We start from the raw sequence: 230,686 nt of genomic DNA, 5'->3' as shown, positions 1-230,686 counted from the left end.
GCTGTCCATTGTGGGCATATCAGGCGTTCTCTGCGGGATAGCGGAAGTCTGAACAGGTGCGCTGTCATAATGCAGCTCGGGGACTTCGATAGAATCCATTGTCGGGTTGCGATCTTCCTCCACCTTCTCTTCCGGCTGCTCGTCCTGTGGAACAGGAGTTCCGCAGACGTTGCAGAACTTTGCGTGAGCGTTCAGCGTATTTCCGCACACGCTGCAAGTCAATTTGTTTATAAGCTGCGTCTGCATTCTTGTTCCGCAGTTGGCGCAGAACTTTGCGCCGTCCTCAACAGGCAGTCCGCAATTTGGACAATTTTCCATATTAATACCCTCTTTTCGTGTTTTTGTTTCTGTTTATTTCTGTGAATATAAAACGTTATTACATCCTATTGAATTACCTACTAATTACGAGCGAACGCAAATTGTTATGAGCTAGTCGAATTACAATTTTCCGCCCCTACATATTTCATTTTTTATTTCAACAAGCAGCAACCTTATCGACAACGCCATTATTTAAAGTCAAACTTTTCGATAACGCCGCCGAAAATATACCAATTGGTGTCTATCTTCACAACGGTCATTTCGATACTGTCGGAAAGGCTTTTTTCCTCAAGCTTTTCTGTGAATGTGGCTTGGAACTTGAAAGCCTTTTTGATGGTCACGTTCTTGTGATAGTCCTTTTTATAAGTCCCCTCAAGGGCTGTCATTTCTGCGCTGTCAAGCTCAGTCTTGTCCGAAAGCTTATAGCTCAGCTCTGCGCCATTGTCGCCCCTTGTAAGCAGCGTCTCGGCAAGATTTGAGTTATAGTCCTCGCCGGCAAGATATTCCGCCTTTGCTTCGGGAGTGAAGCAGGAGATATATGACTGAGTGTCACCATACTGCGCCGCCGTTGTGAGCGTTGCAACGGGCTGCTCATAACTTAGCACCGCACGCTCTTCCTTTCCGCAGGCGCAAAATATCATCACCGCCAGCAGGCTGACCGCCACAAAAAGGCTTTTCAATATTTTGCTTATGATATTTTTCATTTCACAAACACCGTATTTTTTCAAAAACGGGCGGAAAATTCTCCGCCCGTTGATAGAACATATTAAACTTTTAGTTTTTTGATCTATTTGCGATAATTAACGATCGTCAGTATTACATATCCATAATGCCGTCGAAATCGCCGGCATCGAGAAGTACCCACTCGCCGTCCATCTTGCCGACAATGATCGTTGTTTCGGCAGATGTCTCATCGCCGTCAGCCTTGAGCGTGAACTCAACTGTCAGCTCATAACCGGCTGTAAGCTTATACTTTTTAGCCTTGCTCTTGCTGAGGACAGATGTAAGATATGAAACATTGTCATAATCCTTGAGTTCGTCCTTGTCGAGCTTTGTCTTGTCAGTTATCTTGTAAGACATCTTAGCGTCGTCGCCGTATGTATCCTGGAAATTCTCTCTAACGCTCTGAGCCTCTTCCTTGAAATCAACATCATCGCCTGTGATACTGCTCATAGCCTTCTTAACGTCCTTATAATAAGGTGGCATAAGATCTTCCAGAGCACTAGCGCTGCCCTTGTTTATGACCTTCATCATATTGTCAAGAGGCGTCTTATAGCTTCCGCCGCCGAATATCGCACAAAGAATGATGATAAGCACGATAATGAGAGCAAGCAGAACGCCGAGAACAGCGATCGTGAGCTTGTTTGGCTTGCTCTTGAGGTTTTTGATATTCTCAACAGAAACAGCGTCCTTGATAGCGTTCATATCAATGTTTTTTGCTGCCTGCTGAAGGTTTGCGATAGGTGAAGCAGTCTGCTGAGCGGCAGGCTGTGCAGGCGCTATGCTTGCGCCGCAATTGGTGCAGAATGTGGCGTTGTCATTGAGCTGAGCGCCGCATTGTCCACAAAATTTTGCCATAATATTATCTCTCCATATCCTTAATATATTTCTGAAGACGAAATTACTTCATATTAATATATTAAACTATATAAAATGATTTGTCAAGAGCATTTCACAAAATTTATAAAAAAAGTACATATAGCCTGCAATATTTTGTCACAAGACAAGCTTTCTCACCATTATCAAAAATTCAAATCTAGTCCAGTTTGCCCATTCTGATAATGCTTTCGGTAATAAGCTTTTTGAAAAGCGGCGCTGCCTTGTCGGCGCACTCCTGCACTTCTGCGTGGGTGAGAGGATTATTGGTCATACCTGCGGCGAGGTTTGAAACGCAGGAAATTCCGCATACCTTCATACCGGCATGGTTTGCAGCGATAGCTTCGCAGGCTGTGGACATTCCGACAGCGTCCGCACCGAGGGTTCTTGCCATTCTTATTTCAGCAGGGGACTCAAAAGAAGGCCCTGTGAGCTGGAGATAAACGCCGTGGCGGAGGTTAATATCGAGGTCGTCAGCGGTCTGCGTGATGATATCTCTGAGCTGTTTATTATAGATCTCGCTCATATCGGGGAATCTCGTACCCAGCTGGTCGATATTCTGACCGATGAGAGGGTTCGGCACAAAGCTTGAGATATGGTCTGTGATGAGCATAAAGTCGCCAGCCTTGAATCCGGCATTCACGCCGCCCGAAGCATTTGTGAGGAAAAGAATTTCCGCACCCATCATACGCATAAGTCTGGCAGGGAGGACAACGTCCTGCATTGAATAGCCCTCATAATAGTGCACTCTGCCCTGCATAATGACAACAGGCACGTTTCCGACATATCCGAAAACGAACTGCCCCTTATGCCCCTCGACGGTAGAAGTCGGGAAGCCCTCGATATCCTTATAGCTAAGTGTAGCCTTGACGTCGATCGAATTAGCGTAATCGCCCAGTCCCGAGCCGAGGACAAGTGCGACCTTTGGTTTAAAATCTATTTTGCTTTTAACGCACTCGAAGCATTTTTGCAGCTTTGAATATGCTGGGGTTATTTTTGTATCTGACATAGTTATTCTCCTTTCAATTTTCGGTATTAAATATATAACGCTGACATGATTATAACATATCAGCGTTAAAATTACAAGGCTGTTTGGTTGTATGTTGTTGAGTGTGTGGGGGATTTAATCCTCACCAAGCTTCAACGCCTGACTGATCTTTATCTTCTTGATAAGTCTGCCCAGCACAATGAACGCTGTCAAAAGCATTGCTCCTATCACAATGTAAAGCTTGATATAGTCGCTCCGCTCAGGTATCACCGCAAACGGCGGCACCGACTGCGTTGCGTCAAATATGCTCTGGAACAGCGGCACAAACAAGTCGCTCGTCGCTCCGCCTATGAATATCGCCGCAAATATCGCAACACCCGATACAAGCACTTGCTCGTACACGATCATAGATATGATCTCTCTGAACTTCATTCCCATCGCCCTCAAAATGCCAAATTGCAGCGTCCTGCTCTTGATGGAAAGTATCCAGTATATGAGAAATCCTATTATGCACATTATCATTATGATGATGAATCCAAGCGTCAATGCGCCGTTCATTCCTTGCAGCATTGGATCGTTCTTCTTCTCGATAAGCTGCTGGCTCGCCGATTCAAGGCTCGTGGGCGTTATGCCTGCTTCGTCAATGGAATTGTAAAACTCTTCCGTTGTTGTGCCGTCTTTCAGCTTGAACCATACTTGATACGGCTCGATAGAAGTCTGTACGTTGACGTAATCGTAATTCATCACCGCAAAGTCCATATATCCGCCGTTTTTCGCTTCCTTGTATGGACTGAGCCCCGGCCAGTAATCAACAAACGCAAGCACAGTTACCTCAAAAGCCTCGTTTGAGCCCCACTCGCATTGGATAGTGTCACCAAGCTCAAGTCCATAGCTCTTGAAGCTTGATGAAAGTATCACACCCGGAGTGTATTCCGCCAGCGCATTGAGATAATTGTTTATATGCACGGGCAAAAGCCTGTCCTCAAAGTTTATCACCTTTGAAAATTCGCTTGGAACAACTGTCATAAGCTGTACATTGCTGGTAGAATTTTTCGTCGATGAGGTCTCAATGCTCTGATCGAGGTAATCGTCACGGCTCTTCTCCTCGTCAGTCTTTTTCTGATTTCTCGGAACGTTCATCTTGCCCGAAGATATTGTCACGCCGTCACGGCGGAACACCTTTGTAACATTTTCAATGCCCGTGAGCTTTTCAAAGCGCTCAAATACAGGCTCAACATACTGTATAGTCGTCTTTGTGTCGCTGTCATCATCGTCGGAACTGTCCGAAACGCTTGCCGTATTCTGCGAAGCCGCCTGCGCAGCGCCTTGTGAAGCTCCTTGTGTGGAAGCTCCTTGGGAGCTGGATGACTTCTGCGCCTCTTCTATCTTGCTGCTGTACCATTGCTCAGTAAGCACAGCGTCGCAGCCAAGGGCGTAAGTCACGCTCTCCTCAGCATTTCGGTTCAAAGCTCTTGCGGTGTTGGCAAAGAACACGCCCAGCGATACCGTCAGCACAAGGAACAGCATAAGAAAGCGCTCTCTTCCTGTTGACGAGCGACCGATATTGGTCAGCGAAACGTATTGCGCAGGCGACCAAACACGCTTGCCTATCCTTGCGATAATTCTTATGATATACGGATAAATTCGTATCAAAAACAGTCCCAAACCCAGTATAAACGCCGTTGAAGCCACGAACATAAGAGGATTTACAGTAGCCGTTGTGTCGGTCAGACCCTCTGCAACGAGCTTTTCCTGCGTTTTGTTGTAATAATACAGCCAGCCCACAGAGCCGCCCACGAGGATAAAATCAAGACAGGTCTTTTCCCAAAGTGCGTGCTTTTTCTTTTTCGCCTTTGACTGCTTATGCTCAACGATCGTTGTCTTTGTGGCAGGGATTATCGGTATCATCGTTGTGACAAAGAACACCGCCACAGCTATTGCGGCATATAAAAACGCCTGATAGGTCAAATGAACAGGCAGAGATTTTCTGTTTACAAATTCAAGGAAGCCGTTTGAAGCACCAAGAATCTTGCAAAGCCCAAGTCCTGCAAATGGGCCTATTATGGCCGTCAGCACGCCAAGAACAAGAGATTCCAGCGCATATATCGCCATGATCTGCGCCCTGCTTGCGCCACGGCTCTTGAATACGGCGATCTCGTTTTTCTCCTGCTCAACATTAAGCTGGGATACCATAAACAGGTAGAATATTATCATCAGGATACAAGGTATCTGGAGCAGCCACAGCACGAGCTGGAGCTGTGAAGAGCGCCCTGCATAGTCCTCCAATATCTCCTGCGCAGGCATTGAGAAGCCGATAGAATTCTCGTTGTAATAATTTTTCTGCTTGTTGATAGCCTCTGTGGTGCTGTCAAGGTTTGTCATATTCATCGAGGCGTAATCAACAGCGTAATTGTGCGCCGCCTTTGTGATCTTCAGCACGCCTGTGTCAATGCCTGTATCAAAAAACGTGTCATAATCTGTGAAAATGGTGGCAGTATACTGGGAATCAAGCCCCTCAGCCCAATAGCTTGTCGAGCCGTCCTTAACATCAAAAGTTCCCACTATCTCGATCTTGATAGAGCCGCCGTCGTCAAAAACGTCAGCGATCTCATAGACCTTTCCCACAGCAAGCTGAGTAGTTTTTAAGGTCTTTTCCGTTGCAACGCATTCGTAAACGCCATCGTCACGAACGCCAGCCTTGAACATTCTGCCCTGCTTTATCGTGATATTGTCAGCGATATCTGTCATACCGCCAAGAGTGAATCTCGCCTGATCGCCGCCGTTGTCTGACTTCATCGAGCGAACGTACAAATACTCATCCGCAATGAACTTCTTGTCAAGCTCTTTCGGCAGCCCAAGTTCGTCAAACTTCTTTTCCACCTTGTCGTTATAAGCGTTGACAGCCTCTTTCTGCGCCTGGGCGGTGATATCCATTTTCGGGCTGTAACTTGTATTATAAGCCCCCGGGTAAATTTCATATTCCTTCTGGAACGCTTCCATGTCCTTCACGAGCATTCGCTGGAGGGAAGCGTTCATATATATCGGTATCGTACTCATCATAGCGGAAGCCATAATAAATCCGATAAGCAGGCAGAACACCATCCATTTGGTGTTGCGCATTTTGCGGATCAATAAAGTAAACATTTATTACTTGTCCTTTCAGAATTTGCTAATATTTTTGACTTCAACTATTATCTTATGATTATCTCGTCGCCCTCTGAAATGCCCGAGGTTATCTCCGTCTGCGAACCTGTCGAAAGGCCTGTCTCAACAGTCACGGCAGTCTTTTCGCCGTTTTTGAGCACATAGACCACCTTTTCGCCGTCAACTTTCTTTATAAGGTTGTTTGAGATAACGATAGCGTCCTTTACGCTGTCAAGCACAAGTATCGTGTCCGCAAGCTGACCAACGGCCTCCGCAGGGGGCGTGTCCTTGAACTGAACATAAATGGTGTCGGTCTCGTAATCTATTCCCGTGTCGTCAACATTGTTGTGATCCTCTTTCTGCTCCTGCTGATAATCCGCAAGCTTTTTCGGGGTCATAAACACAACGCCGTCATAGTAATCCTCGTTTATCCTGATCTGCACCTCTGTGCCGATATCATACTGCGTAAGATCGTCGGGCTTGATAGCTATATAAAGCGCCGAGGTATCTATAACAGTAGCGATAGTCTGACCCGGGTTGACGCTGTCGCCTGTGCGCACGTCCGAAAGTGACGACACAATGCCGTCGATAGGGGATTTAAGGCTTGCGTCCTCTTTCTGCTCTTTGAGCTTTTCAAGCTCTCTTTCCAACAGCTGCACGTCAACATAGGCCGAATCTATCTGCGCCTGCGTTCCGCCGCCCTCGTAGATGATATCAACATTGAGTCTTGCCTTTTCAAGGTAAAGCTCTTTCTCCTCGATCTGATAATCAAGATCGTATGTATCGAGGTCACAAATAACGTCGCCTGCCTTCACAGCGTCGCCTGCCTTAACGTAAAACTTTGAAACTGTACCGCTCTGCTTTTCATAAGAAAGCGTGTACTGATTTTCCGCAGTGACCGTGCCTGTGGCAACGATCTTCTTTTCAAGATCTTTCTTCTTTGCCGTAACTGTGGAATAGCTCACGTCGCTTGCCTTGACTGTGGGTGCGTCAAGCACTTCCTCCTCGTCGGGCAAAAGATAGCAGCCCCCAGCGGAAAGGCACATTGCCGCCGCCAATACAGCCGCCCCGAACTTTTTTCCTAACCTTGATCTTCTGTTTGTGTTTGTTTGCTTTGTATGGTTTATGCTGTTATCTCTGTTTATGCTCATAATCTGACTCCTAACAGAATAGATTTTCGTGGATATTGTGGTTTTGATCAGTTTCGTTAATTTCGATACTATATCAAATTAATTATACCAAAAAATCGCCGCTTTTTCTATATACGATTGTACTAAATTAACCTGCGATTTCGTGACAATATGCACAATACGCCGCTTATAAATGTGTACAAATTTCATAAGTCTTAAAAGCTTGAACATAAAGCCTCATCAATTCATCAAATTACGTATTTAAGCGCAAAAAAAGTCCTGCACCAAAGTACAGGACTTTTGATAACACTTTTTAGTTTGCAAAACCGAAATTAGTTTGCAAGACCCGATCTTTCAACACCCTCGATGAAGTATCTCTGAAGGAAGATGTACATAACAAGGATAGGTGTGATAGACAACAGACAACCTGCTTCAAGCCAAACAATGATCTGTCTTACAGATACTGCCTGTCCGTCGAAGAGCTGCTGAGTAAGGTTTGTGTTCAGGTTCTTCAGCATAAGAGCGACTGTGTCGTTCTGTGTGAAGAATGAAGATGATACATAGTAGTCGTTCCAATACCAAACGATGGAGAACAGGAATACTGTCAGGAACGAAGACTTTGCGTTAGGACACATAATAACAAGGAATGTCTTCAATGGGCTGCAGCCGTCGAGGTAAGCAGCGTCCTCAAGTTCCTTAGGCAGTCCTCTGAAGAACTGACGGAAGATGAAGATGAAGAGACCTGCACGGAGTCCGTTTGCGAACAATGCAGGAAGATACATTGTCCAACCGCTGTTGATAAGCGATGTTGACTTGCCGAGTGTGAATACTCTAGCGAGCCACTCAGGCTTAAAGTAAGCGTACTGCAAGTAAAGTGGGATAGATGTGATCTGTGGTGGTACGATGATCATAAGGATAACGATACCGAACAGAATACTCTTGCCCTTGAACTTAAATCTTGCGAAACCGTAGCCTGTAACTGCGCAGGTGATAACCTGGAGCACAGAAGCCACGAGGTTGAGGATAACTGTATTTACAACAGTCGTGTCGAACTTCATAACGCCCCAAACGTCCTTGATGTTGTCCATCGTGAAGCTCTTAGGGATCCATACAACTGATGGGTCGTTCATCTGATCGTTAGGTCTGAATGCTGTTGAAAGCATAAATATCAAAGGATAAAGAACGACAAAGCACAGACCGAAGAGAATGAGAAATCTAAAGAATGGCCAAACCATTCCGATCGCTCTTCTTCTTCTGTTATAGCTGATCTGCTCAGGGGTGAGATAATTCTCAAGACCCTCTTCCTTCATCTTCTTATAACGGGCTTTAATAGCAGCCTTTCGTTCTTTTTCGAACTCTTTTTCTTCTTTTTTAGTTGCCACTTAGATCCCCCCTTATTCTACTTCATAGTAAACGAACTTATTAACAAGCGCTACAACTATCGCAAGGAATACCGCTACGATAAGGAAGTATGCCCAAGCCATTGCCGCTGAGTAGCCGTGCTCCCAGTTGCTTGCCTTATTAAGTACGATCGTCATTACTTCGTTCTGTGGATCAACGAATGAGTCAACGATAGTATAAACTACGCTGGAAAGGATCATAGGGCTGATGTAAGGGATCGTAACTTTCCAGAAGAACTCCCAAGCTGTTGCACCCTCGATCTGAGCTGCTTCCTTTGCAGAAAGCGGAATGCCCTGAAGTGCTGAAAGTATCAGCAAGATCTGGATACCTGAGTTCCAAACAAGGTTCAGGATATCTGTCGTCAGCGAGCTTATGATCACTGTCAGCTTATCGCTGATGTTGTAGATACCAAGGAAGTTGAGGAGCTGGTCAACAAGGTCAGCCTCGAACATTGAGCTGAACTGCTCAGAACCGCCTGCATAACCACCCGTGCTCATATTACCGTTGATGATGTCGATAACAGGACCTGTTGCGATGATAACAGGAAGGAAGAATACGGCTCTTGCGAAAGTTCTTCCTCTGAACTTCTGGTTAAGGATAACCGCAATGAAGATAGAGAATATAAGGATCAGAGGCGTTCTCAGAACTGTGTTCTCGATCATTGACACAAGTGCCTTTGAGTAATCCTGATCTTTTCTGAAGGCGTTGATGTAGTTCTGCCAGCCGATGAACTTCATCTTCATTCCGCCCTGGGTTACCTCAGTATTGTTGAATGAATAGATAAGCGACTCGATAAGCGGTATGATGAAGAAGTAAATTGAACCCAGCGCCCAAATAGCGATAAATCCGTAGCCGTAAAGGCCTTTTCTTCTCTCATAAGAAAGTCTGTGCTTCTTTTCCTTTATCGCAGGAGCTGCCGCAGCAGCCTCTGCAACGGCGTCCTCGACAGTAGTCTCTTCAACGGAAGTCTCTTCTGTCATAGCCTCTGTGATAACAGCCTCGGTCTCTTCTTCCTTTTCGACTGTATTTTCAAGATCTTCCGCCTTAACAGCTTCGATCTCTTCAGGAGTGTTTTTCATTTCTTCGCTCATTATTCTGCCAAACCTCCTTCTATGCAATCTGCAAGGTCATAGACCTCTGTGCCGACGGTAGCTGTACCCTTTGCCTTATCAACGCTGATAACGACATCGGAAGCGCCGTCCTTTGAATAAGTTGTTGTAAGAACGTTCTTGTCGTCGCTGAGCTCATACTTTGTGATAGTATAATCAGAAACTGCTGAAAGAATGTTCTGTGCTGCCTTGTACTGATTAGCTGCAAGACCTGTCCAGCCTGCGTAGTTGGAGTAGTACAGATCGTCATAATCTGTATCCTGAAGCGTATCAGAATCAGCATAAGTCAGATCGTAATGGATCTGTGAACCCGAAGCCAGCGAAAGCAGGAATGTTTCATCTGAATTTGAGTTCTTATTGATAGGTGTTGAAGAATAATTGATATATCCGTGAATTACCATCTGATAGAACGGGATATCATAATCTGTTACGTTGAATCCGCTTGATGAAACAGGAACGTTTGAAACGTTCGTTACATAAGGCAGAACGTAGGAGTTAGCGCCGTCAGCCAAAACTGTGCCGATCTTTTCGCTTGCTTCCTTATATCCGTCAACGATGGTGTTCATCGTCTTGCTTCTGCTTGAAGGATCCTTCTTTGAATAGTCGGAAACAAGTCTTGTTGAATAATCGCCAAAGCCGATAGCCGACACATTCTCAGATGTGTAGCTCTCAAGCATTTCGGAGAATACGTTTGAATACTTGTTCGGAGTGAGAAGAGCAGGTGAAACGCCCTTTTCAGCAACACCGAACGCAGGGCTGTAAGATGACTGTCTTGAGTAAGCGTTTGAAACTCTGATCGCTGTACTTGTGAGAGTCATGTAACCCCAAGAACCGCTGTCCATCTGGAAGTTGTTCATCGAAGGAACTACCTTGATGTTCTCGTCCTTAGAAAGGAGAGCGTCAAAATCCTTTGATCCGCCGAGCGTTCCCGAAGGAGAGACCTCTGTGGAGATCTTGTTCTTGATAGAATCGTTTGTCCAGTCGTTGTAGTTTACTGTAACTGTGTCAACGCCGTTTTCCTTGAGTGTGTCAAGGATCTCGGAAGCCTGGTCAAATCCTGTGATCTCAGTCTTGAGGTTGAATGGGATACCAAGGATAGAAGTGTCCTTCATAACGCCGCCGAAGAGGTCAACGTAAAGGTCATTCTTGTTTGCCTCAGCCTTAGCTGTGAGACCCTTCTGATTGATAAGGTAATCTCTGTAAACCGCTGCGCAGTCAGCGTAATTAAGATCCTCGCCGTTGTCGCCGCTTACTGGGTAGTAACGAACGCCAAATCTCTCGGTCTTGATACCGTTCTTCTCGAATACTGTGATCTTGTTCGAGTTATCACCGTTCATAAAGAATGAGTCGGAGCTTCTTGTTTCAAACTCGAAGTAGCAGCTGTTATAAGCCTGTTTTTCCTGTCCGCTGACCTGTGCGTGAGCGTAAACATTTGACTCGCCGTCAGAAGCCACGCAAACCAGTCCCTCTGAACCGCTTACTGTTGCCAGTACAGGCATATAAGCCTGCTGAGTCGTTCTCGGAGCTGTGATAGGAACAGCCGTATAATCTCTGCCGAATACCTGCTGAGCATAGTCAGCATAATCTGTCTTGCCGTTGTTGTAGTTGATAACAGCGCCGCTTCCGTCCGGAACGATCATATAACCTTCCGCCTCGGAATCAGCCGCACCGAAGTTCGGTGTGAGCTCAAGCTTTGTGAGCACCTTGCCGTCTACCTGAGAAGTGTTCTTCTCTTCGATCTCGTCGCTGTCGCAGTAGATGTAGAGGTTGTCTTCTTCAAGAACATAATGTACCTTGAGCGTAACGCCCTCTGTGCTATAAGCGTATGTAGCAACAACGCCGTCTGTTTCTGTCTGCCACTTTACTCTTGCCTTGTTTGAGTAAACAGGAGCAGGAGACTCAGTTCTCTTCTCCTGTCTAAGGTCGCCGACTCTGATAGCAACGCTGGAAGCGATCTGCTTTCTCTGAGCGTTCTTCATTGACGAACCCTTTGTTGAGTCGATAATAGTCTGATCTGCCTCAACGTTTATAGGTGAGCTCCACCAATACTTGCCTGTGGACTTAACGTAAAGACAAAGTCTCTCGTTCTCTTCATCCAGATAAAGCTGGAGGTCGCCCTTTTCAGCGATCTTCTCGCACATTGCCAACGCTTCTTCATCTGTGATAGGCTGAACCTCATCGTCCTTCTTAGAAGCCGTGTCCTTTTTATCCTCTGAATCTGCATCCGCATCTTCTGCGTCAGCGTCTGAAGAATCATCCACAGCCTTATCGCCGCTCTCGTCAGCGGTTGTAACAGCCTCGTTCGTGTCAGCAGCGCTTGAACTTTCGTCCGTTGAAGAAACCACCATAGAACCCAGAGGCATCAGCATTGTAAGGCAAAGCGCAAAGACAATTGCTTTCTTATAACTTTTGTTATGCATTTATTATTTACACCACCGTTTCTGTTTTAGCCTCTGATCCTGTACATTATCTCAGTATAAACTGAGTAACCGAATACGTATACCTGCTGGAACAATGAAAGGAGCAGGATCGCAAGGAACAGTATAAGGAGCATTGCGATCAGCGTGCCGATAATTGAAGCAAGTGTTTTGCCGAATGAATACTGGTGAGCGGCTCTCATAGCCTGTATCATAAGGATAACAGACCAGCCGATACCAAGATACTGGATAGCTGTGATCCAGATCGACTCGTCCTGAACGAGGACGTTCGAGAAGATAACAGCGATAAATGTGCAAACGATGTAAGGGACAAGAGCATATGCCGAATAAATGCATATCTTCTTGAGAGTACCTTCACCATCGAGGAGCGTACAGATCGCCCAGTTGCCGATTACCCAAGTGAAGAAGTAAACGACTGACTGCACGATAAGCGGTACAACGTTGAATACCTTTACGTAGCTGTCGTTGAACTGGAAGCCTGTGAGCTGTCTGTCAACGACCATTGCGATAAAGAGGAAGAGAACGATCAGCATTGAGATCTTTATTGAGCCTTGCTTTTTCCATCTCAAGTCCTCAAAGCCTTCGACTGGGTGGAAGATACAATGCTTCAGCCAGCCTACCGGAGTAAACTCATACATATTATTCTCCCTCCTTCTTCTTGCGCTTGATCAGCTTTATGCCCTTTTTCTTGAGAACAGCCTTCACGATGAGGAGAACGATGAGCACAATAATAACTATCATAATAGCTGTGAAGTTATCTCTGAGCCATTCTTCTCTTGCGTACTTGAACGCCTTGTCGTAATCGTCCTGATCGTAAGCGGTCTTGAAGTAATCAAGAGCCTTTGTGTACTCGCCGTCGTTAAGGGCAGCCTTGCCGAGACCAACGTATGCCATTGCATAGCCGCCGTCTCTCTTTACAACTTCTTCCCAAGTGCTTCTAGCCTCGGAATAACGACCCTCGTCATAGAGAAGAACTGCGTCGTGAACTATGCTTCCGAAAGTTGTCTCGGTGTAGATCGTGATGTCGTTCTTTGTTCCGTCGAGGATATATACCTCTGTGCCTCTTGCCTCGATAGCGTTAGGGCCAAGGAAGCTTCCGGCCTGGTCGGAAGTGGAGTTCTTTGTACCGAAGATACAAAGAAGATTACAAAGCTTGTCATACTGGAACACTCTGCCGTTCTCATAGTCAAGAACGTTGATCATTCCGTTGTCAGAGATACAAATATCCGTAAGTCTGCACTTGTAAGTCTTGTTTGTTGTTGAGTCGTATTCGGAAGAAACATCACCGAATGAATACTTGTCACCTACGGCATTATCCCAGATGTTGTAACCCGCAGGGTTCAACTTTTTAACAGCGTCCGTTGTAGTATTAGCAGCCTCAGTAACGGTGTAGATGAATCCATCGTTATCAATATCGAAGTTTGCATACTCAACAGGAACGTTTCTTGTCATAGCTGAGATCTGCTCGTTAGAAGCGATCTTTCTCCAAAGCTTCTGAGCGATTACCGCAGCTGTAACTTCAACTCGGTTCGCACCGTAGAATCCCTGGAACTCTCCGTCCTTGTTGAACTGAACTGAACCTGTGTTGACTGATTTACAAACAACGTAGATGTTCTCAGCCTTATCTGCAAGGATCTTTGAAGGGTTGAATGTTTCGGAATCATAAAGCTCTGTATCAGGCTTTGTGTATTCCTGCACAAGCTTCATCTCTGTTGGCGACTCAACTGTACACTTAACAGCTCTTGAATTGTCTGTATCAGCGATATAAACATAGAGCTGGTCGTCAAAAATGCTCTTTTTAACGTAGATACCATTAGGATTGAGGAAAGTTGACTTTCCGTCCTCGCCGACTGATATCTCTGTCTGACCCTCAAAACCTGTGAAGCAACCTATTACTTTGAGGTCTGAGTCAAGTCTTAAAATTCTGTTGTTGCCGGAATCGCAAACCCAGAAGGATTCGCTGTCTTCATCATAATAAAGGTCTTTTGCGTCTGAAAGCTTTGCAGGAGCGTCATCGCTCACATAAAGAGCGTCGTCCTTATCGGAAAGCCTGTCAAGACCCATATCAGCACCCGTTACAGTCTTGCCGACTCTGTAAGCACTCTGCGAAGGGATCGCATCGTCCCAGTAATCGTAGTTGTAGGCTGTATAAGGCTCATCTGCGAAAGCAGCCGTTGTCATAGTCAGCGCTATGCCTGCCGCAAGTGCCGCAGAGAGTATTCTTTTTATAGAGAGTTTATTTCTCGACACTACTTATCACCTTTTTCCTTTTCTATTATTAATGTACCTATTAATCCTTCATACCTGAGTTAGCCATAGTTTCCATAACGTTACCCTGGGCAATAAGGAATACGACCAGCGGTGGTATCAGAAGTACAACTGCTGCTGCAAATGTAACGCCCTGACGAGCGAGACCTGCTGCTGTGATCTGCTGTACAACTGTCGGTAGTGTTTTGAGCTGCTCGGAGTAGATCAGAGCACCGCCCTGAATGTTCCAAGCGCCTTGGAATGCGAAGATGATAAGTGTCATCAATGCAGGCTTTGAGTTTGGAACAACGATCTGCCAGCAAATTCTGAACAAGCCGGCGCCGTCTACCTTTGCCGCCTCGACCATAGAATCGTGGATAGATGTCATACTCTGACGCATAAGATAAAGTCCCATAGCAGTTGAAATGCTTGGGAGGATAAGTGCCCAGTATGTATCGATCATATGGAGCTTAGCCATTACCAAGAACTGCATGATCCAAGTTGCGTTGGACGAGAACAGGAGGGCAATAACGATGATCTGGTTGATGACCTTGTTGCCTGGGAACTTACATTTTGCAAGAACGAATGCCGCACAGCAGCAAACAAAAAGGTTGCAAATACAAATAACGATCGTGATAAAGAAGCTGTTGAAGATGTATCTTGACAGAGGGACCTGCCAGGAGCTTGCAGCTACCTTGAACATATCAGAGAAGTTATTTGATGTTGGATTAAGAACGTAAAGCTTAGGTGGGAACACGAAGAGCTCTTCAACCGGCTTCAGCGACTGGATCACAGAGTAATACAGAGGGAATACCATAAATGCACCGAGGAGACAGAGGAATACGAAAATAACTATATCTCCGCCAAGAGAACCGTTGACTCTCGCCTTTTTCTCCTTGACCTTCAGCTTTTCAATTGACTGCTGCTTTTTTCTTTTTCTAGCCATTTTATATACTCCCCTCCTTTAGTCAAGATACTTGCCTAAGAGCCAGTTGATACCCTTATTGGCAAGGAGCATAGCGGCGAACAGCACGAAGCATATTGCCGAAGCGTAACCCATCTCGTAACGAATGTTACCATAGTCGGTAGCGTGGTTCATAATAGTATGAGCCGCATAGTCTGTTGAAGGAAGACCTACAAGGTTCTGACCAACAACGCCGACTGTGAATGAAGAGGAGATCTGGATAACAGCAGCGAAGAGGAGCTGTGGACCCATTGAAGGGATCGTGATGTAGAAAAGCTCCTGCCATCTGTTCTTGATACCCTCGATAGCGCCGGCTTCGTACATTGACTTATCAATGTTCTGGAAGCCTGCACGGATAGCAAGGAATCCTGCACCCATTGACATCCACAACTGTACGATGATTACAACTGTGAGGATGTAGCTTGTATCTGTCAGCCATTGCGCTGGTTCGTTGAGGATACCAAGGTCAATGAGGACAGCGTTCAGATAACCGTAGGAGTCACCTGACAGGATGAGCTGCCAAGTAACGTATACGGAAGTCGTCATAGAAGGTGCATAGAAAACAAACGTAAAGAATGTTTTAAGGAATGCGTTCATCTCGTTGATCAGCCAAGCGATAACGAAGCTGAGGATATAAGAGAACGGACCTGTGAAGATCGCAAAGATAAGAGTGTTTCTTACTGCGATGAGGAATACGTCGTCGTTAAGGAACAGCGTATAGAAGTTTGAAAGTCCTACAAATTTAGGAGTTTCGATCATATTAAAGTTTGTGAAACCTATTGGAAGCGACATTACGACTGGCGCAACCGTAAAGATAAGGAACAGAGACATAAAAGGTAGGAGCATTGCATAGCAAGCCTTGTTGGTCTTCATCATATGCCAAGTGTATTTCCACTTGCCCTGTTTTATCATAGGCGTTTCAGAATTGGTTTTGGCCATTAGTTACTCCCCTTTCATTAGTTTTCGTCGTAAAGACCAAGGTCTTCAAGCTTACGAGTGATCTCGTCGTTGATATCCTTGTTGTACCAGAACAATGTGTCACGAGCGTTTTCATAGTCGTTTACAACGGATCTGAATGCGTTCATAACGTTTCTTGTAACACCGTAAGAAGCAGGAATGATCGGGATCTCTACCTGTGCGTCGAGCTGATCGAGGAGCAGGTTAGTCTCGGAAGTTGTCCAAGAGAGCTGCTGGAGAGCTTCTTCGTTAGCTGTTGCATATCTACCCATTGTACCGAGGATAGACTCGATGTTGTTACCATACTTGACCTGAGCGTCTGTTGATGTGAACCACTTGATGAAGTCCCAAGCGCCTTCCTGATCCGCAGCCTTTGTGAAGATGATAGCGCCAGAACCGTTGGAGTTTGCTGCGTGGTTGATAGTTCCGTCTGCCTGAACAGTACCGGGAACTGGCTGGAAGCCCCAGCAGCCCTTGATCTCAGGAGCGGCAACAGAAAGCTGGTTGAAGAATGTGTAGTTCTGGATAACTACCGGCATATCACCTGTTCTGAAACGTGTGAATGCGTCGTATGTCTGCTGGAAGCTGTAAGTTGTGTAGAACTTAGTCCAGGTGTCGAAGGCATTGACTGCTTCCTGTGTATCGAAAGTTGTCTTTGTCTGCTCTTCATTATAATAGTTAAGGCCCTGCTGGAGAAGGAGCATAGCAAATGTGTTACCAGGCTCTGTGATAGCGGATACCTGAGTTGTACCGCCTGTGCTTGTCATTACAGGGAGGATAAGACCAACTTCGAGGTAGTTTCTCTGAAGTGTTGGGAGACAATTGAGAAGTCCGTCCCAAGTGTTAAGGTCTGTTGCAGGATCAATATCGTACTCGCTGAGAATATCTGAACGATAGAACAGCATTGGGAACGTCTGATCGCAAGGAAGTCCGTATGTACCGCCGTTGTACTGATAAAGAACAGTAGCGTCGTCAGCAAAACGTGTCTTAACCTCGTCGAAATCGCTGAATGTGGTCAAATCGGTAAGAACGCCACGGGCTGCAAGCTGGATAGGGAAGTCGCCGCCCATAAAGAGTGCGAGGTCAGGACCCTTGCCTGCGAATGTAGCCTCAACGATACCGCCCTGAACGAGCTTGAGGTTGATCTTAGTGTTAGCTGTTGGGTTATATTCACTTGAAATGAGCTGCTGAAGAGCCTCAGCGTTATCACGGCCGAGCATTACCCAGCACTCCATAGCGCTTGCGTCATCATCAGAAAGCGAGTTATAATCCTCAAAGAATGAACCGATGAAGCCCTTGAAACCGAAGCTCAGAGAGCCAAAGAAGGACTTATCGCAGGAAGTGAATTCCTCATCGGAAGTTACCAGCTCGATAACGTCAACTTCAAGAGGCTGCTCACGATACTGGTTAACGAATGAAGAAACCGATGTGATGTTATCCTTGATCTGTGACATCATCTCAGGGATAAGGTCAGGCTTCTTTATACACTTGTCAAGAACGATAGCCATCTTTTCAAGGGTCTCGGCCTCAGTACCGCCGGAGTTTGAAAGCTTTTCGATCTTTGCCTTCTGATCTCTCAGCTGCTGAGCGTAATCCTTGAAGTCAGGAACGATCGAAGGGATAGCTGTATCGATCATATAGTTGTTGTATTCATCCGGATCAGGACCTGTGATCTGTCTGATCTGTCTGTAATAGCTGTTGATGCTGTAAACAAGCTCGTCGAGCTCGCCCATTATCTCGCCTATCTCACCAGGAACGGCTTCAAGAGCAACTGTGTGTGTACCTGCGTCGAGGAAGAAGTACAGATCGTCGCCGTTTTCAGCCTTAGGAGTTGTGATGCTCCAGTCTGTATCATAGTAGAACTTGATCTGATTAGCTTCGAGGCAAGGAACAACGCCGTCAACATAAAGACGTCTGTTGGAATACATACCTCTCATCTGATCCTGTCTTGCTCTGATACCAAGCTTGTAATAGCCTGCCTGTTCAACATTGAATTCCCAAGTAACGGTCTGAGTTGACTGTGTCCAGCTTCCAGAACCGATGGTGTTGTATCTTGTCTTTGTAGGGCTTGAACCATTTACGCTCGATGTAAGATAAGAGCTCTTGTCTGATGTAGGATAAAGAGTTCTTGATGACTTGTAAGAAGCAGTCTCACCCTCGAGAGTGATCTTCTGACCCTGAGCCTGTGTAAGGTCGCTGTCAGAAGGAGCTGTGTAAGCAGCAGGTGCTTCATACTGATAGAACTCAAACTTTTCGATAGCTACCTCAGCCTTTTCAGACTCGAATGTGATAGTGTGCTCGCCAGCCTCGATGTAGAACTCGAGAGGCTCATTGAAAAGTCCGTCGATATCTTCCAGCGGAGTCTCCTGCCAGCAAGGGGTAGAGATCTGTCCCGGACGGATATCGTTCTGTCTTGAATCCTGTTTGATCTCGGATTCGTTTATCCATCTTTTGTTGAGTGTGATTCTTGAAGCAGTCGCATAAGGGCTCTCACCGTCGATGAGCAATGAGAATTCAACATCGTTGGTGTTGCTCTCAAGAGCTTCATAGACCATTCTGATGTTATAAACGCCTGTCTCAGGGATGTTCACCTTCCAAGAAACTGAACCCTCCTGATTAGCCCATTGCATAACATCGTTTTTTCCGTCAACACTTGTAACGGAGACCTGAGCGCCGTCCACCAGAGCAGGATCGTAATCCTTGCCCAGAACCTCGACAGTCTGGGCCGGTCTTGCGGCGTCAGCATACTTCTTAACGTAGTTGCTGTAAGAAGTCTGACGTACCGAATCGGTACCCGTTGTAGTGGCGTCAGAGCCGCCTGTTGCAGAATCATCAGCAGTTGCCTGCGTGCCTAGAGCGCTATCGTCCGCCGCTTCGCTGTCTGCGAACGCAGGAACAGCAGCGCTTGCGCACAAAGCAAGTGCCAATGCGGAAGAAATAACACGCCTAAACATTGTGTCTTTCACTATGAATCCACCTTTCTAAATAATTTGCTTTTGGTTTTGCGAGAATCAAGCCTACATAAATTCATTGCTTTAATTGCTTAAATTATAATAGTATAGAACCTCTGAATATTGAACCCACACGGGGAAAAATAAAGAAATGCAAGGCGATGCTGCGCAAAGATTGTGCGTAAGATGCGCCGTCTGATTTTTCGTCAGATAGTGCAGAAATTCCGAAGGCATACTGTCGTATGTCAAGGGATCTATGTGCTATATGGCGGAAAATCTGCAAGCAGATTGCGTGCAAAGCCGCTAGGCGGTCTTTGTGCAGTATCGCCTTCTGGTTTAACTTGACTTAAACAGCTTCAATTTGTTACTGTCATCATCAAGCTCGACCTTGACCTTATCTCCGCCCTTGAGTTCAAGTGCGTCCATAAAATCTTTCGGGAGCTGGAGCCGTCCTGAGCGATCCAGCACGATGAGTTCTTCGTGAGAAGCCTCCTCGGCGTTTTCCACCAAAACGATATCTCCCATTTCGTTGAGCTCTTCAACATAAGACCGCTTCCTCACGATCTCCGAGCTCGTTCTTCCGTCTCTGATAGCCACCACTCTGTCGATGTGGTCGGCAAGCTTTAGATCGTGAGTAACGATCACAACAGTGATTCTTTTATCTCTGTTTAGCTCCTTGAAAATATCAAGTATCATATTGGAAGTTTTTGTGTCCACCGAACCGGTAGGTTCGTCAGCCAGCAGCAGTCTCGGGTCGTTCGCCAACGCTATCGCTATCGCTACCCTTTGCTGTTCACCGCCCGACATCTGATCAAGCCTGCTGTTCTTTCGTTTCAGCAGCCCCACTCTGTCAAGCAGCTCCAAGGCTTTCTGCCGCCTTTTATGCGCCCCGTTAAGCAACATAGGCAGCTCAACGTTCTGCACCGCCGTCAGATAAGGCACAAGATTTCGTGCATTATTCTGCCAGACAAATCCAACGGTGTTCCTTTTATACTCCATATAATCCTTGTCCGTGAACTTAAGAAGATTTTTCCCGTCCACATAAAGGCTTCCTGCCGAGGGCTTATCAAGTCCTCCCAGCATATTGAGCAGCGTAGATTTACCGCTTCCCGAGTTTCCGACGATGGCCATAAGCTCGCCCCTCTCAACATCGAGGTCAAGCCCTTGAAGCGCCACTACTTCAACTTCAGAAGTTTTGTAAATCTTCACCAGGTTTTCACACCGTATCATATATTTATCATTGTCAGCGGTTACAATAGATTCAAGTTCTTCACTCAACTATCTCACCATCCTCCAATGTATAAACCTTATCGGCTATATCTATCATACTGGGGTCGTGGGTGGTCATTATAATAGTCATCTGATCCCTCGCCACCAGCTCTTTGAAAAGCTTTACAATGTGAAGCGCAGTCGCCGTATCAAGTTCGGCAGTAGGCTCGTCCGCAAAAATGATATCAGGCTTGTGTGCGATCGCCCTTGCAATAGCCACACGCTGCTGCTCACCGCCCGACATCTCGCCCGGCCTATGGAACATTCGCTTTTCAAGCCCCACATTTTTAAGACATTCCCTTGTGCGCTTATCTCTCTCCTCATAAGGATATTTCGCAAGCCGCAGCCCGAAATCCACGTTCTCATAAGCGGTCATTCCCGACATCAGCGCCACCGACTGAAAAACGAATGCCATTTGATAGCGCCTTATATCATCTCTCACCCGTTCCGACAGCTTTGTGATATCACGTCCGCCAAACTCTACCGAACCTTTCGTCGGCTTATCCAGCGCCCCGAGAATGTTTATAAGCGTAGTCTTGCCGCTTCCGGAACGTCCCCTTAGAATAGTAAGCTTTCCCTTTTCGATCTCGATGTTTATATCTCTAAGGGCGTGAACAATGCTTCCGTCGCCGATCTTGAAATCACGGCACAGACCATTTGTTGAAAGAATTGTTTCCATACCGCCTCAACTCCTAACATAAACATACGACCTTACGATTTTATCCTCTCCGATCTTTTTGGCTGGTCCAATTTTACCTCACCATTGGTGAATTTGACGTATGAATTATACTCAAACTTTAGTAAAATATTTTGTGCATTATTCACATATCGTGTCTTGAGCACGCAAGAACCACAACATCTTGTATTTATTGTACAAAATGTTCAAAATCGGGGTAATAAATTATGCAAAACAGCCCACAAATTTATGAAAAATGCTGAAAAGGGCTTATTTAGCTAATCTTAATTATAACAATTTATGTGTGCTTTGTCAAGGCAGATTAAACGTTTAAGTAACCCGAAAATCGGGCTCTGAAAATGATTTAGTCACCTTAAACAAAGCCTTTTCTTGTTTTTTGTGCATTTCGCAATAAAACTTGTCAAAAAAAGTTGAAAACCACGTGACTTTAAGGATTTGCGTTTGTAATTCATAAAAATTTTTCATTTCGTTTTAAATTTGCGACCCTATTTCTATTGAAATACAACAAAAACAATTTGTTTTATTTATTAAAAATATGCAAAACTGAACCGCAGAAGTATAGAATATCCGAAAATATCGAAAAGCGGAAAACGTTAACTTCCAAACATTCACAAACGGTCACGAAAAACTCATTTGTGCACTTTTACCCGATAATTTTAATGCAAGATTCGCTCATTTTCAGTCAGCTCCGCCAACCCCATTGAAACATCACCGACGCATAAAATCAAGCCCTCACACCATAAAAATCGTCCCTCAGCTGCCAAAAATCACCCTCTGACACCTAAAAAACACACATAGAAACGCCATTATCAGCGAAAATACATTAAAACTTGTCCGAACTATCATATAGTTATCACATAGGCAGGTATAATATAATTATAGCAAAACGAAAGAGCCTTCTGATAAAAAACAGTCGGAAGCGCCTAATAAGATCAACAGCGGCACGTTATAAAATATAATACTTATTACATTATATAATATATTGCCGCTTACTATACAGGAGGTTTTCATTATGAATGAATTCAACAACAATAACAACGGCTTCAACTCCAACAATTTCGACGGGAACTTCTCCCAGAACGGAATGAACAACAATAACGGATTTAACACATATAATCAGGGTGACAAAAACGAATTCACCTACACCCCTAACAAAAAGAGATCAAAGGGCAAGAAAATTCTCACAGGCGTGATCGCAGTTCTTTGCGTGGGTGCTATCGGCACAACATCTATCGTCGGCTACAATCTTGTAACAGGCAAAAGCGTTGGCACAACATCTTCAAGCACAGTAACTTCAAAGGATTCTTCCGATACAAAAACAAAGAGCACAGTAGACCGCACAAATCTGCCGACTATCGAACAGCTCTCAACGCCTTCCGACGCAATGTCAATTCCTGATATCGTTAAGAAAGTATCGCCTTCCGTTGTCGGGATCTCCTGCATACTTTCAAACGGTACAGCCACAGGTTCAGGCATTATAATGAGCGAGGACGGCTACATCGTAACGAATGCACACGTTGTTGACGGCGCAAAATCTATCTCAGTCGTTTTGCCAGACAGCTATAACGGCACAGATACAAGCGACAGCTCAGATTCAAAGAAATCTGACGACAGCACAGACAGCTCCGACAGCGAGGACAACCTTACTTATACAGCAACACTTGTCGGCAAGGACACACAGAGCGATATCGCAGTTCTTAAAATAGACGCCACAGGTCTTACCGCCGCAGAGTTCGGCACATCGGCCGATCTTCAAGTCGGCGAAGCTTCTATCGTGATCGGTAATCCGCTCGGCTTCTCCCTTGCGAACTCCGTAACAGCAGGAATAATCTCCGCAACAGACAGAACTTTGACAGTCGAGGACAGAACGATGAACCTCATTCAGACTGACGCTTCTATCAACAGCGGTAACTCAGGCGGTCCGCTCATCAACGCATACGGTCAGGTAATAGGCATTACTTCCGCAAAGGTATCATCATCAGTTGGCGAAGGTCTCGGCTTTGCTATCCCGATCGACGAAGCTCTTCCTATCATTGAAGACCTTATGAAGAACGGATATGTAACAGGCAGACCAAGCCTCGGACTTTCCGGCACAGATATCACAAGCGCATATTCATCATATTATGGCGTACCACAGGGCTTCCTTGTAAAGAGCGTAACTGAGGGCAGCGGCTCTGAAAAGGCAGGCATACAGGAAAATGATATCATCATCGGTATCAACGGAACTGTTATCTCCTCTATCAGCGAGCTCAACGAGATCAAAAACAAGTGCCAAGTAGGTGACACAGTACAGCTCACTGTATATCGTAACAAGAAGATGATAAATGTAGACGTAGTCCTCGGCGAATCCACAGCAGAGTCCTCAGAAACAAATGACGACACTCAGAATGACCAGCAGAATGATTACAATAACTACAATGATTATTACAACAACTATGGCAACGGCAACGGTTTAGGCGGCTACAATTACAATTATGGTTTCTAAACCTATCAATTAAGCTTTCTTCATATTTTTTCATATTCTTTTACTTCAGGGAAAAGCTGTCCCAGACTTATCTGGGGCAGCTTTTCTTGTGGTGAAAAAAATAAAAGAAAAAATGCGGTGTGTGGCTATTGCCCAATCTTGACAAAAATATAGGAATAGTATTATAATAGAGATTGAATAAAAAGCCTGAAACAAATGGAACTTCAAGGACGAAAATGTACTGTTTTTGTATGTAGTTAATTTCCCACTTTTGTTGCAGACTAAGTGTTATAATAGGTATAATAACAAAAAACAGACGATCACGAGGTATAATATATGTCAAAATTATGTAAGTCTTGCGGTAATTATTACGACGGCGATTATTGCGATAAATGCGGATACGGCGACCCAAACGTCAAGACCCACGCCGCCGATAAATACAAAAAGCCCACAAAGCCGGAACGCTTCCAGACCGAAGAGGACAAAGCCCTCTATGCGGAGTGGAAAAAGGAAAAAGCCGAGACGGAAATAAAGCGCCATTATGACCCCAACGCAGGCAAAAAGACCCTTGCCATCGTGGCAGTTGTAGTCATCGGCGTGATCGTTGCGGTGCTTTACAAAAGCGGCGTAATATTCAGCTCCACCGAGACGGACGTCATCGAAAAATACTTCAAGTCCATCGAGACCAGCGACTTTGACAGCTTTATCGAGTGCTTCCCGAAAGAGATGAAAAACGAATACGAGCAGCAGCGCACCGAAGGCGGCTATGGCAAAGAGCAGGTAATGAAAGAAGTCCTTTACGGCGACTTTATCGACAGCTACGGCGCAGATTACACCATCGACGTAAGCTTCGGCCGTGAGACAAAGCTTGACAAATCGGAGTATGGTCTAAGCGAATACAAGAGCTTTTACGGCTCCGCCCCCAGCATATCAGAAGCATACGAAGTCGTTACCAACGTGACCTTCAAAGGCTCAAAGGGCTCAGAGGACGCAAAGCTTTACATCTATGTAGGCAAATGCAGCGGAAAATGGTGTATTTTCAACCTAACCCAAGACAATGGAATCGTAGACGAGGACACCGGCCTCGTTTCTTAGTCCAGATCTAAGCGAATAAAAAAGACAGACCCATCGTAAAAACGATGGGTCTGTCTTTTTTTATCTACAAAATGCTTTTAATGGTTCCTGTACCAGTCACGGACAAATTTGCCGCTCTGTGTGAGCTTTGACGTGCCGCTTGGTATCTTCTTGAGGTTCGTGCCGCTGACAAATGCGGAAGCCGTCTCGCTCTTTGCGCAGGCTGACCAGTTTATGTAACCAACATTCAGCGAGTCAAGAAGCTGCAGCCAAAGTTTCGACTGATATGCATTGTATCCGCCGTTGCCGCTTGCGTCACAAGTGCCGAACTCTGATACAAGTACAGGCAAGCCCTTGTTATAACAGGTCTTGAGCCTGTTTCTCAGCCAGTCTGTATGGGTGTTTGCATAGAAATGCAGCGCATATACGCAGTTTTTGTCAGAAAGTTTGTTGCCGAGAACTTGATCGATGTCTTGGCTCCAATTGCCTGTGCCGCAGATTATGATAGCGTCCTTGTCATACTTTCTGATAGCGTTCACAACGCTCTGACAATAACTCTTTATTCCGCCTGTCCAAGTTATTCCGCCATTTGGCTCGTTGCAGATCTCGTACATTACGTTGTCGTAATCTTTGTATGTCTTTGCCATTTCAGTAAAGAACTTGACAGCCTCAGTCTTGTATGTGTTCGGGTCTTTGTCATTAAGAACGTGCCAGTCGATGATAGCGTACATTCCAAGGCTCTTTGCGTTCTCAACACCAGTCTTGACCTTCTGCTTTGCCTGAGATTGATACTTGCCGTTCTCTGTGCAGTAACCGCCCCATTCATATGTGTACATCGCAATTCTGATAGTGTTGCACTTCCAGTCGTCTCTCAGCACCTTCAAAGAATCCTTTGTGAGGATATCTGAAAAATCTTCCCACATAATGCCGTGAGTTGACATTCCCTTGATCTTGAACTTGTTGCCGTCCTTGTCAACAATGTTCGCACCCTTGACGGAAAGCTGTCCGTGCTTCTGAACAGGGGTCAGATTTGCAGGGGCTTTCGTGGTCTTTGCCGATACCTCAGAAGAGTATTTGCCGTAATGATTAGCGCCCTTGTCATCAGCCTTGCAGGCTCTTATCTTGAATTTGTAAGTCGTCTTCTGGCTAAGGTTCTTGACCGTGTAACTTGTGGAGGTCGTCTTGCCGACTTCCTTCCATTCACCGCTCTTGAGCTGGAATACTCTGTAATTTGTGCAGCCGATCTTTGTCCAGCTGAGAGTAACGCTATTGTAAGATGTTGACTTTACCTTGAGCCCTTTTGCAGCCTGTGGGTTGGTCGCCGTGTTCCAGTTGCCGGAGTAAGCGCCATAAACCTTTTTGCCGTTAACAGTCTTGTAAGCACGCACCTTGAAATTCTCACGGGTGGCGTTTGGCAGACCGCTAACTGTGTAAGTAAGGGCCGAACCGCCCTTGACATCAGCGATCTGAGGGTATTGACCATTTTTGCGCATACAAACTGAGTAACCCGAAGCACCGCTGACCTTCTTCCAGCTGAGCTTGATCTGACTGTTGCTGAGGGTCTTAGAGGTGAGCCCCGAAACCTTTCCAACGCTGGCAGCCTCGACTGTTATGGCAGTAGAGGAGAGAAGCGTGTCATTACCGCTGATAGGCAAAGCAGCCGCAGCGGATAAAAGGGTGACTGAAGTAAGAAGAACAGCAGCCGCCTTTTTAAAAGACTTTCCTAATTCCATAATTTTTCTCCTTTTATAATACTATTTATAAAACACATAAACCCACAAATAATAGTTTATCACATTTAACCTATTTTGTAAACATTAAAGAACCATATTATGTAATAAATTATTCACAAACTTTCAACCGCCCAATTGGTGAAAAAGCCAAAAAGCAAAAATATAATCGTACCATTTACCCCAAAGCAACCAAATAAGTCTCAAAAATGAATAAATTACAAATGATTAAAAATCGGTAACAAGAACATTTTTGGACAGTTGAAAACTATGGTTGATAACTTTTAAAAGTGTTGAAAACTCTGTTGAAAATGTTAAAAACTCGCCCCAAATCATAACTTAGAAGTTGAAAATCGAAAAGTTTTCAACAATCGTCCGTTTTTTTACCCAGCTTTGTAACCGAAATGTAATCATATTATTACAGCCCATTATCCAAAAAAATGTACTCCAAAACCGCACCCGTGTACGAATTGTGACTTGATTTGTAATCATAATGTAATGTTGATCGTTCAAAAAAACAATGTAAACGATTTTTACGCAGAGAAAACGTAAATATAAGAAAAACAGCGTATCTATTCTGAAAAAAGTCTGCAAAAACAGTTGACAAAAGAACTCCGCCGTGCTATACTCTTAGTAAGCTACATTTACCTTGCGAATATTTGAAAGTCATAAAAACGCTGACGAATGTCATATGACAATTGTCAATTGACACCATTGGAGCATTGTGATATACTTAAAATATTCATAAATGTGTAATAAGAAACAAAGAATGGGGGATAAATCAGTAATGGAAACTGTTTTACAAGTAAAAGGGCTTTCCAAACAGTATAAAAAAGGCGTCTATGCCTCCCATAACGTCACTTTTGACGTGGGAAAAGGCGAGATATTCGCCCTTATCGGCCCAAACGGCGCCGGAAAGACCACAACTATCCGTATGATATCAACACTTTTGCAGGCCACCGAGGGCGACGCTATCGTCGCAGGCCATAGTATCCTCACAGAGCCCGACCTCGTCAGAAAAAATATCACCTACCTGCCCGACGAAGCAGGCGCTTATAAAAATATGACGGGCAGAGCATACCTCGAGTTTATGGCGACTATATACGCAGATAACGGTCAGCAGGCTTATGAGTTCGTAAAGCGTGGCAGCGAGATCTGCGAGCTTGGCGACAGACTTAACGATAAGATCGCAAACTATTCAAGAGGTATGACCCGTAAGCTCCTTTTGGCAAGAGCAATTATGCCAAAGCCTGCTCTTGCTATCCTCGATGAGCCTACCTCAGGACTTGATATCATAAACGCCCTCGAAATAAGACGTATGATAAAAAAACTCGCCGCCGAGGGTATGAGCTTCCTGCTCTCTTCCCACAATATGCTGGAGATCGAGTACGTCTCCGACCGTGTGGGCATTATCGCAAAGGGCAATCTCCTAGAGATAGGCAAGCCGTCAGAGCTCGTCCAAAAGTACGGCGCAGCAAACCTTGAAGAAGTTTTTGAAAGGGTGGTGATTGACCGTGAAATTCTATAACCTTTTCAGAAAAGAACTTAAAGAAATGCTCAGCCTACAAACCATTATGACTATGGTCATCTCCGTTATCGTCCTTGTGGCAGCAGGCCAAGCAATGTCCGGCGCAATGAGCGAAAATAGCGAGACCGCCGCCGATATCACTATCTGCGATAAGGATAACACAGAGTTCACAAAGAACGTGATATCCGCCCTTAAAGCCACAGTCAAGGAACAAGGCGGCGAAGTTCGCCTCGTGGAGATAAATTCCGATAACTATTCCGAAGAGCTCAAAAAGCTTGACGAGAACAGCGTCGTAATAATCCCACAGGGCTTTACAGATCAGGTCACAGCCAACGAAAAAGCAAAAGTCCAGTTCGTTCAGCGTATGACCTCCCTTGCCGCAATGTCAAATCTGAACACAGGCTCAGCCACAGCCCTCGCTGTTATCGAGCAGGCCGTTAAGTCAACGATCTATCAGACTATCGATATCTCCGCCGATCAGATCACGCAGCTTGAAGACCCTATCGAACTTGACGAGACCACAGTAATAGGCAATAAGTCCGACAACGTCAGCAGCTCAATGCTCCTCTCCCTCTGTTCTGCTCAAAGTATGGTCGTACCTATTATAATGTTCGTTCTTATAATGTTCTCATCACAGATGATACTAAGTGCGATCTCCACCGAGAAGATCGACAAGACCCTTGAGACCCTGCTTTCCGCACCTGTTTCAAGACTTTCCGTCCTCACCTCGAAAATGCTTGCCGCAGGCGTTGTTGCAGCTCTCCAAGCAATAGTTTATATGTTCGGAATGAGCAAAATGACAGGCAGCCTGACCGCAGGCATCAGCGCAGACACCTCAGTATACGAAAACGCAATGCAAAATCTCGGTCTCACAATGAACATCGGCCAGTACGTCCTTGTTGGTATCCAGATGTTCCTGTCGATCCTCATCGCCCTGTCTATCTCACTTGTGCTTGGCGCATTGGCAAAGGACGCAAAGTCCGCACAGACTCTCCTCCTGCCCATCACCCTTGCAGCGATGATACCATATATGCTTTCAATGGTAGTTGACATCAAAACAGTCTCACCTGTCCTCAGATATCTCGTTTACGCTATCCCGTTCACCCATACATTTATGGCAAGCGAGAACGTAATGTTCGGCAATTACCCACTCTATCTGGGCGGACTTATCTATCAGCTTATCCTCCTCGTAATCTGTATGACCATCGCACTGAAAGTATTTATGAGCGACCGCATCTTCACAATGTCCATAGGCGGAAAGAAGCAGCGCAAAGCAGGCTTCTCGTTCGGAAAGAAACAGTAAAATAAAAAAAGCGTGTCAACCACTTGACACGCTTTTTTTTATGATGTATAATAAGAGTGGAAAAGGCAGATCGTATAGACGGTTGGCCTCTAGAAAACAATAGTTATAAAAATAACCGCATCTTTTGGCTTAGGGGCGGTTATTTTTTATGTTCTTTATCAGTTCATTAAGAACGATCAGTAACACAATAGTCAATACGAAGTAAACTAAGTCCATTCTATCACCTCCGTTTCCATATCCTATTTTGCCTGACTTTTCAGCCGACAATATTCAGATTATGTACGTTTGGAGGACAACCGCCTACCGTATAGATCTACCTTTTCCGACATAATTATAGCACAAATATGTAATTTTGTCAAATATAAAGCTATAAAGCAGAAATGCGATACCACAAAACTGGTATCGCATTTCTTTTTTATCAAACCAAATCAACAACCTAGTCCACAAGGCACTCTGCCACGAGCTTTTGCGGCTCTGCCAGCATTGCTTTTGCAAGGGCTAAAGTCTCTCTGATCTCGTCGTTGTCGTATTCTGTCATAAGCTGAGCCGCTTGATTCAGCGCTTCTCTGCCCATTTCGACCTGATACTGATACAGGCTGTCAAGTCTTGCAACGGCCTTTGTTTCAAGGTCTTGATAGACTGTCTTGATATCCTTAACGATGTTATTTCTTATATCGTCATAATTTTCCAGTGCAATATCGATAATGTCAGTCTGCTTTTTCTTTTTGAGCAGCAGGCTGAATACTGACATAGTTGCAGGGGGGAACGTCTCGCTTGTACCGAAAAGCTTTACGCCCATTACAGAACGTGTTACATTTTTGTTCAGCGAAAGCATTATCATTTCCACCGACGGCGCTTTCGCCGCCTTTGAAAGATCGTCTATGCCAAGCGCCCCTGCAAGCTCTCGGCCTGTGCTTTCAACAAGCTCCGCAATGCGGTCACGGTGGCTCTCGATACAGTTGCGATAAGCTTCGCCCACCTTTTCCATAAGGAAGGAATAGAAATACTTCTCGATATCCTCGGGGCTGTAAATGTCGTTGCCGTTCTCGTCTTTCTGACGGCAGTCAAGTATGCTTGCCCTCAGCTTTGAGAAAAATTCGTACATCCACGCTTCCGCTTCCTGCTGCATCTCAAGTATCGACAGGTGCAGAGCAGGCTTCTTTTCTTCAAGCGCCTTTGCAAGCTTTTCACATTGCTCGTCAAAATCCTTTGCACGGTCTTCAAGCTTCTGCTTGTCAAGCTCTGCCATGTCGCTTATGAGCCGCAGCTTTGCAGCCGTCTCATCGCACATCTGCGAAAGCATTGTCAAAACACGTCTTGAACGTATAACGTCCTTCTGCATAATAATGTCACGCTGCAATGAAAGCTCGAACTGGAAAAACTGCGTTTCGTAAAACTCTCTCGTGCCCTTATCCAATGGCCTTTCTCTGCCAAGCTTTCGGCTCAGCTCATCTGCGCCGCTTATGCCGTAAACGATAGCGTTTGGCACGATACGCTCGGAAATGCCCCTTACACGCTTTAGTATCTTGTCGGCGTCCTTTTGGGAATTCATAGCGTCGATCATATTCACGAGTATGTAAAGCATACCGAAACGCTGGGGCTGGACGTGGCTCGCCAAGAATATCTGCTCCGTTTCAGAGAACGGCAGCAGGCAGGAAGCCGCATACATTATAGCGTCCGCATTGACAATATAGTCCATAACCTGTTTGTCCAGCGATTCCAAGTCGGAAAGACCCGGTGTGTCAACTATCCTTATCTCTTTGAGTATCGGCGAGTTGTCCTTTATCTGAACATAGCTTATCTTCGCAGGGAAAAGTCTCATTCGCTGCTCAAGCTTCTCTCTCGTTATATCCTCTAGGGATAGTGGTATACGCTGCCCATTTTCGAGTATGGCCTCAACATATTGTGTATGGCCGAATGATATCTCGTTTATCGTATAAGTCTCGGGAGTAACGTTTATCGGCGCAAGCTCTTTTCCGAGCAGTGCGTTTATAATGGTGCTCTTGCCCCTTTTGAACTCGCCAAGAATGACAAGTGTGAAAGGCTCTTCGCTTTTTTTCTCGATAAGCTTGTCCCAGTTTTTCAGCTCAAGGACGAAATCGTCCCCCAGCATATCAGCGATTTTCTTGTTGTCAATAAAGGCGCTGAGCTTGCTCCTTATCTCGGAGATATTCTGCTCTGTATTATCCACCTGTCACGCCTCCATTCCCACCATTTCCGATTATAACTGCGCTTCGCACATCGCATATCTGACTTGATACAAGATGTCGGTCGGGGTCTTCTGCGTCCCCACGCCATTCGCCAAGGACAGTACAGTAAAGAAACTCGTTTGCCGCAAGTATGAGCCTTTCGATCTCGCTGAGACCGCTTTCGGTCTTGAGGTTTCTCGAGGCAACGGAGTGGATACTCTCCGCCTTGCTTATAAGCTCATCTGCGTTGATGTCCTTTTGCGATCTGCCGTAAAAGTCGATATAGCCCTTTGCGTAAAGACCTGCCATAACGCTGATGTAAAGTCCCGGTCTGTCAAGGCATATTATGCCTGCTCGGTTTGCAGTTATGTCCGCATATCTCACCCATTGAACCAGCGCCGTGTGTAGCTGATTGCTTACCGTTTGATTGAAGGTCTTTTCAACAGGTTTGAAAGCGTATTTATTATAATTAAGGTATGTAAACGCCATATTATAGGCGCAATGATTGTTTTGTATCCTGCCGCATTCGCAGCCGATAAGAAACATAAGCTCGTCGCCCGTACACATATCAACAAGCTGCTTTGAAAGCACTATGCACGGCTCGATCATATCGCTTGCAACAGAATATATCTGCGCTCTTTCCATATCACCTCTGACAAAAACTATGGGAACAACAAGTTCCAGCCTTTCGGCGCATTTTTTCACAATGTCGTAAATGTCAGGATATTTGAGCGGCCCGACTTGGTCGCACTTCAAAAACAAATGCTTTGCCTCCGCAGAAACGTCCTGCGTTCCTGCCGCCTTGTAAAGCTTTCCCCAACCGCTAAGACCCATTATTTTCTGTCTTACGGCAAAATCAGATTCAAAGGCATAGTCAAGCACACCGTTCACCATATGATCCTGATAGCTTCTCGTATAAGCGTTAAGATATGTGCGGAAGCTGGTGTCGATCTGAAGCAGCGGATTTTCTCTTTCCGTCGTTATTTCACTCAATGACTGTACCCTCCCTAGATCTATTTATCTCAGATAATAATTAATGATATCTTGTCACAAATTATTCAGCCTATAACAAAATAAATGCCGACAGACGCGCGAACGATGTTCGCCCCTACAATACAACGTATTATATAAGCAATTATAAGCTGAACAAACGGGACGTCATTTTATATGCGAGTAACGGTGAGCATATAAAATTCGCCGTCCCCTACACAAATAACTTTCGTGTAGGGGCGAACATCGTTCGCCCGTTGATCGATATGTCGTTCGACAGATCGATCCGTGTTTCTTATTACAACATCACTAGCAATTGCAAATTTGCGCCCTTTAGCTCTCCATAGCTTCTGTCAGAACTCTTCTTACCTGATAAGCGTCCTGAACGATAGCGCTTGCGCTTTCTGCAATGTCGTGGAGACGTTCCATTTCCTTCTGAGAAATGTTGCTCTTCTCCGTCTTGAGATCGTTAAGATTGTCGAGGGTCTCCTGTGTGTCACGAAGGATAATCTCAGTTTCATTCTCGATCTTGCCCTTGAGGCCTTCAAATGCTGAGAATACCTGACAACGGACAGTTTCGGTGAAGTCGTTATTGAGCTTCATTTCGTGGAACTGTTTTCTCACCTGCGTCTTGAAATTGGACTTATATTTGTCTATCCTCTCCTTGACAAGAATCTTATCCACCGCAAAATTAGAAGTGAACGTACCTGCTATTCCAGCCAGCGCCATAAGGCAGAGGGTAACAGGCAGGGTGGCAGTTATTCCGAAAAAGCCTGCGAAGAATATAGCTGTATAATAAGTTGCATAGAAGCCTGCGAAACCTGTTGCGCCGCCAAGGAGCGCACCCTTTACGCCAGATTCTCTGAAACCTAAGAACAGTCCGCCGACGCCGTAAGAGCCGATAGCAACGCCGATTATCTTATCCACAACGCCGCCGTTCTTTGAAACTCTATCCGAAATGGTGAACATCTGCTGAATTTTTGTAACGGACTCAAAGAACTCGTCCTCGAAGTCTTGAAGTCTTTCAGCCTCGCAGGAAACGGCGAAGTTGATACTGTTCTGTATCTGCTCGCAGATTATCTGCGCTCTTGCTTCGATGCTTTCCTTTATCTTCTCGGTGAGTTTTGCGGTCACCATTTTGAGCTGATCTTTCTTGAAGTCGTCAGAGGACATTTGGAAGTTGTCGATAACTTCCATAGCGGTATCTTCGATATTCGTCCAATAGCTGTCAAGGACAGGCTGCAAGTCGTTGAACACTTGATTTGCGGCATCATTGATCTTGACGAATTCCTGTCTCTTCTTATTTCTTATCTCGCCGATCTCTTTGATAGCTTCGTCATATTTTTCCATAAACTCGTCGTTTGCCATCATAAGAGCGTTTTCCTGCATAACGACGCTTCTCAGTATCTCAGTACCAGAGTTTGTTATCTTGTTGGCAAGTATCTGCAAAGCGATAACGCCACGCTCTTTTGTGAGCATAGTTTCGAGAGCTTTTTCAAACTCGGGGAAGTTACTCTTTTCAAGGGCTTCCTTATCACCAGTTTCTTTTGCAGTCAAAGCCTGCTTAGCGTAAACGCCGATAACTCTCGGCGTACCGATCTTTCTTTTATATACCGCAAATTCACGGGAGTCCTCTCCCATAACCTTTTTGGCTTTTTCCATAACATACTTGCCGATACGGCCTCTAACGGTCTCGACGATCTTGTTTTCGTCCGCCTGAGAGAATGTGCCGAAGCAGTTTACGACAAATATTATTCTGCCCACGTCAGAGGTGAGCATTTTCTTTTCAAGAAATTCCTTTTCAAACTGAGAAAACGGCGAATTTGCGCTGATAACGAACACAGCAGCGTCGATCTTTGGCAGTATCGACAGGGTGACGTTAGTCATCTGATCGTCGTCGTTGAGACCAGGGGTGTCTATGATATCCACATTGTTCTTACAGAACTCGGTATCGTAATATACCGTCGCTTCCTTGACGGTCTCCGCCTTTTCCTCAGATTCTGCAGTAAGCTTTGTGACATAATCTTCAAGCTTGTTTATGTCAACTCGTTCGCTCTCACCGTTTTTATATTCCACCTGTACATATGGCTCTTCGCTGTATGTAACTCTGTTGAGCGTAGCCGTCGCAGGCAGCACGTCCGCAGGGAGCACTTCCTGTCCCAGCATAGCGTTTATGAGCGTACTTTTACCCCTTTTGAACTCGCCGACGATAGCGACTTCAAAATGCTCCTCGGCAGTTTTCTCCAATGTTTCACGAATAGATTCCGCAGTATTGACCAAAGCGATCTCTTCGCTCAGTCCCAGCAGCGCTTCAAGGCTTTCAGTCAGCCCTTTGACAGTTTCCTTATAGGAAGCGTAGCTGCCGTAATCAATTTGCTTTTTCATTGCAAGCCTCCGTTCCTGTTGCATTTTAGCTTTTTAACAGGTTATTAATTCGCCGCAAGCTCCATATCTCCCCCAAAAAGACCAGCGACCTTATTCGATATCCGACCGCCGCAAAAGCGGAAACATCTGAAAAAAGGGCGCAAAGAGCCTGCTGCCGATATTATTTTAATTATAACATATTATCAAATCACAAGTCAAGAATTTCCTCATAACAAGTACAGAAAATTACCCTTTTGCACAAATTGTTAATAACATACTATACATTTTGCACATAATTTGTTCTTAAACTGCGCAGGCAGGTTTTGAGAATGTATCGCTGTCGGCATTTTTTATTGTATGCCGAGGTGGGGGAGGGGGTTAAAGTGAACTTTGTAGGGGTGTGCAAGGACATAGTATACAGGTGTGGTGTTGGCATAACAAAAGGGCGACCAAAGGTCGCCCCCACAAATATTTTAAAATATATTGTATATAAATCGCACAAATACGCACTCTGTACAGTTTACAGCCTGTCCTATCCTCGGGCTACAACGTAAAGTCAACCCGCTGTCCAGCCGTCCCCGAATTTAAATACCGGCGGAGTAGTTTGGAGCTTCCTTGGTGATATAAATGTCGTGTGGGTGAGATTCCTTCAAGCCTGCGCCCGTGATCCTGATGAACTTTGCCTTCTCACCAAGTTCTGCAATAGTGTGACAACCGCAGTAACCCATACCCGAACGAATACCGCCAACAAGCTGGAAGATAGTGTCGGAAACTGGTCCCTTGTATGCAACACGGCCTTCAACACCCTCTGGTACAAGCTTCTTAGAGTTTGTCTGGAAATATCTGTCCTTTGAACCCTTGTTCATTGCAGCAAGTGAACCCATTCCTCTGTATACCTTGAACTGTCTGCCCTGATAAATTTCGGTCTCGCCCGGAGCTTCGTCGCAGCCTGCAAGAAGTGAACCGAGCATTACAACGCTTGCACCGGCAGCAAGTGCCTTTACAATGTCGCCCGAATACTTTATACCGCCGTCTGCAATAACAGGTACGCCGTACTTTGCAGCAGCACAAGCAGCGTCATAAACAGCAGTTACCTGTGGAACACCGATACCTGCTACAACTCTTGTTGTGCAGATAGAACCAGGACCGATACCGACCTTGATAGCGTCTGCGCCAGCCTGACAAAGTGCCTCAGCAGCCTCAGCAGTAGCAATGTTGCCTGCGATAACAGGAGTGTTAGGGAACGCAGCCTTTACCTTCTTGAGGCAGTTGATAACGTTCATAGAATGTCCGTGAGCAGAGTCGAGCACAAGAACGTCTACCTGTGCGTCGATAAGTGCGCCGGCTCTCTCGAGAATGTCGTTAGTCATACCGATAGTAGCGCCGCAAAGCAGCCTGCCCTTTTTATCTCTTGCGGAATTTGGATACTGAACAGCCTTTTCGATATCCTTGATAGTGATAAGGCCCTTGAGGATACCATTAGCGTCAACAAGCGGAAGCTTCTCGATCTTGTGCTTCATAAGGATCTTCTGAGCGCCTGCGAGGTCTGTGTCAACAGGAGCGGTAACAAGATTTTCCTTAGTCATAACATCAGCGATCTTGATATTCTCAAAGTCTGTGATAAATCTGAGGTCTCTGTTAGTAAGGATACCCTCGAGCTTGCCCTCTTCGTCAACGATAGGCACGCCTGAGATCTTGTACTTGCCCATAAGCTTGTCAGCCTCAGCAACAGTCTTGTCAGCTGTAAGTGAGAAAGGATTTACGATAACGCCGTTTTCAGAACGCTTTACCTTATCGACCTCTTCAGCCTGCTGAGCGATAGTCATATTCTTGTGGATAATACCGATACCGCCCTCTCTTGCAATAGCGATAGCCATTTTCGACTCAGTAACAGTATCCATAGCTGAAGTCATAATAGGTGTATTAAGGACGATATCCTTAGTCAGATGAGTGTGGATGTCCACCATATCAGGCGTACAATCCGACTCTCCCGGGATAAGGAGCACATCGTCAAAGGTAAGACCTTCTTTACCAAACTTATTGTTTACATTAGTATCCAGCATAAAGTTAACCTCCCGCAAATATTAATTCAATTATATCCTACATTATTCTTATAATTGTACCTCATTTAATTAAACTTGTCAACATTATAATTACAAACTTTTTTTTAATTCGCATAGGGCTGGACTGCGTGCCTGGTACGACTCAGTCCGAAGACTGGACAGGCTGTAAACCGTATAGAGTGCGGTCGGTGTTTCGCAAGCAATGTTGCTGAATCCCAAAATTCCGACTATGTACGGAGCTCAATGCGATCGTACTTTCCTCATCGACCCTATCCTCGGGCTGCAAACGTAAAGTCAGTTCGCAGCACAGAGTATGCGAATAAAAAAAGAGAGTTGACATTTGGCGGTGATTGCATTATACTGAAAATAGTCAAACACATCAAAAAGGGGGGCATAGTATGAGCGGCAGTCCAAAGAACGATAACCATAGCGGGCACCGTGAGCGTATGCGCAAACGCTTTCGTGAAACAGGCGACCTAAAGGGCTTCTCTGAGCACGAAATTCTCGAAATGCTGCTGTTTTATGTGCTCCCACGGCGCAATACTAACGACCTTGCCCACGAGCTTATCAATAAGTTCGGCAGTATAAAGAGCGTTTTGAATGCCTCCCCCGAGGAGCTTGTGGCCGTCCCCGATATGGGCGAGGGTGCGGCTCATTCTATCGCTTTTTTCGACAAACTTATGAAATATTGCGCCGCTCAGAACGACGATCGTGTGGACGTCCGTGATTTTGGCGGAGTGCTGCAATTTGTTGACAATTGCTTCGCCGGCGAAAAAACGGAAAAGTTCAAGGTCATTTGCGTCGATTCTGGCTACCATATCAAAAGCGTTGCGGAGGTCTGCGAGGGCGACCCACGCTCCGCACCTGTGGATTTCAGAGCGATGACAAAAGCCGTCTTGAACAGCGGCTGCGACGTGATAATGATCGCCCACAACCACCCCTCAGCGCCAAACACCCCATCGCAGGAGGACGTGACCCTCACTCGAGAGGTTATCCGCTATATGCGCTGTCTGGAAATTACTGTGCTGGATCATTTCATCACAGGCAAAAACGGCACGATCTCAATGCGCAGCTGCGGCCTTATCCACGATATGGAATGTTGACTAGCAATTTTTTCATTATGTATATAAAATCACAAATTCGGAGGAATAAAAAATGAACAGACAGGAACTTGCAGTTGAATATAAGCACAGCCAAAATAATTGCTGCCAAGCGGTGCTGCTGGCGTTTGCGGACGTGCTCGACCTTGATAAGACCACCCTGCGGCAGCTTGGCGCAGGGTTCGGCGTTGGAATGGGCTGTATGGAAGCCACCTGCGGCGCACTTATCGGGGCGCAAATTGCGCTGGGGCTGAAATGCTATGACGGCCTGCCGATACTGGGAGAGGCGAAAAAATTCCACGGAAAGTTCCGTGAACTCTGTCAGAGCACATATTGCCGTGAACTGAAAGGCCTTGACACGGGCGTTGTTCTCTGCGATTGCGACGACTGCGTGAGAAACGCCGTTAAGCTTGTGGAAGAGAGATTTCCCGAACTGTAAAACGCATAAAACAGCAAAAAGGTGTGTGAACAATGTTCACACACCTTTATTTGACAAAACTCGATAATTGTGCTATAATCACCATAGGGCATACTGCAACAACGGTAGGCGGTTTAAATCTTCCTCCAGCAATGGAGGTGAGCAAAATATGAGCGTAATTGAAGTACTTACATTACTGATGTTAATAGCGAATATTGTTGGACTTGTGTTTGATATTTGTAAACTCTTGTTTGACATTTGCAACAGAAAAAAGAAATAACCGCCCGACTACCACATAGGACGGTTATTAAAAAAATTAGTCTCTGGAGGTAACCCGCTTACAGCAGTATGCCTCTTTTATTGTCTATATTATATCATATACAATTATTGTTGTCAAGTCAAAAATCAAATACGCTATGTATATGTAGGGGCGAACATCGTTCGCCCGTTTTTTATGTTTTAGCGTCTATTGCTCTGCTTAACAGCGCCCTTTGACTTCTTGTTCGCAGCGCCCTTCTTTGCCTTGTGATTTCTCCATACTACCCAAAGTGTTGGAGCAATGCAGTTTGAAGAGTACACACCTGAGATCATACCGATGATAAGCGGGAATGCAAAGCTTATGATCGAAGTTACTCCGCAGATAAGGCAAACTATGCAAACTGTTGTCATTGCGAGAACTGTTGTTACTGTGGTGTGGATTGAACGTCCGAGGGTCTGTGTGATCGAAAGGTTTACAAGATCAGCAAGTTCCATTTTGTTGCCGATAAGTCTTTCATTCTCACGTATCCTGTCGTAGATGATGATAGTTGCGTTGATAGAATAGCCGAGGATAGTCAGCAGAACGGCCATAAAGTTTGCGTTGATGTCAAATCTACAAACAACGAAGCAACCGTATACCATACACATATCGTGGGCAAGTGCCACAACTGAGAACACACCAGCGGAAAGTCCGCCGATCTTCTTGAATCTGAAACCGATGTAAATGATCGTGACGACCATTGCCAGTGCGCAGGCTGCAAGGCACTTGAAGAAGAAATTCATACCGCTTGAAGCCGCAACGTCGTTTGATTCGTAGACCTCGATGTTATTGTCAGCAAAATCGCTCTGCAATGCAGTCTTGAGCTTGTTCTGCTTGTCGTCGCTTATGCCCTTTGTTGAGGAGAACTTGATCTCAACAGTTTTCTGTGAGCCGTTTGTGTTCTCGCCCAATGTTACTGTGCACTTATCGTCAAGGGTGTTGCCGACAGTCTTTTCAACGTCAGCCGACTTGATATCGCCCTCATATGTATAAGTAATAACAGTACCGCCCTTGAATTCTATGGCAACGTTAAGTCCGATAGTGAAAGTCAGAATGATGAACAGCGCAATAAGAGCGCAGGATATTGTGTAGAACAGCTTTCTGTGGCCTACAACGTCAAGAGTTTTTCTTTCCTTACTCATTGATCTCAGCACCTCCATAAAGCTTGCGTTTCTTAAAGCACTTGAACTTAGAGAGTGACGAAAGCATAAGTCTTGAACAGAAAATACCGAATACAAAGTTAAGAATGATACCTACCAAAAGGGTGTAACCCAGAGAGTAGATCGTACCGGCTGTTGTTGCGCCGAAGAATGAGAACACAGGGCTGAGGAGCGTTCCGAAAACGCTGTCTGTCGGGCCGAATGCACCCATAAGGATAACTGCGACGAACACAACTGTGATATTTCCGTCGAACACAGCGCTCCAAGCTCTCTTATAGCCAAGTTCGATAGCGCCGTTAAGTGTTTTGCCGTTATTGAGCTCTTCCTTTATTCTCTCAGAGGTGATAACGTTGGCGTCAACGCCCATACCAATGGAAAGAATGATACCTGCGATACCCGGGATAGTCAGCGTAAAGCTGTCGAGGTTTCCGAAGAAGCCTGTAAGGCAGGCGATAGAGCCGATGACCTGTCCGATAAGTGCGATAGAAGCAACGAAACCGGGCAGTCTGTAAACGATGATGATATAAAGTGCAACTACGATAAATGCGATAAGTCCTGCAATTATCATAGCGTTCTTTGCACCCTCGCCGAGAGTTGGCGAGATAATGCTTGTGCTTGTGGTTTTAAGGTCGAATGGGATAGAACCGGCGTTGATCTTATCGGCAAGAGCCTTTGCGGACTCATATGTAAAGTTGCCCTCGATAACGCACTCGCCGTCTGTGATAGCGGAATTTACGCTAGGAGCGGAAATGCAGTCCTCATCCATCCAAATGGAGATAGAGCCGTTTCCAGCAAGTTCGGTAGTAGCGTCTGCGAAAGCTTCCTTACCGCTGTCGTTAAGGGTCAAGCTAACGACATACTTGATATTGCCAGTAGTCTGATCCTGAGTCTGTCTAGCCTCAGCCTTTTTAACGTCGCTTCCTGTGAGGACTTCCTCGCCGGTAGCGTCAGTACCCTTTCTGAAAACGAGCTTTGCAGTTTCGCCAAGTTCAGAAACGGCAGCCTCAGGATCGAAGCTTTCCTCATTGGCCTGCCAAGGGAAAGATACGATGACCTTGTCCTTATTATAATCGACATAGACCTCGCTGTCAGTGATATTGAGGCTTACAAGTCTCTGTTCGATAACGGCTCTTGCAGCGTCGAGCTCGTCGTCAGTAGCGTCATAGCCGTCCGCAGGTTCAAAGGTAGCGTTTACGCCGCCCTGGATATCTATTCCCCAGCGGATATCTTCAACGCCCTTGATATAGCTTGTTTTTATATCGCCGTACTGTGTATGTATGCCGGCATAGGTCAGATAGCCGAAGGCAATTATACATATCAGCACGATAAAAAACACAGGTTTTTTAACTTTTCGCACCTTTAGTCCTCCTAATTATTAAGGTATTATGCCGACAAGCGACACTTCGCCCTTATCAGACACATTCACCTTATTATTATAAAGCAAATCTATCTAAATGTCAACCCTTTCTTTATAATTCGCATAGGGCTGGACTGCGGGCGACGTTCGACTCAGCCCGAGGATAGGACAGACTGTAAACCGTACACAGCATTAAACCGTACTATGTACGTTTTGTTTTATTATTCGACATATATTGACAAGTGAACAAAAGTATGATAGAATAAACCTATGGCGTACTGCAACAACGGTAGGCGGTTTAAATCTTCCTCCAGCAATGGAGGTGAGCAATATGAGCGTAATGGAAGTACTTACTTTACTGATATTAATAGCACATATAATTGGCCTTGTGGTCGATATCTGCAATAAAAAAAAGAAATAACCGCCCCACTACCAATAGGTCGGTTATTTCTTTATGAATAACACATCTTGGAGGTAAACCGCTTACAGCAGTATGCCTCTTTTTATTGTCTTAATTATAACATAAGCAAACCGCTTTGTCAAGTAAAATATGGTTCAAAAACATTGAACTTTAGCGCAACCAAACGCACTTTGTTCGGAGCTCAATGCAAACGTACTTTCTTTAGCGACCCCGTCCTCGGGCTACTATATGCGACACCCGAAGTACAGATTATGCGAATTCGGTGCAGGGGCAAGCCCCTGCTGAATTAAAAAAGGATTGACATTGACACAGCATAGTGCTATTATAATAGGTATACGTCTTGTGTTTTTTGCGGAGGCAAAATGTATGACAAAGGAAAAATATCTTGAATTTTGCAGCGGTATCGCTGGGGCTTGCTGCGATATGCCTTTCAACGAGGACTTTGAGACCACGGCGCTGCGGCATATCGACACACGCAAGTGGTTCGGGCTGCTTATGAAGCTGGACGGCAAGTACATCGTTAATCTAAAGCTTTCCCCAGAGGAAGTGCTTTTCTATCAGAGCGTTTACAAGGGCGCTTGCAAGGCTTATCATATGAACAAGACCCATTGGATTACCATTTATCTTGACAGCGACGTTCCCGACGACGAGATCGAAAATCTCACGCTGATAAGCTTTGGTATGACCGCAAAGAAAGCAAAAAATAGACCCAAAATGTAGGGGCGAAAATTGTTGCTCGACAAGGCTCTCAACAATTTTGTTCGCCCGTTGGTCTGCTGATTTTCTGCATATACCAACATATAACACAAGACATTTGGCTTGACGGCTTTAGTGATTGCTATATTATGCCATATATATTTCTGAAAGGAAGTTTTATAAATGAGAACATTTTCAAAATCAAGCAAGCTTGATAATGTGTGCTATGATATCAGAGGTCCTGTTATGGACGAGGCCAACGAAATGATCGCCCGTGGTGAAAAGATATTCAAGCTCAATATCGGCAACCCTGCGCCTTTCGCTTTCAACGCTCCTGATGAAATAATACAGGCAATGACAGATAATCTCAGAAATGCCCAGGGATATTCCGACTCCCGTGGCATTGCAGAGGCAAGAGAGGCTATCCTCGAATACAGCCGTTTCAAGGGCATTCCTGTTGAGGGCATAAATGATATTTACACAGGCAACGGCGTTTCCGAACTTATCGTAATGGTTATGCAGGGACTTCTCAACAACGGCGATGAAGTTCTCGTGCCTGCGCCTGATTATCCCCTTTGGACTGCTTCCGTTACATTGGCTGGCGGCACGGCCGTACACTATATATGCGATGAACAGTCCGACTGGTACCCAGATATTGCGGATATTGAAAGCAAAGTGACAGACAAGACTAAGGCTATCGTGCTGATAAATCCTAACAACCCGACCGGTGCGGTTTATCCGAAAGAGGTGCTTGAAAAGATCGCCGACGTTGCAAGACGTCACCAGCTTATAATCTTTTCCGATGAGATCTACGACCGACTTCTTATGGACGGCGTTGAGCACACTTCTATCGCTTCACTTTGTCCCGACCTTTTCTGCGTAACATTCAACGGACTTTCAAAGTCTCACAGAGTTGCAGGCTTCCGTGCAGGCTGGATGGTTCTTAGCGGCGACAAGAGCGGCGTAAAGGGCTATATCGAGGGACTTAATATGCTTTCGAGTATGCGACTTTGCTCAAATGTTCCGAGCCAGTACATAATAAAGTACGCTTTGGGCGACTACACCAAGACTGACGATCTGCTGCTTCCGGGCGGTCGAATCTACGAGCAGCGTGAGTACATTTACAATGCCCTCAACAGCATTGACGGACTTTCCGCCGTCAAGCCAAAGGCGGCGTTCTACATTTTCCCGAAGATCGACGCAAAGAAGTTCAACATCACAAACGACGAGCAGTTCGTCCTTGATTTTCTCCGTCAGAAGAAGATACTTCTCGTCCACGGCGGCGGCTTCCATTGGGAACAGCCCGATCATTTCAGAATAGTTTACCTGCCGAAGCTCGAAGACCTTGAGTATTCGATGAATGAAATGGCAGATTTCTTGAAGACATATAAACAGAAATAGGTATCGCTCCAACGTAAAAATGGGCGACGTACTTTGTAGATCGAATACTAGACAGAATTTAAACCGCACACAGCATTAAACCGTACTGTGTGCGGTTTGTTGTTTTTTATCGACAGATATTGACAGAAGCAAAAGTGTGCTAGAATAGGATTATGGCGTACTGCAACAACGGTAGGCGGTTTAAATCTTCCTCCAGTTTTGGAGGTGAGCAAGATATGAGCGTAATTGAAGTACTTACGTTACTGATGTTAATAGTGAATATTGTTGGACTTGTGTTTGTATTTGCAGACTTTTGTTTGACATTTGCAGTAAAAAAAGAAATAACCGCCCCCACTTCCAATAGGTCGGTTATTTCTTTAACCCTAATATTTCGGAGGTAAACCGCTTACAGCAGTATGCCTCTTTTTATTGTCTTAATTTTAACATATGACAGAAGCGTTGTCAAGTTTTTCTTACTTCTTACGTCTCTTCTCTTTCCTGCGCTTCTTCTTATTTTCCTTGATGATCTTCAGCGGATCGCCGAAACGCTCCTTGTCGTCTTGAACAGGTATCATCTTTTCGCTTTTTGACATAATATCCGTCATCTGCTGGAACAGCATCGATTCCTCGAACATATCCTCAGCCTCTTCGCAGGTCTCAGCCTTGCCGTCAACAAGGAACTGCTTGATCTGATCCACGTTGCGCATATATTCCAGCGACATAAAGGTCACACGCTTCTCGAGAGCCTTGTAATAATCGTCACGCTGACGCTCAAGCTGCTTGATACGGTCGTCCAGCATAATGATCTGCTCGTTGATACCGTCGTTGACTTCCACCTGCTTCTGTTCCGCAGCTGTGAGCCTGTACTTGTTCAACGCAATGCCGAATGCCGCCGCACAAATGAAAATCACGCCTGCCGCAATTCCAGCCGCAATCAGCAGATCGCTTCCCAGCAGCAGCCAAAGTATAAGCAACGCCGCAATGCCTATAAGCGCACTTATGCCCAGCGCACGAGCGATCTTCTTTTTAAGGTCGAAATTCTTTACAACGTAATCATTGTCGTGTATGTATGTTTTAAGATATTCCTTGTTCTCCTTGCTGACAGTAACAGCGTCCTCAAACTCAAAATACCTGTTGAAATATTCGGCAGCCTGATCTATCTTTTCAATTTCCTTGTCGATAGCCATTGACGATCCCTCACATCATAAAAATTCACAATTCAATTACTTTTATCTGTTCATACAAATTTCTTATATTATATCACAAAAGCGCACCTCTGTCAACTCTGAAATTTATGTAAAGCGTACAGGCGGTGTGACGCAAAAAACGGACAAACTCATCAGCTTGTCCGTTTGAGACTGTCGAAAAAGCATCAAATCCACGGGCGAACGCTGTTCGTCCCTACTAATTATAGAGGAAAATTGTCGTTCGACAAGGCTTACGACAATTTGCGCCCTCACGTTCCATTTTTTACTTTTTCAATTTATTCAATTTCGATCAAATATCAATTAAAACCATTAAAACTCGATCTTCTTCTCGATATAAGCAACCAGCTCGTCGATCTTGATACGCTCCTGCTCCATTGTGTCTCTGTCTCTAACTGTTACGCAGCCGTCCTCAACGGAGTCAAAGTCGTATGTGATGCAGAATGGTGTGCCGATCTCGTCCTGACGGCGGTATCTCTTGCCGATAGAACCAGCCTCGTCATAATCAACAAGGAAGTGCTTTGAAAGCTCTGCATAAAGCTCGCCGGCCTGTTCGCTGAGCTTCTTTGAAAGTGGGAGCACGCAAGCCTTGAATGGCGCAAGTGCTGGGTGGAAACGCATAACCGTTCTAACGTCAGGCTTCTCCTCTGTGCCGATGTTCTCCTCGTCATATGCTTCGCAGACAACTGTGAGGAACAGTCTCTCAACGCCAAGTGAAGGCTCGATAACGTATGGAACATATCTCTCGTTTGTCTCTGGGTCAAAGTAGTCAAGGCTCTTGCCGCTTGTCTTGATGTGCTGATTAAGGTCATAATCAGTTCTGTCTGCAACGCCCCAAAGCTCGCCCCAGCCAAATGGGAAGAGATACTCAAAGTCAGTTGTAGCCTTTGAATAGAAGCAAAGTTCCTCAGGTGAATGGTCTCTCAGACGGAGGTTTTCTTCCTTGATGTTAAGGCTAAGGAGCCAATCCTTGCAGAAGCCTCTCCAATAGCTGAACCACTCAAGGTCTGTGCCAGGCTTGCAGAAGAACTCAAGCTCCATCTGCTCAAACTCACGAACACGGAAAATGAAGTTACCGGGAGTGATCTCGTTTCTGAATGACTTGCCTACCTGTGCAACGCCGAAAGGAACTTTCTTTCTTGTTGTTCTCTGAATATTAGCAAAGTTTACGAAAATACCCTGTGCAGTTTCAGGACGGAGGTAAAGCTCAGACTTTGAATCCTCTGTTACGCCCTGAAATGTTTTGAACATAAGGTTGAACTGACGGATATCTGTGAAGTTGTGGCTGCCGCAGTCTGGGCAAGGTATCTGCTTTTCCTTGATGTAGTCCATCATCTGCTCGTTTGTCCAGCCGGCAACGTTAGTGCCGTCAAAATCTTCGATAAGGTTATCGGCTCTGTGACGTGTCTTACAGTCCTTGCAGTCCATAAGAGGGTCAGAGAATCCGCCGATATGGCCGGAAGCCACCCAAGTCTGAGGGTTCATAAGTATAGCGGAATCAAGGCCGACATTATACTTATTTTCCTGAATAAACTTCTTTCTCCAAGCGTTCTTGATATTGGTCTTGAGCTCAACACCGAGAGGGCCGTAATCCCAAGTGTTAGCAAGTCCGCCGTAAATCTCACTTCCAGGGTACACAAAGCCTCTGTTTTTACAGAGCGCCACGATCTTATCCATAGTTTTTTCTGAATTATTCATTTAACATTCTCCTCGTTAAATTGATAAATTGATAATAACATCATCTGAATATTATCCTACCATTATATTTTAAAGCAAAACCCCCATTTTGTCAACCCCTTCTTTTTAATTCGGCAGGGGCAAGCCCCTGCACCGAATTCGCATAGGGCTGGACTACAGGCAAGTTACTTAGTAGCCCGAGGACTGGACAGGCTGTAAACCGTACATAGCATTAAACCGTACAGAGTGCGTTTGGTTTAAATACAATGTTTTTGAAACTGTCAAATATGTAGGGGCGAACAGCGTTCGCCCGTTTTCTTTAGACAACAAAAAAAGACTGCACTAGCGTGCAGCCTCTTTTTATTAGAAAGGAATTACTTCTCTTCTGTATTGTAAAGCTTAGCGTATCTGAGCAGATAATCATATCTGTCCTTAGCGTTCTGAACAGCCTTACCAAAGAGCTTCTCAGCTCTCTCAGGATTCTGTCTAGCAAGTGCGTTGTAACGTACCTCGCCCATAATGAAGTCCTTGTAATCAGCTGTTGGAGCCTTAGAATCAAGGATAAATGGATTCTTGCCCTCTGCCTTAAGACGTGGGTCGAATCTGTACAGATGCCAGTAACCAGCCTGAACAGCCTTCTTCTCCTCTGTCTGAGCAATTGACATACCGCCCTTGATACCGTGGTTGATACAAGGAGCATAACCAATGATGATAGATGGACCGTGATAAGACTCAGCCTCGTGGATTGCCTTGATGCACTGGTTGTAATCAGCACCCATTGCAACGTGTGCTACATATACATAGCCGTAAGACATTGCGATACCTGCAAGATCCTTCTTCTTAACTTCCTTACCTGCTGCCGCAAACTGTGCGATAGCACCTGTTGGAGTTGACTTAGAAGACTGTCCGCCTGTGTTGGAGTAAACCTCAGTATCGAATACGAAGATGTTTACGTCCTCGCCCTGTGCGATAACGTGGTCAACACCGGAGAAGCCGATATCATATGCCCAGCCGTCGCCGCCGAAGATCCACATTGACTTCTTTCTCAGATAGTCAGCGTCCTTGAGGATCTCTTCAGTTGCCTTATTCTTTGTCTTCTTGAGAGCAGCAATAAGGTTGTCTGTTGCTGGTGAGTTCTTCTCACCGTCGTCTACTGTTTCAAGATACTCTTCACAAGCCTTCTTGAGAGCAGCAGCCTTTGTTGTCTTAGAAAGCTCAAGTACCTTTGCGATAGTTCTGTTTCTGATAGTTGACTGTGCAAGGAACATACCGTAACCATACTCAGCGTTATCCTCGAACAGAGAGTTTGCCCAAGCCGGACCCTTGCCGTCCTTATTTACTGTGTAAGGAGTTGAAGGTGCAGAACCGCCCCAGATAGATGAGCAGCCTGTTGCATTAGCAATGTACATTCTGTCGCCGAAGAGCTGTGTGATGAGCTTAGCGTAAGGTGTCTCACCGCAGCCTGCGCAAGCGCCGGAGAATTCAAGCAATGGCTGCTTGAACTGTGAGCCCTTAACTGTTGTTGCCTTGAACTTCTCAAATACTTCCGGCTTGTCAGCAAGTGTAAGACCATAGTTGAATACTTCCTGCTCAGCGAGCTGAGTCTCGAGTGGCATCATACTAAGAGCCTTGTTGCCCTTCTTACCAGGACAAACATTTACGCAAGAACCGCAGCCTGTGCAGTCGAGAGCTGACATTGTCATAACGAAGTTGTATCCAGGCATACCTGTCATAGGAACAGCCTTATCCTGTGCAAGCTTTGGAGCCTTCTTGAGCTCAGCGTCTGTCATAACAACTGGTCTGATAACAGCGTGTGGACATACATATGAGCAGAAGTTACACTGGATACAATTCTCACCGTTCCAAGCTGGAACATCAACAGCAATGCCTCTCTTCTCAAATGCAGCCGAACCCTGTGGGAATGTACCGTCAGCCATACCTGTGAATGTAGAAACAGGGAGCTTGTCGCCTTCCTGTGCATTGCAAGGGATCTGAATGTTGTTTACGAAGTCCTGAAGAGTCTTGTCAGCGCACTTAGCGGCAGGCATACCCATTGGAGTATCCTTGCACTTCTTCCAGGAAGCAGGAACCTTAACTTCGTGAACCTGCTGACAACCGGCGTCGATAGCGTCGTGGTTCATCTTAACGATAGCGTCACCCTTCTTAGAATAAGAAGCAGTAGCAGCGTCCTTCATATACTTGATAGCGTCGTCGATAGGAATGATGTTAGCGAGCTTGAAGAATGCAGACTGAAGAACAGTATTGATCCTGTTGCCCAGACCGATCTCCTTACCGATCTTAACACCGTTGATGGTGTAGAACTTGATGTTGTTCTCAGCGATATATCTCTTTACCTGACCTGGGAGGTGCTTATCAAGCTCCTTGTGCTCCCACTGACAGTTGAGAAGGAATGTTCCGCCCGGCTTGATATCCTGTACCATATTGTACTTTGTGATATAAGACTCATTGTGGCAAGCAACGAAATCAGCCTGATTGATAAGGTATGTTGACTTGATAGGAGTCTTACCGAATCTCAGGTGAGAAACTGTTACACCGCCGGACTTCTTAGAGTCATATGCAAAATAAGCCTGAGCATAAAGATCTGTGTGGTCGCCGATGATCTTGATGGAGTTCTTGTTAGCGCCAACTGTACCGTCTGCGCCGAGACCCCAGAACTTACAAGCAGTTGTGCCTGCCGGAGCAGAGTCAAGCTTGCCCTCGATGTCGAGTGAGAGGTTTGTAACATCGTCTTCGATACCGATAGTAAATCTTGGCTTATAAGTGTCCTTCCAGCTTGCGTTCCAGTAAACAGCCTTGATCTGTGCAGGAGTTGTGTCCTTAGAACCAAGACCATATCTGCCTGAAGCGATAGCAACATCGTGGAACTGTGTGCCCTTGAGTGCAGCAACAACGTCAAGGTAAAGAGGCTCGCCCTCAGAACCAGGCTCCTTAGTTCTGTCGAGAACTGAGATCTGCTCACAAGTTGAAGGGATAGCTTCAACGAGCTTGTCTGCACGGAAAGGTCTGTAAAGTCTGACCTTAACGAGACCGAGCTTTGTGCCTTCCTTCTCGTTGAGGTAATCAATTGTCTCTTCGATAGTGTCACAAACAGAACCCATAGCAACGATAACGTGTGTAGCGTCTGGAGCGCCGTAGTAGTTGAAGAGCTTGTAGTTTGTGCCGATCTTCTCGTTTACCTTGTTCATATAATCCTCTACGATACCAGGGATAGCGTCATAGTAAGGATTGCAAGCTTCTCTTGCCTGGAAGAAGATATCAGGGTTCTGAGCAGTACCTCTGAGTACAGGGTGCTCAGGATTAAGAGCTCTCTTTCTGAATTCTTCTACCTTCTCGAAGTCAACCATATCTCTAACGTCTTCGATATCCCAAGTCTCGATCTTCTGGATCTCGTGAGAAGTTCTGAAACCGTCAAAGAAGTGGATAAATGGAACTCTGCCTTCGATAGTTGAAAGGTGAGCAACAGTACCGAGGTCCATAACCTCCTGTACGTTTGAAGAACAAAGCATAGCGAAACCTGTCTGACGACAAGCATAGATGTCAGAGTGGTCGCCGAAAATGTTAAGTGCGTGAGAAGCTACGCATCTTGCAGAAACGTGGATAACGCAAGGAAGCAGCTCACCAGCGATCTTATACAGGTTAGGGATCATAAGAAGAAGACCCTGAGAAGCAGTATAAGTAGTAGTAAGAGCACCTGCGGCCAGCGAACCGTGAACAGTACCTGAAGCACCTGCCTCAGACTGCATTTCAGCCAGCTTAACAGGAGTGCCGAAGAGATTTTCCTTACCCTTGGCAGCCCATTGATCTGTTACTTCTGCCATAACAGATGATGGTGTGATCGGATAGATAGCAGCGACTTCTGTAAACGGGTATGAAGCCCAAGCAGCAGCGTTGTTACCGTCCATAGTTTTCATTTTTCTTGCCATTTTAGAATCATTCCTTTCTAGAAATCTCGGTCGGTCGAATTTGACTCGCACCCGAAACTCAAATTACCTGTTCTAGCCCATCAAAGGGCTGGCTTTAAAAAACCAGGAAAGCGCACGAGACCTTGCAAAGTAAGCTTTAACAAACTTTTTCAAAGTATATCCGCTTTAACTATTATAGTATAGCACTTATTTTTGATTTTGTAAATACCTTTTCCCACATTTTTTCTTGAAATTTACCTTGTAAACCCCCGATTTTCGGTTAGTTGTGGCTTCCTCACCCTTCTGAGAAAGACCCATAGAAAAGCCGATATTACCCATATGATTTAGCACATAAAATATGATAAAATGATTAAACAATTGCTAAAATTTATGCAAATTTGGTTTAATTTTATGCAGTTTATTAATGTATAAATATGCAGAAATTTATACACTTTGTATGGTTTTCGCAGGGCTGATCTCAGCCACAAAGTTCTTATATTTTATAAAGATTTTAACCTATCCAAGGTGGGAATATCTTTATAAAATGAACATTGGGTGAGACATCATCGTAATACGAGTGTGCTAAAAGACGGGCGACCACAGGTCGCCCCTACATATTTTTATAACCGAAACGTTGCAAATGTTCCACGTGGAACATTTTAAATTGTCTTTATCTGTGTCTTTGCGATCGCTTTAGCTCTCATAATTACATATTCATAAGCAACTCCGCCAGCGAATTGAGTATCCCCTCAACATCAACATCTGCCCCGAACTTTACATCAAGCTTCGCCTCGCCCTTTGAACCCTGCGACAAACTTACCTTGACCTTGTCCGTACTCTGATTAACAGTCCGCTCAAACTCATCATACAGCGGATTGATCGCCTTGCGCTTTATCTTCTTCGGCTTCTCCTCAGTGGAAAGTTTCGCAATATTCTTCTCAAGCTCTCTCACCGACCAACCCTTCTCGGCACACTCCAGCGCAGCCTTCTCCTGCAACTCATTGTCCTCAATGCCAGCCAAAACCTTAGCGTGACCCTCAGTCAGCTTCTTCTCTTTCAACAGCCCACGAGCAACATCACAAAGGTTCAAAAGCCTCAGCGAATTTGCTATCGCCGAACGTGATCTGCCAACAGCCTCAGCCACCTGCTGCTGCGTCAAACCATAGCTTTCTATCAAAGTCTGATAAGCTGCAGCTTCTTCCAGCGGAGTAAGATCACGGCGCTGGATATTCTCGATAAGTGAAATTTCCGCAGCCTCAAGGTCGGACATATCCTTGATGAAAACAGGTATCTCCTCCAACCCTGCAAGCCTCGAAGCCCTCCACCTGCGCTCGCCTGCGACTATCTTGTATCCGCCATTATCCAGCGGACGGACAAGTATCGGCTGCAAAACTCCGTGCTGGCGGATATTTTCAGCCAGCTCATTAAGCGCCTCCTCGTCAAACTCCGAACGTGGCTGTTTTTTATCAGGCTCGATAAGCGAAATCCTCACCATAGAGGTTCCACCCTCAGCGCCCTTCTCCTCGTTCTCCACACTCTCAGCCGTATCAACTGAATTATCAAAAAACAGGCTATCCAGCCCTCTATCCATTCGACTCTTCTTCGCCATTTTTCTAACCTCGCATTCTCTGTACTTCGGGCGACGCACTTTGTAGCCCGAATACGGGACAGACTTTAAACCATACATAGAAATAAACCGTACAAAGTCTGATTTGTTATTTTCTTTTACAATGTTGTTAAACTATTTTTTTCAATGCTGTTTAATTCACATATTTGTATTTTTGACAACACCAATTGTCGGGGACGGCGTCCTCGACGTCCCACTTGTTTCACACATTCTTTTAATCTCAATCACAATGTTCCACGTGGAACATTCAAAAGAATAATGTGCTTTCTCATTCTTACTGATTTTTAGATATTTTTTTCTCACGCTTGACAATTTCTTTTGCAAGTTCTTCATAAGCCTTTGAACCTTTCGCTTTTTTGTCATAGTAGATCGCAGGCTCGCCGAAGCTTGGGGCTTCTGAGAGGGCAACGTTTCTCGGGATAACAGTTTCAAAAACTTCTTTCGGGAAGTGCTTTTTGACTTCCTTAATTATCTGCCCTGTGATCTTGTAGCGCTCAACGCACATTGTAAATAGTATGCCCTCAATGCGCAGATCGTGGTTCCAAGCTGATTTTACTCTGTTGATGGTGTTGTGCAGCTCGACAAGACCCTCCAGCGAGAGAAATTCGCATTGCAGTGGGATAAGCACGGAATCTGCGGCAACAAGTGCATTTATTGTCAGCATATCCAGCGTTGGCGGACAGTCGATAAAGATGTAATCATAAAATTCTTTTGCAGGCAGCAGAGCGTTTCTCAGCTTGAAGGCACGATTTTCTGCTGTTACAAGCTCGACGGCTGCACCTGAAAGATCTTGTGTTGTTGGGATAACGGACACGCCACGGCAGGTAGTGGGGACGACAGCTTCAAAGTAGGAGCAATCGCCTGTGAGGACATCATAGATCGTGTTGCGGATACTTTTTTTCTGAATACCGAAACTTGTGGTGGTGTTGCCCTGTGGGTCGAAATCGACGATGAGGACTTTTTTGCCTTTGAGACCGAAAACCGCCGCAAGGTTAACGACAGTAGTTGATTTACCGACGCCGCCTTTTTGATTAGAGACGGCAATAATTTTTCCCATATTCAATTTATTCAAACCTCTTTTCGTGAAAAACTAAGTTAATTCTATTATACTACAAAATAGCAGATTTGAAAAGACCTTTTAAGAAAAAAATCTGTTGAGAAAAAGCAGAAAGTAAAAATTCAAAGCAAAGCAGCGATATTCCAGTCCAATGTTCCACGTGGAACATTTTGAAGCACACTTATATCAAGCCGACAGCATTTGCAAAGCCGTAGTACCAACTAAAAATCCACAAAGTATGATAATATCCCCCATAACGCAAGAGCTATTATATATATAAATGGTGTAAATGCGAAAAAAGCTGCGGAATCGGTCGGGAAAATGCGATTTTTTCTTTGAATTTTTCTATGGATTACCGACCGAAAATGTGTTAAAATCAAAGCAGAATTTTTCTAATTTTTTATGGGAGGAAAATGCTATGAGCTTGATCTCAATTCCAAAAGCGCTTTCAAAAGCTTTCATCGAGGAGGATAACGGCGGTTCGGATATCCGCAGCAGCGAAAAAAAATCAGCAGGGCAGTACCAAACACTTGGGCGGATAATCGACATTTCAACTGCGGAGATCAGACCGAACCCCAACCAGCCACGGCGGCATTTCGATACATACGAGCTGACAAGCCTTACGAAAAGTATCTCGCAGGACGGTATCATCCAGCCGCTGACTGTTCGCAAAACTGAGGGCGGTTTTGAACTTGTGTCGGGAGAGCGCAGGCTGAGGGCGGCGAAGCTTGCCGGGCTGCGGTCTGTGCCCTGTATCCTTATTAACGCCGACGAGGAGCGGTCGCAGATTATTGCGCTTATCGAGAATATCCAGCGTGCCGATCTGAACTTTTTTGAGGAGGCTGAGGCGATACAAACGCTGATCTCAAAGTACAATATGACGCAGGAATCGGCGGCGATAAGGCTGGGTTTTGCGCAATCTACTATTGCAAACAAGCTTCGGGTGCTGAAACTTTCCGCCGAGGAGCGGTCTGTGCTGATGAATGCAAAGCTTGGCGAGCGGCACGCAAGGGCGCTTTTGAAGCTGCCCGAAGGTGAAATGCGGCTCGAGGCGGCGCAGAAGGCTGCGGAAAATTTGTGGACTGTGGACGCTCTCGAAAAGTACATCGCAAAACTTTTGCAGGAGGAGGCCAAACGCTCCAGCTATCACAAGCGTGCTGTTATGCTCAAGGACGTGCGGCTTTTTTTCAACACCGTCAACAAGGCGATGGACGTTATGCGAATGGCAGGTGTAAAGGCTGACGCAAAGCGTGTGGATCACGAAGGGTATATTGAGTATATTATCACTATTCCATCGGGGGACGATGGTGGGGCTATGGACTGTGAGGAAATTAATCAAAAGGACAAGTCTTAGGTATAAGAAGCAAACAGTAAAATGACGTCACCTACATTTGGATTGATTTTTTCAACATTCATTTTAAGCATTGTTGAAAATTTGGGCATAAAAAAGGACGACTTGATGTCGTCCTTTTCGTTTATGTACCAAGCTCAATGCAATTGTGTTTTCCTTAGCGGCTTTATCCTCGGGCTACTATGCAAAGTCAGCCCGTAGTTCAGATTATGCGAATTAAAAGAAATGTTCCACGTGGAACATTGTCACCTATACATCTGAGTAGAATAGCTGATCCCAATAGATCATTTCGTTTTCGCCGTCCATATAGCTGTTTTTCGCTACTGCCATATAGCGCACGTTGGGATTGAGGATATTCTCTCTGTGGCCTTCCGACTGCATCCATTGGTCGAAAACTTCTTTTACGCCGGTCATACAGTTCATTCCTGTGGCGATGTTTTCTGCGACGCTGTACCATTCGGGAAGTCCGACTTCTTCAAAGACTGTATCATAGCCTGTGCCGTCGGGGCGGTTGTGGGAATACTCCTGTGCGATCTCGCCTGCACGGACTGCGGCGGCGGAATCGAGGAGTTCAAGTCCGCTGAGTTCGTTCAAGCCGTACTGACGGCGGACTTCATTTACATAGCCGAGAAGCTCGGAGGTCTCGGCGGAAATGTTTCGGTTCATCATATTTGTTGAAGAATCTGGCTCGGAAGGTTGTTCGGGCTCGGGGATATATGCCTCAGTCGTTGTGGTCGTGGTCTGAGGTTCGGTCTCCTTTTTCGCCGTTGTGGTAGTTTCCGAAGTTGTTTTCTTGGTGGTCGCTTTGGTGGTCGTACTAACAGTTGTTGTGGTGGTCTGGGCAGGTACGATATCCGCCGAATGTGGGGCTTCCATCGTTTTTCCGTTAATAATGACCTTATCACCCGAAACGCTGATATAATTTGTGCCGACGACGATAGACTCCATAAGTTCGTTATTGGAATTGGTGATCTCCATACCCTTTTCCACCGCTTCAAGCTCATACTCAGCGCCGTTTATATCCTTGACTTTGGCTTTAGCGATTTTTTTGCCGTTCTTTCTAATTTCAAATTTGCCCTGAGATATGCACTCGATAGAGATATTTTCAGTTACGTTGAAGCTATGGAAGCTTTGGTCGAAATACTCCACCTTTGTGCCTGCGTAAAAGACTTCGTTATCCTTTATGATGATTCGAGTGCCCTTATAGCTGAAAGAATTGACTTCCTTGCCGTTTTTTGAAAGGGTTATATGATAATTTTTATTTGTGATAGTGAGGACTTCGCCGTTATCGTCTGTGATATCGAGAGTGGAAAGTTCCTCATTATTGCTATTTATAATAGTATAAGTTCCCTGTGCGTTTGCAAAGAGGACTGCGCCATTATCGAAAGTTATCTTATTGCAGCTTGCGGTGGTTTTTATAGTTGTGACTGCGCCTGTTATGACGAGGGCGGCTTTTTCGCCAGTGACTGTGGTGGTGGTCACGCCTGTTTTATATGTAGAATACTGGGTGAGCTGTTTCGCTTTCTGCTCGCCGCCGATGTTTCCGCAGGAGGAAAGGCAAATTGCGGCTGCGCATACTGCGGCGATACTTTTCAACTTATTATTCATATCAATATATTCCTCCCACTCAATTTTGAAATGTTTCACGTGGAACATTCTTTTTAATTCGCATAATCTGTACTTCGGGCGACTTTACGTTGTAGCCCGAGGATTGGACAGACTTTAAACCGTACATAGGAATAAACCATACATAGTCTGTTCGGATATTCTGTCCTCAGATATGTTATATTATATCACTTAAACGTTTATATGTCAAGAAAAATAATGCAAATTGCATAATTGGTTTTATTTTTATAATTAAACAATATTGTGGTTTTTATGCAAATGTTCCACGTGGAACATTCTTTTTGTATGGGCATAAAAAATAAGAGGAGACAACTTTTGATTGTCTCCTCTTATGTAATCACTTAGTATTTGATAAAGTCCAGCGGAATGGGGCTATTCGCTTTGCTCTGGTGTTGTCGATGTTCCAGTTGTTGAATGTTATCGACGGGTCAAAGTAACGATAGTCTGTTTTCATTTTTCCCTTATTTATGCTGATACCCATTCCCGGGGCTTTCTGTATTACCGCACCTATTCTGTGGTGCTCCTTCTCATAGTCGATTATTTCTTTCGCTGTTATCATTCTTGAATCGGCGATGTTATAAATGCCCTCATATCTGCCTGTGGGCACATTGATGATACCATTTATAAAGTCGATAAGATTGAATACGCAGCAGAATGAATAGCCATACTCACCATCATTGAAAATATAGGCAACATTTTCCTTTGAGTCAAAAACTCTGTCACGCAGATTTTGAGTATACTCGGCGTCATATATTGGCGCAACTCTTGCGATGACCTCTACGGTATCAGACTTTTTGAACTCTTTCTGCATTATCTTTTCAGACGTCATTTTAAGATCGGCATAGTTGGAATTTCCCTTTTCGGGAGCTGTTTCCCTTATCGGCTCTCTTCCCTTTTGAACGCCGTATATCGCTGTTGTACTCAGCAAAATAAAACTTCTTACCTCTGCCTTATTTGCGGCCGCATAGATGAACTTATCGCAGGTCTTACTTCTCTTGATCTCTGCGTCGGTCACATACGGGTCGATATCATTATCGACAGAATTTGCCAGATGAACTACGACATCTATCTTGTTGCTTTCGATAACAGAAGTTATAGCGTCCTTATCAGTTATATCGCATTGAACGAAAGTATAGTTCGGATCAGTTCCGATGAAATCGTTTTTTCGTGTGTCAATTCCATACACACGATGCTTTTTATGAAGCAGACTGGAGGTCAGATAGAGACCAATCATTCCGCTTGCACCTGTGACTAAGATTGAAGCCATTCTTCGCCACTCCTTCCCCAAGTAAAATAGCATAAGTATTTACCTTTATTATAACACAGTTTTTCGTATTTGCAAATACTTTTTGAAAAAAACTGAAAAATTTAGATTTTCTTTATAATTTTGCTTGCTATATTTAGTGAATTGTGATAAAATTATAGGTGAAATCTTTACTTACAGGACTTATAGACTAGGTTGATGATATCAAAGTGATACTGTCGAAAGAAGTGCTGATCGACGGGCGAACGTAAATTGTTGTGAGCCTTGTCGAACAACAATTTTCCCCTACAAATTATTTAAGTTCATTATTTATGTGTAGTTGATTTTCTGCTTTATCGACAGTCTCAATATTAATAATGTTATTATGTAAAAATTAAGGAGATCATAAAATTGGTATACTCTGATCTGATATTTATACTGGGAATGTTCCCTATTATGACCATACTGTCCCTTTTTGACAGAAGCGCTGAATACAAGAACCTTATCCTTATAATATGCTCTTTGCTGTTTTTCAGCTGGGGAAGGCCTTTTGCCCTTTGTCTTATTTTCCTCTCCGTCATACTGGACTGGGCGTTCGGTGCGATCATTTACAAGAACCGTGAAAATAGGGGTTTGTGCACGCTGGTGCTTATCCTTGACGCTGTTATGAACATTGGGCTGTTTTTAGTGTTCGGGCAGAACTTCCTTTTTAATAAGGTAAAGAAGCTGAGTTTTGACGCTGCGATACTGCCTATTGGAATGGGATTTTACACGCTGAGAGGATTCTCATACGTTTATGACATTTTCAAGGGATATTCAAAGTCGGAGAAAAATATTTTCTGCTTGCTCACTTATATGGTATCTTTGCATTTTATGGTGGTAGGACCTTTGGTGAGATACAAGGACATTGAGCCGCAGATAAGGCATAGAGAGATAAACGGCAAGAAGCTGAACGAGGGTCTTAACAGGATCGTTTACGGCTTTGGCAAGGTGGTACTTTTGGCCGGAGTATTTGAGCGGATAAAGCTTGCGGGGCTAAATGGAAAAGAGATCACTACTATCGGCTGCTGGCTTGGTATGCTGGCGTTCTTGGCGCAATATTATTTTCTGTTCACGGGGCTTTCGGATATGGCGAAAGGTCTTGGACTTGTGAACGGATTTGAATATCCTGACAACTACACGGACATTGAAGCGGACGGCCTTTTCGTTGGAATGGTGAAGAGTTTCAACACGACGGTGGTTGAATTTTTCGGCGAAGTATTTGGGCTGAAAAATGATGATGTTGAAAATGGTCGCAGCCGAAATATTGCTATACACATTTTGCTTTATATTCTTTGCGGCTGCGTGCTTTCTATATGGTATGAGGCGAGGGTCAATTATATTATTGTTGGCGTCCTGGCAGCTTTGCTTTGCGCTATTGAAAAGGCGTTTCTTGGCAAGGGGCTTGAAAAGCTGCCCAGCTTTGTTCAGTACATTTATCTTGTGCTGACTGCTATGCTAATATTCGGCGGACTTTATTTTGACAGTTTGTACGGATACAGAAAGTGGCTGCTTGCGCTGCTGGGCGTTGGGGTGAAATACAGTCTCAGCGTATCGGTGAAGTATGCGGTGCTCAAGAATATCACGCTTATCATAATTGCGTTCTTTATCGTTTGTCCGCCTGCGAAAAGGCTTTTTGTTGGTGGGTTCAAGAAGCTTGCAGACAGGTCTGCGGCGGCTTATGGAAGAGTTATGACGCTCAAGACTGTTATGACGGCGGTTATCTTCATTGTCAGCGTTATCACGCTGGCGGCGGAATATTCGGTTTGATCGGTTTGAGGTTTGACAACAGGCTAAATTGCATTTGATTACGAATTTTCAACAGTTGGGCGAATGTTTGTTGACAAATAATGCGGTTTGATTTTTTGATTTTAGATTTTATGATTTATTATCCGAGGGCGGTAAAATGAAAGACAATATTAAACAATTTAATATAGTGCATAACGACAAAGAAAAAGAATTTGTTATGCCGCAGGAATGTGAAATGGCGGACAGGACTTCTCAGGAGATCGCAAAGGAAAATCTTGAGGGGCATTACAGTTTCGTCAATCTGCTCACGCTGGCGGTATTGATGCTTTTTGCCTGCATATTCTTTATTGCGGTATCGGGAAGCGATATCGTTGAGGACAACAACACGTCTTTGTCTTTCAAGACGTTTTTCTCGGGGGATTACACTCAGGCTATCGAGGACACTTATAATAATAGTATACCTTTTCCGGACGCTATGAAGGCTATCGAGGAGAGGATATCCCTTATTTATGGTATCGGCAACAAGGTGACTGACCCTATCAAGGAGATAAGCGACGACACGGACAAGGATCACAACAGCTTCGATCAGCCGACAAATAATGATGATGACACGGACGAAAATGTTATCACAACCACGACTAAGGCGGCGGACGGGGAAGTTACCACCACAAAGAAAAATGACGACAAGAAAAAGACTACCACCACCACGGCCATAGACAGGCCTGAGGAGACGGAGACTTCTACAACGACTTCGACGGCTTCCACCACGACAAATAATGACAAGCCTTATTATACTGAGACGACTACGGAGCAGATCTATCAGCCGGGTCCGACGACGACTACCACGGCTGCGACCACAACAACAACTACGACTACAACGACCACCACCACGTCTCCGCCGACAGAGACTTCGGCGGAGACTGAGGAAGGGGAATAAATTATCCCAATATGAACAGCAGATTTGACAACCCTTTTATTTACTCGGACGACAACAAGAGATATCACACTTACAATTACTACCTTAAACATAGATTTGGAAAGAAAGTTTATAAAATTCCGCTGAACGTTGACCTTGGCTGTCCGAACAGAGACGGCACCAAGGGTATCGGCGGCTGCTTGTTCTGCTCATCAAAGAGGAGCGGAGATTTTGCAGGCGACCCGAGAGAGGACATTCTTACTCAATACAATGATATGCGTGAGAAGATAAAGGACAAGCTTGACAATGGGCTTTGCATTGCTTATTTTCAGGCTGGGTCGAACACATATGCGGATATCGAAACGCTGAGAAAAATGTTTTATACAGCCCTGTCATTTGATGATCTGGCAGGGCTTTCTATCGCAACAAGGGCGGATTGCCTTGACAACGAAAAGGCGGATATGCTGGCGGAAATTGCGGAGAAAACTTATCTTACTGTGGAGCTTGGATTGCAGACTATCCACGACGAGACGGCTTTTAAAATGAACAGGTGTCATAGCTATGAGGACTTTTTGAAAGGGTTCGGGCTGCTGAAAAACAGAGGGATAAACGTTTGCGTGCATATCATTGACGGGCTGCCAAATGAGAGCAGAGAAATGATGATCGACACGGCGAGGGCTGTGGGGGAGCTCGGTGTACACGGAGTTAAGATACATTTGCTGCATATTCTGAAAAATACGGGGCTTTCGGAGATGTATGAGAGAGGCGAGTTTAGGGCGCTTGAGATGGGAGAGTATGTAAATATCGTCTGTGACCAGCTTGAGGTGCTGCCGGAAGAGACCGTTATACAGAGAATAACGGGGGACGGAGAGAGGAATGAGCTTGTTGCGCCATTGTGGAGCTTGAGGAAAAAAGTTGTGATGAATGAGATAGATAAGGAAATGGGTAGAAGAAATAGTTGGCAGGGAAAATTATTAGTTAATAGTTAATAATTAATAGTTAATAGTTGATAGTTGATAATTTATAGTTAATAGTTTATAGTTTATGTAATTGACGTTTTTCATAAAAATATAAAGTAGGGGCGAACACTTTTTGCCCGCAGACTGTCGAAAAACGCCCGTTTGCCCATTTGATCAAAATGAAAATATACAAATATAAAATAGTGAGGTCGGAGAAATGAGGAATATTTGTGCGGTGTCTACGCCGGTGGCGGAGGGCGGTATTTCCGTTATCAGAATAAGCGGTGACAAGGCTATCGAGATCGCCGGAAAGGTTTTTAGGCCTTTGTCCTGCGGAAGTGTTGAAAATATGGAGGGGTATACCTGCGCTTACGGAAAGATCGTTGACGGGAACGGACGTGAAGTTGACGACGGCGTGCTGACTGTTTTTCGTGCTCCGAGGTCTTACACGGGGGAAAATGTTTGCGAGATATCCTGCCACGGCGGCGTTTACGTTACAAAAAAAGTGCTGAGACTTTGCATTGAAAATGGTGCGGAGCTTGCTCAGAGGGGCGAGTTCACAAAGAGGGCGTTTCTTAACGGAAAGCTATCTCTCACGCAGGCGGAGGGCGTTATGGAGACTATATCTGCCCAGGGCGAATATGCGCTGAACTCGGCGAACCTTACCAAAGAGGGCAGGCTTTTCAAGCTTATTTCGGAAATGTCTCAGAAGTTTGTGACCATTCTTGGCGAGCTTGGGGCTTGGGTAGATTATCCTGAGGAGGACTTGCCTGAGGTTTCGGAGGATAATTTAAGGGCAAGTTTGAAGTCTGCGCTGGGTGGGCTTGACAGGATACTTGCAGATTATGACAGCGGAATGATACTGAAAAACGGCGTTGACACGGTTATCGCAGGAAAGCCGAATGTTGGAAAATCAACGCTTATGAATATGCTGCTTGGATTTGACAGGTCGATCGTGACGGACGTTGCAGGAACGACTAGGGACGTTATTGAAGAGAGTGCGAAGCTTGGGGAGCTTGTATTGAAGCTTTCGGACACGGCAGGAATACACGAGACGGACGATCAAGTTGAGAAGATCGGTGTTGACATTGCGAAGAAGAAGCTTGAAAATGCAATGCTTGTAATTGAAGTTTTTGACATATCGAGGGAGCTTGACGGCGAGGACAGGGAGCTGCTTGAATATGTCAAGGGGCTTGGCAAGAAGGTCATCATTGTGCTCAACAAGTCTGATCTTGAATGCAGGCTTGACAGGAGTGAATTTAAGGGTTACGCTGACAATGTTATTGAGATATCGGCGAAGCTTGACGAAGGCAGAGGCGCATTACAGTCTGCTGCGGAGGGACTTTTAGGCATAGGCGGATACGACGCTGACAGCACGATCTTTGCCAACGAGAGGCAGAAGGCTTGTGCGGAGAGGGCGAGAAAGTATCTTGCTTTGGCTCTCGAAAGTCTTGATTACGGCGAGACTTTGGACGCTGTGACTGTTATGATCGACAACGGGGCGAACGCTTTACTTGAGCTGACGGGTGAGAAGGCCACGGAGGCTGTGGTTGACGAGGTGTTTGCTAAGTTTTGTGTGGGAAAATAAAAAGGTGGTTTTCTTATTATGGTTAAAGAATATTTCGACATAGTTGTCATCGGTGCTGGTCACGCCGGCTGTGAGGCGGCGCTTGCTTCCGCCAGACTCGGGCTCAAGGTGGCTCTTTTCACTATCACGCTGGACGGCGTTGCCAATATGCCCTGCAACCCTTCTATCGGCGGCACAGCAAAAGGTCATCTCGTTCGTGAGATCGACGCTCTCGGCGGCGAAATGGGTCGGGCGGCTGACAAAACTTTCATTCAGAGCCGTATTCTCAACCGTGGAAAAGGCCCTGCTGTTCACAGCCTGCGTGCGCAGATCGACCGTGTGGAATATCACAAGCTGATGAAAAAAACTATCGAGGACACTGAGGGGCTTTTCCTCAAGCAAGCGGAAATTACTGACATTTTGTTTGATGAGAGCGGCAAGGTTGTTCGTGGTGTGCGGACAAAACTTGGCACGGAATATGACTGCAAGGCTGTTGTCATTTCTACGGGTACTTATCTTGGCGGAACTGTTCATGTTGGTGCGGTTTCTTATTCTAGTGGCCCAGACGCCACTTTGCCTGCACTTAGTTTAACCGACTGTTTGCGAAAAGCAGGTATGACTATCCGACGTTTCAAGACTGGCACGCCTGCCCGTGTACACAAGCGTTCAATTGATTTTGACAAGCTTGAGGTGCAATATGGCGATGATGAGATAACGCCGTTTTCTTTTGATAATCACGAGAAACTTGAGAATAAAGTCAAGTGTTATATTGCTTACACAAATGAGGAAACGCACAAAGTTATTAGGGATAATATTCATCTTTCGCCGATATATTCGGGGCGTATACACGCAATTGGCCCTCGTTATTGTCCGTCTATCGAGGACAAAATTATGAGGTTTGCGGACAAGCCGAGACACCAGCTTTTCATTGAGCCGATGGGGCTTGACACGGAGGAATATTATTTGCAGGGTATGTCCTCGTCGCTGCCTGAGTTTGTGCAGCTCCAGTTTTTGCATACTATCAAGGGGCTTGAGCACGTTGAGATCATGAGGAACGCTTACGCTATCGAATATGATTGCTGCGACCCGACGGAGCTTGCGGCGACTTTGGAATTCAAGGCGTTTGACGGGCTTTACGGCGCTGGACAATTCAACGGCACTTCGGGTTATGAAGAGGCGGCGGCGCAGGGACTTATTGCAGGTATCAACGCTGCGCTGAAAATTCTTGGCAGAAAGCAGCTTATTTTGGACAGGGCTTCCTCATATATCGGCACGCTTATTGACGACCTTGTGACGAAGGGCTGTTCTGACCCGTACCGAATGTTGACCTCGAGGAGCGAATACAGGCTTTTGCTGAGGCAGGACAATGCGGATATAAGGCTTACGCCGATCGGGCACGATATCGGGCTTATTTCAGATGAGCGATTTGAGCATTTGCAGGAGAAAATTAGGCTCATCGACAAGGAGATCGAGCGTGTTTCAAAGGTGAATATTGCGCCGTCAGAGGGGATAAACCAATATCTTGAAAGCGTTGGCACGGACGTTTTGAACAACGGCATAAAGCTTTCCCAGCTTATCCGCCGACCAAAGGTAACTTACGAGGGGCTTGCAACCTTTGACAAGGACAGGCCGCAGCTTTCGGCGGAGGTCAAGGAGCAAGTTGAATTGCAGATCAAGTATGAGGGTTACATTAAAATTCAGCTCGAGCAGGTCAAGGATATGCGAAAGCTGGAGAAAAAAGCTTTGCCTGCGGGGCAGGATTACAGTGAGATCAAGGGGCTTAGGCTGGAGGCGGCTGAAAAGCTCAATAAGATCAAGCCTGTTTCGGTGGGACAGGCAAGCAGGATAAGTGGTGTTAATCCAGCAGATGTGGGAGTTTTGCTCATTTGGCTGGCTTCGCTGAACGGTGAAAAGCACCATCGAAATGTTGAAAATAACGAAAACAAGGAGGGATAATGCTTGATGAACGAGGGTGCGAAACTTGTTTCTTTTGAGGAGTTTTCCGAACTTTTCGGCGGTGGAAAAATCGAAATCAATGAGAAGCAGTACGAAAAGTTTTCGCTTTATGCGGAGCTTTTGTGCGAATGGAACGAAAAGATCAATCTGACTGCAATTACTGACCCTGAGGGCATTGCGGTGAAGCATTTTTTTGACAGCGTTTATCCCTTTACGCTTTTTGAGGTTGCAGAGGGTGCGAAAATTATCGACGTTGGCACGGGGGCAGGGTTTCCGTCCTGTCCGCTGAAAATTATGCGTGACGATGTGAAGATAACGCTTTTGGACAGTTTGAACAAGCGGATAAATTTTTTGGGACAGCTTTCGGACAGGCTGGAGCTTGGAGCGACGTGCATACACGGCAGGGCGGAAGAGCTTGGGCGGAACGGCGAATGCAGGGAGCAATTTGACATTGCGACGGCGAGGGCTGTGGCAAATTTGACGGAGCTTTGCGAATATTGTTTGCCGTTTGTGAAAGTTGGCGGATATTTTGCGGCTTTGAAGGGTTCGAGCGGCGAAGAGGAATTGAAAGAGGCTAAATCTGCGGTGAAAGTGCTTGGAGGAAAGGTCGAGGAAGTGTTTGAGTACGAGTTGCCGATGGGGGACGGACGGACGTTGATACTCATTAAGAAAACGGGGAATACGCCGGAGAAGTACCCTAGAAACAAGGGGCAGATGAAGAATAAAAAGCTTTGAAAGCCTCAGAAGTGCGAATTTGATTTTGTACCCAAAATAGCGCAGCGAAGGCGCGGGTCCAGCGGCGCGACGCTGGTCGGGTGCAGGGCGAAGCGCCTGCCGGGTTCTTAGGGCAGAGCCCTGAGTAGGGTTTGGGGCTAGCCCCAATCGGCGATAGCCGACTTTTGTAGGCGCAGAAAAGTAAAAGAAGCATAGCAAAAGCTGTGCTTCTTTTTTTTGTTATGTCGAAGCATTTATCTGCGCCGATCTCATTGATGTCGGTAAAGTCCGCAAAGAGCGGAGCAACTTTGCGGCGATGGGTAGTTGTTTTTTTCTTGCACTTTGTAATAGGATAAACAACACGCTTTGACAACGGGACGTCGGGGGCGCCGTCCCCTACATTTGACATTCTCTCAAATAAGGATATAAACCAACGTGCGACCTAAGGTCGCCCCTACATAATTAAACAAAAAAAACAGCACCGCTTTCGCAATGCTGTTTTTATAATCCATATCAATTAAAACTCGATCTTTGAGTAAAGGCCGCTGTCCTTCATTGTGTCTTCCGGCTTTGGCTTCTTGTAGTCCTTCTCAAAGCTTGTTGTGATATCAAAGCCCTTGGAACGACGATTGTTGTTTCTTCTTCTGCCGCCGTTCTTCTTGTAGCCGCCTCTGTTATCGTACTTTCTTGGCGATGTGGAGCTGATTATTACCTTTCTCCACGGCTCTTCACCCTTGGACTGGGAAGTTACTCCTTCGATCTCTGATACTGCTGCGTGGATGATTCTTCTCTCGTATGGGTTCATTGGCTCGAGGGCTGACGATCTGCCGCTTCTCTTTACGTTGTTTGCGATCTTTCTTGCAAGATCTTCAAGCTGCTTCTTTCTTCTTGCTCTGAATCCGCCGCAATCTGTGGAAATCCTGAAATACTCTCTGTCTATCCTGTTGCACACAAGCGACGCAAGATACTGGAGCGAATCAAGGATATCGCCCTTCTTGTTGATGAGACCTTCAAACTCTTCGCTCGTGATCTCGAAAAGTGCGCCGTTTTCAAGCTTTGTTACTTCTATCTCTGCGCCCTCAATGCCCATTGCTTTGATAACGCTGAGAATGTAATTCTTTGCGCAGTCAGCTTTCTTCTGTGCTGTTTCGCTCCACTCAACAGCTGCAGGTGCAGCTTCCGGCTCAGTTTCAGCGAATACTGTAGGCTCTTCTGCCTTTACGCTTTTCTCTGACGGTGCTTCTGTTGGGGTCTGTGTCGGTATTTCAGCCTCATACTCGGCTTCTACTTTTGCTTCGCCTTTGATCTTTCCGAAAAAGCCCTTTTTTGGCTCTTCAAGAACTGTAAAACTGATTTTTTCTACGTCTGCGCCAAATTCTGCGGCAGCTTTGCTCTTTGCCTCTTCTACTGTCGGGGCTGTGAAAATCTGTTTCATCTTTTTTTCTACTCCTCTCGCTAAATCAGTATTTGTAGTATTCTGACAGGAAAATTTTATTAGTCCTGTGAATCGTCATATTCATCGCCGTATTTTTCTGCCATTCTCTTTCTGGCTTCATTAAGGCGCTTTCTCTGCTCTTCTTTAAGCTCATTCTTGGACTTCTTCTTTGGCTCTTCGTAATCTTCATCTTCGGAGAGGGCCTTTCTTATCTCGGCGGGGTCCTTGCCTGCCTGTATCATCTGAGCTTCTGCCATTTTCTCCATAAGGGTCTGCTTGCCGCTGTTCTTCTTCTTGAGCATATCCTTCTGAACAAGCTCTGCAACGTGCTCAGGAGTATAGACCTTATTGAGGACTATTACCTGTCCGAGAGCGAAAAGTGAGGAATAACACCAGTAAAGACCGAGACCTGCAGGATAGCTGAAACCGATCCAAAGGGAGAAGAGAGGCATACCGTAAAGCATTACCTTCATTCCCATTCCGCCCATATTTGCGGCGTCAGGGTTATTCTTCTTTGCAAAGTGCTGTGAAACGAATGTTACAACAAGCTGGAGAAGTGCTGAGATTATTGGAATTATGCAGGAGAGATCCTTCATTGTTGGGATCTTTCCGAGGAAAAGTCCGAAAATGCTGTAATTGAAATCCTCTGCGGCGTCTTTTACGCTTGTTGGGAGGATATCAGCATACTGTCCATTTTCCTTTTCAGTAAAGACGAAAGTCATAAGCTCAGGTCTTGACTGGATAAGGTTTGTGGAGAAATATTCTTCATTAAGGATAAAAGTGTCGATATCGTTATGAGCCTTTACAGCCTTCATAACGTTCTCGATCATCGTATCGTTCTTGAGCACCTTTGCAGACTTTGGATACTTGTCCTTATCTGTAATGAGGGACTGGAACTTTTCATAAGCTTCGTCTTCAGTTGCGCCGTCCTTTTCATAGCCTGCGATAAGCTTTTCGATAGTTGTATCGTTGCTCTTGACCTCGGCGCTGACAACATAGAGGTTGGAGATCATATTGTTTGAATTTGTAAGATCGTCCTTATCTGCGCTTGAAACGTAGGTCAAAGGACCATAGATAACAGGGATAAGAGCGAAAAGGATTACCATTGTGATGACCATTGGCAGACAGCTTGCCATTGGGTTTACGCCTGCCTTAGCGTAAAGGTTCATCTGCTCTTCCTGCATTTTCTGCTGGTTCTTTGCGTATTTTTTCTTTATTTTCTCAAGTTCAGGCTGGAGCATAGTCATTCTCGCTGTGCTCTTCTGCTGCTTGACATTGAGCGGGAATACTATAAGTCTTGTAAGTATCGTAAAGAGAAGCAGGGCGATTCCGTAATTTTTACAGACGAAATAGCAGCCCTTCATTATCCAGCCAAGTGGGGTCGCAATTATACTCATTTATATCCTCCAAAAAATAGTTTTATCGGGCGGTGGTATGATCTCTGCAAAAAATTTTGATAATCAACAGCCATAATCCACTATCTATCAAAAGGCTGTATGCCAACGGGCGAACATAAATTGTTGTGAGCCCTGTCGAACAACAATTTTCGCCCCTACATTATTTTCTAACAAAAATCTATATCCGCCGATCTTTATGTAAAAGCCTCAGGCTTATTTTTTTCTTATCTTAAAATATTCCAATGTCAGCTTGTCCGGCACATAGTCAACGCCGCCGAGGCTCCAAGGATTGCACCTTAAAAGCCGCCACACGGCTAAGAGCGTGCCCTTGAAAAAGCCGTGCTTTTTATAAGCTTCCAGCGCATAGGCTGAACAGCTTGGATAATATTTGCACCGCTGACCAAACAGGGGGCTTATGCACTTCTGATAAAATCTGATAAGAAGCTGAGCCAGTTTACTCATTTTTACTTTCTCGTATTTTTACTGATTTTACTATTTTTATTGTTTTTTCCTGCGCCTTTTGCGACAGGTCTGTTCATTTCTTTTATAAGTCTTTTTCTTATAAAGCGTTCGATATCCTGTGTTTTCTTTTCGCCGATATCGTTTCTGCCGACGAAAACTATGTCATATCCTATGGGAAATTCGGATTCTGTTTGTCTGTATGCGGCTCTGACTATCCTTTTTATCCTGTTTCTTGTAACGGCGTTGCCCTGCTTTTTGCCTGCGGTTATGCCAAATCTATTATAAGGGCTGCCGTTTGGCACGAAATATGCGGCGACGATCTTATCGGCCGCAAATCTTCCCTTTTTATAGCATTTCAAAAACGCCTTGTTATCCTTTAAAACCGTTGTGAACAGCATACTTTTTCCCCGACATAGTATCAATTATCGTCATTTTCCTACAAAAAAAGATAAAGACCCAATACCATACAAATTAATGAATGGTATATAGGTCATCTAAGGCAGCGCCTCACAACGCTGTATATATACACTTTCTCAAGCCCTCGCTCGCCACAAACCAAACGTCACGGCGCTGCAAAGCCTTGAAACTATATTGTCAGAAACTGCCTGTATCTCTTAGTAGCTGAGTCTAGCTCTGCCCTTTGCTCTTCTGCGTGCGAGTACCTTTCTGCCGTTAGCAGTAGACATTCTCTTCATAAAGCCGTGAACTTTCTTTCTCTGAAGCTTTTTAGGCTGATATGTTCTTTTCATCGAATTCTCCTCCTTCCGCTTTCAACGTTTTGAAAAAACTCGTAAAAGCGCTGTTTTACAGGCTTTGCCGCCACGTTTAAACTTTTAGGGTCACAGCAAAACTTGCGATTTTTACATCAAAACGCAATTACACTATGAAAAAAGCCCTTGTAATTTAATATTATAGCTCATTCACATAGCGTTTGTCAAGTATGTTCATAATATTTTTATATTTTTTTTGATATTATTTTTCTTTGCTTTGCGCTGTGAACTGTCCGAAAAACCTGCCGCTTAGGAAGGTGTTTTTGCGTTGGGTACAAGATATTGTGTCGGTAGATCTTATTTTGTCCGTATCAAGTGCTTTTTGAAGATATTTTGGCGGGGAGAATTTTTGTTTTTGGTCTTTTTCTACTATATATAATTATATAGCTGTGGGACTTGAAATTTTTCCTCAAATGTGGTATAATGATATAGAATTGATTTATTATGCCTGTTTTTAGATCCAATAGCGAAATTAAGTTTTGACAAGGCTGCTTTTCCTGCCTGTTTGGGTGCTTTTGAGGCGCTTTTCAAGGTTTTGGAAGGGTGGGTCTGTTAATAATTGTTGTTCGACAAGGCTCACAACAATTTGCGCTCGGCTGCATTATATTTTATTATGTGCGGACGATTTTATTTTGCTTATATTGCTTATTTTTCTTATATTTATATTTCAAATTTGAAATTTGACAAATTGCTGATCTGTACAGGATAGATATTCTAGGAGGTTATGGAAAAACAATGGATTCCTTTAATGACGTATTTCAGGACGTACTGAAATATTGCCGTAACTGCAAAAGCGTGAGCGAGCCGGGTTACAACAAATGGATAAAGGTGCTTGAGCCTTACAAGCTTGAGAACAACGTGGCTTATCTGCTTGCTGATTCGGAATTTACAAGAAACACTACTTTGAACGCTTATGAGAGCGTATTGAGAGACGCTTTTCTCGACGCTTTAGGCTTTGAGGTGGATATCAAGATACTTGTGAAGAGCAAAGACAATTCTGTTGAGAAGGACGAATCGGAGATCGAGGTCAAGGCGGCGGACTTTTCTGAGGACGCGAAAAACAGCCTTACTTTTGACAACTTCATCAAGGGCAAGTCAAACGATCTTGCTTATGCGTTCTGCACGTCTGTTGCACACAAATTCGATGAGAACAATGAGAAGTCTGCGGACACAAACAAGATATTCAATCCGCTTATCATTTACGGCGATTCGGGACTTGGAAAAACTCACCTTATGAAGGCTATCGAGCACGAGGTAAACAAAAATCACCCTGAGCTAAAGATAATATACACAACGGGCGAGTCTTTCATCAACGAGCTTGTAAAGGCTATCGAGTTCAAGAACACGATCAAATTCCACGACAAATACAGAAATGCCGATTATCTTATGGTCGACGATATTCAGACCATTGCAGGCAAGGAACGTATGCAGGAGGAATTTTTCCACACTTTCAATGATCTTTACAACGCAGGTAAGCAGATAGTACTTACTTCTGATATTGCTCCGTCAAAGATATCAAAGCTTCAGGACAGGATATTGACAAGATTTTCCCTTGGCGTACAGGTGGACGTTACGCCTCCAGACTTTGAGACTAGAATGGCTATTGTAAAGAAAAAGGCTGAGGTGCTCGATCTCCAGCTTTCTGACAATGTTGCAAGGATAATCGCAGAGAAGATAAAGACTAATATCCGTCAGCTCGAGGGTACTGTAAACAAGATCAAGGCTTTGACTGTTTACACGAACGAGAGCCCGTCCATTTCTATGGCGCAGAGAGTTATAAAGGAGATCATCATCGAGAACCACCCTGCGGAGATAACAGTTGACAGGATACTTCAAGAAGTTGCGGCGGCGTTTGACGTTACGGCGGAGGATATTAAGTCATCAAACAGAAGGGCTAATATATCATTGGCGAGAAAGATCGCTATATATGTGCTCAAGGAAGTCAAGGGTATGACTTACATACAAATTGGCAAGGAGCTCAACAAGAACCACTCCACTATGACTATACATTATCAGGACGTGGTGGATAATCTCAAGGAAAACAAGCAGCTCAAGGATACTGTTGACGATATTATCAAGAATTTGAAGGATAATTGATAATTTTAAGATTACCCAGCGACAAGTGGGACGTCGAGGACGCCGTCCCCTACAATTATCGTAAAAATAGAACTTAAATGCATTTTTATCTGTCAATCAATCTATCAATCAATAAAATCAATAAAAACTATCAAAATTTGGTTTGTGGTATTTTTAATGGACTTTTCAACATTTTCAACATAGTTTTCAACAATTGTTGGTTTGTTTTAAACCCCTTTAAATCCCCACTCTCGTTATCAAAAATGTTGTGTTGTTAGTGTTTTGCACAATCGGGTTTTAACTGAGGTGTTGGAAAATTTGACGGGGTTGGCAAGGTTTCAACAAAAATTGCGATAATTTTTAACTTTCAACCAACAAATTTTCAACGTTTCAAGTTGAGAAAATGTTTTTGAAAAGTGTGTTGGATCGATGTTAGTTGTGTGTTGAGAAGAAAACCCCCTTTATACCTAGCTTGGGGACTGTTTTCAACAAAATCAACTGACCCTACTAATAATACTAAATAATATTGATATATTTATTTTTTATCAGAGAAAAAATGTGTGGTTCGATACTTGGGTGTGTTGAAAAAATATTGTAGCTTTATGTTTGCATAATATTGTGAAATTGAGAATATGTAGGGGCGAAAATTGTTGTTCGACAAAGATCACAACAATTTAAGTTCGCCAGTTTAGGTAACAATATTGTAATTGTATTTAATATTTATTATGATGATAAAATAGTTAATTTTAAGAAATTTTAGAAAGGAACTTGTTATGAAAATTCTGTGCAATAAAAATTCTCTCTATGACGCAGTTATAAATGTTTCTAAAGCAGTATCGGAACGTTCTGCCCTTAAATCGCTGGAGGGAATAAAGTTCAGACTTCAAAGCTCTGTGCTGGAGCTTACAGGCTATGATTTGGAAATAGGTATCAAAACTGAGATAGCTGTAAAAAGCGAGGACAGCGGCGAGTTTATTCTTAATGCAAGACTGTTTTCGGAAATGATAAAGAAAATGCCTGCGGACGAGATCCTTATCGAAGTTTCCGAAAATCTTCAGGTGACACTTTCGGGCGGTGTTACTACTTTTAATCTGTTTGCTATGTCAGCAGATGAATTTCCTGAGCTGCCTCAAAAGGACAGCGAGGATAAGATCTCTATCTCTCAGCCTGTTTTGAAGGATATGATAAATCAGACTAAGTTTGCGGTGGCTGTTACGGATATAAAGCCTGTTCTTAAAGGCGAGCTTTTTGAGATCGAAAACGGCACTTTTACGCTGGTGGCTTTGGACGGTTACAGACTTGCGGTGAGATATGAGCCTATCAAGTATGAGGGAAGCTCTAACTTTATCGTGCCTGCTAAAACGCTGACGGAAATTTCTGCTCTGCTTTCTGAAAATGACGAGGATACGGTGCTGGTTTACCTTTCTAAGAATCATATCGTTTTTGAGATGAACGGTTATCTCGTTTATTCAAGACTTATCGAGGGCGAGTTCCACCCCTACAAGTCTGCGATCCCTTCTACTTATACTACTGAGGTAATTGTTGACAGGAAGGAGCTTATCGCTACTCTTGAAAGAACTATGCTTCTTATAAGCGACAGAACACCTTCTCCTGTTAGATGTTATTTTGAAAATAATGCTATCAAGATCAACTGCTCTACTGCTCTTGGTAAGATAACAGATGAGATATCTGCGGATATCGCCGGCCCTGTTATCGAGATCGGCTTTAAGTGCAAGTATCTCCTCGATCCTTTGAAGGTAATAAAGGAAGATAAGGTCAAGCTTCAGATGAGCGGAAGCCTTCTGCCTATGAAGATAGTGCCTTGCGAGGGCAATGCTTATACATATCTTGTTCTGCCTATCAGATTGGCTAAGGAATAAGTATTATAATTTATATCAAAGTATAGATTTCAGCTTGTTGAAAAAGTTCGACAAAAGTGGGACGTCGAGGACGTAAATTGTTGTAAGCCTTGTCGAACAACAATTTTCCCCTACAAATGGTGTAAATACGCTGTTTAGATGTAGGGGCGAACAGCGTTCGCCCGTGATTTAGTCATTTTTCGACAGATTGTAATTTATATCAAAAATATAGTTTTATCATTTATATTAAAGACGTATTTTGTTTGTAATTAAAGGCGAATAAAATTTGTCGGGAAAGAGATAATTTATGAAATATGAAAAGATAGAAGTCAAGTTGAAGTCGGAGTTTATCAAGCTTGATTCGCTGCTGAAATATGCCGGCATCGTTGAGACGGGCGGCATTGGCAAGGAGATAATCCTTGAAGAGCGTATCAAGGTAAACGGCGAGGTCTGCACTATGAGGGGAAAGAAAATTCGCCCAGGTGATAAGGTGCAGATCGACGAGATACCTGCGGAGATAGTGGTCAGCTAAAATGCAGATCACAAAGCTTTCCGCAGATGGGTTCAAAAACCTAAAAAAAGTGGAGATATATCCACACGAAAAACTGAATATTTTCTGCGGAAAAAATGCTCAGGGCAAAACGAACCTTATTGAAGCCATTTGGCTTTGCAGCGGCGTGAAATCATTTCGCAACACAAAAGACAGGGAAATGATCGACATTAACGGCGAGGTTATGAACATTGACCTTTCCTTTAAAAATAACTTCCGCAGCCAAGATATTCATTTTGCTATGGCAAGACCTAATGTCAAGGAAAAAAATGTTACGTTAAACGGCGTGAAGTTGAAAGCGCCTTCAAAGCTTTTCGGAAACCTTGACTGCGTGATATTCACTCCTGAGGACTTGGAACTTTCAAAGGGCTCGCCCGAAAACAGGCGGCAGTTTCTTGATCTGTCTGTTTCGCAGATAAAAAATTCCTATGGCGGTGTGATATCAAAATATGAAACGCTTATAGAGCAGCGAAATATGCTGCTGAAAAATATATATTATGGCAGATCAAAGCGTGAGGAGCTGGAAGTTTGGGACATTCAGCTTTCACAGCTTGGGGCTTACATTTCCCTGCTCAGATATAATTACACGAAAAAGCTCAATATTTTCGCTAGAGAGCTTTATAATGAGATATCTGAGGGGCGTGAAAAGCTGGAGCTTGAATATTATTCCACGGTATTTGATGATCTTGAGGGTCGGACGGACTTTGCAGGTGATCTTGCGGAAGAATATCTTGAACGGCTGAGGGCGAACCTTGAGGAAGATATAAAGGCCGGTTTTACGCAGAAGGGCGTTCACAGGGACGATCTTTCGGGGAAGATAAACGGGCTTGCAGTGAGACAGTTTGCTTCGCAGGGTCAACACAGGTCACTTGCGCTTATAATGAAGCTTTCGCAGGCATATATACTGGCGGAAGAAATCGGGGACAGTCCTTGCATACTGCTTGACGATGTGCTGAGTGAGCTTGATCTTTCGAGGCAGAGATTTGTCATATCAAAGATACACGATATGCAGGTATTTATTACCTGTTGTGACAGAAACATACCATTTGATGAAAAGAGCCACGGAAAGATATTCAACATAGAAAATGGAATGATCGTGCAGGTGGGGCAGGAGACAAAGTGATGTATCTGCATTTAGGCAATGATTTTTTGGTCAACACTAGAGATATAATCGGGATATTTGACATAGAGAACACATCGGTGTCAAAGAACACGAAAGAATTTTTGAATTTTGCGGCGAAGAACAACAGAGTTGTGAATTGCACATATGAGATGCCGAAGAGTTTTGTAGTATGTCTTGATAAAGACTTTACGGAGACGGTTTATATAAGTCAGATGAGCTGTGCGACGCTACTCAAGAGATTTAAGCGCATTTAAGTACAATGTGGTTTAGTGAGGAATGAGGAATGAAGGAATCGCCTAGCGGCGATGATTTTTGAATTGGAAAGTTCCGAAAGTCCGAATTTGCACTCGTTTCAAAAACTTGCGAAGTGATTTTGCGACACGCCAACGTAAAGCGGCGTATCAGAGAATAACAAAAACAAATGTGAGAAGATAAAATTAAAAAATGTAAAATAAAACCAATATAAAGTGATGAGGGGGTTATTTTTTGGAAAATAATAACGAGATCGAGATCCAGAATACCGAAGAAATATCAATGATCGACAAAAGTAATAACTATGACGAAAATCAGATACAGGTGCTCGAAGGTCTCGAAGCCGTGAGAAAAAGACCTGGTATGTATATCGGCTCAACAGGCCCGAAAGGACTTCATCACCTCGTCTATGAAATAGTGGATAACGCTATCGATGAGGCGCTTGCCGGATATTGTACCGAAATACAGGTCGAAATACTCCCAGGCGATATCATCAGAGTTACGGATAACGGACGTGGTATCCCTACGGGTATCCACCCGAAAGAGAAGATCTCTGCCGCAACTGTCGTTTATACTATACTCCACGCCGGCGGTAAATTCGGCGGCGGCGGATATAAGGTCGCAGGCGGTCTCCACGGCGTTGGCGCTTCGGTCGTAAACGCACTTTCGGAATACCTCGAGTTGACTGTATATGACGGCACGCATATCCATTTTCAGAGATTTGACAGAGGTAATTACTCCGAACCGCTGAAAATTATCGGCGATACAGATAAAACAGGTACTTCCGTTCTCTTTAAGCCTGACCCTGAAATATTCCAGGAAACCACCGTCTTTGATTACGAGGTATTGCTCAAAAGACTTAGAGAACAGGCTTTCCTTAACGCAGGTATCAAGATCGTTTTCACCGATAAGAGAAATGAAAACGAACCTGTTGGCGAAACTCTCCACTATGAGGGCGGTATAAGACAGTTCGTTGAGCATATCCACAAAACAAAGGGCGTTGAGCCGCTTTCTGATGAGGTCATCTATGTAAATGGTATGGAGGGCGATACTTTCGCCGAGATCGCATTGCAGTATAACGATACTTATAACGATCTTATATTGTCATTTGCTAATAATATCCATACACCAGACGGCGGTACTCACGAGACTGGTTTCAAGAACGCTCTCACTAAAGTTATAAATAATTACGGCAAAAAGTTTGGATATCTCAAGGACGATGATAAGCTTCTTGGCGACGACGTAAGAGAAGGTCTGACGGCTATCGTTTCTGTTAAGCTCACAAACTGCGAGTTTGAGGGTCAGACTAAGGGCAGACTTGGTAATCCTGAGGTAAGACCTTTCGTTGACAAGATCGTCACCGAAAAGCTAATGAACTACTTTGAGGAAAATCCTACGGTAGCAAAGGCTATTTTTGACAAGTCTATACAGGCGCAGAAAGCTAGAGAGGCCGCTAAGAAAGCCAGAGAGCTTACAAGAAGAAAATCGGCGCTGGAGTCGTCGTCACTTCCGGGAAAGCTTGCGGACTGTTCGGAGAGAGACGCTTCGCTCACCGAAATTTACATCGTCGAGGGAGACTCTGCGGGAGGCTCTGCTAAGGAAGGCAGAGACAGAAAATATCAAGCTATCCTTCCGCTTTGGGGTAAAATGCTCAACGTTGAAAAGGCTAGGATAGACAAGGTTTATGGCAATGAAAAGCTTATGCCTGTTGTTACGGCGCTGGGAACTTCTATCGGAGAGGATTTTGACCTTTCAAAGCTTCGTTACGGAAAAGTTATCATTATGGCCGATGCCGATGTGGACGGTTCGCATATCAGAACGCTGCTGCTCACATTCTTCTTTAGATTTATGAGACCGCTTATTGAGGAGGGTCACATTTATCTTGCGCAGCCGCCGCTTTTCAAGGTCGCAAGAGGCAAGCAGGTAAGATACGCTTTCTCGGACGCTGAGAGAGATCAGTATATTTCTGAGCTTTCAGGTGAGAACAACCTCAAGGTCAACGTTCAGCGATACAAAGGTCTTGGTGAGATGGACCCTGAACAGCTTTGGGAGACCACGATGGACCCTGAGAGAAGAACTATGATAAAGGTAACGATGGAGGACGCTGTCAAGGCGGACGAGATATTCACCATTCTTATGGGTGACAAGGTCGCACCGAGAAAAGAATTTATAGAGAAAAATGCAGAGTATGTAAAGGATCTTGATGTATAAAAATTTATACAGCTTGTTCCACTTGAAGAAAGGATACTGCTTTGGATATCAATAACGAAAATAACGAAAATGAAATTGTTGAGGATAATAAAGTTGAAGTAAAAGAAGCCGAGGATATCGAGACGGTCGAGGATAATGAAACTGAGACTGAGGAAGATATCCAGCCGGAGAAAGAGCCTGTGCTCGGCTTTGAGTATGATGTGAAAAACGAGGAAGAGGAAAAGGCTTTTATCGCTTTTCAGAAAAAGTTCGTATATGCTCATAACTGGAAGGTAACGGCGGCATTCGGCGTTGTGGCGGCGCTTTTTATCGTGTCTATCATAAATAATCCGTCAACTTATCTCAACTGGGTGCTGGCGTTTATATGCTTGGCGGTGATAGTGCTGACTTGGTACAATACCAGAAGGATAAGAAAATATCTTATGCAGGCGCTTAAACCTCTCGAGGACGACAGATATATTTTCACGCTCTATGAGGACAGCTTCAAGATAGAGACTATCCCGACTGAAGAGGAAAAGCAGGAAGAGGACTTCACACCTGTGCCACCTAGGATAGTGAACTTTGAGGATATTTCACTTAATGTGCTGGAAAATGACGAAATGTTTATTATTATCCTCAAGAAAGAGACTATTTATGTGCTTGCTAAGCGTGTTATGAGCGATGGACAGCAGAAAATACTTAGAAAGACTTTCTCTGAATTGCTCGACAGCGATTATGAGGTGCTGGAAAATAAATAAGTAAATAATGAAATCATATAATGGCGGAATTTCCGCCGCAATCAAACCGAAAGGTTAAAAAGGAGTGGATAAAGTGAGCGATTATAACGTTATTGACACCGATGTTGAAGCGATAATGAAAGAATCGTTTATTCAGTATTCGATGGCGGTAATTGTATCCAGAGCCTTACCGGACGTAAGGGACGGACTCAAACCTGTTCACAGAAGAATTTTATATACAATGTATGAAAACGGACTGACGCCGGATCAGGCATACAGAAAGTGTGCGGACACGGTAGGTTCTGTGCTGGGTAAATATCACCCCCACGGTGATGCTTCCGTTTATGACGCACTTGTTAGACTGGCGCAGAAGTTTTCAATGAGATATCCTCTTGTTGACGGTCACGGAAACTTCGGTTCTGTGGACGGCGACCCTCCGGCTGCTTACCGTTATACTGAGGCTAAAATGGCTAAGATGTCGGTAAATATGCTGACAGATATAAACAAGACGACTGTTGATTTCCAGTCAAACTATGATGACAGACTGAAAGAGCCTGTTGTGCTGCCTTCAAGATTCCCTAACCTGCTTTGCAACGGCTCGGTAGGTATCGCTGTTGGTATGGCTACGAATATCCCACCGCACAATCTGCACGAAGTTATCGAGGGTATGAAAACAGTTATGAAGAACCCTGACTGTACTCTTGATGAACTTATGGAGAGCATAAAGGGTCCTGACTTCCCGACGGGCGGCATTATAATGGGCAGATCAGGTATAAGAGCTGCTTATGGTACGGGTCGAGGCAAGATAACATTGCGTTCAAAGACCTCTATCGAGGAGATAAAGGGAAGAAACTGCATTATCGTAACTGAGATACCATATATGGTAAACAAGGCGAGACTTGTTGAATCTATTGCTGATCTTGTTAAGGAAAAGCGTATTGACGGAATACATTATATCAATGATGAGTCCGGCAAGGACGGAATGAGAATTGTCATTGAGCTGAAAAAGGACGCTAATCCGCAAATGGTGCTCAACAAGCTGTTCAGCTACACGCAGCTTCAAGATACTGTGGGCGTTATAATGCTTGCGCTTGTCAATGGTATCCCGAAGGTTTTGACGCTCAAGGAGATGCTTGAGCAGTACATTGATTTCCAGGTCGATGTTATCACAAGAAGGACTAAGTTTGATCTTAACAAGGCAAAGGAAAGAGAGCACATCTTAAAGGGTCTTGTTATCGCTCTTGATAATATTGATGAAGTTATCGAGATAATGAAAACTTCTAAGAACATTCCGGAAGCTAAGCAGAGACTTAATGAGCGTTTTGGTCTGACTGATATACAGGCTGACCACATCGCCAATATGACTCTGGGACGTCTGACCGGTATGGAAAGACAGAAGATCATTGACGAGTTGGCAGAGATCGAAGTTAAGATCGCTGACCTTGAGGATATTCTTGCTAATCATCAGAGGATACTTGATATCATCATCGAGGAAGTTGAAGCTATTCAGGACAAATTCGGTGACGAGAGAAGAACGCAGATCGAAAATGTCAGCGGTGAAGTTGATATCGAAGATCTTATTCCAGTTGAGGAGAGCGTTGTGACATACACAAACGCCGGATATATAAAGAGAATGCCTGTTACGGAATACAAGGCGCAGAAGCGTGGCGGAAGAGGCGTTTCGGGAATGAAGCAGCGTGAGGACGATTATATTGACGAGCTTCAGACCTGTTCTTCACACGACAATATACTGTTTATTTCCAACAAGGGCATAATGTACAAGCTCAAGTGTTATGAGCTGCCTGAGGGTTCAAAGGCTTCGAGAGGTACGAACATCGTAAATCTTCTTGCACTCGGCGAGGGTGAAAAGATCGCTGCGATGATAAAGACTTCCGACTTTGACGAAGGCAAGTACATTGTTATGGTGACAAAGAACGGCAAGATCAAGAGGACGCCGCTGACTTCTTACAAGAATGTGAGAAAGAACGGACTTATCGCTATCGGTCTTGACGAAGGCGACGAGATCGCAGGGGTAAGAATGACCTTTGGCGACAATGAAGTTATCGTTGCGACACATAACGGTCAGGCTATCAGGATAAGAGAGACTGACATCAGAGAAATGTCAAGAGTTGCACACGGCGTAAAGGCTATCAAGCTTAGGGGCGATGATTACGTTGTTTCTATGGCGAGAGTAAGAGAGGGAGCGACTGTTCTGACGGTGGCAGAAAATGGTCTTGGCAGAAGAGTTGGACTTGATTCATACAAGGTACAGAACAGAGGCGGCTACGGTCTGCTCAACTACAAGAGCGGCGGAGTATGCGGCATAAAGGTCGTTGACGACGACGATGATATCATTATGATATCCACAGACGGCATTGTTATAAGAATTAGAGCCTGCGACATAAGCGTTATGAGCAGATACTCGAGAGGCGTTAGACTTATGAGGGTCGGCGAGGACGGAAGAGTGGTTTCATTCACCCGAACCGAACACGATGAGGACGCTGAGACTGAAGAGGTCGAGAAGGCTTCCGAAGAGGAGATCGCACAGGCACAGGCTGAGGAAAACGCTGAGGTCATTGTTGAGGATAATAATGACGGCGAGAATGGCGATAATGGCGGAGAAGAATAAAATATAATAATTTTGGAATAATATAAAAGCCCTGCACGGGAAATGTGCGGGGCTTTTTTGTTGCGCTATTTTATGTTTCATCTTCGGCTGGTTCATCGGGTGGGATAAATTTAAGAAGATCGCCGATATCGCAGCCAAGATAGCTGCATATTCTTGCCAGGACGGGTAGGTCAACTCTCGATATTTTGTTGTTGCAATAGCTGTTGAGCTGGGTCGCACTTACATCGCAGTTTTTTATTATCTTATATTTGCTTATATTATGGGCTTTTCTGTAATCTTCAAGTGTTATCACAATTCTGCCGCCATTCATTTATTATACCGCCCTTTCTATCTGATCTTTTTGTTTCTATAGCGACCGCATATTTATATCGTATGCAGGTCGCTTTTATTATTTGATAATTTGGTAAAATAAAAGGCGGCACTTTTACACATCTTCAAAATAAACAGAACAGAAAAGTGTTGCCTTAAAATACTAATACTCTAATAACAGTATAATATATGATTGAAAAAATATAAAGCTGATAAATTATTCACTGAAACTAATTATAGCTGAAACTATTGACAGCTATAAATATATGTGCTATAATGCAAATATGTAGAAATATCAAGAAAAATGTAATAAATATTGTTTTCGGCGTTATTTACATTGTATTATTATATTTTGGTGCGAAAAAAGTACAAAAAATAGGAAAGTATAATTATGAAGCAAAAAGATAAGAAAAAATCTGGTAAATCTGATAAGAAGAAAAGATGGTTTTTATTTAGGCAGATAAAAAGAAATGTTGCTTTGGTGGAAGATTCAATAGCAGGCGGCATTGAACATCCTTTGGAGTTTGTTTCATTTTTATTGCCACTTATCATAATGGGGATATCAGTTGTATGTTTTGTAGTCGCTTTGATAATGTTTATTGTGAGGGGCGGTTATACAGAGCAGATCAACGCAGCGAGAGACGATATTTTTAATAATATACGCAGAATGATGACCTCCGGCACGGTCGGGATATTATTGAATGGCGTTATAGGAAGTATCATTTTGATATTGTTTGCATTGGAAATGTTGGTCATTACTTGTTCTTATATCATAACTGAAAACGCTGTGAAAAAGGTAATATCGGCAATTCTTTATATTTCATCGTTGGTATGCTTTTCTGTCGATGCTTTGATATTAAAAAATAGCGAAAGTTTGACGAGAAAACAAGAGAGACTTTGGACAGCTGTTTTATCAAGTTTTGACGGTAGCCATACAAATGGTATAATGTATGTTTTTTGTATAGGAGCGGTAACTCTTATTATTTTGTTGGTACTTACAATGTTCTCAAAGCAAAAGGAAAAAACAAAATGTGCGTTGGTCGCTGCAATTATGTCGTATATCATAATACCTGTATTTTTGATGATAGTCGAAAATATCATACCTCTGGTTTTCATACTTATTGTAACTGTCATTATGGTGATTTTGACGAGGTTTGGCTGCAAACTAATGGATAAATATTCAAAAGTATCAAATGAAAGAAGTAAGGAAAGACTTAAAGAACGTAGAGAACGAAGAGAGCGTGCAAAAGAGAGAGAAGAAAATGCTGATAAGGCTGGTAAAACAGGTTCAAATCAGTATCAAAAGAAAGTGGAGCTTGATCTAAATACGAAATTTTGGAGAAGCAAGGGTGGACAGGCAACAAATGCGCCTGCGGCGGATTGTGTATATTGCTATGACAATCAACATACGATAATGTTTGTTTGTACTGTTCAGCAATTTGAACAGGGTACGGTGGCGGTTTATGATAAGAAAAAAAGAATAACGACCGTAGCAGGCTGTAAACCGCCGCAGAGATAAAAAAAGCCGCCCGAAGGCAGCTTTTTAAAACAATTAATATCAATTATTTTTCATCTCATTGAAAAATGTGGGCTTTAGGCTCTTGCTTATTGGGATAATGTGATCGTGTATCATATGTATGTTTTTGGAATCATATGACAGGATATATTTGCAGTTTATCAGAAAGCTTGAGTGGGGCATTGCGAAATATGAGGGGAGGAGCTCTCTGAACTCTTTGAGCTTCGCATAGAGGGAATAATCCTCTTTTACTGTGTGGAGCGTGATCTTGCGCTTATTGCTTTCTATGTAGATTATTGAGCTGCACGCAAGGGACACGGTCTTTCTTGACGCAACTTTTATGTCGATATGGGATTTTCTTGCGTTTTTAAGCTCTTCAAGCTGAATGATAAGTCTTTTTATTATATCGGCGGAGCAGGGTTCGCAGATGAAGCCGAAGGGCTTGAAAAATGTTGTGGCAAGAAAAATGTTCTGACAGTCGGCGGCTGGGTCGTCGGAGATGAATATTACGGGGACGTTGGATATCTTGCTGTAAATATTTGAGATGAGATTAATTCCGCTGTCCTTGCCAAGCTTTGTTCTTATGAAAATTCCGTCAAGCTCGGCGGTGTTTTTTAGGATAAAGTCGAGAAATGTGAAGCTGTCTGCATAGCTGTCGATCTTTATCGCAAAGGGCAGCTCAGATGAGATCATTTTCAGCATTTCGGAAAGATCATTATTAATACTGTCATCAACAATGACAATGTTCATTATGTGTTTGCCTCTCTATTATTTATACTTATTATTCTACAATAGTTAATATTACTTAATTTAATATTTATATTAACACATAATATTTATTATATTATAGATTAAATATGAACAAATTACTACTATTAGAGCCTTATATTGCAGAAAATGTCCTGATTTTTACCTTATCATTGCACTATATTATTAATATAGTATATAATTAAAAAAATAATGAAAATACAAATATATGATGACTTAAAATAAATATTAAGTTAACTGGTATTAAATATAATAAAGTTATTAAGTTATAAAATTATAAGGAGTTTGGAAAATGAAAATAAGAATAGCTTTGATCGACTCAGATGATCTTTATCTGCAAAGGTTCGTTTCGACCTTTAACAGCAAGTATTTCGATAAAATAACTATTTTCTCTTTCAGCGACCCTTCTATCGCAGAGAGCAATATGCAGATGAGCAAGTACGATATTGTTATCGCTGCGGAGAATTTTGACCTCACGCCATTCAAGGACAGGTGTGCGGTGGCGTATTTCTCAAATTCTAACGAGATAAACGAGCTCAACGGCGAAAAGGCTATCGGAAAATATCAGAGGGTGGAGAATATCTACAAGCAGATTCTCGACCTTTATTCTGAGATACATAAAGGCATTATATACAACGACAATGGCGGTGACAACGGCACAAAGATCATTGGCGTTTTTTCTGCCTGCGGCGGAGCGGGAGCGACTTCTGTTGCTTCGGCATATGCGAGAGCGTTGGCGGCAAGGGGCGAGAGCGTGCTTTATTTTGACATTGAGAAAAACAACTGCAACCACGTTTTCAAGGGCGAGGGTCAGCAGGTCACATTCGGCGATGTTGTTTACGCTATCAAGAGCCAAAACGCAAATCTTGGGCTAAAGCTTGAAAGCTGCGTAAAGCACGATCCATCAGGTGTTTATTTCTACGAGCCTTGCGAAAGCGTGCTGGATTTTCTCGAGCTTAACGATGAGGAGATACTTGACGTTATTAGAACCCTCAAGGCGGCTGGAAAATACACTTATATGATAGTTGATTTCAACTTTGATTTTGCGCCGCTGCATTTTGAGCTTATGAAGCTTATGTACAAGACTTTCGTTGTATCTCTCGGTACTGACAATGCTATCGCAAAGCTGAGAAGCCTTGCAGGGGCTTTTGAGTTAAAGGAAGAGCAGGAGAACTTCCCTTATATCGAGCGAATGAACCTTGTTTACAACAGGTTCACCAACGAGACTTCGATGACTGCGGACGAGCTTAGGATAAAGATCGCAGGTGGCGTGCCTGATTTCGGCAATGCACCATTTGAGCAGACTGTTTTCAAGCTTACTACCCTTGGAATGTTCTCGGGGGAAAGCTTTAAGTAAATATTGTAGTTAGATGTGCATTTTTTACATTTTAGATTTAGACAATTAAGTATAGAAAAACACAGGTGAAAAATATGAATGAAGATTTCAGCGAGATAATTGCCGCCGTCAAGAAATTTGCGGTGGATAATCTCTCTCTTTCGACACTTTCGGACGAGGAGCTTGAAGAGCAGATAAAGACCATAACCGACAATATGATCGGCAACAGGTATGTTTCTATCAAAAATAGGGTGGATATCGCTCAGCAGGTGTTCAGCTCTATCAGAGGCTTTGGTCTCCTTGACACCATTATGAACGACGACACTATCACGGAGGTTATGATAAACGGCGCTGATAATATTTTTATCGAGCAGGCCGGACGTGTAAAAAGGCTCAATGAAAGTTTTGAAAGTCAGCGAAAGCTTGAGGATATCATTCAGCGTATCGTTGGTAAGGCGGGACGTGAGGTCAATCAGTCTAACCCTATCGTTGATACGAGACTTCCAGACGGCTCTCGTGTAAACGTGGTTTTACCGCCTATCGCTCTTTGCGGTCCGACTGTTACAATAAGAAAGTTCTCCAAGACCCCTATGACTATCGAGAAGCTTATTTCATACGGCTCTATCACAAGGGAGATTGCGGACAAGCTCAAGCTGTTAGTTGAGGCAAAGTATAATATTTTCATCTGCGGAGGTACAGGTTCCGGTAAGACCACATTTCTTAACGCTCTTTCAAATTACATACCAAAGGACGAGCGTGTTATCACTATCGAAGACTCTGCCGAGCTTCAGATCAAGGGAGTAGACAACCTTGTAAGCCTTGAAACGAGAAACGCAAACGCTTCGGGCGCTGGTGCGGTCACGATCAGAGACCTTATCAAATCATCGCTTCGTATGAGACCGGAAAGAATTGTTGTCGGAGAGGTCAGAGGCGGTGAAGCCCTTGATATGCTCCAGGCGATGAACACGGGTCACGATGGCTCGCTTTCGACAGGTCACGCAAACTCAACGCAGGATATGCTCAGCAGACTTGAAACAATGGTCTTGCAGGGTGCAGACGGTTTGCCGCTGGAAGCAATCAGACAGCAGATATCTTCTGCTATCGACATAATAATACACCTTTCAAGGCTTAGAGACCATTCAAGAAAGACAATGGAGATAACGGAAGTGCTTGGCTTTGAGAACGGACAGATAAAGCTTAATCCGCTTTACGTTTTTGAAGAGGACGAGAACACCACCCTTGAAAAGGTATCGGGTTCATTGAAGCGGACTTCCAATCCAATGCAGAATGTTTTCAAGCTCCAGCTTTCGGGAATAACTGAAGTTATCTAATAATAGCAGTAGGGGCGAACAGCGTTCGCCCGTTGCTTGACAGATTATAAAACATAATGTAGTAATGTAATTATGGAAGTTATAGAAATTTGTATTTTAAGGACAGAAATATATGAGGAAAAAGAATAAGAATAATAACGAAAATGCGCAAATGCAGGATATGAATTCCGTTCAAGCACAAACACAAGTTCAAATGGGTATGCAGTTTGGTATGGACGGGGCAAATGCTGGTTTTGCGGTCAATCAAAATTTCTCGGGGACGATATTGCAGGACGCTGAGGCAATGGAAGCCTTGACGGCGGAAAGCGGCAAGAAGTCTAAGAAAGCCAAAAAAGCTAAGAAAGAGAAAGCAAAAAAGAAAAAAGAAGAGTACATCGAAAAGAAGGGTCTGCTTGGAAATGCAGACGATTACCACGTTTATCATATGAAGCCTGTGGACACTTTGACGGGATATCTTATGGGTGCGGCGGCTGTGGCGGCTGGTGCGTATATATTCTTTTACTCTATCCCGTTCAGCATTATCGCAGGTGCGATAGCAGGATTTTTCAGCATCAAACTTTATCGAAAGAGCCTTTTGAAAAAGAGACAGCGCAGGCTGCTTTTGCAGTTCAAGGACTTGCTGGAATCAATAAACAATTCATATGCGGCAGGAAAAAACACTCCCGACGCTTTTCTCGGAGCTTATAATGATCTGCAAATGCAGTACGGCGAGACTTCCGACATTGTAAAGGAAGTTGCCATTATAAATGCAGGTATTCAGAACAACTACAATATCGAGGAGCTGCTCCTTGACCTTGGGGACAGGAGCGGACTTGAGGATATAACCAACTTCTCGGACGTATTTGAGGTATCCAACCGTTTGGGCGGTAATCTGAAACAGGTGGTATCTGAAAGCTATGATATGATAAGAGACAAGATCGACATTGAGCTTGAGATCAACACCATTGTGGCAAGCGGTCGAAACGAGCTCAATATTATGGCGGCGCTGCCGTTTCTTGTGGTGCTGATGATGAAGGCGACATCTGATTCGACAGGCACGAATATTCTTGATATCGGTGCAAAGATAATCGGTATCGTGCTTATCGGAATCGCTTATCTTATCGGACTGAAAATGACTAAGATAAAGATTTAGAGATTTTCTTGTAGGGGCGACCTGTGGTCGCCCGCTGGTACAAGTTTTTAAAAAGTTTAGAAAATTATTGAGGTGAATAATTTGAGTTTTACAAGCTCATATGTAATGGCAGGGATAGGAACATTTTTTATATTGTTCTGGCTGTTCCTGTACATAAAATACAGAAATGCTTACGATCAGGTCATTGACGCTATCGACAAGAAAAAGTTTATGTTCGGCGAGATATATTTTATCGGCTTTGGGTTCATAACGCTTTTTCACATCAATATCAAGACCGAAAGAGGAAGCAAGAAGATAAAAGAGATAAGCGAGATATACGGCAGAAAATACGCTGAATTTTATCATTACGTTATCACAGGTGGAAGCATTTCATACTTTCTCACTCTCTTGCCAATGGGCTTTTGCCTTGGTGCCATAGCGAATAATGTTATGCTTGGTGTGCTGGGCGTGGTCGCTTCTGCGCTGCTTATGGAATATATGAGCGGCGAGATAAAGAAAAATGTCAACGAGAGACGAGAGGATATCCTCGAGGATCTGCCGCAAATGCTTTCAAAATTCACATTGCTTATAAATGCGGGTCTTATCGTTCGTGACGCCTGGTTCAAGGTGGCATATGCAAACGACAAGCCAATTTATAAAGAAATGCAGGAAGCCTGCGTTGAAATGAACAATGGTGTGCCTGTAAGAGAAGCCGTTTTCCATTTTGCCGACAGATGTTCGGTAGCGGAGGTAAGAAAGTTTGCAAACTCCGTTAATCAGAATATGGAAAAGGGCGGAAGCGAACTCACAAGAGTTCTTAAAGAGTTAACAACTGTCAGCTGGGAAGAAAAGCGAAGCAGAGTAAAAGTAAAAGCCGCAAGCGTTGGAACTAAGCTTATGTTCCCGTCTATGATAATGTTCATAGCGATAATAATGATGGTTGTTGTTCCGGCGATAGGCAACTCATTAATGTAATAGGGGGGTGAAAAAATATGAAGAAAATTAATGAAATGATGATCTCAGCATATTTGAAGGGTATGTCAAAGCTTAATGCTTTTAAGGACAATGAGAGCGGTGAAGTAAATATGGTGGCTATCGTACTTATCATCATCGTTGTAATTGCACTTGTTGCTGTATTTAAGGATGGTATTACTGGCGTACTTTCAACAGCTTTTGAAAAGATCAAGACTGCAATTTCAGGTATGGAATAATTTTGGTTTGTTTGATTGGAAACAGCTCACAGCTTTTTGCTGCGGGCTGATTCGAGATAAACAAAATATACAAACGCATAAAGATAAATTCTTATAGGGGTGATCGGTATTAAACTGAACAGGATATTCGGGAAGAAAGGCGAAAACATCAAGGACGAAAAGGGCGCTGTTCCTATCGTTGAGGCAACGTTTATTTTTCCTATCGTGTTTTTCTGTATGTTCTTTCTTATTTATATCGGAATGTATATTCTGCAAAGTGTGCTTATCTACACGCAGACCCAGAAAGTTGCTTCTATCGTCAGCAAGAGTATGGCTGTGACGGGTTATGAAAAAGTCGGCAAGCACACAGCGGACAATGTGAATTTTGATTTCAAGGACAATAAGTATTTCACTCAGGATTCTGTAAACACGATATATGACGAGCAGGCGAAGCTTTACAGATATTTTTATCCCGACCCGATCGCAGGCAATTCGGATATCGAATCTATAAATTCGTCTCTCACAAGTCTTATCGACAATCTGAGCATTATAAGCGGCGGAGGCGTTACCTGCGATATAAACGCAAAGAATTATTTTATAAATCAGACCGTCAGCGTGACCATAAAACGTGAGGGAGCTATCCCGGAGGTTTTCAGCTACATAGGAATGAACGGCGTTTCAAGCGATATTACTGTTACTGCCACGGCGGCAAGTTGCGACGGAGCGGAATTTGTGCGAAATACCGATATGGTCTATGACTTTGTGACGTTTCTAAGCGACAGGCTGCACATTTCGGACAAGATATCTTATCTGAAAGAAAAGGTGCAGGGCGCTTTCCAAAAAGATGCCGAGGAAGCTGCTAATGCGGCCGGATAACTGGATAAAAATATAGCAATATAGAAATGCAGATAAATTTTTCTTAGGGGAGAAGTATTGATGATATTTGGAAAATTCAGAAAAGCTAAAAACTCAGATATAAATTTAGCTGAAATAAATGAAAATACAGAGCTTGCGGTCTTTTCAGAGGTTGATAATGACGTCAAGCCAAAGAAAAAACGCTCAAGAGAAAGTATAAGAAAAAATATAAATGGCGCAATATCAATTTTTCTTGTGCTTATAATGATACCAATGTTCACATTTGCAGGAACAATCGTTGACCTTTCAAGGGTCAATTCCGCAAACGTTGTGCTTTCGGGCGCAAGCGACCTTACGATGAATGCGGCGCTTTCCGATTACAACGAAATTCTCAAAGACGTTTACGGAATTTTCGCAATGAGCGCAACTGAGGCCGACCTTACGAACAATCTCGAGAGATATTTCAACAACTCTCTCAGCAATGTCAGCGACCTTGACACCACGGATTCATACACAAGAGATTACATAAACAGTCTTACCTCTTGGCTTTCAACAGCAGGCAGCGAAGGCTCAGCGGATTTTGACACTCTTATAAAACTGACAAATGCCACCTGCGACGTATCATATGTCGGCGGCTCTGAGGTATATCATTCAAACATACTCAAGAGACAGATACTAGAATATATGAAGTATCGTGGCGTTGTTGCGGTATCACAGGAACTTATAAACAAGTTCTCAGGCTTCAGCGGCTTTGACAAGCAGAGCAAGGCTATCAAGGCAAAGATGAATTATGAAAAAGAGCTTGAGAAGATAGGTGATTCCTGTCAGACGGCTTATAACGAACTTTATGAAGCAAGAAAACAAAAACATACAAGTGTAACGCAGGATATACTTGGATATGAGATCGATGATGACTGCGTGAATAAGATAGAGCTGTTCAAGGACGCATATTTAAAGACTGTTTCGCTTGCACAGAGAAATTATGATGAAATAAGCAGATACCTTGTTTGCATAAAGGTACTTGAGGACACAAGCGCAGATAAGCTAAATGTTAATTCTAATGTGATCCTTTACAATGAAATAAGTACTAAATCATCAGAAGCAACAGAAAATATGGGTGAAGGTCTTGAAGAAGGATACACAGTAACTGACGAGGCTTATACTCATAAAGGTCTTGAGGGCGTACTGTCTAATGTGGAATATTTTAAAAATAATAATATAGGTCTCACATCTGGTTGCGAGATGAATGATGAAAAGACTGGTTTTACTGTAAGTTCCGGTTATGATGGCGGCTTTTATGGAATAATGAAGTCATTTGTAGATGATATAAAGTCGCAAAAGTCTAATATAAATGGAGAGTTAAGTGAAGATAATGTCATTAAGGTTTATCAGCTCAAGCAGACTATAAATAATTGGATAAATAATGATGACAATAAAACATATCTTGCGAATATATGGGCTCTCAAGGATTATTTTTATTCTTGTGAAGGTAACGGTTGTAAAATAAATGAATATTTTGAAAATATAGAGGGCTTTATTCGTGATATCAATGATATAGCAGATTATACAAATAATTATGTGAATAGTTATAAAGAAAAAGTAAAGTCACTTGCTGTTGAAGCAAATAAGCAGATAAGACTTGTCTTTGATGACTGTACTATAATGATATCGAAATATGAGGCTATCGAAAAAGATCTGAATGCGGTCATAAGCGATATTGAAGCAGCTGAAGAAAAAGGCGATGATTGGAAGAAAAGTATAGACAAGGTAACAGACAATAGTTCAAAGCAGACTATGACTTCCGATTATGAGAGCGAGGCGCAGCCGCTGAACAAGGTTGATGTTGAGGCTCTTCGTGACAAGGTAATAATAGTCAACAGAGATTTCTACCAAGATATTCTGGATAAGATAAAATCGCTAAAATATTGTGGAAATAAGCTTGCTGAGAAATATGACGTTAGTAAGGTAGAAAAAGCTGATTACGAAAGCGATTTTAGCAAATCAAAGATAATGCCGGAAAGCGTTGACAGCAACGGGATAGCTGCAGCTATAAGCAGTGCAAAGGCAAATTATGAGACCGATATAGAAGGCAGCTTTAAGGCTTTCTGCAGATTGCTTGACAATGAAGAATTTTCTGTAAAGAGCGGCTTTACCACAAAGGCTCAAGAGGAAAATCAGCAGTTCTTTGAATATCTTGCTTCAAACTTTGAATATAAAGGCGGTACTGAAGAGGAAGAAGAAAGCGAAGCCAGCGATGGAGGAAAGGAAGCTCTTATCGACGAGGGCAAGGTCACTTCGGCGAAAGACAATGCCAAGAACGACAAGACACTTTCGGAGGACGTTTCGTCGGATTTCCTTGACGCAATGGTGACGAACAATTCAAAATCGCAACAAGATATCGGTGTTGACCCGACAGACCCGGAAGGTTCAAGTGATGACAATATTACAGATGCTGCCGACTCTATGAGCGATGAAGAGACGACTGATTTCTTTGATGCTATTGGCAAAGTCGGCGAACTGTTAACTAAGGGTCGTGATAAGCTCTATCTTGTTGAATATATGCGGAATATGTTCAGCTGCTATACAACTAATCTTGATCCATCAACGGGAAAAACTTACGAAGATACGGCTAATTTTGAAAGAACGCTCAGCGACATCGTAATATCAGAGGACAATAATTTATATTACGGCGGCGAGTGCGAATATATCCTTTGGGGCGGAACTCCTAACAGCGCAGTCAACAAGACAAAGGCTTCTATTTTCGGAATAAGGTTCATACTTAATCTTATATACGCAATGTCCGCTCCCGATATCAATGCGCTGACATTTGAGTGGGCGACAGTTATCGCAGGCTGGACGGTTTTCGGCGTGCCGATAGTTCAGACAGTTTTGAAAATAGCACTTGCGCTGGCGGAATCGGCATATGACTTGAGCCAGCTATGCTTAGGAAAATCCGTGCCATTGTATAAGAGCTCCACTACTTGGGCGATGTCGCCGCAGGGAATGATCAACATTGCAAAGGAAACAGCGGCTACATTAATAGATGAAGCAACGGAAAAGGCTTCAGAGTATTTGAATAATGCAATAACCAATATATTTGATAAAATAGAAAATACAGCAAATGATAAGATATCAGAAATTGGTGATGAAGTTACCAAATATATAAATCAAACTATCAGAGATGTATCAGATAAAGTCATAAATGCGACTGTTACACCATTTATGAATGGTATAAAGGGCGTTTTAGGCAAAATGGATTCCAGCTGGGGAAAAGATAAGATAAAAGAAGAACTTCAAAATTGTCTCGATAAGCTAAAGGAAGGTTCAACAGATGATATTTACGGACAGGCAAAGAATGTTGCCATTGAATATCTCGAAGGTAAGATAGGTGAAGTTACAGATACCATTTACGATAGTTTACAAGAAGCGGCAGGTAATAAATCAGAAGTTATAATAGGTAAAATTAATGCTTTGTTTAAGAAAGTCGATGCTGCCACTAACACGGAGACAGGTTATATTTCTGAACTTAATGGTAAGATAGCAAAAAAAATAACTGACCTGAGTGGAGAGTTACAAGGAAAGGTAACAGAGGCTCTTAATAGTACAGAAGATAACGTTAAGGAAGAACTCAATGAGGCTTTGAATAATTTTTCTGACGGAATATCGGAAAAGGTATCGAGCGGACTTGACAAGGTCGGCGAATCAGCTCCGAACAGCAAAACAGTTGGAGATGTTTCGAATGCTAAGGCTGCCACGATAAGCCTTAATTATAAGGAATATCTTTACGCTTTTATGCTCATAGGTATTTTGGCAAATGAAGATAATATGATCGCAAGAACAGGTTATCTTATGCAGATGAACATAAGTCAGAAAATGACTGACGCAGGCTTTAAGGATTCTGACAGAGAGAATTTTGATATGACGAAGATGTATACAATGGTGCAGATCCATTCAGAAGCTGACGTTGATTCTGTATTTATGGGACTGTTTGAAAAGAGAACTGTCAATGGCGAAGAGTCGTATTCTCTTAACCTAGATGGAAATGGAAGCAGTACAGACAGACTGGTTTACAATGGATTCATTGGTTACTAATTTATAGTTTTTAATTTAATACGATATTTTTAATTTTTAAGGAGAGTAAATCTAATGAAAACAACAAAGATTATTGCAGCCGTAATGGCAATGACGATGACAATGGGACTTTGCGCTTGCGGAGACAGCGCCGACAGCGGCACAACTGACAGCAAGTCAACAAAAACAACAGTTGCGCAGGATAAGTCGCAGGCAGAAACAACAGCTTCTAATGACGAAGAAACATCGTCCGCTGTTGAAGAGGTCGATTATCAGTACGGTGTAGTTTCTATTGATGTTCACTTTAGATTTTCAAAGCATTTTGATTACGATTGGAAGGTCTATAGCACGATTGATCCAATGACAAGTACAGAAGATAATTCTTGTTTTCTTACAGTAGGTAAACTTTGTGATGAATACAATAATCTTACTATCGACGCAGATAAGCCGGAGGAGTGGCTTGATACAGTTCACGATCAAATGGCAAAGGATCTTAGCAATGGTTACAATTATGTAATGGTAAATCCTGCGTTGGATATAAGTGAAAGTGAGATTCAAGAAATAAACGGAAGAACTTTTGTAAGATTTGTAGGTTCGTTCTTTGATGATAATGAAGATAAGGATGTTGATCTTGTTGGTTATCTGACAGTAGTCAAGGGTGATTCTAATTTGTCTGAGTATAAAGAAGATAATACCGCAGGTTTTATCGTGTCTCAGTATCACGACAAAGCAAATATCGACGAGCTTGACGCATATGCAAGAGAGGCCGCTGAAACTATGGCTGTCGGCAAGGACGAATGGGATAAGATGGAGTAATCATTATACATTTGTAAAAGCATTTGATTTAGGGGAGACGGCGACGGAAATATTATGGGAATGAGAAGTATAAAGCTATGAAGATAAAAAAATATATAAAAAATATGATAAGTGCTGTAAGTTCTGTCGGGCGCAAAAGCAGGATTATAAGCGGTTCGCTGACTATCGAGGCGGCGTTCGTTCTGCCCTTCTTTATGTTTGGATTTATGGCGCTTGCTATGCTTGCCACCACCACAAGGGCGCAGAGCACTATCCAATATGCTGTTGACCAGACTGCAAAGGAGGTCTCGCAGTATTATTACGTCATAAACCGCCTTGGATTTAATCACGGCGGCGACGCTAATGACGAAAATATCGACAAAGTGGACGACTTTCTTGAGAATTTTAATACTTTTCAGTCGACCGTTGCTGACGCTTCCGAATATTCGCCAAGTCAGATAAACACTATTGATGATATATCTAAAACTTATAAAGATATGCAGGAGAATGTCAAGGATGTAAAAAACGCCGGTCAAGAGCTTTACGGCTCGTTCAAAAGTATGGCTGACAACCCCATGGCGATAATATCTTCAATGGCGACAATGCTCAAAAATGGCGCAGGAAACGCCGCAGTCTGCCGTATCATCGCCCAGCCGCTTAGCAAAGCACTTGTGCAGAAATATATTTCCAACAACGGCAATATCGACGAGACCCTTGAAGCGATGGGCGTTGTTGACGGAATGGACGGCATTGACTTCGGACTTTCCACATTTGCGATAGACGGAAAAACCGTCAACGTTGTGGCGGTCTATAAGATAAAGCCAATGGGATTTAGTCTTATAGATTATACATATACTGTAAAAACAACAGGCAGCACGGGAATATGGGGCACGAACGTCACAAACTCAGAAGCTAAACAAAAAGAGGATGAAAAGAAGAGCGAGAGCAATGACAGCTCACAGGCAGAGGAAGAAGAACAGGAGCCTGTTTCACCTTGGGACGATACAATAGGCATAGGCGATCAGTTTGAAACTTATGCAAGCGGTATAGAGCAGTCTCTCGGCAGCGGAACAAGAACAAAGTCTAATCAGGGATTCAATTTCTATCTTGATTCAAAGACGTCATATCCCGACGGCGTTGAGCCGGGCGGCAATTTCCCTGCTGACAGCTATATAAAGGTTATGACAAGAAATATGTTCTTAAATTCTTATTATGAGAACGGAAAAATAAAGATAAATACTGTTAAGTCGGATATTGAAAGGGCAGCAAATAAGCTTGATCAGAAGGTCAATGCTGTTGATTCAACTATCAAGGTCGGTCAAAAGGACAGCACACAAAAGACTGTTCAGTCTGACAAGACAAAGAGAAACAAGTATATTATCGTTGTCGTGCCGGAAAACACAACTGAAGAAATGCGAAAGGACCTTGAGGATATAGCCTCGAATGTAAGATATGATACCGGCGTCACTGTTATCTATCAGTATAAGGATAAGACCACAAAGGACGGATAAAAGTAAAAACTAAAAAATTATAAGAAGAAAACTGAAAGGGTTGTTTTTGATTGGTAGGAAAGTTGATAATTAATGTGCTGATAACGCTTGTGTGTATGGCCTTTTCAGTAAGATATTTCTGCTATTTCGATAAAAAGTATGAAAAATATGATAAAAACGATAATAGCGATAAAAATGAAAAAGGCGCTGGAAAAATTTCTGAAAAGTCAAAAAAGCCCGAAATGCTTGAATTTTCGGAGCTGAAAGAATACATAAAGGCGAAAAAGAAGCTTTTTATCATAAGCGGCGTGTTCTTTATGGTTCTATGCTGCGCAGGAACGTTTTTTGCAAAGTCAAATTCACTGGCGAATTACAGGTTTATGAAGTATTTCGTTTATACTTTCCTGCTTTATATGGCGGCTTATACTGACGTAAGAAAGAAGCTTATCCCAAACGATCTTATAATCGCAATGATCGTTGCAAGAGTGCCTTTCCTCTTTGCCGAGGTCTTTTATAATATGGCAAAGTGGCAGGTAGTGCTGAACGTTTGCGGTCTGGGATTTGTGATGTCCGCAGTTGTGGCGCTTGTTATGATGCTCATTTCAAGGGGACAAATGGGCGGCGGAGACGTTAAGCTTCTTGCGGTGATAGGTCTTTACGTCGGCAGCACCAATGTGCTCACGGTAATGCTTTTCTCTTTCATACTCTCGGCTGTTGGCGGTCTGGGCTGTATGATAATAAAAAAATACAAGGCAAAGGATACTATCCCCTTTGCGCCGTTCGTTTTTCTCGGAATGTTGATCTATTTTGTGCTTATCTGCTTTGTGGGCAAGGCGGCATAATAAAATTAAAAATTATAGAATACTAAGGAGCTGACATAAGACTTGAGCAGTCAGAACACTCAAACGAAAGACAGTCAAAGCAAAAAAAGCGAGCAGAACAAAAAGCTTCTGCTCCTCATAATGATAATACTTCCATTCCTGACTTGGTATGCGGTCTTTAACAACAAGACCACCACCTTGCAGGAATACGACAAGTATATGAAAAAAGCGGAGAATTTCGCAAAGAAGGAAATTTATATCGACGCTGTTTATAATTATCAGCAGGCTTTGAAGCTTGATACGAGCAATTATGATCTTATGCTGAAAATTTTTGATTCTTATGTTCAGCTTGCAGACGATGACGGCATTGAGAAAACCTATGAGCAGGCGCAGGCTTTAGACCCTTCAAGGTCTGATATCTATGTGAGATACATAAACCAGCTTATCGACACGAACGCTTATGATGACGCAGTTGAGGTGGTCACGACTGCAAGGGAAAAATCAAGCGGCAAGGAGATCGACGAGCTTTATGAGAAAATTTACAGGCTCTATAAAGAGACTTTCCTCGACTATGATTATGCTTATCCTTACTGCAAGGGTTATATGAAAGTCACAAACGGTGAAAACGGCGACAGAGTTGGACTTATCAAAACGAATGGTTCGGGCGTGCTCAGAGCAAAGTATCACGATGTTGGTCTTTACAGCGAGGAAAAGGAAGTTATCCCTGTCTGCGATGAAAACGACACTTGGTATTATGTTAACTCCAGCGGACAGAAAAAGCTAGTGCCAGACCACGAATACAGCTATCTCGGTTCTTTCACAGCCGATTATGCTCCTGCACTTTACAAGGGCAAATACGGCTATGTGAACGAGGATTTCGAGGAAAAGAACTTTGAATACGACTTTGCAGGCTCTTTCGAGGATGGCATTGCCGCTGTAAGAAAGCAGGATAAGTGGGGCATTATAAACGACAAGCTCGAAATGGTCACGGATTTTGAATTTGACGATATAATAATAAATGATTTCGGCATTTGCTCAGAGGGCGGCTATTTCTTCGCCTCAAAGGACGGCAAGTATGCGCTCTACAACAGCAAGGGCAAACAGGTGGGCAGCGAGTCATTTGAAAACGCAAAGATGTTTGTCTGCGACGAGCCTGCGGCAGTAAAGCAAAACGGCAAATGGGGCTTTGTGGATACCGACGGCAAGATCGTCATAAAGCCGCAGTATGAGGACGCAAATTCATTCTGCCTTGACTTTGCACCGATAAAGCAGGGCGAATTCTGGGGCTACATAGACGGCAGCGGAAAGATCATAACAGATATCGAAAACGACAAGTTCTCAGCCGCATACAGCCTTGATACAAACGGATACAGCGTAATATACAACGATTTTGATATGCCGAAGCTGCTGAGATTTTACGGCGCTGATCTTAAAGACAAATAGCTTATAAAACATACAACGCCACAATCAAATGGGACGTCGAGGACGCCGTCCCCTACATATGACCTTATGTTTGTGACGAATTGAATTTACATACTCACAACCAATATCACGGAGGAAAACAAAAATGGATAACTTTGTTCAATGGAATTACGAAAACGCCAACACAGCGAACTTTCTTGTTTACACCCTTGGCGAGAATGAGAATTTTGATACAGTAGCTCTTGGAATGCTGCTCAATAACAATATCGAAGGCTTTCTGCCGATGATATATCTTCAGAACGATGAGGAAAGGTATTTCAAATACAATATCACTTCAAAGGTGTCGCTGAAAATGTTCTTTGAGGAAACTGTCAATAAGACACGCTTTCTCAATGTTATTTCAAGCATTTGCAAGGCATTTGAAATGTGCGGAGAGTATATGATCGAGGACAAGTCTATCGTCCTTGACGCTGAACATATTTTTGTAGACGTAAGCTCCGCAAAGGCTGAGCTGGTCTGCCTGCCTGTACTTAAAGAGGGCGGCGCAAACGTCAATGTTGTGAACTTTTTCAAGCTGCTTCTTATGTCAACACAGTTTGATCCAACTGAGAATTGCGATTATATCGCAAAGCTTCTCAACAGTCTCAATAAGTCCGACAAGATGTCATTTGCTGAGATAAGAAACATTGCGGAAGAGCTTCTCGGCAATGTTCACGAAGAGGAGGACAAGCCTGTTATGAACGCAATGAGAGCTCCGCAGACTGTTTCCGCAGCAGCGCCGATCACGCCAATTGCGCCAATGCAGAATGTTCAAAATGTTCAGTCCGCTCCAAATATCCAGAATATCCAGCGTGCCCAAGTTCAGAATATACAGAGACCTAATACACCGAATATCCCGAATGTTCCAAATGTACCAAATGTTCCAAATCAGCTTAACCAGCCTCAGAACATTCCGCCTGTTATAAATGATAATTCAAAGAGCTCCCATAAGGGCGGACTTTTCGGCGGACTTATGAAGTCAGGAAAAAAGAGCAAGGAAAAGAAGCCTAGAAAGGGCAAGGATAACGTTCAGGCAGCACCGCAGTCAATGGCTATCCCGGGAGTAAAGGCTTCCGCAGGCCCGCTTATGCCGAATAACCCACAGCCTGCACAGAATGTTCAGCCTGTTCGGAATGTTGAACCAATGGCAAATAATCAGCCTATCCCAGCCCAGCAGATGAACGTCCAGCCGGGGATAACATTCCAGCAGAGCGCACCAAAAGCCGCTCCGCAGCAGGCAATGACGACTGTCCTCAATAAGGATATGCTTTCAGCAAACTGCACCCCAAAGCTTTATCGCTACAAGACAAACGAGCTTATCGAGATAAACAAAGTGCCTTTCAGAGTTGGAAAAGAGGCAAGCTTTGTTGATTACTGCATTTCAGACAACACCGCAGTCAGCAGAAGCCACGCAAATATCGTAAAGCGTGGAAACGACTATTTCATCGTTGACACGAATTCCACAAATCATACATACGTCAACGGCGCAATGATACAAAGCAATGTGGAGATAAAGCTTGAAGAGAATACAAGAATAAAGTTCGCAAACGAGGAATTTGAATTTAGATTTTTCTGATGATAAATTAAAAAGTATGTGGGACGTGGAGAACGCAAATTGTGTATTTGTGCATTTGTGCATTTTGTGTAGGGGAGAAAATTGTTATTCGACAAAGCTCATAACAATTTACGTTTGCCAGTTGTACTGCGTAAGCGAATAAAAAAAGGAGTTAGTAATTTGGCATATCTAGTTTCTGCTCGGAGTAATAGAGGTAATGTAAAAGAGAATAATCAGGACGCCTGTACAGTCAAAACGGCTTCCACAGCCTTGGGCGAGGTGGCTTTCGGGCTTATCTGCGACGGAATGGGCGGACTTTCTGAGGGGGAAACCGCCAGCGCAACCGTGATATCAGCCTTTTCAGATTGGTTTTATAACGCCCTGCCTTTCCAGCTCGGTGCGGATAATTTTTCGGGACAGCTTTTCAGCTCTTGGAACAATATTATCGATATCTGCAATAAAAAGCTTCATAACTATGGCGAAAGCAGGGGTATAAAGCTTGGCACCACCTGCTGCGGAGTTCTTGTGGCGCAGGGTACATACTATGTCATAAATATCGGCGATTCGAGACTTTACGCCGTGACGAATAAAAGCTTGTCGCAGCTTACGGAAGATCAGACATTTGTCGCCCGTGAGGTGAGAGAGGGCAGAATGACCCCCGAGCAGGCGGAGCAAGACCCGAGGAGAAGCGTATTGCTCCAATGTATAGGCGCTTCAAATTCCGTTACGCCCCAGTTAATTGAGGGCGCTGTCACACAGGATACAGCGTTCCTGCTTTGCAGCGACGGCTTCCGCCACCTTGTCAGCGATAAAGAGCTTCTGCGCTCCTATGCGCCGAAAGTACTTAAAGACAAAGACACCGCCGACCGCAATTCCGATGAACTTATAAGGCTCAATATGGAGCGTGGGGAAAGTGATAATATCACCGCCGCTGTTATAAAGGTGACGGTATAAAAATACTAATACAAAAATTGAAAATCATATAAATTGGAAAGTTTAGGAGTTTGCAGATATGTTGACGATCGGTTCCGTTATTGACGGCAAATATAAAATACTCAATAAAATAGGTCAGGGCGGAATGAGCGTCGTTTATCTTGCGATGAACGAAAAGGCCAACAAGCAATGGGCTATAAAGGAGATCAGAAAGGACGGCGTAAAGGACTTTCAGGTGGTAAAGCAAAGCCTTATCGTTGAGACTGATCTGCTCAAAAAGCTCGACCACCCAAATCTGCCAAGCATAGTGGATATAATCGAGGACGATAACACTTTTCTTATCGTAATGGATTATGTCGAAGGCAGATCGCTTGAAAAGGAACTTGAGGAATACGGCGCACAGCGGCAGGATAAAGTCATAGAATGGGCAAAACAGCTTTGCGACGTGCTTATCTATCTCCATTCGAGAAAGCCGCCGATAATATACCGTGACCTAAAGCCAGAAAATATTATGCTCAGACCTGACGGAAAGGTTATGCTTATCGACTTTGGTACGGCAAGAGAATTTAAAGAGCGCAACGTTTCAGATACAGTTTGCCTTGGAACAGTTGGCTATGCAGCACCCGAACAGTTCGGCGGACAGGGTCAGACCGATGCAAGAACTGATATCTATGGACTTGGTGCAACGCTTTTTCATCTTCTCACAGGTCAAAGCCCCTGCGAGCCGCCATATGAAATGCGCCCTATCAGAGAGATACGCCCCGAACTTTCATCGGGACTTGAAAAGATAATACTAAAATGCGTTGAAAAAGACCCTGCCCAGCGATATCAGTCCTGCGAGGAGCTTTTGTACGATATCGAAAATTACGACAAGTTTGACGATATGTACAGAAAAAAGCAAAAGCGCAGATTGTTCGCTTTTTCGCTGACTTTAGTCTTGTCAGCGGCGTTTTTGACATCGGGTCTTGTCCTTGACCATATGGCAAATTCAAAGCGCAATAACAACTATGCACATCTTATGGAGGAAGAAAAGCAGACTGCGGATATAACACAGAAAATGGATATCTGTCAAAATGCCATTGAGATAAAGCCTGCGGAAAAAACTGCCTATCTTGAGCTTATATCTGCGATGAAGTCCGATTCGGAATATTCCGTTGACGAGGAGCAGCTTCTTGTGAATATCATAAACAAGAACGAGGAGGAGCTTAAAAAGTCCACTGCCACCTACGGCGAGATATGCTTTGAGACAGGCAAGCTTTATTGGTATTATTATTCCTACGGCAAAAACAGCTCCGGCGACGAGGACTCAAACAAGATAATCCGAATGAGATCAGCAAGAAGCTGGTTCGATAACGCCGCAAAGTATTCAGACAAGACTTTCAGCAAGTACAATATGGCGCTTATCTATCGTGATATCGGCAATTTCTATGCGCAGATAGACCAGCTCAGAACGGAAGCAAACGATTCTGGCGAGTACAAAACGCTGTTCAAGAATTATCAGTCCCTTTTGAAACTTATAAAGTCGGGTGACGAAGCTGAAATTGTCCAGCTTGAGCTTTACAATGCGATACTAAATTCCGTTGAGCAGTATGGCGACAAGTTCGCCTCTGACGGCGTGAAAAAAGACGATATCCTTTCAGCCGTTGAGCAAATAGAGCAAAGCCTTGATGATATCTCTGAAAGCTCTGAGAAGCTAACGTCATTGAAGCTTGAAACAAAAAAAGCTGTTGAGGTCGCAAAAACAAAGATAACAACGGCTTATGCTGATAATAATTTAGACAATTCAGATGATACAAATAAAACAGATGAAACTGAAAAGGCGGTGGATAAAGAATGAGCGTTGAAAATCTTAGTCTGCTGTCTGTAATAAGCTTTGTGCTGGCTGGTGCGCTGTTTGTGACGGCGGTGCTGTTGTTTTTCCTGCTGAGGATAAGCAAAGTCATTTCGGAGCTTTCGGGTCTTGCGCAGAAAAACGCAGTCAAAAAGCTGAAAAACAAGCAGAACATCACCACAACAAAAGAGCTTCCGAAAGTCAGCGGCGGTCTTAAAGCTGTCAGCATTGATAACAAAAATATGACCGACAAGCTTATGGCGTATGATATGTCCCAAAGTCAGACCACCGTGCTCCAGCCCGTCGGAGAGACCACGGTTCTCGGCGCTGCATATGGCGAAACTACTGTCATAGGTGTAAGCGCAAATGCTGCCCAGCCGCAAGCGCAGGATATGCAGCCGCTAAATCAGAATATGCAAATTACGCAGAATACACAGATAGCCTTTGTGGTCTGCGAGGATATAACCCTTTGTGAGGGAAATGCAATTTAAAATTGTGATTTTTTGCAATTTAGGATAGGAAATTTAGAAAAGGAGAGGAAAAATAAGTATATGAAGTGCAAAAAGAAGAAAATTGCTTACAAAGAGCAATTTAAGCTCGGCAAAAGAGTGACTTCCTTTATGACAGCCTCTGTGCTTGTGCTTTCAATGTGCACAACAGACGTTTTCGCTGGTGCTGACCAGTCGGATGGGAACGTAAAGGATAACGACAGTATAAAGGAACGCCTTTGTCAAGTGACCGTTACTGACGACTCGGTAATGCTTGATTTCGGCTCGGCAATATTCAAGGACAGTGGGCATAGTGAGGTCTTGACAGCGGCAGAGCTTTCCGACTATGTGGGCTTTGAAAGCAACGACGTCAAGTTCGATATCGAGGCGGACGAGGGAAACAGCTCGGTATTTTATCTCAAACTCAGCCAAGAAAACGAATGGGACAAGCTTATCGATAAGAGCACAAAAGTTGACGACGATTATTTTTACAAGCTGAAATTTAAGCAGAAAGAAAGCTTCTATGGTGAAACAGGCGAAGAGGTCAAGCTTTCGGGAGCTGTTGGTATAAAAATGACAAAGACCGATGATGACTATTCAGTGCAGCTTATAACGGCGAAATCTTTTGACGAAAAAACCAAGAGCTTTGAGATCAAACTCGATGGTGAAAACGGCGAATTTATCGGCGGCAATAATACTATCAATGTCTTTAATGGCAAGAATGCGTTGATAAAATTCAAGCCTGCGCAGTATTACAGCTTCACAGGTTTTAAGATCGGCGAAGATGAGATAAAATCCGAAGATATGAACTTTGACAACGGCGTTTACAGCTATACGATCGAAAACGTCACGAAAGATATGACTGTCAAGGCTATCACCAAAAAGATAGTCATTAGTAACATTAAGTTCCAAGCCCCTTCTAATCGTTGGTATCCAAAGGACAAGTCGGTAGACTTTAATATTTCATATTATCCGAAGGAAGCCGAGAATACCCTTAAGGTTTGGACTGATAACAAAAATGTTAAGTTCAATTATGATAGGGCAAGCGGCGAGTGCACTCTCGACCCAAATGGCTATGTGGGAACTGTAACGGTGAACGCATATGATGATGGCGGCAAAAAAGTAGAGAGCAAGCAGACTTTCACATTCACCGATACATATTATTATATCAAGGGCAAAAAGGTCGATGGTGACTGGTATCACAGCGCCGTGACATTGTCACCTGTTGACGGCACAGATCTTGAGATCAACGGCGAAAATTGTGATAGTTATTACGGCAAGACATTCGATAAGGAAGATAAATATAGTCTTGATCTTAAAGTCAAGGAGGGTGATAACGTCCTCACAACGGACAGGATAGATTTTAATATCGACTTAAACGCACCGGAAATGACCGCAGGAACAGACCTCGAAAAGCTTGACAGTAAGAATGGTGAAAAGCTTTATAGGAATTCCGAATGCAAGTATTATTATTTCACAGTTAAGGATATATGGAATGGAAAAGACGCCTTCAGTTCTGATAATAATTTGGACGTGAGCGTTAAAAATACTGGAGCAGTTCAGTCTGTTCAGGTTAAGGATATAAGCGGTGAGATCAGCGGTGAAAGCAATGTACATACTTTCAGAATACCGTTGGAGAGCGATGGCTATAAAAACACCGAGATAGAAGTATCCTATACAGACCAGTCAGGCAGAAAGTGCAGCCTTAAAAAGTCTATCGAGTGGGACAGCATTGCCCCTGAGCTTGGCCTTTATATCAACCAAAACGGCGCTCTCCAGTCAATTGAAGATAAGGCTTCCGTTGCAATAAGAGATAATTGCCTCTATTTCAAGGCCTCCGATGACAACCTTGCAGAGGTGAAAGCTTTTTATACTATTAATGGCAAAACAACGGATATCGACCTTACGGGATATAAGTCAGGTTCAGATAAAAAGATAATTTTCAATGAAGTGGGCGTTTATAAGCTTACTATCTCTGCAAAGGATCGCTCAAATGCTGCCGTTGAAAAGACTTTCACAGTCGAGTATAACGACCGAAATGCTGATATAAAGCTTTATGCTGATGGCAAGGAAGTAAAGGGCGGAGAGTTTTTCAACCCGAAGTCTAAAACACAGGACTTTACTTTCAAGATCAACACCGAAAATTCATTTCCGATAGCGGACGAGTGCGAAGTTCTTCTTGTAAAGGACAGCTCTGTCGAGCGAAAGACTGTTAAAAACGGCGAGGTAAGCTTCACAGCCGATCAGGGCAATTACAATTATATCCTCATTTCGGGCGCATATAAAGTAGATAAGGGCGACAGGTTCACTTATCAGGTCAACAATATCTGTGTTGACGGCACAGCTCCGCAATTTGAAAGAATGGCAACTGACGACGATTATTTCTCAAGCTTCTATGATACAGTTTTCGTTTTGGGCGAGAGAAAGGTAAGACTTTATATCTCCGATAATGTCAGCGGTATAACAAAAGCGCAGGTCAATTGCGAAAAGGCTGAGGGTTATGACGATAAGTATTCCTCACAGTCCTTTGAATTTGACCAGCAGAATATCAAGACCGATGAACAGACGGGCAGCAAGTATGTTGATATTACGATCGAGGCGGATTTTGCAGGCAAGATAAACATTGTCTTGTACGATAAGGCAGGAAATATTTCTGACACGATCACCACAAATTTCAAAGGCAATGAGTTTTTTGCCGTAGATGCCACAAACCCTGTTATCTCCGATATGAATTTGACAGGCGACAATGTAAAGGACAATTATTACAGCGCAGAAAGCAAAGTCGAATTTAACGTAACGGAAGATTTTCTCAATTATGAAAATTCCGTGCTCTATATCACAAAGCAGACCGCTGAGAAAACAGAGTATGAGCATTTCACAGTCAAGGAGCTTCTTGACAACACAGACAGCTCTTATATCTGCAAAAAGAACGGCTCGGTTTATAATTTCACAGTCAATGCCAATGAAGAGACCAAGTACACTATCAAGATGATAGCGGTGGACGAAGTCAATCACAGTGCTGAAAAGACTGTTGAATTCTATGTTGATAAAACAAAGCCTGAGGTCCAGTATCTCCGCAATTCGTACAATATCCCCGCAGACGATAACGGCAAGATAATGTCCTCACAGAATATAAGCTTTTATATCGCTCTTATGGATAATGTCAGCGGACTTAAAGAATATTACTATGAGTTCACCCCTGTCAAGGGCAAGGAAGGCACAACTAAAAGTTATAAGAGCGAGGTCATCTCCCTTGACGGCGTGATCGGTAGCAGCACTGTTGAAGTCACATTGCCTTTCAAGGACGATACAGTTTTCTATGGCACTTTGACCCTTTATGTAACAGACAACTGCGGCAATACGAACACCTATGTGCTTTCAGAAAACACCGCAGGCGAGGACAAAAACTGCACTATCATTATCGGCAGCGCAAAGCCTAAGATAGCCGTAAAATATGACAACAAAAACGGCGCTTCAAACGGCTCTGCAACATATTACAGCAAGGCGAGAAAGGCTGAGATAACAGTTTCCACAGCCGATTTCTCAGAGGATAAAACTTTCGTTATCGTCACAAAGGACGGCAAAAAGACCATCAAGACTTTCAAGGAGCTTGGCTATACCTATAAAGAGCAGGGCGGACAGTCTTATTACACAGCAAAATATGACTTCACAGCCGACGGTGTTTACACCCTTTCCGTAACGGCAGAGGACGAGATCGGCAACATAGCAGAAAATTTCTCAGAATTTGTTATCGATAAAACAGCGCCGACAGTCAAGGTTCAGTTTGATAACAACAACGCAAGAAATGCAAAGTATTTCGGCCGTGACCGTACCGCAACTATCACCATCACAGAGCGCAATTTTGACGCCGACAAGGTAACATTCACAGGCGAGGGCTATTCAAAGTCCGTCAAGTGGAAAAATAGCGGCGATACCCATACCGCTGAGATCAAATTCTCAGACGAAAAGAATTATACCTTCGGCGTGTCCTGCAAGGACCTTGCGGAGAATTCCTCAAAGGATATTACAAGCGGACAGAAAGCCGTCAGCGATTTCGTTATTGACAAGACCGCACCAACAGGCACTATCTCAATAAACGGCGTTTCAGATTGGTCGGGCTTCTTCGGCGGAATAACATTTTCACGTTTCAGCGATAAGGCTCTCGAGGGCAGCCTTTCATCAGCGGATAACCTCAGCGGCGCTGAGTCCGCTCAGTATATCATCGCATATGATGAAAAGACTATCGGCGAACTTGCAAGTGAAACAGGCTGGAAAAACAGCTCCGATATCACACTCGATAACAACACTCAGTCAGTCGTTTATGCAAAGATAACAGACTTGGCAGGCAACGTAAGCTATATAAACTCAAACGGCATTATAGTTGATACAAAATCGCCTTCTATCGCAATTTCGGGCACGGACAGCTCTAAGATCTACAACGGCTCTGTACCTGTAAACATCAGCGTAAAGGAAGCTATTGCCGAAAACAACGTTTATTCGGGACTTAAAACAGTTTCCTATCGTGTAAGAAACGGCGGCAGAGTTACCCAGAGCGGAACCCTTTACAGCTTCACAGCAAAGGACGACACAAGAAAGAGTGACCTTTCAACAAGCTGGACAGGCAGCATAACAGTTGACTCCGCACAGAACAATTCAAATGATATCACAGTCGAGGTCACAGCTTATGACAACAGCGGAAATTATTCCACACAGAACATAAGCCTTAAAATAGATACCACAGCGCCGACTATCACAGTCGCATATGACAACAATAACCCCGACGCTTCCTATACGGATATCTACAACGGCGACAGAATTGCGTACATCACTATCAGAGAGCGCAATTTCGACCCCGATAAGGTGAAGATAAGCATACAGTCTTCTTCCACAGCCCCTAAGATAAGCGGCTGGACGACAAATGAAAACAGCGCAGACCCAGACCAAACTACTCACACAGCACAAGTTACGTTCTCTGCTGACGGCGATTATACATTTGATATATCCTGCACGGATAATGCTTCAAACGCCGCAAAGGACGCAGATTTCGGCAGCTCAAAGTCGCCAAAGTCTTTCACAATCGACAAGACAAGACCTGCCATTGACGTGACGTTTGACAAAAAGACCGCCGAAAAGGGCTTTTACAGCGGTTCAAGACTTTGCACGATCACAGTAAACGAGCACAACTTTGATGAAAAGCGTATGAAGATAACGCTCACTTCCACAAAGGACGGCAAGGCCGTTGAAACGCCGACATTAGGCAAGTGGAAGTCCAGCGGCGATACCCATACCGCCGAAATAAGCTTCACAAAGGACGCAGATTACACAGTTGCAGTTACAGGTCGTGACAAGGCTGGCAACGAGTGCGCACAGCAGGCTTCATACAGCTTCACTATCGACAACACCGAGCCGACCCTTGCAATAAGCGGCATTGAGCCGAATTCAGCAAACAACGGCGATAAGCTCAGCCTCAGCATTACAGCGGCTGACATCAACCTCAGCTCTGCGGAGGTCTACCTCAAGTACATCGCCGCAGACCAAAAGGGCTATAAGGAAAACACCCTCAAGCCTACCGAGAAAAAGAAGGACGGCGGAGAGACTTTCACCTTTGACGATCTCAAAGACGACGGAATTTACACACTTTACTGCACAGTAAAGGACAAGTCGGACAACATTTGTAAAGCCGCTGATATCAACGGCAAGGACGTAAAGTTCGACGGCGAAGAGGTTATGACATTCTCCGTGAACCGAAACGGCTCAGTATTCACATTCGATGAAAACACCGCCGACAACAACGGCAAGTACCTTGCAGCTTCCTCGAGAGTTGTCATCTATGAGACCAACGTTGACGAAGTCCTCCCGCAGGATACCACAATAAACGTGTTCAGAGACAACAAGAACCTTGACCTTGACAAGAGCGGCTATAAGCGTGAAAAGGTCAGCAAGGACGGCGAATGGTATCAGTACAAGTACACGATCGAGCGTGACGTCTTTGCGGACGACGGCGTATATAACATCGCAGTTGTATCCACCGATAAGGCTGAAAACATCTCAGACAGCGCAAGCAAGGGCGCAGAGCTGAGCTTTGCGGTAGACACCACGGTTCCGGTCTGCGTAGTATCAGACTTTGAGAGCGGCAAGGTATACAACACCGCAAAGAAAGACGTAAAAATGAGCGTTACAGACAACGTTGCTCTTTCCGAAGTATCAGTAAAGATAAACGGCGAGGACGCATACAGCTGGGACACAGACAAGGTAACGCAAATGCAAAAGAGCGCAGAGCCTTTCACATTCTCGATAAACGCAAACAACGGTGAAGAGCTCAGCGTTGAGGTATCATACAAGGATATGGCAGGCAACTCAAGCAAGCAGACCTTTGACAACGTCCGTGTAACAACGAGCCGTTGGGTACTGTTCTACACAAACAGACCCCTTCTCATCGGTTCAGCAGCAGGTTTGCTTGCGGTGATAGTCCTCATTGTCGTTCTTATCGTAAGAAAGAAACGCCGCTTCTAAATTTCTCGCCTTGTTAGTGAGGAATTAGGAGTGAGGATTGAGGAATTAAGGTATCGCCTTTGGCGATGAATTCTGATTTTTTTGGGGGGCGACCAATGGTCGCCTCTTTTTTGTATGTTTGCGTTATGAGATACACAAACAAAAACGGACAAACGATTTTTTCGTCTGTCCGTTTTCTTATATTGCGTAATTTATCACTTTATTACTTTGTGATCTTATCCTTGCCGCCCATATACATTCTGAGTGGCTCTGGGATATTTACTGTGCCGTCAGCATTGAGATTGTTCTCAAGGAAAGCGATAAGCATTCTTGGCGGAGCAACAACTGTGTTGTTAAGAGTGTGAGCGAAATACTTTGTGCCGTCCTCACCCTTGATCCTGATACCAAGACGTCTTGCCTGTGCGTCGCCGAGATTTGAGCAAGAACCAACTTCAAAATACTTCTTCTGTCTTGGGCTCCAAGCTTCAACGTCGCAGCTCTTGACCTTGAGGTCAGCAAGGTCGCCCGAGCAGCATTCGAGAGTTCTTACTGGGATATCAAGTGAGCGGAAGAAATCAACAGAATTTTGCCAAAGCTTGTCATACCAAGCCATACTGTCCTCCGGCTTGCAGACAACGATCATTTCCTGCTTCTCGAACTGGTGTATTCTGTAAACACCTCTCTCTTCAATGCCGTGTGCGCCGACTTCTTTTCTGAAGCAAGGTGAATAGCTTGTAAGCGTTTTAGGCAGCTCGCCCTCTGGGATAATAGTGTCGATAAATCTGCCGATCATAGAGTGCTCAGAAGTACCGATAAGATAAAGGTCTTCGCCCTCGATCTTGTACATCATACCTTCCATTTCAGCAAAGCTCATAACGCCTGTAACAACGTCAGAACGGATCATATAAGGAGGAATGAAGTAAGTAAAACCTCTGTCGATCATAAAATCTCTTGCATATGAGAGAATAGCAGAGTGAAGTCTTGCGATATCGCCCTTGAGGTAATAGAAGCCGTTGCCGGAAGTCTTTCTTGCGCTGTCAAGGTCAATGCCGTCAAAGCTTTCCATAATATCAACGTGATATGGAATCTCGTAATCAGGAACGAATGGGTCGCCGAACTTTTCGATCTCAACGTTTTCGCTGTCGTCCTTGCCGATAGGAACGCTTGGGTCGATGATGTTAGGGATAACGAGCATTCTCTCACGAATCTTGGCTTCAAGGTCTTTTTCCTTTTCAGCCATAGCGTCAAGCTCAACACCGATAGCGGAAACCTCAGCCTTGACCTTCTCGGCCTCGTCCTTCTGACCCTTAGCCATAAGACCGCCGATCTGCTTGCTCATAACCTTTCTTTTATTTCTGAGCTCATCAGCCTTAGTTTTAGCGGCTCTGAACTCTTCGTCGAACTTAGCGACCTCGTCAACGAGTACGAGTTTGTCGTCCTGAAATTTCTTTTTGATGTTTTCCTTAACAAGCTCCGGATTAGTACGGATAAGCTTAATGTCTATCATTTTAACATACTCCTTTTGGCGGCGAAAGCGAATAATGCCGCAATATCTATCCTTATAATAATAACACTAAAAGCACATTTTGTCAATGTTTTTTAGTTCGCATAGGGCTGTTTTAGTGAGGAATGAGGAGTGAGGAATGAAAGTATCGCCTAGCGGCGATGGATTTTAAAATGGAAAGTGACAAATAGCGAAGCAATTTTGCGACACGCAAACGTAACGTCAGTAACTGCGATCCAACCCAGCAGTAACGTCCGTAATAGTAAAGCAAAAAAAGAACCCAGCTTCAACAAAAGCTAGGTTCTTTAAGATCAATAAAGTATAAAACTATATAGGAAATTATTCCCACTCCTCAAATCGCCCTTCAGACTAAACGATTTTGTTTAGGGAATTTGAGCTGTGGTATCTCAATTATACATTTTGTTCTGTATTGTACTTGGCTGCTGATGCTCCGTTATCATTTTGTTAGCACGTTTGATAATGAGCTGTGCAACTTGTGGAGGCAATGTGTGCCTGGTGGCTTGCTCCTTATTTGGTATTATAGCGCAGATTGGGGCGGTTGTCAAGAGGGGATGATACCTCTTGCCTTTAATATTTCTAAGTTTACTGCATCCTCAATATCATTTCTTAGCATACGCATATTAGGATAACTTCCTTCTCTTATTGCTTTTTCAAAAAACAGAAGCACTCCATTGCTTTCAATTAAAGCCTTATCTTCATCATCCAAATTATCAATTACTTCTGCATAGCGGTTACTTGCGATAGTAAGTTTATCCTCTATGCTAATAGGCTTAAAAATCACTACTTTAGAAAAACGGGAATAAATAGGAGTACCAAGGTTCTTTTCGGCTTCTTCTACAGTTCTATAATTTGTTGTGCATATTATAATACACTGTGATACATCCACAGAATAATTTGAATCAACAAATACGCCTTCATCAAACATCTGATAAAATGCATTGTAAAACGACGGTACTACTTTGTCAAATTCATCGAGAAGGATAACATTTGAACTACGTCTTATTAATTCTCTTGCTAGACTATCTTCACCATGTTCAGCACCAAAAATATATTGATATGCACTATTAGTTTGTTGCATAGAAAATTGTATTCTAACCATATTCGATCCTAGGCACTCGCTTATATATTTAGCTGTTTCAGTCTTGCCAATGCCTGAATCGCCTAGAAACAATAACGTGACAGGACGTTTGCGTTTTATACTTTTTAATGTATAAATAGATGAGAGAGCTTGCTTAATTACATGAGGCTGCCCTATAACAGCTTTATTAAATCCTTCTGCAATTCTTTTCATGTCTTCTATAGTAATTGCTTTATATTCGTGTTTGTGCTCATGAATAATAGCGCTTTCAAATGTCCTTATGATATCCTTGTATATCTTATCTGGCGGATTACACAACCAAATGTTTTTTATATTCACTTTCAAATGAAGCAAAACATTATTTGAGAATCCAAGCACTGCCCATTCTTTGATACCGCCGTAGTCATCAGTATGTATTATTAGATTCTCAACTTCCATAGGGTTTTCTTGTGAAGAAGGTATTCCACTGATCTGTATATCTGTTTTATTTATATGGGCAATCACATCAGTTAGAAAATATGCATTTTCTAATGATTCTGTAGCTGATTCAAAATCCCTATCAGCTCCCCAATAAATTTCTATTTTTTCAATCATTCAACTACCCCAGCCAATACAATGTCATAAACATCGAGCTTTGATGAAGTATCATTTGTTTCACCATCAGCATAATTTGCTCGTGATGATACTGTAGAGGTACCAAATTCAAATTCTTTCTGAACCTGTAAATCTGACTTATCTATTTGCCCTACATGAATACCATAGTAAGTCAACTGCATTTTGGGGAGATCGGACATTGTATAACTGTTTCTGAAAGCAGTTCTGTTAAATCTAAGTACTATTTCTTTTCCGTTGTGGTCTGCAATAAAATCATAATATCCTCGGCCTTTTTCAATAGCTTCTTCTATTTTTGTAACATCAATTTGCATAGCTTGTCCATCGTTTGTTGTTAATGGTAGCTGCCCATTGATCATACTCATATATGGAGCGATTAACATCATATATGCAAAAGAGTTCTTTTCAGGTCGAACTTTAATATTTGAGAATTTTTTGATACCTTCACATCTCTTATTCTTGGTTCGACGTTTATCTGATTCAAGTAAAGCAATAAAATCAGCTAATAAGGTGTTTTCAAGGATATTCTTAGCTAAACGCTCTGACTTTCTCATAGCATTAGCATCCGCTCCAACCTCAATGTTGATTTTACCACCGCTTAAAAAACTAAAAATCTTAGATAATCCGCTCTGCTCTGTACCGATTCCAGCGTCCATAGAAGCATTTCCTTCTATTTCCGAATTAACCTCTGATATAAATTCTGTTGTCTTCTTCAACTCTCCACCTGCAATAACTTGCATAAAGTCAGAAACAAACATCTCATCAAAATATATGATCTTCAAAAAAATATTTGATGTACTACTCATGCGAACCTCCATTCAAAAAGAAGATAAAAATCCCCCTGAAACAACACTGTTATCCAGTATATCTACATTATACCACGATAACCGTGTTATTTCAAGGGAATTCGCCTATATATTCTATTATTCCTGTCCCGACTTCTTCAAATTACAATCCCTGCAAAGCATCTGCAAGTTCTCCGGAACGGTCTTTCCGCCTGCGTGCCAGGGAGTGATGTGATCGGCATGCATTCTGTCGAGTTCAAAATGTTTCTGACAAATCGGACAGATTCCATTTTGTTTGGCATAAGCAGTAGCTTTCTGACTATCGGTAAATGCTCTGATGCTGAGAACTTTTTCTTTTCCGCTTAAAAGATACTCATAAATCCCTTTTTTAGAGGTTACATCATCATCTGCCATAAGTTCGGTTATTCTTTCCTCTAACACATTTGGGTTATAGGAATTATTTCCAAACACATTATAAAACAATCCCCATTCAAGCCCTTTCATTTCCTTTCGATATTTCGGAAAGAGTGTGTTCACCCATGAAATAACGTTCTGGAAATAAAGCCATAATGCAGTGCCGTCTGAATCATGCTGATGTTCTGACATATATTCTTCAATCCTCTTATTTTCTTTTGAAGCGATCCACTTGATTGCCTTTTCAAGATAATCCTGACGGATCATTTCACCGCTGAGATATTTATTTCCGATCTTATATGCAGGACAACCATTCTTGGAAAAATATTTTTTGACATCTGTCAGCCATGGACCGGTATAAATCGCATTTCTCAGTTCCTGATCAGCAAGTTTTACACCTGCAATATTTATCGTCTTGAACCACTCCAGCTTTTCAAGATCATTTCCTTTGCATATGTAGATCATAAGCTTGTAATCCAGAATACGTTCTCTTTCAGTATTGGTGAGGTTATGAAAAGTTCTGTTATTGATTGAAAAATCTCCGCTGCAATACTGACAAATGCTGATCGTTCTTTGCTGTCCGTCAAGCAGTTCATAGTTTCCATTATCATCTTCGCACCAATACATCACATTCAAAGGAAAGCCTTTTGTCACAGTATCGATGACGGCATTGCGTTCTTTTTCCTTATAAACAAACTCTCGCTGAAAGGCTGGTCTGACGTTAAGTTTTCCACCAAATGCAATAACTCCGTTATCTGCACTATCTTTGTACCCATCGAATATTTCTCTGATCGTATGTTCTTCAAGTCTGATTTCCATTATTTCTCCTTCTTTCTAATCAAAATTCTTGCATATTTGGGCTTGCCATTAATTGCACTATCTGCATCTTTTATTAAGTATGTATTTTTATTTTTTTGCTTATCGAACAATGCATATTCTCTTGCATCTAAAATTTCAAACTGTTCAGGATTATACTTATCAAGAAAAGTAATAGGAACTCCCATTGCACCGTCATAGTTGTAAGGTATTTCTGCTGTTTTATTGACATTTATAGCATTATAATTATCATAAGAAGGATATTCCTCTTCTGAATAGCTTTTATAAAGGATTAAATCCTCATGTCTTTTGCTGTGGTCAAGATTTGTATACCAACAAATATTTCCAAAACTTCTCCATTTTTGCCCACTCTCATCAACCCAAAACCGTGTTTCTCTCGCTTCATATGACTCCGGAACTGTAAATGCCATATCTCCGCACTTAAAGCCTAACCACAACCTATTTTCTTTGATTAGTGGGAAAACCTCCTTATATGTAATTGCGTTCTGATTCCCAATAATAATAAATTTTTTATCATACTCCATAAGCTGTGCAACGTATTCTCTGAAAAGGGAAAATGGGGGATTTGTCACAACAATATCAGCTTCTTTCAAATATTCAATACATTCAGCAGAACGAAAATCGCCGTCCCCCTTTAATATTTTCGGCTTATTCTTCTTTAAAATCAACTCAAAATCAGTCAGATCAACCGCACCATCGCCATTTTCATCTGTAACTTCAGAAATTTCAATGACATACGGTTTCTTTCCACTGTAAGCAACGGAAATTACTTCTTCCTCGCCAAAAAATGTAAGCTGCGTATACATCACGGGAGAAGTCGTATAACAAGTTGCAATAAGCTTTTTCAATCCGAGAGCATTAAAATTCATTGCAAAATACTTCACGAAATTGCTCTCATAAGGGTCATCACAATTGCAGAAAACAATCTTATCCTTGAAATGTTCCTTATAATGCCTTAATTCGTTCTCTATGTCGACTAACTGAGTATAAAACTCATCTTTCTTTGCATTTTTCGCAGCAGAAAGATTTTCATTTTTGTTTGCCATTTTACTATGCCTTTCGATTTGATTATATATCATGTTTTTCATTTCAAACTTGATTATATATCAAGCAGTATACCATAAAATTGCATATTTATCAAGTGGTTTGGGGTATAATTTGAGTATACTACAAATTCTTGAGGTGCAAAATGGATGAAGTGTACGATTTCGGAGTAATTCTTCAAAAATTACGAAAAGAAAAAGGGTTTACGCAAGAGCAGCTTGCCCGTCTGATTCATAAAGAAAGTTCAATCATAAGCCGATATGAAAAAGGGTTGCAAAATCCAACCTTTGAAACGGTAAAAGAATTCGCCGCTATTTTTAACGTTTCAATGGATTATCTTGCAGGAATGGAAAAGCATTCAAATATTTCCACTTTTGGTATGAACCCGGAACAGATCGCTATTACTAAAAATCTTATTGAAGTTTTCAGAAAAAAGAACATATCAACGTTCCAAAAAATGGGCGCAGAACATTACCAGATTATAGGAAAGATTGCGGTAGAGTTATCAAAATAAAGCCGAAGAACTCGTATAGGATTCTTCGGCATGTTTGCTTTTATCTTGAATTATATGTTTATTTATGGTATAATAAACATAAAAACGGAGGGATTTCATGAATAGTCCTAATATTGAAGAAAAGTTGAAAGTGTTCATAAGCTCTGCAATGGGTGATGAAGTACATACAGATTCAGAAGAAACATTTAAGTGGCTTGATTTTAGAGAAACAGTACAAAATGAACTTAATAAATGTCCTTATATTCAAGCTTTTACCATTGAGAATCGAACAAGTAGCATGAGATCCAGTGATTTTATGGTAGCCAATGTTGATTCGTCAGATATTGTTGTTCTGTTGATTAAAAATGAATTTAGGAAAGGAACTGAAGTTGAATATACTCGTTGTCGAGAAACTAATAAGCCAATGTTAGTTTTTTTCTTTGGAGACGATACTGCAAAAGATGAGGTCATAAGCTTGCGTAAGGATCTAGAAAAGAGAGATTATTGCACGTATCGTAAAATGAATGATTTTACAAATGCAGAAAAGATTATAACTAACGCAGTAATCCAGGATGTCATTTTTTATTATCATTATAATCATCATTATACACCATTTTTGCAACCTATAGATATAGATGGTACTCCAATTGAAACTGAATCCGACTACGATTCATATATACCGACTAAAACTGTTTTGTCTCAGTTTAAGACAAGCTATAAATCTATATACAGCTATATTGGAATGTCAAATTTATCGCAAAAACAATCCGATATTCCTTTGTCTAATTTGCACACTGTAGGTGAACAAGCAATAAAATGGGTGCTTAACGGTGAGAGATTTTTATCATCTGATGTCAAATCAAAACTTGTAAGTTCAGTTGCTACAATCTACCCTAATGTAGAATGGTATTCAAAACGTCTGGATGCAATCGATTTCTTTATTCAAGGCGATATAGTTAAAGCTTATTATTCAGAGAAAGAAGCACTCAAGTTAGCCGAAGAAACCAAGGCTGCAGCTTGGATTGTAACAAATATTCTAATAGATTTACGTAATCTTCAAATGCTTTGTCCAAAGAATAAAATTGGACTGGAAGATGAGATTTACCAAAATAGACTTAATTCACTTAATACTATTGTTCACGTTCCTGTGCTTGACCGATATTTGGAAGACACATATGAAGCACTTTTAAACGAAGAAATAAAACGAAATACAGCTTCTTTTGGAACAACCTTTTTTGGAAGTAATCTTGATAATATCATTTCTGGTGTAGAAAACTATCTTTTCTCATCTCTCTTATACGGTTCATATACACATTTGGCTATTACTCGGAAGATATTTGCAACTATTTTCTATCGTACTGGCAAATTATATAATAGCCCCGAACTCCTATATACTGCAATAAAAATGTATCTTTTTGACGGGAAATATAAAGATTTTATACGCCTTAGCAATCTTGAATGGAATAATATCAGTAATATTTTTATTTTGAACGCTGATGGATTATGGCATCAAGCACATAATTTACAAGAAAGATCGAAAGAGGCGGTCTGCATAGGTGTATTATACAGGATAGGACTTTATCTCAGTGATAATTCGTTTACAGAAGCAGAACGTTACTTGTTAGAATTATCTGAGCATCTACCATGGAATATTTCAGATAATTATACGGATTGCATTATAAATAATTGTGAACGTCTAAGCAACGAGAATGTTGTAAAGATTCTTATTACTATTATAGGTAAGGATAAATACGCAACAGCAAATCACATAACTCGTCTAATAAGTTATCTTGATCTAGAATCTGTATCAAACAAAACATTAAAATCACTTTGCGAAGTCTTGAAGGAAAAACTGCCTGACATGGTGAGTAGAAATGGTGATCCACAATGTATAGCTGCATTAGTAAATGGTAATCCTGATGTCTTTTCTGAATTGGAAACACTACCTAATAATGGACTTTCTGGAGAACAAGCGCTGATTTATGCTCTCAACACAAATAAAGGCGATTGGTATGCTGTGTTACAATCGGAAATAGAAAGTGCCAGACAGCAATTTGAGGCCAATAATCAAAAAGGTATTTATCACGAATTTGGTGTAAATCCATACTACATAGTATCATGTGTGTTTGAAAATAATCCTTCATACGATATCATTAAATGCGTAACAGAAGAATTTTTCCCATTGTGTATAGATGTGCTTAATAGTAACTGTTCTTTTGATACAAAAGATCAATGTGCAGAATGTTTATGTACCGCTCTTGGTTACTATCATAAAAACGGCATTGATATTCCTTCTGCATTGATTGGTTGCATTCAAAACGTCTCCTTAGAAGATTCATCTGACTTCATAATGACACATAGAAGTAACGAAGGTTTATGGTGTAGACTTATTATACTGAAAATACTTGTCGGAGTTCTGGAAAAACAAGTTTTGATTCAATGGTGTTTCTCATATAGTAAAAAAGATGCCAAAGAACGACGTGCCTTAGTACAATGCCTAAAGACATATCTTCAATATTCGGTCGATGTTAGTTCAGATGTAGATGCATTAATCATATCTATCATATTTCAATGTTGTGAAGATCAAGATGTTTTCATTAGGACAATGGCTTGTGAATGTCTATGGTTTATTCTTGATTCACAATGCGCTGGACAAGCAGAAGAAAAAATTTATGAAATGTCGATTGACCCAACTCCAGCTATACGAAGTAAGCTTCTATACATTTTCAAGGAGAATAATACGATTCATAAAGAGTTGATTAATAGAATTACACTACAATTAGTGAATGATGCAAACTATGTGATTAGAAAGCAAGCAAAGGATATACTTGAAACCAATCTTAAAATGTAAATATTATTCCTCTTGTTCCCTATGAAGCATAATTAAATCATACATACACCAAATCCGCATACACCGCCTCTCTTGCACACAACCTAAACATATTCTCCAAACCTTGAGCTTTGCAGAGATCACCAACAGCAAGTGCCTGCTGATATTCCTTATCGTCAGCTTTCCACTTTTCAACCTGTCTTTCCAGAGCATTTTCCACAGACTTATCCAGTTCGGTCAGATAGCTCAGGATCTCACCGCTATTTACAAGTTTTCTCAGTCTGTCCTTGCGGTACTCCGCCGAATAGTGCAGGTGATACTTGATATGCTCAGAATGGAATGCCGTTACTGTTGGCTCAGCATCAGCTGCATCGTGTGTAACGGTAAGTGCATTGGTATCCAGTACCCAGACCGACTTGTTTTTGCCGTTCACCGAAATTTTATCTTTACTTCTGATAATCATAATATAGCCCTCCTTTATTCCAGCACGTTCTTTCTTGAAGTGCTGTTGTATCTAAACTGCTGAAAATCGGAACTCAACCCGCAGGCAGAAATAAAAGCCTCAGCCTTTTTTAGTTTGCGTGAAAGCTCGTCCTCACGGCTGATACGCTTTGCTTCCTTGTTCAGCTTCTCACGGGTGAAAAGAGCCTTTTCCTTTTCAGCTTTCTTGTAAGCGGCAAGCTCCGAGGAAACAGCCGACAACTGCTTTTTCAGCTTATCACGCTCCTGCACTGCCGTGTCATGCTCGGATCTGAGCTTCTTGTTGGTCTTGACCATTGCCACATACTTCTTTGCCGTGTCGCTGAGCTTGTCATAATCCTCTTTTGTGAGAGTAACTTTCTTTCCAAACATCGACTCCTTGGCTTCAATGCCCTCGATCTCATAGAGTTTGACCTTCTTCTTAGCTGCCTTGTCAAGCTCCGCACGGGCTTCGTCACGCTCAGAAAGAGCCTGCTCCTTTTCTTCGTTCAGCCGCCTAATTTCGTCTTGATGCTTGCCGTATTCCTCAACCGTATAGCTGTACCCTCTGGACTTCTTCGGCTCTGAGATCTCAATACCATGAGCAGTACATATCTGGTGCAGGACTTCCCATTCCGCTAACCGCCAGCGGTTGATCGCATTTGCACCTTTGCCGTGTCCCATTTCTTCGAGAGCTTTCGCCATAGCATTTCGGGTATCAAGCCCTCTGTCGAAATGTCCGACGGGGATATAGTCGATGTGTAAATGCGGCGTAGCTTCATCGAGGTGCATCACAGCATTGAACACATAGAAATTCGGATTTCTTTCTGAAAAGCCCTCCATGTACTCCCGTAAACAGGCAACAGCGATCTCCGCATCGGGAGTACCGACACCTGTATCATCTTTTGTGCCGATCTGAACTAAGTCCTCATAAAAGCTCTTTTGCTTGTTTGTCCCTGTGATAACGCTTGCACTTGGTTCACGGCTGAACAGGTGCTGAAAGTAGTCATTGATATTGCGATCCTTTCTTTTCTGACGAGCGTTATATCTCTCTGCCGCTTCGCCAAAAAGCTGATGGTATGCTTCGCCCAGTTCCTGCTGAACAAAAACAATGTTATCCGCAGTGCGTGAGCTGTCAATATTCTTGGCAGTGAAATCCCGATTGTTATGTGACAGGCTGCCTTTCCCCTGACACATCGAGATAGTCTTTGTACTCATAATAGTCTCCTTTGTTTCTATATTTGAATCCTCTGATGAGGGGATTGCTGACGCAAAGCCCTGACGGGCAATTGGCTTGCAACGATACGGAGATCGGCAAACCGAACGGCTCGGAGAGCCGAGTTACCTGCGGAATGCCGCCGGTAACCCCATAGCACTTTCGACAGCCTTACGGACTATCAAAAATACTATCGGGGCTCTGCGAGGCTTGAACGGCGGATAAACCGTCAACGCCGTGACGATGTGTGACGATGGTGACGATGATTACACCGCTCACAAAACATCGTCACGACCGTCACGGACTGACACGCCAACCACTTGAAATTTACTCTTTTGATAACAAAGAAAAGAAAATCATGCGTCCGCTGTGGTTACGCTTATTCGTGTATCGAATGCTATAATCATTCATCAATCTGCCTGCATTGACATTGAGTTTCAGCGAAACCACATTCGGCTTCATATCAAGTCCAAGCTTTTCTATCAGTTCAGTCGCTGTACCCTGCCAAGTCGGATTTTCTTCTGTTACAAGATTGGCGATACATTCCAGCAACGGTTCGGGAGGTTCTTTCCAAAGCTCTGTTTCTGCTTTTTCAAAATTCCAGCAGAGTTTTTCTTCATCACGAATAAGATGGATTTTCTGATCTTGCTGATCACGGCCTGAAATTTCAAGTGTTGCCTTATTGGAAGTCCTGTTTTCCTTGTAAAGCATAAATGCTCCGTCTGCACAGCCAAGTAACCCATTTGTTCCTGAGATCATGTCGAAGTTATCAGATGACTTTTGCTTTCTCGTATGATGAACTAACAGCAGACATATTCCCCAACTGTCAGAGAACTGTTTCAGCTGATTGATGATCTCGTAATCTTTGGCATAGCTGTAAGAATCACTGTCCACCTCACGGATTTTTTGAAGTGTATCAATAATCACAAGCGTTGTGTCAGGGTGTTCTCGGATAAAACCGCTCAGCTGATCGGTCAGACCATTTCCAAGCGGTTTGGACGATACGGAAAAGTACAAGTTTTCCGTACTGTCCGTTCCGAACATTCGGTACATTCGTTCCTGCAATCGTCTGTAATCATCTTCCAGTGCAAGGTAGAGAACCGTACCCTTTTTCACAGGATAGTCCCAAAGCGGAGTACCTGTGCTGACATGATAGGCAAGCTGTGCCATAAAGAAGCTTTTGCCGATCTTAGGTGAACCGACAAACAGATAAGTACCTTGATAGAGCAAGCCCTCAATAACAGGCGGTTTCTTGCTGTAAATATCCTGATACAGTTCCTGCATCGTGACTGTTTTCATGTATGACGGATCAATTTTCTTGAAAAATTCGTCAAAGGGGTTGAAATTTACATCACGATTTGATATACTATTAGTAGTTTGTTTTATGGATGACTGCTCCGTATCTACGCCAATAGATACGTTCGGAGCGGTCATTTCTTTTTCTTCTGACATCAGGATTCTCCTTTCATTCCATTTAATGTAGTGTTGATGAGTCGTATCGTTTCAAGAAGTTCATCACTTACAGAACTATTTTCTATTCTCTGCAATTCTGAAAGCACTTCCGCAAGCTGATTTTTCAGAGCTTTATACACTCTCGGATTGCCCTGCACCACCACATCACGGCAGAGAAGCCTTTTTACGATGTAGTCCTGTTTGGTCAGTCCTGAAAGTGCCACTGCTGAATTTATCAGCTTTTCTTCTTCGGGAGATACCCGAAATCCGATGGTTCTGGAACGAAATCTGCCTTTGCTGTCAAGGTTTTTCGCTGACATTTGCGTTATCTCCTTTCTTCAACTCACTGAGTTTATTCGCCATTTCCGCCTGTTTCGACGGAAACAGATATGCATAGCGGTATGTGATCTCAATGCTCTCATGTCCCACACGATCTGCAATAGCAACAGCCGAAAACCCAAGTTCGATCAGAAGCGAAACATGGCTGTGACGCAGATCATGGATACGGATACGCTTCAAACCCGTTTCTTTTACCCCTCTGTCCATCTCGTGATGCAAATAACTCTTGGATATTGTGAAAATACGCTCATCTGATTTCTGATCGTAAAGCATACGGAGATAGTCCTGCATCTCCTCACAAAGAAAATCAGGCATTTCAATGGTACGGTTGCTTTTCTTGGTTTTCGGCTCTGTAATAACGTCCTGCCCCTTGATACGCTGATAGGACTTGTTAATGCGGAGCTTTCGATTCTGGAAATCAAAGTCCTCTGGTGTGAGAGCCAACAGTTCGCCAAGACGGATACCGCACCAATACAGCATTTCAAAGGCATAAAACGAAACTGGTTTGTCCATCATGACCTCAGAAAACTGCATATATTCGTCCTTTGTCCAGAAGTTCATCTCTTTGGCATTCTTTACGCCAATACTTCCAGCTTTGGCAGCTGGGTTTACGCCAAGATCATAGTAGCGAACCGCATGGTTAAAGATACAGGAAAGCTGATTGTGCAGATTCTTCAAATATGTTTCCGAATAGGGCTTTCCGTTTTTGTCACGGTGACGAAGCAGTTCATTCTGCCACGAAAGCACATCTCTCGCCAGAATATCCTTCATCGGTTTATCCCCGAAATAAGGGAGGATTTTCGACTGAATGACGTGTGCCTTATGTTCCCATGTATTCTGTTTCAAGCGAGATCTCATATCCTGTTCATACAGCTTGTAGAAGTCCTTAAACAGCATATCAAGGTCACTGTTTGCCTGAAGCAGAAATCTTCGCTCCCAGTTCTGTGCCTCACGTTTGGTAACAAAGCCACGCTTGCACTTTTGTTTTCGCTCCCCCTGCCAGTCCTCATAACGAACCATAGCATACCAAGTGCCGTTTTTATCCTTATATACGGGCATTATTCCTCACCAGCTTTCTTTTTGGGAGGGTTCACCGAGTACACTCGCTCGTTAAAGTACTCACGGTTCACTCTGCCTGTTACTGTGATAAACCCTTTGTCGGAAAGTTCCTGATTGAGTTTACGAATGATTTTGTACGCATAGGCAACAGAGATCTCCATAACCTCAGCAACTTCCTCTGCACGAATAAATTTTTCTGACATATACATTTGTTCCTTTCTGTGTTCTGTATTCGCAAAATCTGTTCTAAACATTTTTGCTTAATTACATTATACTAAACAAATTTGCTTTTGTCAAGACACTTTTGCGTATTTTCTAAATTTTTTTGTTTAGGGCAATACCGCACAAAGATTGTGCGACAGATGCGTCGTCAAATTTTTCGTCAGATGAAACAAAAAGCGGAGTGAATACTGGATGTATTCACGAGCATTTTTGTGAAATATGACGAGAAATTTGCAAGCAGATGGCGTGCAAAGTCGCCAGACGCTCTTTGTGCGGTATTGCCTTAGTATCTCTTGACTGACTTAAACATATATGTTATAATGATTCTACTAACAGAACGATATTATAAGGAGTAAACCACCATGAGTATAATGGGAGATAAAATACACCGTATCCGTGATTTCCGTGGAATGACACAGAAGCAGCTCGGTAAGTCTGTCGGATTTGATGAGAAATCCGCCGATGTCCGCATCGCACAGTACGAATCAGGCACTCGTACACCAAAACAAGCACTTGTGGAACGGCTTGCCGAGGTGCTTGATATAAACCCTCGTTTCCTTGCTGATGATGAAATTCTCGGAGCGGAGGGCGTTATGATGATGCTCTTTGAACTGGACGAACATTACCCGATCAGCGTTGAGGACTGTACAGATGAGGACGGAAACAAACGTAAGGGCATTATTTTCGGCTCTATTCTTCTGAACGACTTCTTTGCGGAGTGGCAGAGACGAAAAAAAGACCTTGCTGACGGTAAGATCAGCAAGGCCGAATATACAGAATGGAAGCTTAACTGGCCGAAAACGACCGATGACTGCGGTAAACATGAACCCTCGAAAGAGTGGCGTGACCTGTAAACCGCCTGAAATGCAGAACATTTCAGTTTTACTTCCTGTTATCAAATTGTTATCACTGAGATTTTAAGGCTTTAAAAATGGCGTAAATTCGGCATTTTTGAAGTCTTGTTTTTTATTCCCACTCCACCGTTCCTGGCGGCTTTGAAGTAATATCATAAACTACTCTGTTGACGTGGTCAACTTCGTTGGTTATTCTGTTGGATATCCTTGCAAGTACATCGTATGGTATCCTTGCCCAGTCAGCCGTCATAAAGTCGTCTGTCGTGATGGCTCTGATCGCTATAAGATGATCGTATGTCCTGTGATCGCCCATTACGCCAACGGTCTGTACGTCTGGAAGTACCGCAAAGAACTGGCTGAGCGTGTCCTCAAGTCCGCTCTTCTTGATCTCATCACGGAATACTGCGTCCGCTTCCTGCAATACCTTGATCTTGTCCTCTGTGATCTCGCCAATAATTCTTACGCCAAGTCCAGGACCCGGGAACGGCTGACGCCATACAAGCTCCTTCGGTATGCCAAGCTTCTCGCCGACTTTTCTTACTTCGTCCTTGAAAAGATCGCCCAATGGCTCGATAACGCCGTCAAAGTTGATGTCCTCAGGCATCTTTACCTGATTGTGATGCGTCTTTATGGTCGCAGCGTCGCCCTTTCCGCTCTCGATACGATCGGGATAGATCGTACCCTGTGCGAAAAATCCGCCGTCTGCTTCTTCTCTTATCTTGTCCCAAAATACCTTGTAGAACTCTGTGCCGATAGTCTTTCTCTTCTCCTCAGGGTCGGATATGCCCTTGAGCTTCTCCAAAAACTGCTTCTGACAGTTTACCCTTACAAATCTCATATCGAAAAGTCTCGTGAAAGTCTCCTCAACAAAGTCTCCCTCGTCTTTCCTCATAAGTCCCTGATCGACAAATACGCAGGTGAGCTGCTTTCCTACCGCACGGCTGATAAGTCCTGCCGCAACCGATGAGTCAACACCGCCCGAAAGTCCAAGTACGACCTTCTTGTCGCCGATCTGCTCTCTGAGCTTCGCAACTGTGTTCTCAATAAAGTTGTCCATTACCCAGTCGCCCTTGCAGCCGCAAACTTCGTAAAGGAAGTTTTTCAGTATCACCTTGCCGTATTCGCTGTGCGTTACCTCCGGGTGGAACTGAACTGCGTATATCTTCTTCTCAGCATTTTCCATTGAAGCGCAAGGACAGTCCTCAGAATGTGACGTGATAACAAAGCCCTCTGGAGCTACGCTGATATAGTCCGTGTGACTCATCCATACAACGCTCTTTTCAGGAACGTCCTTGAAAAGCTTTGAACCCTTGTCAGCTGTGATCTCGATCTTGCCGTATTCGCTCTTTACGCAGCTCTCGACCTTTCCGTCGCACATCCACGAAATAAGCTGACAGCCATAGCATATGCCAAGAACAGGTATGCCAAGATCGAGGATAGCCTTGTCATAGTGGGGAGAGCTCATATCATAAACGGAGTTCGGGCCGCCAGTGAAGATTATGCCCTTGTAGCCCTGTGCCTTGATCTCTTCGATAGGCGTCTCAAAGCTCTTTATCTCAGCATAAACGTGATGATCTCTGACACGTCTTGCGATGAGCTGATTGTACTGTCCGCCGAAGTCAAGCACAAGTATCTTCTCGTGTGACATATATTATACCTCTTTTCCTGTAATAAATTTAATGATCTTTCAATTGAAATCAAATACATAATCATTATAACACGTTGCACAAGCTTTTTCAAGGGCAATTTCGATATCCCAGCCCCCTGTGGGTAAATTAATTGTGAACTTTGGAGATAAAAAACAGACCATAAAATTATAAACAAAGGTCATAGTATATATTTGGCTATAAAAGCTATTGAAAAATCAAATATCCTGTGATATAATGTAAAGGTGTTGTAAAAAATTATAGCAAATAAATATAGAAAAAAAGAAAGAAGATATAAAAATGGAGAAAAACGAAATAGCAGAAAGTACCAAGGCAGAGACAAAGCCAAAAAGCCGCTTTAGAAAGCTCTTCGACAAATTTGACACCCAAAACGGCAGGCAAAACCTGTCCTTTGTGTTCGGTATGCTCACAATAATTCTTATCGGCACGGTGATAACCCTTGTGAGGGTCTATATGGACAGCGACGGCTTTGACTCGTTTACAAGAAATATTGCTCTGGGCGCAGCCTGCGTCGCCGATATCGGCATAGTTTTTACACTTTCAAGGTTTATACTACTGCGAAAAGATATGCGCAAACGGCGAAAAAGCGCCGATAGCGATAGCGGCGACACGACCCCAGCCATAGGCAGGGCTGACCCATTTATAGCTTCTGTGTTGCTGGCAGTAAATTCCTATCTATTGCCCGATTTCGTTATGTTTTCCTACTTTCCAAAGGCAAATGTGATTTATATCCTGCTGGGAATTCTGCTGTGCTGGCTGTTTTATCTTGTTGGAATAATTCTCTTCCCAAAGCCCCACGCTTGGTTCGGTATTGTAAGCGGATTTTTCACGCTTTATGCAGTTTTGCAGTATTATATAATGTATTTCAGAGGAAATCCTATCCAATTTGCTGACCTTGCAAATCTTTCCACAGTCTCGGAAGTCACGGGGATGTACGAATTTCCTATCGCCGCAATGCCCGTTTTCGCTGTGGTGAATTTTGCCTGCACGCTTTACCTCATCGTGACAACAAACTTCCAAAAGAAGAGTATCCCCACAAAGCTTATTTCCTGCGGCGGACTTGCCCTCGGCGTTGCCATAATTTATTACGGCGGCAGCTTTGCATACGATCTCGGCATAAAAAACCGCTACATAAGGCTGAATTTCTCCGGCGCAGAAAATGCCGATACTTATGCGACTGTTGGCTATGACCTTATGTTCTGCTTTGACGGAATGTTCAACCGTGTTTCAAAGCCCGACGGCTATTCCACAGAAAAAGCTGAGGATATCCTCACTCAGTTCGATACGGAAAAGTCGGATAAAAAGCCCACTATCATCGCAATTATGAACGAATCCTTTGCGGATTTTGAGCATATCGCAGAATTTAAGACCAACAAAGATTATATGCCGAATTATCACAAGCTCCAGTCGGAAAGCATAAGCGGATATGTTTCCGTTTCCGCATACGGCGGCTATTCCTGCAATTCGGAATACGAATTTTTGACGGGCAATACCCTTGGCTTTTTGCCGTCGGGAAGCGCAGTTTTCACCCAGTATCTTGACGAAAAGCAAAACGGCCTTGTTACTTGGCTCAACGAGCTTGGCTATTTCACCCAAGCCGTATCGCCTTGCACAGAGGGGCTTTGGAATATCGGCGGAGCGTATGAAAATTTGCAGTTCAAGGAGAAGATCTTCAACTGTCAGAACAATATCTCAAACGTTCAGTATATAAACGACAATATGTCAGACGAAACGCTTTTCCATTATATCGAGGCGCAGTATGAAAATCACAAGGATAACCCATATTTTGTTTGGACTGCCACAATGCAGAACCACGGCCCATATGACAATGCCGATTCAGTTCCGAGCGAGATAACCTTTGAGGACTATAACGACCCCGAAGCTTTGCAGTATCTCAATTCGATCTATCAGTCGGACAAGGCGCTGGGCGAGTTGGTGGACTATTTCCGTGACAGAGACGACGAAGTTATAATCGTAATGTTCGGCGACCATTATCCGCATATTATCAATTTCACAGAGCACCTTTACGGCAATGACGTTGCCCTGCTTTCCACGGAAGATTATTCACGTCTCCGCCAGACCCCGTTTATAATATGGAGCAACAAGGGTCTTGAAGCGAAAACTATCGAGGATATCAGCCTTAACTATCTTTCCAACGAAGTAATGGACGCCGCAGGTCTGCCGAAGTCGAGATATCAGCAGGAGCTTGACGTTATCCGCCAGCAGATACCCATAATAAGCTCATACGGCTATAAGACCGCCGAGGGCAATTGGTACGCTATCAATGAGATCGAAGAGGAACATAAGGATATTCTGAATACCTATGAGACCGTGCAATATTACAGAATGTTTGACAAGAACAGGGATAGTAAGTTGAATTAAAACAATTGTTCCACGTGGAACAATGATCGGGCGACCGAAGGTCGCCCCTACAAGTTAAGCTACATATTTTTAGACGATCCAAAAGGCGACCTTGAAATTTTCACAGGCCGCCTTTTTATGGTTTCTTATTCTGCTGACGAAATTGTGAGGGGGTCATATCATAGCGGCGTTTGAATTGGCGCATAAAGTGGACGTCGTTTTCATAACCGCAAATGGCGGCGACATTTTTCACGGTCATATCGGTGCTGAGTAGGTAATATTCGGCATTTTTCATTCGTGCGCAGAGGATATCCTCATAGCAGCTTACGCCGAATTGTGCGGTGTAAAGATACTGAAAATGTGAGGGGGAAATATTCAGCCCTTTCGCCATATGGGCAATGCTGCGCTGAGCGGCAGGGGTGCTGTAAATCTCCGCACGAAGCTTTTCGAGGGCTTCGGCGTAGTGGTTCTTTTTGGTTGGCTGGTCTTGCTCACGGCGTGAAAATTCCTCGCCAAGGCGCAGGACGAGCATTTTTAGCATAAGCTCGATATAGTCGTCCTTGACGGGGCTGTCGGAAAGGCTGAGGCGGCTTATGACGGAGAGGATATCCTCAGCTTTGGAGACATCGGAGAGAGTGAAAATCGTATTATAGGGAAGTTCTGACTTTTGGGTGAAATGGTCATCGCAGTCGAAGTGCACCCAATGGTTTATGTAGAAGCCTGCGCAGGCACGATATATTTGGGGAGAGCCTTTTTCATATAATATAGCGCTGTCGGGAGAAACGGTATACTCGTTATTTCCGAGACGGACGACGGCTTTGGACTTGAAGATCAGCAAGAGATTATCGCCCGAACCGTTGGGGCGGCGGATGGAGAAAGCGCCATCGTGGCTATAATTGATACCGAGAGCGTGGAGGAGCATAGATATCACCTTTCTGAGACAAATTCGTAGGATAGGTCAGTATAATAATATGATATATCATTGCTGTTTTTTTGTCAAGTGATACAATGTTAATGAGGAATGAGGAATGAAGGTATCGCCGTTGGCGATGATTTTTGAATTGGAAAGTTCCAAAAGTCCGAATCTGCACTTGAACAAAAAACTAGAGCAGCGATTTTGCGACACGCAAACGTAACGACCAGTAACAAGCAAACATATAAGAAAATCAAGAAAGGTGAAAAGTATGAAACAAATATCAATGCTAGTAAATACAAAGGATAAAAGATCGCATATCGACCCCGAAATATACGGACATTTCTCCGAGCATTTGGGCAGATGTATATATAATGGTATGTATGTGGGCGAAAATTCAGCTATTCCTAATACCAAAGGCGTGAGAAATGACGTTATCGAGGCGTTCAAAAATATCAAAATGCCTGTACTTCGCTGGCCGGGCGGCTGCTTTGCCGATGAGTACCATTGGAAAGACGGTATCGGCGAAAAGTCGCAGAGGAAGAAAATGGTCAATACTAACTGGGGCGGCGTGACTGAGGATAACTCTTTCGGCACTCACGAGTTCTTTGACCTCTGCGAGGAGATCGGCTGCGAACCTTACCTCGCAGGAAATCTCGGCAGCGGTACTGTTCAGGAGCTCTCCGAATGGATCGAGTATATCACCTTCGACGGCGTTTCTCCTATGGCTGACCTCAGACGAAAAAATGGCAGAGAAAAGCCTTGGAAGCTCAAGTACATTGGTATCGGCAACGAAAGCTGGGGCTGCGGCGGTTCGATGAGACCCGAGTATTACTGCGACGAGTACAGAAAATATCAGACCTTCTGCAAAAATTTCAGCGGCAACGAGCTTTTTAAAGTAGCTTGCGGCCCGAATGCTAACGACTATAATTGGACGGACGTTGTAATGTCAAACCTCGGCGAGTGGCATACAAAGGCTATATCTCTCCACTATTACACTCTGCCAACAGGCGATTGGAGCAAAAAGGGCAGCGCAACTGAGTTCTCCGATCAGGAGTATTACGAGACCATTTCAAAAACCCTCTTTATGGACGAGCTTATCCGCCGCCACGCTGAGATAATGTCCCGCCGTGACCCGGAAAATAAGATAGGTCTTATCGTCGACGAGTGGGGCTGCTGGTATGACGTCGAGCCCGGCACGAACCCCGGATTCCTCTATCAGCAGAACACTATGCGTGACGCTATCGTGGCGGCTTGCAACCTCAATATTTTCAATTTGCATAGCGATAAGGTCGTAATGGCGAACCTTGCGCAGGCGGTCAATGTTTTGCAGGCGCTTATCCTTACCGAGGGCGAGAAAATGGTCAAGACACCGACTTATCACGTCTTTGATCTGTTCAAATCACATCAGGGCGGAGAGCTTTGTTACAGCCACGTTGATAATATCACCGCTGGGGATAAAATTCCGATGATATCACAGTCCGCTTCCATAAAGGACGGCATTCTCACCATCACGATCGCAAACTGCTCTATCGACGAGGACGCACATATAAGCTGCGATATCCCAGCGGTAAAGGGCGGCGATATCAAGTGCAAAATTCTTCACGGCGATGTGAGAGACTATAACGACTTTGACAACGGCGATAAGGTCGTTATAAAGGAACATAGTGCAGCTCTCATCGAAAGCGGATTTGAACTTGATCTGCCGAAATGTTCCGTTGCGACTGTTAAGATCAAGATAGGATAGGTCCTTCGGGGCTTATTGAAATGTTGCCGAAAGTGTGATAAAATATAACATAAACAATAGAAAATTCAAATTGTTGAAAAAGTGGTAAACCGACGGGCGAACGCTGTTCGCCCCCTACTAGTTACGTTTTTAACAAGACAAAATATAATCATAGAGAAAAATATAAACACATAATAAAAAAATAAAAAAGGAGCGCTTGATAATGACCGCAAAGGATAGTATTTTGCAGGGAAAAACTTATCTCGGTATCGAGTTCGGCTCAACGAGGATAAAGGCCGTGCTGGTGGGAAGCGACCTTGCGCCTATGGCGACAGGTTCTCATCAATGGGAGAACCGATTTGAAAACGGCTGCTGGACTTATTCTCTTGAGGATATCAAAAACGGCGTGCAGGCTTGCTATAAAGACCTTGCAGAGAATGTAAATGAAAAGTTCGGCGTTTATCCCGAAACTTTCGGCGCTATCGGAATATCCGCAATGATGCACGGCTATATGGCTTTTGACAGCAGCGACAGACTGCTTGTGCCGTTTAGAACTTGGCGAAATACTATGACCGCAGAGGCCGCAAAGGAGCTTACGGAGCTTTTCGGCTTCAATATCCCTCAGCGCTGGAGCATTGCCCACCTTTATCAAGCTGTGCTCAACAAAGAGCCTCACGTCGTCCATATCGCTTATATCAACACCCTTGCAGGCTATGTTCACAAGCTTTTGACAGGCCGCTTTGAAGTTGGCGTTGGCGAGGCTTCGGGAATTTTCCCTGTCGATGGCATTGGGTATAAGAGCGAATATGTCAAGCTTATGGATAAGGCGCTTTCTGACAAGGGCTTTGCAGGCAAGATAGAAAATATTCTCCCTGCGGTGAGAAATGCAGGCGACAAGGGCGCATTTTTGACGGAAGAGGGCGCAAAGTTCCTCGACCCAAGCGGAAAACTCAAAGCAGGTGCGGCGGTTTGTCCGCCGGAGGGCGACGCAGGCACGGGAATGGTGGCAACGAACAGCATTTCAAAGCGCACGGGAAATATCTCCGCAGGCACTTCGATATTCGCAATGCTGGTGCTGGACAAACCGCTTAAAGGCGTTTACGAGGAGATAGACGTTGTTACAACACCAGACGGCTCTCCTGTTGCGATGGTTCATTGCAACAACTGTTGTTCAGAGCTTGACGGCTGGGTGAATATGTTCGGCGAATTTGCGGCGCTGACAGGCAACAATATCGACAAGAGCAGCCTTTATGAAATGCTCTATCGCAACGCAATGGAAGCGGACAGCTCTTGCGGCGGTGTGACGGCGTACAACTGTCTTTCTGGCGAGCCTGTTATAAAGCTTGAAGAGGGCAGGCCGATGTATTTTCGCACCCCCGACAGCAAGCTTACTCTCGGAAACTTTTTCAGAGCGCAGCTTTATTCCGCATTTTCTGCGCTGAAGATCGGAATGGATATACTTTTTGACAAGGAGAATGTGACGGCTGAAAAGATAACAGGTCACGGCGGACTTTTCAAGGTCAGCGGAGTGGCTTCGCAGCTTATGGCGGACGCACTTTACACCCCTGTTTCGGTTATGACAACGGCAGGCGAGGGCGGCGCTTGGGGAATGGCACTTCTTGCGGCGTATATGGAGCTTTCACAAGGCGAGAGCCTTTCTGAGTTCCTTGACAAAAAGGTCTTTGCAGATATGGAAGCGGTCACGGCTCAGCCGAATGCTGAGGCTAAAAATGGTTATGACAAGTTCCTTGAGAGATACAAGAACGGACTTGAAGCGCAGAGAGCGGCGCAGTTCTGATAAAAGAGACAATTTTGTAGTTGCGACGAATACAAAACCAACGGGCGAACGATGTTCGCCCCTACAAAACGCATTTACGTTGTTTGTAGGGGAAAATTGTTGTTCAACAAGGCTCACAACAATTTGCGTCCTCGACGTCTCATTTATCGCAAGCTGTTTGATGTAATATTTGCTTTTTAAATTGTTGAGAGGAGAAAATTTTATGCTTGAAGAATTAAAACAGCAGGTGCTTGAAGCAAATCTGCTTCTGCCTAAATATAATCTTGTAACATTCACTTGGGGAAATGTTTCCGCCGTTGACAGGGCGAGCGAAACTCTTGTTATAAAGCCGTCGGGCGTGCCTTATGAGGGTATGAAAGCCGATGATATGGTTGTAGTTGACATTGAGACGGGCAAGGTAGTTGAGGGCAGGTACAAGCCTTCCAGCGACACCCCGACGCACATCGAGCTTTACAAGGCGTTTGACATCGGCGGAATTGTTCACACGCACAGCCGTTGGGCGACTTCCTTTGCGCAGGCAGGCAAGGGCGTTATCCCTATGGGAACAACTCACGCAGATTATTTTTACGGCGAGATACCTTGCACAAGGGCCATGACTCCCGAGGAGATCGCAGGGGAATACGAAAAGGAGACAGGCACGGTAATAATCGAGGCGTTCAATGGACTTGACCCCACGCAGATACCGGCAGTTTTGGTAAAGAGCCACGGCCCATTCACTTGGGGCAAGGACGCAGCGGAGGCTGTTCACAATGCTGTTGTGCTTGAAGAGGCGGCGTTTATGAACTTCCACGCAATGATGATGAACCCCGAGATCGGTCATATGCAGCAGGAACTTCTTGACAAGCACTTCCTCAGAAAGCACGGCAAAAATGCTTATTACGGACAGAAATAAATTGGATACATATGGCGTTTGGTAGCCATAAAAATGAGAACTTAAACAAGTGGGACGTCGAGGACGCAAATTGTTGTGAGCCTTGTCGAACAACAATTTTCCCCTACAAATTACGTTTTTGTAGGGGCGAACAGCGTTCGCCCGTCTGTTACCAGCTTTTTTGAATAACACGGGCGGCTTTTATGGTCGCCCTTTTTTGCGTTTTTGTCTCTTTTATCATATTCGTCAAAATAGCCAAAATATCGGCGAGAAATTTTACATTAATTTTGTATTGTTAGGCAAGGCTAATCTATTGACAAATGTGTACCGATGTGGTATACTTTAATCACAGCAAGGGGAAAGCTGCTGGAAACGCCTAAGATAGGGCGTTTGAGAAGATGTTGGCAGGAAATTTGCCGATAATTAAAGTAACGAATAAAACGAAAAAAGTCTTAAAAAGGAGGACGTAATTATGTCAAAGTTTGTATGTTCAGTATGCGGTTATGTTTATGAGGGCGAGGCTGCACCAAAGGAATGTCCATTGTGCCACGCACCTGCTGAAAAGTTCAATAAAGTAGAAGAAGAGAAGCTTACTTGGGCTGATGAGCACAAGGTAGGCGTTGCAGAGGGTCTTGACGAAGAGGTAGTAGCAGGACTGAGAGAGAACTTCAACGGTGAATGTTCAGAAGTTGGTATGTATCTTGCAATGGCAAGAGTTGCATACAGAGAGGGTTATCCTGAGGTTGGTCTTTACTACGAGAAGGCAGCATATGAAGAGGCTGAGCACGCTGCTAAGTTTGCAGAGCTTCTTGGCGAGGTAGTAACGCCTTCCACAAAGAGAAACCTTGAGCTTAGATATATGGCAGAGAACGGAGCTTGCGAGGGCAAGATGAAGCTTGCAAGAAGAGCTAAGGAGCTTGGTTACGACGCTATTCACGACACAGTTCACGAAATGGCAAAGGACGAGGCAAGACACGGATGTGGCTTCAAGGGTCTTTATGACAGATATTTCGCTAACAAGTAAATTTTCCCCAAAGGGCGGTTCGTCACGATGTGGCGGCCGCTCTTTTTGTTTTTGGACTATAAAGATCATCGCAAACGGCGAATAACTTTTGCACTCCACTCCAATATTGCTTTTATGGTTGTTTTGTGCTATAATATAAAGTGAATACTTATATGTTGTTGAAAGGTCTGAAATAATGAATTTTCTCACTATCGGAAATGTGAAAATAGAACGCTCCGCCGCCCTCGCACCTATGGCCTCCGTGGCGGATAAATCCTACCGCCTTATGTGCAAAGAGTTCGGCGCTGCTTATCTAATCAGCGAAATGATATCCTCTAAAGGTCTTTGCTATGGCGATAAGAAAACCGCACGACTTTGCGAGATAGAAGCTGAAGAGCGCCCTTACGCCCTCCAGCTTTTCGGCGAAGACCCCTATTTTATGGGAAAGGCGGCTTATATGCTCAACCAGTTTTCCCCCGATATTATTGATATAAATATGGGCTGTCCCGTGCCAAAAATCGTCGGCAACGGCAGCGGCTCTGCCCTTATGAAGCTCCCCGAAATTGCGGCGGAGATTTGTCGTGAAGTCGTCAAAAACGCCGATTGCCCCGTTACGGTCAAGTTCCGTGCAGGCTGGGATAGCGATAATATCAACGCTGTCGAGTTCGCAAAGCTTATCGAGCAGGCAGGCGCTTCGGCGGTCACCTGCCACGGACGAACACGCACTCAGTTCTATTCGGGCAAAGCCGATTGGGATATAATCAAGCAGGTGAAAAATGCCGTCTCTATCCCTGTTATCGGCAATGGCGACGTTATTAACGGCAAAACTGCAAAGGATATGTACGATTATACAGGCTGCGACCTTGTGATGATAGGCCGTGGAAGCTATGGCCGTCCTTGGGTTTTCCGTGATGTGAAGCATTATCTTGAAACGGGCGAGACCCTTGCAGAGCCATCAGTCGAGGAAAAAATGGCAATTATGAGAAAGCATTGCCAGCTTATCTGCAAATATAAAGGCGAGCGGCAGGGTATGAAAGAGGCTCGCAAAAATTGCGCTTGGTATGTCAAAGGGCTCAAAGGCTCTGCTAAACTTAGGGCGCAGAGCGGCGGACTTAACACCCTTTGCGACCTTGATGATATGATAGAATTTATTTTGCAGACCAACAGAGAGGATACATAAAATGGGAAAGTTATATGTTGTGGGCACGCCTATCGGCAACCTTGGCGATATGACCTATCGTGCCGTTGAGACCCTTGAAAAGGCGGATTTCATCTGCGCCGAGGACACAAGAGTTACCGCAAAGCTGCTCAATTATTTCGAGATAAAAACGCCGCTGGTGAGTTATCACGAGCACAACGCAAAGGCTGTCGGCGAGGGGATTTTGAACAGGATAATGGCAGGCGAGGACGCAGCTATCGTCACAGACGCAGGTATGCCCTGCATTTCCGATCCGGGCGAGCTGCTTGTAAAGCTTTGCGCCGAAAATGGTGTGAAAGTGGAAGTCGTTCCAGGGCCGTCGGCGGTGGTATCTGCCCTTGCAATAAGCGGACTTGACACGGCGAAATTTCAGTTTGAGGGCTTTTTGTCCACCACGAAAAAGCAGCGTTTGAATCATCTTGCGGCGGTGAAAAACTGCACGAACACGCTGATTTTTTACGAAGCTCCCCACAAGCTTATCTACACTTTGAAGGATATGCTGGAATATTTCGGCGACAGAAAAATTTCCATTTGCAGAGAGCTTACAAAGATACACGAAGAGGTTTTCCGCGCCACTCTTGCGCAGGCGGTGGATTATTACGAGGTCAACAAGCCCAAGGGTGAATTTGTGCTTGTTATCGAGGGTGCAAAAGAGGAAGAGCTCTGCCCTGCGGAGAACATCGAAGAGGCGCTTGAGCAGGTGAAAGCTCTTGTGGAAAAGGGTATGCGTGGCGCAGACGCCTGCCGTGAGATCGCAAAGGCGACAGGATTTTCCAAGGGCGAATTGTACGGAAGGCTGTTTAAATAGTTTTTTAATTCGCATAGTCTTGTACTACGGGCAACTTTTTATAGTAGCCCGAGGATAGGGTCGATAAAGAAAAGGCGTTTGCATTGAGCTCTCGACAAAGCGAAAATAGAATTGAATTATGTAGGGGCGAACATTGTTCGCCCGTTGGATTTCGCAATTTTATATTATACATTTATATATTTACATTTTAGATTTTTGAGGTGATTTTATGAGCATAAAAGAATACATCGACGGACAGTTTGCCGACCCGCAGGGGCTTGGCGGACTTGCAAGCGCAAGGTTTATGAACTTTTTCAACGCTGAGCATTACAGGGCGGTGAAAAAATTTGTCTGCAAGCTTGACGGCGCAAGAATTTTGGACATCGGCTTCGGCAACGGCGTTACGATAAAGAAGCTCAGCAAGAGCATAAACGCCAAGTTCTACGGGGTGGACATTTCCGCAGATATGGTTGAAAAAGCAAAGCGTGAGAACCGTGACGGCGTTAATACAAACAAGGTCATTCTCCAGCAGGGCAGCGCAGACCAGCTTCCCTACAATGACGACTTTTTCGACACGGTCTATACAGTCAACACCATTTATTTTTGGGAGGACACAGACAAAGTTCTCGACGAAGTAAGGCGTGTCCTCAAGGACGGCGGCAATTTTATTTGCACGTTCTATACAAAGGGCTATCTTGACAAGCTGCCATATTGCGACACAGGTTTTGACAAGTTCACTCCGCAGCAGGTGCGCTCAATGGCGAGAGAGCGTGGTTTCCACGATGTAAAGGTCAAAATACTGAGCGACTGCAAGGTATATTGTCTTATTGGCACAAAGATCGAGGGCGAATAAGTTGAGCGAAATTTGCACGATCGGTACAGTTGATATTGACATTGTGACCCTCGATAAAAACAATGCGGCGGACTATGCAAAGATCGCAGCGGAAATTCTTCCTGAAGCTTGGTCGCTTGAAACTTATCTCAAACAGGTGGATAATCCCGACGACTATTCGTTTTTCGCCCTTTGCAACGGCGAAGCGGCAGGCTTTATAAGCGTGTGGTGCGTTTGCGGAGAGGCTGAGATAAACAATATCGGCGTGGTGGACAAATTCCGCAGGCTTGGGATAGCCAAAGCACTTTTTGACAGGGCATACAATGCCGCAAAGGCTGAAAAATGGTATCTTGAAGTGAGGAGCTCAAATTCCGCTGCCATAAGCTTTTACGAAAAGCTGGGCTTTGAACAGGTGGGGCTGAGGAAAAATTTCTACACCTCGCCGACTGAAAATGCGATTTTAATGGCGCTTGAACCCAATTCATACAATAATAAGGACGATTAAATGACATACAATGACTTCACATTTGAAAATCTTGGCGATGGCATAGAGATATGTATTTCCGACGAGCACCGCTTCGGCACGGACGCTTTTCTGCTTGGTGATTTCGCCGCAGCAAGGCACAAGGACATTTGCGCCGACCTCTGCACAGGCAGCGGGATAATCGCCCTGCTGCTGCAAAAATTCTACAAGCCGCAGAAAATTTATGCGGTGGAGATACAGGAAAAAGCTCACGAGCAGCTGAAAATTTCGTTGGAAAGGTCGAAGATAACGAACATCACCTCTGTTTTGGGCGATCTGAACGACTGGCGCAGCGAGAAGGAGCTTGATCTTATCACCTGCAATCCGCCCTACAAAATAAACAACACAGGTGCGAAAAATGACAGCGAAGCGGTGTCCATCGCACGGCACGAAATGCTCTGCACCATTGACGACGTATGCAGATGCGCAAAGAAGAACCTCAAATTCGGCGGCAGGCTTTGCATATGCAACCGCCCCGAGCGTCTTTGCGACATTATGACCGCAATGAGGGCGAACGGCATTGAGCCAAAGCGCTTGCGGACCGTTCACAAGAACCCCGAATGTCCCCCTTGGCTCATACTTGTAGAGGGCAAAAAGGGCGGAAAGCCTTTCGTTCAGATAGAAAAGCCTTTGTATGTGCGCTCCGCAGACGGCGGAAATTCGGCGGAAATGAAAAGAATATACGGTTTGGAATAGTAAGGAATGTTGCAAGTGAGGAATGAGGAGTGAGGAATGAGGAATGAAGGTATCGCCTGCGGCGATGATTTTCTTGTTGCGAACATCGTTCGCTCAGTCTGTCGCAAAAGCAGCAAACCAACTGGCGAACGATGCGGATACTGCGCATATTTGTGTATATTTATGAAATAACAAAAAGAAGGTAATATAATGAAAATTTTAGGAATAGAAAGTTCCTGCGATGAAACAGCCTGCTCTGTTGTCGAGGACGGAAAAACGGTGCTTTCAAATATCGTGGCAAGTCAGATCGACGAGCACAGGCTTTATGGCGGAGTTGTGCCCGAGATAGCTTCACGCCGCCACGCCGAGAACATAACTTGGGTGACGAGAGCCGCTCTTGAGGAGGCGAACTGCACAATGGCTGATATCGACGCTGTTGCGGTGACATACGCTCCAGGACTTATTGGCGCATTGCTTGTTGGCGTGAGCTTTGCGAAAGGTCTTGCGATGAGCGCGGGCAAGCCACTTGTGCCCGTTCATCATATCGCAGGTCACATTGCCGCAAACTATATCTCTCACCCTGAGCTCAAACCGCCTTATCTCTGTCTTGTGGTGTCGGGGGGACATTCTCACATCGTTGAGGTGCTGGACTATTCGAGATATCACGTTATCGGCAGGACAAGGGACGACGCCGCTGGCGAATGTTTTGACAAGGTTGCAAGAACTCTCGGCTTTGAATATCCCGGCGGAAAATTTATCGACAACGCCGCAAAGTCGGGTGACCCGAATGCCTATAAGCTTCCACACCCAAAGGTACAGGGCAGCGAATATGACTTCTCCTTCAGCGGACTGAAAACCGCCGTGATAAACCTTGCCCACAATGCCGCACAGAAAGGCGAGACCGTCAACGTCAACGATATGGCGGCTTCTTTTCAGCACACTATTTCCGATATACTTGTTGACAAGGCAATGCTTGCCGCAGAAAATTTAGGGTATACTACAATAGGTCTTGCAGGAGGCGTTTCGGCAAATTCGGGCGTTCGTGACAAGCTGCAAAAGTCCTGCGACAAGCGTGGTTATAAGCTTTATATGCCCGAATTCAAATATTGCGGAGACAATGGCGCAATGATCGCCTGTCAGGGATATTTTGACTACCTTGCAGGCCGCCGTGCAGACGAAAGCCTTAACGGCATTGCAACGCTGTCATTGGATAAGATCTCGGAATAAGATATATATTAGAGGTAAACTACAATGAAACTACTAGCTATCGACGGAAACAGCATAATGAACAGGGCTTATTATGGAATAAAGCTGCTGTCAAATTCAAAGGGTCAGTTCACAAACGCCCTCACAGGATTTATGAATATCTATCTCAAGGAGATCGGCGAGGTGACCCCCGACTGCGTTGCGGTGGCGTTCGACCTTAAAGCGCCGACCTTCCGCCACAAGGCAAGCGCAGCTTATAAAGCCAACCGAAAGGGTATGCCTGCGGAACTTGCCCAGCAAATGCCCGTTATAAAAGAGCTTCTCGGCGACCTTGGTATAAAGATAGTCGAGTGCGAGGGCTATGAAGCTGACGATATCCTTGGCACGCTCTCAAAAGCCGCCGCCGATAGCGGTAACGAGTGCTATATCTTAACAGGAGATCGTGACAGCTTCCAGCTCGTCTCCGACCTTGTAACGGTGCGCCTTGCTACAACAAAGGAAACAAAAATTTACACCCCTGATAGGATAATGGAAGAGTACGGCGTCACCCCTCGTCAGATGATTGAGGTCAAAGCGCTTATGGGCGATACCTCCGACAATATTTCGGGCGTAAAGGGCATTGGCGAAAAGACCGCCCTTAACCTTATCAAGCAGGAAGGCAACGTTGATACACTTTATGCCCGCCTTGCGGATATAAAGCTAACCCCCTCCGTCCGTGCAAAGCTTGAAGCAGGCCATCAGGACGCAATAGACAGCCGCTTTCTTGCAGAGATATGCCTTGAAGCGCCTATCGAAAAGGCAACGGAATTTTACAAGCTTGGCGAAGTCGACGCCGATAAAACAAAAGCTCTCCTCGCCGACCTTGAAATGCTCCGCCTTATGGATAGGCTGGGCCTTAGCGGCAAAAAATCAAAGAGTTCAAAAGCTTCTGATAATTCGTCAGAGGATATCACGGAAAAGAAACTCAAGCTTGCCGATCTGCCTAAATTTGAGGTGAAAGACCTCGCAAAAGAGGATATAGCTGCACTTTCGGAAGATAAAACAGCTTATTTCATCTTTGCGGATGGCAAGCTTTCCCTGCTTGCTGATGATATCATATATCACACCGCAGAGCCTGAGCTTATAACGGCGTTTATGTCGTCAAAGTGCAAAAAAGTCACCTTTGAGGGCAAGAGCGCATATAAATACGCTTTCGGACAGGGCAAGACTCTTGAAAACCTCATCTTCTGCTGCGACTTGGCAGGCTATCTGCTCAATTCACAGTCAAGCGAGTATACAGTTGAAAATCTCTGCCTTTCGTATAAGTGCCTCTATCGCTCCGATATGGACGATAACGCCGACCTTGCGAGCCTGCCTGCCCTCAGCGAAAACCTCAGAGAACAGCTTGAGCTGACGGAAATGACAAAGCTTTTTGAGGATATCGAAATGCCACTTTGCGAAGTGCTGGCTTCAATGGAGTTTTACGGCGTAAAGGCGGACGCAGAGGGCATAAAAACTTTCGGCGAGGAGCTGAAAGTCAAGATTGACCAGCTTACAGAGCAAATTTATATGTACGCAGGCAAGGAATTCAATATCGCTTCCACAAAACAGCTTGGCGAAGTGCTGTTTGAGGACTTAGGTCTGCCGGCGAAAAAGAAAACAAAGTCGGGCTATTCCACCAACGCCGACGTCCTTGAAAGCCTTATGGACAAGCACCCCATCGTGCCGCTTATCGTGGAATACCGCACGCTGACAAAGCTCAATTCAACGTATGTTGACGGCCTGCTGAAACTTATCCGCCCCGACGGCAGAGTTCATTCCGTTTTCAAGCAGACTGAAACTCGCACAGGCAGAATATCTTCCACAGAGCCTAATATGCAGAATATCCCCGTGAGAAAAGAGATCGGCAGGAATATGCGTAAATTCTTTGTGGCAGAGGGCGGCTACACCCTCCTTGACGCCGATTACAGTCAGATCGAACTGCGAGTGCTTGCTTCAGTATGCGGCGACAAAAATATGCAGGAAGCTTTCTCAGAGGGCAGAGATATCCACACCTCCACGGCGGCGCAGGTCTTTGATATCCCCGAGGATTTTGTATCGCCAGAGATGAGAAGCGCCGCAAAGGCGGTAAATTTCGGCATCATATATGGTATCGGAGCATTTTCGCTGTCAAAAGACATCGGCGTTTCGGTTGCGGAAGCGAAGAGATACATCAAAAATTATCTTGACAACTTCCCGAAAGTGTCGGAATTTATGGATAAGACAGTTGAGGACGGCATAAAGAACGGCTATGTTACAACGCTTTTCGGCAGGAGAAGATATATTCCCGAGCTGTCGGCGACGAATAAAGTTTTGCAGGCGTTCGGAAAAAGAGCGGCAATGAATGCACCTATACAGGGCGCAGCGGCGGATATAATCAAGATCGCAATGGTGAGGGTTTATAAGAAGCTCAAAGAAGAAGGGCTTAACGCACGGCTCATCTTGCAGGTACACGACGAACTCATCATCGAAGCTGCGGAAGTTGATAAGGATAAAGCGGAGAAGATATTGAAGGACGAAATGGAGAATGCGGTGAAGTTGGCTGTGCCGATGACGGTGGACGTTAATAGCGGCAGAAGCTGGTATGATGCAAAAGACTAAGTTTAAGTGAGGAGTTAGGAATGAGGAATGAAGGTATCGCCTAGCGGCGATGAATTTCGATTTCCATATGTAGGGGCGAACATTGTTCGCCAGCCTTTGCTTACGCTGTCGCTGTTGATATCAATGTTTTGCGATCGTTGTCGAGTTTTTTAGACTGCTGTCGCAAAAACACTTGACAATTGACAAATTTGTGGTATAATTGCTTAATGTAAAAAGCAAGTAAAATAAAATATAAAACATAGAAAAAGTAGAAACAAATAACGAGAAATCCAAAGAAAAGGGGTCGGGGAAAAATGAGAAATGCAAAGAAAATGCTGTTTGTCTTTAACCCACAGGCTGGCAAAGGACAAATAAAAAATAACCTCTGCGATATCGTCGATATCTTCACAAAAGGCGGATATGAGGTCGTTACGTACCCTACACAGGCTAAACTTGACGGCTATAATAAGCTCTGCGAGTGCGGACAGGATTACGATATCATCGTAACTTCGGGCGGCGACGGCACGCTTTCAGAAGCGGTCAAAGCTATGATGACTTTCGACAAAAAAATACCGCTGGGCTATATCCCGGCAGGCTCTACAAACGATTGCGCCCAGTCGCTTAGTATACCAAAGAAAATGATCGCCGCCGCTCAGGAGATAGTCGACGGCGTGTATTTCGATTACGATATCGGCAAGTTCAACGGTCAGTATTTCGTCTATGTAGCAGGCTTCGGCGCTTTCACAGATGTTTCATATGAAACGTCTCAGAACCTTAAAAATAAGTTCGGCCACGCCGCTTATGTTGCGGAGGCTATAAAAAGACTGTCGAAAATTACGGGCCAGCAGATGAAAGTCGAGCACGACGGCGAGACAGTTGAGGGCAGCTTTATACTTGGTCTTATCTCGAACACCACGTCGGTCGGCGGAATGAGAAAGCTTATTGCAGACGGCGTTTGCTTTGACGACGGACTGTTTGAGGTCGTGCTGGTGAAAACGCCTAGAAACGCTATCGAGCTGAGCAATACTGTAAATGAAGCGGTGCTGAACAAGCTTTCGGACAAGCATTTTGTGACGTTCAAGGCTTCAAAGTTGAAGTTTATTTGCGAGAATGAGATACCGTGGACGTTGGACGGCGAGTCGGGCGGAATACATTCTGAGGTCGAGATCGAGAACTGCAAGCAGGCCATAAGGTTCAAGCTGAAGCCGAACGATATCACAGCGGAGCAAACGGCGGTGCAATGTTCGGCAGGAGATATGTTTCTCACGGAGGACGGACACCCGATCGTGATCGAAGATCAGTCGGAAATAGAGGGCTAGGTCTCAAGTGAGGAATGAGGAGTGAGGAATGAAGGTATCGCCTAGCGGCGGTGATATTTGTTGTTGCGAACTTCGTTCGATTGATCGTTCTGACATTTTTTGTAATCTTATATGTAGGGGCGACCTGTGGTCGCCCATTGATCTGCTGCTTTTTGCGACAGCCTGGGGCGAACATTGTTCGCCCTTTTTTGTTTATCGAAAAAAGATTATCAAATGACGAATTTTGTATGGTTTATAGCCTACTATATCTTTGGGCTACAAAATAAAGTCGTCCGCAGTCCAGATTATACAAATTTGGTGCAGGGGCACGCCCTTACTGTTCCACGTGGAACATCTGTTCATAACACTAGCTGTATAGATCCCCCTCAGCCGCCTGCCTGTCAAGCTCCATTTGATAGGAGGAAAGAATTTCGGTCTCGATCTCTCGGCGGAGGTCTTGATTTATGGGGTGAACAATGTCTCGGAAAACACCGCTGTCATCACGGCGGCTGGGCATTGCTACAAAAAGGCGCTCTTCGCCTTGCACTACCTTGATGTCGTGTACAGCAAAGGTGTGGTCAAAGGTCAGGCTCACTACCGCACGAAGCTTGCCCTCGTTCATAAATCTTCTGAATTTGATCTCGGTTATGGTCATTGTCTTTAGTCCCTTTCTTTTGGTTAAGTTTGGTTAAGTTTGGTTAAGTTGGTCGTTTTCATCGTCTATAAAAATTTTTGCCTCTTTTTTTGAAAAATATTCAGAAAGGGGTTTATTTTTTTCTCGAAATGTACTATAATATAATTAATAGTATATATAATACTTCGCAATTTTAATTTTAAGATTATAGTAGGAGCGATCAATATGATCTCTAATGAAATACTGAAAAATATAAAGCACGTCCATTTTATCGGTATCGGCGGCTCTGGTATGTATCCGCTGGTGCAGATATTCCACTCAAAGGGCTATTTTATCACAGGCTCTGATAATAACGAGACCGAGACCCTTGAAGCTGTCAGAAAAATGGGCATAACAGTCTTTATGGGTCAGAGAGCCGAAAATATCGAGGGCGCTGACCTTATCATCTATACCGCCGCTATTATGGCGGATAATCCTGAGCTTATCGCCGCAAAGGCAAGCAGCGCTGTATGCTGCGAAAGAGCCGAAATTCTCGGACTTGTCACAAGTTGGTATTCAAATGCGCTTTGCGTTTCGGGCACTCACGGCAAGACTACAACATCTTCTATGCTTACGCAGATATTTGTTAAGGAGGGCGTTGACCTTTCCTGCGTTATCGGCGGAAAGCTCCCCAGTATCGGCGGTTCGGGCAAGGCTGGTTCTTCTCAGACTATGGTCTGCGAATCCTGCGAGTTTGAAGATCACTTTTTGAAGCTTGACCCCGACGTTGCTATCATTCTTAATGTTGACGCAGATCATCTTGAGTATTTTAAGAATATCGAAAATATCATCAAGTCTTTCAATAAATTTGCCGGTATGGCTTCTAAAGCTGTTATCTTTAACGGCGACGACGCTAATACTATCAAGGCTGTTGAGGATATCAAGGACAAGGAAATGATATCATTCGGCTGGGATAAAAAGAATGACTATTCCGCTGTGATAAAGTCCAAAAAGGGCTTGCAGACTTGCTTTGAGCTTTATTATAAGGGCGAGTATGTGAGAGACCTAACTATCCACGTCCCCGGCGACCACAATGTTATGAACGCTCTTGCGGCTGTTGCGGCGGCAAGATATTCCGACGTTTCTTGGAACGGCATTGCAGAGGGCCTTGACACATTCTTCGGCGCAATTAGGCGCTTTGAAAAGATCGCAGAGGTAAAGGGCGTTACCATCGTTGACGATTACGCCCACCACCCAAAGGAGATAGAGTGTACGCTCAGAGCCGCAAAGGGTCTTGATTTCAACAGAGTGTGGGCAGTCTTCCAGCCTTTCACCTATTCAAGAACGAAAATTCTTATGGACGACTTTGTGAAGGCGCTTTCGATCGCAGATATCGCCGTTATAACTGATATAATGGGCAGCCGTGAAAAGAATACCGACGGCGTTTATACCGAACAGCTTGGCGAAAAGATTCCGAACGCTGTTTACTTTGAGACGGATCACAAGCTTGTTGACAAGCAGACCGCCCAGCAGAAAGAGTTCAATTTCTCGCAATGTATCAACTATATAAAGGCAAACTGCAAAGAGGGCGATCTTGTTATAACCCTTGGCTGCGGCGATGTTTATAAGCTTGCGAAAAGGCTTGCTAAGGAGCTTTAAATATAAAAATATAAGAAATAAGACGATCAGAAAATCAGATGATAAGTTATTAAGTTATTAAGTTTATTCCCCGAGGGCGTTTTTGCAAAATGCTCTGATGAAAGGAGAAAATTATGGCTACAAGAAAAGTTACCGAGAACGAGAAAAAAGTATACAACTTCATCAAGGAAAGGATCGAAGAGGGCTATCCGCCGACAGTCAGAGAGATCTGCGCAAAGTTCGGTTACAGATCGACTTCCACAGCCCACAGATATATCAATGCGCTGACTGCAAAGGGTCTGCTTGAAAAGGGCTCAAATCAGAACAGAGCGATAAAGCTCACAAGCGGCAACGGTATGAGGATACCTCTTGTGGGAACTGTTACGGCAGGCGTGCCTATTACGGCTATCGAGGATATCACAGATTACATAAGCTTCCAGCCAAACAAGCATTACAGCAACCAGCTTTTTGCGCTGAAAGTCCGTGGCGAGTCGATGATAAATGCGGCTATCCTTGACGGGGACATCGTTGTCATCGAGCAGACGCCTTATGCTGAAAACGGCGATATCGTCTGCGCACTTGTTGATAACGAGTCCGCAACAATAAAGACTTTCTACAAAGAGGACGGCCATTACAGGCTCCAGCCTGAGAACGACACAATGGACCCTATCATCGTTGACGAAGTAAGTATCCTCGGCAAGGTTGTCGGCGTTGTAAGATATATTTAAGTTCAAGATAAAAAGACATAAAATTTAAAAGACAAAACGTGTAAAAATAGATTGGAAAAGAAATAAAACGAAGGATTGATAAAATGAGCAGACATTGTACATTCTGCGGCGCTCAGCTTGAGGACGGGGCGAAGATATGCACAAACTGCGGAAGAATGGTCGGCGCTTCACAGTCACAGAGAAAGCAGCCAAGGCAGGAATACCTTGACCGCAACAGAGTGCAGAGCATTCCAAAGCGTGTTTACGAGCACCCGAAGAGAGCGGAAGCCGAAGAGAGAATGAGAAGAGAGCAGCAGGCTCGGGCGAGACGAACGCAGAAAAGCCGTGAACAGCAGTTCAGAGAGGCTGAACAGGAAAACTATCGCCGCACCCCCGCAGAGGGCAACGGCACAGGCAAGGAAAAGACAGTCAGAAGAAGGCGCTGGATACGCCGAATATCGAGACTTGTTATTGTCTGCGCAGTAATTTATTTTGCGCTGGGCTTTTTCAGAGTGCTGACGACGGCACATTCTGAGTGCAAGTTCGACACGGAAATGACGCTGACAAGCTCCACATATTCGCAGGCGTTCGGTACATATTTTGAAAGCGGCAAGTGGACATACAACATTTTCAAGAACCGTGTGACCTATACAGGCACAACTGAAAGCGGCGACACTTATGTTATGACATTCAAGCGCAAGAGCGGAAAGAACGTTGTGAACACTATGACTATCAACGGCGAGAAAGTTGACGCCGACACTATAAATATCAAGGTTATGGGAATGTTTATGGCGGAGAAGAAGATCACGGGATAAAGGCGCTGCCATCATTGCATTGAACGGCACACAAAAAACGGGCGAACATAAATTGTTGTGAGCCTTGTCGAACAACAATTTTCGCCCCTACAATTGGCGTTGTTATTATTCGGCAAAGCACAATATAAAAAGACCATACAGAAGCAAATCTGTATGGTCTTTACTATTTTCATTAGATTATTATTCCCAGATCTTATCGCCCATATTTGAAAGATAAGCGGTGAGCTCTTCTGCCATTTCATACTGTTCGGGCAGCCTTGGGTGACCTGGGGTCGCTTTGCCTGCTCTTGTGTAGGTGAAGTGGGTTATCTTGTCGTCGGAAAGCTCGTTTGCAATCTCGTCAACGGCCTTGTCCCATTCGCTGTCGTGGCAAAGAACTGTCAGCAGGAGCACGAAAGTTGCTTTTGGATATTTTGATCTCAGGTCAAGAATTATATCCTTGTAAGCGGCTTTCCACTTTGCTCTGTAAGCCGGGTCTGTGATGTCAAAATCCTCGTGACCCTCGTTGTGGGGGTCATTCTGTCCAACGGCGAAAAGTACAACGTTAGGTGTGTAAAGGCTGAAATCCCAGTCTGTTACGCCCTTTGCACCCTCAGGGAAATAGCAAAGCTTGTTGTAAACAGACTCCATACCGATATAGTTCGGGGCGTGATAATAGCCTGTGTTGTCGAAAATCGCAATGCCGCCCTGTGCGATATTGTGTATCTGCGCACCGAGGTTTCTTGCGGTTATCATTGAATAGCTGTGCCAAGCGTTGTCATATACGCCTTGATGATCGTCGGGGTCGTTGCTTGCAACATAGTCGATAGCTTCGCAAACTGCGCCAGCGGAAACAGAGTCGCCGTAACATTCTACCTTTCTTGTCAGCAATGGCTTGTTGTCGAGAACTTCGCCGTCATTGTCGATAGCAAAGCCAACAAACTCAAAGTAATGAGAAGCATCCTGCCTCTTGAAAAGAGTTACCCTGTGAGTGCCAGCTTCAAGACCGTCGGCTATATCAAGGACTGTGTCCTCGCCATTCACGTCAAATGTGACCTTGCCCTCTTTGCCGTCGATAACAAAGCCAAGCTCTTGGATATTGAAATACTTGTAGTTTTTTATCACCGCCGAAACGCTCTTTCCCGTGAAAGTCATTGTGACGTTTGAGCCTGCGTAATAAAATTCAGGGCGTGTCTTATCCGAAAAGTCTATCCTGCCCATATAGCTGAGCTTTCCGCAGTCAGCGGCTACAAGCTTTTTGTTTTTAGGTTCCATATATTTTTCCTTTCTGATCTTTATAAAATGTATATTATAATTGTAACTATTAATGGATATTTTGTCAAGGCGGTAAAACGTTTTCAGGGGAAGAAATTTTGTTGGAAATAAAAAAAGCCCCGCCGTTTGATAGGCAGGGCTTGGGGTGATATCTGTATTAGTGCATATTGTTCAATTTTTGGATAAGCGCTTCCTGCAACGCCGCAGAGAAATTTATGTGCGCAGCCTCAGCCTGCTTGTTGAGCCAAGAGGGCAGAGTGCAGTTTTTGCGTATAGCCTTTTCGCCGTACATTTCAGCATATTTGTCCATATCAAGCACAACGAGATTTACAAAATCACCGCTGTTTTCAATAACTATATCTTTCGGGTTTGAAGCCTTTGGTGCAGGGTTGCCGTCCTCAAGTTCGTCAAGCACCCAGCCGCTTGCACAGTCCACAGCCATTTCGATAGCTTCGGCAAGAGAATTGCCTTGTGTTACAGCGCCAGGAAGATCGGGGAATGTAACGCAATATCCGTCTTGTTCTTCTAAAGGTGAAAAATATGCAGGATAAACAAGTTTCATAAAAACTACCTCCTAACTTTATTTTATGTTTTATTGCAGTAAATATTTCTGCAAATTATTTGTCGTTATTGTTGAGCCCAGCCTGCGTCAAAATTGATTTGACCGTTTTCAAATCAAGGTCGCCACCGTGGTTCGGTATCGTGACTTTGCCGACTTTGCTGGGGTGTTTATATTGATAATGAGAACCTTTAACGTTCTTTAACCAGCCGTCTTGCAACAGTAATTTCTCGACCTCTCTGAATTTCATAAGCTCACCTCTTTTTTATATATTATAACACGCATAATGCGCATTGTCAATAGCTTGTGTATGCATATTATAAATCAAGCCACACCTGCATATAAAAATAGAAAGGGCAAAAATTGCTATCAAAACGCAACCCATAGCCCGAAAATTACGCAATTTTACAATTTCGCAAGGAGGTATCTTTATGAACGAACCGCAGGGAAACCATAACGCTATTTTGCAGGATAGGCGAAAGCTCCAGCTCACGGGGGTGACGGACGTTGACAGCTTCAATGAGGAGGAGATATGCCTTTTCACTCAGCTTGGAGAGCTCACCATAAAGGGCAAAGACCTGCACATAAACGAGATAAGCGTCGATTCAGGGGACGTGTCCGTTGAGGGGGACGTCTGGGCGCTTATCTACGGGGAAAAAGACAGGCGCAAAAAGCTTTCCGCTATCGGGAAGATATTCAAATAACAAAAATAGCAAAGGGTCGGTGAGGAAAAATGGAAAATATGCAGCTTGGGATAGCGCTTGAGACGGAGCTTTTTCTGCTTTCGGTGGTGCTTGGGGCGGCGCTTGGGGTGGCGGCAGATATCGTCCGTGTGGCGAGGGCGCTGCTTTATCACCCGAAAGCGCTGGTGTTCGTGGAGGATTTCGCCTATGTGCTGCTTTTTGGCTTTGCGCTTTATACTTTCTGCACGGGGCTGACAGGGTCTATAAGAGGCTTTGCCCTTGTGGGAATGGTGCTGGGTGCGCTGCTGGAGCGGCTCTCTTTAGGCAATGCTATCGTCTATCTGCTTAGAAAGGTGCTCGAAACGCTGAAAAAGCTGGTCTTTTCGCCGGTTGGGAGATTTATGACTAAAATCGGCGGCTTTATCAAGAGGCGTTTTGTGAAAAAGTGCTTAAATTTCAAAAGAAATAAAAAAAATGACGAAAAGCCCTTGCAAGTTTAGATTTAATTAGTGTATAATAAAAGAGAATAGAATGTCGGTTTTATTGTAATGAGCAGGCGGTGTTAAACGATTAACATTTTAGTACGCCGTATGCTCAGATCGGTATTAGAATATGGAATATGAAAGACAAGAAAGACAAAACGCAAAAATAGTGTAAAAGTGTAAAGATCAAAGGAGTACATAATGTTTGGTAAAAAAAATAAAGCGCCGAAAGATACCGACGGCGTGCAGGACGTTCTTGAAAAAGCACCAAAGCGGAAGCACTCAAGATTTGGAAGGCTTCTTACGGTGTTCGCCGTGGCGGCTCTGCTGGTATATTCTCTTGCGACGATAATTTCGCAGCAGGCTCAGATCGCTCAGCTCAAAAAGGAGTCAAGCGTTATCGAAAAGAAGATAACCGCAGCAAAGCAGCTCAACGATGAATATACAAGGCTTCTCAGCTCCGATGATGAGGCGGAATATATGGAGAAGATAGCCATTGAAAAGCTTGGTTATGCTTATCCAAACGAGCGGAGATTTTATATCGTCAATAACGATAACTAGTTTATTAGTGGTAAATTGAAGAAAACTCAATAATTTAATGATTCAATTTGGGGAAATTTTGATCGGGCGACCGACCATAAAAAATAATGTGTATTAAACGATATACATTATTATATAATTTTTATTGCAGAGAGGACAAAAAAATTAAATGCAGCTTGAAGTAGGAAAAATTTATGAAGGAAAAGTAACAGGCATTACAAAGTTCGGCGCTTTTGTGGAGCTTGATAAGGACACAACAGGAATGGTTCACATTTCTGAGGTAGCGAATACTTTTGTAAGCGAGATCAAGGATCATCTTACAGAGGGTCAGACCGTCAAGGTAAAGGTGCTCAATTTGGGCGACGACGGAAAGATATCCCTTTCTATCAAAAAGGCTCTGCCTGCACCTCCAAGAAAGCCAAGAGAGGGCGCAAGAGACAACAAGCAGGGCAGAGACGGACGAGATAAAAGAGATAACAGAGACGGCAACAGACAGGGCGGTCAGAGACAGTTCAACCGTCAGGGTCAGCAGAACAGACAGAGAAACGATCACGGCAGCTTCGGCGGCTATAATAATTACAACAGGGACAGAGCTCAGCAGGATTTTGCAAAGAACCCACCGCCGGTATATAATTCCGACAGCAATTTCGGCAACGCAGATTTTGAGGATATGCTCAGCAAGTTCAAGGCAACAAGCGAAGAGAGATTTTCTGACCTCAAGCGTGTTATCGACAACAAGAGAAAGTCCCCTTCAAGAAGAAAATAAAAAAGTAAAAAGTAAGAAATTAAAGGATATCAGCTATGAAGAATTTCAAAAGGACGTTTGCGTTCATATTCTTTATGCTTGCAGGAATAGTTCTGGGGGCTTTTATCGCCTATGTCTGCGAGGGCAAGAGCTATGTGGGCTGGCTTGCGTGGGGAAAGAACGTTGGAATAGAAAGCTTTGCCATTGACCTTTATGTGATAAAATTCAACATCGGTCTTATGGTCCACGCTACGATCTCGCAGATATTCACTATTGCTGCGGCTCTTATCATTTTCTCAAAGACCTGTAAGAGCTTATAAGCCTATAACAATTTTTTATAATAAAAAATGCAAAATGCAAAACGGAGAAATAATTTGCAATGAGATCAAAATCAAGTAAAATAAGACCTTTGAGATATCTGAAATATACGGCAGCAGCCCTCACAGCGGCTGTCTGCCTTTTCTGTTCGTCCTGCGGACAGCCCGAACTAAAGCACGATCAGCTCGTTTACAAGGCGAGGGAAGATTACGCCAACCTTGATTCCGCAAAGGTCGTAATAACAAATGAGGACACAGGCGAGGTCGAGCAGGAATTTACCTTCAAATATGATGAAAAGGACGTGCTGACCTATTCTTATTATGGCAAGAACGGCGGCACGGAGTATGCTCAGTACAACAACGGCATAGAGAGCTTCACATACGATAACGGCGAATATTCCCACGCAGTCAAGGGCGACAAGGGCTTCTCGAAATACACAAGAAAAGCCAAGCACCCACAAGCTGACGAGGGTATGCTGATGTTTGCGCCAAAGGCAGTCAGCAGCGTTTCGGATATCATCGGCGACGATGGCTCTGTTACTGTTACCTACGTTTACGATGTTTCAAAGCTTGGCAAGGACGCAGAAGAGATCGGCACAACGGGCTTTTCCACCACCTATTATTTCGACAAGGATGGAAAGCTTGAATACTTCACAGAGAACACTCAGGCGGACAAGGACAGCTACAATTACCGCATTGATATCACCGAGCAGAACTCCGTTGACAAGATAGAAAACAAAGCCAAGGATTATGAGAACAAGGCAAAATAAGAAACAAATAAAAAATGTCCCCGAGCATTGAATGTTCGGGGATTTTTTACATAAAAAACGGACAACCATTTGGCTGTCCGTCTTGCTTATTGTTATGTAATTATTCAGCGCTCTCGTTATTTGTAACTGTGATGTTTGGCTCAGCGCCTTCTGCGCCCTCAGCCTGTGCAGCTTCTGCGGCAGCCTTGCGCTCTTTTGCTACCTTGATGAGCGTCTGCTTGATAGATTCAAGCATTTCCTGTGTGAATGGAAGGTTCTCGCTGAATGGGTTGATAACAAAGCCCTGTACCTTTGGTGTCTGCTCTGTGAGAGCTGCAATGTCCTGAAATCTCATTGCAAATGACTGGAAAGGCTTGTCATACTTGAGTTTCTGAGCCTCTTCAGGAGAAGTGAAAACAGGGAAGAATGTTCCGTTTGTCTTGTTGTTGTTGAGAAGAATGAACTTAGCCTTGTTCTTGTCCTCGAAATTAACGTGGTTCTCAGCGTCGGCAACAAGCTCTGTTGTCTTTTCTACCATTGCAGGCACGAGAAATGTGCAGGCAAGCGCTGTGTTGATGACCTTGTTCTGCGTCTCTGCGCAGAAATTCTTTCTCATCTCTGCGATAGCTTCAATAAGCTTAGGGTTGTTGTCAAAGTTGGCTTTGTTGTTGTTTGCTCTGAGTTCTGGCATTTTAATTACTCCTTGTCTGATTCTTCAAGATTTTTTTCGATTATAAATTTAGGTCTTGCTTTGGTCTCAAGATAAATTTTTCCTATATATTCGCCGATAATGCCTATTGCGAGAAGCTGAAGTCCGCCGATCGCCCATATTGACGTTATGGTGGAAGCCCAGCCCTGTACAGTATGTCCTACCGCCCAAGTGATAAGGAAGTAGATAAGCATTATAAGAGATACCAAAAATACAAAGATACCGATAGTTGTGATAAATCTGATAGGCTTTACCGAAAGTGAGGTTATGCCCTCCACCGCAAAGGATATCATCTTTTTCAGCGGATATTTCGATTCGCCTGCCACACGCTCGTTTCTTACATACTTTACGATGTCGCTTTTAAAGCCCACCATAGGTACAAGGCCTCTCAAAAACAGGTTGACCTCTTTGAACTTTGCGAGGGCTTCAACGGCTCTCTTGCTCATAAGTCTGTAATCGGCGTGGTTATATGTTATCTCGACGCCCATATGCTCGAGAAGCTTGTAATAAGCCTGAGCAGTTCCTCTTTTGAAAGCGGTATCCTTTTCTCTTGAGGAACGAACGCCGTAAACAATGTCGCAGCCCTCGGCTCTTTTATCCAAAAAGCCGTCGATAGCGTTGATATCGTCCTGCAAGTCGGCGTCCATAGACACGATTATATCTGCGTAATTTTTAGCGGTCATAAGCCCTGCGAGCAAAGCGTTCTGATGACCCTTGTTCCTTGAAAGCTTCAGTCCTGTAAAGACAGGGCTTGCTTCGTGGAGCTTCATTATTATCTCCCAAGTCTTGTCCTTTGAGCCGTCGTCAACGAACATAACCTTGCTGTCCTCAGCGATACGGCCGTCTGCTTTAAGCGTGTCAAGCTTTTTTATAAGTGCTTCTGCCGTGATAGGAAGCATTTGCTCCTCGTTATAGCAGGGTATAACAATAAACATTGTCTCTTTCATTTTGTCCTCAGTTATCCTTTCTTGTATTCGATCCCGAACAGGCGGCAAGCGTTTCTGTTTGTAATGTCAAGCACTTCCTGCGGATCGAGTTCTTTTATCTCAGCTACGACCTTTGCGACTTCCTCTATCATATAGCTTTCGCACCTTTGACCTCTATACGGCGGCGGAGCCATATAAGGGCAGTCGGTCTCGAGGAGAAGTCTATCCATAGGCACTTCCTCAAGGGCACGTCGAGCCTTTTTAGCGTTCTTGAAAGCCAGCGCACCTGTAAAGCCTATATACATACCAAGCCCGATGACCTGCTTAGCGGTCTCAGCGGAGCCGGAGAAGCAATGGACAACGCCCGACGGCACATAATTATTGAGCACATCAAGGCAATCCTGAGTAGCCTCTCTGCAATGCACGATAACAGGCAGGCTTTTTTTGACAGCGAACTCGATCTGATGATCGAACAGTCTTATCTGCGCTTCCTTATCGTAACCCTCATAGTGATAATCAAGGCCTATCTCGCCCACAGCCACCAGCTTATGGGTAGCGCAGGCTTTGACGTAAAGCTCTTCAAGCTTAGTCATATAGTCCTCCGGCAGGGTATCCATACACTCTGGGTGAAAGCCCACGGAGGTATAAAAGTTATCATATTTTAAAGCGGTCTCGATACCGAACAGCGATGAATTTTCGTCCGTAGCAGCGTGGCAGACTTTATCCACGGGCGAACCCGGTTCTTTCAGCAGTCTGTCAAGGACCTCATATCTATCCTCATCGAAAGCGTGATCGTCGTAATGACAATGTGAATCAAATATATTTTTTATAGCAAGGTCGTCCTTTCGTAAAAATATACAAATATATTATATCACACTCCGCTAAATTTGTAAACCCCTTTTTTTCAGGGGCAAAGCCCCTGAAAAAAGTTGCAATTTTGAAGAGTGTGTGCTATAATATAAAATGAATAATTGGCGCTAAAAGCGCATAGGAAAACAAGGAGATGATCTTGTGTTGGAGACATTGGCGGCTGAGTCCGCAACATTGCAGAATGTCTATGCACCATTGCCTTTCAAGGTGCATTTCATATTCTGTATCATCGCAACGCTTTTATATATGACGCAGTTTATGAGAAAACGTTCGGTGCATTACCTTATTATAATGGTGGCGATCGACCTCACTATCGTTACGCAGTTCTGCACCGAGAGTATCGTTATCGCATTCCTGTTCGGTATCGAAGTGATACTTCTTGCGCTGGCAGGCATATTCTCTCATAAGTATAATAAAGCGCAGGCTAAACTTCAAAGCGAAAATGCTGCAACGGCTGATAATTCCAGCGATAGTGCAGATAATGATAGTAAGGGAGAATAGGTTAAAACCCCATATGTAGGGGCAAACATTGTTCGCCCGTGTATTGACAAGGCGCAAAAATGGTTGTTGCCTATTTCCTGCGCATATTGTAACAAATTACGCTGATTTATTTGACCCAAATTAACCAATTTCAAAGGACGATTTATATGAATATAGTTATCCTCGATTCCGAGACCGTGTCGAGAAATGACGTTTCCCTTGATGGCATAACAGCCTTGGGGGACTGCAAAATATACGGCTTCACACCAAACGAGCAGGTCGCAGAGAAGATCGGCTCTGCGGACGCTGTAATATGCAATAAATGCCTTATCACGGAGGAGGTCTTTTCAAAGTGCCCAAACCTCAAGTATGTGGGGCTTTTCGCAACGGGCTATAATAATGTTGACCTCTCCGCCGCCGATAAACACGGCGCTGTGGTATGCAATGTTCCTGCCTATTCAACAAACGCAGTTGCGCAGCATACTTTCGCACTTGTTTTGAACTATTTCAGTCAGATAAGAGAGTACGCTCAGAAAGTCGACGAGGGCGGCTGGGTGAATTATAAGCTGTTCTCATATTTTGGCATACCGACTTATGAGCTTGCAGAAAAGACTATCGGCATTGTGGGCTATGGCGATATCGGAAAAAAGGTGGCTGAGATCGCAAGGGCTTTCGGAATGAAAGTTGTGACGTATACCCGTTCGCCCAAGAAGATCACGGACGGCACGCCTGCGGTCACGCTGGAGGAGCTGCTCAAAACCGCCGATGTTGTTACACTCCATTGTCCGCTGACAAATGATAACGAGAAGATGATAAACGCTCAGAGCCTTAGTATGATGAAGCCGTCGGCATATTTTGTCAACACCGCAAGGGGCGGCTTGGTGGACGAAAAAGCTTTGGCGGAAGCGCTTGAAAACGGCACTATCGCAGGGGCAGGGATAGACGTCCTCACAAAAGAGCCTATGACGGAAGATTGTCCGCTTAGAAACGCAAAGAACTGCACGATCACGCCCCATATCGCTTGGGCGCCAAAGCAGACAGGAGAGCGCCTGCTCGAAACAGTTGCCCAGAACCTTAAAATGTGGATTGAGGGCACTCCGCAGAATGTGGTCAATGGCGTTAGTGGGAAATAATAATTTAAGGATATGATAAAAATGATAGAAATAGATATGACAAAAAAGAAAAGAGTTGTGGTGAAGGTGGGAACTTCCACGCTGACCCATAGCACGGGGCTTCTTAATATCCGCCGTGTTGAGCAGCTCGTTAAGACACTTGCCGACCTGCAAAACGCAGGCCACGAAATTATCCTCGTGTCAAGCGGCGCTGTTGGACTTGGCAGAGCAAAGCTTGGCATAAAGGACAGACCGAAGGATACCCCCACAAGACAGGCTTGCGCCGCCGTCGGTCAATGCGAGCTTATGTATCTTTACGATAATCTCTTTTCTGAATACAGCCTTAACGTTGCTCAGCTTTTGCTGACAAAATATATCCTGCTGGAGGACAGACGCACCAATGTGCAAAACGCCCTCGAGCGCATTATCGAGCTTGGTTCTATCCCTATCGTAAACGAGAACGACACCGTGTCTATCGATGAGCTGGAGCTTGAAATGGGCGAGAACGATTCCCTTGCGGCAAATGTTGCAGTTCTTGCAAATGCCGACCTACTTATAATAATGTCCGATATCGAAGGCCTTTTCGACAAGGACCCTCATAAATATGACGACGCAGAGCTTATCCCTGTTGTTCCAGAAATAACCGAGGAGATAAGGGCTATCGCAGGGGGCGCAGGTTCGTCCCTCGGCACGGGAGGAATGGCGACAAAAATTAAGGCCGCAGAGATATGCAAAAAGGGCGGTATAGACCTTATAATAATGAACGGCCGTGACCCGAGACACCTTTACAAGGTCTTTGAAAATAAACCGATCGGAACACTTTTTACAGCTAATAGCTGATAACAACAATGAACAGTCTGGGCTGTTGAGAAAGTCCGAAACAAATGGGACGTAGAGGACGCCGTCCTCTACATATGCGCTTAAATACGCAATTCTAATGTAGGGGCGAAAATTGTTGTTCGACAAGGCTCACAACAATTTGTGGTCGCCCGTTGGTACGCTGCTTTTGCGACAGTCTGAAATGATTAAATTAACAGTAAGCTGTTAATGGGGAGGTATACTAAAAATGAGTTACATTGACATCTTGGGCGAAAGGGCTAAGGCCTGCAAAAAGGAGATAGCTTTCGCCTCAACAACACAGAAAAATGACGCGCTTCTCGAGATCGCACATATCCTCAGAGTTTGCAAGGAGGATATCATCAGAGCCAACGCCGTTGATCTTGAGAACGCAAGAGCAAGAAAAATGTCCGAAGCTATGCTTGACAGACTTGCCCTCAACGACAGCCGTATCGAGGGAATGGCTAAAGCCTGCGAAGAGCTTTGCCAGCTTGACGACCCTGTCGGCGAAGTCGTTTCGGGCTCCACAAGGCCAAACGGAATGAAGATCGAGAAAGTAAGAGTGCCAATGGGCGTTATCGGCATAATCTATGAGGCAAGACCGAACGTCACAGTTGACGGTGCGATCCTCTGCTTGAAGAGCGGCAACGCCGTTATCCTCAGAGGCGGAAAGGAAGCTATCAATTCAAACAAAATGCTCGCCGACCTTATGAGAAAGGCAGTTGAAAGATCGGGATTCAGTCCTGATATTATCCAGCTTGTGGAGAATACCGACAGGCAGAACGCCATTGATATGATGAAAGCCAGCGACTACATAGACGTTCTTATCCCGAGGGGCGGCGCACAGCTCATAAGGGCAGTCGTTCAGACCGCCACCGTTCCTGTTATCGAGACAGGCACAGGCAATTGCCACGTTTATGTTGACGCAAGCGCAGATATAAATATGGCGGTGGATATAGTTGACAATGGCAAGACGTCACGTCCGTCGGTATGCAACGCAGTTGAGAGCTGTCTTGTACACAGGGATATTGCGGAAGATTTCCTGCCGAAGCTAAAGGCAAGGCTTGACAAGCACCACGTTGAGATAAGGGGCTGCGAGCTGACGAGGCAGATACTTGGCGCAGAGAATGTTACCATTGCTGACGAGGAAGATTATGCCACAGAGTTCCTTGACTACATCATTTCCATTAGAGTGGTGGACGATATGGCGCAGGCGCTTGAACACATTGACAGATTTTCCACTGGACATTCCGAGTGTATCGTGACGGAGAGCTTGTTTGCAGCGCAGGAATTTCAGAAGAGAGTGGATTCGGCAGCGGTGTATGTGAATTGCTCAACGAGGTTCACGGACGGCGGAATGTTTGGTTTGGGTGCAGAGATAGGAATATCCACGCAAAAGCTGCACGCAAGAGGACCTATGGGATTGAAGGAAATGACAACGACTAAGTATCTTATCTCGGGCAATGGGCAGATACGCCTTTAAGTGAGGAATGAGGAATGAAGGAATCTCCGTTGGCGATGATATTTCTCTTGTAGGGGTGAACATTGTTCGCCCGTTTGCTCTGATACTTTAATATATTACAAAAAGAGGTAATCAAAATGGTAAAAGCAATGAATATATCCTATGAGATAGGCAAAAAGCTCTACCTCAATATAACAAATAAGTGCCCTTGTAACTGTACGTTCTGTATACGCCATAACGGCGACGGTGCGTATGGTTCTGACCCGCTTTGGCTCGAGCACCAGCCAACTGCGCAGGAGGTAATCGACAACCTCAAAACAAGAGACCTTGATAGCTATGAGGAACTGATCTTCTGCGGATATGGCGAACCTACTTGCGAGCTGGAAATCCTCAAGGAGACCGCTAAGTATATAAAGTCTGTCTCCAAAACTCCTGTCAGACTTAATACCAATGGACTCAGCGACCTTATCAATAAACGTGAAACTCCTGCCGAGTTCAAAGGGCTTGTCGATATCATCTCTATCAGCTTGAACGCCTCTGACGAAAAAGCCTACGACGAGGTCACAAGACCTTCGTTCAAGGGCGTAAATTGCTTCGAGGAAATGCTCTCTTTTGCTAAAAGAGTTAAAGAGTTCGTGCCAAATGTTATGCTCACAGTCGTTGATATTATCGGCGAGGAGGAGATAAAGAAGTCTCAGGCCGTTGCCGATAGAGTCGGTATCCACCTCAGAGTTAGAGAATATGTGGACTGATCAAGACAGTTCTGAAAGATGAACAGACTAAAGCTCTCCCATTAGGGGGAGTTTTTTGCTTTGCGATTTGACAACAGCCCAGCTATGTGCTATAATGATTTATATTAATGCTTTACTATGATAAAACATAGCGAGTAGGTAACAGAAAACAGAAAGGGTAATGTGAAAATGTCTGAAAAGCTTTGGAGAAAGAACCTTATTAATATAGAGCCATACGTTGCAGGCGAACAGCCAAAAAACGACAAGATAATAAAGCTCAACGCCAATGAGAACCCTTATCCGCCGTCGGAGAAGGTGAAAAAGGTGTTGGAAACGAAAAATATTTCGGATTTCAGAAAATATCCAAGTGCAGACGCTTCGGCGCTGAGAGCGGCTTTGGCGGAAAGAGTTGGACTTAAAAGCGAAAATGTTTTCTGCGGAAACGGCTCAGACGACGTTTTAGCCACGGCTTTCCGTGCATTTTTCAATTCCGATAAGCCTATAATCTATCCTGATATCACCTATTCTTTCTATCCGGTTTGGTGCGATCTTCTGAAAATACCATACGAAACAAAGAAAGTTGACGAAAATTTCGTTATAAATATCAAAGATTTCTGCGTTCCAAACGGCGGCGTAGTTATTCCGAACCCTAACGCTCCAACAAGTTTGGGCGTTGGAGAGGACTTTATAAGGGAGCTTCTCGACAACAATAAGGACAGCATTGTGATAATCGACGAAGCTTATGCGGATTTCGGCAGATATTCCTGCGTTGACCTTGTGAAAGAGTACGACAATCTCGTCGTAACGCAAACGTTCTCGAAATCACGCTCCTTGGCAGGAATGAGGATAGGAATGGCTTTCGCAAACGCCGAGCTTATCAGCTATATGCAGGCCGTGAAGGATTCCTACAATTCCTATCCGCTCGACCAACTTGCAATTGAAACAGCCATAGCAAGCCTTTCGGACGAGGAATATTTCCGCACAACTGTCGAAAAGATCAAAGCCACAAGGGACAAGACCGCCGCAGAACTTAGAGAAATGGGCTTCAAGGTGCTTGACAGCGAAACGAATTTCCTTTTCGCTGAGCACGAAAAGTTTTCGGCGAAAGAGATATTCACATACCTGCGTGAGGAAGGCATATTTGTCAGATATTTCGATAAGCCGAGAATAGATAACTATCTGAGGATAACAGTCGGTACGGAAGAGGAAATGGGGCTGTTGGTAAATAAATTAGAGAAATTTGTGAAGTAAAAATAGAAGCGGAAAGCAACAAATGAAAAGACCCGACTAAGAAACAAAAACTAGCGCAGCGAAATTAAAACGGAGGCTCAAGCGCGCCGTTAGAGCGCTTGCGGGTTCTTAGGGCAGCGCCCTAAGTGGGGTCTTGGGGATAGCCCCAAGCAGAGTCAAGGGACAGAGTCCCTTGCAGAGTTTGAGACAGAGTCTCAATCGGCGATAGCCGACTTTAGTAGGCGCAGAATAAATGTAAAAGAAGCACAACGAAAGTTGTAGCTTCTTTTTTTGTAATGCCGAAGCATATATCCTGCGCCGATCTCATTTATGTCAGTCCCCTCGCAAAGAGCGAAGCAATTTTGCGACACACCAATGTAGGGAAGGCATTCAAACAAAGCCGATAAAACCCACCAAAAACAGTTGCAATTATAACTCCTCTGTGATATAATAAAACTATATACGGCTTTTTGCCAAAAATAAGAGTAAAAAATGTAAGAAAAAGAGGAAATGACAATGTTTAGAAAAAGCGGAGTACTAAAAAGCCCCGAAAATATGCAGAATAAGCGGAAAGAAAAATATCTGCTGCTGTTTGTTACGGCTTTTATCGGTATGATGATCTCGTTTATACCGTCTATGATAGTCAATAAGGGTATATTCCTTTATTATGGCGACTTCAATTCACAGCAGATGATGTTCTATCAGCACGCACACGACGCCGTCCGCGGCGGTAATATGGGCTGGGATTGGGGTACTGACCTTGGTTCAAGCTTTGTGGGTTCGTATTCGTTCTATTTGCTGGGCTCGCCGTTTTTCTGGCTGACCGTGCTGTTCCCATCGGGAGCCGTGCCTTATCTTATACCTTGGCTGCTGGCGCTTAAAACCGCTATCGCTGCCGTCTCGGCTTATGCTTATATAAGATATTTCGTCGATAATACCAACGCTTGCTTTATCGGCGGACTGCTTTATGCCTTCTCAGGCTTCCAGACCTATAACGTCTTTTTTAACCACTTCCACGACGCTACTGCTTTCTTCCCCCTGCTCCTGCTGGGATTTGAAATGCTCGTTCAGGAAAATAAAAAAGGCGTGTTCGCTATCACGGTCGCACTCTGCGCTACAATAAGCTACTTCTTCTTTGCCTGCGAGGTCGTTTTCGTTGTCATCTATTTCTTTATTAGATGCCTCGATAAGACTTTCGATATAGATATGAAAAAGTTCGGTTTGCTTATCCTCGAGGCTGTTATCGGCGTGATGATATCTGCTATCATCTTCCTGCCATCTGCCCTCACCGTTATGGATAACTACCGTGTGAACGAAAGACTTTACGGCCTTGACCTCGTTATTTACAGCGAAAATGTTAGAATACCAAGAATTATCCAGTCCTTCTTTATGCTCTCTGATATGCCTGCAAGAATCAATATCCTTAATTCCGATAAGGCAAGATGGGCTTCAATGGCAGGCTATCTGCCAATGTTCTCAATGGCGGGCGTTATCGCATTTATGAGAACAAGAAAGAAGAGCAAGGACAACTGGCTCTCAAAGGCTATAATCGTGTTCGGCATAATGGCTTGCGTGCCGATACTGAACTCAACTTTTGTGCTGTTCAATGCCTCTTATTACGCAAGATGGTATTATATGCCTATCCTGCTTATGTGCCTTATGACAGCGAAAGTCCTTTCGGAAAATAAGGACGATCTCAAAAAAGGCTTTGTGCCTGTCTGCGTTGTCTGCGCAATATTCATCGGTATCGGACTTCTGCCGACAAATGAAAACGGCGTTGTCAAGTACGGCAAAGTGCCTGAGTATATAGAGCTTTACTATATCCAAGCCATCGTAACTATCCTTATGACTGTTATGCTTGGCGTGCTTATCTACGTCGTGGCTGAAAAGAAAGTTGACTATATGAAAGTCGCTTCGGGAATGACCGCCGCCGCTGTTGTGATCTGTATGACTTCATCAATAATCTACGGCGTTGCGCAGGGCACGGACAATACCGACTATATCAAGAGAGCCATCAACGGCAGCGATAATATCAATATGGAAAAGCTTGAAGAGCAGTCCAAAAATTACAATGCCGACAATAGCTTTTACAGAATAGACACTTCTGAAAATGTTGACAACTGGTGTATGTTCTGGGGACTTTCTTCAATGAGATGTTTCCACAGCGTTGTTTCAACATCTATAATGGACTTTTACAGCTCAATAGATCAGACAAGAGACGTTGCTTCAAGAATGGAGACGAAAGTTTATCCGCTGAGAAGCCTTTTCTCCGTCAAGTATTATTTCAACGAGCTGACAGAAAATGAAAGAAACGGCAAAGAACCTGTTTCAACGCCTAACACAATAAGCACATTAAAGGGCTTTGAATATGTTGACACGCAGAACGGCTTCAACATTTACGAGAACAAATATTATGTTCCAATGGGCTTCACATACGATTATTACTGCGTTGATTCTGACATTCAGAAGGCTTCTGAGGTAGACAAGACAATGATGCTGATGAAAGCGCTTGTGCTTGATCAGGAGCAGATAACAAAATATAAAGACATTCTCCAGTATTACAGCTTCAAGGGCACGGACTATTCTGAGGACGCATATTATCAGAACTGCCTTGACAGAAGAAAGAATAGCTGCTCGGAATTCAGCTATGATTCTTATGGATTCAATGCGAAAATAGACCTTGACAGGGACAATCTTGTATTCTTCTCTGTGCCGTATGATGACGGCTGGACGGCGACTGTTAATGGACAGGCTGTTGACATTGAGAAAGTAGACTATGGCTTTATGGCTGTGCTTTGTCCTAAGGGAGAGAGCGAGATACAGTTCACATATGAGACAAAGGGACTTTTCTATGGAAAGATCATAACAGTAGTGGGCTTTGGCGCATTGATAGTATATTTGGGTGCGGTGAAGTTTGGCAAGAGAAAGTCGAAAGACGAAGTTAACGCTAAGTAGTTAGTAGTGAGGAATGAAGGAATCGCCGTTGGCGATGATTTTTGAAAGCTTCTCAGTACGAAAAAAACGAACCAACATAAATATAAAGGAGTTGCAAACACAATGTACCAAAACGAAAAGAAAATAAGCGAAAAGGAAATATATACAGGCAAGGTAGTCCACCTTACTTGCGACGAGGTCGAGCTTGAAAATGGCTATAAAGCTACCCGTGAAGTCATCCACCACCCGGGCGGAGTTTGTATCGTAGCGCTGGACGAGGGAGAAAACGTCTATTTCGTTAAGCAGTTCAGATATCCTTTTGGTACGGCGCTTATGGAAGTCCCTGCCGGTAAATTGGAGTATGGCGAGGATCACCTCGAGTGCGGTAAAAGAGAGCTCAAGGAAGAGATCGGCGCTACCGCTGAGAAAATGACTTACCTCGGCTGCATTTATCCTACTGTCGCTTATGATACCGAAATTATCCATATGTATATGGCGGAAGGCCTTGACTTCGGCGAACAGCACCTCGATGAGGGCGAGTTCCTTGACGTTACTAAAATGCCTCTCGAGGAAGCTTATAAAATGGTTATGGATAACAAATTGCCAGACGCTAAAACTACCGCCGCTATCCTTAAAACTTACCTTATCAAAAAGTGCAAATAATCAAAATAAGTTTTCGCAAAATGAGAATATGTGCATATTTTACAAATCATTTGCATAGTTTTTATGTTTATTGACAAAATATTTATGTTGTGATATAATGTAGGGTGAATAATGAGCGGTTTAAAAAAGGCGGTCAGAAATGCTGCCAAAATTGTGATGTTTAAGGGCGTTTATCCCTTGTTTTATAAAGTCTCGAGCCTGCGGCCTTTGAATAAGAATAAGGTCATTTTGGCCGAGATAAGAAGCGGCGTGCTTACGGATAGCTTTAGATATATCTATGAGGAGCTGAAAAATCGTGGCCTTGAGCCTGTGGTCTATTACGTCCACAACAATAAGGGCGGAATGGGCTATCTGCTTAGATATCTGAAACTTACTTTGCTTATGGGCAACGCAGGCTGCGTGCTGCTCAACGATACCTGCAACCTTTTCGGCGCTTTCAAGTTCAGAAATGGCACTAAGGTCATTCAGACTTGGCATTCCTGCGGTGCGTTCAAAAAATGGGGCGAAAGTATCACCGACCTGTCTTTCGGCGAATCCCTTGAAGAGCTGAGAAAATTCCCTGCTCACACAAGCTATACACTTTGTACTGTCAGCAGCAAGGAGTGCATATGGGCATTCAAGGAAGCTTTCGGCTTCGGACTTGATAACGATTGCGTGCAGGCAACAGGCGTTTCACGAACGGACTTTTTCTTTAAGGAAGAGAACCGTGTAAAGGCTTTTGAGGAGCTTTATAAGAATTGTCCCGAGGCGGAGGGGAAGAAAGTTTTGCTTTATGCGCCAACTTATCGTGGCGACGCCGATAAGGCTTATATCCCCGAAAAGCTCGATATAAAGGCGCTGAAAGAGAATTTCGGCGGCGAATATGTGCTTGTAATAAAGCGCCACAGCTTTGTGAAAAAAAGCTGGGATATCCCCGAGAACTGCGGAGATTTTGCCTTTGATGTGACGGATAAAATGCGCATAGAAGATCTGCTTTTTACGGCGGATATGTGCATAACGGACTATTCCTCGCTTATTTTTGAATACTCGCTTTTTGAAAGACCGATGATATTCTATGCTTTCGATCTTGATGAATTTTACGATTACAGGGGATTTTATTATCCCTATGACCATAGCTTCCTGCCAGGGCCTGTCGTAAAGGATAATGCTGGACTTATCGAGGCTATCAAGCGTGGCGAGGCGGATATTCTTGCCATATCGGATTTCAGAGAAAGATTTATGGGCGCTTGCGACGGCCATTCTACCGAGAGGATCGTGGATTATATTATGTCGCAGGGAAGCGAATATTAAGTTGACAATACATTATTATAATATAAATATCAAATATCAGTTAGGAGTTTGTTTATGATTTACGGAGCAATGCTCGCAGGGGGCACGGGTACAAGAGTTAAAAGCTCAAAGATACCTAAGCAGTTTATCGAGATCGGAGGTAAGCCGATCATAATCTACACTCTTGAAAATATGCTCAAGGTCAAGAGGTTTGACTATATCTATATCGCCGTTCACAAGGACTATGAGGACTATATGAACGAGCAGGTGAAAAAGAACATTCCCGAAAGCCACAAGGTCAAGATAATCCTCGGCGGCAAGGAGAGAATGGACACTATCAACAATGTCACAAATGCTATCACAAAGGACAACGGACTTCACGACGATGATGTTATCGTTATCCACGATGCTGTGAGACCTTTTGTTACTGAGAAGATACTCAACGACTCTATCGACTGTGCGGCGCAGTATGGCGCTTGCGTATGCGGACTGCCTTGTGCGGACACTATCTTGCACTCAAAGGGCGGCGAATATGTTGAGGATATCCCTGTGAGAAGCGAACTTTACAGCGGACAAGCTCCCGACAGTTTCAGACTTGCACACTTTATCCAAATGCAGGATAATCTTACCGAGGAGCAGAAAAAGGTCATCACGGGCACTTCTCAGATATGCACGATGAACGATCAGCCTATCCACCTTATCGAGGGTGACGCTATAAACTTCAAGATAACAACAGACAGCGATCTTCTTATCGTAAGAACGCTGCTGGGGGATAAAATATAAATTATAAATAATAAAAAGATAAAATAAATAGTCAATAGCCTATTTCGGCTAATAGAAAGGACTTTTTTATGAAAAGCTTGATAAACATACCCGAGAAGATGAAGGCGCTGGTGCTTTACGGCGTTGGCGATCTTAGGGTGACAGAGGTGGACGTTCCTAAGCTTGAAGAGGGAACAGTTCTGCTCAAGATAAAGGCCTGCGGCATTTGCTCCAGCGATATGCCGAGATGTTTCGTTACGGGAACATATCATTTCCCGACTATCCCCGGACACGAATTTTCGGGACAGATCGTTGCAGTCGGCGACGGCGTTGACGAGAGCCTGCTGGGCAAGCGTTCCTGCGTATTCCCAATGCTCCCTTGCAAGCATTGCAAGGCCTGCAAAATGGAAGAGTATGCGCAATGTTCGGGATACAGCTATTTCGGTTCAAGACAGGACGGCGCTTGGGCGGAATATCTCGTTGTGCCTGTATGGAACCTTGTTCCATTTGACGACAGCCTTGATTACAAGACTGCTGCCCTTTGCGAGCCTGCGGCTGTTTCAATGCACGCTGTAAATATCGGCGATATCAAAGAGGGACAGAACGTTGTTATCATCGGTACAGGTACTATCGGCTTTATGATAGCACTTTTCGCAAAGGAGATCACAAAGACAGGCAAGGTAGTTATTGCGGGACGTTCAAAGAACAAGCTTGAATATGCGAAAAAGCTTGGTTTTGACGTTGTTGACACAGGCGTTGACGATCTGCCTGCACAGGTAAAGAAGATAATCGGCATTGACGGCGCTGACGTTACATTCGAGGCTGTTGGTTCAAACGAGGCTATCGCTTCCGCTATCGAGTCAACAGGTGCGCTGGGCAATATCGTGCTGGTGGGAAATCCTTCGACTGATCTTATATTGCCAAAGAACATTTACTGGTCCATACTGAGAAAGCAGATCACAGTAAAGGGCTCTTGGAATTCAAGCTACAACAGCAGAGTGAACGACTGGAAGCACGCTCTTGAGATATTCGAGCACAGCGACGTTAACTTTGCCGATCTTATCACGCACACGTTCACTATCGAAGACAATGAAAAGGCGTTCTCCGCTATCAGAAATACAGGCGAGTTCACTCTGAAGGTAATGTTTACTTTTGACGATTGATCGTATTGATCGTGTGATACGGTTTTTTACAACGATATATTTGATTTTTAGCCTGTCGGCGTTTGTCGATCGGCGGAAAGTAAGGAATAGTTTTAATGGATAATATGACTCCCGAATTAGAAGAGATATACGGGAACAGAAGAAAGACCATAGAGAGATTAAAAGAGAGAAACAAAAAATTCGCAGAGCTCACAAGAGTTGAATTCAAGAGAGTTATACTTCATATCGAGGGCGAGCTTATCGGCTTTGAGAAGGAAGAACTCAGAGAGCTTACGGCGAGATTTATCACGCGGGACAGGACCCTTTGCTTCCCTGCCCAGCATTTTGACATAAGCGGAACGCACTTTCATCTGACTGTAAATATTATGTCCGCAAACAATGAAGCGCCTATCGCAACAGGCGTTTATGCGCTGAAGATATTCACAAAGTACAAGGGTATGAGAAAGCCGCAGATATCTACCGATACTGTTGATTATGTTCTAAGGGGCAATTCTCTGCTCAAGATAACCTATGATGAAGAGGGCAGGTGCCTTTCAAAGCAGGTGCTCACAAACGAGTATCCCTGCATAATTTCCGACAAGTTGGAAGCTATCGAGGACAATACTAAGGACAACCCGATGAACTTCAAGCTCAGACGTGGTGCGGAGAACCTTTTCTACGCCGAGTCAAAGAGCGATATGGACAGCCTTGAGTACGCCCTTGCGGTGACATACAAAGAGCCAAAGCCTTCCCAGACTTGGCCAAAGAGAATGGCGAAAAGGCTTGCAAACAGGAAAAAGCTTATTATCAGAGACCTTTACGGAATGAAGATATGGGCTTTCAAAAAGACCTACAAGTTCTTTACGCATTTTGCAAAGAAGAACGGCGATATTATCCTTTTTGCCAGCGGTTCGAGGGCTGAGATCGGCGGAAATGAAAAGGTCATTTATGATCGAATGATCGAGAGGGGACTTGACAGCAAGTATCAGTTCAGATTTGACTTCAAGGCAAGCATTACTGAGCACAAGTCCATTCCTGCGATGATAAAGTTCACTTATTATCTTGCTACGTCGGATATTATTCTTATTGACGACTATTATCCAGACATATATCTTGTTGATTATCCAAAGAATGTAAAGGTTTTGCAGGTTTGGCACGCTTGCGGCGCTTTCAAGTCGCTGGGATTTGAGAGACTTGGCAAGCCGGGTGCACCTCCGTTCAACACAAGGGTGCACAAGTGTTACACCCACGTTCCTGTAAGTTCTTATCATTCTGCACTTCATCACGCCGAGGGCTTTGCCATTGACGAGAGAAAGTTCTATCCTGTGGGAATACCGAGGACGGACATATTCTTTGATGAGGATTACAAGACAAAGACAAGGGCGCAAATGCTCGATGTATTCCCAGAATGCAAGAGCGCAAAGACAGTTTATATGTATGCGCCGACCTTTAGGGGCGACAATGCGAACAACGCATATTTCCCATTTGACAGGCTTGATCTGACGGCTTGGGGCAAGTTCCTTGAGGAGACTGACTCAGTTCTTATCGTGAAGCTTCACCCGTTTGTCAAGAGGCGCGTTGAGATTCCTGACGAGTACGCTCACAGGATACTTGACGCTTCCGATTACAGAGAGGTCAATGACATTCTGTTTATCGTTGATGTTCTCATTACGGATTACAGCTCGATCATTTATGAGATGTCGCTGCTGAGAAAGCCTATGCTTTTCTTTGCCTTCGATCAGAAATATTACGAGGCCACGAGAGACTTCTACGAGCCATATGAAGAGCTTGTACCGGGCAAGATCGTACACGATTTTGACGAGCTTATGACGGCTTTGAGGGACAAGGATTACGAATTTGAGAAGATGGAGGGCTTCATAAAGAAGAACTTCACTTATACAGACGGCAAGTCCACCGACAGGGTTATAGATCAGCTTATAATGGGCATTGAGCCTAATAAGGCTGAAAAGTCGGATAAGAAATGATAAATTTAAGATAGAAAACAGGAGGATAGATATGGACAAGGGTATGATCTCGGTTTCAATGATGTGTGTTCATTTGGGACAGATAAAGGAATATCTTGAAGCATTCAAACGCAACGGAATTGAATATTTGCACATTGACGTAATGGACGGAGCATTTGTGCCGAACTTTACGCTTTACCCTGATTATGTCAAGCAGCTGAGAGAACTTACTGACATACCTTTTGATTTTCATTTTATGATCGAGAAGCCTGAGGAGCGTCTGCAATGGTTTGACATCAGAGAGGGCGATTATGCGGCTGTTCATTACGAGAGCACAAGGCACATTGCGAAGTGTCTGCAATATTTGCGCTCGATAGGTGCGAAGCCTATACTTGCGATCAATCCGGGCACGCCTATATGCGTAGTAGAAGAGGCAGTTGATTTCATTGACGGAGTGCTTGTAATGACGGTAAACCCTGGATTTGCGGGACAGAAGCTTGTGCCGAACACGGTCGACAAGGCAAGGCGTTTACGCAAGTGGCTTGATGACAACGGACACTCTGACATCATCATTGAGACTGACGGCAATATGTCCAACGAGAACTGCCGCAAGCTTTACGAGGCCGGAGCGAGAATGTTCGTAGCCGGAACGTCCAGTCTTATAAAGCCTGAGGTTGCTGGCATTGATGAGAGGATAGCTGAGAACAGGCGGAATATTTGTCCTTTGGGTTGATATTTTATTTATATTTTGTATACTTGTATATTTGCGCTCTGCACGTTTGGTGTGGGGCGCTTTGCTGTTTTATATACTTAGTTGCTTGCAATTTTTTTGTTTTACTTTTGCTTTTGTTTTTGTTTTTTATTGCTCTCAAAACTATTGAAAATCCTATATTTTTATGCTATAATTATTATAACTTATTGTGTTATTATGCCATAAAGAAGGACGTATTGATATGTTGATGAATACTCTTGCAGCTCTCGCTCTCGGCTTTGCCCTCGATATGCTGCTCGGCGACCCTAAATTTCTGCTCTATCCACAAAATCTCATCAAAGCTCTTGTCAAAAAGCTTGACGGCGTTTTCAGAAATAGTTACAAAAGTACCCCCGAGGCTCAGCATATGGCCGGCATTATGATGACCTGCATTGTTTTGCTCATCGTTGGTGCGGTCAGCTTCGGCCTGCTCTTGGTGGGTTACAAGGTTTCCCCTCTGCTCGGTATCATTATCGAGGGTATAATGTGCTGGTCGGCGCTTTCTATTCGCTCACTCAGAAACAGCGCTGCTGCTGTTCGCCGCTGCACTCGCACGGGCAATTTGTCCGCTGCTCAGAAGCGTGTCGGCGCAATAACATTCCGTGATACTGATGAAATGAACATTGAAGATGTTATAAAGTGCGCAGTTGAGTCCGTTTCGGAAAACACCACCGACTGGGCTGTTGCCCCGATATTTTGGGGTGCTTTGCTTGGCGGTTTCGGTGCGATACTTTACAGGACTGTCAACATTATTGACAACACCGTTGGTTACAAGACTGAGACCTACCGCAATTTCGGCAAATTTCCTGCAAAGCTTGACGATGTGCTGTCATTTATCCCTGCGAGGATAGCGGCGGCGTTTATGCGATTGAATGTTGCATATCTGCATTTGGACGGCAAGAACGCTTCAAAAGTTTATAGTCACGACCGCAGGAGATCGCCAAGCCCTAATTCTGCGCAGACGCAATCTGTTTGTGCTGGTGCTTTGGGTATCCAGCTTGGCAGCGATGAATATTACAGCGGACAGCTTGTGCGCAAGCCTGTTATCGGCAGGGCGTTGAAGCCTTGCGAGCCTAATGACATTTACTGGGCAAGCCAGCTTTTGCTTGGCACGGCGTATTATTCAATGCTTGCGACGGCTATTGTTAGGGTGGCTTTGTTCTTTGTGATATGATATCGGCAAGGCTGGTTTAATAATGTATATTTAATAGAATATTGCGATAAAGCAAAACGGGCGAACATCGTTCGCCCGTTGTTTTTATGTATTTATGTTGACTATATCAGCTTCGTGCCGTCATTATCAATGCGCAGCTCCTTGACCTGCCAGCCTTTAAGGCCTGCATTATCAAGGGAGAATTTCATCTTGCCTGCGAAAAATTCGTTGCTTTCGTCCACTATCGCCATAATTGTCGGGCCTGCGCCGCTTATGTAGGCTGCGTATGCGCCGTGGGTGTAGGCTATATCGAAAACATCGCCGCAATGTGGGATAAGCTTCATTCTGTACGGCTGGTGGAGGCGGTCGTCAACGGCTGTACGGAGATTTTCAAACTTTCCTGTGAGGAGTGAAGCCGAGAAAAGCGCCGCTCTTGACAGGTTGTAAACTGCGTCCTTATGGGAGACTTCCTTCGGCAGGCAGGCTCTTGCTTCCTCTGTTTTAAGCTCAAAATCGGGGATTATCGCCACGAATTTCAGCTTTGTGTAAACTTCCTGCTTTACCCAATGGACTTTTCTGCCGTCAAAAACTGCTGTGACATTGCCGCCCAGCAGGGCAGGTGCGGTGTTGTCGGGGTGGCCTTCGATCTGCGCCGCAAGATCGACGAGATCGTCCTTTGTGAGTGGGTCGCCAAGCATTTTATTTGCGCCCACAAGTCCTGCGATTATGCAGGCCGAGGACGAGCCGAGACCCCTTGCCATAGGGATATTGCTTGTTTGAACGAGCTTTAGCCCTTCGAGCTTTCTGCCGCAGACTGCAAAAAGGTCTTTGGCGGAGATATAAATAAGATTTCTTTCGTCTGTGGGGACGTTAAGTCCGTCAGCAGCGGTAATGTCGATCTTGTCAGACTCTTCCATTTCAATATAGTTATAGAACGTGAGGGCAAGTCCCAAAGCGTCAAAGCCTGCGCCAAGGTTTGCGGAGGTTGCAGGTATCTGTATTTTTATCATTGCGAAAACTCCTTTTGTGTGGCATTTGTTTTATAGAAAAAGGCGGACTGAAATCGTCCGCCCCTTTTTTATTTCAAATCAATACATTCTTATCTTGCTTGCGATCTCTGCGGAATGAGAAAGAATGGTAAGGTTCGTGTCGATATCGGCTTCTTTCATATTCGGTGTGATGAAAGCAAGCTCGTTCTCAGGTCTGCCCGAACGCTCGATATACATAAGCTTGCCGAACATTTCGGAGATCGAGGACTTGAGAGCTTCGGCGTTTTCTGCCTTAATGCGGACGTACATTGAAACGTCCATTTCCTTGTATGGTGCAACGAATGACTTATCATCGCAATCTTCCCAGCTGAGAGCGAGAACTCTGTGGTGGTGCTTGAGGCAGTCGATTATATCGCCGACAACTGCGGAAGCTGTTGGAAGCTTGCCTGCGCCCTGACCATAGAAGAGAACATCGCCGACGCCGTCGCCTGTTACGCTGATAGCGTTGTAAACATCGTCAACAGAAGCCAGCATATTTGTCTTTGGAACGAGTCTTGGGCAAACGATAGCGGAAACTCTGCCGTCGTCGAGCTTTTTGACTGAGCCGATAAGCTTTATAACATAGCCTGCGTTTGAAGCATACTCAACATCGTCAAGTGTGATACCTGTGATACCAGAGCAATGAACCATTTCGGGATAGATATGCTTGCCATATGCAAGTGAACCGAGGATACAGATTTTTCTGCAAGCGTCCTCGCCCTCAACATCGGCTGTTGGATCAGCTTCGGCATAGCCAAGTTTCTGAGCCATTTTAAGGGCGTCCTCGAATGACATCTGATCCTTTATCATCTTTGTGAGGATAAAGTTTGTTGTGCCGTTGAGGATACCGGATATCTGAAGTATCTCGTTGCCGGCGAGGCACTTGTTCAGCGGTCTGATGATAGGGATACCGCCGCCAACGCTTGCTTCAAAGAGATAATTGCAGTTATGCTCTTTTGCAATCTTGAGAAGCTCTGCGCCCTTTGCGGCAACGAGAGCCTTGTTTGATGTTACAACGCTCTTGCCGTGCTCGAGGAGCTGCTTTGTATAATCATAAGCGAAAGTTGTTCCGCCAACGACCTCTGCAACGACTTCGACTTCATCGTCGTTAAGGATGATATTGAAATCCTTTATCATTTTGTCGGCAAACGGAGAATCGGGGAAATCTCTCAGATCAAGGATATACTTGATATCGCAATCTCTGCCTATTTTCTTTGAAATTGATTCACGGTTCTTCATAAACAGTTCGACTGTACCCGAACCAACTACGCCGTAACCGATAACTGCTACCTTACTCATAAAAAATCCTCATTCCTTATAAAATTATAAATTATCTTTTTACTATATCAGATATATTCAAGGGCAATGTTGCCACCAAAGGTGAACAAGGGGTAACGGGCGAACGATGTTCGCCCCTACATTTTGTTTATTCGCCCGAGATTATTTTTACCTCTACTACGCCGGGGACTTTGGAAAGTTCCTCAGTCAAGGCGGCGGTGCTCATAACGTCGTGCTCGAAACGTACCGAGAAAGTGACCGTTGCCACCGAGTCGATAGGGATATTCTGGTTTATTGTCAGAATATTGGTGTTTAGCTCATAGAGCCTTGAAATTATGGAGGAAAGCACGCCCTTTTCATCTCTCAGTATGCAATACACCGAGACGATATTATTTGTGAGCTGTTCCTCATAATTGAAAACAGAGTCCTTATACTTATAATAAGCGCTTCGTGATATGCCCACCATTCTGCACGCTTCTGTCGAGGTGGAAGCTTCGCCCCGTGCCCTCATTCGCTTTGCGGCAAGCACTTTCAATACTATGTCGGGAAGCACTTCCGAGCTGACTATCACAAGTCTGCTTTGTCCGTTTTCCAATCTAAAGTCCACCTCCAACATACAGATGTTTGTGTGATACATACAACTATACCACTTTTGCGCCCATTTGTCAAGGTCGGCGGGGCGGGATATTAGACTAATTTTCCTGCCTATCGAATTGATAAAATGTGTAAACTATACAAACGGAATTTTCCAGAGGCAATATATCCAAAGTATTCTGCTACCCATAATGCAAAATGCACAAAAAATATATCAAAATTTCGGTCAGACTTGCTATTATTGCAGGTTTGGTGTACAATTATATGTACGGTGTTGCTTATACTATAATATAGTAGTGCATTGGAGACTGTCAAAAAGGCAGTAAACCAACGGGCGACCAAAAATTGTTGAGAGCATTGTCGAACAACAATTTTCGCCCCTACATACAAATAGCGTATGGGCACAAATTGATCACGGAGGATAACGCAATGGATATCATCACAGAGATACTTGAAACAGACAAGGCGGCTTCCGAAAGGCTTGAACAGGCTCAGACGGAAAGCGGCGAGCTTATAGAAAAGACACAGGCTGAGCAGGCGGCGCTTAAAGAGGACGCTCTCCGTGAGGCTGAGGAATACAAGGCGCAAAAGGCGGCGGAGGTGGACGCAAGGATAAAGGCTGAGACCGACAAGATCACAGGGAGCGAGAGCAGACAGATAAATGCGCTGGAGGATATATATAATGCTCACCACAAGGAGTGGGAGGACGAGATATTCAGCGCTGTTACCAGCTTGTAATACACGGCGATTTGCAGATGTTTGAAACAGAGGCAAATAAACGGGCGAACGATGTTCGCCCCTACATAATGATATAACAGACAGGGGGCGGAAATGTGCTTGACAGTTATGCGACCAATGCGACGGTGGCAAAGATAAGATATCTTCACGGAAAGATGTTCACAAAAGAAAATTATCACGAAATGCTTATGCGGCGCAGCGTTGCGGAGGCGGCGGATTATTTATCCCACACCCAGCGATACAAAAACGCTTTCAAGGACGTTGACCCCAACACGGTGCACAGAGGTTTCCTTGAAGAGCTGCTGCAAAAAGACAGTTTCAACACCTATATAAGGCTTTGCAGCTTTCAGGAGCTTGACAAGATATCGTTCTATGATTTCCTTATCAAAAAGAAGGAGATAGAATGTATTCTTTCGATGATAAACAATATAAATTCAGGGCTGGATAATTCCTATCTCAACGACTTGCCCGGATATGTCATAAAGCACTCAAAGGTCAGCCTGCTTGAAATGAGCAGGGCGGAAAGCTATGAGGAGCTTTTGAAGATACTGAAAAACACTTCCTATTATAAGATACTTGTGAAGATCCCGCCGCTGGAGGACGGTTCGGCGGACTATACTGAATGTGAGCTGCGGCTTAGGACGGCTTATTACAGAGATCTGCTTGAGGCGGCGAAAAAAGAGTTCCCTCACGATCAGTATTCACAGATAAAAGAGATAATATGCCGTGAGATAGATTCGATGAACATTATAAACGCTTACAGAATGAAGGCGTTTTTCGGATATGGTGCTGAGGATATAAGAAAGCGGCAGATAAAAGTCAAGACTGGTGTCGGTTCTGAGGGCGGAATGGGAAAGCGGCTGGATAAGTATTACGAGCTTGAAGCCCCCGAGGATATGATATCTTGGCTTGACAAGACGAGGTACGGCAGAGACGGAATGGAAAGCGATTATATCGAGACCAAGATAAACAGCGCACAGTACAGATATCTTTCCCACATCATCGCTTCAAGCGTTTCGGCGCCAGTTTCACTTTACGCTTTTATGAAGCTTTGCAGCATCGAGGTATCGAACCTTGTGCACATTATCGAGGGCATACGTTACGGCGCAGAGCCTTCGGCTATCGAGCGTGGTCTGATTATTTTATAATTGTTGAATAATGATACAAATACGATATAAATATGAAAAGGAGATAATGTGAATGGCGATAGAAAAAATGGCGCTTGTCAATATCGCAGGGCTTATGGACGAGCTTGACGGCGCATTGAAAAAATGCTGCGAAAGCGGCTGCTTTCACATTGAGCCTGCGGGTTCGGGGGCTGACGGGAAAATGAAAGCCCTGTCGGAGAAAAACAGGTTTGACAGGCCTTTGAAGAACCTTTCGCAGCTTGCTTCACAGCTTGGGATAACGCTGAAACAGACTGATCTCAGCGGCTGCGGACTTTCCGCTCCCGAGGATTTTGACGGGCTGTTTGAAAAATACAACGGACGGCTGTCAGAACTTGGCGGCAAGCGGCAGGAGATCACCCAGCGCATTTCAGAGCTTGGGGCAGCGCAGAAGCAGATCGTCCATTTGCAGGGTATGCACAGCGATTTTCAGCGGCTTTTCTCGCTGAAATACGTTTCCGTGAGGATAGGAAAGCTGCCTGCGGACAATCTTCCGAAGCTTGATTATTATGACGAGAACTTTTTCTTTGTGCCCTTTGAGACGGGAAAAAGCTTCTGCTGGGGAATGTATTTCGTGCCTGAGACCGACAAGGTGAGAGTTGACGAGATATTCCATTCGATGTACTTTGAGCGCATAATGCTGCCGTCATTCGTGTCGGGCGATGCTGACGAGGCTCTTGCGAAGATAACAGAGCAGATAAAGGCGGACGAGACGGAGCTTGATAAGATAAACAAGGGCATTTCCGCCATTGCCGCAGAGGCGGAGGACGAATTGCAGCAGGCTTTCACAAAGCTGCGGTTTATCCACGATACCTTTGAACTGCGGCGAAATGCGGCGGTGCTTGGGGACAAGTTCTATTTAAAGGGCTTTATCCCTGAGAAGGAAAAGGAGCGGTTCGACAAGCTGTTTGAGGATACAAAGTCGGTATCGGTGGTGTATCTCCCTGCGGACGCTGACGCTTCCTGCGAGCCGCCGACCATACTGAAAAACAATTTCCTCACGAAGCCTTTTACAATGCTGGTGGAAATGTACGGCTTGCCCGATTACAAGGGCTTCAACCCAACGGCTTTCGTGGCGGTGACTTACACGCTGCTGTTCGGAATAATGTTCGGCGATCTTGGACAGGGCTTGCTGTTGTTTTTAGGCGGCTTGGCGCTAAAGAAAAAGATCGGCGAAAAGGCAAGCGGAATGGCAGCGAGGATAGGGCTTTCGAGTATGATATTCGGAACTCTTTACGGCTCGTTCTTTGGATATGAGGAGCTTTTAGACCCTGTGTTTGAAAGCATTGGCATTGATTTTCTGCCTCTGAAAGTCTTTAAGCAGACGAACTTTATTCTTATCACTGCGGTGGCGATAGGCGTTGCGCTCATCGTGATGTCGATGATACTGAACATTTACATCGGCTTTAAAAATAAGGATTACGAAAAGGCGATATTCGGCTGCAACGGCATTGCGGGACTTGTGTTCTACTGCTCTGTGGCGGCTGGACTTGTGGGCACGCTTATGTTTGACGTGAAGATAATGTCCGCACCATTCGTGATATTCCTTATCGTCATACCGTTTATATGTATATTCTGTCGGACGCCATTTTCCATTGCGGTGAAATACAAGCAATGGAAGCTTTCGGAGGACGAAGAGAATATGACGGTAGGAAACTTTATTGTTGAGAACTTTTTTGAAATGTTCGAGTTCGTGCTCAGTTATATTTCAAACACGATGTCATTTCTCCGTGTGGGCGGATTTGTACTTTCCCACGCAGGTATGATGCTTGTTGTAATGACCCTTATGGATATGTGCGCTGCGGCTGCGCAGCCTTTCGTGCTGGTGCTTGGAAACCTCTTTGTTATGGTAATGGAGGGAATGATCGTGGCTATCCAGATCATAAGGCTTGAATTTTACGAGATATTCTCACGTTTCTACGAGGGTGGCGGAAAGCCTTTCGAGCCTGTGGGCGTGAAATTCTCAGCGCAGACGGAATAACTATCGGGTTGCTGCTATACAAAAGCGTGTCCGAAAGTGGGACGTTAATTTATCTGTGAGTAACGGTGAACAGATAAATTTCGCCGTCTCCTACAAATTGAACGAATGTGTAGGGGCGAACATTGTTCGCCCGTGACCCTGCATTGTTCATATCTTATATAATGTAATTAATAAAACGTAAAATATAATTTTTTTTGGAGGAATTTATTATGCTGATCTATTTTTTACTGCCGCTTATCGCTGTTGCACTTCTTTGCGTGCCATTCATTTTCACGGCTAAGAAGATAAAGAACGGAAAGTCGCCAAAGGGTGCTTTCATCGGAAACCTTTGTACATTCGCAGGCATTATGCTTTGCGCTCTTATCGTGCCTATCGGAAACTTCGTTTCTGCGGCAAGCGAGCAGGGTGCGGCTGTGCTTTCAACAGGCGCAGGTCTTGGATATCTTGCGGCAGCGCTGGCTGTCGGACTTTCCTGCGTTGGCTCAGGTATCGCTGTTGCGGCAGGTGCTCCTGCGGCTATCGGTGCGACTTCTGAGGATCCTAAGAACTTCGTTAAAGCGCTTATATTCGTAGTTCTTGGTGAAGGTATCGCCCTTTATGGACTTCTTATCGCTATCCTTATCATTTCAAACGTCGGCTCTGCTATCGGCCTTTAACGGCTGACGGGTCAAAGTAAAGGGTAATAAAATGAGATTCTATCTTATCAGCGATAATATCGACACGCAGATGGGAATGAGACTTTCGGGGATAGAGGGCGTTGTTGTACACACGGCGGAAGAGGTCACGGCGGCTTTGGATAAGGCGATGGATATGCCGGACGTTGGCGTAGTGCTTATGACTGAGCTTGCGGTGAAGCAATGCCGTGAAAAGGTATACGAATATAAGCTGTCGAGAAAAACGCCGCTTATCGTTGAGATACCCGACAGGCACGCAACATCGAAGATCTCTGACACCATTTCACAATATCTTGCACAGGCGGTGGGCATAAAGCTATAAAGCGTTGTGGCTTGCTCGAATGTGCTTAAAGATCGAGATAAAACGGAGAAGCGATAAAAATGAACGAAAAGACCAATGATATAAACGGGGCGCAGAAGCTTGAGCGCTTCAAGAAGGCTGTTTTCGATAATGTGAACAGGCAGGCAAAGGCTATCACCGACGAGGCTGAAAGCAGGCGTGAGGATATCCTTGCGCAGGCGCAGGTGGAGGCGCAGAGCCTTGCGGAGAGCAAAAAGGCTCAGGCGGACAAGTCGGAAGAGGCAAGAGCTGTCAGAGAGATATCTTCAAGGAAGCTGGAATCAAAGCGAAAGGTGCTTTGTTACAGAGAAAACGTCATAGACCGAGTGTTTGATGGCGTAAAGACAAGACTTGCGGACTTTGTGAAAAGCGGGGATTATGAGCAGTATCTTGTGAAAAGCGCAGAGCTTTGCAGGGAAAGATATCCCGAAAGCAAGGGCATAATATACCTTGCGCCGAGAGATATGGCTTATGCGAAAAAGCTTGAAAATGCAAATGCCGGACTGTTTGAGGTCAGAGAGCGTGACACTATCGAGCTGGGCGGACTTCTTGCGGTTTATGAGGATATGGGAATAGCTTTGGATCGCACTTTCGATTCTGCTTTTGAAGAGCAGCGTGGCGATTTCACGAAAAAGACCATACTTAGAGCAGGCAGCGAATCGCATAGCAATTTGGGCAGCAATAATTAGGAGTTTTGACAATGGAGACAATTTCAAAGGATAAAATATTTTCCATAAACGGCCCTGTTGTGAAGGTAGCAAATTCAAAGACCTTTGCTATGCAGGAAATGGTCTATGTGGGAAAAAAGCGTCTTATCGGCGAGGTCATAAGGGTCCAGTCTGATTTCACAACCATACAGGTCTATGAGGGCACCACGGGGCTTATGCCCGGCGAGCCTGTGGAATCAACAGGTGCGCCGATGTCCGCCACACTTGGCCCTGGTATAATAAACAATATTTTCGACGGCATAGAGCGTCCGCTCAAAAAGCTTGAAGAGCTTTCGGGGGCTTTTATTGCCGACGGCGCAAATGTAAATTCTCTCGATACTGAGAAAAAATATGCTGTCAAGCTGACTGTTAAGGTGGGCGACAAGCTTGGGGCTGGGGATATCTACTGCACCTGCCCTGAGACCCCTGTCATCGTCCACAAGTGTATGCTTCCGCCGCTTTCAAAGGGCGGTGAGGTCATTTGGACTGCTGAGGACGGCGACTATACTGTCAATGACGTTGTGGCGAAGATAAAGGCTCCAAACGGCGCTGTGCAGGAGCTTATACTCTGTCAGAAATGGCCTATCAGAACGGCGAGACCTTGCAAAAACAGGCTTCCTATAACAAAGCCGTTGGTGACAGGTCAGCGTATCGTTGACACTATTCTGCCTGTGGCAAAGGGCGGCACGGCGGCTATCCCTGGTGGATTTGGCACGGGAAAAACTATGACCCAGCACCAGCTTGCAAAATGGTGCGACGCTGATATCATCGTTTATATCGGCTGCGGCGAGCGTGGAAACGAAATGACGCAGGTGCTTGAGGAATTTTCCGAACTTATCGACCCGAAAACTCAGAGACCTTTGACGGACAGAACGGTGCTTATCGCAAACACTTCAAATATGCCTGTGGCAGCCCGTGAGGCTTCAATTTACACGGGCATAACCCTTGCGGAATATTATCGTGATATGGGCTATCACATCGCAATTATGGCGGATTCGACTTCACGTTGGGCGGAGGCGCTTCGTGAGATATCGGGACGATTGGAAGAAATGCCTGCGGAAGAGGGCTTCCCTGCATATCTGCCTTCGAGAATTTCCGAATTCTACGAGCGTGCAGGCTATGTTGAGACCCTTGGGGGCAAGGAAGGCTCTGTTACCATAATCGGTGCGGTATCGCCTCAGGGCTCGGACTTTTCCGAGCCTGTTACGCAGAACACAAAGCGTTTCGTGCGCTGCTTCTGGGCGCTTGACAAGTCCCTTGCCTATGCAAGACATTATCCTGCAATAAACTGGAACACAAGCTATTCGGAATATGCGGAAGATCTTGCGGAATATTATAACACCAACGTAAATGAGAATTTTATGAAGATAAGGCAGGAGATATCCAACATTCTTGTGGAAGAGAACACTCTTATGGAGATAGTAAAGCTTATGGGTACGGACGTTTTGCCCGACGATCAAAAGCTTCTTATAGAGACCGCAAGGATAGTAAGGGTAGGCTTTTTGCAGCAGAACGCTTATCATAAGGACGATACTTATGTGCCTCTTGATAAGCAGTATAGAATGATGAAGCTCATAACAGATTTTTATGCTCTTGCGAAAGAAGCTTTGGCAGAGGGCGTGAATGTTGACGATATCGTCAAGTGCGGCTGGATAGAGAAGATAATAAAAGTGAAATATGATATCCCTAACGGCGAACTTGGAATGTTCGACGACTATGAAAGGGATATGAAAGCCGATTTTGAGAAGCTGACGGGGGGTGCGCAGCGTGGACGTTAAATATATCGGTCTCAGCGAGATAAACGGCCCGCTGGTGGCGCTCGACCACGTCAGCGGCATTTCCTATGACGAAATGGCGGAGATAAAGCTTGACGACGGCACACGCCGCCTTGCAAGAGTTGTTGAAGTCGAGGAGGACAAGGCGGTCTTGCAGGTATTTGAGGGCACAAAGGGGCTTTCACTTGTGAACACAACTACAAGCTTTCAAGGCAGACCAATGGAGCTTGCGCTATCAACGGAAATGCTTGGAAGGATCTTCAGCGGAGCAGGCAAGCCAATCGACGGGCTGGGGGATATTTTCCCAGAGAAATACCGTGATATAAACGGTTCGCCGCTGAACCCTGTTTCAAGAACTTATCCTAGAAACTATATCAACACGGGAATATCATCTATCGACGCATTGACCACCCTTATCAGAGGTCAAAAGCTGCCGATATTCTCGGGTTCGGGACTTTCGCATAACAAGCTTGCGGTGCAGATAGTAAGGCAGGCAAAGATAGCGGACGAGAACGGACAGGACTTTGCTATCGTGTTCGGCGCAATGGGCGTTAAAAACGACGTTGCGGATTATTTCAAGCGCTGCTTTGAAGAGACGGGCGTTTTGCAGAGAGTTGCAATGTTTTTGAACCTTTCAAACGACCCTATCATAGAGCGTATCCTCACCCCGAGGTGTGCGCTGACTTGTGCGGAATATCTTGCCTTTGAGCACGATATGCACATTCTTGTTATCCTCACGGATATGACTTCTTATGCAGAGGCGCTGAGAGAATTTTCATCATCAAAGGGCGAGATACCGGGCCGAAAGGGTTATCCGGGATATCTTTATTCCGACCTTGCGTCGATCTATGAGCGAGCAGGCATTGTAAAGGGCGCAAAGGGCTCTGTTACGCAGATACCTATACTCACTATGCCTAACGACGATATCACTCACCCTGTTCCGGACCTTACGGGATATATCACAGAGGGACAGATAGTTCTTGACCGAAATCTCGATCAGACGGGCGTTTATCCTGCGGTGTCTATCCTGCCCAGCCTTTCAAGACTTATGAAAGACGGTATCGGTGAAGGCTTCACAAGAGAAGATCATCAAATGGTATCAAACCAGCTTTTTGCGGCATACGCAAAGGTTCAGGATGCAAGGAGCCTTGCTTCCGTTATCGGCGAGGAGGAGCTTTCCGATACCGACAAGGCGTATATGAAATTCGGCGTGCTGTTCGAGAAGTATTTTATAGATCAGGGCTTTGATGTCAACCGCTCTATCGAGGAGACACTTGATCTTGGCTGGTCGCTGCTTTCGACCCTGCCGAAATCGGAGCTTGACAGAGTTGACGAGGAGCACCTTGAACATTATTACAGCGCAGAAAAGGCAAAGGCGCTGTTTGCAGCGGAATAAAAATGCGACATATTGTGCCATAAGGGTATAATGTGTAGGGGCGAACAGCGTTCGCCCCTACTGGATTTTTTTGAATATAGTGATAAAATAGAAAGAGGGTGTGACCATTGGCGGAGCAGCAAGTCTTTCCTACCAAAGGAAATCTTATATTATCAAAGAAAGCCTTGAAGCTTGCGGCGCTGGGTTACGAGCTTCTTGACAGAAAAAGGAACATTCTCATACGAGAGCTTATGAGCTTTGTGGACAAGGCAGGGGAGCTTCGTTGCAGCATTGAGGAGACCTACAAGGAAGCGTACAGCGCATTGCAGCTTGCGAACATCTCAATGGGACTTGTTACGCCATATGCGAACTGCATACCCGTTGAGACGGGGGTGGAGATAAGCTCGAAAAGTGTAATGGGCGTTGAGCTGCCGAGAGTTACCCTTGAGGAGCGGCCGCTTAAAGTGACATACGGCTTTTCCCAGACCAATTCCCAGCTTGACAGGGCGTTTCTTGCATTTGACAAGGTAAAGCGCACCACCGTGGAGCTTGCCGAGGTGGAAAACAGCATTTACAGGCTGTCGGTGGCAATAAGAAAGACCCAGCGGCGTGCAAACGCATTGCAGAACATAATCATACCGAGAAATGAGAAGATAGTGAAGTTCATCACGGATTCCCTTGAAGAGAAGGACAGAGAGGAATTTTCACGAATGAAGGTAATAAAGGCTGCAAAGCTGAGGGCTGCGAAAAAGGCGTGAGAGCGCAAGCTTGTCAAAAAGACGGCAAGCCAAATGACGTATTTACGCCAATTGTAGGGGACGGCGTCCTCGACGTCCCACTTGTTTGGATTTTATTCAACAAGCTGTGGCGACCTGCTGTCGCCCGTTTGGCAGAGAATCAAGCAGGTGCTATCTTTTAAATAGATGAAAGGAAAGATGAAAATGGAATTTATCAAGAAGATGTTCAGAAGCTACTGGGTGCTCTCGCTTTTCTGCGTGGTGCTGGGCGTGGCGCTTATAGTCGATCCTGGCTTTTTCACAAAGGCCATTTGCTATGTTATCGGCGGATTGTTTCTTGTGTTCGGTGCTGAGGAACTTGTGAGATATTTTCTCAAGGGCAAAGAGAACCCTGTGTACTCTTCCTGCCTTGTTAGGGGAATAATCTTGGCGGCTATCGGCGTGTTCATAATTGCAAGACCAAACTTTATACCGAGCGTTATTGCTATCGTGTTCGGAATTTATATGCTCATAAGCGGCATTGTGAACATACAGGATTCGCTGAACCTCAAAAGAGCCGGCGTTGTGGAATGGAAAGTCAGCTGTATCCCTGCCGTTATCACGACGGCTGTGGGCGTGGTGCTGCTTTTCAACCCCCTTATGCTTACTGACGCTGCGATGATGATACTTGGCATTGCGCTGCTGATATCGGGCGTATCAAACCTGTTTGGCTGCTTTACCGCAGGCTCAAAGCTCAAGCAGCTCAACAAGATGATAAAGCGTGATTTTAAGGATCGTCCCGACAAGGATCATTATATCGACATTTGATTTTTTCATATATTGTGCGCTATGGTGCTGATTTTTACGGCAATATGTGCAGTTTGTTGATATTTTGCGCATTTGTACAGTAATCAACAATTTGCAAGGGTGAGATTTGTTAAAGTCTCTAAAAATGAAAAAAGGCCTTGACAAATGAGGCGCAATGGTATATACTCATACTTGTAAACAGCAAAGGCGCTGTGAACCGATAAGGTTCGCAGTGTCTTTTTTTATTTTAATTTTATTATTTTAAATTTTGTAAACTATAATTTATAGGAGGAATTCAATATGGCAAACGTTCCTGAATATTTCGGTTCTGATGTGTTCAACGAATCAGTTATGAAGGAAAGACTTCCAAAGGCTACTTACAAGGCTTTGAAGAAGACTATCGACAACGGCGATCCACTTGATATCGAGGTCGCAAACATCGTTGCCAACGCAATGAAGGACTGGGCAGTTGAAAAGGGCTGCACACATTACACCCATTGGTTCCAGCCAATGACAGGTCTTACTGCTGAGAAGCTTGACAGCTTTATCTCACCAACAGAGGACGGTCACGTTATTATGGAATTTTCGGGCAAGGAGCTCGTTAAGGGCGAGCCTGACGCTTCTTCATTCCCTTCCGGCGGACTGAGAGCTACATTCGAGGCAAGAGGCTATACAGCTTGGGATCCAACTTCATATGCATTCATCAAGGAACAGACACTTTGTATTCCTACCGCTTTCTGCTCATATAACGGCGAGGCACTTGATAAGAAAACTCCGCTTCTTCGTTCAATGGAGGCTGTCAATAAGTCAGCTCTTAGAATTCTGAAGCTCTTCGGTTCTGACGCAACAAGAGTTGTTGCAAACGTTGGTCCTGAGCAGGAATACTTCCTCATCGACAGAGAGATGTATTCAAAGAGAGAAGACCTTATCCTTGCTGGCAGATCACTTTACGGCGCACCTGCTCCAAAGGGACAGGAACTTGAAGATCACTACTTCGGTACTATCAAGACAAGAGTTCAGGCTTATATGAGAGACCTTGACGAGCAGCTTTGGAAGCTTGGCATTTACGCTAAGACAAAGCACAACGAGGTAGCTCCTGCACAGCACGAACTTGCTCCAATCTACGGCACAACGAACATTGCGACTGACCACAACCAGCTCACAATGGAGATTATGAAGAGAACAGCCAGAAAGCACGGCTTTAAGTGCCTGCTTCACGAGAAGCCATTCGCAGGCATCAATGGTTCAGGTAAACACAACAACTGGTCGATCTCAACAAACACAGGCGTAAACCTTCTTGACCCAGGTAAGACACCTGCTGAGAACGCACAGTTCCTGCTGTTCCTCACAGCTGTTATCAAGGCAGTTAACGATTATCAGGATATTCTGAGAGCTTCCGTTGCTTCTGCCGGTAACGACCACAGACTTGGCGCAAACGAAGCACCTCCGGCTATCATCTCTATCTTCCTTGGCGATGAGCTCACAGGCGTTCTCGATTCTATCGTAAACGGCGTTAAGTATGAGGACAAGAGAGTTGAAATGGAGATCGGCGTTGACGTTCTTCCACACTTCCCTAAGGATACAACAGACCGTAACAGAACTTCACCATTTGCTTTCACAGGCAACAAGTTCGAGTTCAGAATGCCTGGCTCTAAGCTTTCAGTTGCAGGCCCTAACACAGTTCTTAATACTATCGTAGCAGAAGTTCTTGACGAATTTGCTGACGTACTTGAAAAGGCTGACAACTTCCAGGACGCTCTTGACGATCTTATCAAAAAGACTATCAAGGACAATCAGAACATCATCTTCAACGGCAACGGTTATTCTGACGAGTGGCCTGTTGAAGCTGAAAAGAGAGGTCTTCTCAACCTCAAGTCCACACCAGCGGCTGTTCCAACATTCCTCGCACAGAAGAACATCGACGTATTCACAAAGTACGGCGTTTATACAGAGACAGAGCTCCAGTCAAGAGTTGAGATCCTTCTCGACGAGTATTGCAAGACACTCAACATCGAGGCTCTTACAATGATAGATATGGCTAAGAAGGAAATTCTTCCGGCTGCTGCTAAGTACATCAAGGATATCGCAAAGACTGCGGAGCTTGCTAAGAGCTGTGGCGCTGAGACTGTATTCGAGGACGAGACAGTCAAGGAAATTTCTTCTCTCGTAACTGAAATGTACAAGGCTCTCGGAACTCTCGAGGCTGACGTTCAGAAGGTACACGCTATCGAGGACACACAGGAAATGGCAAACTTCTTCCACGATACTATCTTTGTTGATATGGGAGCACTCAGACTTCCGGCCGACAAGATCGAGACGTTGGTGGGCAAGGAATACTGGCCATATCCAACATATAGCGATCTGCTGTTCTATGTAAAATAAAAAAAGCAAAGAACACAATTTAATAAAGACGATCTTAATTTTCGATATAACAACTGATTTTCCAATTATCCTAATACATATCCAACATCTTGTTACAGTACATATCGACTAAGATTCTCAATGCACAATGAAGTGTATGATAAGCCCGGCTGAAAGGCTGCGGCTGTCGTACACTTTTTTGTATTTTAAGGAGGAAAAAGATATGATAAACACAGTTCAAGTATTGGCTGAAAAGGCTGATTTCAGCGCAGTCAATACTATTTGGGTGCTCCTCGGAGCGGCGCTTGTATTCTTTATGCAGGCAGGTTTTGCAATGGTCGAGACAGGTTTTACCCGTGCAAAGAATGCAGGTAACATCATAATGAAGAACCTTATGGACTTCTGTATCGGAACTCCGCTGTTTTGGCTCTTCGGTTTCGGTATAATGTTTGGCGACGGCAAGTTCATCGGAGCTTACAAGGGAATCGCTGATTCTACATATGCCTCAGCTGCTCCAGACGGAGTGCCTTTCTTTGCTTTCCTTATCTTCCAGACAGTTTTCTGTGCAACAGCAGCAACTATCGTTTCTGGAGCTATGGCAGAAAGAACAAAGTTCATTTCTTATTGTATCTATTCAGCAATTATAAGCCTTCTGGTTTATCCTATCGAGGCTCACTGGATCTGGGGCGGCGGCTGGCTCGCAGACCTCGGCTTCCATGATTTCGCAGGTTCAACTTGCGTTCATATGGCAGGCGGCGTTGCAGCATTCGTTGGCGCAGCTATCCTTGGTCCTCGTATCGGTAAGTATGACAAGAACGGCAAGGCAAAGGCTATCCCAGGTCACTCACTTACACTTGGCGCACTTGGTTGCTTTATCCTTTGGTTCTGCTGGTTCGGATTCAACGGTGCTTCAACAGTTTCTATGGAAGGCGACGCTATCCCACTTGCAGGTAAGGTTTTCGTAACAACAAACCTTGCAGCAGCAGTTGCAACTATCACAACAATGATCTTCACTTGGATCAAGTATAAGAAGCCTGATGTTTCAATGACACTTAACGCTTCACTTGCAGGTCTGGTAGCTATCACAGCTCCATGCGACACAGTTTCACCAGTATCAGCAGCTATAATCGGTATCGTTGCAGGTATCCTCGTAGTTGTAGGCGTAGAGTTTATAGACCAGGTTCTCAAGATAGATGACCCGGTTGGTGCTTGCGGAGTTCATATGCTCAACGGTATGTGGGGCACTATTGCAGTAGGTCTGTTCTCAGACGGTACTTGCGGTGAAAAGGGACTCTTCACAGGCGGCGGAGCACATCTCCTTGGTATCCAGCTTCTCGGTATGGTATCAGTTATCGCTTGGGTAGCTATCACAATGACTATCGTATTCCAGATCATCAAGCACACAATTGGTCTTAGAGCTTCCGAACAGGAAGAGATCCTTGGCCTCGACGTTACAGAGCACGGACTTGTTTCTTCTTATGCAGACTTCGCTCCTGCAATGTCACAGGCAGTTCTCAGCTATACAAAGGACGACGCAAAGAGCGTTGTAAAGGTAGAAAAGTCAGCAGAGCCTGTTGTTCCTGTTGAAAAGGCTATCAAGGTAGAATCTTATGCAACAGAAGCACCTTCAGCAGACGGCACACCAAAGATGACAAAGGTAACTATCGTTTGCAAGCAGCAGAAGCTCAACGATCTTATCACAGCTCTCGAGGATATCGAGGTAACAGGTGTAACAGTTACAAACGTTCTTGGTTGCGGTATGCAGAAGGGTCAGCCTGAGTATTACCGTGGTGCTGAGGTCGAAGCTAACCTGCTTCCAAAGGTAAAGGTAGATGTAATAATCTGCAAGGTACCGACAAGAGCAGTTATCGACGCCGCAAAGGCAGCCCTTTATACAGGACATATCGGTGACGGCAAGATCTTTGTTTACAACGTTGAGAATGTTATCAAGATCAGAACAAACGAAGAGGGTTATGACGCTCTTCAGGACGAATAAGTCCGATAACAGTTATAAGCTATCAAGATGACGGGTATATCCCATTAAAAAGCCCCCATCCCACTTATAAATTATAGCTTGGAGCCCGCAGACGGAAGTTTTCCGCCTGCGGGTTTCTTGCTTGTGGGGGCTGGGGTCAGATATTAGCGGCGTAACAAAAAACGGGCGAACATTGTTCGCCCGTCTTTTGCTTACGCTACATTGTATTATTTTATTGTTCTTAATGTTTGTTATGGATTCGGTCTTAATCTGTTATCGTGCCAGCTTCCACGATAGTGAGGTTTGTTTTTCTTGTCCTCATACATTCGCTTGTCGGCAAGGCGCATAACATTGTCAAAGTCAAAATGATCCGCCGCAGATACAGCTATGCCGACGCTTGATGACAGAGTGTAAGGCTTTCCACAGCTCTGATTGAGCGTTGAAAGAAAGCTCTTTATCTCCCACTTGACCTTGTCGGAACAGTCCTCGTCAACGACCGCCACCATTGCAAGCTCATCACCGCCGAAACGTCCGCAGACTTTGTTTTCGATAGTCACGCTGCTCATAGCTTCCGCTGCTACACGGATAGCGAAGTCGCCTGCCTCGTGTCCGAAATTGTCGTTTATATATTTCAACCCGTCAACATCGACTGAGACCACCATTGCAAGCTGTCCGTCTCTGCCTCTGAGCTGTTCGAGGGCGTTGTAGAAGCCGTTGCGGTTGTAAAGCCCTGTCAGAACATCGTGCCTGTACATATCTTCAATATGCTTTGCCATATATTTCTGATATCTGACGTTTCGATAGCTGCCCAAAGCGGTATTGAGGGAGTTCATATAAAGTGGTATCTTGCCGTATTCTTTAAGGTCGATAGGCAGATAAAAGCATACATAGCCCTGCGGAATGCCGATATAGCCGAGAGCGGAGAACACCAGCGGCGTTCCATAGCCTATAACATCGTCAAGGCAAGGAACGACATCTTTTCGGTCGATCTCGAAAGGCATTTCACGTCCGCCTGCGTTTCTTACGGAAATAACTATCATCTTATCGTCAAAGCTGCGCCGCTTTTCATCTATGCTGGGGTCGCTTTTTTCGTCAAAACACTCACGGTTCACAAGCACCGCAACATCGCCGAAATCGTATGTGCAGATAGTGTTGGAAGCTTCTTTCGGCGTTTCGCTGTTCATAATAGTGGTGGCAAGCTCATAGAGCACACGCTCTTCGTACTGATAGCGGTTTATCCTGTCATGAAGACCACGGATATAATTGCCTGTATTGAGCTTTGCGTTATGCGCAACGCAGCCGCAGGATTCTGAAATTTCAATAACGTACTCAACGTCATATCTCTTTTCAAGCTCTTCGCCATTTATGGCTTTGCCAACCAGATCGACGATAAGCTGGCAAGTTTTTTCAAAGCTTGCGCCGCAGCTTGTTATCATCGGTTCGCAGAACTTAATATCCTCTGTGCCGTCAAAACCTGTTATGATGATATCATTTGGCACTTTATAGCCGTGAGACTGGAACTCAGTTGAAGCCGTTATCGCCATCATATCGTTTGCGCAGATAACAGCCTTTGGAATATCGTTTTTCGCTATCATAGCGTTCACCGCTTTTGCTGTCGGGTCTGACCAGTAATCTCCGTAATAAAGCCTATCCTCACGGAATGGGATATAATTCTCCGCAAGCACCTGCTTGTAAACATCTATCCTGCGCTCGGAATTGACTTCGCCTTTAAGCCCTGCGATCATCGCAACATCGCTAACGCCGTGCTGCTCGACGATATGGCGCACCACCTGTTCAAAGCCTTTTTCGTAATCGAACATAACGCTTGTGCAGTCGTCGTGACTATCGCCCACGGAAATGACAGGCTTGCCGTGCACAGCGGCGTTACGGCGGATATTTTCGAGAATATCCTTTCTGAATATACGCTCGTCAAAGGTAACGACGGCGTCGATCTTGTCGTAATCTATAAGGTCGAAAATTGCGATCTCGCTTTTTTCCGAAAGGGTATGCCAATACAGGTCGGAGCAGGTGTGATAAACAAACAGTCTGTAACCGTTTTCAACTGCGCATTTATTCAGCGCCGTGATGAAATTGTAATGTCGTTCGTCGTATATCTTGCAAATGCAGACGGCAATAACTTTGCAGCCGCAGATCATACCTTGTTTACTCCTTTCTATCTATGTCTTTTTATTTTAATTTAATCTTAGAAATCTCTGATATAATATCACTATTCACGATAATTATACCACATTGGTGTGTCAAAATCAAGAAACTGGAGCTAATTCACAAGCATTTAACATAAATCTTATTGGTATCGCACAAAACCATATGTCGCTATTTAGCTATATTGTCTTATAACTTTGTTATCTTAACTGTTTCATTTATTTGTTTTCTGTGACGAAAAATGCAATTTATTCACCTTTGGACAGCAAAAAGAAAGTTTCATATTTTAACATATAGATGATATACAATTATATATGCCCAAAGCTTTTCAATCTCTGTCGTGATGATCTTTCCAATTTTTCAGCCCGTCATATGACATTTTGTATTCCTGCATATATTCGTCAGTTTTTTCGGGCGGCGTGGCGATATCCTCGGGCTTATCGGAGGTGAAAATATCCTCGTGGTCGATAGTGAAAATGCCGCCTTGCTGGGCGTGCTCGAGGTTTTTGACCATTTCATCACGGGTAAGCCCCTCAAACTTAATGCGGTCGTCACGCTGGTCGAATGGGAAATTCGGCAGGGAGCGGAGGAAATTAAGGTCGGCGACAGTTTTTGCCGTAAATGCGCAGGCTATGATGAGATAGACGAGCATTATGAAAGTATCGAAGCTGAAACTATCGAACAGAGCGCCTTTAAGGGCGATGTAGCCCAGCATAGCGATCGGCGTAGCGATGATAGTTTTCACTTTATTTGATGACATAAGAACGCCGCAAATGGCGAAAGCAACGTAATTTATAATGCCTGTCACGCCTGTATCGAATGAGCGGAAGAGGGCGTATTCGGCGACGAAATATGACACCCAGCCGTACATACCATAGACTATCATAGCTGGAAATATGCAGGCAACGGGGATATAAGCTAGAAAGCGCTGACGTTTGGTAAGGCTGCGGTACAGTTTTCTGAGTGAGCTATCGGGGATAGTGTTCCAATCCTCACGGATATTCATAATTTCCATAGTCTCCCACCTTTCGGGAATATTATAGCACAAAACACGTTAGTTTGCAACCACAAAAAGTGAGGAATTAGGAATAAGGAATGAGGAATGAATATATCGCCGTTGGCGATGATTTTTGCAACTCACCTCCATCAAAGAGCACGCCCAAAACTATTGACTAAATTAGAAAGAAGTGATATAATATTGTTGAATAAAGTGTGAGGTTTGTGTTTCGTGCAATGCGTATAAATATCACGGGGGAATGTTGTGCAAAAGGCGGAATTTTCTCCACATCGCAAAAATCTTGAAACTTTTTGATACGTTGAACGCACTTATATATAGTGAGATAGTAAGAAAGTAAAAAAGTAAAGCGAAAATATATAGTAATATAGTAAGGATAGGAATATGAGCAAACTAAATGTAAAAACCCTGTTTTCTGGGGATACGGATAATACTTTCGTGCAGTTTTTCAGATACGTCTTTGTTGGCGGAGCGGCTTTTGTGGTCGATTATGGCATTATGACTGCGCTTGTGGAATTGGGCGGCTTTAACGCAGTCGTCGCCGCTACATTGTCGTTTATAGCTGGGCTGGCGGTGAATTATGCACTCAGCACACTTTGGATATTCAAGAATTCTAAAATACAAAACCGCTTGGCGGAGTTTGCTGCCTTCGCAGCCGTGGGCGTCGTGGGGCTGGGCATAAACGCACTTATAATATGGTTCTTTAAGGATATCTTGGCGGCGAAAATGCTCTTCGGAAGCTGGTTGCCAAAGGATAAATATTACCTCATCGGCAAATTGTTTTCTACTGCGATAGTCTTTGTGTGGAACTTTGCAGGACGGAAATTTATTATATTTGATAAAAAAGCTAATACAGCAAAATAAATTGAACATAGAAAGGAATCAACAGAAATGAAAAAGAAAGTTGTGATAATAGGCGCAGGACCTGCGGGCATTACTGCGGCGATAGAGCTTCTCAAAAACGGCGGAAATGAGGATTATGACGTCACTGTCCTCGAAGGCTCAAAGGTTATGGGCGGAATATCTCAGACGGTGAGATATAACGGCAATCGAATGGATATCGGCGGACACAGGTTCTTTTCCAAAAACCAGCAGGTGATGAACTGGTGGGCTGACCTTATGCCTTTGCAGGGCGCTCCTGCCTATGACGATAAAAAGCTTCACCACGAAAAGCCCCTTGCCGAAAACGGCCCCGACCCCGAGAACGAGGACAGAGTTATGCTCGTCCGTGACAGGGTCTCGAGAATTTATTACAACAAGCATTTCTTTGATTACCCTATCTCGATGAAGCCCGAAACTATCAAAAATATGGGCTTTATCACAACTGTCAAGGCAGGCTGCAGCTATCTTTGGGCGTGCGTATTCAAAAAGCCTGAGACAAACCTTGAAAATTTTTATATCAACCGCTTCGGAAAAGTGCTCTATTCGATGTTCTTTGAGGGCTATACCGAAAAGCTTTGGGGCAGACACCCCCGTGAGATATCGGCAGATTGGGGCTCTCAGCGTGTAAAGGGCTTGTCTATCACGGCTCTGCTAAAGGATATGTTCAAGAAAGTTTTCGGCAAAAAGGACAGCGGCGAGGTGGAAACTTCCCTTATCGAACAGTTTTGGTATCCAAAATACGGCCCCGGCCAGCTTTGGGAAACTGCCGCAGATAAGGTCAAGGAGCTTGGCGGCGAGATATTGACAGAGTGCAATGTAAAGAATATCATCTGCGAGGGCAGAACTGTCAAGTCCGTTATTTGCGATACACCACAGGGCGAAAAGACTTTCACGGGGGATATTTTCATCTCCTCAATGCCTGTAAAAGACCTTATTTTGGGTATGGACGGCACAGACGGAACAAAGCCTTGCGATACTGTAATAAAGATCGCAAAGGGTCTGCCTTATAGAGATTTTGTCACAGTCGGCCTGCTTGTGAATAGGCTGGAGCTTAAAAACGAGACTAATAAGACCACCCTTGGCAATATCGTCCCCGACTGCTGGATATACGTTCAGGATAAGGGCGTGAAGCTTGGCAGGATACAGATATTCAACAACTGGTCGCCTTATATGGTGGAAAAGCCTGAGGATACTGTTTGGATAGGCCTTGAATATTTCTGCGCAGAGGGCGACGACTTTTGGAATATGTCGGAGGAAGAGTGCGTGAAGTTCGCAACGGGCGAACTTGTCAAAATGGGCGTTATCACAAAGGGCGCTGTCCTTGATTCACATAGAGAAAAGGTCAAAAAAGCTTACCCTGCATATTTTGATACATACAAGCATTTCGACACGATGATAAAATTCCTCGATACCTTCCCGAATCTTTATTGCGTTGGCAGAAACGGTCAGCACAGATATAACAATATGGATCACTCTATGCTCACAGCTATGGAGACCGCTGAGACTATCCGCTCGGGTAAAAAGAGCAGAAAGGATATTTGGAACGTAAACACAGAAAAGGAATACCACGAGGAAAAGTCGGGAAACTGATATGACCATTCAGAAAGATACAAAAAAAGCTAATAAATCCAATAAAGCTAACAGAAACAAAAAAGACAGCAAAAACGACGTTCTTTCAGAGATAAGAAAGGTGATAGACCGCCGTGCAATAAGTGACAGGCGGCTTGAAGCCATATTCAAGAACATTTCGAACCACCCATATCTGATAGCCGCATTTTTGTCCTTTGCGCTGGCAGGTTTCGGCTGCTATGGACAGTATTATATAAGCGGCTTCTCGGTCTATTTTGTGTTCGCATTGGCGGAATTTTTCTATTTCCGCAGGCTGCTCAAAGGCCTCGGCGACAGCGCAAAGAACCACGCTGCCTGCTATCTTTCATTTGCAGGCAAGAGCCTTTTCACTCTTGCGGCAACGATATATTTTGTGGGCTATCAGTCGAAAGCGGCGTTCGTGTGCTTTGTTGGCGTTATCGCCGTGCTTATAGCATATGTCGTGCTGCTAAATAACGATAAAAAATTTGTTGACAGAGTAACCTGTCTTTGCCTTGCGGCGGCAGGCTTTGTGCTGAGATATTCCTATGTGCTTGAGACCGATATCTACACAAGGCAGAACGACGTGTGGTTTTTCGGCGAAGAGGGCGGCCACGCCGGCTATATAGAATATCTTTACAATAACCACGCCCTGCCGAACTTTGACCCCACCACCCTTTGGCAATATTATCATCCGCCCCTGCACCATATAATTTGTGCGGTGTGGCTGAAATTCTGCACGGCTTTCGGCATTGAATATTATATGGCTTGCGAAGCTCTGCAAGGCCTTACGCTGTTTTACATAAGCGCAGTCGTAATAACATTTTACAAGCTTTTGAAGCTTTTCGACCTCAAAGGCAAAGCGCTTACCATACCATTTGGCATAGGCTGTATGTTCCCATACCTTGCCATAATGTCGGGCGGAATAAATAACGACCCTCTTATGCTGTGCTTCACAATGGGTGCGATCTACTGCGTTATAAAATGGTATCGTGAGCAGACGGCGAAAAACATCGCCAAGGCAGCCCTTTGTATCGGATTTGGAATGATGACAAAGGTTTCCGTCGCCCTTATCGCTCCGGCGGTGGCGATAGTATTTCTTATCGCACTTTTCGCACTTTTCAAAAGCGGCAAAAAGGCTCTGAACAGGCTGGGGCAGTTTTGTGTATTCGCTCTTATAAGCTTCCCCCTTGGCTTGTGGTGGAGCATAAGAAACTATCTGCGCTTTGGCGTAAAGCCAAACTATGTTCCAATGCTTTCGGAAGAGGCCGACCAGTTCCTTGGCGAGTTCACGACGAAACAGCGCTTTACTGACTTCGGCTTCTATCAGTTCAAAAAGGTCTTTGAGCAATGGGGCGGTGAAAGCTATAAGGAGCACAACCCCACGATCGCTTTTATCAAAAACTCTCTTTTCGGCGAGGAGATAAGCGAGAGCCACTTCCCGAAAAGCGGACTTATCGTGCCAAATGCGCTTTTCTGGGTGGCATTGATACTTGCGGTGATATCCTTTATCGCAATGTTTATCGTGCTCGTCAAAAAGACGAAGGGCGCAAATTTTGTGGAAAAGCTTCTGCTCTGCCTCGTTCATCTGACTATCCTTGGCAGCTATTATCATTTCTGCGCAAAGTACAAATTCATCTGCACGATGAATTTCAGATACATCGTGCCTTGTATGCTCATAGGGCTTCTCAATATCGGCATTTTCGCAGGGGCGTGTCAGAACGCCCAGTCCGCCGATATCGGCGCATGGGCAAAGAAGTTCTGCAAAGGCGCTGTCAGCCTGCTTGGATACCTGTCGGCGGCGTTCGTTGCGCTGTCTTATGTGATGATGTTCTTGGTTATTTCGAGTAATGGGTAGACTGAAAACAAAAATGGATAAAAAAAACAAACGGGCGACCGCAGGTCGCCCGTTTGTTTTTCTGTCCGTTTTATTTTTTGCTCTTATTTAAAACCTAGTCCTTCATACCATTAATGATCTCATTAGCCTTGCCATAAATGACCCTAGGCTCTTCGCCGATAAAGAACTTGCCGTCCTCATAAAGCACCTTGCCTGCACACATCGTCAGCTTGACGTTCTGTTTTGAACCGCTGTATACAAGGTTCTTTCCGATGTTGTTGAGGGGCTGCATATTCGGCTGGAAAAGGTCGATGACGATAAGATCGGCCTGCTTGCCCTCAGCGATGATGTCGCAGTTGTCAAGACCCATTGCCCTTGCAGAACCAACGGTTGCGGCTTCCAGCACCTTATCAGCAGGGCAGGCGGAAGCGTCCTTGCAGGCGATCTTCTGCAAACCTGTCATAAGGAACATTTCTCTGAACATATCAAGACAGTTGTTGCTTGCAGGGCCGTCTGTGCCGATCGCAATATTGATACCCATTTCCTGCATTTTCACGATAGGCGCAATGCCGCTTGCAAGCTTGACGTTTGAGCCTGCGCAATGAACAGCCCATACGCCCTTGTTGCGGAATATTTCAAGGTCTTTGTCGTCCATATGAACGCAATGGAAGCCTGCGCCGCCGAAATCGTAAATGCCAAAGCTGTCAAAAAGCTGGGTTGGGGTCATACCGTATTTTTCAATGCACTCACGGACTTCCTTTTCCGTCTCGGAATTGTGCATTGCAACAGGGGCTTTGTACTTTGCCGCAAGCTTTCCAACGCCCTCGATAAGCTCCTTTTCGCAAGTGTATTCTGCGTGGAAGCCCAGCATAAAGCTGATGAGAGGGTCAACGTTATTGTATTTCAGATAGTTGTTTTCAAGCCTTTCAAGGTTGGACTTATCGCCGCTGACTGCACCGCAGAGAACGGAGCGGAAGCCGCTTTCCGTGCAGGCTTTTACATAGTCGTCAAGCTCGAAATACATATCAAATGCTGCCGTGCAGCCTGTGGTGAGGTATTCAAGTATTGCAAGCTTTGTGAGCCAGTAAACTTTATCACCGTCAAGCTTTGCTTCCATTGGGAATATCTGCTTGAAAAGCCAGTCCTGCAAAGGCATATCGTCCGCATAGGAACGCAGAAATGTCATTGCGGAATGGGTGTGGGCGTTTTTGAATGACGGCATAAGAAGATTTCCGCCAAGGTCATATTCACGCTCAAAATCAGCCTTGTCAAGCTGTTCAGCCGTCGGAACGCCAACAAATGCGATCTTGTCGCCATCTGTCCAAACTTCGGCTTCTGTTAGGTCAATGCCCTGTTTAAGGGTCTTAACTTTTCCATTGTAAAATCTTATCATTTTATACTCCTATTCAAATTATCTACTATTCTATCTCCAAAACTGCGGTCTGTTCTCCGTGGCGGAGGATAACTCTCGGCACTCTTGCGGAAATTCCGCAGACTATCTCATATCCGATAGTGCCAGCAAGTGCGCCGATATCGTCGGCGGTGATAGTTTCATTTCCCTGCGAACCAATAAGTATAGCTTCGTCGCCGGGCTTAATGTCCTCGATATCGCTTACATCGCACATAAACTGATCCATACATATCCTGCCTGTGATCTTGCACCTTTTGCCCTTTATTATGACTTGGCCCTTGTTTGAAAGCGCTCTCGGATATCCGTCAGCATAACCTGCGGTTATAGTGGCAAGCTTGACTTTTTTCGGTGCTGTGTATGTCCTGCCATAGCTTACATTCGTGCCTTCATCTATGTATTTCACCTGAGCAACTGCGGCTTTGAATTCCATTGCAGGCTTTGGCTTGAAAGGCAAAGCTTTCGCAGGGTCGGGATAAAGTCCGTAAAGGATAATGCCCAGCCTTGCAAGGGCGCTTCTCTCGCTGTAATAATAAACTCCTCCGGCGGAATTGAGAAAATGCACTTTCTCAAGAGCAAGTCCGTTCTTTTCGCAGATATCCGCAACGGCGATTATCTTTTCAGCCTGCGCCTTTGTGTAAAGCGCATCGTCGGCATCAAGGCTGTCCGCAACGGCAAAGTGTGTGAAAATGCCCTCAAGGGCGATGTTTTCAAGTGTCGATATCTCTTTTAGTTCGCCGTATATCTTTTCATTGTCGCCGTGAAGCCCGATACGGGTCATACCTGTGTCTATTGCGGCGTGGATACGGACTTTGCCATCAGCGTGCTTTGAAAGCTCTTTTGCATATGAAAGCTCCGTGCAGGCTTGGATAATATCAAGCTTTGTGAGATAAGGTGCGTTCTCAGGTGGCGTGTAGCCCAAAATAAGAATCTCACCAGTTATCCCCATATCTCTGAGCCTGTGCGCTTCGTGGATATTTGACACCGCAAACCAGCGAACGTTCATCTCGTTTTGCAAAAACGGCACGACGGCATTATCGAAATGTCCGTAACAGCTTGCTTTCACAACGCACATAATATCGGTCTTTTCGCCGATGAGCTTTCGGTATTCCTTTAAGTTATACTCGATACTGTCAAGATTGACCTCAGCCCAGGCTCTTTTCAAAAAATCCATTTTAATACTCTTCCTTTATTGTTTTTTCTTTATGATAAATTTCATCTATTATCTATATATCCTGCAAATTCTGCATATAAATGATCCAGCTCATTGCAAATGCTTTAATTTATATACTATTATAAATACAGCGATCACGCAGGCAAATTCCGTGAATTATTTGTCATTTTCTATTGAAATTCTATTGAAAAAGCAAGATCAATGTGTTATAATAAACTTATTAGGCTGTTAAGCTATTAAGACTGTAAAGGTGTGCCCTTTCATATGGCAGGGCATTGTGCTTTTTGTCAGGAGGCGTGCTATGAGCTTGAACAATGTTGTCAGTTTGCAGGACTTTTCCTGCGAAAGAAGCACGACCTGCTGCTTTACAGGCCATAGGAGCCGTGACCTGCCTTTTGGCGGAGATATCCGCAGGCAGGGAATGAAATGCCTTGTTAGTATGCTCACCCTGCTTATACAGGAGGCTTATAACGACGGTTTCTGCACATTTATCTCGGGAATGTCCGAGGGTATTGATATCATCTGCGCCGAGATAGTTCACAATATGGCGGCAAAAAAATATGGGGATATCAAGCTTGTCTGCGCCCTGCCTTATGCAGGACAGAACAGGGAAATGACAAAGCCCCTTGACAAATACCGCTATTCAATGCTTCTTGCCACCTGTGACGCTGTGGTGTTCACAAGTCCGGCCTATGAAAAAGGCTGTTACAAGCTGAGAAATCAGTTTATGGTTGACCATTCATCAAGGCTTATCGGTGCCATAAAGGACAAGAAAACAGGTTCGGGCACGCTCCAAACGGTCAATATGGCGAGGCGTGGAGGGCTTGATATGAAAATGATATCCCTTGACCGCAACCCTGTGCTTTATATCGACACGTCAGAGGGTCACGTCAGCGATCTGAATGATATCAAAGATATCAAGATCGAGACCTTCGACCACATTGAAAGCCGTCCTATTTAGTTTACACCCAAATCGCTAATTGTTCAATAGGTTTCGGGAATTTTTCCGAAAAAATTTATATATTTATTTTATTGATTTTTATTTTTATCTGTTTTATATGTTTTATTTCAATATCGTGAAAGAAAGTAAGGAGAAATATTATGTCTCAGACGAAAGCGAAAGCCAAAAAGAAAAGAAGATCGCAAGCGCCTATCGCACTTGTTTATTTTGTTACGATGCTGGTGTTTATGTTTGTGATAGGATTGGGCGCAATGTACGCACTCAAGGAATTCAATATCCTTGGCGGCGACGACAGCAATTCTGACGACGGCATAAAAAGTCCTGTTTACAACACCCTTTTTGCAAGAGTAAACAGCAAGGGCGTGCTTGCCGACGCCGCTGTTATAAGGGTTGCCCCCGATGCAAAGCAGGTGGTGGTCATACCTATATCTGCATTTACTGTTGACGACAAGGGCAGCACATTCCGTGAAGTTCTTGAAGAGGGCGGAATGGTGAAGCTTGAAAAGACTGTAAGCGATACTTTCGGCATTGAGGTGGACAATTATCTTTCGCTGACCAACGACGCTTTTGAAAGCGCTGCGGATATCGTTGGCGGAATAACATACGCTCCCGAGGAAGAGCTTTACTATCTTTCTCAGGACAATGACGAGAACGACATCGCTATCCCAAGCGGAGAGCTGACTACTCTCAGCGGACATCAGATAAGACTTATTTGCCAGTACCCTGTTTTCAAGGAAGGCAGAAACGGTAATCTGAAATTCCTCGGCACGGCTTTGCAGACACTTATAAACAACGCTTTCCAGCAGGTGAACATCACAAAGGACAATCTTGACAACTTCTATAACATCTTCACGGAAAACAGCGATACTAACTGGACAAGTGAGGATTTCAAGGATGAAAAGATATACATAAAGAATATGCTTGAGCAGAATCTCACCCCTTGCACGGCTTTTGTGCCAACAGGCGAGTGGACTGACGATTCACATTTCAAGATATCAGATGAATATAAAGAGAGTATTCAGACTATGCTTAAAGAGACAGCGCCTTCCGCTGCTGTGGAAGAGAGCGAATAAATAAAGATACAAATTTTGTTTGTATTGCAGCTGTCAAAAAGCTGCAAATCAACGGGCGAATGATGTTCGCCCCTACAATTATCTTGTGGCGTTTGGAGTTTTAGAAATTGAAAGGGGTTGGATCCAGATATGAAACTTATGGTGATAATACTTAACAAGACCGACGTGATCGATTATCTGCTTGAGGGGCTTTCGGCGGCAGGTATCGGCGGAGCGACTATCATCGAGTCCTCCGGTATGGCGATGACCCTTTCAAAGCTTGACAGCAGCTTCCTTTCCGCCTCTATCAGAGGGCTTTTCAGCGGCGATGAGGACAACAGGACGATACTTTCAGTTATCAAAGACAATCAGCTCGATATCGCAAGAAAGATAGTTTACAACACCGTGGGCGACCTTTCGCAGCCCAATACGGGAATAATGTTCACCGTGCCCATAGATTACGTTGAAGGAACGGTGAAAAAGCCCAAAAACGAGGCAGACACAAAGCCTTTAAAGGGGCGCAGGGATAATGAAAAGAACAGCACTTGACAGAATGTTTACAAAATATTATAAAAATATTTAATTCTTTTCATTAAAAACTTTTGAATGTCCTTGCAAAAAAATGTTTTGTGTGGTATAATACTTACAATAGGCTTTTAATGAAAGACTGGAACTTGACTTCCGGTCTTTTGGTTTTGTATGGAGCTTTTTTTGAAAAAATGGTGCGTATTTCGCAAATTCGCAGGCGTGACATATTGACGGAGGTGCATTATGGAGGCAAAGAAAACAACGGTCGAAAAGGTGAGAGAGCTTGCGCAGCCCATCGCAGACGAGCTGGGATTTTTCCTTTGGGACGTAAGGTTCGAGAAGGAGGGTGCGACCTGGTATCTGAGAGTGCTTATCGACAAGGACGGCGGCATTGATATGGACGACTGCGAAGCGTTCACAAGGCCGATGAACAAGGTGCTTGACGAGAAAGACCCGATATCGCAAAGCTATGTGCTGGAATGCGGCAGCCCTGGACTTGGCAGAGAGTTGAGACGTCCGGAGCATTTTGAGGTGTGCATTGGCGATGTTGTCAGAGTAAGGCTCATTAGACCCGACGAGAACGGCGAGAAGGAATTTGTGGTCGGTCTTGTGGGATATGACAAGGACAAGATACTTTGTCAGACACTTGACGAGGATATGAACGGCGTTGAGAACATCGAGTTCAAGCTTTCAGACTGCGCTTATGTAAAGCTCAATGATGACGCTGATCTGTTTTGATAGATCTTATCTATACTAAGTTTATATACCATTATATATATATTAATACGACTAAGACCGAATATGACTGAAAGGATTGATCAGAAAATGAATAAGGAATTTTTTGACGCATTGGAAATGCTGGAAAAAGAGAATAATATCGACGGAGAGGTACTTATCGACAAGATCAAGTCTGGTATCGTAAAGGCTATCAAGAAGGATTACCCTTACAGCGAAAATATCAGAGTTGATATCGACCCAAGAACAGGCAAGTTCGATATGAAGCTTCTCAAGGAAGTTATGGACGTTATGTATGTTGACGACCCGGACAATGAGATTTACATTGAAGAAGCAAAGACTTTTGACCCGAACGTTAAGGTGGGCGATATGGTAGAGATCCCTCTTAACCCTGCAAAGTTCGGAAGAGTTGCCGCTCAGAACGCTAAGCAGTCTATCAAGCACGATATCAAGGACTTTGAGAGAGCAAGACTTATCGAGCAGTATCACGATAAGGAGCACGAGTGCGTTTCTGCAACAGTTCAGAAAGTTGAGCCTGCGACCCTTAACGCTGTTCTGACTATCGACAAGAACGAGGTCTATCTTGTAAGAAACGAGCAGATCCCCGGCGAGACCCTCAAGGCAGGCGATATCATCAAGGTCTATGTTGTTGGCATTGCAAACCCTGACAGAAAGCCTTCTATCAAGATATCGAGAACTCACAGAGAGCTTGTTAAGAGACTTTTCGAGCTTGAAGTTCCTGAGATCGCTGACGGAACTGTTGAGGTAAAGGCTATCTCAAGAGTTGCTGGCGCAAGAAGCAAGATCGCTGTTTACTCTAAGGACCCTAACGTTGACGCCGTTGGCGCTTGCATCGGCCCTAGAAAGTCAAGGATAACTTCTGTTGTAAACGAGCTCAAGGGCGAGAAGATCGACGTTATCAACTGGTGCGAAGACCCTGCTGACTTTATCGCAAAGGCGCTTGCTCCTGCCGAGGTAATAAATGTTGAGCTCAGCGAGGAAGAGGGCGTAAGAGAGTGCAGAGTTACTGTTCCGAACAATCAGCTCTCACTTGCTATCGGCAACAAGGGTCAGAACGCAAAGCTTGCGGCTGGTCTGACAGGTTACAAGATCGACATTGTGGCAGAAAATGCCGCACCTGCTGAGGAAAAGGCTGAAACAGCCGAGGAAGAGGCAGATGAAAACTAAGAAAATACCAATGAGAATGTGCCTTGGGTGCGGTGAGATGAAGCCCAAGCGTGAGCTTATCAGAGTGGTGAAGTCAAAAGAGGGGGATATCTCCCTTGACCTCACGGGAAAGAAGTCGGGCAGAGGCGCTTACATTTGCAGAAGCGTTGAATGTTTCGACAAGGCAAGAAAGGCGAGAAAGTTCGAGCGAAGCTTTTCCTGTCAGATAAGCGAGGATATATATAACAGTATGGAGGGCGAGCTGAAAGAAAATGAGTAATAATAAAATGGGACTCGTTACGATGTGCAGAAAAGCGGGAAAGCTTGTTGTCGGAATGGATATGGTCAAGGACGCTTGCAATACAGGCAAGGCCTGCGGCGTGTTCGTGGCTTCCGACTTTTCGGCGAAGTCGCTGAAAGAGGTCAAGTTCGCCTGCTATAAAAACGAAGTCAAGCTTTACAGCCTTGGTATAACGATGGACGAGATACATTACGATCTCGGCAAGAGAACGGGCGTTATCGCAATCTGCGACGGCGGATTTGCAAAGGCTTGCGCAAAGGGTCTCGAACAGATCGAGATCGACGAGAATGAATTTTACAGCGTGTGATCGTTTATGACGTATGATTTTAGATCGGACGCATAGTGTTTATAAGTTATAAGGAGGTCTATCACAGCCTATGAGTATGAAGACAAACAAGTATAAGCTCAGCGAGCTTGCAAAGGATCTTAAGGTATCAAACAACGAGCTGGTGGAATGTCTTGAAAAGCTGAACGGTGAAACAAAGAAAACACAGTCAGCTCTTACACCAGAAGAGATATCTTACGTTTTTGAGGTATATACACAGAAAAATCAGGTGGAAAGCTTTGACGCATATTATGCCAACAACGTAAAGCCTGTTGAGGAGAAGAAGGCTGAAAAGCCGGCAAAGGCTAAGGACGAGAAAAAGGCTGACAAGGCTGAAAAATCCGACAAGTCCGACAAGAAGCCTGCAAAGCAGACCGAAAAGGTCGAAAAGGCTGAAAAGAAGCAGGACGCAAAGCCAGCTCCAAAGGTTGAAGCAAAGGCAGAGCCAAAGGCTGAAAAGGTCGAGAAGGTGGAGAAGGCTGACAAGAAGGCGGAGATGAAGCCAAGCTTTGAGAAGAAAAAGCAGCCTGCACCTCAGAAGCCTGCAAAGAAGAAAGAGCACGGCGTGCGCCAGCAGTTGGGCGGATTTGCAGACAAGAAGGAGAGCTCGGGCGGATATACTATCTCCGAGGACAGCGACTCATTCGGTTCACAGAGAACTATCGACACAAGAGGAAGCTATATCGAGCTTGATAAGTATAACGAAAAGTATGACAACCTTGCTAACTCAAAGCAGAACAAGAGCAAGGATACATTCACAAAGAAGCAGAAGCTCACACAGAAGTCTCAGCAGAGAAAGAAGCAGCAGTTCTCACACAAGAAGGAAACTGAGAGCGAAAAGCTCCGCAGACTTGAGCTTGAGAGAGCAAGAAAGCAGCAGCTCAAGGTTATGATACCTGACGAGATCGTTGTTTCTGAGCTTGCAAGCAGACTGAAAGTTACTGCGACACAGGTAATAAAGAAACTTATGGGTCTCGGCGTAATGGCTTCTATCAACGAGGTCGTTGACTTTGATACGGCGGCGCTTGTTGCGGAAGAGCTTGGAGCAAAGGTAGAGAGAGAAGTTCACGTTACTATCGAGGAAAGACTTATCGAAACTGACGAGGATCTGGAGGAGAGCCTTCAGGAAAGATGTCCTGTCGTTGTTGTAATGGGTCACGTTGACCACGGTAAGACTTCTATCCTTGACAGAATAAGAAACGCTCACGTTACAGACACAGAGGCAGGCGGTATCACTCAGCATATCGGAGCTTATCAGGTAGAGTATCAGGGCAAGAAGATAACGTTCCTCGATACCCCAGGCCACGAAGCTTTCACAGCGATGAGAGCAAGAGGCGCAAACGTTACGGATATCGCTATCCTCGTTGTTGCCGCTGACGACGGTATTATGCCGCAGACTATCGAGTCTATCAACCACGCAAAGGCAGCAGGCGTTTCAATAATCGTTGCTATCAATAAAATGGATAAAGAGGGCGCAGACCCAGACAGAGTTAAGCAGCAGCTCACAGAGCAGTCGCTCGTTGTCGAGGAATGGGGCGGCGATGTTATCGCAGTTCCTGTTTCCGCAAAGACCGGTATGGGTATCGACGAACTTCTTGAGAATATCCTCCTCGTTGCAGAGGTCAAGGAGCTTAAGGCTAACCCTGACAGACTTGCAAGAGGTACTGTCGTTGAGGCAAGACTTGACAAGGGCAAGGGTCCGGTTGCAACTCTCCTCGTTCAGAACGGTACATTGAAGTCGGGCGACGTTATCATCGCAGGCACTTCTGTTGGACGTATCAGAACGATGACGAATGATAAGGGCAGAAGCATTAAGGCGGCAGGCCCTTCAACACCTGTTGAGATAACAGGTCTCGGCGAAGTTCCAAGCGCAGGCGACGTATTCAACGCAGTTGCAGACGAAAAGCTTGCAAGAGAGCTTGTTGAGCAGAGAAAGCACGAAGCTAAGGAAGAAATGTTCCAGCAGCATCAGAAGGTAACGCTCGACAATCTGTTCAGTCAGATCGCAGAGGGCGAGATGAAGGAGCTTCCTATCATCGTAAAGGCTGACGTACAGGGCTCTGTTGAGGCCGTTAAGCAGTCACTTGAAAAGCTTTCAAACGACGAAGTTAGAGTTAAAGTTATCCACGGCGGCGTTGGCGCTGTATCTGAGAGCGATGTAATGCTTGCAAACGCTTCAAACGCTATCATCGTCGGATTTAACGTTCGTCCTGACCCTGTTGCAAAGCAGAATGCAGAGCAGAGCGGCGTTGATATCAGACTTTACAGGATCATTTACGACGCTATCGAAGAGATAACAGACGCTATGAAGGGTATGCTTGCACCTAAGTTCAGAGAGGTGGAGACTGCTCGTATCGAGGTAAGACAGGTCTACAAGATATCCAATGTTGGTACTGTTGCAGGTTCTTACGTCCTTGATGGTAAGGTCGGCAGAAACAACGAGATCAGAGTTGTAAGAGACGGTATCGTTATCGCAGAGGATAAAATGTCAAGCCTTAAGAGATTTAAGGACGACGCAAAGGAAGTTGCCGCAGGCTTCGAGTGTGGTATCACCCTTGAAAAGTTCACGGATATCAAGGAAGGCGATATCTTTGAGGCCTTCTATATGGAAGAATACAGAGACTAATATTGTGATATAGTCTCATTCAGAGATAAGATCGGGAGATAATAAGATTATGGCAGGTTACAGATCGGGACGTATGTCCGAAGATATAAGACGTATAATATCCGGCAAGATGAGAGACCTTAAAGACCCAAGGATACACGGCGGCGATATGCTCACCATAGTTCGCTGCGACGTTGCGGGAGACGGTTCTTTCTGCAAGGTTTATGTATCCAGCTTTGAGGGCTATGAAAAGGCAAAGGAAGCTGTCAAGGGCTTTGAGTCCGCAACGGGATTTCTCAAGAGGGAGATCTCAAACGTGCTCAAGCTCAAAAAGTGCCCTGAGCTTAAATTCATCGCCGACAACTCAATAGAACATTCAGCCAAGATAAACAAGCTTCTCAAAGAAGTTCTTCCAGAGGAGGAAGAACTTTCTGAGGAGTCTGACGAGGACGAAACAGAGGAATAGTCTTAGAAGTTTCGGCAATTTTGACTGATGTTTTAAAGTGAAAGGCAGGGATAGTGATGACGTTTAAGGAAATACTTGATATTTTTGAAAACAACGATAATTTTCTCATACTCACTCACAAAAGCCCCGATGGGGACACCCTCGGTTCGGGCTTTGGACTGTGTGCGTTTTTGAGAGATATGGGCAAAAAGGCCAATGTCGTCAATTCCGACAGCCTGCCCGAAAGGTATGACTTTATCTATGAGGGCTATTATCCGCAGGAGTTTGACGTTAAGTACGTTATCGCCGTGGATATCGCCGACACAAAGCTTCTTGGAAGCAACCTTGCTCAGTTTGCACAAGAGGGAGCGATCGATCTTTGCATAGATCACCACATTTCAAATAAATACTTTGCGAAACAGTCCTACGTTGACGCTGACGCTTCTGCGGCGGCGCTGATAATGTACCAGCTCTTCAAGGAGTCGGGCAGGACTATTTCAAGTCAGATCGCAAGGTGTCTTTACACGGGCATTGCAACTGACACGGGCTGTTTCAAGTATGAAAACACCACGCCAAAGGCGCACATCGCCTGTGCGGAGCTTATGGCTCACGGCATAGATTTTGCCTATATCAACAGAAGGATGTTCGATATCAAGAGCAGAGGCAGGCTGAAAGTTGAGCAGTCTGTTATCTCCAATATGGAATATTACTGCCAGGGCAAATGCTCGATGATAGTGCTGACAAAGAAGCTTATGGAGGAAAGCGGCGCAGACCCTGCTGAATTTGAGGGACTGGCTTCGATCCCGCTGACCGTTGAGGGCGTAAAGATCGGCATTACGGTAAAGCAGCGCCACGAGAACGTTTATAAGATATCGGTCAGAAGCGACGATGAGATAGACGCTTCGGCGTTCTGTCGTAATTTCGGCGGCGGCGGACATATCAGAGCCGCAGGCTGCGAGATAAACGGCACTTTTGAAGAGGTCAAGGGTATGCTTCTTGAACAGGCTGAAAAGGTTCTTGGATAATGGCGGAAAATACAAATAACAACAATAATAGCACGGCTGAGATATGCGGAATATTGCCTGTGGCAAAGCCTGCGGGATGGACGTCATTTGACGTCATCGCAAAGCTCAGAGGAGTGCTGAAAATAAAGCGGCTCGGCCATTCGGGAACGCTTGACCCAATGGCGACAGGGGTTCTGCCTGTGTTTGTGGGCAGGGCGACAAAGGCCTGCGATATCATTCCCGACAGGCGAAAGGTTTACACCGCAGGTTTTGAATTTGGCAAAGAGACCGATACCCTTGACAGCACGGGAACGCTGCTAAAAACCAGCGATAAGGCTGTCAGCTTTGATGATATAATGTCCGCAAAGGGGCATTTTATCGGCGATATTATGCAGGTGCCGCCGATGTATTCGGCGATAAAGGTCGGCGGAAAGAAGCTTTATGAGCTTGCGAGAGCGGGCAAGGAGATAGAGCGTGAGCCGAGGCCTGTTCATATCGACAGCATTGACATACTTGAATATGACGAAAATATGCGAAGGGGCATAATGAAAGTTGACTGCGAAAAGGGCACATACATACGTTCTGTTATTGCGGATATTGGCGAAAAGCTCGGCTGCGGCGGCATTATGACGTCGCTGGAGCGTTCGTATTCAGGGGGCGTTGATATTGCGGATTGCTTTACTTTGGAGCAGATAATAGAAAACTGCGCAAAGGGCAGGCTTGAAGCTATGATAATGCCTGTTGATAAAGCTTTTGAGTGCTATGAAAAGACCACCCTCGGTGAGTGGGAGACAAAGCTTTACAAAAACGGCGTAAAGCTGCGCCCCGAACAGTCGGACATTGCTGAGCCAAAAGAGGACGGGCTTTACCGTGTTTACGGCAGCAACGGCGATTTTCTCGGCATAGGCAGGTTCAAAGAGGGCTGCTTCAAGAGCTTTAAGAATTTCTAAGATACGATTATTTACTTTTTAGATAGATCAGTTCGGAGGGATATTTTGACGGATATAACTAACAGCGGACATATCCCCGAAAGGAAAACGGTGTGTGCGCTGGGGCTTTTTGACGGCGTTCACAGAGGTCACCAGCTCATAATCGGCACGGCTGTGGAGAGGGCGAAAGCCATTGGAGCGCAGTCGGCGGTATTCTGCTTCAAGACCGACACGGTGACGTCAAAGGGTCACGACGGCAGGATAGAAATGCTTATGAGCGACGACGAAAAGCACGAAAAAATGGCTGAGCTTGGCGTTGAAGTGCTGTTTTCCCCCGATTTTGCGCAGTTCAAGGGTATGGCGCCTGAAGACTTTGTGAAAAAGGTGCTCAAAGAGCGGCTGAACTGCTGCTGCGCTGTATGCGGAAATGATTTCACATTCGGCAAGGGCGCACAGGGCAAGGCGGCGGATTTGAAAGAGCTTGGCAAAAAATACGGCATTGAAGTGGAGATCGTTAGTCCCCTGCTTATGGGCGGCGAGGTCATAAGCTCCACAGAGATAAGGCGCTGCGTGCGAGAGGGCGATATAACAAAGGCGAATGAAATGCTTGGTTATCGTTTCGGCTTCACGGAAGAGGTGGAGCACGGCTTTCAGCGTGGCAGAACGTGGGATTTCCCCACTATCAATCAAGAGATACCAAAGGGCAGGGTAATGCCGAAGTTCGGCGTTTACTGCTCCACCGTTGAGATAGACGGTGAAAGGTACTGCGGCGTGACGAATGTTGGGGTAAAGCCGACTGTTCACGTTGACACCGCACCTTTGGCGGAGACTTTTATAATAGACTATCACGGCGACCTTTACGGCAGGAAGCTGCGGCTGGAGCTGCACAAATTCCTGCGCCCCGAAAAGACCTTCGGAAGCTTTGACGAGCTTCGTGCGGAGATAGCACGGAATACTCAGCAGACTAGGGAATATTTCGGGATATGAAAGGCTAAAGCCGAAAAGTATATAAAGTAAAACACACAAATTAAAATTATAAATTTGAAAGGACAGATAAAAATGAACAAGGTAAGAACCAGATTTGCGCCTTCACCAACAGGTTATATGCACATCGGTAATCTGAGGACTGCGCTGTTTACCTATCTTATTGCAAAGCAGAACGGCGGAGATTTTATTCTCCGTATCGAGGATACAGACCAGGAGCGTTATGTTGACGGCGCTGTTGACGTTATCTACAAGACACTCAAGGACGTAGGTCTTAACTGGGACGAAGGCCCTGATATCGGCGGCCCTGTTGGTCCTTATATCCAGTCGGAAAGAATGGGTATGTTCAAGAAGTACGCTGAGGAGCTTGTTGAAAAGGGCGAGGCTTACTATTGCTTCTGCGACAAGGAAAGACTTGAGGAAGTAAGAGCTATACAGGAAGCAAGCGGTATCGCTCCAATGTATGACAGACATTGCCGCAACCTTTCTCCGGAGGAGATAAAGGAAAAGCTTGACGCTGGCGTGCCTTATGTTATCAGACAGAAGATACCAACAGAGGGCGAAGTTACTTTCCACGATGAGCTTTACGGCGATATCACAGTTGACTGCGCTACTCTTGACGATCAGATCCTTATCAAGACTGACGGAATGCCGACTTATAACTTTGCAAACGTTGTTGACGACCACCTCATGGGTATCACACACGTTGTAAGAGGTAACGAGTACCTTGCTTCAGCACCTAAGTACAACCTGCTCTATAAGGCTTTCGGCTGGGAAATACCAACTTATATCCACGTTGAGCACATTATGAAGGACAAGCAGCACAAGCTTTCAAAGAGAGACGGCGACGCTTCTTATGAAGACCTTATGAAGAAGGGCTATCTCAAGGAAGCTGTTATCAATTATATCGCTCTGCTGGGCTGGGCGCCAAAGGGCGAGAACGAGATATTCTCACTTGAAGAGCTTGTAAAGGAATTTGATATCCACGGACTTTCAAAGTCCCCTGCTATATTTGACCCTGCTAAGCTCAAGGCTATCAACGGCAAGTATATAAAGGCTATGACGCCTGAGAAGTTCGCTGAATATGCTATCCCATATATCAAGCAGTCTGTTCACAGAGATGACGTTGACCTTAACGAGATCGCAAAGCTTCTTCAGGCAAGAACTGAGCTCTTTACAGAGATACCAGAAATGGTGGACTTTATCGACGCTCTGCCTGAGTATGATATCGCTCTTTACACTCACAAGAAGATGAAGACCAACGCTGAGAACTCTCTCGAGTCTTTGAAGGCTGTTCTGCCTGTTCTCGAGGGCGTTGAGGACTGGACAGAGGAAAATATCCACGACGCACTTTTTGACCTTATCGGCAAGCTTGGCGTAAAGAATGGCATTATCCTTTGGCCTCTGAGAGTTGCCGTATCCGGCAAGGCATTCACACCGGGCGGCGGAGTTGAGATCTCTTATCTCATCGGCAAGGAAGACACCCTTGCAAGGATCAAGAAGGGAATAGAAAAGCTGTCATAATAAAAGCTGCGAAAATGTTGAAAATTTGTAGGGGCGAACATTGTTCGCCCGCTGCTTTTAAGCGATGTTTATGGGATATTTAGCATTTTCAGAATATAGCAAGTGCGGAGCATTTTGAGTATTTTGTATGTTGCAACTTTAAATTTACTTAAAATGCTCTGCCTTTCGTACAGCTATCACCGCTTTGTCACATTGATATACTAAAATTAAAAAGACTTATGGCGGCAAACCTTTCCCAAGAGGAGGAAAAAATCAAATGATAGAGGTCGTAAACCTTACAAAACAATACGGCGATAAAAAAGCCGTAAATAATATCTCCTTCAAAGCCGATGACGGAGAGATACTGGGCTTTCTCGGGCCGAACGGTGCGGGCAAATCCACAACAATGAATATCCTTACAGGTTATATATCCTGTACAGACGGCAAGGCGCTCATCGACGGCGTTGATATACTTGAAGAGCCTATCAAGGCAAAGCAGAAGATCGGCTATCTTCCTGAGCTTCCGCCGCTTTATATGGATATGACAGTAAAGGAATATCTTTACTTTGTCTATGATCTTAAAAAGTGCAAGCTGCCGAAGATATCACACCTTAAAGATATTTGCAGCCTTGTGAAGATCGACCACGTTTACAACAGGATAATAAAGAACCTTTCAAAGGGCTATCGTCAAAGAGTTGGCCTTGCGCAGGCTCTTATCGGCAACCCAAAGGTGCTTATCCTTGACGAGCCGACTGTTGGTCTTGACCCTAAGCAGATAATCGAGATAAGAACTCTTATCAGAAAGCTTGGCAAGAACCATACTGTTATCCTTTCATCACATATCCTTTCTGAGGTGCAGGCGGTCTGCGATAAGATCGTTGTCATCAATGAGGGCAGGATCGTTGCAAACGATACTGAGGAACACCTTTCTCAGAGACTTTCGGGCGAGCACAAGCTCTCCGCTCAGATCGAGGGCGACAAGGATAAGATAGTAAGAGCTATCCAGAGCATAAAGGGCGTTGACAAAGTTATATGCGACGCAAGCCATAAAAACGGCGTGAACGATATCCGTATCGAGGCCAAGGAAGGCGTTGACATCAGACGTGAGCTGTTTATCAAAATGGCGGAAAACGGCTGGTGCATACTTGAGCTCAAGACCTCAGAGCTTTCACTTGAGGATATCTTCCTCAAGCTCACAATGGGCGAGGCTCTGCCTGCTCTTGATAATACTTCCGATGAGGAGGAGAATGACTAATGGGCGCAATTTTCAGAAGAGAGGTAAGGAGTTATTTCACCTCCCCGATAGGTTACATATTCCTTGCGGCATTTTATGCTTATTCAGGCATAATGTTTGCAAATTACAGTCTTGAAAGCGGCTATACAAAGCTTGACAGCCTTTTCAGTATGCTGCTTATAATAATCATCGTTCTTATCCCTATCCTTACGATGAGGACGATATCAGAAGAAAAGCGATCAAAGACAGATCAATGTCTGCTCACTGCCCCTGTCAGTCTGACAAGTATCGTTGTGGGCAAGTTCTTGGCGGCGTTTTTGATATACATTATAGCGATCGCTATCACAGGCGTGTTCGCAGTCGTTGTTTCGGCGTTCGGCACACCTGACTGGAACGTTGTTGTGGGCAATATCGTTGCGCTGGCGCTTGTGGGCGGAGCTTATATCGCTATCGGCATTTTCTGCTCATCTTTTACAGAAAATCAGGTAGTTTCTGCGGTAATAAGCTTTATCGCACTTATCTTCGTTTCATTCCTTTCAACGATCGGCAATCTTCTCCCATTTGAATGGCTCACAACAGTCTGCGAGAAGATATCATTCGGCGAGAGATATTATTCATTCACATACGGTCTGTTTGACTTTTCTAACGTTGTGTTCTTCCTGAGCGCAATCGTCGCATTTCTTTTCCTTACGGTAAGAGTGCTTGAAAAACGCCGCTGGGGCTAAAGGAGGGCATATAAATGGAAGAGAATAAACAGAATAACCAGAATAACCAGAATACTGAAAATACAGAGAATACCGAAAAGGTGTCCATTTCAGGACAGGATCTTCTCAAGGACGTTGTCGCAAATGAAAAGGCCGCAAAGAACGGCTCTGACGAAAAGGACAAGTCTAGAGGCAAAGATAAAAAAGACAAAAAGGACAAGAAGTCAAAGGACGGCAAAAAGTTCAATGGCAAGAAGCTCAAGCACGGCACAATGGCGACTGTTTTCACCTGCGTGTTCATTGCTTTGCTGGTGCTTGTGAACGTTGTCACCACAATGCTTTTTGACAGATATCCTATCACTATCGACCTTACGAGCAACAAGATCTACTCGGTATCAAACGATACAGAGGACTATGTAAAGAATGTCAGCGTTGACGTTGAGGTAACGATATTTGCCGATGAGAACACTTACACAAATTACAGCTCTTACAACAAGCAGGCTGTTGAGCTTCTGAAAAATTACTGCAAGCTCAATCACCATATCACTTACCGCTTTGTGGATATCGACTCTCACCCTGAGATAGTAAAGGATTATACCGATACTATCAGCCAGTTCGATATCATCTTTGAGACAAAGACCAAAGTTGACGGTAAGGAGATAAGCAGAACAAGAAAGCTTGGTATGCTGGATCTTCTCAACTTCACAGACGAGTTTGATCAGAAACTTTCACAGTCCGGTTACAGCATTGATACCCTTGCACAGCAGGCAGGCGGAGACCTTGCGTTCCTGTCATATTACGGCAGCTATGTTGAATCTTCAAACGCTGAGCAGGCTTTCACTTCCGCTCTTATGACAGTAACAGACCCTAACCCTGTTTATGTTACTATCCTCACAGGCAGAAGCGAGATCACACCGCTGACATATTTCCAGACTTTGCTTACTGCAAACGGCTATAACGTAAACTCTGTTGATATCACTTCGCAGGATATCCCTGAGGAGACTGACGTTATCGTTATCCCTGCGCCAAAGACCGACTATCTTGATGAAGATATCACAAAGATAAGCGACTTCCTCAACAATGACGGCAACCTTGGCAAGCAGCTTATCTACGTTGCTTCTTACGGACAGGAAGATACGCCGAACCTTGACGAGTTCCTTGCAGAGTATGGACTTTCCGTTGGCAAGGGCGTAATATGCGAAAGCGATTCGGGCAGCTATTACAATTCACCTTGCGTAACAGTTGCAACGAACGTTTCCGACAACTTCACACAGGATCTGTCTGTTGATGATCCGGCAATACTTACAGCACTTTGTCGTCCTGTAAACACTCTCTTTGACGAGCAGGATATGGTATCCACAGATACTTACCTCCAGTCATCGGAAAGCGCTTACACAGCAGACGTTCAGCTTTCAGCGACCACAGGACAGGTAACTATCGGCGACGCTTTGGTGAAGGGTCAGCAGAATTATATGGCTGTTGGTTCAAAGGCTAAGTTCACAGACGATAACAACACACTTTACAGCAATGTAATGGTAGTTGGTTCTGAGTATATGCTTTCTGACACATATCTCCAGTATACACAGTATCAGAACAGCGAGTATTTCATCAGCGTTATAAACGGTCTTACAGGCAAGACTGCCGGTATCACTATCACACCTAAGACTATCACAGGCAATGTTTTCGATATCACACAGCAGCAGAAAACAGTCCTCAAGTGGACATTCTGCCTTGGTATCCCTGTAATAGTTCTCGTTGTGGGAATCGTTATTTGGGCTAGAAGAAAGAATAAGTAATCTATAATATGATCTATAAGTGGCGATCATAATTGTAGGGGCGAAAATTGTTGTTCGACAAGGCTCACAACAATTTATTGTTGTTCGACAAGGCTCACAACAATTTATTGTTGTTCGACAAGGCTCACAACAATTTATTGGTCGCCCGCTGAGCGCTGCTGTTTGTATAGATCGTCTTACGATATAAATGAATTTTCAAATTTTAACAGAGGTAAAGCTAAAATGAATGGTAAATTGCAGGGAACGATCGTCTGCGGCGTTGTTGCGGTTTGTCTGGGCGGAGTAATGCTGTTTTTGAACTCCACCTCGGGCGCAAACTCAAAGGACACGGATTCAAGCTCGTCCGTGGCGGCAACATCGAGCAAGGACGAAAGCGTTGTGATCCTTGACAAGTCAAGCGACGATATCACAAGCATAAAGGTCGTGAACGAACACGGCGAGTACACTCTTGAAAAGCCGAGATCGGGCAAGAGCACCTGGACTATCGAGGCGCTTGGCAGCGTTAATCAGAACGCAACGGCAGAGGCTTCAATGGCTTCAAGCCTTGAGGGCTTCAAGGCGAAAAAGCTGGTGGAAAAAGACGTTGAGGATATGTCAAAGTACGGCCTTGACGAGCCTGTTGCTGAGTTTACAGTAACATACAGCGACGGTACGAGCACCACAATGCACATCGGAAATGTTTCGCCGAGCAACTCACGCTACACTTATGTCAGCCTCGACGATGAAAAGACAGTTTACCTTGTAATGGGCACGAAGCTTTCATATTATACCGACCCTGTTACGGCTTATGCCAGCCTTACGCTCCTTGCAAAGCCTTCTGACGACGATTGGCCGGATTATGGCAAGGAAACTGTAACAAGAAAAGACCTTGATTATGAAATGGCGTTCGAGAACAACCCTAACGAGATCGAGGGACTTTCGGGACAGGTTATGACTGAGCCTATATTCTCATACCTCAATATCACAAATTCATCGACAACGACCCACGGTCTGTGGGGATTGTCAGCTCAGAGCTGCGAAGTTCTCGAGCCGGACGAAGAGGCTATGAAGCAGTACGGCCTTGACGACCCATTCGCAGTTGTAAGGCTCAAGGGCGACAGCTATGACTACACGCTGAAAATAGGAAGCCCTGTTTATCAGACGGCAGGCGACAGCAGCGAGACCACAGACACAGTATCGGGCTACTATTGCTACTTTGAGGGCGTGAGTGGCGTTGACGCTATCTATCTTGTATCAGCCGACAGCCTGCCTTGGGCGACAGTAAAGGCTGAGGACGTTATCACGAGCCTTATGACTTCAAACTATCTTGTTGACCTCAAGGACATCGTGGTAGAATATAACGGCAAGACCACGACTTATGAGATCGAAAGCAGCGGCACAAGCGCTGATACCGACGAAAGCGGCTCTTCGACAGCACAGGTGACAAAGGTAACATCAGAGGGCAAGGAGCTTGATGTTGACAACTTCAAGACATTCTATCAGTTCCTTATGGGCTGCCCGACGAACGAGATATACTTCACCGACCCTGAGAACGAGAGCTATCTCACAATAACTCTTGAGCGCAAGGACGGCAACAAGGACGTTATGGAAATGTTCAAGGACTCTTCAAGACGTTCAATAGTAAAGCTCAACGGCGAGACTTCATTCAGGATACAGAGCACTTGGGTAGATACCTTTGCGGCAAATATGGAGAAGCTTGCTAAGGGCGAGGCTGTTGACGATAACTATTAATATCGCAATTCGACAAATTTTGCGGAGCATTTGTGATACAATAGATATCCCACAGGAGATTTTGCGAATTTACGCAAAAAATTATTAAAAACTCTTTCATTTTTGTGAAAAGTATGGTATAATAAAAATACGAAGTGAAAAAGACATAAAAATATAAATTTATTAGAGAAAGGTCGGCGAGATCAATGGCAGAAGAAAAGAAAGCGTTTTTCACCTATAAGGGACTTCCGCTGGTGAGAAAAGGAAATCAGATATATTTCGGAAATATGTACGATGAATACGTTGTAATGATCGAGATACTCTCGACAGAAAAGGTCGGCGGCATTGACGTTGCAAACAAGGTAAGACTTAGAAAGATGGCAACAGATATCACGCTTCCGCCAAACAAGCAGATAGTAAAAATGGCAGAGAAATCAAGCCTTTATGAGGCTCTTGATTTTGCCTGCGCTTGGCTCAAGGTGTCATAATAGGGCGCAGAAAACTTCAGAAATATTTGACCGCCGTGTATCGGGCTGATACACGGCGGTTTTGTGTGTTTGCTATTCAACATTGGACCTTTTTATAAGGGACATTATCTCAGCTATCATTTCCTTTGGCAAATTGTAATCTTGGAATTCGCCTGTGTCATCTTTAATAGTAAAATTGCATTTTTTACTCTGAGAGTGCTGGTCGCTTGAACTGTCCCACGAATACTGAGAAACATCGATTATACAAAGATTTTCATACGCCTCACCTGTGGCGACCTTCTCAAGAGAGATACCATAAGCGTCAGCACCGCCGTATTCCGCACCGTCAATGTAAGGATAATCCTTGCATACTGATTTAGCGTTCTCTATCCACGCAGTTATCTTGTCTATAGTGTCCTTGTCTGTTATCTCATATGGTTCTTCTCCATACCAGTGATAAATATAATATGCCGAAATTTCAGCATTTTCATCGACCTTTGATGATGAAGTTGTGGTAGTTGTCATTGTTGTAGAAGCTGTTGTCACAACTGTACTGCTGTCATTGACCTTGCTTATGTCATCATTGTCTGTTTTCTGTGAGCATGAGCAAAGGAGCAGTGAGAGCGCTAAAACCAAATAAACTGTCTTTTTCATGTTTTGTCACCTACCCTATAATTTATTATAGACACAATATACCATATTTTCGGTGTTGTTGTCAATATCCAATATATATAAATATCAGTTATTAGTACGTTTTGAACAATGACAAAAAGCACGATGATTTTCAAACGTTTAAGTTTCAAAATTCAATAATCATGAAAAAGTTTTTTGAAAATACGCCCATTTTTTTGGCGCTACCCCCTTGTAAAGCTATCGGAAGTATGCTAAAATAGTATAAGCGTTATGAATAATGACGGGATCTATGAGGGAAACGTTTACACTTTTGTTGAAACGTTTACAACTTTAAAATATTGAAAAGGAGCGTATAAAAAAATATGCAGTATGGTTATTTTGACCTTGAACACAAGGAATACGTCATCACAAGACCTGACACACCTGCACCATGGGCTAACTACCTCGGCTCACCTGAGTATGGTGCTATCGTATCCAACAACGGCGGCGGATACAGCTTTGTAAAGAGCGGCGCTAACGGAAGAATCATTCGTTATCGTTTCAACTCAAACATCGGCCTCCCGGGCAGATACATCTATATCAGAGATAACGACGCTAAGGATTATTGGTCCTGCACTTGGCAGCCTGTTGGCAAGCCGCTGGATCAGTATAAGACTGAGTGTCACCACGGTACAGCTTATACAACTATCAAGTCTGATTATGCTGATATCCATTCTGAGCTTACATATTATGTTCCTCTGAACAAGACATATGAAGTTTGGAGAACTAAGATCACAAACAATTCTGACAGATACAGAAACCTTTCAACATTCGGCTTCGTTGAGTTCACAAACGAGAACAACTACGAGCAGGATCAGGTTAACCTTCAGTACACTCTGTTCATCACAAGAACAAGCTTTGAGGGCAACAAGATCGTTCAGCACATCAACGAGAACAGCGGCAAGGACGAGAACGGCTCTAACTGGAGAGAGAGATTCTTCGGCGTTGTTGGCGCTCCTGTTTCCGCTTACAATGGTAACCTCGACAGCTTCATCGGTTCTTACAGAACTTACGGCAACCCTGTTGCAGTTGAAAGAGGCTTCTGCGATAACAAGCTCAACTACAACTCAAACGCTTGCGGCGCTCTTCAGTCTGACATTATCCTTGCTCCAGGTGAGACAAAGGAGATCATCTATGTTGTTGGTCAGAAGAACCCTAAGGTAGCTGACGAGATACTCGCTGCATATAACGAGCCTGGTAAGGTAGACGCTGAGGTCAAGGAGCTTATCGCTTACTGGCATGGTCAGCTCAATAACTTCCAGATCGAAACTCCGTCTGACGAGTTCAACAATATGGTCAATGTATGGAACGCTTACCAGTGCTTTATCACATTCATTTGGTCAAGAGCTGCTTCATTCATCTACTGCGGTCTGAGAAACGGCTATGGTTACAGAGATACTGTACAGGATATTCAGGGTATCATTCATATCAATCCTGAGCTTGCTGCTGAGAAGATCAGATTTATGATCTCTGCACAGGTAGACAACGGCGGCGGACTGCCACTTGTTAAGTTCGACCACAACGCAGGCCACGAGTCTTGCCCGGATGAAAACGACGAGAACTCTATCTACGCTAAGGAAACAGGTCATCCTTGTTACAGAGCAGACGACGCTCTTTGGCTCTTCCCAACTGTTAATAAGTACATCGGCGAGAGCGGAAACAAGGCATTCCTTGACGAAGTTATCGTATACGCAAACGGCGGTGAGGACACAGTTTATGAGCACCTCAAGAGAGCTATCAACTTCTCTATGGAGAGACTTGGCGCTCACACAATGCCGGCTGGTCTTTATGCTGACTGGAACGACTGCCTGAGACTTGGCAAGAAGGGCGAGTCAACATTCGTTGCATTCCAGCTCTACTATGCAATGAGCATCATCAAGGGCTATGCACTTGACAGAGGCGATAACGAGTACGCTGCATATATCGACAAGGTACAGCCTGAGCTCGGCAAGAGCCTTGAGGCTTGCTGGGACGAGGATAGATTTATCAGAGGTTACAGAGAGAACGGCGAGATCGTTGGCGCTAAGAAGGATCCTGAGGCTTCAATGTGGCTCAATCCACAGTCTTGGTCTGTTATCTCCGGCTTTGCTTCTGAGAAGCAGGCAGAGACAGCTATGGAGAAGGTCCACGAGATACTCAACACTCCATACGGCGTAAAGATTATGGAGCCACCTTATGTTGATAACTATTTCGACGGCGCTCTTATGCACATCTTCAACCCTGACACAAAGGAAAACGGCGGTATATTCTCACAGACACAGGGCTGGGCTATCCTTGCAGAGTCACTTCTCGGTCACGGCGACAGAGCATTTGAGTACTTCCTCGAGTCATCACCTGCTAATATGAACGACAAGGCTGAAGTAAGAATTCTCGAGCCATACGTTCACGGCCAGTTTACTGAGTCAACACGTTCACCATATGCAGGACGTTCACACGTTCATTGGCTGACAGGTACAGGCTCAACAGTTATGGTAGGCTGCGTAGAGGGTATCTGCGGTATGAGACCAAACGCAGAGGGCCTTGTAATAAGCCCATCTATCCCACACGCTTGGGACGGCTTCAAGATCGAAAAGAACTTCCGTGGCAAGCACCTTTCTATCGACATTCAGAACCCAGACCACGTTCAGAGCGGCGTAAAGTCTATGACTGTAAACGGCGAAGCTGTTGAGGGCAACTTCCTCCGCGCTGATAAGCTCACAGACGAGACAAAGGTCGTTGTAGTTCTCGGCTAATAAAGCTAACAAGTTGATAAATCAATAAAATAATTTCGGCAGCAGACACGATAATGTGTTTGCTGCCGATTTTTTATTTGCGAGATTTAACAGATTTAATAGATTTAATAATATATGCCGTTGCGGTGTGCTCTGCCGTATTGCAAAATGCCGTCCGCACCCATAGAGATATCCACTTTATGGAGCTCTAGTATCTGATTTATCTGCGCACGGGAAGTCTTTTTGTAAAATGGCTTGAACCGCTTGCCGTCGTTATATATCCTGTATTTGTAAGTGTGCTTGATAGTGTCCGACAGCACGTCCATTACCATAATAGTGCCGCCGACTTGAAACTTGAATTGATTGAGTGTTTGCATAACGATCTCCTCCCTTGTTTTCTACTCTATGAATATTGATCTTGTTAAAATCATACTTATAGTATATATTTATTTGCAAACAAAGTCAATAGTCTGTTGTAAAATAAATTCAAATACCATAGTATTTATTATAACAGTATAGCTGTTGCATAAAATGCGCAAAATAAACGGGAGGGGTGATGAGATGAGCGATATTTCAGTAAAATTCGGTCGCAGAGTGCGGCATTATCGCACGGAGGCTGGGCTGAGCCAAGAAAAGCTTGCGGAATATTGCGGACTTCACCCCACTTATATCGGACAGATCGAGCGTGGCGAGAAAAACTGCACCTTGGAAAGCGCCGAAAAGATCGCAGAGGGCTTGAAGATACCCCTCGAAAGCCTTATCTCAAAGCTTGCCTCGAGGGAAAAGACCGCCGCCGATGAGATATACGAAACGGCCGTGCTGCTGAGCGAAAGCTCTCAGAAGCAGCTTTTGGATATCATAAAGAAGATAATCAAGTTCGACTGACGTTTTATCAGCTAACCAACCAAAAAAACTCGCAAAACAAAAGCCCGACAAAGCGAAAAGCCTCCTTGTCGGGTTTTGTGATATAGGGTATTAGTATAGGACTTATCAGCCCTGTTTACATTATAACACACCGAAAACCGCTTTTGTTAAGCTGGCAGCTTAATAACGGCAATTTTATTTCAAACAATTGGTGAATAAAATAAAAATGTTTATTATGCTTATATATCGTCCTGCGCAGCGCAATATCGCCAAAGCTCGCAGGGCTTTTTTGTGCGTGATAACGAAAATGCGTCGCTTCGGGCTAAAATCGCTTTGAAGCTATTGACAAATCGGCGGCTGTGTTGTATAGTTAGTTACACAAGTAATTAACCAATAAACTTGTGAGAGCAAAAGAGATAAGACAACATTTACAACAAACAGACAAAACAAAGACAAACAAAAATGCAGAGCGAAAGAAAGGAGACGGCAAAATGGAATTGCGGTTTGATGCGCAAAAACCTATCTATATCCAGCTTGCAGACTGGCTCTCCGACCTTATCATAAGCGGCAGTATCCCCGAGGGCGGACAGGTGCCTTCAACAACGGAGATATCCGTCCAGTATAAGGTCAACCCTGCCACCGCCCTCAAAGGGATAAATATGCTGGTGGAAAAGAGGATAATCTTCAAAAAGCGTGGCCTTGGAATGTTCGTAAGCGACGGCGCAGTTGAAAAGCTCCGTGCCGAAAGGCGTGAGCTTTTCCAGAAAACTTATGTCGATAAGCTGTGCGAAGAGGCGAAAAAGCTGGGGATATCAAAGAACGAGATAGTCCAAATGATAGAAAATAGAAAGGGGTTTTGACAAATGAGCAGAGCACAAAGAGAGGAAACAAAAACAGACAACAGAACGAGCGTTATAAAGGCTGAAAATATCATAAAGAAGTACGGCAAGAATTTTGCCCTTGACAATGTTTCCGCTCAGATCGAGCAAGGAAAAATTTACGGGCTGCTGGGCAGAAACGGCGCAGGAAAATCAACGCTGATGAACATTATCACAAACCGTGTCTTTGCCACTTTCGGAAAATGCACCCTTGACGGCGAGAACTTGCTCGAAAACGACAAAGCTCTCGGCAGGATATATTCAATGAGCGAAAGCGTTTCCCTGCCAACGGGTATGACCTTCAAGCAGGCTGTCAACGTCACAGCCGATTTTTACGAGAACTTTGACAAGGATTATGCCTATACCCTTGCGGAGAAGTTCCGACTTGACAAGAAAAAGCGGCTTTCCGCCCTTTCAACGGGCTATTTCACAGTCGCAAAGCTTATTTTGACCCTTGCAAGCGGAGCGGATTTTCTCTTCTTTGACGAGCCCGTGCTTGGCCTTGACGCAAATCATCGTGACCTTTTCTATCGGCTTCTTATCGAGCGTTTCGCCGAGGAGCAATGCGGTATCGTCATATCCACCCACCTTATCGAGGAGTGCGAAAATCTCGTTGAGGAAGTCATTATGATCGACAAGGGAAATATCATCGCCGCAGGAAAGACCGAGGATATCCTCACCGAGGGCTATTCAGTAACAGGTGCAAAGAACCTTGTCAAAGCCTATTGCGACGGCAAGGAGGTGCTTGCAGAAAAGAACATCGGCACGATCTGCTCAGCTTACATAAAGGGCGTGCCAGTCAATGTGCCAAATGGCGTTGAGGTATCCACCCCCGACCTCCAACAGGTGTTCATCGCCCTGACGGGAGAGGAGGAAGAGCAATGAAAGCTTTAAAGCTTTACAAGTCCATAGCAAGGCGTGTTTTCCTGCCGATAATAGTGGGCTATGCGATACTTGTGGCGATAATATGCCGCTATATCGGCAATGACGACCTGCCTGCGTTATTTGAGATCGTGAACATCGCCTGCGCATTCGCCGTGGCAGGGCTGGTGGCAAAAGAATGTTTTGCAGTATCAAACGCTTGCGGAGTGTCAAGGACCAGCTCATTCAGCGCCCTGCTGCTTTCCGCCATAACAACAACGGCGATAATAATGGCGGCGCATTTGGCAGAGTGTATAATGAATTATCGTCACTATCTTGGTCTTTACAGCGTGACCGTAAGATCAGCCACGCAGGACTGTCTGCCAATGCTTTCATTCGCCGATAGCGTTGGATATATGTGGTTTATGCTGTTCATCAGAACAATGCTTGCCTTTGCCAGCGGCTTGGCGTTTTTCATCATAATGAGCAGACTTGAGCGTGTGGGAAAGCTTATAAACTGCGGCGTAATAGTGATACTCTTTGCGGTGAATTTAAGCGGCGACGCTTTCACAACAGGCTTTGATACCCCCGTGCTTTCCTATGAGTTCTTTTGCGATATCAGCGAGAAAAATTCCGTTGCGGCGTTTACTTTTACATATGCTGTCCTGCTGTTCATTGCGGCTATGGTGGCGTATTTGGCTTGGCGCAGAAAGCCTGTCAAGGCGGTTAGGGGCGTGAGATAAAAATGACAAAAAATATGACAATGATGAGCAAAACTTTCAAGCTTCTCAAAAACGTGCAGAAATATTACTGCTCTATAATGTACGGATTTATCCTCTGCCTTTATGGGGTCATAACAGCGGCGGCGTATTTCGGAACAGGCCGTGATATGGTCATATCCTGCGAGTTCGCCCTGCCGATGTTGATAATGGCTTCCTGCATTATGACGGCGGTGTGCGCATATGTGGTCTATTCAAACGCCTTTCAAATGGCGATAGCGCAGAATGTGCCGAGGCGCTGCGCAATGATAAGCTCGCTCATAAGTATGGTGATAATGGCGCTGTTCATTTCGGGAGCATATTCATTGTGGCTTTTGGGCATTGAAAATCTTTTGGACACAAACGATATGACCTCATACGAAACGCTGAAAGCAAATTCACGGATATTCGACTTCTTTTTTACAGGTTCAGCCTTCAAAAGCTTCATTTCGGCGGCAATGGTCTTTGCGATAATATACCTCTCAGCATTGCTCATAAGCGTGGTGATAAAGCGCTTTAACATATGGCTTGGGATACTTGTGGTGGCGGCATATGTTTTCCTGTTCATAAAGCTTTTCTCCGATATCGGCGCAGGAAATTATGCTGAAAGCATTTGCTATCGCAGGAATATGGGCTTTGTGGCGATAGCAGAGATAGTGGTGTTCTTTGTGGTGGCTTGCAGGCGAATGGATATAAAAAGATAAAAAATAAATGCCGATAACGTTTTTGTTGACAAATACAACAAAATACGATGTGAATTTATGTAAATAGTGCCGATTGAAATAATTGTATATTTAGTGTATAATAATTACATGAGGTAGTTATTATGAAGAAAATTATTTCAGCTGCAATAGTGTTAGCGATTATGGGAACAATGCCAGTCGGTGTTTCTGCTAGTCAAAACAGAGATTATGAGCCAATACCAAGTATGGTTCAGTACACAATTGATAATGATGGAATGGGTTCGGTAGTGAACAGACATAACTTATTTAATCAACAAAATGAGCAAGTTGCATACTGTTTAGATTGTGAAAGTGGTTATATCATTTATGATATAAATAGCTGTATTATAGAGTATAGTTCTACGGCGGAGTCACCATACCTAAACTGTGATGAGGTTGTGTACTATGGAGGCCCGCTAGAATATGTAACAGAAAAAGACGGACAGTTTTTCGATATCAATTCTGGCGAATGTGTAAACGATTTTGAGTTCGAGCCGATAGAGTCTTCCGAGTATGCTGTTCAAACAATAAGCACTAATTCCAATATTAGAGACGTAAAGACAACAATAAAGGGAAGTACTAGAAAATTGAATTACAATACGGGCGACAAGAATGCTTGTGGTTCATTAGCTACTACCATAATGCTATATTATTACTATGACTATGTGTCAAGTGATTATTTGAAGGCGTCATTTGCTAATAATTCAATGATGACCTTTGAAGCGATAAGGGGCGTAATAGAGCCTAAAAGAGAGGGTACAGACTATACTACTTTGCCACAGGGAATAGAGAAGGCTTATAAGACTGTTACTTCATTAAATTCACTTAGCGCAATACCTCAATATACTGGGGATTATTGGGGCAGAGTGTATTATTCAATTCTTAGATTAGATGAACCTGTAATTGTTGGTCTGAGTGACCACTCAATATATAAGAACCATTGGGTCGTAGCGCACGGAACACAAATAAGATATAATGGAAATACAATGATATATAAGTGGTATGTAGTAAATGATGGTTGGGGCAATGAAAATGTTCTCATTAATAGTAGTTATAGCGATGGCATAGTGTATTTTGACTAATAAACAAAGTTGAAGGAGATGACATATATGAAAAAAATTACACGTTTTATACTAATGGCTTATTGTATAACATTTGTTGCTTCAATGGTCGCTTGTGGTGATGTAGCGGATGAAAGTAGTGAGAACAATGTTAAACAGACAGATAGTGAAATTGTGACTCTTGATTCACAGGACGAAACAACAGCCGATTCAGATGATGAAAATATCGTTACCATTGATTTTTCCGATATAAACGGATTTGGAGTATCTAAAGCTTATGGTAATCCAAGCGGCGATGGAAGATATTGGGACATAGACGGTGAAGAGGCTGTTGAGAAATTTGCGCAGCTTCTTGATGAAAGCCTTAACTATGAAGTAACAAAGGAAGAAGCTGAAAGCCAAAGTGTTGCGAAGGGAACACCTCAATGGGAGATATCGGACGGCAAAAAATATAAGATAACTGTCAGACAGTCTACTACTGATACCTACAATTTAAAGATCAACAAGAGCTATTATAATGTTCCCGAAGAGCTTATGACAGAGCTTTGTGACCTTGTGACAGCTCAGCAAAATTCATAATCTGAACACAAAAATAAACGGCTGATACAAATTAGTATCAGCCGTTTTGTTGTTATAAAGTTTAAGCTTGTAGTCCGGCAATTAAGAAACCAGCCAGTTAAGGATCTCAAAGTTTGGCTTTGAATCGTCGATAACTGTTACTTCAACTGTGTGAGTTGCAACTTCGTCAGAAGAGTATACCTGCTCAGCCTTTGCGTAGTTGCCCCAGCCGCCTGAGAAGTCAGCGTTGATAGTCGCAACGTCCTCGCCGTCGATCTTAACTGCAACTGTTGCGGAAGAGCCGTCAACTGTCATATAGTAGATCATACCGATGTTCTTTGCTGTGATCTCAAATGTAGCTGTGCCGCCTGTTGTCGTGCCCCAGCCATCTGTGAACTTCTGGAACTTTGTTACCTTTGTGAATGAACCTTCGTCAGTTGTCTTTACGATGTCGGAAGTCTCACGGCTGCCGATAGTAGCGTTTGCAAATGGGTCGCCTGTCGGAGCAACTGTGTTCTCGTCAAATGCCTTTGCTTCCTTGTCCTCTGTGTCAAGGTTGTTCTTTACGTTCTCAGCGAACTTTGTGAGCAGAGAAGCCATTATAACGTGGCCATCGTCATTCGGGTGAACGTTATCAGGTGAGATATCCTGCCAAGTGAAGTTGCCAGCCTCGATCTCAGGCATAACAGCATCGTGATAAGATATCATAGGAATGTTATAAGCCTGTGCGACCTTGAGGTGCGCAGCCTGTGGAGAAGAACCGTCCTCGCAGGAAGGCTCGAGTATCATAACGGCAGGGTTGTTTTCCTGCTCAAGGCACATTCTAACAAGGCTGTCCATACAAGACTCATAGAAGTCGTTGTCAGCGTCGTTGATGAACTCGATAACGATGATATCTGGGTTATCAGCAAGAGCGTCTCTCTGCGCTCTGTGAACGCCGATGTAAGAGTCAGTTGCGCCGATACCAGCGTTATTAACGTCAACATAGTAGCTGATATTCTCTTCCCACCAGCTCTTGAACTGGTTTACATACTGATGAGTGGAAGAGTTTGCGCCTGAGCCTGCTGTGATAGAGTCGCCGAGGAAGCAAATTTTAGTAGTTTCCTTTGGATTAGCAAGAGCGTAATCGAGCTTTGCAGCAAGGCGAGAAGTATCGCCCTCATTGATAACGCTGCGAGCGATCATATTATCTGTTGCGCCGTTCTTGACGTCCACCTTTTCAGTAGAAACAGGGTACTCAGCGAGGAGCTTGTCGGAAACGCTTTCCTCGGCAGCAGCGGAGCTGTCATTGGTGGTGGAGTCGGCAGCGGCGTTGGAAGCGCCGTCCTTAGCACTTGAGCTTGAATTGTCTGAGCTGCCGCAGCCTGTAAAAACAGCGCTAGTCATACAAAGGGCGAGGGCAGCTGCCAATAATTTCTTCATAGTCGAAAATCCTTTCTGATCTTGAAATTTGCCATAATGGCTATATATTTTACAAGACCATTATACACCATTTTGGCTGACATTGCAATACTTTTTTACCATTGTGGTTGAGGAAAGTGCGGTGCAAGTGAGGAATGAGGAGTGAGGAATGAGGAATGAGGAATGTCGGAATCGCCTAGCGGCGATGATTTTGAAATGGGGAATAGAAAAAGTGCGAATTTGCGACACGCTAACGTAACGCTCTGTATAAGTAGAACAAAGGCAAATTATCGTACAATCTGTACACTAATACCACCGATAAACAACCAAACTATTGTGCAATCCTACAAAAATAATATAAATGACCATAAATGACTTGAAATTTGCGAAAAAGGTGCTAAAATATAGTTAGCACTCAAGAAGAATGAGTGCTAACAATCTAGCGCTGAGAGTGCTGAGATCTGTTTTGAGCACTTTCAAATATACCATTTAGAAATTGAACAGATACTATAAAGGAGGAACTTATTATGGCAATCAAACCATTGCAGGACAGAGTTGTAGTTAAAATGACAGAGGCTGAGGAAACTACTAAGAGCGGTATCATCCTTACAGGTTCAGCTAAGGAAAAGCCGGAGGTAGCCGAGGTCATCGCAGTCGGCCCCGGTAAAAAGGACGTTACAATGGGCGTTAATAAGGGCGATAAGGTGCTTATCTCTAAGTACAGCGGCACTAATGTCAAGCTCGACGGCGAAGAGTTCATCATCGTTAAAATGGACGATATCCTCGCAGTTGTAGAATAAAAAGAAATAAGAAATAAAACGGTATGTATTATAAATAGTATATAAAGTATACGAAATACTTGATACTATATCAAATGGAGGTAACTTATTATGGCTAAAGAAATTATTTTCGGCGAGGACGCAAGAAAGGCTTTGCAGGCTGGTATAGATAAACTCGCTAATACAGTTAAGATCACTCTCGGCCCTAAGGGCAGAAACGTTGTCCTCGATAAGAAGTACGGCGCTCCGCTCATTACAAACGACGGCGTTACTATCGCTAAGGAGATCGAGCTTGACGACGCTTTTGAGAATATGGGCGCTCAGCTCGTTAAGGAAGTCGCTACTAAGACTAACGACGCAGCAGGCGACGGCACAACAACAGCTACTCTGCTCGCTCAGGCTCTTGTTAGAGAGGGTATGAAGAATATCGCAGCAGGCGCTAATCCAATGGTTCTTAAGAAGGGTATGGATCAGGCTGTAAATACTGCTGTTGAAACTATCGTCGCTAATTCTAAGAAGATCGAAGGCTCTGACGAGATCGCAAGAGTCGGCGCTGTTTCCGCTGCTGATGAGAATATCGGTAAGCTCATCGCTGAGGCTATGGAAAAGGTAACGGCTGACGGCGTTATCACTCTTGAAGAGTCAAAGACTGCTGAAACTTACAGCGAAGTAGTTGAGGGTATGCAGTTCGACAGAGGCTATATCGCTCCTTATATGGTTACAGATACAGATAAGATGGAAGCTGTTCTTGACGACGCTTACATTCTTATCACAGATAAGAAGATATCTAACATTCAGGAAATTCTCCCACTTCTCGAGCAGATCGTTAAGGCCGGCAAGAAGCTCCTTATCATCGCTGAGGACGTTGAGGGCGAAGCACTTTCAACTCTTATCGTAAACAAGCTGAGAGGTACTTTCACTTGCGTTGCTGTTAAGGCTCCGGGCTTTGGCGACAGAAGAAAGGAAATGCTTCAGGATATCGCTATCCTCACAGGCGGTCAGGTAATTTCTGCTGAACTCGGCCTCGAACTCAGCGAGACAACTATGGAGCAGCTTGGCAGAGCTAGACAGGTAGTCGTTCAGAAGGAGAACACTATCATCGTTGACGGCGCAGGCAACAGCGAGGATATCAAGGCAAGAGTTGGTCAGATCAAGTCACAGATCGAGAACACAACTTCTGATTTCGATAGAGAAAAGCTTCAGGAAAGACTTGCTAAGCTTTCAGGCGGCGTAGCTGTTATCAAGGTCGGCGCTGCAACTGAAGTTGAAATGAAGGAAAAGAAGCTGAGAATCGAAGACGCTCTCGCAGCAACAAAGGCTGCTGTTGAAGAGGGTATCGTAGCAGGCGGCGGAACAGCTCTTATCAACGCTATGCCAGCAGTTAAGAAGCTCGTTGACAAGCTCAGCGGCGACGAAAAGACAGGCGCTCAGA

General features: G+C 44.4%; 190 protein-coding genes (2 of these 190 running past the window's edge). 123 read left to right on the top strand and 67 right to left on the bottom strand.

The genetic code is table 11. The features are described from left to right. The 16 genes from QZ371_RS01195 to QZ371_RS01120 all read right to left on the bottom strand — a co-directional run. On the bottom strand, positions 1-318 hold the 5' end (the start) of the coding sequence (locus QZ371_RS01195) for a zinc-ribbon domain-containing protein (protein ID WP_295207886.1). It extends 504 nt beyond the left edge of the window; only the first 318 of its 822 coding nucleotides appear in the window; its start codon is at positions 316-318; its stop codon lies beyond the left edge, outside the window. 188 nt (positions 319-506) lie between these two features. Beyond that, positions 507-1,022, bottom strand: a complete 516-nt coding sequence (locus QZ371_RS01190) for a hypothetical protein (protein ID WP_295207884.1) — start codon at positions 1,020-1,022, stop codon at positions 507-509. A 112-nt stretch (positions 1,023-1,134) separates the two neighbouring features. Continuing rightward, entirely contained in the window at positions 1,135-1,896 is a 762-nt protein-coding gene (locus QZ371_RS01185) for a zinc ribbon domain-containing protein (RefSeq protein WP_295207881.1), read from the bottom strand. Positions 1,897-2,074: 178 nt separating this feature from the next. Continuing rightward, complete coding sequence (locus QZ371_RS01180; protein ID WP_295207879.1) at positions 2,075-2,923, bottom strand: purine-nucleoside phosphorylase; 849 nt, start codon at positions 2,921-2,923, stop codon at positions 2,075-2,077. Positions 2,924-3,037: 114 nt separating this feature from the next. Beyond that, a complete protein-coding gene (locus tag QZ371_RS01175; RefSeq protein WP_295207877.1) occupies positions 3,038-6,046 on the bottom strand; it encodes an FtsX-like permease family protein in 3,009 nt (1,002 codons plus the stop codon). Positions 6,047-6,093: 47 nt separating this feature from the next. Beyond that, positions 6,094-7,197 carry an efflux RND transporter periplasmic adaptor subunit gene (locus tag QZ371_RS01170; RefSeq protein WP_295207875.1) on the bottom strand — a complete coding sequence of 368 codons (1,104 nt, stop codon included), beginning with the start codon at positions 7,195-7,197 and terminating at the stop codon, positions 6,094-6,096. A 311-nt stretch (positions 7,198-7,508) separates the two neighbouring features. Continuing rightward, positions 7,509-8,558, bottom strand: coding sequence for a carbohydrate ABC transporter permease (locus QZ371_RS01165; RefSeq protein WP_295207872.1), 1,050 nt, complete (start codon positions 8,556-8,558; stop codon positions 7,509-7,511). 12 nt (positions 8,559-8,570) lie between these two features. Then, entirely contained in the window at positions 8,571-9,668 is a 1,098-nt protein-coding gene (locus QZ371_RS01160) for a sugar ABC transporter permease (RefSeq protein WP_295207869.1), read from the bottom strand. Further along, positions 9,668-12,106 carry a DUF5696 domain-containing protein gene (locus QZ371_RS01155; RefSeq protein WP_295207864.1) on the bottom strand — a complete coding sequence of 813 codons (2,439 nt, stop codon included), beginning with the start codon at positions 12,104-12,106 and terminating at the stop codon, positions 9,668-9,670. Before QZ371_RS01155 ends, QZ371_RS01160 begins: the two co-directional genes overlap by 1 nt. 26 nt (positions 12,107-12,132) lie before the next feature. After that, positions 12,133-12,762, bottom strand: a complete 630-nt coding sequence (locus QZ371_RS01150) for a Yip1 family protein (RefSeq protein WP_295207862.1) — start codon at positions 12,760-12,762, stop codon at positions 12,133-12,135. Position 12,763: 1 nt separating this feature from the next. Further along, entirely contained in the window at positions 12,764-14,374 is a 1,611-nt protein-coding gene (locus tag QZ371_RS01145) for a tetratricopeptide repeat protein (RefSeq protein ID WP_295207860.1), read from the bottom strand. Positions 14,375-14,414: 40 nt separating this feature from the next. Next, positions 14,415-15,317 carry a carbohydrate ABC transporter permease gene (locus QZ371_RS01140; RefSeq protein WP_295207857.1) on the bottom strand — a complete coding sequence of 301 codons (903 nt, stop codon included), beginning with the start codon at positions 15,315-15,317 and terminating at the stop codon, positions 14,415-14,417. Between the two features lie 18 nt (positions 15,318-15,335). Then, positions 15,336-16,274: a sugar ABC transporter permease gene (locus QZ371_RS01135; protein ID WP_295207854.1), complete on the bottom strand. Its 939-nt coding sequence runs from the start codon at positions 16,272-16,274 to the stop codon at positions 15,336-15,338. Between the two features lie 17 nt (positions 16,275-16,291). Continuing rightward, positions 16,292-19,258, bottom strand: coding sequence for an extracellular solute-binding protein (locus tag QZ371_RS01130; protein WP_295207851.1), 2,967 nt, complete (start codon positions 19,256-19,258; stop codon positions 16,292-16,294). A gap of 321 nt (positions 19,259-19,579) precedes the next feature. Beyond that, the gene (locus tag QZ371_RS01125; protein ID WP_295207848.1) at positions 19,580-20,452 is read right to left on the bottom strand and encodes an ATP-binding cassette domain-containing protein; all 873 of its coding nucleotides are present in this window, start codon (positions 20,450-20,452) and stop codon (positions 19,580-19,582) included. 61 nt (positions 20,453-20,513) lie between these two features. Then, positions 20,514-21,191: an ABC transporter ATP-binding protein gene (locus QZ371_RS01120; protein ID WP_295207845.1), complete on the bottom strand. Its 678-nt coding sequence runs from the start codon at positions 21,189-21,191 to the stop codon at positions 20,514-20,516. Positions 21,192-22,221: 1,030 nt separating this feature from the next. Between QZ371_RS01120 and QZ371_RS01115 the strand changes: the two genes are divergently transcribed. Together QZ371_RS01115 and QZ371_RS01110 are read left to right on the top strand one after the other, a co-directional pair. Then, positions 22,222-23,694, top strand: coding sequence for a trypsin-like peptidase domain-containing protein (locus tag QZ371_RS01115; protein ID WP_295207842.1), 1,473 nt, complete (start codon positions 22,222-22,224; stop codon positions 23,692-23,694). A gap of 315 nt (positions 23,695-24,009) precedes the next feature. Further along, the gene (locus tag QZ371_RS01110; protein ID WP_295207839.1) at positions 24,010-24,768 is read left to right on the top strand and encodes a hypothetical protein; all 759 of its coding nucleotides are present in this window, start codon (positions 24,010-24,012) and stop codon (positions 24,766-24,768) included. 77 nt (positions 24,769-24,845) lie between these two features. On the opposite strand, the gene QZ371_RS01105 is transcribed toward QZ371_RS01110, so the two are convergent. Then, positions 24,846-26,480: a cellulase family glycosylhydrolase gene (locus QZ371_RS01105; RefSeq protein ID WP_295207836.1), complete on the bottom strand. Its 1,635-nt coding sequence runs from the start codon at positions 26,478-26,480 to the stop codon at positions 24,846-24,848. Positions 26,481-27,264: 784 nt separating this feature from the next. Here QZ371_RS01105 and QZ371_RS01100 point away from each other — a divergent pair. Together QZ371_RS01100 and QZ371_RS01095 are read left to right on the top strand one after the other, a co-directional pair. Next, positions 27,265-28,005 carry an ABC transporter ATP-binding protein gene (locus QZ371_RS01100; protein ID WP_295207833.1) on the top strand — a complete coding sequence of 247 codons (741 nt, stop codon included), beginning with the start codon at positions 27,265-27,267 and terminating at the stop codon, positions 28,003-28,005. Next, positions 27,992-29,308, top strand: coding sequence for an ABC transporter permease (locus QZ371_RS01095; RefSeq protein WP_295207831.1), 1,317 nt, complete (start codon positions 27,992-27,994; stop codon positions 29,306-29,308). The genes QZ371_RS01100 and QZ371_RS01095 overlap by 14 nt, the downstream gene beginning before the upstream one ends. A gap of 436 nt (positions 29,309-29,744) precedes the next feature. Here QZ371_RS01095 and QZ371_RS01090 read toward each other — a convergent pair whose 3' ends face one another. The 4 genes from QZ371_RS01090 to guaB form a co-directional block, all read right to left on the bottom strand. After that, positions 29,745-31,499 (bottom strand): dynamin family protein, encoded by a 1,755-nt coding sequence (locus tag QZ371_RS01090; protein ID WP_295207829.1) that lies wholly within the window; start codon positions 31,497-31,499, stop codon positions 29,745-29,747. After that, a complete protein-coding gene (locus QZ371_RS01085; RefSeq protein WP_295207826.1) occupies positions 31,492-32,490 on the bottom strand; it encodes a M48 family metalloprotease in 999 nt (332 codons plus the stop codon). Before QZ371_RS01085 ends, QZ371_RS01090 begins: the two co-directional genes overlap by 8 nt. 330 nt (positions 32,491-32,820) lie before the next feature. Next, positions 32,821-34,872: a dynamin family protein gene (locus QZ371_RS01080; protein ID WP_295207823.1), complete on the bottom strand. Its 2,052-nt coding sequence runs from the start codon at positions 34,870-34,872 to the stop codon at positions 32,821-32,823. A gap of 563 nt (positions 34,873-35,435) precedes the next feature. Beyond that, positions 35,436-36,914: an IMP dehydrogenase gene (gene guaB, locus QZ371_RS01075; RefSeq protein ID WP_295207820.1), complete on the bottom strand. Its 1,479-nt coding sequence runs from the start codon at positions 36,912-36,914 to the stop codon at positions 35,436-35,438. A gap of 398 nt (positions 36,915-37,312) precedes the next feature. Here guaB and QZ371_RS01070 point away from each other — a divergent pair, with 398 nt between their 5' ends. Both QZ371_RS01070 and QZ371_RS01065 read left to right on the top strand, forming a co-directional pair. After that, positions 37,313-38,017, top strand: coding sequence for a JAB domain-containing protein (locus QZ371_RS01070; RefSeq protein ID WP_295207817.1), 705 nt, complete (start codon positions 37,313-37,315; stop codon positions 38,015-38,017). A gap of 52 nt (positions 38,018-38,069) precedes the next feature. Further along, positions 38,070-38,453: a C-GCAxxG-C-C family protein gene (locus tag QZ371_RS01065; RefSeq protein WP_295207814.1), complete on the top strand. Its 384-nt coding sequence runs from the start codon at positions 38,070-38,072 to the stop codon at positions 38,451-38,453. A 438-nt stretch (positions 38,454-38,891) separates the two neighbouring features. Here QZ371_RS01065 and secF read toward each other — a convergent pair whose 3' ends face one another. Continuing rightward, entirely contained in the window at positions 38,892-39,872 is a 981-nt protein-coding gene (gene secF / locus QZ371_RS01060; RefSeq protein WP_295207811.1) for a protein translocase subunit SecF, read from the bottom strand. Then, positions 39,865-41,247 carry a preprotein translocase subunit SecD gene (locus QZ371_RS01055; protein ID WP_295207809.1) on the bottom strand — a complete coding sequence of 461 codons (1,383 nt, stop codon included), beginning with the start codon at positions 41,245-41,247 and terminating at the stop codon, positions 39,865-39,867. The genes secF and QZ371_RS01055 overlap by 8 nt, the downstream gene beginning before the upstream one ends. A gap of 787 nt (positions 41,248-42,034) precedes the next feature. Here QZ371_RS01055 and QZ371_RS01050 point away from each other — a divergent pair. Both QZ371_RS01050 and QZ371_RS01045 read left to right on the top strand, forming a co-directional pair. Further along, positions 42,035-42,388 carry an MmcQ/YjbR family DNA-binding protein gene (locus tag QZ371_RS01050; protein ID WP_295207806.1) on the top strand — a complete coding sequence of 118 codons (354 nt, stop codon included), beginning with the start codon at positions 42,035-42,037 and terminating at the stop codon, positions 42,386-42,388. Positions 42,389-42,547: 159 nt separating this feature from the next. Next, positions 42,548-43,765, top strand: coding sequence for a pyridoxal phosphate-dependent aminotransferase (locus QZ371_RS01045; protein WP_295207802.1), 1,218 nt, complete (start codon positions 42,548-42,550; stop codon positions 43,763-43,765). Positions 43,766-44,217: 452 nt separating this feature from the next. Here QZ371_RS01045 and QZ371_RS01040 read toward each other — a convergent pair whose 3' ends face one another. From QZ371_RS01040 to QZ371_RS01020, 5 genes are all read right to left on the bottom strand, one after another. Next, complete coding sequence (locus tag QZ371_RS01040) at positions 44,218-44,931, bottom strand: hypothetical protein (RefSeq protein WP_295207799.1); 714 nt, start codon at positions 44,929-44,931, stop codon at positions 44,218-44,220. A 330-nt stretch (positions 44,932-45,261) separates the two neighbouring features. Beyond that, positions 45,262-46,647 carry a glycine--tRNA ligase gene (locus tag QZ371_RS01035; protein WP_295207796.1) on the bottom strand — a complete coding sequence of 462 codons (1,386 nt, stop codon included), beginning with the start codon at positions 46,645-46,647 and terminating at the stop codon, positions 45,262-45,264. A gap of 353 nt (positions 46,648-47,000) precedes the next feature. Continuing rightward, on the bottom strand, positions 47,001-50,570 hold the full coding sequence (gene nifJ, locus QZ371_RS01030) for a pyruvate:ferredoxin (flavodoxin) oxidoreductase (RefSeq protein WP_295207793.1): 3,570 nt from the start codon (positions 50,568-50,570) through the stop codon (positions 47,001-47,003). Between the two features lie 685 nt (positions 50,571-51,255). Beyond that, positions 51,256-52,158 carry a ParB/RepB/Spo0J family partition protein gene (locus QZ371_RS01025; protein WP_295207790.1) on the bottom strand — a complete coding sequence of 301 codons (903 nt, stop codon included), beginning with the start codon at positions 52,156-52,158 and terminating at the stop codon, positions 51,256-51,258. Between the two features lie 292 nt (positions 52,159-52,450). Next, positions 52,451-53,233, bottom strand: a complete 783-nt coding sequence (locus QZ371_RS01020) for a ParA family protein (protein WP_295208079.1) — start codon at positions 53,231-53,233, stop codon at positions 52,451-52,453. A gap of 418 nt (positions 53,234-53,651) precedes the next feature. Here QZ371_RS01020 and QZ371_RS01015 point away from each other — a divergent pair, with 418 nt between their 5' ends. Next, positions 53,652-54,587, top strand: coding sequence for a ParB/RepB/Spo0J family partition protein (locus tag QZ371_RS01015; protein ID WP_295207787.1), 936 nt, complete (start codon positions 53,652-53,654; stop codon positions 54,585-54,587). Between the two features lie 246 nt (positions 54,588-54,833). Here the strand turns inward: QZ371_RS01015 and QZ371_RS01010 are convergent, their stop codons facing one another. After that, positions 54,834-56,192: a CAP domain-containing protein gene (locus QZ371_RS01010; protein WP_295207784.1), complete on the bottom strand. Its 1,359-nt coding sequence runs from the start codon at positions 56,190-56,192 to the stop codon at positions 54,834-54,836. A 355-nt stretch (positions 56,193-56,547) separates the two neighbouring features. Beyond that, entirely contained in the window at positions 56,548-57,477 is a 930-nt protein-coding gene (locus tag QZ371_RS01005) for an NAD(P)-dependent oxidoreductase (RefSeq protein WP_295207781.1), read from the bottom strand. Positions 57,478-57,864: 387 nt separating this feature from the next. Between QZ371_RS01005 and QZ371_RS01000 the strand changes: the two genes are divergently transcribed. From QZ371_RS01000 to rsmG, 6 genes are all read left to right on the top strand, one after another. Continuing rightward, positions 57,865-59,262: an acyltransferase gene (locus QZ371_RS01000; RefSeq protein WP_295207778.1), complete on the top strand. Its 1,398-nt coding sequence runs from the start codon at positions 57,865-57,867 to the stop codon at positions 59,260-59,262. Between the two features lie 136 nt (positions 59,263-59,398). Next, positions 59,399-60,178, top strand: coding sequence for a hypothetical protein (locus QZ371_RS00995; protein ID WP_295207775.1), 780 nt, complete (start codon positions 59,399-59,401; stop codon positions 60,176-60,178). Between the two features lie 11 nt (positions 60,179-60,189). Beyond that, a complete protein-coding gene (locus QZ371_RS00990; protein ID WP_295207772.1) occupies positions 60,190-61,146 on the top strand; it encodes a TIGR01212 family radical SAM protein in 957 nt (318 codons plus the stop codon). Between the two features lie 187 nt (positions 61,147-61,333). Beyond that, on the top strand, positions 61,334-62,704 hold the full coding sequence (gene mnmE, locus QZ371_RS00985) for a tRNA uridine-5-carboxymethylaminomethyl(34) synthesis GTPase MnmE (RefSeq protein WP_295207769.1): 1,371 nt from the start codon (positions 61,334-61,336) through the stop codon (positions 62,702-62,704). 18 nt (positions 62,705-62,722) lie between these two features. Continuing rightward, complete coding sequence (gene mnmG, locus QZ371_RS00980; RefSeq protein ID WP_295207766.1) at positions 62,723-64,639, top strand: tRNA uridine-5-carboxymethylaminomethyl(34) synthesis enzyme MnmG; 1,917 nt, start codon at positions 62,723-62,725, stop codon at positions 64,637-64,639. A 6-nt stretch (positions 64,640-64,645) separates the two neighbouring features. Then, positions 64,646-65,374, top strand: coding sequence for a 16S rRNA (guanine(527)-N(7))-methyltransferase RsmG (rsmG, locus tag QZ371_RS00975; RefSeq protein ID WP_295207763.1), 729 nt, complete (start codon positions 64,646-64,648; stop codon positions 65,372-65,374). A gap of 496 nt (positions 65,375-65,870) precedes the next feature. Here the strand turns inward: rsmG and jag are convergent, their stop codons facing one another. The 5 genes from jag to rpmH all read right to left on the bottom strand — a co-directional run bounded on the left by jag (position 65,871) and on the right by rpmH (position 69,396). Then, a complete protein-coding gene (gene jag, locus QZ371_RS00970; protein ID WP_295207759.1) occupies positions 65,871-66,788 on the bottom strand; it encodes an RNA-binding cell elongation regulator Jag/EloR in 918 nt (305 codons plus the stop codon). Between the two features lie 59 nt (positions 66,789-66,847). Beyond that, the gene (locus QZ371_RS00965) at positions 66,848-68,185 is read right to left on the bottom strand and encodes a YidC/Oxa1 family membrane protein insertase (RefSeq protein ID WP_295207755.1); all 1,338 of its coding nucleotides are present in this window, start codon (positions 68,183-68,185) and stop codon (positions 66,848-66,850) included. A 213-nt stretch (positions 68,186-68,398) separates the two neighbouring features. Beyond that, positions 68,399-68,647 (bottom strand): membrane protein insertion efficiency factor YidD, encoded by a 249-nt coding sequence (gene yidD, locus QZ371_RS00960; RefSeq protein WP_295207752.1) that lies wholly within the window; start codon positions 68,645-68,647, stop codon positions 68,399-68,401. Positions 68,648-68,649: 2 nt separating this feature from the next. Beyond that, positions 68,650-69,045 carry a ribonuclease P protein component gene (gene rnpA / locus QZ371_RS00955; RefSeq protein WP_295207747.1) on the bottom strand — a complete coding sequence of 132 codons (396 nt, stop codon included), beginning with the start codon at positions 69,043-69,045 and terminating at the stop codon, positions 68,650-68,652. Between the two features lie 216 nt (positions 69,046-69,261). Continuing rightward, positions 69,262-69,396, bottom strand: a complete 135-nt coding sequence (rpmH, locus tag QZ371_RS00950; RefSeq protein ID WP_022287187.1) for a 50S ribosomal protein L34 — start codon at positions 69,394-69,396, stop codon at positions 69,262-69,264. 756 nt (positions 69,397-70,152) lie between these two features. Between rpmH and dnaA the strand changes: the two genes are divergently transcribed. The 8 genes from dnaA (at position 70,153) to gyrA (ending at position 80,833) form a co-directional block, all read left to right on the top strand. Next, positions 70,153-71,514: a chromosomal replication initiator protein DnaA gene (dnaA, locus tag QZ371_RS00945; protein ID WP_295207741.1), complete on the top strand. Its 1,362-nt coding sequence runs from the start codon at positions 70,153-70,155 to the stop codon at positions 71,512-71,514. A gap of 752 nt (positions 71,515-72,266) precedes the next feature. After that, positions 72,267-73,373, top strand: a complete 1,107-nt coding sequence (gene dnaN, locus QZ371_RS00940; RefSeq protein ID WP_295207738.1) for a DNA polymerase III subunit beta — start codon at positions 72,267-72,269, stop codon at positions 73,371-73,373. Between the two features lie 286 nt (positions 73,374-73,659). After that, a complete protein-coding gene (locus tag QZ371_RS00935; protein ID WP_295207736.1) occupies positions 73,660-73,884 on the top strand; it encodes an RNA-binding S4 domain-containing protein in 225 nt (74 codons plus the stop codon). A 1-nt stretch (position 73,885) separates the two neighbouring features. Next, positions 73,886-75,025: a DNA replication/repair protein RecF gene (gene recF / locus QZ371_RS00930; protein ID WP_295207734.1), complete on the top strand. Its 1,140-nt coding sequence runs from the start codon at positions 73,886-73,888 to the stop codon at positions 75,023-75,025. After that, a complete protein-coding gene (gene remB, locus QZ371_RS00925; protein WP_295207732.1) occupies positions 75,025-75,279 on the top strand; it encodes an extracellular matrix regulator RemB in 255 nt (84 codons plus the stop codon). Before recF ends, remB begins: the two co-directional genes overlap by 1 nt. 280 nt (positions 75,280-75,559) lie before the next feature. Next, positions 75,560-77,488 carry a DNA topoisomerase (ATP-hydrolyzing) subunit B gene (gene gyrB / locus QZ371_RS00920; RefSeq protein WP_295208076.1) on the top strand — a complete coding sequence of 643 codons (1,929 nt, stop codon included), beginning with the start codon at positions 75,560-75,562 and terminating at the stop codon, positions 77,486-77,488. A gap of 41 nt (positions 77,489-77,529) precedes the next feature. Further along, entirely contained in the window at positions 77,530-78,225 is a 696-nt protein-coding gene (locus QZ371_RS00915; RefSeq protein ID WP_295207730.1) for a hypothetical protein, read from the top strand. Between the two features lie 64 nt (positions 78,226-78,289). Further along, on the top strand, positions 78,290-80,833 hold the full coding sequence (gyrA, locus tag QZ371_RS00910) for a DNA gyrase subunit A (RefSeq protein ID WP_295207727.1): 2,544 nt from the start codon (positions 78,290-78,292) through the stop codon (positions 80,831-80,833). Positions 80,834-80,903: 70 nt separating this feature from the next. On the opposite strand, the gene QZ371_RS00905 is transcribed toward gyrA, so the two are convergent. Then, the gene (locus tag QZ371_RS00905; protein ID WP_295207724.1) at positions 80,904-81,143 is read right to left on the bottom strand and encodes a helix-turn-helix transcriptional regulator; all 240 of its coding nucleotides are present in this window, start codon (positions 81,141-81,143) and stop codon (positions 80,904-80,906) included. A 390-nt stretch (positions 81,144-81,533) separates the two neighbouring features. On the opposite strand from QZ371_RS00905, the gene QZ371_RS00900 reads away from it, so the two are divergent. Beyond that, positions 81,534-82,661: a hypothetical protein gene (locus tag QZ371_RS00900; protein WP_295207721.1), complete on the top strand. Its 1,128-nt coding sequence runs from the start codon at positions 81,534-81,536 to the stop codon at positions 82,659-82,661. Positions 82,662-82,700: 39 nt separating this feature from the next. On the opposite strand, the gene QZ371_RS00895 is transcribed toward QZ371_RS00900, so the two are convergent. Continuing rightward, positions 82,701-83,408 carry a LytTR family DNA-binding domain-containing protein gene (locus tag QZ371_RS00895; protein WP_295207718.1) on the bottom strand — a complete coding sequence of 236 codons (708 nt, stop codon included), beginning with the start codon at positions 83,406-83,408 and terminating at the stop codon, positions 82,701-82,703. 310 nt (positions 83,409-83,718) lie between these two features. On the opposite strand from QZ371_RS00895, the gene QZ371_RS00890 reads away from it, so the two are divergent. From QZ371_RS00890 to QZ371_RS00815, 16 genes are all read left to right on the top strand, one after another. Then, positions 83,719-84,783 carry a hypothetical protein gene (locus tag QZ371_RS00890; RefSeq protein ID WP_295207715.1) on the top strand — a complete coding sequence of 355 codons (1,065 nt, stop codon included), beginning with the start codon at positions 83,719-83,721 and terminating at the stop codon, positions 84,781-84,783. 74 nt (positions 84,784-84,857) lie between these two features. Continuing rightward, on the top strand, positions 84,858-86,093 hold the full coding sequence (locus QZ371_RS00885; RefSeq protein ID WP_295207712.1) for a CpaF family protein: 1,236 nt from the start codon (positions 84,858-84,860) through the stop codon (positions 86,091-86,093). A gap of 112 nt (positions 86,094-86,205) precedes the next feature. Next, positions 86,206-87,225 (top strand): kinase, encoded by a 1,020-nt coding sequence (locus QZ371_RS00880; protein ID WP_295207709.1) that lies wholly within the window; start codon positions 86,206-86,208, stop codon positions 87,223-87,225. 81 nt (positions 87,226-87,306) lie between these two features. Next, positions 87,307-88,179 carry a type II secretion system F family protein gene (locus tag QZ371_RS00875; RefSeq protein WP_295207706.1) on the top strand — a complete coding sequence of 291 codons (873 nt, stop codon included), beginning with the start codon at positions 87,307-87,309 and terminating at the stop codon, positions 88,177-88,179. 17 nt (positions 88,180-88,196) lie between these two features. Continuing rightward, entirely contained in the window at positions 88,197-88,415 is a 219-nt protein-coding gene (locus QZ371_RS00870; RefSeq protein WP_295207703.1) for a Flp1 family type IVb pilin, read from the top strand. A gap of 99 nt (positions 88,416-88,514) precedes the next feature. Further along, on the top strand, positions 88,515-89,270 hold the full coding sequence (locus QZ371_RS00865) for a hypothetical protein (protein ID WP_295207700.1): 756 nt from the start codon (positions 88,515-88,517) through the stop codon (positions 89,268-89,270). A gap of 60 nt (positions 89,271-89,330) precedes the next feature. After that, a complete protein-coding gene (locus QZ371_RS00860; RefSeq protein ID WP_295207697.1) occupies positions 89,331-93,341 on the top strand; it encodes a DUF5702 domain-containing protein in 4,011 nt (1,336 codons plus the stop codon). A gap of 54 nt (positions 93,342-93,395) precedes the next feature. Beyond that, the gene (locus tag QZ371_RS00855) at positions 93,396-94,136 is read left to right on the top strand and encodes a hypothetical protein (protein ID WP_295207694.1); all 741 of its coding nucleotides are present in this window, start codon (positions 93,396-93,398) and stop codon (positions 94,134-94,136) included. Between the two features lie 77 nt (positions 94,137-94,213). After that, positions 94,214-95,626, top strand: coding sequence for a TadE family protein (locus tag QZ371_RS00850; RefSeq protein ID WP_295207665.1), 1,413 nt, complete (start codon positions 94,214-94,216; stop codon positions 95,624-95,626). Positions 95,627-95,676: 50 nt separating this feature from the next. Continuing rightward, positions 95,677-96,447 carry an A24 family peptidase gene (locus QZ371_RS00845; RefSeq protein WP_295207662.1) on the top strand — a complete coding sequence of 257 codons (771 nt, stop codon included), beginning with the start codon at positions 95,677-95,679 and terminating at the stop codon, positions 96,445-96,447. A 42-nt stretch (positions 96,448-96,489) separates the two neighbouring features. Next, entirely contained in the window at positions 96,490-97,869 is a 1,380-nt protein-coding gene (locus QZ371_RS00840) for a WG repeat-containing protein (RefSeq protein WP_295207657.1), read from the top strand. A gap of 124 nt (positions 97,870-97,993) precedes the next feature. Next, positions 97,994-99,463: a DUF6382 domain-containing protein gene (locus QZ371_RS00835; RefSeq protein WP_295207654.1), complete on the top strand. Its 1,470-nt coding sequence runs from the start codon at positions 97,994-97,996 to the stop codon at positions 99,461-99,463. 159 nt (positions 99,464-99,622) lie between these two features. Then, positions 99,623-100,396: a PP2C family serine/threonine-protein phosphatase gene (locus tag QZ371_RS00830; protein WP_295207652.1), complete on the top strand. Its 774-nt coding sequence runs from the start codon at positions 99,623-99,625 to the stop codon at positions 100,394-100,396. A 58-nt stretch (positions 100,397-100,454) separates the two neighbouring features. Further along, positions 100,455-102,212, top strand: coding sequence for a serine/threonine-protein kinase (locus tag QZ371_RS00825; protein ID WP_295207649.1), 1,758 nt, complete (start codon positions 100,455-100,457; stop codon positions 102,210-102,212). Next, positions 102,209-102,697: a hypothetical protein gene (locus QZ371_RS00820; RefSeq protein WP_295207646.1), complete on the top strand. Its 489-nt coding sequence runs from the start codon at positions 102,209-102,211 to the stop codon at positions 102,695-102,697. The genes QZ371_RS00825 and QZ371_RS00820 overlap by 4 nt, the downstream gene beginning before the upstream one ends. Before the next feature lie 60 nt (positions 102,698-102,757). Beyond that, positions 102,758-109,207, top strand: coding sequence for an Ig-like domain-containing protein (locus QZ371_RS00815; protein WP_295207643.1), 6,450 nt, complete (start codon positions 102,758-102,760; stop codon positions 109,205-109,207). A gap of 202 nt (positions 109,208-109,409) precedes the next feature. Here QZ371_RS00815 and serS read toward each other — a convergent pair whose 3' ends face one another. The 5 genes from serS to QZ371_RS00790 all read right to left on the bottom strand — a co-directional run bounded on the left by serS (position 109,410) and on the right by QZ371_RS00790 (position 115,483). Continuing rightward, positions 109,410-110,693 (bottom strand): serine--tRNA ligase, encoded by a 1,284-nt coding sequence (gene serS / locus QZ371_RS00810; protein ID WP_295207640.1) that lies wholly within the window; start codon positions 110,691-110,693, stop codon positions 109,410-109,412. Between the two features lie 559 nt (positions 110,694-111,252). After that, positions 111,253-112,383, bottom strand: coding sequence for an AAA family ATPase (locus tag QZ371_RS00805; protein WP_295207637.1), 1,131 nt, complete (start codon positions 112,381-112,383; stop codon positions 111,253-111,255). Continuing rightward, complete coding sequence (locus QZ371_RS00800) at positions 112,380-113,207, bottom strand: DUF6414 family protein (RefSeq protein ID WP_295207634.1); 828 nt, start codon at positions 113,205-113,207, stop codon at positions 112,380-112,382. The genes QZ371_RS00805 and QZ371_RS00800 overlap by 4 nt, the downstream gene beginning before the upstream one ends. 117 nt (positions 113,208-113,324) lie before the next feature. Then, positions 113,325-114,419, bottom strand: a complete 1,095-nt coding sequence (locus QZ371_RS00795; protein ID WP_295207631.1) for a DUF262 domain-containing protein — start codon at positions 114,417-114,419, stop codon at positions 113,325-113,327. Further along, entirely contained in the window at positions 114,419-115,483 is a 1,065-nt protein-coding gene (locus QZ371_RS00790) for an adenine-specific methyltransferase EcoRI family protein (protein ID WP_295207628.1), read from the bottom strand. The genes QZ371_RS00795 and QZ371_RS00790 overlap by 1 nt, the downstream gene beginning before the upstream one ends. 143 nt (positions 115,484-115,626) lie before the next feature. Here QZ371_RS00790 and QZ371_RS00785 point away from each other — a divergent pair, with 143 nt between their 5' ends. Both QZ371_RS00785 and QZ371_RS00780 read left to right on the top strand, forming a co-directional pair. Further along, positions 115,627-115,995, top strand: a complete 369-nt coding sequence (locus QZ371_RS00785; protein ID WP_295207626.1) for a helix-turn-helix transcriptional regulator — start codon at positions 115,627-115,629, stop codon at positions 115,993-115,995. 97 nt (positions 115,996-116,092) lie between these two features. Beyond that, a complete protein-coding gene (locus tag QZ371_RS00780) occupies positions 116,093-118,825 on the top strand; it encodes a hypothetical protein (RefSeq protein ID WP_295207623.1) in 2,733 nt (910 codons plus the stop codon). Between the two features lie 37 nt (positions 118,826-118,862). Here QZ371_RS00780 and QZ371_RS00775 read toward each other — a convergent pair whose 3' ends face one another. The 6 genes from QZ371_RS00775 to QZ371_RS00750 form a co-directional block, all read right to left on the bottom strand. Next, positions 118,863-119,267, bottom strand: coding sequence for a hypothetical protein (locus QZ371_RS00775; RefSeq protein WP_295207620.1), 405 nt, complete (start codon positions 119,265-119,267; stop codon positions 118,863-118,865). Positions 119,268-119,281: 14 nt separating this feature from the next. Continuing rightward, positions 119,282-120,481, bottom strand: a complete 1,200-nt coding sequence (locus QZ371_RS00770) for a plasmid recombination protein (protein ID WP_295207617.1) — start codon at positions 120,479-120,481, stop codon at positions 119,282-119,284. Positions 120,482-120,806: 325 nt separating this feature from the next. Then, positions 120,807-121,931: an AAA family ATPase gene (locus QZ371_RS00765; protein WP_276689219.1), complete on the bottom strand. Its 1,125-nt coding sequence runs from the start codon at positions 121,929-121,931 to the stop codon at positions 120,807-120,809. Then, the gene (locus QZ371_RS00760; RefSeq protein ID WP_021680835.1) at positions 121,931-122,251 is read right to left on the bottom strand and encodes a hypothetical protein; all 321 of its coding nucleotides are present in this window, start codon (positions 122,249-122,251) and stop codon (positions 121,931-121,933) included. Before QZ371_RS00760 ends, QZ371_RS00765 begins: the two co-directional genes overlap by 1 nt. Then, positions 122,232-123,329 carry a site-specific integrase gene (locus QZ371_RS00755; RefSeq protein ID WP_295207612.1) on the bottom strand — a complete coding sequence of 366 codons (1,098 nt, stop codon included), beginning with the start codon at positions 123,327-123,329 and terminating at the stop codon, positions 122,232-122,234. The genes QZ371_RS00760 and QZ371_RS00755 overlap by 20 nt, the downstream gene beginning before the upstream one ends. Then, complete coding sequence (locus QZ371_RS00750; RefSeq protein ID WP_040646623.1) at positions 123,329-123,532, bottom strand: transcriptional regulator; 204 nt, start codon at positions 123,530-123,532, stop codon at positions 123,329-123,331. The genes QZ371_RS00755 and QZ371_RS00750 overlap by 1 nt, the downstream gene beginning before the upstream one ends. Before the next feature lie 381 nt (positions 123,533-123,913). Between QZ371_RS00750 and QZ371_RS00745 the strand changes: the two genes are divergently transcribed. Further along, positions 123,914-124,405, top strand: a complete 492-nt coding sequence (locus QZ371_RS00745) for a helix-turn-helix transcriptional regulator (RefSeq protein WP_295207607.1) — start codon at positions 123,914-123,916, stop codon at positions 124,403-124,405. 112 nt (positions 124,406-124,517) lie between these two features. On the opposite strand, the gene guaA is transcribed toward QZ371_RS00745, so the two are convergent. Then, entirely contained in the window at positions 124,518-126,053 is a 1,536-nt protein-coding gene (gene guaA, locus QZ371_RS00740) for a glutamine-hydrolyzing GMP synthase (protein ID WP_295207604.1), read from the bottom strand. Between the two features lie 298 nt (positions 126,054-126,351). Here guaA and QZ371_RS00735 point away from each other — a divergent pair, with 298 nt between their 5' ends. Beyond that, on the top strand, positions 126,352-128,454 hold the full coding sequence (locus QZ371_RS00735) for an LTA synthase family protein (RefSeq protein WP_295207601.1): 2,103 nt from the start codon (positions 126,352-126,354) through the stop codon (positions 128,452-128,454). A gap of 115 nt (positions 128,455-128,569) precedes the next feature. Here the strand turns inward: QZ371_RS00735 and QZ371_RS00730 are convergent, their stop codons facing one another. Continuing rightward, positions 128,570-129,355: an AraC family transcriptional regulator gene (locus tag QZ371_RS00730; RefSeq protein ID WP_295207599.1), complete on the bottom strand. Its 786-nt coding sequence runs from the start codon at positions 129,353-129,355 to the stop codon at positions 128,570-128,572. A gap of 262 nt (positions 129,356-129,617) precedes the next feature. Here QZ371_RS00730 and QZ371_RS00725 point away from each other — a divergent pair, with 262 nt between their 5' ends. The 13 genes from QZ371_RS00725 to QZ371_RS00665 all read left to right on the top strand — a co-directional run bounded on the left by QZ371_RS00725 (position 129,618) and on the right by QZ371_RS00665 (position 143,882). Next, positions 129,618-131,093, top strand: coding sequence for an alpha-L-arabinofuranosidase C-terminal domain-containing protein (locus QZ371_RS00725; protein ID WP_295207596.1), 1,476 nt, complete (start codon positions 129,618-129,620; stop codon positions 131,091-131,093). 202 nt (positions 131,094-131,295) lie between these two features. Continuing rightward, entirely contained in the window at positions 131,296-132,870 is a 1,575-nt protein-coding gene (locus tag QZ371_RS00720; protein ID WP_295207593.1) for an FGGY-family carbohydrate kinase, read from the top strand. Between the two features lie 202 nt (positions 132,871-133,072). Continuing rightward, a complete protein-coding gene (araD, locus tag QZ371_RS00715) occupies positions 133,073-133,762 on the top strand; it encodes an L-ribulose-5-phosphate 4-epimerase (protein ID WP_295207590.1) in 690 nt (229 codons plus the stop codon). A gap of 451 nt (positions 133,763-134,213) precedes the next feature. Further along, positions 134,214-134,765: an NADH peroxidase gene (locus QZ371_RS00710; protein ID WP_295207588.1), complete on the top strand. Its 552-nt coding sequence runs from the start codon at positions 134,214-134,216 to the stop codon at positions 134,763-134,765. A gap of 175 nt (positions 134,766-134,940) precedes the next feature. Beyond that, positions 134,941-135,924 (top strand): tRNA dihydrouridine synthase DusB, encoded by a 984-nt coding sequence (gene dusB / locus QZ371_RS00705; RefSeq protein ID WP_295207586.1) that lies wholly within the window; start codon positions 134,941-134,943, stop codon positions 135,922-135,924. Position 135,925: 1 nt separating this feature from the next. Beyond that, positions 135,926-136,750, top strand: a complete 825-nt coding sequence (rsmI, locus tag QZ371_RS00700; protein ID WP_295207583.1) for a 16S rRNA (cytidine(1402)-2'-O)-methyltransferase — start codon at positions 135,926-135,928, stop codon at positions 136,748-136,750. Between the two features lie 208 nt (positions 136,751-136,958). Then, on the top strand, positions 136,959-137,582 hold the full coding sequence (locus QZ371_RS00695) for a class I SAM-dependent methyltransferase (protein ID WP_295207580.1): 624 nt from the start codon (positions 136,959-136,961) through the stop codon (positions 137,580-137,582). A gap of 1 nt (position 137,583) precedes the next feature. After that, positions 137,584-138,066, top strand: a complete 483-nt coding sequence (rimI, locus tag QZ371_RS00690) for a ribosomal protein S18-alanine N-acetyltransferase (RefSeq protein WP_295207578.1) — start codon at positions 137,584-137,586, stop codon at positions 138,064-138,066. Further along, positions 138,067-138,780, top strand: a complete 714-nt coding sequence (locus QZ371_RS00685; RefSeq protein WP_295207575.1) for a methyltransferase — start codon at positions 138,067-138,069, stop codon at positions 138,778-138,780. It abuts the gene before it with no gap. Between the two features lie 36 nt (positions 138,781-138,816). Continuing rightward, the gene (locus QZ371_RS00680; RefSeq protein ID WP_295207572.1) at positions 138,817-138,951 is read left to right on the top strand and encodes a hypothetical protein; all 135 of its coding nucleotides are present in this window, start codon (positions 138,817-138,819) and stop codon (positions 138,949-138,951) included. Between the two features lie 18 nt (positions 138,952-138,969). Beyond that, on the top strand, positions 138,970-139,986 hold the full coding sequence (gene tsaD, locus QZ371_RS00675) for a tRNA (adenosine(37)-N6)-threonylcarbamoyltransferase complex transferase subunit TsaD (RefSeq protein WP_295207569.1): 1,017 nt from the start codon (positions 138,970-138,972) through the stop codon (positions 139,984-139,986). A gap of 24 nt (positions 139,987-140,010) precedes the next feature. Beyond that, entirely contained in the window at positions 140,011-142,584 is a 2,574-nt protein-coding gene (polA, locus tag QZ371_RS00670; protein ID WP_295207566.1) for a DNA polymerase I, read from the top strand. 293 nt (positions 142,585-142,877) lie between these two features. Beyond that, the gene (locus tag QZ371_RS00665; RefSeq protein WP_295207563.1) at positions 142,878-143,882 is read left to right on the top strand and encodes a YegS/Rv2252/BmrU family lipid kinase; all 1,005 of its coding nucleotides are present in this window, start codon (positions 142,878-142,880) and stop codon (positions 143,880-143,882) included. A gap of 346 nt (positions 143,883-144,228) precedes the next feature. Here the strand turns inward: QZ371_RS00665 and spoVG are convergent, their stop codons facing one another. Beyond that, positions 144,229-144,516, bottom strand: a complete 288-nt coding sequence (spoVG, locus tag QZ371_RS00660; RefSeq protein ID WP_295207560.1) for a septation regulator SpoVG — start codon at positions 144,514-144,516, stop codon at positions 144,229-144,231. A gap of 204 nt (positions 144,517-144,720) precedes the next feature. Between spoVG and murC the strand changes: the two genes are divergently transcribed. The 3 genes from murC (at position 144,721) to QZ371_RS00645 (ending at position 147,634) form a co-directional block, all read left to right on the top strand. Further along, the gene (gene murC, locus QZ371_RS00655; protein WP_295207557.1) at positions 144,721-146,133 is read left to right on the top strand and encodes a UDP-N-acetylmuramate--L-alanine ligase; all 1,413 of its coding nucleotides are present in this window, start codon (positions 144,721-144,723) and stop codon (positions 146,131-146,133) included. A 113-nt stretch (positions 146,134-146,246) separates the two neighbouring features. Next, a complete protein-coding gene (gene lexA, locus QZ371_RS00650) occupies positions 146,247-146,840 on the top strand; it encodes a transcriptional repressor LexA (RefSeq protein WP_295207554.1) in 594 nt (197 codons plus the stop codon). A gap of 83 nt (positions 146,841-146,923) precedes the next feature. Then, positions 146,924-147,634, top strand: coding sequence for a zinc-ribbon domain-containing protein (locus tag QZ371_RS00645; RefSeq protein WP_295207551.1), 711 nt, complete (start codon positions 146,924-146,926; stop codon positions 147,632-147,634). 180 nt (positions 147,635-147,814) lie between these two features. On the opposite strand, the gene QZ371_RS00640 is transcribed toward QZ371_RS00645, so the two are convergent. From QZ371_RS00640 to QZ371_RS00630, 3 genes are all read right to left on the bottom strand, one after another. Further along, positions 147,815-148,888, bottom strand: a complete 1,074-nt coding sequence (locus QZ371_RS00640; protein ID WP_295207548.1) for an electron transporter RnfD — start codon at positions 148,886-148,888, stop codon at positions 147,815-147,817. Between the two features lie 157 nt (positions 148,889-149,045). Continuing rightward, positions 149,046-149,450, bottom strand: coding sequence for a type II toxin-antitoxin system HicB family antitoxin (locus tag QZ371_RS00635; RefSeq protein WP_295207545.1), 405 nt, complete (start codon positions 149,448-149,450; stop codon positions 149,046-149,048). Positions 149,451-149,505: 55 nt separating this feature from the next. Then, the gene (locus QZ371_RS00630) at positions 149,506-149,697 is read right to left on the bottom strand and encodes a type II toxin-antitoxin system HicA family toxin (RefSeq protein ID WP_295207542.1); all 192 of its coding nucleotides are present in this window, start codon (positions 149,695-149,697) and stop codon (positions 149,506-149,508) included. A gap of 181 nt (positions 149,698-149,878) precedes the next feature. Between QZ371_RS00630 and yabP the strand changes: the two genes are divergently transcribed. The 6 genes from yabP (at position 149,879) to QZ371_RS00600 (ending at position 152,984) form a co-directional block, all read left to right on the top strand. Then, entirely contained in the window at positions 149,879-150,151 is a 273-nt protein-coding gene (gene yabP / locus QZ371_RS00625; RefSeq protein WP_295207539.1) for a sporulation protein YabP, read from the top strand. Positions 150,152-150,180: 29 nt separating this feature from the next. Beyond that, on the top strand, positions 150,181-150,630 hold the full coding sequence (gene yabQ / locus QZ371_RS00620) for a spore cortex biosynthesis protein YabQ (protein ID WP_295207536.1): 450 nt from the start codon (positions 150,181-150,183) through the stop codon (positions 150,628-150,630). Between the two features lie 183 nt (positions 150,631-150,813). Further along, the gene (locus QZ371_RS00615; RefSeq protein WP_295207533.1) at positions 150,814-151,173 is read left to right on the top strand and encodes a septum formation initiator family protein; all 360 of its coding nucleotides are present in this window, start codon (positions 150,814-150,816) and stop codon (positions 151,171-151,173) included. A gap of 148 nt (positions 151,174-151,321) precedes the next feature. Then, positions 151,322-151,918, top strand: a complete 597-nt coding sequence (locus QZ371_RS00610) for a S1 RNA-binding domain-containing protein (protein ID WP_295207531.1) — start codon at positions 151,322-151,324, stop codon at positions 151,916-151,918. A gap of 35 nt (positions 151,919-151,953) precedes the next feature. Further along, positions 151,954-152,217 (top strand): DUF4321 domain-containing protein, encoded by a 264-nt coding sequence (locus QZ371_RS00605; RefSeq protein ID WP_295207529.1) that lies wholly within the window; start codon positions 151,954-151,956, stop codon positions 152,215-152,217. 59 nt (positions 152,218-152,276) lie between these two features. Next, on the top strand, positions 152,277-152,984 hold the full coding sequence (locus QZ371_RS00600; protein WP_295207526.1) for a hypothetical protein: 708 nt from the start codon (positions 152,277-152,279) through the stop codon (positions 152,982-152,984). Between the two features lie 100 nt (positions 152,985-153,084). Here the strand turns inward: QZ371_RS00600 and QZ371_RS00595 are convergent, their stop codons facing one another. From QZ371_RS00595 to QZ371_RS00585, 3 genes are read right to left on the bottom strand one after another with little or no spacing between them, the layout of a single operon-like run. Then, the gene (locus QZ371_RS00595; RefSeq protein ID WP_295207524.1) at positions 153,085-153,654 is read right to left on the bottom strand and encodes an SseB family protein; all 570 of its coding nucleotides are present in this window, start codon (positions 153,652-153,654) and stop codon (positions 153,085-153,087) included. 5 nt (positions 153,655-153,659) lie between these two features. Then, positions 153,660-154,619: a glycosyltransferase family 2 protein gene (locus QZ371_RS00590; RefSeq protein ID WP_295207521.1), complete on the bottom strand. Its 960-nt coding sequence runs from the start codon at positions 154,617-154,619 to the stop codon at positions 153,660-153,662. Positions 154,620-154,630: 11 nt separating this feature from the next. Beyond that, positions 154,631-155,419, bottom strand: coding sequence for a TatD family hydrolase (locus QZ371_RS00585; protein ID WP_295208073.1), 789 nt, complete (start codon positions 155,417-155,419; stop codon positions 154,631-154,633). A gap of 190 nt (positions 155,420-155,609) precedes the next feature. On the opposite strand from QZ371_RS00585, the gene QZ371_RS00580 reads away from it, so the two are divergent. From QZ371_RS00580 to cbiB, 14 genes are all read left to right on the top strand, one after another. After that, complete coding sequence (locus QZ371_RS00580) at positions 155,610-155,969, top strand: hypothetical protein (RefSeq protein WP_295207518.1); 360 nt, start codon at positions 155,610-155,612, stop codon at positions 155,967-155,969. Between the two features lie 146 nt (positions 155,970-156,115). Then, positions 156,116-157,081, top strand: coding sequence for a D-2-hydroxyacid dehydrogenase (locus tag QZ371_RS00575; protein WP_295207515.1), 966 nt, complete (start codon positions 156,116-156,118; stop codon positions 157,079-157,081). A gap of 21 nt (positions 157,082-157,102) precedes the next feature. Then, a complete protein-coding gene (gene proB, locus QZ371_RS00570; protein ID WP_295207512.1) occupies positions 157,103-157,900 on the top strand; it encodes a glutamate 5-kinase in 798 nt (265 codons plus the stop codon). A 226-nt stretch (positions 157,901-158,126) separates the two neighbouring features. Next, on the top strand, positions 158,127-159,380 hold the full coding sequence (locus QZ371_RS00565; RefSeq protein ID WP_295207510.1) for a glutamate-5-semialdehyde dehydrogenase: 1,254 nt from the start codon (positions 158,127-158,129) through the stop codon (positions 159,378-159,380). 116 nt (positions 159,381-159,496) lie between these two features. Further along, complete coding sequence (locus QZ371_RS00560; RefSeq protein WP_295207507.1) at positions 159,497-160,111, top strand: TIGR04100 family radical SAM protein; 615 nt, start codon at positions 159,497-159,499, stop codon at positions 160,109-160,111. Positions 160,112-160,279: 168 nt separating this feature from the next. Further along, positions 160,280-161,341, top strand: a complete 1,062-nt coding sequence (gene hisC, locus QZ371_RS00555) for a histidinol-phosphate transaminase (RefSeq protein ID WP_295207504.1) — start codon at positions 160,280-160,282, stop codon at positions 161,339-161,341. Positions 161,342-161,836: 495 nt separating this feature from the next. Beyond that, positions 161,837-164,275: a YfhO family protein gene (locus tag QZ371_RS00550; RefSeq protein WP_295207501.1), complete on the top strand. Its 2,439-nt coding sequence runs from the start codon at positions 161,837-161,839 to the stop codon at positions 164,273-164,275. A gap of 102 nt (positions 164,276-164,377) precedes the next feature. Then, positions 164,378-164,917 carry an NUDIX hydrolase gene (locus QZ371_RS00545; RefSeq protein ID WP_295207498.1) on the top strand — a complete coding sequence of 180 codons (540 nt, stop codon included), beginning with the start codon at positions 164,378-164,380 and terminating at the stop codon, positions 164,915-164,917. 111 nt (positions 164,918-165,028) lie between these two features. Next, positions 165,029-166,207: a CDP-glycerol glycerophosphotransferase family protein gene (locus QZ371_RS00540; RefSeq protein ID WP_295207496.1), complete on the top strand. Its 1,179-nt coding sequence runs from the start codon at positions 165,029-165,031 to the stop codon at positions 166,205-166,207. A gap of 54 nt (positions 166,208-166,261) precedes the next feature. After that, positions 166,262-166,969, top strand: coding sequence for an IspD/TarI family cytidylyltransferase (locus QZ371_RS00535; protein ID WP_295207493.1), 708 nt, complete (start codon positions 166,262-166,264; stop codon positions 166,967-166,969). Between the two features lie 68 nt (positions 166,970-167,037). Further along, complete coding sequence (locus tag QZ371_RS00530) at positions 167,038-168,111, top strand: galactitol-1-phosphate 5-dehydrogenase (RefSeq protein WP_295207490.1); 1,074 nt, start codon at positions 167,038-167,040, stop codon at positions 168,109-168,111. A 95-nt stretch (positions 168,112-168,206) separates the two neighbouring features. Continuing rightward, positions 168,207-170,075, top strand: a complete 1,869-nt coding sequence (locus QZ371_RS00525) for a CDP-glycerol glycerophosphotransferase family protein (protein ID WP_295207487.1) — start codon at positions 168,207-168,209, stop codon at positions 170,073-170,075. A gap of 31 nt (positions 170,076-170,106) precedes the next feature. Beyond that, entirely contained in the window at positions 170,107-170,787 is a 681-nt protein-coding gene (locus QZ371_RS00520) for a ribulose-phosphate 3-epimerase (protein WP_295207483.1), read from the top strand. A gap of 220 nt (positions 170,788-171,007) precedes the next feature. Then, positions 171,008-171,979 carry an adenosylcobinamide-phosphate synthase CbiB gene (cbiB, locus tag QZ371_RS00515; RefSeq protein WP_295207480.1) on the top strand — a complete coding sequence of 324 codons (972 nt, stop codon included), beginning with the start codon at positions 171,008-171,010 and terminating at the stop codon, positions 171,977-171,979. Between the two features lie 101 nt (positions 171,980-172,080). On the opposite strand, the gene thrB is transcribed toward cbiB, so the two are convergent. The 3 genes from thrB to QZ371_RS00500 form a co-directional block, all read right to left on the bottom strand. Beyond that, positions 172,081-172,968, bottom strand: a complete 888-nt coding sequence (gene thrB / locus QZ371_RS00510; RefSeq protein ID WP_295207477.1) for a homoserine kinase — start codon at positions 172,966-172,968, stop codon at positions 172,081-172,083. A 78-nt stretch (positions 172,969-173,046) separates the two neighbouring features. Further along, positions 173,047-174,285 carry a homoserine dehydrogenase gene (locus tag QZ371_RS00505; RefSeq protein ID WP_295207474.1) on the bottom strand — a complete coding sequence of 413 codons (1,239 nt, stop codon included), beginning with the start codon at positions 174,283-174,285 and terminating at the stop codon, positions 173,047-173,049. A 127-nt stretch (positions 174,286-174,412) separates the two neighbouring features. Continuing rightward, positions 174,413-174,859: an ACT domain-containing protein gene (locus tag QZ371_RS00500; protein ID WP_295207470.1), complete on the bottom strand. Its 447-nt coding sequence runs from the start codon at positions 174,857-174,859 to the stop codon at positions 174,413-174,415. A gap of 428 nt (positions 174,860-175,287) precedes the next feature. Here QZ371_RS00500 and QZ371_RS00495 point away from each other — a divergent pair, with 428 nt between their 5' ends. From QZ371_RS00495 to QZ371_RS00440, 12 genes are all read left to right on the top strand, one after another. Continuing rightward, the gene (locus QZ371_RS00495; protein WP_295207467.1) at positions 175,288-175,596 is read left to right on the top strand and encodes a hypothetical protein; all 309 of its coding nucleotides are present in this window, start codon (positions 175,288-175,290) and stop codon (positions 175,594-175,596) included. A 95-nt stretch (positions 175,597-175,691) separates the two neighbouring features. Continuing rightward, positions 175,692-176,744 (top strand): V-type ATPase subunit, encoded by a 1,053-nt coding sequence (locus QZ371_RS00490; protein ID WP_295207464.1) that lies wholly within the window; start codon positions 175,692-175,694, stop codon positions 176,742-176,744. Between the two features lie 52 nt (positions 176,745-176,796). Next, on the top strand, positions 176,797-178,743 hold the full coding sequence (locus tag QZ371_RS00485) for a V-type ATPase 116kDa subunit family protein (protein WP_295207461.1): 1,947 nt from the start codon (positions 176,797-176,799) through the stop codon (positions 178,741-178,743). Between the two features lie 209 nt (positions 178,744-178,952). After that, positions 178,953-179,399: an ATP synthase subunit C gene (locus tag QZ371_RS00480; RefSeq protein ID WP_295207458.1), complete on the top strand. Its 447-nt coding sequence runs from the start codon at positions 178,953-178,955 to the stop codon at positions 179,397-179,399. A gap of 31 nt (positions 179,400-179,430) precedes the next feature. Then, entirely contained in the window at positions 179,431-179,739 is a 309-nt protein-coding gene (locus tag QZ371_RS00475; RefSeq protein ID WP_295207456.1) for a V-type ATP synthase subunit F, read from the top strand. Between the two features lie 59 nt (positions 179,740-179,798). Continuing rightward, a complete protein-coding gene (locus QZ371_RS00470; RefSeq protein ID WP_295207453.1) occupies positions 179,799-180,446 on the top strand; it encodes a V-type ATP synthase subunit E in 648 nt (215 codons plus the stop codon). A gap of 11 nt (positions 180,447-180,457) precedes the next feature. Then, a complete protein-coding gene (locus QZ371_RS00465) occupies positions 180,458-182,242 on the top strand; it encodes a V-type ATP synthase subunit A (protein ID WP_295207450.1) in 1,785 nt (594 codons plus the stop codon). Beyond that, the gene (locus QZ371_RS00460) at positions 182,232-183,635 is read left to right on the top strand and encodes a V-type ATP synthase subunit B (RefSeq protein ID WP_295207448.1); all 1,404 of its coding nucleotides are present in this window, start codon (positions 182,232-182,234) and stop codon (positions 183,633-183,635) included. The genes QZ371_RS00465 and QZ371_RS00460 overlap by 11 nt, the downstream gene beginning before the upstream one ends. Before the next feature lie 107 nt (positions 183,636-183,742). Beyond that, complete coding sequence (locus QZ371_RS00455) at positions 183,743-184,372, top strand: V-type ATP synthase subunit D (protein ID WP_295207445.1); 630 nt, start codon at positions 183,743-183,745, stop codon at positions 184,370-184,372. 183 nt (positions 184,373-184,555) lie between these two features. Then, positions 184,556-185,158 carry a DUF308 domain-containing protein gene (locus tag QZ371_RS00450; protein WP_295207442.1) on the top strand — a complete coding sequence of 201 codons (603 nt, stop codon included), beginning with the start codon at positions 184,556-184,558 and terminating at the stop codon, positions 185,156-185,158. 279 nt (positions 185,159-185,437) lie between these two features. Next, the gene (locus tag QZ371_RS00445; RefSeq protein WP_295207439.1) at positions 185,438-187,519 is read left to right on the top strand and encodes a glutamine synthetase III; all 2,082 of its coding nucleotides are present in this window, start codon (positions 185,438-185,440) and stop codon (positions 187,517-187,519) included. Between the two features lie 202 nt (positions 187,520-187,721). Next, complete coding sequence (locus QZ371_RS00440; RefSeq protein ID WP_295207436.1) at positions 187,722-189,494, top strand: ammonium transporter; 1,773 nt, start codon at positions 187,722-187,724, stop codon at positions 189,492-189,494. A 230-nt stretch (positions 189,495-189,724) separates the two neighbouring features. On the opposite strand, the gene QZ371_RS00435 is transcribed toward QZ371_RS00440, so the two are convergent. Further along, the gene (locus QZ371_RS00435) at positions 189,725-191,629 is read right to left on the bottom strand and encodes a GGDEF domain-containing protein (RefSeq protein ID WP_295207433.1); all 1,905 of its coding nucleotides are present in this window, start codon (positions 191,627-191,629) and stop codon (positions 189,725-189,727) included. A gap of 335 nt (positions 191,630-191,964) precedes the next feature. After that, positions 191,965-192,651 carry a hypothetical protein gene (locus QZ371_RS00430; protein ID WP_295207430.1) on the bottom strand — a complete coding sequence of 229 codons (687 nt, stop codon included), beginning with the start codon at positions 192,649-192,651 and terminating at the stop codon, positions 191,965-191,967. 384 nt (positions 192,652-193,035) lie between these two features. Here QZ371_RS00430 and QZ371_RS00425 point away from each other — a divergent pair, with 384 nt between their 5' ends. The 3 genes from QZ371_RS00425 to QZ371_RS00415 are packed head-to-tail and all read left to right on the top strand — an operon-like array spanning position 193,036 to position 196,978. Beyond that, positions 193,036-193,515 carry a GtrA family protein gene (locus QZ371_RS00425; RefSeq protein ID WP_295207427.1) on the top strand — a complete coding sequence of 160 codons (480 nt, stop codon included), beginning with the start codon at positions 193,036-193,038 and terminating at the stop codon, positions 193,513-193,515. A 27-nt stretch (positions 193,516-193,542) separates the two neighbouring features. Beyond that, on the top strand, positions 193,543-195,123 hold the full coding sequence (locus QZ371_RS00420; protein WP_295207424.1) for an NAD(P)/FAD-dependent oxidoreductase: 1,581 nt from the start codon (positions 193,543-193,545) through the stop codon (positions 195,121-195,123). A gap of 1 nt (position 195,124) precedes the next feature. After that, positions 195,125-196,978, top strand: coding sequence for a hypothetical protein (locus QZ371_RS00415; protein ID WP_295207422.1), 1,854 nt, complete (start codon positions 195,125-195,127; stop codon positions 196,976-196,978). A 94-nt stretch (positions 196,979-197,072) separates the two neighbouring features. Here the strand turns inward: QZ371_RS00415 and QZ371_RS00410 are convergent, their stop codons facing one another. Both QZ371_RS00410 and alr read right to left on the bottom strand, forming a co-directional pair. After that, on the bottom strand, positions 197,073-198,350 hold the full coding sequence (locus QZ371_RS00410) for an amidohydrolase (protein WP_295207419.1): 1,278 nt from the start codon (positions 198,348-198,350) through the stop codon (positions 197,073-197,075). Between the two features lie 25 nt (positions 198,351-198,375). Then, on the bottom strand, positions 198,376-199,539 hold the full coding sequence (gene alr / locus QZ371_RS00405) for an alanine racemase (protein WP_295207416.1): 1,164 nt from the start codon (positions 199,537-199,539) through the stop codon (positions 198,376-198,378). 301 nt (positions 199,540-199,840) lie between these two features. On the opposite strand from alr, the gene QZ371_RS00400 reads away from it, so the two are divergent. From QZ371_RS00400 to QZ371_RS00315, 18 genes are all read left to right on the top strand, one after another. Continuing rightward, entirely contained in the window at positions 199,841-200,500 is a 660-nt protein-coding gene (locus QZ371_RS00400) for an SLOG family protein (RefSeq protein WP_295207413.1), read from the top strand. 140 nt (positions 200,501-200,640) lie between these two features. Beyond that, on the top strand, positions 200,641-201,573 hold the full coding sequence (locus QZ371_RS00395) for an LCP family protein (protein ID WP_295207410.1): 933 nt from the start codon (positions 200,641-200,643) through the stop codon (positions 201,571-201,573). Positions 201,574-201,702: 129 nt separating this feature from the next. After that, positions 201,703-202,101, top strand: coding sequence for a hypothetical protein (locus tag QZ371_RS00390; RefSeq protein ID WP_295207407.1), 399 nt, complete (start codon positions 201,703-201,705; stop codon positions 202,099-202,101). Between the two features lie 222 nt (positions 202,102-202,323). Further along, the gene (gene rimP, locus QZ371_RS00385) at positions 202,324-202,818 is read left to right on the top strand and encodes a ribosome maturation factor RimP (protein WP_295207404.1); all 495 of its coding nucleotides are present in this window, start codon (positions 202,324-202,326) and stop codon (positions 202,816-202,818) included. A gap of 87 nt (positions 202,819-202,905) precedes the next feature. Continuing rightward, positions 202,906-204,003 (top strand): transcription termination factor NusA, encoded by a 1,098-nt coding sequence (gene nusA / locus QZ371_RS00380; protein ID WP_295207401.1) that lies wholly within the window; start codon positions 202,906-202,908, stop codon positions 204,001-204,003. Further along, positions 203,993-204,262: a YlxR family protein gene (locus QZ371_RS00375; RefSeq protein WP_295207399.1), complete on the top strand. Its 270-nt coding sequence runs from the start codon at positions 203,993-203,995 to the stop codon at positions 204,260-204,262. The genes nusA and QZ371_RS00375 overlap by 11 nt, the downstream gene beginning before the upstream one ends. After that, a complete protein-coding gene (locus tag QZ371_RS00370) occupies positions 204,255-204,590 on the top strand; it encodes a ribosomal L7Ae/L30e/S12e/Gadd45 family protein (RefSeq protein ID WP_295207397.1) in 336 nt (111 codons plus the stop codon). The genes QZ371_RS00375 and QZ371_RS00370 overlap by 8 nt, the downstream gene beginning before the upstream one ends. A gap of 70 nt (positions 204,591-204,660) precedes the next feature. Then, entirely contained in the window at positions 204,661-207,234 is a 2,574-nt protein-coding gene (gene infB, locus QZ371_RS00365; RefSeq protein ID WP_295207394.1) for a translation initiation factor IF-2, read from the top strand. Positions 207,235-207,283: 49 nt separating this feature from the next. Continuing rightward, entirely contained in the window at positions 207,284-207,679 is a 396-nt protein-coding gene (rbfA, locus tag QZ371_RS00360) for a 30S ribosome-binding factor RbfA (protein ID WP_295207391.1), read from the top strand. A gap of 56 nt (positions 207,680-207,735) precedes the next feature. Then, positions 207,736-208,683 carry a bifunctional oligoribonuclease/PAP phosphatase NrnA gene (locus tag QZ371_RS00355; protein ID WP_295207388.1) on the top strand — a complete coding sequence of 316 codons (948 nt, stop codon included), beginning with the start codon at positions 207,736-207,738 and terminating at the stop codon, positions 208,681-208,683. Further along, positions 208,683-209,612, top strand: a complete 930-nt coding sequence (truB, locus tag QZ371_RS00350; protein ID WP_295207385.1) for a tRNA pseudouridine(55) synthase TruB — start codon at positions 208,683-208,685, stop codon at positions 209,610-209,612. Before QZ371_RS00355 ends, truB begins: the two co-directional genes overlap by 1 nt. A 45-nt stretch (positions 209,613-209,657) precedes the next feature. After that, positions 209,658-210,578 (top strand): riboflavin biosynthesis protein RibF, encoded by a 921-nt coding sequence (gene ribF, locus QZ371_RS00345; RefSeq protein WP_295207383.1) that lies wholly within the window; start codon positions 209,658-209,660, stop codon positions 210,576-210,578. A 66-nt stretch (positions 210,579-210,644) separates the two neighbouring features. Next, the gene (gltX, locus tag QZ371_RS00340) at positions 210,645-212,099 is read left to right on the top strand and encodes a glutamate--tRNA ligase (RefSeq protein ID WP_295208070.1); all 1,455 of its coding nucleotides are present in this window, start codon (positions 210,645-210,647) and stop codon (positions 212,097-212,099) included. Positions 212,100-212,355: 256 nt separating this feature from the next. After that, positions 212,356-213,333: an ATP-binding cassette domain-containing protein gene (locus QZ371_RS00335; protein ID WP_295207381.1), complete on the top strand. Its 978-nt coding sequence runs from the start codon at positions 212,356-212,358 to the stop codon at positions 213,331-213,333. Then, positions 213,333-214,037 carry an ABC transporter permease subunit gene (locus tag QZ371_RS00330; protein WP_295207380.1) on the top strand — a complete coding sequence of 235 codons (705 nt, stop codon included), beginning with the start codon at positions 213,333-213,335 and terminating at the stop codon, positions 214,035-214,037. The genes QZ371_RS00335 and QZ371_RS00330 overlap by 1 nt, the downstream gene beginning before the upstream one ends. Before the next feature lie 14 nt (positions 214,038-214,051). Next, complete coding sequence (locus QZ371_RS00325) at positions 214,052-215,812, top strand: GldG family protein (RefSeq protein ID WP_295207377.1); 1,761 nt, start codon at positions 214,052-214,054, stop codon at positions 215,810-215,812. A 222-nt stretch (positions 215,813-216,034) separates the two neighbouring features. Then, on the top strand, positions 216,035-217,543 hold the full coding sequence (locus QZ371_RS00320) for a DUF4340 domain-containing protein (RefSeq protein WP_295207374.1): 1,509 nt from the start codon (positions 216,035-216,037) through the stop codon (positions 217,541-217,543). A gap of 185 nt (positions 217,544-217,728) precedes the next feature. Then, positions 217,729-218,010 (top strand): hypothetical protein, encoded by a 282-nt coding sequence (locus QZ371_RS00315; RefSeq protein ID WP_295207371.1) that lies wholly within the window; start codon positions 217,729-217,731, stop codon positions 218,008-218,010. Between the two features lie 72 nt (positions 218,011-218,082). Here the strand turns inward: QZ371_RS00315 and QZ371_RS00310 are convergent, their stop codons facing one another. Continuing rightward, the gene (locus QZ371_RS00310) at positions 218,083-218,643 is read right to left on the bottom strand and encodes a hypothetical protein (protein ID WP_295207369.1); all 561 of its coding nucleotides are present in this window, start codon (positions 218,641-218,643) and stop codon (positions 218,083-218,085) included. 341 nt (positions 218,644-218,984) lie between these two features. Here QZ371_RS00310 and QZ371_RS00305 point away from each other — a divergent pair, with 341 nt between their 5' ends. Continuing rightward, positions 218,985-221,393 (top strand): glycosyl hydrolase family 65 protein, encoded by a 2,409-nt coding sequence (locus tag QZ371_RS00305; RefSeq protein WP_295207367.1) that lies wholly within the window; start codon positions 218,985-218,987, stop codon positions 221,391-221,393. Positions 221,394-221,497: 104 nt separating this feature from the next. Here the strand turns inward: QZ371_RS00305 and QZ371_RS00300 are convergent, their stop codons facing one another. Next, positions 221,498-221,749 carry a hypothetical protein gene (locus QZ371_RS00300; protein ID WP_295207365.1) on the bottom strand — a complete coding sequence of 84 codons (252 nt, stop codon included), beginning with the start codon at positions 221,747-221,749 and terminating at the stop codon, positions 221,498-221,500. A 184-nt stretch (positions 221,750-221,933) separates the two neighbouring features. On the opposite strand from QZ371_RS00300, the gene QZ371_RS00295 reads away from it, so the two are divergent. From QZ371_RS00295 to QZ371_RS00265, 7 genes are all read left to right on the top strand, one after another. After that, the gene (locus tag QZ371_RS00295) at positions 221,934-222,257 is read left to right on the top strand and encodes a helix-turn-helix transcriptional regulator (RefSeq protein WP_295207363.1); all 324 of its coding nucleotides are present in this window, start codon (positions 221,934-221,936) and stop codon (positions 222,255-222,257) included. Positions 222,258-222,727: 470 nt separating this feature from the next. Beyond that, on the top strand, positions 222,728-223,096 hold the full coding sequence (locus QZ371_RS00290; RefSeq protein WP_295207360.1) for a GntR family transcriptional regulator: 369 nt from the start codon (positions 222,728-222,730) through the stop codon (positions 223,094-223,096). 3 nt (positions 223,097-223,099) lie between these two features. Beyond that, positions 223,100-223,999 (top strand): ABC transporter ATP-binding protein, encoded by a 900-nt coding sequence (locus QZ371_RS00285; RefSeq protein ID WP_295207357.1) that lies wholly within the window; start codon positions 223,100-223,102, stop codon positions 223,997-223,999. After that, on the top strand, positions 223,996-224,718 hold the full coding sequence (locus QZ371_RS00280) for a hypothetical protein (protein WP_295207354.1): 723 nt from the start codon (positions 223,996-223,998) through the stop codon (positions 224,716-224,718). The genes QZ371_RS00285 and QZ371_RS00280 overlap by 4 nt, the downstream gene beginning before the upstream one ends. Positions 224,719-224,720: 2 nt before the next feature. Then, positions 224,721-225,437, top strand: coding sequence for a hypothetical protein (locus QZ371_RS00275; protein ID WP_295207351.1), 717 nt, complete (start codon positions 224,721-224,723; stop codon positions 225,435-225,437). A gap of 122 nt (positions 225,438-225,559) precedes the next feature. After that, positions 225,560-226,537: a hypothetical protein gene (locus QZ371_RS00270; protein WP_295207348.1), complete on the top strand. Its 978-nt coding sequence runs from the start codon at positions 225,560-225,562 to the stop codon at positions 226,535-226,537. 27 nt (positions 226,538-226,564) lie between these two features. Next, positions 226,565-227,095: a hypothetical protein gene (locus tag QZ371_RS00265; protein ID WP_295207345.1), complete on the top strand. Its 531-nt coding sequence runs from the start codon at positions 226,565-226,567 to the stop codon at positions 227,093-227,095. An 81-nt stretch (positions 227,096-227,176) separates the two neighbouring features. On the opposite strand, the gene QZ371_RS00260 is transcribed toward QZ371_RS00265, so the two are convergent. Next, the gene (locus tag QZ371_RS00260) at positions 227,177-228,496 is read right to left on the bottom strand and encodes an SGNH/GDSL hydrolase family protein (RefSeq protein ID WP_295207342.1); all 1,320 of its coding nucleotides are present in this window, start codon (positions 228,494-228,496) and stop codon (positions 227,177-227,179) included. 506 nt (positions 228,497-229,002) lie between these two features. On the opposite strand from QZ371_RS00260, the gene QZ371_RS00255 reads away from it, so the two are divergent. After that, on the top strand, positions 229,003-229,275 hold the full coding sequence (locus QZ371_RS00255) for a co-chaperone GroES (RefSeq protein WP_295207340.1): 273 nt from the start codon (positions 229,003-229,005) through the stop codon (positions 229,273-229,275). Positions 229,276-229,365: 90 nt separating this feature from the next. Further along, on the top strand, positions 229,366-230,686 hold the 5' portion of the coding sequence (gene groL, locus QZ371_RS00250) for a chaperonin GroEL (protein ID WP_295207337.1). 323 nt of this gene lie beyond the right edge of the window; 1,321 of the gene's 1,644 nt are visible here — the first part of the coding sequence; its start codon is at positions 229,366-229,368; its stop codon lies off the right edge, out of view.

Source organism: Ruminococcus sp., assembly GCF_019423705.1.
Classification (GTDB): domain Bacteria; phylum Bacillota; class Clostridia; order Oscillospirales; family Ruminococcaceae; genus Hominimerdicola.
The sequence above is the reverse complement of the archived record's forward strand: the minus strand, read 5'-3'. Positions and strand labels throughout refer to the sequence as shown.

Excerpts from the sequence above, each read along its gene's own strand:
- QZ371_RS01190 (WP_295207884.1), bottom strand. The coding sequence starts at position 1,022 with ATGAAAAATATCATAAGCAAAATATTGAAAAGCCTTTTTGTGGCGGTC.
- QZ371_RS01185 (WP_295207881.1), bottom strand. The coding sequence starts at position 1,896 with ATGGCAAAATTTTGTGGACAATGCGGCGCTCAGCTCAATGACAACGCC.
- QZ371_RS01180 (WP_295207879.1), bottom strand. The coding sequence starts at position 2,923 with ATGTCAGATACAAAAATAACCCCAGCATATTCAAAGCTGCAAAAATGC.
- QZ371_RS01175 (WP_295207877.1), bottom strand. The coding sequence starts at position 6,046 with ATGTTTACTTTATTGATCCGCAAAATGCGCAACACCAAATGGATGGTG.
- QZ371_RS01170 (WP_295207875.1), bottom strand. The coding sequence starts at position 7,197 with ATGAGCATAAACAGAGATAACAGCATAAACCATACAAAGCAAACAAAC.
- QZ371_RS01160 (WP_295207869.1), bottom strand. The coding sequence starts at position 9,668 with ATGAGCGAAGAAATGAAAAACACTCCTGAAGAGATCGAAGCTGTTAAG.
- QZ371_RS01155 (WP_295207864.1), bottom strand. The coding sequence starts at position 12,106 with ATGCATAACAAAAGTTATAAGAAAGCAATTGTCTTTGCGCTTTGCCTT.
- QZ371_RS01150 (WP_295207862.1), bottom strand. The coding sequence starts at position 12,762 with ATGTATGAGTTTACTCCGGTAGGCTGGCTGAAGCATTGTATCTTCCAC.
- QZ371_RS01140 (WP_295207857.1), bottom strand. The coding sequence starts at position 15,317 with ATGGCTAGAAAAAGAAAAAAGCAGCAGTCAATTGAAAAGCTGAAGGTC.
- QZ371_RS01135 (WP_295207854.1), bottom strand. The coding sequence starts at position 16,274 with ATGGCCAAAACCAATTCTGAAACGCCTATGATAAAACAGGGCAAGTGG.
- QZ371_RS01120 (WP_295207845.1), bottom strand. The coding sequence starts at position 21,191 with ATGGAAACAATTCTTTCAACAAATGGTCTGTGCCGTGATTTCAAGATC.
- QZ371_RS01115 (WP_295207842.1), top strand. The coding sequence starts at position 22,222 with ATGAATGAATTCAACAACAATAACAACGGCTTCAACTCCAACAATTTC.
- QZ371_RS01110 (WP_295207839.1), top strand. The coding sequence starts at position 24,010 with ATGTCAAAATTATGTAAGTCTTGCGGTAATTATTACGACGGCGATTAT.
- QZ371_RS01105 (WP_295207836.1), bottom strand. The coding sequence starts at position 26,480 with ATGGAATTAGGAAAGTCTTTTAAAAAGGCGGCTGCTGTTCTTCTTACT.
- QZ371_RS01100 (WP_295207833.1), top strand. The coding sequence starts at position 27,265 with ATGGAAACTGTTTTACAAGTAAAAGGGCTTTCCAAACAGTATAAAAAA.
- QZ371_RS01080 (WP_295207823.1), bottom strand. The coding sequence starts at position 34,872 with ATGAAAAAGCAAATTGATTACGGCAGCTACGCTTCCTATAAGGAAACT.
- guaB (WP_295207820.1), bottom strand. The coding sequence starts at position 36,914 with ATGCTGGATACTAATGTAAACAATAAGTTTGGTAAAGAAGGTCTTACC.
- QZ371_RS01070 (WP_295207817.1), top strand. The coding sequence starts at position 37,313 with ATGAGCGGCAGTCCAAAGAACGATAACCATAGCGGGCACCGTGAGCGT.
- QZ371_RS01065 (WP_295207814.1), top strand. The coding sequence starts at position 38,070 with ATGAACAGACAGGAACTTGCAGTTGAATATAAGCACAGCCAAAATAAT.
- secF (WP_295207811.1), bottom strand. The coding sequence starts at position 39,872 with ATGAGTAAGGAAAGAAAAACTCTTGACGTTGTAGGCCACAGAAAGCTG.
- QZ371_RS01050 (WP_295207806.1), top strand. The coding sequence starts at position 42,035 with ATGACAAAGGAAAAATATCTTGAATTTTGCAGCGGTATCGCTGGGGCT.
- QZ371_RS01045 (WP_295207802.1), top strand. The coding sequence starts at position 42,548 with ATGAGAACATTTTCAAAATCAAGCAAGCTTGATAATGTGTGCTATGAT.
- QZ371_RS01040 (WP_295207799.1), bottom strand. The coding sequence starts at position 44,931 with ATGGCTATCGACAAGGAAATTGAAAAGATAGATCAGGCTGCCGAATAT.
- QZ371_RS01035 (WP_295207796.1), bottom strand. The coding sequence starts at position 46,647 with ATGAATAATTCAGAAAAAACTATGGATAAGATCGTGGCGCTCTGTAAA.
- nifJ (WP_295207793.1), bottom strand. The coding sequence starts at position 50,570 with ATGGCAAGAAAAATGAAAACTATGGACGGTAACAACGCTGCTGCTTGG.
- QZ371_RS01025 (WP_295207790.1), bottom strand. The coding sequence starts at position 52,158 with ATGGCGAAGAAGAGTCGAATGGATAGAGGGCTGGATAGCCTGTTTTTT.
- QZ371_RS01020 (WP_295208079.1), bottom strand. The coding sequence starts at position 53,233 with ATGGGAAAAATTATTGCCGTCTCTAATCAAAAAGGCGGCGTCGGTAAA.
- QZ371_RS01015 (WP_295207787.1), top strand. The coding sequence starts at position 53,652 with ATGAGCTTGATCTCAATTCCAAAAGCGCTTTCAAAAGCTTTCATCGAG.
- QZ371_RS01010 (WP_295207784.1), bottom strand. The coding sequence starts at position 56,192 with ATGAATAATAAGTTGAAAAGTATCGCCGCAGTATGCGCAGCCGCAATT.
- QZ371_RS01005 (WP_295207781.1), bottom strand. The coding sequence starts at position 57,477 with ATGGCTTCAATCTTAGTCACAGGTGCAAGCGGAATGATTGGTCTCTAT.
- QZ371_RS00995 (WP_295207775.1), top strand. The coding sequence starts at position 59,399 with ATGAAAGACAATATTAAACAATTTAATATAGTGCATAACGACAAAGAA.
- QZ371_RS00990 (WP_295207772.1), top strand. The coding sequence starts at position 60,190 with ATGAACAGCAGATTTGACAACCCTTTTATTTACTCGGACGACAACAAG.
- mnmE (WP_295207769.1), top strand. The coding sequence starts at position 61,334 with ATGAGGAATATTTGTGCGGTGTCTACGCCGGTGGCGGAGGGCGGTATT.
- mnmG (WP_295207766.1), top strand. The coding sequence starts at position 62,723 with ATGGTTAAAGAATATTTCGACATAGTTGTCATCGGTGCTGGTCACGCC.
- rsmG (WP_295207763.1), top strand. The coding sequence starts at position 64,646 with ATGAACGAGGGTGCGAAACTTGTTTCTTTTGAGGAGTTTTCCGAACTT.
- jag (WP_295207759.1), bottom strand. The coding sequence starts at position 66,788 with ATGAAACAGATTTTCACAGCCCCGACAGTAGAAGAGGCAAAGAGCAAA.
- QZ371_RS00965 (WP_295207755.1), bottom strand. The coding sequence starts at position 68,185 with ATGAGTATAATTGCGACCCCACTTGGCTGGATAATGAAGGGCTGCTAT.
- yidD (WP_295207752.1), bottom strand. The coding sequence starts at position 68,647 with ATGAGTAAACTGGCTCAGCTTCTTATCAGATTTTATCAGAAGTGCATA.
- rnpA (WP_295207747.1), bottom strand. The coding sequence starts at position 69,045 with ATGCTGTTCACAACGGTTTTAAAGGATAACAAGGCGTTTTTGAAATGC.
- rpmH (WP_022287187.1), bottom strand. The coding sequence starts at position 69,396 with ATGAAAAGAACATATCAGCCTAAAAAGCTTCAGAGAAAGAAAGTTCAC.
- dnaA (WP_295207741.1), top strand. The coding sequence starts at position 70,153 with ATGGATTCCTTTAATGACGTATTTCAGGACGTACTGAAATATTGCCGT.
- dnaN (WP_295207738.1), top strand. The coding sequence starts at position 72,267 with ATGAAAATTCTGTGCAATAAAAATTCTCTCTATGACGCAGTTATAAAT.
- QZ371_RS00935 (WP_295207736.1), top strand. The coding sequence starts at position 73,660 with ATGAAATATGAAAAGATAGAAGTCAAGTTGAAGTCGGAGTTTATCAAG.
- recF (WP_295207734.1), top strand. The coding sequence starts at position 73,886 with ATGCAGATCACAAAGCTTTCCGCAGATGGGTTCAAAAACCTAAAAAAA.
- remB (WP_295207732.1), top strand. The coding sequence starts at position 75,025 with ATGTATCTGCATTTAGGCAATGATTTTTTGGTCAACACTAGAGATATA.
- gyrB (WP_295208076.1), top strand. The coding sequence starts at position 75,560 with ATGATCGACAAAAGTAATAACTATGACGAAAATCAGATACAGGTGCTC.
- QZ371_RS00905 (WP_295207724.1), bottom strand. The coding sequence starts at position 81,143 with ATGAATGGCGGCAGAATTGTGATAACACTTGAAGATTACAGAAAAGCC.
- QZ371_RS00900 (WP_295207721.1), top strand. The coding sequence starts at position 81,534 with ATGAAGCAAAAAGATAAGAAAAAATCTGGTAAATCTGATAAGAAGAAA.
- QZ371_RS00895 (WP_295207718.1), bottom strand. The coding sequence starts at position 83,408 with ATGAACATTGTCATTGTTGATGACAGTATTAATAATGATCTTTCCGAA.
- QZ371_RS00890 (WP_295207715.1), top strand. The coding sequence starts at position 83,719 with ATGAAAATAAGAATAGCTTTGATCGACTCAGATGATCTTTATCTGCAA.
- QZ371_RS00885 (WP_295207712.1), top strand. The coding sequence starts at position 84,858 with ATGAATGAAGATTTCAGCGAGATAATTGCCGCCGTCAAGAAATTTGCG.
- QZ371_RS00880 (WP_295207709.1), top strand. The coding sequence starts at position 86,206 with ATGAGGAAAAAGAATAAGAATAATAACGAAAATGCGCAAATGCAGGAT.
- QZ371_RS00870 (WP_295207703.1), top strand. The coding sequence starts at position 88,197 with ATGAAGAAAATTAATGAAATGATGATCTCAGCATATTTGAAGGGTATG.
- QZ371_RS00860 (WP_295207697.1), top strand. The coding sequence starts at position 89,331 with ATGATATTTGGAAAATTCAGAAAAGCTAAAAACTCAGATATAAATTTA.
- QZ371_RS00855 (WP_295207694.1), top strand. The coding sequence starts at position 93,396 with ATGAAAACAACAAAGATTATTGCAGCCGTAATGGCAATGACGATGACA.
- QZ371_RS00850 (WP_295207665.1), top strand. The coding sequence starts at position 94,214 with ATGAAGATAAAAAAATATATAAAAAATATGATAAGTGCTGTAAGTTCT.
- QZ371_RS00835 (WP_295207654.1), top strand. The coding sequence starts at position 97,994 with ATGGATAACTTTGTTCAATGGAATTACGAAAACGCCAACACAGCGAAC.
- QZ371_RS00825 (WP_295207649.1), top strand. The coding sequence starts at position 100,455 with ATGTTGACGATCGGTTCCGTTATTGACGGCAAATATAAAATACTCAAT.
- QZ371_RS00820 (WP_295207646.1), top strand. The coding sequence starts at position 102,209 with ATGAGCGTTGAAAATCTTAGTCTGCTGTCTGTAATAAGCTTTGTGCTG.
- QZ371_RS00815 (WP_295207643.1), top strand. The coding sequence starts at position 102,758 with ATGAAGTGCAAAAAGAAGAAAATTGCTTACAAAGAGCAATTTAAGCTC.
- serS (WP_295207640.1), bottom strand. The coding sequence starts at position 110,693 with ATGATAGACATTAAGCTTATCCGTACTAATCCGGAGCTTGTTAAGGAA.
- QZ371_RS00805 (WP_295207637.1), bottom strand. The coding sequence starts at position 112,383 with ATGATTGAAAAAATAGAAATTTATTGGGGAGCTGATAGGGATTTTGAA.
- QZ371_RS00800 (WP_295207634.1), bottom strand. The coding sequence starts at position 113,207 with ATGAGTAGTACATCAAATATTTTTTTGAAGATCATATATTTTGATGAG.
- QZ371_RS00795 (WP_295207631.1), bottom strand. The coding sequence starts at position 114,419 with ATGGAAATCAGACTTGAAGAACATACGATCAGAGAAATATTCGATGGG.
- QZ371_RS00790 (WP_295207628.1), bottom strand. The coding sequence starts at position 115,483 with ATGGCAAACAAAAATGAAAATCTTTCTGCTGCGAAAAATGCAAAGAAA.
- QZ371_RS00785 (WP_295207626.1), top strand. The coding sequence starts at position 115,627 with ATGGATGAAGTGTACGATTTCGGAGTAATTCTTCAAAAATTACGAAAA.
- QZ371_RS00780 (WP_295207623.1), top strand. The coding sequence starts at position 116,093 with ATGAATAGTCCTAATATTGAAGAAAAGTTGAAAGTGTTCATAAGCTCT.
- QZ371_RS00775 (WP_295207620.1), bottom strand. The coding sequence starts at position 119,267 with ATGATTATCAGAAGTAAAGATAAAATTTCGGTGAACGGCAAAAACAAG.
- QZ371_RS00770 (WP_295207617.1), bottom strand. The coding sequence starts at position 120,481 with ATGAGTACAAAGACTATCTCGATGTGTCAGGGGAAAGGCAGCCTGTCA.
- QZ371_RS00765 (WP_276689219.1), bottom strand. The coding sequence starts at position 121,931 with ATGTCAGAAGAAAAAGAAATGACCGCTCCGAACGTATCTATTGGCGTA.
- QZ371_RS00760 (WP_021680835.1), bottom strand. The coding sequence starts at position 122,251 with ATGTCAGCGAAAAACCTTGACAGCAAAGGCAGATTTCGTTCCAGAACC.
- QZ371_RS00755 (WP_295207612.1), bottom strand. The coding sequence starts at position 123,329 with ATGCCCGTATATAAGGATAAAAACGGCACTTGGTATGCTATGGTTCGT.
- QZ371_RS00750 (WP_040646623.1), bottom strand. The coding sequence starts at position 123,532 with ATGTCAGAAAAATTTATTCGTGCAGAGGAAGTTGCTGAGGTTATGGAG.
- QZ371_RS00745 (WP_295207607.1), top strand. The coding sequence starts at position 123,914 with ATGAGTATAATGGGAGATAAAATACACCGTATCCGTGATTTCCGTGGA.
- guaA (WP_295207604.1), bottom strand. The coding sequence starts at position 126,053 with ATGTCACACGAGAAGATACTTGTGCTTGACTTCGGCGGACAGTACAAT.
- QZ371_RS00735 (WP_295207601.1), top strand. The coding sequence starts at position 126,352 with ATGGAGAAAAACGAAATAGCAGAAAGTACCAAGGCAGAGACAAAGCCA.
- QZ371_RS00730 (WP_295207599.1), bottom strand. The coding sequence starts at position 129,355 with ATGCTCCTCCACGCTCTCGGTATCAATTATAGCCACGATGGCGCTTTC.
- QZ371_RS00725 (WP_295207596.1), top strand. The coding sequence starts at position 129,618 with ATGAAACAAATATCAATGCTAGTAAATACAAAGGATAAAAGATCGCAT.
- QZ371_RS00720 (WP_295207593.1), top strand. The coding sequence starts at position 131,296 with ATGACCGCAAAGGATAGTATTTTGCAGGGAAAAACTTATCTCGGTATC.
- araD (WP_295207590.1), top strand. The coding sequence starts at position 133,073 with ATGCTTGAAGAATTAAAACAGCAGGTGCTTGAAGCAAATCTGCTTCTG.
- QZ371_RS00710 (WP_295207588.1), top strand. The coding sequence starts at position 134,214 with ATGTCAAAGTTTGTATGTTCAGTATGCGGTTATGTTTATGAGGGCGAG.
- dusB (WP_295207586.1), top strand. The coding sequence starts at position 134,941 with ATGAATTTTCTCACTATCGGAAATGTGAAAATAGAACGCTCCGCCGCC.
- rsmI (WP_295207583.1), top strand. The coding sequence starts at position 135,926 with ATGGGAAAGTTATATGTTGTGGGCACGCCTATCGGCAACCTTGGCGAT.
- QZ371_RS00695 (WP_295207580.1), top strand. The coding sequence starts at position 136,959 with ATGAGCATAAAAGAATACATCGACGGACAGTTTGCCGACCCGCAGGGG.
- QZ371_RS00685 (WP_295207575.1), top strand. The coding sequence starts at position 138,067 with ATGACATACAATGACTTCACATTTGAAAATCTTGGCGATGGCATAGAG.
- QZ371_RS00680 (WP_295207572.1), top strand. The coding sequence starts at position 138,817 with ATGAGGAATGAAGGTATCGCCTGCGGCGATGATTTTCTTGTTGCGAAC.
- tsaD (WP_295207569.1), top strand. The coding sequence starts at position 138,970 with ATGAAAATTTTAGGAATAGAAAGTTCCTGCGATGAAACAGCCTGCTCT.
- polA (WP_295207566.1), top strand. The coding sequence starts at position 140,011 with ATGAAACTACTAGCTATCGACGGAAACAGCATAATGAACAGGGCTTAT.
- QZ371_RS00665 (WP_295207563.1), top strand. The coding sequence starts at position 142,878 with ATGAGAAATGCAAAGAAAATGCTGTTTGTCTTTAACCCACAGGCTGGC.
- spoVG (WP_295207560.1), bottom strand. The coding sequence starts at position 144,516 with ATGACCATAACCGAGATCAAATTCAGAAGATTTATGAACGAGGGCAAG.
- murC (WP_295207557.1), top strand. The coding sequence starts at position 144,721 with ATGATCTCTAATGAAATACTGAAAAATATAAAGCACGTCCATTTTATC.
- lexA (WP_295207554.1), top strand. The coding sequence starts at position 146,247 with ATGGCTACAAGAAAAGTTACCGAGAACGAGAAAAAAGTATACAACTTC.
- QZ371_RS00645 (WP_295207551.1), top strand. The coding sequence starts at position 146,924 with ATGAGCAGACATTGTACATTCTGCGGCGCTCAGCTTGAGGACGGGGCG.
- QZ371_RS00640 (WP_295207548.1), bottom strand. The coding sequence starts at position 148,888 with ATGGAACCTAAAAACAAAAAGCTTGTAGCCGCTGACTGCGGAAAGCTC.
- QZ371_RS00635 (WP_295207545.1), bottom strand. The coding sequence starts at position 149,450 with ATGAAACTTGTTTATCCTGCATATTTTTCACCTTTAGAAGAACAAGAC.
- QZ371_RS00630 (WP_295207542.1), bottom strand. The coding sequence starts at position 149,697 with ATGAAATTCAGAGAGGTCGAGAAATTACTGTTGCAAGACGGCTGGTTA.
- yabP (WP_295207539.1), top strand. The coding sequence starts at position 149,879 with ATGAACGAACCGCAGGGAAACCATAACGCTATTTTGCAGGATAGGCGA.
- yabQ (WP_295207536.1), top strand. The coding sequence starts at position 150,181 with ATGGAAAATATGCAGCTTGGGATAGCGCTTGAGACGGAGCTTTTTCTG.
- QZ371_RS00615 (WP_295207533.1), top strand. The coding sequence starts at position 150,814 with ATGTTTGGTAAAAAAAATAAAGCGCCGAAAGATACCGACGGCGTGCAG.
- QZ371_RS00610 (WP_295207531.1), top strand. The coding sequence starts at position 151,322 with ATGCAGCTTGAAGTAGGAAAAATTTATGAAGGAAAAGTAACAGGCATT.
- QZ371_RS00605 (WP_295207529.1), top strand. The coding sequence starts at position 151,954 with ATGAAGAATTTCAAAAGGACGTTTGCGTTCATATTCTTTATGCTTGCA.
- QZ371_RS00600 (WP_295207526.1), top strand. The coding sequence starts at position 152,277 with ATGAGATCAAAATCAAGTAAAATAAGACCTTTGAGATATCTGAAATAT.
- QZ371_RS00595 (WP_295207524.1), bottom strand. The coding sequence starts at position 153,654 with ATGCCAGAACTCAGAGCAAACAACAACAAAGCCAACTTTGACAACAAC.
- QZ371_RS00590 (WP_295207521.1), bottom strand. The coding sequence starts at position 154,619 with ATGAAAGAGACAATGTTTATTGTTATACCCTGCTATAACGAGGAGCAA.
- QZ371_RS00575 (WP_295207515.1), top strand. The coding sequence starts at position 156,116 with ATGAATATAGTTATCCTCGATTCCGAGACCGTGTCGAGAAATGACGTT.
- proB (WP_295207512.1), top strand. The coding sequence starts at position 157,103 with ATGATAGAAATAGATATGACAAAAAAGAAAAGAGTTGTGGTGAAGGTG.
- QZ371_RS00565 (WP_295207510.1), top strand. The coding sequence starts at position 158,127 with ATGAGTTACATTGACATCTTGGGCGAAAGGGCTAAGGCCTGCAAAAAG.
- QZ371_RS00560 (WP_295207507.1), top strand. The coding sequence starts at position 159,497 with ATGGTAAAAGCAATGAATATATCCTATGAGATAGGCAAAAAGCTCTAC.
- hisC (WP_295207504.1), top strand. The coding sequence starts at position 160,280 with ATGTCTGAAAAGCTTTGGAGAAAGAACCTTATTAATATAGAGCCATAC.
- QZ371_RS00550 (WP_295207501.1), top strand. The coding sequence starts at position 161,837 with ATGTTTAGAAAAAGCGGAGTACTAAAAAGCCCCGAAAATATGCAGAAT.
- QZ371_RS00545 (WP_295207498.1), top strand. The coding sequence starts at position 164,378 with ATGTACCAAAACGAAAAGAAAATAAGCGAAAAGGAAATATATACAGGC.
- QZ371_RS00540 (WP_295207496.1), top strand. The coding sequence starts at position 165,029 with ATGAGCGGTTTAAAAAAGGCGGTCAGAAATGCTGCCAAAATTGTGATG.
- QZ371_RS00535 (WP_295207493.1), top strand. The coding sequence starts at position 166,262 with ATGATTTACGGAGCAATGCTCGCAGGGGGCACGGGTACAAGAGTTAAA.
- QZ371_RS00530 (WP_295207490.1), top strand. The coding sequence starts at position 167,038 with ATGAAAAGCTTGATAAACATACCCGAGAAGATGAAGGCGCTGGTGCTT.
- QZ371_RS00525 (WP_295207487.1), top strand. The coding sequence starts at position 168,207 with ATGGATAATATGACTCCCGAATTAGAAGAGATATACGGGAACAGAAGA.
- QZ371_RS00520 (WP_295207483.1), top strand. The coding sequence starts at position 170,107 with ATGGACAAGGGTATGATCTCGGTTTCAATGATGTGTGTTCATTTGGGA.
- cbiB (WP_295207480.1), top strand. The coding sequence starts at position 171,008 with ATGTTGATGAATACTCTTGCAGCTCTCGCTCTCGGCTTTGCCCTCGAT.
- thrB (WP_295207477.1), bottom strand. The coding sequence starts at position 172,968 with ATGATAAAAATACAGATACCTGCAACCTCCGCAAACCTTGGCGCAGGC.
- QZ371_RS00505 (WP_295207474.1), bottom strand. The coding sequence starts at position 174,285 with ATGAGTAAGGTAGCAGTTATCGGTTACGGCGTAGTTGGTTCGGGTACA.
- QZ371_RS00495 (WP_295207467.1), top strand. The coding sequence starts at position 175,288 with ATGGATATCATCACAGAGATACTTGAAACAGACAAGGCGGCTTCCGAA.
- QZ371_RS00485 (WP_295207461.1), top strand. The coding sequence starts at position 176,797 with ATGGCGATAGAAAAAATGGCGCTTGTCAATATCGCAGGGCTTATGGAC.
- QZ371_RS00480 (WP_295207458.1), top strand. The coding sequence starts at position 178,953 with ATGCTGATCTATTTTTTACTGCCGCTTATCGCTGTTGCACTTCTTTGC.
- QZ371_RS00475 (WP_295207456.1), top strand. The coding sequence starts at position 179,431 with ATGAGATTCTATCTTATCAGCGATAATATCGACACGCAGATGGGAATG.
- QZ371_RS00470 (WP_295207453.1), top strand. The coding sequence starts at position 179,799 with ATGAACGAAAAGACCAATGATATAAACGGGGCGCAGAAGCTTGAGCGC.
- QZ371_RS00465 (WP_295207450.1), top strand. The coding sequence starts at position 180,458 with ATGGAGACAATTTCAAAGGATAAAATATTTTCCATAAACGGCCCTGTT.
- QZ371_RS00450 (WP_295207442.1), top strand. The coding sequence starts at position 184,556 with ATGGAATTTATCAAGAAGATGTTCAGAAGCTACTGGGTGCTCTCGCTT.
- QZ371_RS00445 (WP_295207439.1), top strand. The coding sequence starts at position 185,438 with ATGGCAAACGTTCCTGAATATTTCGGTTCTGATGTGTTCAACGAATCA.
- QZ371_RS00440 (WP_295207436.1), top strand. The coding sequence starts at position 187,722 with ATGATAAACACAGTTCAAGTATTGGCTGAAAAGGCTGATTTCAGCGCA.
- QZ371_RS00435 (WP_295207433.1), bottom strand. The coding sequence starts at position 191,629 with ATGATCTGCGGCTGCAAAGTTATTGCCGTCTGCATTTGCAAGATATAC.
- QZ371_RS00430 (WP_295207430.1), bottom strand. The coding sequence starts at position 192,651 with ATGGAAATTATGAATATCCGTGAGGATTGGAACACTATCCCCGATAGC.
- QZ371_RS00425 (WP_295207427.1), top strand. The coding sequence starts at position 193,036 with ATGAGCAAACTAAATGTAAAAACCCTGTTTTCTGGGGATACGGATAAT.
- QZ371_RS00420 (WP_295207424.1), top strand. The coding sequence starts at position 193,543 with ATGAAAAAGAAAGTTGTGATAATAGGCGCAGGACCTGCGGGCATTACT.
- QZ371_RS00415 (WP_295207422.1), top strand. The coding sequence starts at position 195,125 with ATGACCATTCAGAAAGATACAAAAAAAGCTAATAAATCCAATAAAGCT.
- QZ371_RS00410 (WP_295207419.1), bottom strand. The coding sequence starts at position 198,350 with ATGATAAGATTTTACAATGGAAAAGTTAAGACCCTTAAACAGGGCATT.
- alr (WP_295207416.1), bottom strand. The coding sequence starts at position 199,539 with ATGGATTTTTTGAAAAGAGCCTGGGCTGAGGTCAATCTTGACAGTATC.
- QZ371_RS00400 (WP_295207413.1), top strand. The coding sequence starts at position 199,841 with ATGAGCTTGAACAATGTTGTCAGTTTGCAGGACTTTTCCTGCGAAAGA.
- QZ371_RS00395 (WP_295207410.1), top strand. The coding sequence starts at position 200,641 with ATGTCTCAGACGAAAGCGAAAGCCAAAAAGAAAAGAAGATCGCAAGCG.
- QZ371_RS00390 (WP_295207407.1), top strand. The coding sequence starts at position 201,703 with ATGAAACTTATGGTGATAATACTTAACAAGACCGACGTGATCGATTAT.
- rimP (WP_295207404.1), top strand. The coding sequence starts at position 202,324 with ATGGAGGCAAAGAAAACAACGGTCGAAAAGGTGAGAGAGCTTGCGCAG.
- nusA (WP_295207401.1), top strand. The coding sequence starts at position 202,906 with ATGAATAAGGAATTTTTTGACGCATTGGAAATGCTGGAAAAAGAGAAT.
- QZ371_RS00375 (WP_295207399.1), top strand. The coding sequence starts at position 203,993 with ATGAAAACTAAGAAAATACCAATGAGAATGTGCCTTGGGTGCGGTGAG.
- QZ371_RS00370 (WP_295207397.1), top strand. The coding sequence starts at position 204,255 with ATGAGTAATAATAAAATGGGACTCGTTACGATGTGCAGAAAAGCGGGA.
- infB (WP_295207394.1), top strand. The coding sequence starts at position 204,661 with ATGAGTATGAAGACAAACAAGTATAAGCTCAGCGAGCTTGCAAAGGAT.
- rbfA (WP_295207391.1), top strand. The coding sequence starts at position 207,284 with ATGGCAGGTTACAGATCGGGACGTATGTCCGAAGATATAAGACGTATA.
- QZ371_RS00355 (WP_295207388.1), top strand. The coding sequence starts at position 207,736 with ATGACGTTTAAGGAAATACTTGATATTTTTGAAAACAACGATAATTTT.
- truB (WP_295207385.1), top strand. The coding sequence starts at position 208,683 with ATGGCGGAAAATACAAATAACAACAATAATAGCACGGCTGAGATATGC.
- QZ371_RS00335 (WP_295207381.1), top strand. The coding sequence starts at position 212,356 with ATGATAGAGGTCGTAAACCTTACAAAACAATACGGCGATAAAAAAGCC.
- QZ371_RS00330 (WP_295207380.1), top strand. The coding sequence starts at position 213,333 with ATGGGCGCAATTTTCAGAAGAGAGGTAAGGAGTTATTTCACCTCCCCG.
- QZ371_RS00325 (WP_295207377.1), top strand. The coding sequence starts at position 214,052 with ATGGAAGAGAATAAACAGAATAACCAGAATAACCAGAATACTGAAAAT.
- QZ371_RS00320 (WP_295207374.1), top strand. The coding sequence starts at position 216,035 with ATGAATGGTAAATTGCAGGGAACGATCGTCTGCGGCGTTGTTGCGGTT.
- QZ371_RS00315 (WP_295207371.1), top strand. The coding sequence starts at position 217,729 with ATGGCAGAAGAAAAGAAAGCGTTTTTCACCTATAAGGGACTTCCGCTG.
- QZ371_RS00310 (WP_295207369.1), bottom strand. The coding sequence starts at position 218,643 with ATGAAAAAGACAGTTTATTTGGTTTTAGCGCTCTCACTGCTCCTTTGC.
- QZ371_RS00305 (WP_295207367.1), top strand. The coding sequence starts at position 218,985 with ATGCAGTATGGTTATTTTGACCTTGAACACAAGGAATACGTCATCACA.
- QZ371_RS00300 (WP_295207365.1), bottom strand. The coding sequence starts at position 221,749 with ATGCAAACACTCAATCAATTCAAGTTTCAAGTCGGCGGCACTATTATG.
- QZ371_RS00295 (WP_295207363.1), top strand. The coding sequence starts at position 221,934 with ATGAGCGATATTTCAGTAAAATTCGGTCGCAGAGTGCGGCATTATCGC.
- QZ371_RS00290 (WP_295207360.1), top strand. The coding sequence starts at position 222,728 with ATGGAATTGCGGTTTGATGCGCAAAAACCTATCTATATCCAGCTTGCA.
- QZ371_RS00285 (WP_295207357.1), top strand. The coding sequence starts at position 223,100 with ATGAGCAGAGCACAAAGAGAGGAAACAAAAACAGACAACAGAACGAGC.
- QZ371_RS00280 (WP_295207354.1), top strand. The coding sequence starts at position 223,996 with ATGAAAGCTTTAAAGCTTTACAAGTCCATAGCAAGGCGTGTTTTCCTG.
- QZ371_RS00275 (WP_295207351.1), top strand. The coding sequence starts at position 224,721 with ATGACAAAAAATATGACAATGATGAGCAAAACTTTCAAGCTTCTCAAA.
- QZ371_RS00270 (WP_295207348.1), top strand. The coding sequence starts at position 225,560 with ATGAAGAAAATTATTTCAGCTGCAATAGTGTTAGCGATTATGGGAACA.
- QZ371_RS00265 (WP_295207345.1), top strand. The coding sequence starts at position 226,565 with ATGAAAAAAATTACACGTTTTATACTAATGGCTTATTGTATAACATTT.
- QZ371_RS00260 (WP_295207342.1), bottom strand. The coding sequence starts at position 228,496 with ATGAAGAAATTATTGGCAGCTGCCCTCGCCCTTTGTATGACTAGCGCT.
- QZ371_RS00255 (WP_295207340.1), top strand. The coding sequence starts at position 229,003 with ATGGCAATCAAACCATTGCAGGACAGAGTTGTAGTTAAAATGACAGAG.